This window comes from Planctomycetota bacterium (assembly GCA_018242585.1).
GTDB lineage: Bacteria > Planctomycetota > Planctomycetia > Pirellulales > PNKZ01 > JAFEBQ01.
Map to the genome: position 1 here is coordinate 1 of JAFEBQ010000004.1, position 187,345 is coordinate 187,345.

Consider the following 187,345-nt stretch of genomic DNA (forward strand, 5'->3'; position numbering starts at 1 on the left):
AGGGGATATCCCCTGGGCTTTTTTCGTTTCAATCAGCCGGAGTTTTGAATCGCCGAGGGAGCGGAGATGCGCAGAGGAAATCCAAGGGGAAATGAGCAGCCTTGGGTAGCACCGACAACTTGTTGTCGGTGTCGCGTAGCGACAAGAGGTTCAAGGGCAATGCCCGATCCCTCTTGCGGCTGCGCCGCCCGGACAAGCAAGTTGTCCGGGCTACCCACGTTGACACTCGCTCAAATCGCGTTGTGAACAACTACGCGAATCTCCGCGCTCTCTGCGATTCCAACCGCAAAGCGCGGCCTACTTGCTCTCTTCCAGGTCAAGTCGGCAACAGCCCAAGTCAATCGTATGGGGCGCGTGACGCGCCTTGTGCGCTGGCAACACGTCGGGATGGAGCGAATAGATGATGTGCTTCCCTTGCCGTTCGATCTGTACTAGGCCGGCATTGCGCAGCACGCCCAAGTGGTGCGAAACCTTGACGATATCGTCACCGACCTGCTCGCACAGATTCGAAACATTGGCCGGCCCGGCAAACAGACAATTCAGCAGCCGCAACCGGTTCGGGTCGGCCAGCGCCTTGAGCCGGCCCGCACACGCTTCGGCTTGATCATCTCGCATTGCTGGTCGCTCGCTCACGGCAGAAACCTCGCCTGAATGACAAGGCCCCTATTGTTCGCTACCCGGCGGAATCTGGCAAGGCGGAAATCGGCATGGTATTGGGTCAGTTTGATGAATCGGGGTGGCGGGGTCAGAACGAAGTGATGGCCCCGAACCGTAATCACAGGGCCATCGCTGCGCTCTGACCCTGCCACCCAACGTCATTAGATTCAAACTGACTCACTACCATCGTCGACGCATCGACCGCTGCCACTCCGAAAACGAGCATTCACGCACACCAGCGCGTTAATCACCCGACAGCATTTGAGCGATCGACGCCCGATTCACCGGGCTGATCACGCCCCGTTCACAGACGATCGCCCCGATCAACTCCGCTGGCGTCACGTCGAACGCCGGATTGTACGTCGCCATCCCCGCGGGCGCGGTCGCGCGGCCAAAGCCGTGGGTGATCTCGGCAGCGGCGCGCTGCTCGATGGTAATGGCCGAGCCGTCGGCCAACGCCAGATCGAACGTGCTGCTCGGCGCGGCGACGTAGAAAGGAATGTTGTGCGCCCGAGCTGCCAGGGCCACGCCGTAGGTGCCTATCTTGTTCGCCGTGTCGCCGTTGGCGGCAATCCGATCGGCCCCGACGACGACCGCTTGAACCCGCCCTTCGCGCATTACCCAGGCGGCCATCGAGTCGCAAATCAACGTGGCCGGTACGCCATGCTGACTGAGTTCCCACGCGGTAAGCCGCGCGCCTTGCAGCAGCGGTCGCGTCTCGTCAACCCAGACATGCAGCCGCTTGCCGGCATCGTGGGCGGCACAGATCACGCCTAGGGCGGTGCCATACTCCGAGGTCGCCAGCCCGCCGGCATTGCAATGGGTGAGCACACCCGCCCCGTCGGGCAGCAGCGCCGCCCCATGCCGACCGATCTCGTGGCACATCCGCCGATCTTCGTCGTGAATCGCCCGAGCTTCGGCGAGCAGCTTTTCCAGGAGCGCATCGCGCGGCAAGTCAGCCAGCGCGCGAGCGCGACGCTGCATCCGTTCAAGTGCCCAGAACAAGTTGACGGCGGTGGGACGGCTTTCGGCCAGACGTGCGGCGGTCCGATCGACCGCAGCCTGAGCCGCCGCAGCATCGGCCGCGGCGCATGATTGCAATCCCAGGCAAACGCCATAGGCGGCCGACACGCCGATGGCCGGCGCGCCGCGGACACGCAATGAACGAATCGCTTCGAACAACGTCTCGACATCGCGACAATCGACGGCGACGATCTCGCCCGGGAGGCGCGTCTGATCGAGCAGCCGCAAAAAGCCCCCCGCGTCGCCGATCCACTCAAGAGTTTGCATGCCGAATCGAACGAATCAAAAGAAAGCGGCTAACCCACAAGTGTGTGCAACGTCTTCCCAACTAGCAACCAGCAACTAGCCGCTAGCAACTTCTTCAATAACACGGCGTCGGCGCGCGATACCGGCTGATGTCGATGCCCCGGAACCATTCGATGGTCCGCATCAATCCTTCGCGCAGCGGCACCGACGGCTCCCAATCCAAGTGCTTCTTGGCCAGCGTGATGTCGGGCCGGCGCTGCGTCGGATCGTCGGTCGGCAAGGGTCGGTAGTCGAGCTTGCTCTTCGAGCCCGATAGCTCCAGCACCAGTTTGGCCAACTCCAAGATCGTGAACTCGCCGGGGTTGCCGATGTTGACCGGGCCGACGAAATCGTCCGGGCCGTTCATCATTCGGATCATTCCCTCGACCAGATCGTCGCGGTAGCAGAACGATCGGGTCTGCCCGCCGTGGCCATAGATCGTCAGATCGTGCCCCTGCAGAGCTTGAACGATGAAGTTCGAGACCACGCGGCCGTCGAACGGGTGCATGCCCGGCCCGTAGGTATTGAAGATGCGGACGATGCGAATGTTCGATTTGTGCATCCGCCGATAGTCCATGAACAGCGTCTCGGCCGCCCGCTTGCCTTCATCGTAACAGGCCCGCGGTCCCAGACAGTTGACGCTGCCACGATAGGATTCGACCTGCGGGTGAATCTCGGGGTCGCCGTAGACTTCGCTGGTCGAGGCTTGCAACACTTTGGCCCGGCAGCGCTTGGCCATGCCCAGCACGTTGATCGCGCCGATGACCGAAGTCTTCATCGTCTTGATCGGGTTGTATTGATAGTGTCCCGGAGCCGCGGGGCAGGCCAGGTTGTAAACCTCGTCCATATCCAACCAGATCGGTTGGGTGATGTCGTGGCGGATCAGCTCGAAGTTGCCGCGCCCCAACAGGTGGGCGACGTTCTGCTTCTGGCTGGTGAAGAAATTGTCCAGGCAGATCACGTCGTGGCCGGCGTCAACCAGCCGCTCGCACAAATGCGCGCCCAGAAAGCCCGCGCCACCAGTCACCAGGATTCGTCGAATTGCTTGCAAGGGAGTGGTCCTCATCGCGGGCCTATGCCAAGGGTGCGGCCGAAGTATACCATGCTAGAGGATAGTCCACGAACCTGGTTTACCGCGATGGTGCTGGCTGTGTCGAAGAAGCACACCAGCCGCCGTCGCCCCCGCCCCCGTGCCCGAGTATTTGCCGGTGACGCACAAGCTGCTTGAAAGTCTGACCGCCCCCCAGCGCGAAGCAGTGCTGCACTGTGACGGGCCGCTGTTGATCCTGGCCGGCCCCGGCAGCGGCAAGACCCGAGTCATTACGCACCGCATTGCTTGGATGCTGCACCAAGGGGTGGCGGCGCGGGAAATCCTGGCGCTGACGTTCACCAACAAAGCGGCCGACGAGATGAAGGCCCGCGTGGCGACGTTGGCGCCCGACCGCCCGGTATGGGTCAGCACGTTCCATCGGTTTTGTGCCCGGCTGCTGCGCGACCATGCCCCGTTGGTCGGCCTGGAACCCAACTTCACCATTTACGACACCAGCGATGTCCAGGCGGCGCTCAAGCGAGCGATTCAACGAATTGACTTCGACCCACAGCACTACACCTTACCGCGCATCGCGGGGGCCATCAGCTCGGCCAAGAACGGCATGGTGCGGGCGTCGCAGTACGAAAGCCTGGGGGACGGCGCGCTGGCCCGCGTGGTGGGGCGGATCTATCCGGCGTATCAAGACGAATTGATTCGCAGCAACGCCGTCGATTTTGACGATCTGCTGCTGCACGTGGCGAACATGCTGCGCGAGAATCCCGAGCTGCGCTCGACGCTCGACGCCCGTTACCGGTACGTGATGGTCGACGAGTACCAGGACACGAACCTGGCCCAGTACACGATCGTGCGTGCGCTGTCGATCGAGCACCCGAACCTGGCCGTAACGGGTGACCCCGACCAGTCGATCTATGGCTGGCGCGGGGCCAGCTTGAACAACATCCTGGAGTTCGAGCACGACTACCCCGACGTGACGGTCGTGCGGCTCGAACAGAACTACCGGAGCACGAAACGCATTTTGCACGTGGCGGCCGACCTGATCCGCCACAACCGGCACCGCAAAGAAAAGGATCTGTTCACCGAGAACGAAGAGGGACAGCCGGTCAACCTGACTTGCTACTCGACCCAGCGCGACGAGGCCGACGCCATCGCCGGGCGCATCTCTCAGTTGATCGCCGCCGGAACCTTCCGCCCGCGCGACATCGCGATCTTTTACCGGGTGAACGCCTTGTCGCGGACGCTGGAGTTCAGCCTGCGCGAGCAGGGCATTCCGTACCAGATCGTGCGCGGCGTCGAGTTCTTTCAGCGCAAGGAAATCAAGGACGTCCTGTCGTACCTGATTTTGGTCAACAATCCTCGCGACAACACGGCGCTGATGCGGGTGATCAACACGCCCAAGCGGCAAATCGGCCCCGGCGCCATCGAGAAGCTGGCCGCGCACGCCACGCGCTACGGGATGCCGCTGCTCGAAGCGGCGCGCGAGAGCGGGCTGATCGAGGCGCTGCCCAAGAAAACCGCCGTCAATATCGCCAAGTTCGTCGCCCTCTACGATCGCATCTGTTTACAAGCCGCCGGCCCCGTCGCCGAGTTGGTCGAAACGGTGCTAAACGAGTCGGGTTATCGCGAGATGCTCGCCGGCAGCGACGATGAAGAAGATCAGGAGCGGCTGGCCAACGTCGAGGAATTGGTGACCGCTGCCCGCGAGTTCGACAACGACCACCCCGAGGCGGGTCACCTGGAAACCTTCTTGGAGCAGGTCAGTCTGGTCAACGACACCGACGCTTGGGACGAGGAGCAGGATCGCGTCACGATGATGACCCTGCACGCCTCGAAGGGGCTTGAGTTCCCGGTGGTGTTCATCGTCGCCGTCGAGGAAGGGTTGATTCCGCACGAACGTTCGCGGAACGATCCGCTAGAACTTGAAGAGGAACGCCGGTTGCTGTTCGTGGGCATTACGCGGGCCGAGAAGCAGTTGTTTCTCAGCCGCGCGGTCTATCGCGACTTCCGCGGTCAGGGGCGGATGACGGTGCCGAGCGCGTTTCTGCTGGAACTTCCCCTCGCGGAAATGGACGTGGTCGATCGGGGTCTGGGGGCAATGGCCGAGTCGCACGCGGCCATCGATTGGAGCACCTTTGAAGGACACGAAGCCGACTTGTCCGAGCTGCCGTACACCGCGCCGGTGCGCAATGAGCCCGCCGTGCGCACCCTGCCCGGTGTGACGACCGCCGCTCAGTTGGCCGCGGCCGCGGGAGACACGTCGCTCGCGGCGGCGCCAGTTTCGGCTACGCCGTCGGCTCGCCCCGCGCCCGATTCGTTCGTCGCAGGCATGGCGGTCAAGCATCCCGAGTACGGCCTGGGGAAGATCGTCTCGGTTTCCGGCCAGGGAAGCCAGCGCGTCGCCACGGTCGCCTTTGCGGCCGACGCGCGGCAGCGGAAATTCGTTCTGGAACGAAGCACGCTGCTGCCGCTGCGCTAGTGCGATTCGGGTGCTTCGATCTGGGTGGCACGCCCCTCCTAGGGCGTGGGGAAGTACCGATCAGCACGGGAATTTGAGTGGCGATTCACCATGCCCTGCGCTGCGCTTGGGACGTGCCACCCAGTCGCCTGTTCGTCAGCAGTGTTCTAACCTGCGGCCCCCTTGCTATTGCGGCCGCGCTGGCCAACACTACGGCCAGCCCTTTGCACGTCGCCCGCCGCGGAACCGGCCATGTATCCACGCCTTGCCCAACTGAAGAACGTCGACGCCTTTCGCGCCCGCTGTGCCGAGTTGAACCTGACGGTGCCGTGCGACGACACGATCTTGACGGCGGCCCAGGGATCACCGCTGGCCGGGCCGTTAAAGATTGGCGGCGTGACGCTCGGCAATCGTTGGTGCATCCATCCGATGGAAGGCTGGGACGCCAATCGTGATGGCTCTCCGAGCGAGCACACGTTGCGGCGCTGGCGGCATTTCGGCCTCAGCGGCGCGAAGCTGATCTGGGGGGGCGAGGCGGCCGCCGTCCAACCCGACGGTCGCGCCAACCCGAACCAAACACTGGCCACGGCCGAGAACCGCGCCGGCCTGGCCGCGCTGCTCAACGAGTTGACCAAGGCGCACCGTGAGCGCTTCGGCTCGACGGATGACTTGCTGGTCGGCTTGCAACTGACCCACTCGGGTCGATTCTCGCGCCCCAACAGCAAACAGCTTGAACCTCGGATCGCGTACCATCATCCCTTGCTGGACGAAAAGTTCGGCATCGACCCGAAGAGCGCATCGGTCGTCTGGGCCGACGACGATCTCGAGCGGCTGATCGACCGCTATGTCATCGCGGCCGGTTTGGCGCGCCAGGCCGGCTATCGGTTCGTCGACGTGAAGAGCTGTCACGGCTATTTGCTGCATGAGTTCTTGAGCGCATATCGCCGGCCGGGCAAGTTTGGCGGCGACTTTGAAGGCCGGACTCGCTTGTTGCGCACGATTGTCGGTCGCGTGCGGAGCAAGTATCCCGACTTGCTCGTCCTGGTGCGGCTCAGCGTGTTCGATATTCCGCCCTACGTGACCAGTCGCGAAGTCGGCCAGCCGATGGCGTACGAAGGGATTCAGCCCTACGACCTGGGCTTCGGATTGAACCCGGCCGACCCGATGCAGATGGACCTGACCGAGCCGATCAAGCTGATTCGCACGCTGGCGGCCGAAGGGGTGGCCAGCGTCAACGTCTCGTGCGGCAGCCCTTACTACAACCCGCACATTCAACGGCCGGCAGCGTTTCCGCCCAGCGATGGTTATCAGCCGCCGGAGGATCCGCTGGTCGGCGTGGCGCGACAACTCGACGCCACGCGCCAATGTCAGATGGCCGCGCCCGAGTTGCCGATGGTCGGCAGCGGGTTCTCGTACCTGCAGGACTATTTGCCTCACGTGGCCCAAGCCGTCGTCCGCGCCGGTTGGATGCAAATGGTCGGGCTGGGGCGGATGGTGCTCAGCTATCCCGACCTGCCGGCCGACACGCTGGCTAGTGGTCGCTTGGAGCGCAAGAAGGTCTGTCGCACGTTCAGCGACTGTACCACCGCGCCGCGCCACGCGCTGGTGTCGGGCTGCTATCCGCTGGACGCCTATTACAAGGCGCTTCCCGAAGCCGAGCAGATGCGCGCCATCAAGCAAGAGCTGCGTCACGGCGAATGAGCGGTTCGTAACGCAATTCATTTGGCACGGCGATTGCTCTCTTAACCGTCGCTAGCACCACCCCCGACTTTGGGTTTACTAACCCGAATGGGGTTTGTCTTGCAGGAAAGCAATCCGCGGCGCAGAACCGCGCGCGACAGAACCACGTAAAATGAGTGCGGGCGATGTTCCGTGGTGCAGGTTCAATCATCGACCCAATTCACTCAAGGAGACACCGATCATGTTTCGCAAGATACTGATGGGATTGCTGCTGGCCGCGACGTTGGCCATTCCGGTTAGCTCGGTCTTCGCTCGTCCGTATTACGGCGGCGGCTATCGAGGCTATGGCTACGGCCGCGGTTACTATCGGCCCTATTACGGCTACCGTAGCTACTACCGGCCGTACTGGGGTGGCTATGGCGGCTACTACGGTGGCTGGGGCGGCTATCCTGGCTACTATGGTTACGGCCGCGGTATTGGCGTCGGCGTCGGCGTTTACTAAGCCGCGCACGACCGCCAACGAACGATCATTGTGCAAGCCAACCTCTGCCTGGGTTGGTTGATAGGCCACTCGACTCTGAACAACATGCGGAGTCGGGTGGCTTTGTTTTGCGCACGCTGGTCGTTCAGCGAACATCTTCGCCGCGGGCCACTGCGGCGAGGGGCGGCGCGCGATGCCCGGACATCTCGCCGGCACGGAAACGGCGGAAGTAATCGCGAATCGCGCTGATCGCCCGGGGAGCGATCAGCACCACGATTGGCACGTTGGTGAACAACATACAACCCGAGCCCAGGTCCGCCAGGTTCCCCAGGTGCGCATCGGTCGTGATAAATCCGGGAATCGTCGCGACGGCACACAGCACGCAAAACGCCGCGCGATAGGGCGTTACCGCCCAAGTTCCCAGCGCGAAGGCTGTCGCCTGTTCGCCGTAGTAACTCCACGAGATGAGCGTCGAAATGGCGAACATCCAGCACGAGATCGTGACCAGCCACTTGCCCAGCCCCGGCACCGAGCGGTCGAAAGCATGTCCAGTTAGCGTGGCGCCAGTCAGGTCCAGATAGATGCCGCTGTCAACGACCTGTGCCCCCTCGGGCAAGGGCGCCCAGTCGATCTCGGTCGTGTCGTCTCTCGCCGCGACGATCGTTCCCTCCAGTCGCGACAGCTTGCGAGCGTCCGAAGACTTTGCCCCGGCATGTTCGACCAGCGCGAAGAATTGAGTCCCTTCGTCCCAGGGTTGATCGGCCAACGGCGGCGGCAACATCGAGACGTTCGTATCGACGCCAACTCGACCGGCAAACTTGCCAACCGCTTCGCGATTCCAGGTACCAGTCGCCAGCAACACCAGTCCCGTCAGCGTGCAGACCAAACACGTGTCCACAAACGGTTCGAGCCCGGCCACGATTCCTTCGCGAACGGGTTCTTTGGTTTTGGCCGCCGCGTGGGCGATCGGCGAGGTTCCCTGCCCGGCCTCGTTCGAGAAGAACGCACGCTTCAGTCCCGTGGTTAGCGAGAACCAAACCGTCGCGCCGAGGAACGCTCCTTGCGCCTCGGTCGGGTTAAACGCGTGCTTGACCACGCTAAACAGCAGCGCAGGCACGTTGGCCGCCTCGATGACCAATACGACAATGCCGCCAATCAGATAGATGCCGCACATCGCCGGCACCAGCCGCCCGGTCACGTCCCCAATCCGGCGGATGCCGCCGATGATCACCAGCGCCGTCACCACCGCCATCGCCACGCCCGAGGCCAGCGCCGGCACGTTGAAGTAAGCCTCGGTGATGTTGGCGACGTTCCACGATTGAAACATGTTGCCACCGGTAATCGTCGCCAGGGCCAGCGCGCCGCAGAACAACGACGCCAAACAGCGGGCCACGAACTTGCGTGCCGGCCCGTCCTCTTCGCCCAGGCCGCGATCGATCACCCACATCGCCCCGCCGCGCGGATTGTCGGGATCGCTGACATCGCGATAGATCATGGCCAGCGTGACTTCGACGGTCTTGATGGCCATGCCCAAGACGCCGGCGATCCACATCCAGAACAGCGCGCCGGGCCCGCCGGCCGCAATGGCCAGCGCCACGCCACCAATGTTCCCCAGTCCGACGGTCCCCGACAGCGCGGTCGACAGGGCCTGAAAATGGTTCAGCGCCCCGGGATCGGCCCGATCGTCGTAACGCCCGCGGACCAACGCCACGCCGTGCGTCAGCGCCCGATACTGGACGAACTTGCTCCACAGCGAAAACAGCAGCCCAATCGCCAACAGCGCGACGTAAGTGTACTCGGCCCACAGCCAGCTCACCGCGTAGTCGATCAGGTGGTTGATATGTTGCATGGATGATTGTTTACAGGATGACAGCCGCGTTGTTCTCTCGTAGGGTACGCACCCCGTGCGTACCTTTCTCGTTTCACCAACACGAAAAATTGGTACGCACAGGTGCGTACCCTACATCGGGCAAGTCCCTTTGTTGACCCGGCTATGATAACATCGGGTGCAGATAGCAGGCGCCCAACATTCGACGATCGGCTCTCCCATGCTTCCCGCCAGCAATATGATCCTGAAGGAATGGGCCTCGGTCTGCCAGGCGCTCAGGACCGGTCGGCAATCGATCTTGCTGCGTAAAGGTGGAATTGCCGAAGGACCGCGAGGCTTTTCGATAGAGCACGACGAGTTCTGGCTCTGGCCAACCTATCTGCACCAGTCGGCCGAAGGCCTGGCCTCCGATGCGGCCGACTTGTTCGACGCGGCCCAGCGGCAACAGCCACCCGCGGGTCGCGCGCACATGTCTCTTTATGCCGTCGTCGAGCGGGTCTGGCTCATCGACGATGCCACCAGGCTCCCGCTGCTCAGACCGTTTCACGTGCTGAGCGGCGCGACCATCGAATCACGATTCCACTATCGTCGACCGGGGCTGTATGTGGCCGCGGTTCAAGTGTTCGAGTCGCCGACTCCCTTCGTCGCCGAAGAGGACGAACAACTGGCCGGGTGCAAAAGTTGGGGGCAGTTGCCGACTCCGCTATCGACCGACGGGCTGCGACCGATCGACGGTTCGCGGCACGCGACAGATCTGGCGAAACTGACCCTGGCGCTTGGCGAATGATCGGCAGGCGCTCTATGAGTAAAACTGCAACTCGTTGGCTCCTCATGTGTTGCGGCAATCGCCTGCTACCATCGCTGGCCGCGATCTGGCAACAACGACAAACTCGGCCTGCTGTGCGCAACCCGCAAAACCGATAGAATTAAGCACGCGATCACCACCCCGCCCCGCTTGCATTGCGGCAATCTGGCAAGCAGCCGGCGTTTGTGTAGCCGATGTTGATAAGGGGAACGACTTTCGGTTCAGCGTGAATGGCCCGTTGCGGCACTCGTGGCGCTACCGTCTCAAAGGGTAGCGACAGCCGGCAGCACGACCGACGCGCGCGACCGTCGACACGCTCCCTCTGCGTCAGCTTCGCTCGATTCCGATTGCCGCCAGCCGCGCCCGCCACCTGCGCACGCATCCTATCGAAAGCAGCATCCACCCAACTTCGCTCGATCGCCGGCAACGATCGACACCCTCACTTTTTAACAGTTCTTCGCACGCGTCATGCACGACACCGAGAAAGAGCAGTTCAACAGCCTGAGCCTGGGCTTCGTCGAAGGCTTGTACGCTGACTTCCTCAAGAGCCCCGAATCGGTCGCCCCCGAGTGGCGGGAATACTTCCAGCAGTTCCCGCTGGAAGATCACCTCGACCAATTCAGCCTGGGGCCGACATTTCGCCCGGCCAGCCTGTTCAACCCGAACCCGGTCGCGGTCGGAATCCACGCCAACGGCAACGGGAATGGCCAGGTGGTCGTCACGGCGACTGCACCAGCGGCGGCCCAACCGCACACGGTCGGCGGCAAGGAACTGAGCGTCGCGAACCTGCAAGATCGCGTCGACCAGTTGATTCGCGCCTATCGCGTCCGCGGCCACATGATCGCCCAACTCGACCCGTTGGGGTTGCCGCGCCCCGTGCCGCCGGAATTGTCACTCGAATACTACGGCCTGACCGAGGCCGACCTGGATCGGCCGTTCTCGACGCGAACGATTTACGGCCCGGACGTGCTGACGCTGCGCGGCATTTTGAAGCGGCTGCGCAACACCTATTGCCGCTGGATCGGCGTGCAGTACATGCACATCGACGATTTGCGCATTCGCAACTGGCTGCAACACCGGATGGAAGCGTCGGAGAACCGCGTCGAGCTGACACGCAAAGAGCAGTTGCGGATTTTCACGCGACTGACCGACGCGGTGATCTTCGAAGAGTTCATCCAGAAAAAATTCGTCGGCGCCAAGAGTTTCTCACTCGAAGGGGCCGAGAGCTTGATTCCGCTGCTGGACCTGGCCATCGAAAAGACCGGCGAGCAAGGTGTCAGCGAAATCTGCCTGGGCATGGCCCACCGCGGTCGATTGAACGTGTTGGCCAATATCATGGGCAAGAGCCCGCGGAACATCTTCCGCGAGTTCGAGGAAGTCGCTCCCGAGTTGCAAGCCGGCGGCGGCGACGTGAAGTACCACTTGGGATACAGCACCGATTGGCCGACCGCCTGTGGCCAGAAGGTCCACATCACGCTCTGCTTCAACCCCAGCCACCTTGAGTTCGTCAACCCGGTCGCCTTGGGTCGCATGCGGGCCAAGATGGACCGAATTGGCGACATGCAGCGCCGCAAGGGTTTGACCATCCTGATCCACGGCGACGCGGCGTTCGCCGGCGAAGGGCTGACGCAAGAGACGTTCAATCTGAGCGGCCTCAGCGGCTACACCACCGGCGGCAGCATTCACCTGATTGTCAACAATCAGATTGGCTTCACGACTCCGCCGAGCGAAGGTCGCACGACGGTCTATGCCACCGACGTGGCCAAGATGTTGCAAAGCCCGATCTTCCACGTGAACGGCGAAAACCCCGAAGCCGTCGCGCAGGTGGTCCGCATGGCGCTCGACTTCCGCCAGGAATTCCAGCGCGACGTCGTGATCGACATGTATTGCTATCGACTCCGCGGCCACAACGAAGGGGACGAGCCCTCCTTCACCCAGCCGCTGATGTACCAGATTATCGAGAAGCATAAGTCGACGCGCGAAGGCTACCTCGAACACTTGCTGCAGTTGGGCGGCATGACTCGCGACGAGGCGGACAAGATCGCGGCTCGGCGGCGCGAAAACTTGGAACAGGAACTGTCGGTGGCGCGCAGCGAGACTTTCGTGCCGCGCAACGATGTGTTTCCGAATCCCTGGGTCGGCTATTGCGGCGGCAGCGACTCGGCGGTCGAAGAGGCCGACACCTCGGTTGATCGGGCCCGGCTATCAAGCCTGCTCGAAGTGCAAACCAAGCTCCCGTCCGACTTCCACCCGCATCCCAAGATCGAGCGGCTGTTGAAGGTTCGAGCTGAGATGTCCCGGGGCGAGACACCGCTCAACTGGGGCGCGGCCGAGGCGCTGGCCTTTGCCACCCTGGTCAGTGATGGCTTTCCGATCCGCATCTCGGGCCAAGACGCCCAGCGCGGCACGTTCAGCCACCGGCACTCGGTGCTACACGATGTCCGCGACGGCCACACCTATATGCCGCTGCAACACCTGGGAACCAAGCAGGCCCGGGTTGAAATCTACAACAGCCCGTTGTCGGAAATCGGCGTATTGGGCTTTGACTATGGCTACAGCCTGGACTACCCCGACGCGCTGGTTTGCTGGGAAGCCCAGTTCGGCGACTTTGCCAATGTGGCGCAAGTGGTGATCGACCAGTTCATCGCTAGCGCCGAGGAGAAGTGGAACCGCTTCTGCGGGCTGGTGATGCTGTTGCCCCACGGTATGGAAGGGGCCGGCCCCGAGCATTCGAGCGCTCGGCTTGAGCGTTTTCTGGCCTCGGTGGCCAACGACAACATGCAGGTCGTCTACCCATCGACGCCGGCTCAACTGTTCCATCTGCTGCGGCGGCAGGTCTTGCGCAAAATACGCAAGCCGTTGGTCGTGATGACCCCCAAGAGCCTGCTGGGCCTGAAGGAATGCACCTCGTCGCTCGACGAGCTGGCCACCGGGCGGTTCCGCAAGGTGATTCCCGACTCGACGGCACGGCAACCGGTTTCGCGCATTTTGCTCTGCAGCGGCAAGGTCTATTACGACCTGGACAAGCAGCGGCGCGAGACAGGCCGCGAAGATGTAGCGATTATTCGCGTGGAGCAGTTGGCCCCCTTGCCGACCCAGGAACTGCGGGCGGCGCTGGCCGGCTATCAGGACGGCACCCCGGTCTTTTGGGTTCAGGAAGAGCCGGCTAATATGGGTGCCTGGTACTATCTGCGCGTCAATGTTGGCGAACGGCTGTTCGACCGGTTGCCGTTCCAGGGCGTGTATCGCAAGGCGGCGGCCAGCCCCGCGGCCGGGTCGAAAAGCGCCCACTATCGCGAGCAAAAGGAACTGTTGGCCAAGGCCTTCGGCGGCGTATAGCATGGCGGCATTGCCGACCGTCGGTTATCGCCGGTTTGCCGCGTGACTTGTCGCGCCGCCAGTACGCGCCGCTACCCGTGCATCTCATCTTCGATCGTAAAGGATCCGCTGGCTCATGCCTGTTGAACTCAAAGTCCCTTCCGTGGGCGAATCGATCACCGAAGTGTTGATTGCCGATTGGAAGAAGGGAGAAGGCGAACTCGCCGCCAAAGACGAGAGCGTGGTCGAAATCGAAACCGACAAGGCCACCGTCGAAGTCTCGGCGCCCATCGCTGGCCGGATCGTCAAGGTGCTGAAGAACAAGGGCGACTCGGCCACGGTCGGCGAAGTGATCGGGCTGATGGAAGTCGCCACGGCCGATGCCGCGCCGGCTGCACCGTCGTCGCCGGCGCCAGCCAACCGCGGGCCCGACCTGGGTAAGGCCGGCCCCGATGCCCACGCACACGCTCCGGCTCCGGCCGCGCCTGCCGCTCACGCCAGCGCGCCAGCTCCCGCGGCGAGCTTTGTGATGCCCGCCGCGCGGCGCGAGATGGCCTCGCAAGGGCTCACGCCCGATCAGGTCACACCAACCGGCCCTGGCGGACGAATGCTCAAGGAAGACGTGCTGCGCCGCGCCACGGAAACCGTACCCGCGCCGGCCGCCGTCGTCGCGCCGCCCAAGCCTGCTGCGGCTCCGCCGGCGGCGCCAGCGCCGCGTCCAGCGTCGGCCTCCGTGGTCAGTCGCGCGCAATCGGTGGGCGGTCGCGAAATCGAAATCGTGCCGATGTCGCCGCTGCGCAAGCGGATTGCCGAACGCCTGGTCGAAGCCCAGCACACGGCCGCGCTGCTGACCACGTTCAACGAAATCGACATGTCGGGCGTGATGGCCCTGCGCAGCGAGCACAAGGAGAAGTTCCAGGAAAAGTACCAGTGCAAGCTCGGCTTCACGTCGTTCTTTGTCAAGGCGGTGGTCGAGGCCTTGAAGACGATTCCCCAGGTGAATGCCGAGATTCGCGACCAGCAGATCGTCTATCACAACTACTTTGATATCGGCATCGCCGTGTCGAGCGCCAAGGGACTGGTCGTGCCGGTGCTACGGAACGCCGAGCGGATGGGCTTTGCCGAGATTGAAATGGCCGTCGAAGATTTCGGTCGCCGCGCCCGCGAGAACAAGATCAAGCTCGAAGAGCTCGAAGGGGGCACGTTCACAATCAGCAACGGCGGCGTGTTCGGCTCGCTCTTGAGCACGCCGATCATCAATCCGCCGCAAAGCGGCATCCTGGGCCTGCACGCCATCCAGGACCGCCCCGTCGCCCGCGATGGCCAGGTGGTGATTCGCCCGATGATGTACGTGGCCCTGTCGTACGATCACCGGATTGTCGACGGCCGCGAAGCCGTGACCTTCCTCCGCCGCGTGAAGGAAGCCATCGAGCAACCCGCCCGGCTGCTGCTGGAGATTTGACGCCAACCATCTGAGGACTAGCCACTGGGTCACTGAGACACGGAGGTTAGCACGGAGAATGCAGCAAAGTGGCTGAGGCGAGCAAAACCTCAATGATTGATTGACCAATGACCAAAGGGCATCGAGATACTTGATGCGTGACACGTCTTGAGTCTCCTTGGTCATCGTAGTTATTTGCTCCCTTCTCCGTGCTGTCCTCCGTGCCTCAGTGTCTCCGTGGCAAACAAAGTCAACGTGGCAGAATTGAACGAGCACCATGAGCACCGCACCGACTGAGTTTGATCTGATTGTCATTGGCGCTGGGCCCGGGGGTTACGTCGGCGCCATTCGCGCCGCGCAGCTTGGGCTGAAGGTCGCCTGTGTCGAGCGCGAGCCGCTGCTGGGGGGCACCTGCCTGCGGATCGGCTGCATTCCCAGCAAGGCCCTGCTCGAATCGAGCGAGCGGTTTTACGAAGCCCAGCACACCTTTGCCGCCCACGGCATCAAGCTGCCCGAAGTGCAGCTCGATCTGCCGACCATGCTGGGTCGTAAGGACAACGTGGTCGCCACGCTGTGCCGCGGCATCGAAGGATTGTTCAAGAAGAATAAGATCACGCGGCTGACCGGTCACGCTCGGTTTACTGGCCCCGGCAGCATCTCGGTCGAACATGCCGGCAGCGCTGCCGAATATCGGGCCAAGTTCATCCTGATCGCCACGGGCAGCCGCGTGGGCAGCCTGCCCGGCGTGGCCATCGACGGCCAGCGCGTGACCAGCAGCACCGAAGCGCTCGCCTACCCGACGGTTCCCAAGACGTTGATCGTCATCGGCGCAGGGTTCATCGGCTTGGAACTTGGCAGCGTCTGGCGTCGGCTGGGCTCGCAGGTGACCGTGCTCGAATACCTCGATCGCATTCTGCCGGGGGCCGATGCCGAGATCGCAGCCGAGGCCCTGAAGCTGTTCAAGAAACAAGGGCTCGAATTCCAGCTAGGGACGCGCGTTCTGTCGGCCAAGGCCGATGGGGACGGCGCCGTGGTCGAAATCGCCGACAAGCCGGCCCTGCGCGCCGAGCGAGTGCTGGTCAGCGTTGGCCGCGTGCCCAACACTGAAGGACTGGGGCTCGACGCCATCGGCGTGCAACTCGACCACAAGGGACGCATCCCGGTCGACAAACATTACGCCACCAAGGCGCCCGGCGTGTTCGCCATTGGCGACGTGATCGAAGGCCCGATGCTCGCTCACAAGGCTGAGGAAGAAGCCGTCGCCTGCGTCGAGCAACTGGTCACCGGCTATGGCCACGTCAATTACGACGTGATCCCCAGCGTGGCCTACACGCACCCCGAAGTCGCCTCGGTCGGCCGGACCGAAGAGCAGCTACAGACCGCCGGCGTGGCCTATCGCAAAGGCAAGTTCATGTTCCGGGCCAACGGCCGCGCGCTGGCGATGGGTGACGCCGACGGCATGGTGAAGATTCTCTCCGATGCCCAGACCGATCGAATCCTGGGCGTCCACATGCTCGGCCCGCGCGTCGGCGACTTGATTGCCGAAGCGGCCACAGCGATGGAATTTGGCGCCAGCAGCGAAGACCTGGCCCGCACCTGCCACGCCCACCCGACGCTCCCCGAGGCGACCAAGGAAGCGGCGCTGGCCGTCTTGGGCCGCGTGATCTCGTCCTAGCTCGTTTAAGACTTGCCACGGAGACACTGAGTCACGGAGGTTTGCACGGAGAAGACGTTGAATTGTCTTCTTGGCAACCGTATTTCACCACCTGTTGCGAGCGTTGTAGGGCCGCGACGAGCCGTAAGGCCGGCCGTAGTTGCCGCTGCTGGGCCGGCAGCGCCAATTGTCGTTCTGGGGAATCAGATCGGCGTCCCGGTGGTACTTTCCGTCGCGGCCATAGTAGCCGTCGAACACGCCGAGCGGCTTCTCACCGCCGGCGGCCCAGGCCGCACCCAACGTGCCGCCCCAGATCAAAGCCGTGGCCAACGCGATTGCTGTCACTGCCCTCATGATTTCACTCCGTTGAAAGTTGGCAAGTTGTCATCCCGACAGTGACAATCAAAGGGCAATCGCCGTGCCAGCGCGCATTACCTTTGCGGCAGGAAGCGCGGAAGTTGAGCGGCAGCCGCGAGATAGTTCGCGCTAGGATCGAATCGCGTGAGCCGGACGGGCAACAACAGCGCCGCGACCTCGCAACACGCGACGCGATTCCGACACAACCAAGTGCCGTTAAGATGTAACGGTCACGGAACGTCTGCCACTGGTAGCCAATCGCCAGTTACGGGGTATCTGACCCACCAGGGACGTGCCGCAAAACGAAAACAGCCCCGTGGATCGGGGCTGTTTTACCGGCCAGAGTGCCCGGGAGAGGGATCGAACCTCCACGATCTTGCGATCACAAGCTCCTGAGGCTTGCGCGTCTGCCAATTCCGCCACCCGGGCTCGGGTTACCAGAGGCAAGACCCTCAATATATAGGTGGGAAAGCTCGGTTTGGCAAGCACCCCAGCCCCCGCTCCAGGCCGCGACAATCCGCAGGTTCGCGCCGCTTGCATGCGGCGTCGCTACCGACGAAAAAGCCGGTGTCCACTTTCCGTTTCGATTGGCCCCGGCAAACACACGTCCGCTTCCTCGGGTGGGGTGCCCCGGAGGCGCCAAATCATCGCATGGCCAGCCAAACCAGTTGGCGCAGCGCGATGAGTTGTGAACGTGAAAGTTTGGTGCTCACAGAGCACCCTACCGAGTGGCGCGACGCCCCTGCTAACGATACTTTAATTCGCGATTCCCCACGCTCTGCGCTACATTTGGGACGTGTCACCCCGACGCGGCGCGTGACTTCAACTCTCACCACCAGGGATCCCACCGATGACTTCCTCTCCGGCCCCGCGCAAGCCACTGGAAAACGTCCTGGTCTACAGCAACCCGGCCTGGTATCGCCACACCACGCTGTCGGCCACGAACCATTGGTTCTTCCATTTCGCGCTCGACAACGGCATTAATATCGACGAGACCGCCGATCCCGAGAAGCTGGAACTCGACGACCTGATGCGCTATCAGGTGTTGGTCCTCAACAGCGCGACCAACTTTGGCGAAGGGTTGGGCGAGAAGCAACGCCGCGAATTGATCGAATGGTTTCGCCAGGGTCACGGTATCGTCGCGATCCACGCCGCGGCGGTACATCACAACGCTTGGGATTGGTACGCCAATCTGGTCGGCTGCGACTTCGCGGCCGACTCGGATCGGACGCGAGCGCGCTTGGTAATCGATCCGACCGCCTACCATCACCCTGCCGTGGCGCCGTTCGCACCCGAGTGGTGGATCACCGAGGAATGGCTCTGCTTCGATCGGGCCGTGACGGGGCAACCGAATGTGAAGGTGTTGATGCGGCTGGACGAGTCGACGTTCGATCCGATCCGCGTGAAGTTCAAGGAGATGAACGTCGCGCCGATGGGGGCAGATCACCCGGCCGCGTGGACGCGCGAAGTCGAAGGTGGCCGCTTCCTGTACACCGCCATCGGCCACGATGTGCGAGTGTTGAACAGCGAATTCGGCCGCCGGCACATGCTCGAAGCCCTCCGCTGGGCCGCCGGCGCGGTGTGACGAACAGATAACGATCTTTTCTGTAGCCCAGGCGTTCACGCCTGGGTTTACAGCACCAACACCAACAAAACTGATTGGCGAGCCCCGTTCACGGGGCTTAGTTGCGGCTAGAAACGCGCTCGATTCGCAATCGGCACGAAAGCCCGGTGAACCGGGCTACACGATTCTTTTGTCATGCCGCTGTTCCCAGGCGTGAACGCCTGGGCTACGCAAAAGACGCTCGCATTGTTCGCGTGCCGGCTGGCAACGTCCTTACCCTCCCTCCTGCCCCTCCCTGAAAGGGAGGGGTGTTTGCGTATGCCGCGGCGTGCTTTGTCATCAGCGCTGCGCGTGATTACTTCAAAACGCCTCGATGCGGCGCAGGAGATGTTCGAGCCGCGCTTGAACTTTAGCCCGATCGCTGAAATCGCGATGTTCGATTAAGAGCCAGCGGAGCCAGTTCAAGCCGCTGAGCAGGACGCTCGAACGATCGTAGATCGCGATCATGTTCCCTTCGTTCATTGTCAACGGCCGTTGCGATTGATAGGCCGCCACTCCTTGCTCCCACAGCGAGGCGTCGTTTTCGGCCATGCTTCCCAACAGCCGGGCGATGTCGCTGGCGACACAGTCGCTCCGCATAGCGCTGTAATCGATCAAGCCGGTTACCGCGTCCCCGTCGAACAGCACATTAGCGTGCCAGACATCCCCCAGGCACGGCTGTAGCGGCAACTCTCGTTCGGCCGCCGGCACGAGCAACTTCTCGACGCTGGGCAGGTGCCTGACCAGTAGCGGAAAGTACTGCCGGGCCCAGGCCTGGACCGCCGCGTCGCCGCCCTTGCCGATGGCCGCTTCGATTTGCTCTAGCTCCGTGCGGCGCAGCGAACGAATCATTTTGAGGCGGTTAGCCAGGCTGGCTGCCTTGCCACGTCGCAACTGTTTGGCGGCCTTGGCGGCGGCCAGATGAAACTGGCCCAGGGCCATGCACGCCGCCACCAGCTTGGCCAAGCTGGGCTCGCGCTCATAGCTGGCCTCGCCGGGCAGCCAACGCGCCAACTCCCAGAACTGTCCCTCGTGCCGGACCCAGGTGTTCCCCGACCGTGCCCGCTCGGGGGGCGCGAACAGGGTAAAGCCGGCCTGGCCGACTTGCCGGAGCACGGCGTGAATCCAGGCCAGCCGGACGGGCTCGGGATGGTCGAGGGGCCATTGCCGCAGCAGCCAAGTGCCGTGCGGGCCGGTGAAACGCCAGAGTTTGGCCCCGCTTAGCCCGCCGCCCCCGTCCAGGGACTCGCAGGTGGCGTTTTGCAGCCGATCGCCGTATTGCTCAAGGACCGGTGCAGGGGGCAATTGACCAAACATGCTGGATACCGGGCCTAACGATTGTGCCGGTGGTCCGGCCGAATCGCCGGGAAAAGCGCCCGCCAAATTTACCCGTTATGCCGATCTTACGTAACTCGCAATGTCGTTATTATGCGTTATATTTGAGGCGACTTAACACGTTGCATTCTCGCCACACGGAGCCGCGACAAACTGGCTTTCGCGCCCCAGAGGGTCGCCCAGACAAAGCCAGGGGGCAGGTCGTACCTACCGCAGCTCTCCAGTCTTCCGCATCGGGCCGCATACCGCACTTCCCGCCAAGGGTTTTAACCAATGACTTACTACGCTCGTCGTCTGCACTCGATGGTTGCTCCGGCCTTGCTGGCCCTGGGTTGTTTCGCGATTCCGGTCGCCGCCCGGGCCGAGGAAGCTCCGGCCGACAAGGTCAAAGCTGACGGTGCCACGACCACCCCGGCCACGACGACGACCACGGCGACCACCACCACTTCAACCGCCGTCAAGCCGAAGTATCCGCCTCACGCCGAAGTCTTGAAGGATTTCAAAGCGATCGACGGCCTGGTCAAGTTGTACCAGAAGGAAACGAAGCTCTACGCCGAGTTGGCGACGTCACAGTTGAACAAAGACTTCATCGTGTTGACCTCGATTGCCCGCGGCATCGGCGAGGCCCCGCTGCTGGGCGGCATGACTTGGGGCTTTGGCGATGATTGGCTGTGGCAGTTCCGCAAGGTCGACGACAACATTCAGGTCGTCCGCCGCAACGTCCGTTTCCGCGCGGCCAAGGGGACGCCCGAAGAAAAGGCCGTTTCGCTGGCCTATACCGACAGCGTGCTGTTTTCGCAGCCGATCATGACCGTGGGGCCGAATGGCGGCGTGGTGATCGATCTGACGTCGATCTTCATGTCGGACCTGCCGCAGTTTGGCATGATCATGCCTGGCTTTGCCTTTTCGTCCCCCAAGTCGACCTGGGCCTCGGTGCTGGGCATGAAGGACAATGTCGAACTCGAAGTGGCCGCGACCTACGCCTCGTCCGGCGGCCGCGAGTTCGACACCGTGGCCGACAGCCGCGGCGTCTCGATCAACGTCCACTACTCGATCAGCCTGTTGCCCGAGACTGGCTACCAGCCGCGGCACGCCGACGACCGGGTGGGCTACTTCCTGACGGCGATCAAGGACTATTCGCTGAAGAACGACCAGGACCGCTTCGTCCGGCTGATCAATCGTTGGGATCTGCAAAAGGCCGACACGACCGCCGAACTTTCGCCGCCGAAGAAGCCGATCGTCTTCTGGCTGGAAAAGACCGTTCCCTATCAGTACCGCGCGGCCATCCGCGAAGGGATCATGGAATGGAACAAGGCCTTTGAACGGGCCGGCTTCTCGAACGCCATCGAAGTTCGCCAACAGCCAGATAACGCCGACTGGCATCCCGAAGACATCAACTACAACACCTTCCGCTGGATCACGGCGAGCGCCGGTTTTGCGATGGGCCCGTCGCGCGTGAACCCACTGACCGGGCAGATTCTCGACGCCGACATCATCTTCGACGCCGACTTTGTCCAGCACTGGAAGCGCGAGTACGAAACATTCACGCCGGCGTCGATTGCCGCCCTGACCGGCGGCCCGCTGGACATTGCCAGCTATGAAGAACAACTGCGCAACGTCCCGCCGGGACAACGCCACGGCTTCCTGTGCCAGTGCCACCTGCACAATGGCATGTCCAGCCAACTGGCGCTCGGCGCATCGAGCATCGTGGCGCGGCTGGGCGTCGGCGCCAGCGCGGCCAAGGAGACCGAGAAGCTGATCGCCCAAGGGTTGAAGGAAGTGACCATGCACGAAGTCGGGCACACGCTCGGCCTGCGGCACAACTTCAAGGCCAGCACGCTCTACTCGTTGAAGGACATGAACGACAAGAGCAAGACCCAGGCGACGGGCATCGTCGCTTCGGTCATGGATTACTCGCCGGCCAACCTGGTCCCCAAGGAAATGACGCAAGGTGACTACTACTCGACCACCGTCGGCCCGTACGACATGTGGGCGATCGAGTACGGCTACAAGGCACTGCCCGGCGGCACCGAGGGGGAAGTGGCCGAATTGAAGAAGATTGCCGCTCGCAGTGGCGAGCCGGCCCTGGCCTATGCCACCGATGAAGACACCCGTGGGATCGACCCGGACCCGTATTCGAATCGCTTCGACCTGGGCAACGACCCGGTGGCGTTCGCCAAGATGCGCACGCAACTGGTGGGCGAGTTGTGGCCTGGCATCGTCGACAAGGTGACCAAGGACGGCGACGGCTATCAGCGCGCTCGCCAGGCCTTTGGCGTGTTACTGTCGAACTACGGCCAAGCGACGTTCTTTACCGCGCGACTGGTCGGCGGCCTGTCGATTTCGCGTTCGCACAAGGGCGACGCCAAAGCGCCGGCCCCCGTGGAGGTGATTTCGGTGGCCAAGCAGCGTGAAGCCCTGGGCCTGATCGAGCAAGCCGTGCTTAGCGACAAGCCATTCAACTTCCCGCCCGAACTTTACGGACACCTGGCGACGACGCACTGGAGCCACTGGGGCGTTCGCGAGCCGACGCGCAGCGATTACGCCGTACACGAGGTGATCGCCATGTGGCAGTCGCGCGTGCTCGACCAGTTGCTGTCTTCGCTGACGCTCGAACGGCTGCACGACGCCGAGTTGAAGGTTCCGGCCGACCAGGACGCGCTGACCACCGCCGAGTTGATCGAGCGGTTGACCAAGGCGGTGTTCGCCGAGCTGAACGCCCTGCCGGCGGGCCCCTATACCACTCGCAAGCCGGCCATCAGCAGCCTGCGTCGCAACTTGCAGCGGATTTATCTGAAGCGGCTGTCGACGATTGCCTTGGGGCAAAGCGGCGCGCCGGAAGATTGCCAGTCGGTGGCCTATGCCCAGTTGTCGGCGCTGGCCGGGCGGATGAACGACATCGTGACCAAGGAAGAGAAGCTCGACGCCTATACCAAGGCTCACTTGCAAGAAAGCGCCGAGCGCATCGACAAGGTTCTGGACGCCCGATTGACGATCAGCCGTCCGTAGCATAACGTGCATTCGGAGGGGGCTGGCCGGGTGCGAAGCGCTGGCCGGCCGCCCGACGAGGAGCCGGCTACGATGAAACTGGTGATGGCGGTCGTACAACCGACCAAGTTGGACGCGCTGCGCGACGCGCTGGAAAAGATTGGCGTCACCCGGATGACGGTCTGCGACGCGCAGGGCTACGCCCGGCAGCGGGGCCGCACCGAGATGTACCGGGGCAACGAGTACCGGACCAATCTGCTCCGCAAGGTCAGCGTGGAAATCGTCATCAACGACGACTTTCTCGACCGCACGCTCGAAACGATCCAAGCCGTCACCCGCACCGGGCACGAGGGGGCGATCGGGGACGGCAAAGTGTTCGTCGTCGCGGCCGAGCGCGTGATCCGCGTCAGCGACGGCCTGGAAGGATTTGAAGCGGTGTGAGGAAGTGATGAGTGATGAGTGGTTATCATCTACTCGTCTGGCGCTTCCCCTTTGTGCATTTTTCTTTTGGGGCCTATATCACGGCCGTTCTGTATTCATCATTCCGCACTCATCATTCATCACTTCCCCCATGCCTTCTCTCGTCTTCATCTCAGCTGACTTGCTGGGCTTTTCGGCCGTCGATGTGGCCGCGCGGCAAGCTGGGACCAAACTCGTCACGATTCGCGATTGGCAGGACTTGGCTGCGCAAATGCCTCCGGACACCGCGCGCGTGATCGTCGATCTCGACACGCCGGGGCTCGACATCGCCGGCGTGGTGCGGACGGTTCGCGACATTGCGCCGGCGGCCGAGATCATCGGCTATGGGCCGCACGTGAAGACGGCCTTGCTGGCCGCAGCCGAGCAAGCCGGTTGCCAAGTCATCAGCCGCGGGCAATTCCACGCCAATCTCGGTGCGCTGGCCGTTGTGCCAGCTTCGTAGGTTGCCTTTTTTCGGACGACCCGACTGGCGATGCTAGCTGGCCATTTGCGTGGTGCGTGTCGACATCCGGGTTCGACCTGGGCAATCCTGGCGAATTCTTACACAGTTGCCGAAGGAAACTGGGGCGTGCCCTGCTTTCACGTCGAAACTAGACGTGCGTTTTCTTGCGCGCGTGGTCTGTAATCTTTTGGCGTGATTGCCATGTTGCACTCCTGGTCCGTTCGCCTGGCCGTCCTGGTCGCGGTGCTTTGCGTGACGACGCCGGCTGGAGCCGATGACGCCGAGTTGGCAATGGTGACCGGCGATGCGTCGGTCAACCAGCGTCTGGCCGCGCTCGAAGCCGAGATCGAACAGTTGCGCGCCGCCTCGCGGGCGACGCTCACCGCGGCGGCCACCTTTGACCCGCCAGTTCCGGTCGAGGAAGGTTGCACGCCGTCGCCGGCCTGCGAACCCATCGTCGGCCGCGACTTTTTCAATTGCGGCTGCCGCACCGGAGGCATCGTCGCCGGCGCCGAAGCGGTCTTCTTCAAGCCGTTCTATTCCGCAAACGGGGCGCCGAACGTCGATTCGACAGCGGTCCCAGCCGCCGTTCCGTCCACCATGACAACCTATCCACAACTGCAGTACAACTACGTCGCCGCTCCGCGGCTTTGGGTGGGCTATGTCGGTGCGAACGGGCTGGGGGCGCGATTCCGTTTTTTCGATTACTACAACACGGCATCCAGCGACTTCGGCGTATTGGCCGGAGCGGCTCCTGGCAACTTTATTCAAAACGCAGTGATCGCGCTGCGAACCTATGACCTGGAACTGACCCAACAAGTTGATTTCCGCTCTTGGCGTCTGCAGGGCTTCGGCGGCGTGCGCTATGCCCAATCGAATCAGCAAAGCCAGGCGATCGGTGGCGCCTTCGTGAATACCCAAGCTTCGATCTCGTATTATGGCCTTGGGCCCACCGCCGGATTCCAAGCCGAGCGGGCCGTGACCTCAAACGGCCGCTGGTCCATCTATGGCGCGGGGCGTGGGTCGTTGTTGTACGGCAACCAGCGCGATAATACCGCGGACATTACCGGAAGCTATATCAATGGCAACCGGGAACTGAATAGCGTCTTCGCCTCAATTTGGGAATTGAGCCTGGGACCACAGTGGAAGATTCGTTTGCCGCGCGGCGGCGAGTTCTTCGTCCGTACCACCGTTGAAGCGCAATACTGGCAAGGAGTCGGCAACTTCGCGCCAACCCCCGTCGCCAATTTGTTCACCCCAGCGTTGAATCGCAACAACGACGCCGGCGGCTTTGGTCTGCTCGGTTTTTCGGGCGCGATCGGCATCACGCGCTAAATGGGTGCATGCCTTCCACGACTCGCGCGGCGCATAGCCTAGCGCTTCATCACGGCCGCGATCTTGTGCGCCAGTTGCGACGATTCGAGCGCTTCAATCCCGCCTGGGAACGGCATGCACCAGTTGGGCCATTCGTTGACCGTGCCGGGAATGTTGATCCGCATCGACGTGCCGATGGCGTCTTCGAGCGTGGCGTTCAGGATCAGCGACGGCGCCTGGGCCAGATTGGCGTAAACTCGCTCGATCACGTCGGCGACCGGTGCGTCGCCACTCAGCCCGCAAAGGTACTCCAACCGGCGGCGCAATTCGTGCATCCCTTCGACATGGACCTTGATGCCGGCCCGCTGCTGGGCGGCCAGATCCTCGCCGGTCCACACTCCGGCCAGCGTCGGCAAGTCGTGGGTCGACGCGGCCACCATTGCGCGGTACGGATACTCGCGCGTCGGTTGCGGCTCCCACCACAATAGCCGGTAGGAAAGAATGTTCTGGCTTTGCAGCAGTTCGCGAGTGCCTGGCTCGACCGTCCCCAGGTCTTCGCCCACGACGAACGCGCCGGCTCGATGACTTTCGAGCGCCAAGATGGCCAGCGTTTCGTCGGCGCGATAACGGACATAGCCCCCCTGGCTGCCGTGCATACCATAGGGAATCCAGAACAGCCGCATCAGCCCCATCACATGGTCGATGCGCAGCCCGCCGGCGTGACGCAGCGCGGCACGAAACGTCTGGATCAACGGTTCGTATCCCGCCGCGCGCAGTCGGTGGGGCACCAGCGGCGGCAGGCCCCAATTCTGACCGTCGGTGTTGTACATGTCGGGCGGCGAACCGACGCTGACGTTGCGTGCCAGCGTGTCCTGCCAGACCCAGGCGTCGCAACCGCCGGGGTCAAAGCCAATCGGCAAATCGTGAATGATCGCGATTCGTTGCGACGCGGCCCGCAGTTGCTCATCGACGAGCCATTGCAGCCACATGTGGTATTCGGCTCGGCGGCGCTCGGCCGCCGGCCAGCTTTCCAAACGCACGCTCTCGGCGCGGCGATACTGCTCGGGCCAGCGCCGCCAGTCGCCGCCGTGCCGCTCGGCCAGTGCGCAGAACGCGCCCCATTCTTCAAGCCCGCGCCCCAACTCGGCGCGATACTTGGCGAAGCCTTCGTCGTTGACGCCGCGCGCCCAGATTTTTTCGAGCGCCCCGTTCTTCACCCGCCAGACCGCGTCCCGGTCAAGCCGTTCGCCGACATTGAGCGCGCGCCCCGCCGCAATCAACGGTTCCAGCTCCGCGCCGAGCGCCGCGGCGCCAGGCACGTCCTCGACGCGCAAATAGAGTGGATTGCGAAACCGCCGGCTGGCCGGTGAATAGGGACTGGGCTGCTGCGAATCGATCGGCGCCACGCCCGAGATCGGATTGACCATCACGCAACCGGCGCCGAGCCCCTTGGCCCAATCGGCAATCCGCCGCAGGTCGGCCAGATCGCCGAAGCCCCAGCTTTGCCGCGAGCGCATCGAATAGAGCTGCGCCGCCCAACCCCACATCCGCTCGGGTAAGCGGCACTCGTGCGGCGCGACGATCACGCGAACCGTTGCGTCGCTTCCCTCGGGATAGAACGTGTGATAGCCCAGCGGCACGTCGCCCGGGATCCAATACTCGACGTGCCAGTCGTCGCCGTTTTCGAGCCGCAAGCGCCCTTTGCGCTGCATGTCAGTCGAGTTGCCGGACCGAATCACGCGCACCGGGTCATCGCTCGGCGGCGGCTGGCCATCGGCCAGACCCATCGTCCGGTGCAACGCCTGGCGCGATTCGTCGCTGATCTGATGCCATTGCCCCGTGGTGTCGATGTAGGAACTGACGACGCCCCAAGCATCCGTATCCATAGCGCGAAACCGCCGGGCGCGCTGCGCGCTCGGCCCTCATCGGGTTGTGAAGCTCTCGATCGGCGCGACTAGGGACCGCCGACCACGTCGTACTGGGCCGCCGAATCGGCGGGCTTGGTGATCTTCACCCGCACCGCGCCGAGCGGATCACCGGCCTTGGCGACCGCCGGCACGCGCACGGTGATCTTGTGCTTGCCGGTCGATTGGATGCGCTGCGAAAAGGCCTTTTTGTTTTCCATCAACGTATCGTCCAGGTAGACGGTGAAGCCGGCCGGCGCCTCGACATCGACGCGCACCACCCCCGCCTGGACCAAATTGAACTCGCCCAGCAGATAATACGCCGCCGGTTCGGTTCCGCTGGCCGCCTCGGCCAAGGGCAACTCGCCCGAGAACAAAGCATAGACCGTCTTCCACTTGTCGGCCGGGGCGTTCAACACCTGGCTGCCCAAGTTCTTGGCGCTGGGCGCTTCGTCCTTCAGCTTGCCCCGGGTGACTTCCATCACGCGCCAGCGCTGGACGATCGGCGTCGAGCGCAAAGCGTATGGTCCCGGCTTGCCCAGCTCCGAGATGAACTTGACCAGGTCGATCAATTCATCGTGCGTGAGGAACTTGGCCAGCCCCTTGGGCATCAGCGATTTGCCTTCCGCCTCTTCGTCGATATCGGCGGTCGGAATACTGACCACCTGGCCCGAGGCTTCTTTCAATAGTACTCGCAGGTTATCGCGGCTGGCCACGATGCCGGTATGTACCTCGCCCGAGTTGGTTTGAATGATCCGGGTCAGGTACTGCTCCTTGATCGCCAAGTCCGGCTGCAGGATGGAATTGATCACGTAATCAACCGGCGAAACCGCGCCAACCGTGGTCAACTCGGGACCAATATCGCCGCCGGCCTTGTTCAAGCTGTGACACTTGGTGCAGCTCAGGTCCGCGCGGCGGAAGACCTGTTCGCCACGTTTGGCATCGCCGCGGGCGCTCACCTCGGCCACCAGTCGCGACACTTCTTCCGGCGTTGGCGGCGGCGGGTCCGAAGCGATGCCGGCGGCTGAGCTGAGCACCGCCGACAAGTCGGCGTCGCTGCGACCGACTGAGTACATGTACCGCAGCGCCAGCTTGGCCACGTCAACATTCAGTTTCTGGTCACGCAGAGCCGCGCCCAGCGCGTCGGCGCCACCGCGCTGATTCAAAAACGCGGCCAGCATGCCGCTGGTATCGTCCTTGGTGGTCGCCTGGGCAAAGATATCGGCGGCGTGACGAGCCGCCAGCTTGACGTCGAGCTTCACCAACCCGCCGGCCGCCAAGATGCGAATCGGCATCGGCTGACTGGCCGCGGTCAACTGTTCGAGCGCGTCACGGTTCGACTTGCCACCAAGCAGAATCAACCCTTCGATCGCCGCCTTGCGCAGCGGCACTTCGGCCCCGGCGTCGAGCGCCGAGTGGGCCAACTCACCGGTGATCGACGACACTCGCCACAGCGAAGCCAGCTTGATCGAAACAGCCCGCAGCGCCGTCGGCACCTTGCGTCCCTCGCGGTTCGAGACAAACTGCCCCAGCGGCGACAGATCGCCGGCCGGCTTCACCTTGCGCGTCTGGGCGGTGTCGGCCAATTGATTGAAGATGCGCTCTCGCGAGGCGTCATCGGACTTCGACGAGACAGCCGCCTGGAACACCGTGGCCAGCTCATCGGCATTGCCGCGCTGGCAAATCACGTCGATCAACGCCGCGGTCTGATCCGCTTGAGCGCGACCCGAAGCCAGCAACTTGCTGACCGGCGCGGCCACGCTGTACTGTGGATTCTTCTCCTTGATCCGCCGCTCCAACGTGTTGGTCGTCTCCTTCAGCGTGTAGACCAGGTACTCATCCTGAGGATAAAGCAGCGATTCGCACGCGGCGGCCAACGCCTCGGGCGTGCGGAAGAAGCTCAACGCGCGGATCGCTTCGAGCCGCACGCGCGGGTGCTCGTCGTTGGCCAGCTTGCGCAACGTCTCGACCGGCGAGGCGACCCGATCGCGCCAATAGCACAGCACGCGCGTTGCCGCCGCCCGAGCGCGATAGTCGCTCGACTTCAGCATCCGCCGCAGGTGCTCTTCGTCGACCCGGTCGTGCCACTGACGAATCCACAAGGCTTCGAGCAGGTTGTGCTCGTAGTTCGCATCGCTCTTGTCGAGCCGATCGACCCAGACATCGAGCGCCGCGATCACGTCGGCGGTCGGGCGATTACCCAGTTCAATGCGGGCCCGGTAGCGAACCCGGTCTTCGTATTGCTTGAGCAAATCGAGCAACGCCGCGATCGGTTCGCCGGCAATTTTGGCCGGCTTCGACAGCGGGCGCGACTTGTGGGTGATTCGCCAGACACGGCCGTGGGTGTGATCGCGGTTCGGGTCGCGAACCGAGTGCTGCATGTGCCCGACCAGCGGGTTGTACCAATCGACGACGTACAACGCCCCGTCCGGCCCGAACTCAAGATCGACCGGCCGGAAGTTCGGGTCGCTGGAACGCAGCAGCGGATCGACCGGATCGGCGGCAAAGCCCGAGCCGTCGTCGCGCATCTTGTACTGCAGCACCCCCTGAAAGCCGATGCAGTTGTTCAGCAGATAGTTCCCCTGGTTCTCTTCAGGGAAGTGCTTGCTCGACACCAGTTCACAGCCCGACGTCGGCCGCCATTGCTTCTGCAAGAACTGCTTCAGTCCGCCGTGCTTGTTCGGATAGTCGACGTCGCCCGAAAACGCGGCCGCAAAGTAGTTCGCCCCGCCCGACGCATCGGCCACGAAATCTTGCCCCCAAGCGTCGAAGCAATGTCCCCACGGGTTGGCAAAGCCGTACGAGACAAAGACGTCGAACTTCCAGGTCCGCGGCTCCCAACGGAACACGCCGGCATTGGCACAGCGGCGCGGGCCGTAAGGCGTTTCGACCTGGGTGTGGTGGAACGTCCCTTCCTCGAAGTAGAGCGCCCCGCCCGGGTCATAGACAAACGCGCTGATCGAGTGGTGCGAGTCGGCCGAGTCAAAGCCGTGCAACACCAGCTCGCGCACGTCGGCACGGTCGTCGCCGTCGGTGTCTTGCAGGAACATCATGTTCGGTTGCTGGGCGACGTAGACGCCGTGCTTGCCGAACTCCATGCCGGTGGGCAGGTGCAGCTTGTCGGCGAACGTCGTGCATTTGTCGGCGCGACCGTCCCCGTTGGTGTCTTCCAGAATCAGAATCCGATCGTTCGGCGGCGTACCGGGCAGGTACATCGGATAGCTATTCATCGTGCAAACCCACAGCCGGCCCCGCGCGTCGAACGCCATTTGCACCGGCTTTTCCAGGTCGGGGAACTCGACTTCCGACGCGAACAGGTTCACTTGGAACCCTTCGGCCAGTTCCATCTTCTGGCGTGACTGCTCGGGCGTGGTCAGCGCGACCTCGTTCTTGTAATTCGTCTCGATCGGGGTGAACGCGCCGGTGTTGCTGTCATCGATCTTGTCGGGGACCGACTTGCCTTGGGCCACGGCCCAAACGCGCTGGTCGCGATTGGCGATCATCTTGCGCAGCTTGGCGAACTCGGCCGGAAAGTTGACCACGCCGAACGGGTTCTTCCGGCCGCCATAAATGTAAAAGCCGTTCACGGCCCGGTAGTCGAAGAAGAACTGTGTGTTCTTCTCGTTCACCTCGGCCTGCAAGCGGATGATCAATTCGGGGTCGGCCACCTTGCCGGTGCGCGGGCCGAACAAACCGGTGTCGATCATCTGGGCGACGTAAAAGTCCCCCTTCTCGTTCAGATGCACCCCATTGATCGTCCAATGGCTCTTCCGCTTCGGCTTGGCCATTTCGGTTTGCGTCGGGTGGAACAAATCGACGAACGGCACGCCATGCTTCTCGGCCACGCGTTGCATACTGGCCGTGTATAATTCCAGGTTCTTGTTATCGGCCGAGCCGTCGGGCAGCTCGGCAAGGTTCAAGTTCTCGTGCGCAATGGGAGAGATCAGCGCCAATCGCGCCGTCGCGCGGCCGTTGTACTTGGTCGTGATAGTTTCGGTGATGAACTTCTCGAGATCGGCCTCGAACTTGGCCAGTCCTTCCGGCCCGGCGAACGATTCATCGAAGCCGAACATCGCGATTACCACGTCGGCCTGATGGTCCCCCAGGCGATGCCCGTGGTCGTCGAAATCCTTCGACCGTGGCCGCAAGGTCAACTCGTCGGCGCTCCAGCCCAGATCGCGGACCACCAGTTGATGTTGCGGAAAGCGCAGATGGAGCATCGTCTCGAAGTTGCCGAAGTACTGCATCCGCTCGGCCAGCGTATTGCCAATGATGCAAACGTGGTCATTCGGCTGTAGTTCCAACCGCCGCGACGCAGGCTCATCGGCGGCCCAAACCAACGACGAGCAGAACATCAAAGCCACGAGCGCCATCGAGCGCAACAACAAACCGGGCGTGGTCATGCAATCCTCGCGGTAAACGAAACGAACAGACGGGGTTGTCGAGGTGGGAAACCGGCGCGAGCGCTGCAAATCGCAAGCAAGCGACCGATCGGACAATGCGTTCGTGGCCGAGGCCGGAATCTTCGATCCCAGCCCCCGCGTAACGAGCCAATATCATAGCCTACGGCCTCGGGCCGTGGCGAGCCTCGGATTAAAAACCGGTTGTGATTTCACCCCCGGCCGGGGAGAATAGGTTGATCCCGCCTGCGGCCCGTCTGGGGCCGTCCCCTGCCCCGTGATGTGCTCCTACTCTGGTTTGGAATGTTCGCGATGCCGCGTGACTCCTGGTTGATTCTCGCGCTGCTGGTCGCCTTGGCCTCTCGGGCCTGGGGCGCGCCGGTCGATGCATCAGCCGCGGCCGATTCACCGCGCGCCGCAGCGCCCGACGAAGCCGCCCAGCGCGAGTTCTTCGAGCGCCGCGTCCGGCCGGTGCTGGTCGAGAACTGCCAAGGCTGTCACGGCGCCGAGAAACAAAAAGGCGGCCTGCGCGTCGACTCGCGCGCTGCTTTGCTCGCTGGCGGCGACTCGGGGGCGGCCGTCGTGCCGGGCAAGCCCGACGAAGGCTATCTGGTCTCGGCCGTCAACTATGGCGAGCTGTACCAGATGCCGCCCAAGGGGAAGTTGAAACCCGGTGAGATCGAAGCCCTAACCCAGTGGGTGCGCGACGGAGCATACTGGCCCGCCGAAGCTGCCACCGCCGGCGCGGGCAAACCGACCGGCGAGATCAACTGGGCCGAACGGGCCGACTTCTGGTCGTTCAAGCCGATCGGACGGTTTGAACCGCCGGCCGTGCGCAACGCGGCGTGGTGTGCGACGCCGATCGATCGTTTCGTCTTGACCCGCCTGGAACAAGCCGGCCTGTCGACCGCCAGCGACGCCGAGCGCTCGGCCTGGCTGCGACGCGTGACGTTCGCGCTGACTGGCTTGCCGCCGACGGTGGCCGAGGTCGAAGCCTTCGCGGCCGATACATCGCCGCAGGCTTACGAACACGTCGTCGATCGCTTACTCGCCTCGCCGCGCTATGGCGAGCGCTTTGCCCGCCATTGGCTCGATCTGGCCCGGTACGCGGAAACCTACGGCCACGAGTTCGACTTTGACATCCCTCACGCCTGGCGGTATCGCGACTATGTCATTCGCGCGCTCAATGCCGATTTGCCCTACGATCAGTTTATTCGCGAGCAAGTCGCCGGCGATTTGCTGCCCGAGCCGCGGCGCTTGGCCGATGGCGCGAACGAGTCGATCCGCGGCACGGGTTTCTTTTGGTTCGGCGAGCAGACTCATTCGCCGGTCGATCTGTGGCAAGCCGAGGCCGAGCGCATCGATAACCAAATCGACGTGCTGAGCAAGACGTTCCTCGGGCTCACGGTCGCGTGCGCCCGCTGTCACGATCACAAGTTCGACGCGCTACGGGCGAGCGACTACTACGCTCTGTTTGGCATCCTGCGCAGCTCGCGATTCAGCCAGGTCGATACGTGCGCGCCGGCCAAGAACGAAAAACTGCTGGCCGAGTTGGCCGGCTTGAAACCGGCGCTGCGCGTCGCCGTGGCCGAGGCGGTACGGCCCCAATTCGAGCAACTCGATCGGGCATTACTCGACGCCGTGCGTGCCGAGCAATCGGCCGCCGCCAGCCCCGCCGGGGCTATTCCGCCGGCACCGGGCGAATGGCGCTGGCAGTTCAGCGAAGCCCGCAGCGCCGATCACCCGCTCTACCCTTGGGCCGCGCTGTTGAAGGAGAACAAGCCGATCGACGAAGCGGCCCTTGCCACGGTCTGGAAGGTGTTCACCAAGCCAACGCCGCCGGGTGATCTGAAAGACAACATCGAACTGCTCGATTGGCACCGACCACTCCCCACGGGTTGGAAAGTGTACGGCTCGGCGTTCGCCGCAGGTCCGAGCCGGCCCGGCGATTTCCAACTGGGAAACCTGGCGTCGCAGCCGATCACGGCCGTGTCGCCGCGACTGACGCTGAACACCGCCAGCGCGTCGAAACGCTTGCAAGGTTCGCTACAGACGCCCGACTTTACGATCGAGCGCGACAAGATCCACGTTTTGGTCGCGGGCTGGCAGACGCGCGTGCGGCTGGTGGTCGACGGCTTCGAGCTGATTCGCTCGCCGATCTACGGTGGCTTGACCCGACCGATCGCCACCGACAAGCCGCGATGGATGACGTTCGACGTCAAAATGTGGCGCGGGCATCGGGCCTATTTCGAGTTCCAGGACATCGCCCCGCAAGACCCCGCCGATCCATTGCCCTCGGCCACAACGATCGCCCTGTACGGCAAGGTGCTGGCCGCCGATGTGCCGCTGGAAAACATCTACGGGGGCGTCGGCTGGCTGTCGCTCGAACGGATCGTGCAATCGGACCATGCCGCGCCACCGCTGCGGACGACGGTTGCCGATTTGCTGGGGAGCGAACCGCCCCGTTCGCTCGAAGAATTGGCCACGCGGTATCGGACCGCGGCGCTGGCGGCGCTCGATGCCTGGCGGCGCGACGTGCTGGACGATTCGACGCAAATTGCCGCGCAAGGCGCGCTGCTCGATTGGCTGCTGAGTCAGACGCCGGCTGGCAAGCTGACCGAATCGCCGACCGCGGCAGCCGCGAACGTGCAGAAGCTCTGGCAATCCTATCGGGCTCGCGAAGCCGAGTTGAAGCGTCCGCAGTTCGCGCTGGCGATGACCGAGGGGACGCCCGCCGACGCGCCGATTTACATTCGCGGCAATCCCAAGAGCCGCGGCCCTCGCGCCGAGCGGCGATTTATTCAAGCGATCAGCCAAGACACGCCCGCGAACACCAGGCAATCAAGCGGACGTTTGTTCCTGGCCGAGCAATTGACCGACACATACAATCCGCTGGTCGCGCGGGTGATCGTCAATCGACTGTGGCGCTGGATGTACGGCGAAGGGCTGGCCCGCACGCCCGACGACTTTGGCCACATGGGTCAGTCGCCGTCGCACGCCGAACTGCTCGACTGGCTGGCCCATGATTTCATGGCCCACGGCTGGTCGATCAAGCGGGCCTTGCGACAGATCGCCCTGTCGCACACCTACCGTTTAAGCAGCACGCCCAACGCCAAATCATTGGCGGCCGATCCTGACAATCGGCTGTGGCATCACGTGCCGGTCAAGCGCCTGGAAGCTGAGTCGATTCGCGACGCGCTGCTCGTGATCTCGGGCCGCCTGGACAGCACGATGTATGGCCCGAGCGTGGCGGCGCACTTGAACGATTTCATGATCGGTCGCGGCCGCCCCTCGAGCAGCGGGCCGTTGGATGGCGCTGGCCGGCGCAGCATTTATCTTGCCGTGCGGCGCAACTTTCTGAATCCGATGTTCCTGGCGTTCGACGCGCCGCAGCCCTTCTCGACTGTCGGGCGGCGCAGCGTCTCGCACGTGCCGGCCCAGGCATTGGCCATGATGAACAACCCGCTGGTCATCGATCAGGCCGAGCGTTGGGCCCGCCGCGCGCTGACCGACGAGCCCAGCGACCCGGCCCGGCGTGTGAACCAGATGTACCTGGCGGCCTTTGCCCGGCCGGCCACGCCCGACGAATTGCAAGCCGCCCTCGAGTTCGTGGCCGCCAACTCGACACCCTCCGGTGGCCCACAAGACGCGGCCGTGTGGGGCGATCTGGCCCATGCCTTGTTGAACGCCAGCGAATTTGTCTTTGTCCCGTAACGGAACCAGTATGTCGACCCACTGCGGACGCTTTCACCGAGCCCCTGTTTCGCGGCGCGAGATGCTCGCGCGCTGCGCCAATGGCTTTGGCGCGGTCGCGCTCGCGGCGCTGCTCGATGAATGGGGACTGGCCGCCGACGGCGCGCCGACCAAGGGACCGAACCTGCCGCGCAAACCCCACTTTGCGGCCAAGGCCAAAAATGTCATTTTCCTGTTCATGGACGGCGGCCCGTCGCAGGTCGACACGTTCGACTACAAGCCGCGGCTCGAAAAGGAGCACGGCGAGCCGATCAAAATGAAGACGCCCCCCACCCAGTTCAACAACGTGGGCAAGGTGCTCAAGTCGCCGTGGGAGTTCAAGCCGCGCGGCCAGTGCGGCACGATGGTCAGCGATCTGTTCCCCCACGTGGCCGAGTGCGTCGACGAGATGGCCATCGTGCGGTCGATGGTCTCGAACTTTTCGGAGCACACCGCCGCGAATTACTTCATGCACTCGGGCTCCGGTCTGCAAGGGCGGCCCAGCATGGGAGCCTGGGTCACCTACGGCCTGGGGAGCGAGTGCCAGAACTTGCCCGGCTTTGTCGTACTCGATTGCGCGCAGATTCCCCCCGGCGGCGCCGATCTGTTCAACAGCGGCTTTCTGCCGGCCAGCTATCAGGGTTCGTTCTTCCACGCCAACGCGCACCCGGTTGCGGACCTGAAGCGCGACGAGACAAGCGACGACTTGCAGCGGCGCAAGCTGGCCCTGGCCGCGCGGATGAATCGTAATCTACTCTCCGCCACCGGGCACAATGATGAGGTCGAAGCGGCGCTGGCCAACTACGAGTTGGCTTTCAAAATGCAAACCACCGTGCCCGAGCTGGTCGACCTCGGCGGCGAAAGCGAGGCCACGCACAAGCTATACGGGCTGGACGAAAAAGAGACCGAGCAATTCGGGCGGCAATGCCTGATGGCGCGGCGGCTGGTCGAGCGCGGCGTCCGGTTCATCGAGCTGCTACCTCCGCGGATCAACGGCGACCGCTGGGACCAGCACGGCAAATTGCGCGACGGACACGAGCAAAACGCCCGCCAGACCGACAAGCCCGTCGCGGCCTTGCTCAAGGATCTGAAGTCTCGCGGCCTGCTGGACAGCACGCTGGTAATCTGGGGTGGCGAGTTCGGCCGCACGCCGATGGCCCAGGGGAGCGACGGGCGCGATCACAACCCGTTCGGCTTCACCATGTGGCTGGCCGGCGGCGGGATCAAGGGAGGAACGGTCTACGGCGCGACCGACGACTATGGCTATTACGCGGTCGAGAACAAGGTCGAGGTCCACGATCTGCACGCCACGATGCTCCACTTGCTGGGGCTCGACCACAAGCGAAGCACGTACCGCTTTGGCGGCCGCGACATGCGCCTGACCGACGTGCATGGGGAAGTAGTGAAAGGGATTTTGGCATAACCGGAATGTTTGTATTGATCTGCCCGAGTTTCCGCCCGCTACAATTCCCGCATGGACACGTTCATTCTCAAATGCCGGAAGTGCGGTCTGACCTTGATCGGCAGCACCAAAGAGCCACGCACCGGCCAGCTCAAGCCGCAGCCCTGGCTGTGCGCCGAGTGCGCGAAAAAAAAGCCAGGGACCGAGGCCGCGAAGATGCTGTCGAAACAGAAGCAGTAGTACCCGTAGGTCAGGCCTTGGCCTGACGAATGGTGGCCACAACCATGTCAGGCCAAGGCCTGACCTACGAAACTGACCTCAAATGAAAAGACCATAGCGGGTGCCATGCTCAAGTCAGCAGACTTGAGCATGCGAATCGCCACAACGACATGCTCAAGCCTTGGGGGCCTTGAGCATGGCACCCGTTCTGATGGATGGCGCACCGTTGTTCGGCCCCCGGCGGCTCGCCGGGGGCTAAAGTCTCGATGCGACGATTGGCGTAACGTCCTTGGCCAAACGCAATTCCCGAGCCCCTAATCCCTCGCCCCTAGCCCCTCCTCTCCCCCCCGCCTTAACCTCAATCGCGTTGCAATCTTGGGGCTCCTCGGATAGGCTGTTGAGTGGCGTCGGGCACCGGCCCGGCGCTCCCGCCCCACTCGGCTTCTATCCCGTCAAACCTGGCCCGCCGATGATGGATCGTCCCTGGCGATTCACCGCTGTCGTTCTTGGCCTGTTGCTCTCGGCGCTGGCGCTACGCGCCGATGATCCTGAGAAACGTGATCCGAAGCCTAGCGACCCCGCAAAGCATGACGCCGAAGGGCTCGCCTTCTTCGAGCAGAAGATTCGCCCGGCGCTGGTCACCCACTGTTACGAGTGCCATTCGGCCCAGAGCAAGACGCCCAAGGGGGGCCTGCTGCTCGATAGTCGCCAAGGGTTGCTGACCGGCGGCGACTCGGGCCCCGCGCTGGTGGTGGGCAAGCCGGCCGAAAGCCTGCTGCTTCAGGCGATCAAGTACGAAGGGATCGACATGCCGCCGAAGGCCAAGCTGCCGGCCGAGGTGGTGGCCAACTTCGAACGTTGGATCGCGATGGGGGCTCCCGACCCGCGCGAAGGCAAGGCGCTGACCCGCGGACAAATCGACATTGAAGCCGGCCGCAAGTTCTGGTCGTTCCAACCGCCCCAACGTCGCCCCGCGCCGACGGTGCAACAAGCCGACTGGCCGCGCGGCGAGGTCGATCGCTACATCCTCACCCGACTGGAACAAGCCAAGCTGAAGCCAGTGGCCGACGCCTCGCGCCGGGCGCTGATTCGCCGGCTGTCGTTCGATCTGATCGGGCTGCCGCCGACGCCGGCCGAGATCGAAGCCTTTGAACAAGACAAGTCCCCCGACGCGGTCGAACGGCTGGTCGATCGATTGCTGGCGTCGCCGCAATTTGGCGAACGCTGGGCCCGGCACTGGCTCGACGTGGTCCGCTACGGCGAGTCGCTGACGCTGCGTGGGTTCATTTTGCCCGGCGCTTGGCGGTACCGCGATTACGTCATTCGGGCCTTCAACGAAGATCGGCCCTACCATCAGTTTGTGCTGGAACAGATCGCCGGCGACCTGCTGCCCGCCAACGATGTCGATACGAAGCAGCGGCAACGGGTGGCGGTGTCGTTCCTAGCCTTGGGGAACACCAACCTCGAAGAGCAAAACAAGAAGCAGTTGCGGATGGACGTGGTCGACGAGCAGCTCGACACCATCGGCAAGGTCTTCCTGGGCCAGACGCTGGGCTGTGCCCGGTGTCACGATCACAAGTTCGACCCGATTCCGACCCGCGATTACTACGCGCTGGCCGGCATTTTGCGCAGCACGCGGACCCTGCACCACGCCAACGTGTCGAAGTGGCTCGAAACGGCCGTGCCGCTGCCGCCGGACCAATCGGCGCAGTACGACAAGGCCGACGCCGAGATCAACGCCTTTGAGTCGAAGCTGCAAGCGGCGCGCAACAATCTGACCTCCATGATCGCCGTTCACGATGAACAGGCTTCGCCCAATGACAAGCCCGAGGCGCTTCCGGTCGGGGACTTGCCGGGCGTGGTGGTCGACGATGCGCAAGCCAAGGCGGTGGGCCAGTGGGTTCAGTCGACCCACTATCGCCGCTTCGTCGGCAGTGGCTACTTGCACGATGGCAACAAGGACAAGGGCAAGAAAACACTCACGTTCGTCCCCGACATCACCAAGGCCGGAAAGTACGAAGTGCGCCTGGCGTACACGTCGGACCCGAACCGCGCCACGTCGGTCCCGGTGACCATTTTCTGCGCCGACGGCGAAACGACCGTCCGCGTCAACATGCGCCAGGCCCCTGACCTGGACGGCCGCTTCGTCTCGCTGGGCACCTACCAATTCGAATCGAACGGCCAAGGTTTCGTCATCATCTCGAACGAGGGGACCGACGGGTATGTCTGTCCCGACGCGGTGCAGTTCGTGCCGTTCCAGTCGACCGACAACTTGATGAAGCTGGTCAAGACCAAGTTCTCCGACAATTCGCCCGAGGACGTTCGCCAGGCGAGCGACCGGTTGCAGTCGATGGAAAAGGAAATGACCAAGCTCCGCAAGGACGCCCCCAAGCGTCCCACGGTGCTGACGGTCGAGGAAGAGTTCCAGCCCGAGAACGCCCGGATTCACGCCCGTGGCAACGTGGCCACGCTGGGCGATGAAGTGCCTCGCGGGTTTCTGCAAGTGGCCATGTCCGAGCCGGCAACGGAATTGCCCAGCGACGAAAGCGGCCGCCGGCAGTTGGGCGAGTGGCTGGCCAGCGCCAAAAATCCCCTGACGGCGCGCGTGATGGTCAACCGGGTTTGGCACTGGCTGTTCGGCGCTGGCCTGGTGCGGACGACTGACAATTTCGGCGCTGCGGGCGAGTTGCCGTCGCACCCTGAACTGCTCGACTACCTGGCGACGCGTTTTGTCGACGAGGGCTGGTCGATCAAGAAGCTGGTCCGTGAGTTGGTCCTGTCGCACACGTACCAGTTGGCGACGACGACGGACAAAGCCGCCTTGGCCGCCGATCCCGAGAACCGGCTGCTGTGGCGGTCGAATCGGCGGCGACTCGACGGCGAGTGCCTGCGCGACGCGATGTTGCTGGTTAGCGGCCAATTGGACGCGAGCCCCGGCGAATCGCAAATCCCGGCCAGCGCCTCGTCGGACTATGGACTCAAGCTCGAGAACAATCGCCGCAGCATCTATCAGCCCATTCTGCGTAACGCCCTGCCCGAGGTGCTCGAAGTGTTTGACCTGGCCGATTCGAGTTCGGTCACCGGCAAGCGAAACGTCAGCACGGTCGCGCCGCAGGCGCTCTTGATGATGAATCATCCGTTCGTGCTGGCCCAAGCCGAGCACGCGGCCAAGCTGCTGCTGAAAGAACCGGATCGCTCGCGCTCGGAACGGGTAACGATGATCTTCCAACGGGCGCTGGGCCGCGAGCCGACGCCGCGCGAGTTGGAGTTCAGCGAGAAGTTCGTCGGCCGCTTGCTCGACGAGCAAAAGGTCGCGCCCGAGGAAGCCTGGAGTCAGGTTTACCAGGCCGTGTTTTCGACGATCGATTTCCGCTATACCGATTGAGTGCATATTCTACCCAGGGATGGCTATCCCTGGGCTTTCATCGTGGAGCGCTTGCCCATGTTTAATTCGTCATTCTCCCGCCGGCAGATGTTGCTGAACGCCTCGTGCGGCTTTGGCTACATGGCGCTGGCCGGCCTGTCGGCCAATCGTTCGTTGGCGGCGACGACGAGCGCGGCGGCAGTCAACCCACTGGCCGCCAAGACGCCCCACTTTCCGGCCAAGGCCAAGCGCGTGATCTTCTTGTTCATGCAAGGGGGCGTCAGCCAGGTCGACAGCTACGACCACAAGCCCCAACTCGACAAGCTGGAAGGGGAGCTGATGTCGTTTGACGACGCCCGCGCCTTGGCCAACAAGGGAGTCCGCGGCGTCACGCAACGGGTGATGAAGTCGCGCTGGAACTTCGCGCAACATGGCGAGTGCGGCCGCTGGGCCTCGGACCTGTTCCCCGAGGTGAACCGGCATGTCGACGACTTGTGCTTCGTCCACTCGATGCACACCGAGGGGATCGCGCACGGGCCGGCCACGTTGTTCCTGCACTGCGGCGCCACCCAGTTCATTCGCCCGTCGATGGGCTCGTGGATCACCTATGGCCTGGGTTCCGAGAACGAGAACCTGCCCGGCTTCGTTTCCATTTCTCCCTCGAACGGCAACGGCGGCCCTCGCAACTATGGGACCGCGTTCCTGCCGGCGGTGTACCAGGGGACCGCGCTGGGCAAGGCCGGCGCGCCGGCCAAGGACGCCACGATCCGCAACCTGACCAACGCCGAGCTTGACCGATCGGCCCAGCGTCGCCAGCTCGACTTCATTCAACAACTCAATGCCGAGCAAGCGGCCGCCAAGCCGGGTGACAGCGAGCTTGACGCGGTGATCAACTCGTACGAGCTGGCCTGGCGGATGCAGCAGCACGCCCCCGAGCTGCTCGACCTGACCCAAGAATCTCCCGAGACGCTGGCCCTGTACGGCATTGGCGATAAGGAGACCGACAACTTCGGGCGGCAATGCTTGCTGGCCCGTCGCATGTGCGAAGCCGGCGTGCGCTACATTCAGGTCAGCTACGGTGACAACAGCGCGAACCCCGCCTGGGACCAGCACTCGAACATCGAAAAGCACGGCACCCACGCCAAGGCCGTCGATCGCCCGATCGCGGGCTTGCTGGCCGATCTGAAGCGGCGCGGGCTGCTGGAAGACACGATCGTCTGGTGGGGTGGCGAGTTCGGCCGCACGCCGTACGCCGAAAAGAACGGCACCGGCCGCGATCATGACTCGGCCGGGTTCACGGTCTGGCTGGCGGGCGGCGGGTTCAAGCCGGGCTTCTCGTACGGGGCGACCGACGAGTTTGGATTCAAAGCGGTCGAGAACAAGGTCCACATGCACGACCTGCACGCCACGATCCTGCACCAGTTGGGGCTCAACCACGAGCAACTGACCTATCGCTACGCCGGCCGCAACTTCCGCCTGACGGATGTGTATGGAGAAGTGGTGAAGGAAATCGTCGCGTAGCGACGATTGTCAGTAGTCAGTTGTCCGTGGTCCGTTGCACTCCATTGGCAACGCGTTTTGCAACTGACAACGGACTACTGACCACGGACATTTGAAGTCACCGCGTCACCACTTCTTGACCGGCAGGCACGCTCGTCAAACCTTCAGCAATTCCTTCGCCTGTGTATAACCTGGTGCCGCCTTGCCGTATTCGCTGGCGGTCACGCGGGCCAGGCCGGCCAGGTGACGCCAACGGAACGCCGGCCGCGCCAGGGCGAATTCCTCGTTGACGGTGCGGTAATACTTCTCGGCGTGCAGCGCCCCGTCCTCGCTGGTGGCGTACTTCAGCAGCAAGTCGAACGCCGGCTGCGCGTCGGTTTGCGTCTGGGCAAAGCGAGCCGCCACGGCGCACGCCCGGAATTGATCCTTGGACGTGATCGCGTCGTCGAGGGCCTTCAACTGCGACTGCGGATCGCTCTCGGTCACGGCCGCCAACTGCTCGTCGGTCGGATACGGCTCCTTGTTCATCGGACCCGACTGGCCCGCCGTGTGGTACGCGCCGACGATCATGCTGGCCGCGGTGTTGCGCGGGCTGCTGACCCGGGCGATGTTGCGCCAGGCATTGGCCGAGTCCGAAGCGTGGACGCCGTACGAATCGCCGTGGACGCTCCCCACCGGCTTGTCGGGACGGGCTTCCTTACGGCCCGGATCGTGCAGCAGCAATCGATTGGCCGCCAGCGAAAGCGCCTCGGCAATCGCCGTCGGAGCGATGCCGTCGGCCAGGGCCGCCGCCGCCGCGTCGGCCGCCTGGGCCGGGCTGTTGCTAAAGATCGCGAGGCTGAAGCTTTCGACCCAGGCGTCGTCGGGCACACGTGTGCCGAGCGGCTTGCTGGCGAGTTGATATTGGTCGAACAGCTTGGGCAACTGGTCGCGAATGGCCGAGGTCTTGTACTTCCGCTCGTACATCCGGTTCTCGACATCCAGGCAGTATCGCAACGACTGCCGCAACAGGGTGTGGGCGAACTCCATGCCCGTCAGGTCCAGCGTCGACCAGGCCCGCCAGCACAACACCACGCGATGCACGTCGACTTCGTCCTGCATGGCGAATTGCAGGTGGTTGAACGCCTCGCCCGGTTCCTTGCGCACGTCGGCGGCAAAGGCCCGTTCGGCGGCGGCCACGTCCCGGTTGCGCGACAATTGTTGCAACGTCTCGCCGGCCGAGCGATCGGTCGGCAGATCGTCATCGTGGGCGATGATCGTTTGCAGGATGTCCTTGCTCCGGCCGCCGTGGGCCTGAATACGTGTGGCGTTGCGGTGCAGAACCTTCAACACTGGCAAGGGCTTGAGCGCGGCCGGCAACTGGCGCGACATCTCGTACGCCGGCGCCAAGGCCATGAACGTGTGATAGCCGATGTAATCTTCGCCGCCGAACGTCCGGGCGTTGGCCAACGCGCCGGCCGCGACCAACGTCTTCAACTCGGTCCCCGAGTTCAGGCGCTCGACCAGTTGGGGCAGCAGTTTGTCAGCCGGCGACTCCTGCATGAGGGCCACCAGCGGCTCCAAGCCGCCAAAGTCGAGCGTCCCGGCCGATTCGGCAGCCAGTGCCGGGGACAGCCCCATATCGACGGCCAATGAAGCGCCGACGCTGGCCACCAACATGCTCCGCCCCACGTCGGTCAAAAACTCGCGGCGATTGCGCTGGGACATGGCGACGGTCTCCTAGAGGGAAAGAGTGGCTAGCGATGCGGCGTGAAACAGTGATGCGATGCGATTCCAATGACTGGGTAGCCCTGACAATTCATTGTCAGGGTCGCGAACGCGACAAGAGGGTTCTGTGGCCGGCCCGCAAGCCGATTGACGCGGAACTCGACCCCCTCTTGTTGCTACGCAACCCCGACAACTAGTTGTCGGGGCCACCCAATTCCTCACTTTACATCTAACGACTGGGTGTTACACGCCGGTTGGCCATTTCTGTCCCGGGGCTATGCTGGCGGCTTGGCCGCTCCGGCCCGGGCGCGCCCGCGCAGCCAAATCCCTAGCCCCGACGCGGTCAGCAGCGACCCCGACACGGTCGCCACCAGGATAAACGTCCCCCGCAGGCCGTCCCGCGTCCGGGCGATGTCTTCATCCAACGGGCGGATGATCTCCAACACTCCCCCCACTTCCCCTACCTTCCAATTGATTTTGGGGCTTTCCTTGTGGCCGTTGTGGCACTTAACGCAGGCTTCGCCCATTTTGCGCGCTTTGGCAAACCGGAGCGACGCGCGACCCTGATAGTCTTCGAAGCGGTCGATCGGTTGCTCGGGATTGGCCCGCAGGATCGCTAGCGCGTTCCGCTCGAACTCGTCGCGTGGTCCGCCATCTTTGCGCGAGCGGAAGGGGTAATCGCTGTACAGACGCACCTGCATGCCCGAGGCGCTGCGCTGGCTGATCCGCTGGCCCAGTTCAATGTTCAACGTCGCCGGCAGCGGAATGGCCTTGGGCTTGTTCCGATAGTCGTGCGTTACGTCGATGCCTTGCGAGCTGATCCGATCGACCACTTCGGTGCTGTACAAGTTGTCGACTTCTTCCAGAATCTCGGCCTGCTGCTTACAGCTTTCCAGTGCCGTCGACCGGACCAGGTAGCTCGACAATCGGGACAGATGCGCAAGCCCCAGCGCCGAGCCAAGCGTGATCGCCACCAGCAAACTGGCCGGCAAAGGATTGCGCTGGCACCACCGCCACAGCCGTTCCCCCCGGCCGATCGGTCGGGCGCGAATCGGTTCGCCGGCCAGCCAGCGGCGCAAGTCGTCGGCCAACTCGGCCGCCGTGGCGTAACGCCGGCCGGGAGATTTGGACAACAGCTTGAGCGAAATCGTTTCCAGGTCGCGGGGAATCTTGTCGTTCATCTGCCGCGGCGGTCGCGGCTCGTCTTCGAGCACCTGGAGCAGCAGCATGCGTCGGTTGCCCCGGAAGGGCCGCTCGCCGGTCAGCAACTCATACAGCACGACACCCAGGCTGTAGAGATCGCTCCGCGAATCGACGCTGCGCGATTCTCCTCGCGCTTGCTCCGGCGACATATAGGCGGGCGTGCCAAGCACCTGGCCATCGAGCGTCATGGAGGTTTCGTCCCCTTCCCGCTTGGCCAAGCCAAAGTCCATCAAGTGGGGCTGGCCGCCGGCGTCGAGCATAATGTTCGACGGCTTGATGTCGCGGTGAATCACCCCATGCCGGTGGGCATATTCGAGCGCGTCGGCCACCGCGGCCACGATCTCGGCCGAGCGGATAAAGTCGAACCGGCCGCTCAGTTTGTTGGCGAGCGTGGTTCCCTCGATGAACTCCTCGACCAGGTAGTACACGCCGTCGTCGGTCTTCTCGACGCTGAACAGCGACACGATGCCTGGGTGCTTCAACTGGGCGGCAGCCCGGGCTTCGCGCATCAGCCGATCGACGTCCTGGTCGCTGGCCAGGCTGCCCGAGCGGAGCACCTTGATTGCGACCATCCGCCCCAGTTCGACATCGCGGGCGCGGAACACGTGGCCAAATGAACCGCTGCCGAGTTCTTCGAGAAGCTCGAACTTGCCCAGTCGGCGCGGCGCGCCATCGGGACCGAGAGTAAAGGCGTTCGACGGTTGTCGCGCGCCGAGGGCTGCCTCCAAGAGCGTATGCGGCAACGTGTCGGCGGCGCCGGTTCCGTCCCCCCCTGCGGGACGCAGACCGCTGATCAGCGGATCGGCTTCGGCGTCGAGCTCGTTAAGGGTCTGCTGGCAGGCGGCGCATTGCTCGATGTGCAAGGCCAGGCCGCCCAGGTCGCGCAGCGACAGGTTGCCCAACGCAAAGCGGGATAACTCGGCTCGGCTTGGACAGTCAATGGCCATGACGCAATGTTTTGGCTTGCGAAGCGAGTCTTGGTGGATCAGCGGCGCAAACACACTCATTAGAACGGCCGCGCGTTACAGCCGTCGCGCGCCCGCCGCGTTATTCTTGCAAGTCTCCCAATTCAGCCCGCAGCCGGTGCAACACCCGGGACTTGGCCACGCGAACGGCGCCGGCGCTCATACCCAAGTCGGCGGCGACGTCTTTGGCGGCGCGCCCTTCGACCGTGGTCTGCCAAAAGGCCTGCCAGGTGCGGGGTTCGAACTCGCCGCGGATCAGCTCGAGCCCGCGCTGGAAGAGTTGCCGCTCGGCGGTCACATCGTCGGTCGATGGCGTGCTTGAGGACGATGCTTCCCCCGCCGACAAGTCAGCCTGGGCCTCGTCGACCAATTGTGCCATTCGTTCGAGCGCCTCGCTGCCCCCAGCGCCGCGAGGTTCGCGCGATTGTTTGCGGAAAAAGTCGTGAATCTTGTTCGAGGTGATCGTCCGCAGCCAGCCGCGGAAGGTGTCGGATTGCCGGTCGATGCGCAAGGTGGCGACGTGCGACGCCACGGCCTGGAACACGTCCTGCATCACGTCGGCGATGTCAGCCTCCGACAGCCGCCACCGCCGGCACCAGTGGGCCACCAGCGGCGCATAGAGCGCCACCAGCCGGTCCCAAGCGCCGGCCTCGTCGGTGCGCAACCGCTCGACCAGGCTGCGTGAAGCGCCGCTCGACGACCAGGAAGCGCGGCTATGACCGATCTCGACGACGTCGTTCATGAGGTGACGAATGCGTGGCAGGACGATGCGCGGCTGGCAGGGCCGACATTTCTCATGCTAGACGGTTTTGGCGATGCTTGCACTACACCGTTGGCAACCACCACGCGGCGCGGCGTTTTACTCGTGTTTTGGCGAACGGAAGTGACCTTGGAGGGAACTGCTCCAACACGATAAACTTTTAGCCGAAAATCAAGCCGAACATTGCTGGGGTCACCGCCGTTTTTCACGTCTGAACGGAATCGACTCTTTGACCTCTGAATTGTCGCCACGAACACGAATCGCACTCGGCGCGCTGGTGGGAACCCCCTTCGCACACGTGGTGCTGGCCGGGGCGTTGTGTCTGGCGCTCCCCTTGTTGGCGGCAGGAGTGCGGGCGAGCTGTCGCGTCTGGAAGCAATCGAGCGCCGACTTGACGCCGGCCTACGCGACGATTGCCACGCTGTTTTGCATTGTTCAGCCGTGCTCGTACCTGGCTTGGGAAAAGTATGTGCTGCCGGTGTTGCCGGTCGCGGCCATCTGCCTATGGCGATGTTCAAACAAGCCTGCGGTCGCGCTGTCGACACGCCCGGCAATAGCGGCCGACAAACGCCAACTCGCACGCGCCGCATAAGAGACGCGTCACCGCATGACGCGTTATTGCTTGGGCGCGGCCAACTCGATCGTCATTTCGGCGTCGAGCCCGGGGCGTAGTTCCCATTGGCCGTCGGTTTGCCGGTTGTCGACTTCGGCCCACACCTGATAGACGCCCCCCGCCTGAATGCGCGGGTCGACGAACGTGACCTGTCCGGCGAAGGTCACTTGTTGATTCGGACCAATGGCCACGCGGATTTGCACGGGACGCCCCTGCACGTCGCTGCGACTGTAGCGATCGGCTTTGATGAACGCTTCGACGCGCAGTCGATCGAGCCGCACGATGCGAACCACCGTGTCCCCCATCTGAACCCATTCGCCGGCGCGATACAGAACCTCGACGACTTCGCCGGCGAGCGGGGCCCGAATTTGGCGGCGTTGGATTTCGTCGTCGGCCAGCCGAACCTTGATCTGGTTCGCCGCCGCTTCGAGACCGGCCAGCTTTTGATCGTGCTCGGCTTGCTCGATTTGCAACGTAGCCTGATCGATCGAGAGTTGCAGCTTTTGCATCTCGACAAGCGACTTGGTGCCGGGCACCTTGGCGTTGGCGTCGGCGTTGAGCCGGTATTCGGTCTCGGCGACTTTGCGCACGGCGCGGGCATAGCGGGCGTTGACGTCGTTCGAGGCTTTTTCGACGGCGATGTCCCGTTCGGCTTCGGCGGCCTGCTTGCGCAGCGAGGCGGAGGTGTCGTTGATTCGCCCCAAGATGTCGCTCCGCTTGACTTGTTGACCGGGGCGAGCCGTCAACTCGCTGAGCAGCCCGGGCTCCTGGGCCGGAACTTCGACTTCATCAATCGCCGAAACCAGGCAGCGCTCAAACCGCGCGGTGCGCGGAGCGTCGGTGGTGTCGGTCTCGGTGGCCAAGAACGCAACAACCAACATGGGAGCAACCTGCCACATCGACATCCCTCGACATTTTTAAGCGATGGAGAGTTCGCCGTGCGCCGTTCATCGTAGCCAGCGCCACCAAGGCCAGCAACGAACATGGGGGTATCTTGCCGCAGGGCCTGAAAGGGCCCGTGGCGCGGCGTAACGCTTTTACTGGTGGGATGGCTGCGCTCTCCGCGCAGAAGAAACAGGCACGAATTAGGCCGCATCGGCGCAATCGTCAATGCCCGCACGGCAATGGGAGTTGGGCCCTAGAAAACCACCTAACTGCAGGTGCCCGTGGGATGAAATCACTTGCTAACCCCCAGTGGAACCTAGAGTTGTCAAGGAACAGCGGCGAGTTTTCGTCGCGATGAAAGTAACCCTCGCGCGAACCAAGCGCGACTCACACACAGTGCCCCGAGAAGGGAACTGCTTTACAAGTCCAGGTGGATGATGAAACCAGGATCACGGCGAGTATTGCTGGTCGATAACGACCCGATGTTTCGGCGATTGCTGACGACGCTGCTGTCGAAAGAAACTGGTTGCGAAGTGCGCCAAGCGCACGGCGGGGCCGAGGCGATCGACGCGGCCGAACTCTGGCGTCCCGATTTGGTGATTCTCGACATCTCAATGCCGCGGCTGGACGGCTTTGCCGCCTGCCATGCTTTGAAGCAAGGCAAGTTGAAGCCCGCGCCGCAGGTGATGATGGTCTCGGCCCACTCGACGCTGGAAGAGCAAGTCAAGGCGTTCAGCGCCGGAGCCGACGATTACCTGGTCAAGCCGATCGATCATCTGGAGTTTCGTTCGCGGGTCCACCTGCATTTCCGGCTGCGCGAGGCGCAGGCCGTCGTGAAGCGGTCGCAGCGCAAGCTGCGCAAGCGCCACGCCGAGTTGCAACGGCTGACCAGCGAGCGATCCAGGGAAATGCTGGCCACGCAGGACATCGCCATTTTCACCTTGGCCAAGGTGGCCGAGTCACGGGACAACGAGACGGGTATGCATCTGACGCGGATGCGCGAGTATTCGCAGCTACTGGCCTGCGACTTGCGCGACCGCAGCCCCTATGCGGACCAGATCGACAACACGTTCCTCGACGACTTGTACCGTTCGAGCCCCCTGCACGACATCGGCAAGGTCGGCATTCCCGACGCCGTGCTATTGAAGCCCGGGCGATTGACCGTCGAAGAGTTTGAAATCATGAAGCAGCACGCGTCGATCGGCGCGAATATTCTGCAACAAGCCGTCAAGCAGTCGGCCAGTGGCAGCTTTCTGGCCATGGCGGCGTTGATTGCCCAATCACACCACGAGCGGTGGGACGGCACCGGCTACCCACGTGGGCTGGCCGGGGCTGATATTCCGCTGCCGGGCCGAATCGTGGCCGTGGCCGATGTGTTCGACGCGCTAACGTCCAAGCGGCCCTACAAGGAACCCTGGCCCGCCGAGAAGGCGGCGCAATATATCGAAGAGCAATCGGGAAGCCACTTTGACCCGGTGATCGTCGACGCCTTCCGTCGCGTGTTGCCGCGGTTCCTCGACGTGCATCGTTCGTGCGGCGACGACGGCTCGTCGCTGATGAGCATGTTGCAAACCGCCACGGCGTTGAACTCGGCGGACGTGACGACCTATATCGAAAGGGCGATGGCATTCACGACCGATGTGCCCGCCTTTATGTCGCGGACTCCGGACATCGTGATGATCTAGAGCAGTTCTCGAAACACTCTCGCATGGGTGGCCCAGGTGCTTGCACCTGGGTGGCCGCAGGCCACAAGAAACCTCGGGTGCCGTTCCGCGCGGGTGGCGAGTTTCCCTTTGGGTTGCGCGTGTCCATCGAGTTTCTTGTTGCTGCGCAACACCGCATGCTTACGCGCGTTGGCGGCTTAAAGAACCATTCACTCCATCCAGGACGGCGGCGCCGGTGACAACTCGCGATAAGCTCAGGAGTGGGGCTCGTCAATGCTCCATTCCTTGAGCCGGCGTTGCAGCGTGCGAACCGAGATGCCCAGCGTCTCGGCCGTGCGCGAGCGGTTACCGCTGAACTTTTCCAGCGTCTGGAGAATGGCGGACTTCTCCATGTCGATCAGCGTGGCGTCGTCGGGCAGCGTCCCCAAGCCGGGAGTTGTCGAAAAGCTCGGCGGCAAGTGCTGTAGCGACAGTTCATCCCCCTCTTGCAGCACGAGCATGCATTCCAGGCAATTGCGCAGCTGCCGGACGTTGCCAGGCCACTCGTAGCTCTCGAGAAACGTCCGCAGTTCGGGGCTCAGGGCCGGGCGCGGCCGGCGAATGCGCTCGGTCAGGTCGGTGAGGATATGCTCGGCGATCGGCACGATGTCCTCGCGATGACTGCGCAGCGGCGGCAACATGATCGTGATCACCTGCAAGCGATAGTACAGGTCTTCGCGGAAGCGCCCCTCGTGCATGAGCGCCGTCAGGTCTCGACTCGTGGCGGCCACCACGCGCACCTCGACCGAGCGTGGCTCGTTGCCGCCCACGGGCGTGATCATTCGAGTTTCCAAGGCGCGCAGCAGCTTGGCCTGGGAACTGAGCGGAAAGTCACCGATTTCATCGATGAACAACGTGCCACCGTGGGCCTGGGCAAATCGCCCCTGCCGGTCGACCGTCGCCCCCGTGAACGAGCCGCGGACATGGCCGAACAACTCACTTTCGACGAGCGACTCGGGAATGGCCGCCATGTTGACGACGACAAACGGCTGATCGTGCCGCGCGCCTTGCGCGTGAATTCCCTCGGCCACCAACTCCTTGCCGGTTCCTGACTCGCCTTGAATCGTGACGGTGCTGTCTGACTTGGCGGCGCGGGCGATCTGCTCGCGAACGCGGTCCAGGGCCGGCGAAGTGCCCACCAATTGCCCCGACGGCTTGAACCGTCGGGACGCGGAACGCAGCCGCGGCGTCGGCGGCGGCTGCTTTTCCTCGTTGCAATAGCTCTCGGCCAGCTTCAGCAACTGGCGCGGGTCGACCGGCTTGGTCAGATAGTCGCGCGCCCCGAGCTTCATGGCGTTGACCGCCGACTGCACATCGCCGTAGGCAGTCACCATGATGAACGGCGTGCCTGGCTTGCGCGCCATCCACAGATTGAGCAAATCGACGCCACTTTTTGTGCCCAGGCAAAGATCGCTCACCACCAGGTCGACCGGACGGTTAATGGTCTCGAGAGCCTCGTCGGGATTGCGCGCGGTCAGGACTTCGTAGCCTTCGATCCGCAGCATCCGCGATAGGGCTTGCCGCTCGTTGGCGTTGTCTTCCACCACCAGTATGGAATGTTGATTGGCCACGATCAGGGTTTCCTGTTAGCAGATGGAAATCAGCATCGGCACGCTCAGCAATTGAGTGGCTGCGGCCAGCGTCGCCGGACTGACCTGCAGCGGATCGCTGACTTGCTTGGCGTTGGTCGGCAAGTTCACGCAAAACTCGGCGCCACCTTCGGCGCTATCTTGGCAATGGATCGTCCCCCACGCTTCCTCGACAAAGCGGCGGACCAGGGCCAATCCCAACCCGGTCCCCAGGTGCTTGGTCGAGAAGAACGGCTCGAAGATCGCCTCGCGCAACTCCTCCGGCACACCCGGTCCTGTGTCCGAAACCTGGAGTTTCAACGTCTCGCCGTCGGTGGCGACCGAGATCCGCACTTGCCCGTGCGGCCCAACGGCCTCGGCCGCGTTGGTCAACAGATTGAGCATCACTTGCCGCAAGCGGGTGCGATCGATGAAAGCCAGCGCAGGCTCGGTGGGCAACGTCGCCGCCAGCTTGATCTCGTCCCGATCCAGCAACGGCCCCATGAAGGTCAACAGCGAACGGACCTCGACGCCAACGTCAACCAGTTCGGCCCGGGCTTCCTCGGGCTTGGCATATTCCAGTAGCGTGCGGAGCATGCCCTCGACGCGCCCGATTTCTTCGATCGTCTCGGTGACAATCTCGGTGGGTTGTGATTCACGAGCGGCATGAGCCAACCATGCCCGTTCGATCACGTGCAGGTTAATGCGGACGGCATTCAGCGGATTGCGGATTTCGTGCGCGATGCCGCCGGCCACCTGCCCCAACTCGGCCAACTGTTTGACACGGCCAACGGCCAGCGCGGTCTGTAGATCGGAAACACGCTTGGCGATCGAAATCGCCGAGTAACAAGCCAGGCCCACCACCACGACAATGAGCAACGTGGTCACGATCCAGCGCTGTCGCGTGGTGGCCATCACCTGGGTCAACCGGCGCTCGAACCATTCGGTATTCAGCCCCGAGTGATACGTCGCAATCTGTTTGCTTCCCACCAGAACCGGAATTGACAGATCATAGGCGGTGATTCCACCGGTCAATTCTGGGGAACTGGTCTCGACCACATCCTCGCCGGCGTCGGGCATCTGACGCTGATACCAATTGTGGGCCAGCGCGCCCCCTTCGAGCGACTTGGTGCTGTGCTTGAGCACCTGCCCCGTCTGGTCAACCACCGCCGCGTAGAGATGCGAATCGTCGGTTGGCAACGTCCGATCCCAATGGCGTCGCAGCCATTCGGCGTCGGCCTTGTCGAGTCCCTCTTGCGGCGAGGTGATGTGCTGAAATTCGTCCTGAATGCGCATGGTCGTGCGAATGGCGTGCGAGCGCAGCCGATTCACCTCGACCTGCAACAGCCCGTTGCGAGTTTCCTTGAAGTCGAGCGTCATGCTCCAGAAAGCGATTCCCGCGATCCCCACCACGCACAGCCCAAAGGCCAGGAACAACAATGCCAAATTGCCGCGCAGCATCGCCCGAGAGACTTGCTTGACGCGACCAATGGCTCGAGGCGGGTTCATCAGGTATTCCACTCAACGAAAGATCGAGATAATGCGGCGACGCCAAGCGCGACCACACGCTCCGTCGTGTCACCCCCAAAAGCAATCGGTGCGCCAAAACGTCGCCACGTGGCGAAAGTATGGCCAGTTAGTCGCTTACGAGATTATTTGCACCATGCCACTAATGAGCAATGCGACAATTTGCCGCCCTCCCCAAATGGCGGAAGACAAATTGTCGCACGCCGCGCGCGGTCATTGAAATGGGTTTCTAACCCTGTCCGCGCTGGTTCGCGGGGCAACGCCGGTGGCGAATCGATCACGCTCCACGATTCAGGCGCGACGAAACGCATACCCGTGGCACGGCTTAGAAGCCCCGATTCAAAAACCGGGGTTGATGTGAAAAGCGCCGGCGTGTTGAGTGCTAGCCACGCGCTACTTCGCGCAGAGATTCTTCGGCCTCGTGCAACTTTTCGAGCATCTGGCACAGTTCGGTGACGTTGTCCTCGTCGGCTGCGGTCGGCGCGGCGTCGGCGGTCGACGGCTGTTGCCAGTGGGCGACCTGCTCGCGAATGGTTTCGACCTGTTCTTCTAGCTGCACGATGTCGCGTGATGGGCTCATCATTGATTCCCTTTGCAGTAGGCTACTGCAACATTATCGCTCTTGGCCAAACATGGCAACGATCAATCTCCTGACAAAACCGATGCCGTGATTGTTTGCCTTCAGTTGATCCATTACGGCTCATCACGCGCCACGATGGGGATGCAGAATACTCAAGCGACGCACGCGAGCGAGATTTGCACAAGCTGGGAAAACCACCGACGATTCACAGCGCCACAACTCACCCGGCAGTCTATCAGCAATGGCTCGTCTGCATGGTGTCGCGAAATGGATACAGTGCGAGACGATTTCAGTCTTAGTTTGCTTCGATAGCTCGCGTCGTCGAACTCAGAACGTGAGTTGGTCGCGATCAACCTGATTGCCATCCTGTCATATTTCCCTCGCTTTCTTGGCGATTCTTGCCAACTTCCCTGATGTGGATTGGTTTTCTCTCCATTCACCACGACTTGGCACACCGTTTGCGTTTATCTGGCCACAAGCTCGGTACGAGTCTGGCACAAACAACAATCCACCCCAGTTCAGGTTCCGACCGCGAAAGGATGCCACCATGGTCAGCCATAACCACGACAGCCGATTGAATCAGCCGTGCCACTTGTCGATTCGGGAAATCCATCACCGCGCCGACCTGATCCGCGATCAATGGGACTCGCACGAATTGCAGGTGCGCCACGAACGGGCCTTGGAAGCGCAGGCTCGCTTGATACGGATGGCCATCTCGCTCGACGAATCGGCTTGCGGGCGCTAAGTCGTCGCGGATTTGCCGTCGAGTGCCGGCGTCGGATTGGCGATTTGCGCCCCACCTGCTTCGGCGGGCGGCTGATCGCCAAGCTCGACGGCCGTGGTCATCGTTTCGGCCACCACCGAGCCCAAGGCGCTCAAGATGGGTGTCGTATCGCGGAAAAGCCGGCCCACCGCCAGCCGCACATGCCCAGTCGCCGGCAACACACCATTGGTCGGTTCAAACCCCTTCCAATCGGCGTTCGACAATGGGCAATTGCACCCAGGCGCGCGTGGCATTGGCGGGCGCGACGGTCAACTCGTCGGCGTTGACCAAAACGGTTAGCTGCGCCGGCCCAGCCATTGGGTAATCAGCAGCTTGGCGACTTCAACCATCGGTGGCAGCGCGAGCGTCAGCCACGAGGGAATCGGCGCCGGCGCGGCCTCTCCTTTGGTGGGCCGACTTCGTCGCGTGGTGAACACCATTCGGCCGACCGCAAAGCCGACCAGGCCAGCGCCGGCGGTCGAGAGCCACGGATGCTGGCCGACGATACGGCGCGGCTCCAGATCATCACCAACGCGCGCGACGATTTCGCCACGGCGACGGCGGATACCGGCCTCGGCCAGGGCCAGTTCGCCGGCCAGCGGATCACGCTGGTTCGCTGATGTCGCGGCCAAATTGCTCACGCTGTTGTTCCCGACGATGCTCGTATTTTTTGCGCAATTGCGCCCGCCACGCGGCCCTCATTCGCCAGACCACCCCCCCGCCCAGCGTCACCGTGGCCAACAACACCCCCGCGCCGACGCCCACACACCCCAGCCAAAGCCGGCCACCGAGCGCCTCGCCCAGCAGCACCGCCGCTCCGATCAACAGCAGCGCCGTGGCCACCATCAACGCGGCAACGACCATCGACAGGGCCAAGATCCCGGCGACCCCCAGGATGGCCGCACGGTGCGCGCGATCGCGCCACTGATCGAGGCGAACCGACAGATAGTACCAGACGTACTCGGCCAACTCTTGCCCAAGCTGCGCATACGTCGCGTCGGCGTCCGCCTCTGGCGCGGGCGGTTGTTCCGGATCGTCGTGAACCTGGGCGATCATGGCGAGTTACTTTCGGCAGCACCTGCGCACCGCGCCACCATCCCTTGGCACGGTAACGCGAAGATCAGCGACGCGTCCAAATGGCTCCCAATACAAAACCGATTCCCGCCGCCGTCAGCACCGCGCGGATCGGATGTTCGGTCAAGCACTGCTCGATCGATTGCTCGACCCCGCGGATCTTGGCACGCTGTTCTTCGCGGCACGTCTCGGCTTCCTGGCGCAAGTCACTGACTTTTTCCCGCGCCGCCGCCTTGGCCGCTTCGGCCAGAGCCTTGATATCTCGTTCCAAATCGGCCAACCGCTGGCGCAGCTCTGCGGCGGCGCGATGCGTTTGATCCGCTGAGCTGGTGTCACCCGTCGACATGATCCGACTCTCCTCCGTTCAGGTTCCGAAACGATCAAGGCTGCGGAGGTTGTCGCGCCTGGTGCTTTTCGATATATGACCGGGCGCGGTCATGATCGATGGCGCGGACCAGCAGCTTGATCTTCATCATTCCCAATCCGACCAGGCCAGCCTGCGATTCGCCGTCCACTTCGCACTTGATTCCCTCGCCGTGCAAAGCGCCGCGCAACAGCTCGGCTTCGGTCGCGTCGGACGTGGAAAACACCTCTACTAAATCGTCACTTTGAAGCATGATTCAAGCCTTCCGTTGTTGCAACCGCCTGGAACCGCTCGCGATTCTCCGGCAATCGTCCTTATATCGCAGCATTCCCGGGCGGAGGCAATCACCTGGGGGCAAATTTCGTCAGACAGGTTGACCTCGTGTTGACCAATGCTCATGCGACAAATCCGCACGATCCGCCACGCTTAAGAATGGCCAACCAGCAACGCCGACGTTTTTCCGATGGATACGAAGCCCGTCGGTTACCACCGCGATGGGCGAAGCCGTCGATTTGACGCACACGTTGCTGGCGCGCTAATTGCCCACGAAGCGAAGGTGGCGTCCGTCAGAATCGGACAAGGCGTTGTCGTGCGCGAATTGTCGATTGCCATGAGCATGGTTGTGGTTGAAATGGCCAACGAAGAGGCCGGACGACACGGTATCCAGGCGACGATGGCCCATTTGCAATTGAGATCCCTGTTGTGAGTCGTCAAGAAGACGGCGCTCGCGTCCTTGGCAATGAAGCATCGCGCTGGCGGCGCTGATCGGCGACCCGACGACCAACCACGCCGCGCGACGACCGGCAGGAGCCAATGTGTCAGTGACACAGATCATCACGGGGACGGTCTGTCACCGGGAAGCGGCAATGGCGCGCGACGAGTGGAAGCCGACGGAACTCGACTAGCTGTTCATCAACACAGCGGCTGAGTTGAATGCGGCGTCAGCCCACGACCTTCCAGCGCCGTTTAGCATGAAACCTGACGTCGCAACTCGCCAGGGATCGCCGCACTATCGCGAAACGGCCGTCGTGTCGCCGATCGAGCTGACCGCGTGGACAAGCGACAGAATCGCCGCGCGAACCGAGTCGGGAACCTTGGGCCAAGCCTCTTCGACGAACTGCAAGTCTGGCTCGTGTCGCGGGTGGTTGTCCGCGCGGTCGTCCGGGTGGTGAATGCCATACTGCGCCGCGGCCAGAATCAGCTCGCGCCGCGAGCGGGCTTTGGTCTTTTGGCGAATGCGGTGGACAAATACGTTCACCGTGCCAGCCGCTACTCCGATCGTGTCCGCGATTTCCTTGTGGCTATAGCCTTGAACCAGGTACGTCAGGACGGACATCTCGCGCTGGCTCAATTCGGGCCAAGCGTGCGGGGATGCTAACACTTTGGTTTCGTTCAGTTCGTGTTCCACGATCGACATAACTGCGGACTCCCATCCTGAAATACACCGTCGCCATCCTCGTCGGTCGCCATTCTCAGTTTGGCTGTCGACGGACAACTCCTCGCGGCCGCGCGTCGTAGCGCGGCATCGAAAAAGGTTAACTTTGTCTGTGTATTGAACGCTGCCTGCGCGTTGGACGCAGGATCGACACCAGCCGACGTAAAGCAAATGGCGTACCCTGGCACGACAAACGAGCCCCACCGATGAGGGGAAAACCAGAAAATCGCCGAGAAACACGACAAATAATCGCAAGAAAATAATTTACGTTCTCCGTTGCAAGGGGGGGTGCGCGGAGCGTCATTACGCCAGCGCGTCGCCGAATCCATGCACTACCCGCCATTCTGTCGTATTTGACAACCACAACACGCATGATTGCGCCGCGCGGCGCCGCGGACAGCTTGAACGGCGGCTCTCGATGCTCGCAACAGCCTCAAGAAAGTGCTTGGCGCAGCGGTCCGATTTGCTCGTGACGATGAGCGCCGCCGCACATCATTCATACTGGCGAGGCAGCAACTTCTTTTGCTTTAACGCAACCCGCGCAATCAATCATTAACGACAGACTGTCGCGAAAGCTTTACAAAACACGCGACTGCCTGTCGGGGGGCACGACACCCCACCAAGCGTCTTACGCCACTCTTCTTCAAAAAATGCGCGCGCAAAACATTAACGATTCCCGTCATTTTAGCATTTTTTCTTTACACGCGCGGCGTTCGCTCGCGCGTGGCATGCCTGCTGGCATATTTTTTGCCTTCTACCTAGTCGCGCGGGCTGTGCGTTGATAACGCGGCTGTTTTGAAAGCGCTGGCTCGGGAGATGCCAGTCGCATTCGGTACGGCTGTGTGCGACGGCAATTCGCAACGGCATGTCTCAGGGCTGACGCGTGCCACCTGCACGGGGCAGTGTATCCGTTTGATTGAGATGCCCGCGAAGGGGGTGCCTTCGTGGGAGTGCGTTGTGCGCTCGGCTTCGGATCGAATTTGGTTGCAAATTTCGACGGCCTTTCTGGCCAAATCCTGAGACGACCTGTGGTGCGGCGAAGGTTTCCTTCGAACCGGCGGTTGTGCTGCGCCCAGAGTCTCGTTGCTTGACAAGGTAGGCGGTTATGTACGTAAAGGCTTCGCGCCGCTGGGCGGCCGCGTGGTTGCTGCTCCTTTCGTTTTGCTCGGGGTTCGCGCCGCGCTTGCAGGCCGCCCCGCCAGCTAGCGATTCCGTTCCCAACCTCGGCCAGCCGCGAGGGGAAGCGCGTTCCCCGCTAGTCTGGGGCTGGGACCGGCAATCATTGCGACCGATGGCGCCACAGCCCGCGGCGCCCTTGGCCATTGCCGAGCGCGCCGATTACCGCTATGGCATCGAAGTCGGAGCGCTCGGCATCGCGCGCGAAGCAACTCCGCCGCCCGCGCGTCGAGCGGCCGATGAAGCCGGCGTATTGACCGAGTCGTTGCTGCCGCTGCGCAGTGGCACGCTCCGCTTCCAAAATGGGCTGTCGCCGATCTTCACACGCGCGCGGACGCTAACCATCCCGCTGCCCGCTCAATCGCGGCCAGTGCTGTACGTGCCCAATGCCGAAGAATTGCAACAACTGCAACAGCAGGTGGCGAAGCAACAGGTCAAAGTTGACGCGCTGCGACAAAAAGCCGCACAACGGCGCCAAGCCGAGTTGACGGCGCGCCGCGGCGGTGGCAACGGTTGGTTCAGCGTCGGCTTCTTCATGCTTGCCGCGCTGGGCGTCGTCGTCATGTGGTGCTGGCTGGCTCGGAGCGCTCGTGTCGGCGGCCCAGCACCGGTCGGCGCAATCGAAACCGACCAACTCGATGACGTCTGGGACGAGGAAGCGTTCTTTGAAGAATCGGCTGCGGCCGGTCAGTTCGCGGCTTTGGCCTTGGAGCTCAAGCGGGCCTTCCTCACCGGACAAGCGCGGATCGACGCCTGGCTCGAACGAGGTGGATTGTTGCGTTGGTGGGACGCGCTGATCGCCGCCTGCGGTTCCATGGCTCGCGACGCGGTGGATTTGGCGACCGGCACTCGATCAACGCGCCGTCAGATCGCGCGGCGCGTCGGCCACCACGCGCTGGTTTACTGGTGCGTCATCATGTCGGTGCTCATCGGCCTGCCCCAATCATCACGCGCCGGGACGTTTTACTGGGATCCAAATCAGAACGTGAACAACAGCAATCCCTACAGCCTGGCCACGCAGATCGGGCTGGGTGGGGCTGGCACGTGGGACAACTTGACCACGATGTGGTGGGATGGCTCGAGTGTTACCGACACCACTTGGAACAACGCCGGCAACGACGTGGCGGTGTTCGGCGGGCTGGTCGGCGGGGCCGTCAACTTGCAGGCCGCGGGAATCACCGTCGGCGGCGTGACGTTCAACACCACGGGCTATACGGTCGGCAGCGCCAACACCCTGACCCTGGGGGGAACGACGGCCACGTTGACGGCCAACGCCAGCGCCACCATTTCGTCGATCCTGGCCGGTTCGGCGAACATGGTGAAGAACGGCGGTGGCACCTTGACCATCACGGGCGCTTCGACCGGCTTTACCGGCGGCACGACGATCACGGCTGGAACACTGCTGCTCAAACAAGTGAGCCTGGGCCCCACGGGCACGCCGACGACCATCACCCTGAACAACGGCGGCGTTCTGAACACGTTCGACGCGGCGGCGTTTACGTACACCAACTTGATCAACGTCCAAGGGGCGGCCACGATCACCAATGGCGGAAACGTCCCCACCACGATCAGCGGCGGGCTGAACGTGGCCAATTCGCTCTTCACGATTGCTGGCTTTAGCACCTATACGTTCTCGGGCGCGACGACGCTGGCTGGGCCGATCACGACGTTGAATGTCGGCAACACGGTCTTCCTCTCGGGCAACGTCACCGGCGCGGTGCTCAACAAGACGGGCGGCGGCCCCTTGGTGCTAAACGGCGGCGCGGGGGTCAACGACAGTTGGTCGTTCACGCCGACGTTCCCCTCGGGCGGCTCGAACCCGATGGCCGTGACCAATATCCTGCAAGGCCGCTTGTTATTTCAGGGGGCCAATTCGCAATTACAAGCGGGGACCGTCCTGGTCAATGCCGGCGGTGAACTGGAAGTCAGTACTGGCGCGAATCTGAATGCGGGCACGAATATCGTGCTGGCTTCGAGTCTGAATGGCATGGGCGCCCTCGGCTTGAACTCGGCGGTGGACATGAGCGCGACGCCGATCGCCAATTTTCAGAACGCGATCGTGGGCGTGTACGGCGGCGCGTTTCAGATCAATAGCTCGACCTATACCTTCCCCATCGATCTGTCCAACTTCCTCTGGTCGACCGGGGCTTCGAGCAGCCCGATCTATCTCGGCTCGGCGGCGGGCGGCACGTTAACGGGCACCTTGTCCCCCGACCCGACCGGCGCCTATCGCTTGGGTGGGAATCTGTTGAACAACACGCTGACCGTGTCGGGCAACAACACATTTACCAACGCCACGGCCCCGTTGATCATCGGCTCGCCGATCGGCAACGTGTCAGGCTACAACACCTCGACCGGCGCCACGGTCATCAGCGGCAACAACGCCGGCTACAGCGGCACGGTGACCGTCAACGGCCGCAGCCAACTGAACCTGGCCGGCACGACCAATCAGAACCCCATCGGCACCGGCGTGATCGATTTGCTCGGCCTGAGCACGTTGAACATCAACGGCAAGTACGTGGGCACCAGCCCGATGCTGGGTAACACCACCGTCAATGCCTATGCCGGCAGCACGATCCAGTTGAACAACACGGCGTTCACCACCGCCAACACGAACGTCCGCTTCGATCCGTCAACCGTGCTGAACATGTACGGTTCGACGCTGAATTTCACCGTCTCGTACACGGGTGCCTTGACCACTTCGGCCCAGCAGTTCGCGACCTTGAACATGTCGGGCGCGGTCAGCCTTCAGGCCAGCACCACTACCACCAGCGGCACCGGCACGTTGACCTTCTCGGCCTTGAACCGTAACGACAACGCCACCTTGGCATTCCTGGCGTCGACGACGTCGTACGCCATCATCGGCCGCGCGACCAGCACTGGCAGCGTGCAAATCTTCGCCCCCAATCTCAACGGCACCAGCGCCGCGCCGCCGGTGACCAATGGCATGGTCGCGCCGTGGATGTTTGACCAGACGAACCTGACGTTCATGAATTACGGCGCGACCGGCTTCATCGACGCCCCCTGGACATCAACCCTGTCAACGGGCACGATCGGCGCGAATCCCACCGGGCTGGTCGTGGTCACCGCCAACATCAACACCGCCGCCGGCGCGTCGGCCTGGGCGTTCCGCACGGCCAACAACATCGGCGGTACGACCCTGACCATCGGCTCGGGTGGTTTGATTCAGACCGGCGGCACGATCTCGGCCCCGATCGTGTTCGGCTCGGTGGGGACGCCCGTCGAGGCGGTGCTTATCAACACAGGCAACGCGACCATCTCGGGGGCCATCACGGCCAACGGACTGACACGCACGGGCTCCACCGGTACCACGTTGACGATCAGCGGAGCCAACACCAACCTGACCGGCACCATCACCGTCAACGCCGGCACGTTGTCGGGCAGTCAGACCGGCTTGAACTACCGGCCCATCTTGCTGAACGGCGGCACGATCGACTTTAACAATGGCACGGTCTTTTATCAGAACAACATCACGGTCAACGGCGACGCGCAGATGAGCGACTCGAACGGCGGTCAGCCGCGGTTGGGCACGTTGCAAGTAAACGCCCGGCCAAACGATCCGACCGACCCGATCGTGTTGTCGATGGTGAACCAGAACTTCGACATCGGCACGACCACGCTCGGCGGCAACACGATCTTCAACGTCACCTCGGGCACCACCCGGATCGACGGGCCGTTGGTGGGCGAGGGCGTCTCGTTCACCAAGTACGGCGGCTCTTTCCTGTTCATCGACAGCACGACCAGCAGCTTCACCGGCTCGGTCACCGTTAACCAAGGGTTGTTGCTGCTGGCCACGGGGAACAATGCCGGAGACACACCGCTGGGTACGGCGGGTAGCACGGGGAACCCGATCGTCGTCAACCCGGGGGGCAACCTGGGGATCACCAATACGACCGTCTCCGGCGTGACGAACGTAACCTTGACCAGCGACACAGGCGGCCTGGCAGGCATCGGTCTGGCCTACTCGGGTAACGCGGGCTTGCCGTTGGCAAGCTCGCTGTCGTTGACGATCAACTCGGCCAATTACTCGGCGCCGTTTGGTGGCGTGGTGAGCATCAATGCCACCGGCTTCAGCGCGCCAATTGACTTTGGCAACATCTTTGGCCAGTCCAATTGGTTCCTCGGCTCGAACTTTGGCGGCAGCTTCACCGGCACGCTCACTCCGGACACCAACGGGGTCTATCGCCTGGGGGGCGGCGGCAGCACGCTCACCCTGGTGGGCGGCAACAACCAAATCAACAACAGCACCTTCACCGGTGGCGTCACGGTGCAGTTCGGCGCCATCAGCAACTATTACCAGGCCAGCAGCGTCGCGCTGTTTAATGGCAGCGGCAACGTGCAAATCGCGGTGGCGAACAACTACAGCGGTTCGTCGATCATCAACGCGGGCGAGACCGTCTTCGCGGCCAACAACAACGCGCTTGGCACGAGCACCATCTTCTTTAACGGCGGTGGGCTGGCGGCCGATTCGTCCTCGGGGCTCCCCACGCTCAGCGCGCTGCGGACCATCACGAACACCATCGGGTTCTACGGCGACGCGGTGTTCACCAACACGCCCAGCTTGGTGATTGCCGGACAGGTGAACCTGGGCGACGGCATCACGGGGGCGAACCGGACCTTGACCATCAACAATGCCGCCACTTCGAGCACGTCGGACGGCATGGTAATCATTACCGGCACGATCTCCGATGGCATCAACGGCGCGGCCAACAACAGCCTGACCAAAGGTGGCGCCGGCGTGCTGGCCCTGACCAATACGAACAACAGTTGGACGGGTGCCACCAACATCAACCTCGGCGAAATCCTGGTCACCAACGACTCGCAAATCTCGTCGCAGTCGTTGATCACGATGAACGGCGGCGGTCTGGCGGCCTGGACAACCTCGTTCACCACCGACCGGCCTTATGTCCTGTACGGCCTCGGCCTGTTCGACGTGGGGGCGGGTGTCACCCTGACCCAGGCGCTCGACGTGGCCGGCAACAGCAACCTGAGCGGCGCCGGTGCGCTGAACAAGCTGGGCCTCGGCACGTTGCTGCTCAATGGCGTCAACTCGTACACCGGCATTACCACGATCAGCAACGGCATTCTGGCCGTCAGCGCCGACGTGAACCTGGGTGACGTGCCGACCAAGCAGTCGGTCACCATTCAGGGTGGCGTGTTGCAGGTGCTCAACACCACCGCGAATTTAGGCTCGTTCACCACCTCGCGCAATATCGCCGTCACCACGTCGGGCGGAATCGATATCGCGGCCGGCGCGACCGCAACCGTTGCCGGCGTGGTAAGCGGCACGGGCTTGTTGACCAAGCTTGGCGGCGGCACGTTGTTCGTCGCGGGCAACAACACCAACACCGCGGTGGCGATCCAAAACGGCGTCCTGCAAGCCAGCGGCAGCCTGCCCTTCGCGGCCACGGCCACGCTCAGCTTCAACGGCGGCACCCTGTCGCTGAAGAACCTTGCCGCCAATCAAACCGTCACGACTTCGGGAGCTTCGACGTACGGCGGCGGCGGGCACTTGGAAATCATCGCGGGTGCCACCACGACGAGCACGTTTACCATGTCGGGCGCGCTGACTCGATCGGGCTTCGGCACGTTGATCCTCAACCCGGGGAGCACCAACACCCTGGGCGTGACGACGGCCGGCGGCGTGCGCTGGTTGCAGACGGGCAACATCAACGGCGTGGCCGCGGCGTCGGCCAATGTGAGCGGCGTCGGCATCTTGCCCGCCAGCATCATCGTCGAGACCAATGGCATTGGAAACTTCGCGGTCTCCAGCGGCGGCACGGTGGGCGTCAGGTCGTACTCGGGCGCCGTGGTGACCGATCTGGTGAGCACGCCGCTCCAGCCAACGGCCATCGCCTCGATCAGCGCGACCCAGAACCTGACCGGCACCAGCAGCATTTACGCTCTGGCCACGTCGGCCGATATCACCGGCGGCACGCTGCTGGTCGAAAGTTTGTCCAACACCAATCAAGGTGGCATCCTCGTCAATGGCAACGTGACCATCGGCGCGAACTTGATCGCTGACGCCACCTATGCCACCGGAACCACCACATCGGGCGAAGTCCTGCTGTACGTCGCGCCGGGCTTTACGGCCTCGGTCACCGGCAACGTGGTCGCCAACAGCTTCACCAAATTCGGCACGGGCACGCTCAACTTGAGCAGCGCTGATTTTTCCGTGCTGGGCGCCGTGACGGTCCAAGAGGGAACGCTGCGCATCGGAGCGGGCGCTGGCAATTTGTTCTCTCCCGGACAGACGCAGTTGTTCTTGAACAACCAGGGCACGTTGGATTTGAATGGCCAATCGCTGATGGTTGCCGGCCTGGGTAACACGGCGGCCGTCACCGGTGGCATCGCCGGCGGCATCGTCGGTAACAGCAGCAACACCAACGCCACGCTCCGCGTCAACAGCCCCAACGGCGCCGTCACCACCTTTGGCGGCGTGATTCAGGACAACCTGGGGTCGGGCACCGGCAAGGTCACGCTCAACAAGAACGGCCAGGGGACGTTGGTGCTGTCGAACTTCTCGACCAGCAACGACCAAGCCAGCCAGAACAGCTTTACCGGCGGCGTGAACCTGACGGCCGGCACGTTGACGATTCAAGACCCGCAGGCCCTCGGCGGCGCCAATGGCACGACGCCTGGCGCGGTCAACCTGTATGGCGGCACGCTGAACCTGAACAGCAACGGCGGCGGCTTCAACAGCGCGATCATCCTGGGCAATCCGACGACCACGGGGCTGACGCTGAATCTGCTCGGCTCGGCGGCGATCAACGTCGATCGCACCACGGCCTCGACCAGCTACACGGGAAACTACTTCCAAATCGGCACGCTGAACCTGGGTGAGAACACCCTGTCGGTGACCGGCGCCGACAGTTATGGCCTGCAAGTGCAGGACGCCGTGAACATTCTGGGCAACTACGCCGTGATCGCGCCAGGGACCGGATATCCCAGCGGCACCCTCAGCCTGGCAGGCGTCATCAGCGGCGGCGCGCTCGACATCAAAGCCCTCGGCAACTACACCTTCACGACGGTCATCGCCGGCAATAGCAACACCTACACCGGCGGCACCAACATCCTGACCGGCGCGCTGCAGATCGTCCCGACCAGCGGCACGCCGCTGGGCAGCGGGCGCGTCGAGGTGTTTCCGGGGGCGGTGTTGCGGTTGTCGAGCACCTTTGGCAACGACGGCACGATTGGCGGCGCGGCGCTGCAAGTGCTGAGCACCAAGAGCACGATGGGGGTGGTGGCCCTCGACACGAGCATTGATCCCTCGACGCTCCTGACATCCAGCAATTTCAATAGCGCTTATAGTGTTTTGCTGGGCATCTCGACGCCGTACTTTTCCCAACCGCTCGACATGTCGACCATCGGCAATGGCCGCGCGTTCCTGGGCGGAGCGCTGAACCAGGAAGTCGACTACACCGCCGCGACGCTCGGCGCGGGCGCCGCCGAGCCGATCATCACGACGCTGACCGGCGTCAGCACCCCGGTTTATCGACTGGGGGGCGGCGTCAACAGCCTGGCCCTGGTCGGGCCCGACAACCTGCTGACCGACAAGGGGGGCGTGCCGACCTTCGTTCAGTTTGGCAACCCGAACAGCAATGTCGCCTCGGTCACGCTGGGTGGTGGCACGATCTACATTCGTGAATCAAACAACTACACCGGCGGCACCCAGATCGCCAAGTCAACCACCGTCGAAATCGACGTCGGTTCCGGCCCGGCCGGACAGACGCCGCTGGGAACTGGCACCGTTGAGGTGTATGGCACGCTGCAAGCGGGCCTGCCGGGGGGCTATAACGGCGTGGCTTCGTTCTTCAATGCCGCCACGGGCACCAACTCGGTCAACATCCAGATGCGGCCGGGCGGTTCGTTGCTGATCTTCGACGCGCCGGGGAACGTGCCCGGGGGCCAGGGCCGCTGGGGCGACAATGTTCCGCTTGACTTGAACGGCGGCACCTTCCGTTTCTTGGGCGCTTCGTCGTACGACTCGTCCGAGACGATCGGCGTGATCACCGTTAACAAAGGCTCGACCTTGTTCGTCAACCGCGGCGCGGCCGGCAACGCGGCTTTGACGATCGGCGGCACCAATGCCACGACGGCCGGCCTGGTGCGCGGGACCGGTGGCACCTTGCAGATTCAGGTGTCGACCAGCTCGTTCCATGCCTTGGGCCAGGCCGACGGTGTCGGCACTTTGTCTGGTCAATCGGATCGCTTGATCGTCAACGGTGGCATCAGCGGGATTGGTGGATTGAGCGGCGTGACCAACACCGGCAGCGGCGTGATCGCCGGCGGCGTCGGTATGGCCGCGCCGTGGATCGTCGACCTGACCAACCTGACGTACGTCACCTATGACCCGTCGGGCCTGGGGACCGGCTTCCAGGATGTGTTGCCCAATAACGCCTCACCGGCGGCAGGCCAAGTCGGCTATAGCCAGATTGTCAATGGCGCGGTCTTTGGCGCCGGCGCGAGCCCGGGCCAGGACACGATCGATGTCGAAGTCGCCGCCACGACCTTGTCGTCGAACATCGACGCCTGGGCCATGCGCATCGGCGCCCAGACCACCATCAACCCCAACGGTGCGTTCAATCAAATCACGCTTGAGAGCGGTGGTTTGTTGGTGGCCGCGGCCTCCACGCTGGGGGCCGCGACGACATCGACCGGTATGTTGGGTTTGCCGGCGCCGATGACTCTCTACTTTGGCAACAGCAGCACGAGCACCCCGACCGAAGCCATCATCTACAACAGCACGACCGTGACGATCAACGCCCAGATCGTCGCCAACGGCCTGACCAAGTTTGGCGCAGGCCAACTCGATATCTTCTCGAGCAACCCGTCGTTGTCCGGGACGATCACGATCAATCAGGGCAACCTCATGGTGTTGAACTCGATTAGCGGTATCGGCACCACCGTGGCCGGCGCGCTCAACGGCCAGAATGTGGTGCTCAATGGCGGCGGCTTGGTGATCGATGCCTTTGTCGGCAACGCCTCGACCGCCACCCAGGCGTCGAATATCCGCGCGACAAGCTACCTGGGGAGCAATGTCACCGTCAACGGCGACGCCGCGATCACCAACAATGGCCAGTCGACGCTGCAGCGAATCAACGCCCTGACACTGGCCGATCTTGGCCCGCACAGCCCGATCAATCTGACGATTCAGGGCATCGCCGTCATGGGCCCGGTGACCTTGGGGGCCAATAACAACAACATCATCGCGTCGTTCGCCGGCATGGCGAATGAAATCTTCTATGGCCAGGTCAGCGGCGGCATGCTCAGCAAGTGGGGCAATGGCACCCTGACCTTGGTGAACCCCACCAACAACTACTCGGGGGGCACGATCGTCAACGGCGACGCGCAAGGCACGGCGACCAGCGTGCTGGCCAGCATGACCAAGACCGGGACGCCGTTCGGCACCGGGCCGATCTCCGTCAACCCGGGCGGCATGTTGCGGATCATGGACCCCAGCAACATCGCCAACCAGACCGTCACGTTGAACAGCGACGGCATCGGGCTGGCCGGCCTGGCGCTGGCCTATAACGGTCCCGCGCCGACGATCACCACGTCGGGCACGGCCCAGAACGGCCAGGTGCTGGTCCAGTCGAGCGGCGACTTTGGCGGCGTGCTGGCCTTGGACATCAACTTCTACACCCAAGCGATCAACCAGGCCACGTTGGGCAACGGCAAGATGTTCCTGGGAACGTCGACCAGCAACACATACTTCAACGCCACGCTCACTCCCGGCGCGCCGGACAGCGGAACCACGCCGGTCTATCGTCTGGCCAGCGGCGGCAATCAGGGTACCCTCAGCCTGGGTGGCGGCTTCTTCGAGAACGTCTTGACCGCGGCCAGCAGCCCGACCGGCACGGTCAGCGTGCAGATCGGCGCCGCCACCGGCGCCGATCCGACCAGCACCCTGGCCACCTACGTGAACGGCAACGGCTCGTTGGCCTTGAACAATCGGAACAACCTGACGGCCGGCAGCATCGTGCAAATCAACGGCGGCGCGGTGCCGGTCATCAGTCAGAACAACACCAACGGCGCGAACCTGAACCTGGGCAACAACCTGGCCCTGGGCCAGGCGACGCTGGTCTTCAACGGCGGCAACCTGACCGACTCGACGTCGATTGTCTTGCCGGCGGTCAACAACCTCGTCCTGCTGGCCGACACCATGACCGCCAGCAACGGCTCGGAGATCGACATCCTGGGGAACGTGAACATGTCGCCGTCGGGCGTCGGCGCCACGCGAACCTGGAACATGACCAGCTCGACCTTGGCCATCGACGGCGTCGTCAGCGGCGTCGCCGGCTCGGACCTGATCAAGACCGGCAACGGCTTGTTGCTGTTGGGTGGGCAGAACACGTACCTCGGCACCACGACGATCAACGCGGGCACGGTGCTGGTCAGTACGAACGTGCTTGCCAACCAGAACGGCGCGCTGGGGAACAGCGACACGCCGGTCATCCTGGGCAATGCCGGCACCAACACCGCCGGCAGCATGGGCTTGGCCGGGCAGGTCACGTTTGGCCGCGACATCCAGACCACGCCCAACGGCACCGCGTCCAACAATCTGTATGGCCAGGCGCTCGCCTATGCGAACATCACCGGCGGCATCAACTTGACGGGCACGATGAGCGTGCTGCAATTCAGCTCGACGACCAACACCGGCGGGATTCTTGATCTGCAAGGGGCGATCAGCGGCACGGGGGCCCTGAGCCTGGGCGCCCAGGTGAGCACCCAATCGGGCACGGTGCGCATCTCGGGTAGCACCAACGGGCTAAGCGGCAACAACTTTACCGGCGGCGTAACGCTGGCGGGCGGGCGGCTGCAGATCGGCGCCGACACTTATTACACCGGTTCCACCAATTCGGGCACGATCCTGAGCGGCCCGTTGGGAACCGGCACATTGACGCTCAGCGGGACCGGCGTCGTGCTCGAAGCGTACGGCGCGGCGCGGCTGATCATGAACCCGCTCGGCGCGCTGTCTTCGACCAGCGCCACCACGGTCGCTTTTGGCGGACACAACAGCTTGACCTTTGCCAACTCCACGGCCTTCAACATCAACAGCTCGGCGTCCAGTCTAGCGCGCACGTTCAACGTGCAGACCACGCAAGGCGTCGTCACCATCATGGCGCCGCTTACCCAGACCGGCACCACGTCGCTGACCAAGACGGGGGCCGGCACGTTGGTGCTGTCCGGCGCGAATGCCTTCTCGGGCGGAATCACCATCTCGCAAGGCACGTTGGAAGTCTTTGCCGACAACAACCTGGGCGCGGTCACCTCGACGTCGAACAACATGACGCTCGGTTCCGCCAATAACTATGCCCAATTGATGCTGGGCGGCGGCTCGTCGCTCGTCTGGAACTCGGGCCTTGGCAATAGCAACCGCGTCTTGACGTTGGCTGGGCCGTCGTCGTTGAACTTGCTGGCCGGCAGCAGCTTGAACATCAACACCAAGGTCACGGCCGCGGCGGCGAACCCGCTCAGCGTGATCGGCCCGGGCACGTTGTCCTTGAACAACACCACGAACGCCATCGTCAACCTGATCGTCGGTGGCGACCCGTCCGGGGGCGGCATTGTCCAGACGACGGCCACCTTGGGCACTCCGTTTACCACGGGCGCGGGCAACAACGTGACGCTCTACTCGGGCGAGTTGTTCGTCAACAATTCCGCCGGAGCGGCGGCTCAGTCGATTACCATCGGCGCGCTGAACTACGCCGGCGGCGGTTATGTGGCAATGGCCATGGGGTCTGTCGCCACCACCACTTCGACGTTGATCGCGACGGCGCTGACGCGCCAAGCGCAAGGCACGATCATCATCTCGCCGTCGGCGCTGGCGAATCTGGGACTCACGGAAAAGTTCGCCACCGGCACGGCACAGTCGGTTACCAACGGCATGCTGACCTTGCCATCGATCGTCGTGCAAGACGTGACCGCCAGCCCCGTGACGGCCGGCGGCATTGTCTACGGCGACCTGAACTTCGCCGCCTACAACGCCAGTTCAGGCAGCTTTGTCGTCAACACGACGAGCACGACGAGCTCGCTCGACGCGAGCAACGCGACCAGCCTGGCGGCCCTGATCGCCAGCACCACCGTCGGCACCGCGGCGGGCCAGACGATTGACATCTATGCCGTGCAGACCAGCGCGAACATCAGCCCGTTCGATCCGACCAACGTGCTGCGCATCAACAACGGCGGTTTGATTCTGAACGGCACGACGAGCGCGCCCTTGGTGAGCGCGAACCTGTTCTTTGGCACCTCGTCCAGCGCCACCGAGGCGCTGGTCTACGTGCGCGGCGGCCAGACCGGCTTCTCGACCATCTCGGGCAATATCACCGCGACCAACTTCACCAAGGCGGGGGCCGGCAGCCTGGTGCTGAGTGGCACGAGCAACTTGCTCACCTCGTCCACCACGACCAGCGTCGCCACCGTGGCCATCGACCAGGGCGTATTGCAGTTCGCCGGCCAGAGCGCCGTGTTCAGCAGCACGTTCTCCTCGGGCGCGAGCGCGTCGGGGCTGGTCAATATCGCGCCGGTTGACCAGGGGACGTTGGACCTGAACGGTCAGAACCTGACGTTTGCCGGCCTGGGCTTCGCCAACTCGTCGACCTCGACGGGCATCGTCACCAACTCGGCCGGCACGACCGCCTCGCTGACCCTGAACGGGTACAACCAGACGACCACGTTCAACGGCGCGCTGAGCGGCAACCTGAACCTGAACAAGACCGGCAGCGGCACGCTGGTCCTGGGCAATAACAGCAGTTACAGCGGCACCACGACGATCTATGCCGGACAGATTTTCAGCGCCAGCAGCAGCTACTCGGCGAACGGCGCCGTGCAGATTCAAGGCGTCACCAGTCTGGGCACGGGCCCCATCGTGCTCGCCGGCGGCGCCTTGACGATTAGCGCCGTCCTCGGCGCCACGGCCATCGCGGGCAACGAGGTGGAGGACAACATCAGCGTGCTTCAAATCGGGCCCAACAACGGTTACGACGTCACCGTGGCCGCGTTGAACAACTACGGCGCGCCAAACACCACCAGCAATATCTCCGCCACGGGCGCCGCCGCCTGGCAGGTCATCAACTCGCTGAACGTGTTGGCGCCGGTGGTGTCCTTTGGCGGCAGCGGCTCGAATATCTTGGTCCGCGGCGGCGCCACCTTCAGCGGCACCGTGGCCGGCATGAATGTGGTGATGACCGACGGGGCGGGCGGCACGGTGACAAGCAATAGCGCGGTCATCAACGTCGTCAACCAGGTGGTCTTGGGTGGCCCGGTGTCCGCCCCTGGCAGCGTGATTACCAAGATCGGTGGGAGCACGTTGTTCTTGACCAATACGGGTGACCAGGGCAACGCGGCCAATAACGTCGGTGCCTGGCAGGTGGAGGTCGGCACGATCGAAACACGCGTCACGGGGGGGGGCGTCAGCCCGCTCGGCCCCAACGCGACCTTGATTCTCAACGGCGCGTCGTGGAACCTGCGCGACGATGGCGACAACACCAACAATTCACAACTGTTGACCGAGTTCCAGAACAACACGATCCAGATCGGCTCGCTCGGCTCGATCACCAGCATGAACTATCAGTCGAGCGCCAATGCGACGATCGACTCGCGCACGCTTTCGCTCGGCAATAACAAGACGGTCCTCATCAACAACCTCGTCTTTGGCGGGCCTTTGGGAACCGCTTTCCTGTCCCCCACCGGCGCGAACAACTACTCGTACCAGATCAACAACCTTTCGCTGCAGGGGCGTGACGCGGCCTTGAGCATGGGCCTCAGCATGACCGTCAACAACCTGAGTGGAAACGGCACCCTGTTCCGCCAAGGCGGAGCCACGTTGTACATCAATGGGAACAACAGCACGACCGGCAACACGGGCGGCACGGTCATGGCGGGGGGCACCTTGGCGTTTGGCTCGCTGATGGGCACCAACCTGATCCAACTTAACAACAGCGCGACCCTCGGCCCCGGCAACATCACGATTCAGCCCGGCGCGATCGTCCGCTTCAACAGCCCCACGAACCTGGCCAACGCCGGGCAGTTGGTCGATGTCCGCAGCAACCTCTCGAACCTGGGCATCCTGGGCATCGGCGACAACTCGCCCATCGCCAGCTACAACCTCCGCACGCCCATGGCCGCCGGCGCCTATAACAGCAGCATGGTGCTGTCGCTGGGAACCGGCGGCGGCATTTTGGCGATCAACACCCAGAACTACTCCCAGGCCATCGACCTGTCGCGCATTGGCGACGGCAGTTGGTACTTGGGTTCGACCAGCAACGGCGTCGGTCTGAACGGCAGCTACGACGCCACTTCGTTGGGCGTCGGCGCCGCCTACAACTTTGGCACCAGCAGCAGCCCGATCAACCAGGCGGCTTATCGCCTGGGTGGCGGCGGCGCGTCGCTGTTGATCAACAACTCGGTGCTGGTCGGCAACGCCGGCGTGGTGGTCGGCTTGCCGCGCACCAATGCGGCCAACGCCGTCGGCAATGGCACCGGCACGGTGATTCTCGGCAGCGCGCAAAGCTACACGGGGCCAACCGAAGTTTACAGCGGCAGCACGCTCGAGTTCCGCGGCCAACTGAGCACCAGCCAGATCGAGACGTTCGGCCTGGTCACGGCCGGCGGCGCGGGGGGAACTTTCGTCAATTCGACCGGCACCGGCAACATCGCGGTCCTGGCCCGCCCGGGAAGTGAAATCCGCCTCGACAACCAATTCGACCTGTTGCCCAACTCGGCCACGAACGGCCGCTGGTTCGACACCGCGCCGGTCAACTTGGACAGCACCATCCTCCGCTTGATCGGCAATTTCACCACGGACATCCGGGAAACCGTCGGCCAGGTCACCGTCACCGGCGGCTCGTTGATCATCGCCAATCGCAGCTTCAACGGCCGCGCCACCGAACTGGACATCGCGGGCGTCACGCGGTCGACGAATGTCGCGGTCACCGGTTCGAGCGGCGTGTACACGATCGCCGGCAACAACGCCATGTTGTCGATCGAAGGGGCGGCGAACACACTGGGCGCCGACGAGCGCGTGATCATCACCACTCCGGCCAACGTGCCCACCGTGACCAATGGCATGGTCGCGCCGTGGATGGTCGACCGCAACAATAGCCAGTTCCTCACCTACAGCACCACGGACCTGGGCTTTATCGACGCCGGCTTCACGTTGTCGATGAGCGGCGGGCTGGCCGGCGGGATCACCGGCGGCACCGATCGGGCCTATTTCACGGCCTCCACGACGTTCTCGGGCGGGAGCACGATCGATGTCTACGCGGCGCGCGTCGACGCCTCGCTCAGCCTGTCGTCCTCGTTCAACGGCGAACAATTGATCCTGGAAAGCGGTGGCTTGCTGGTCGGCGGCGCCGCGGCTCCGACCATCTTGCCGCAATTGGTCTTTGGCACGCCGACCGCGTCGACCGAAGCGATGATTAGCATCGGCAACAGCGGCAGCGCCAACTTGACGCTCGGTGACATCACCAATCCAAACAGCGGCGCCGGCCAGCTCTTGGCCACCAGCATTTCCAAGTTCGGCGACGGCGTGCTGACCTTGGTGGCGAACCAGCCGAACTTCACCGGCAACATCGCCGTCGATCGCGGCACGGTGTCGCTCCAGTCGGTCGCCGGCGGCGCTTCCACCGCCGGTGGCAGCAACGTGGCCCCGTCCTTCACCGCCGGCGCCGTCGTGCTGAACGGCTTCAACACCACGCTCAGTTTGGGCCTGGGCGGAGCCAACGGCACGGCCAGCACGTTTAGCAATTCGATCGTCCTGGGACCAAACAACCCGCTGGCCACCTTGGCCGTGCTGAGCGCCGTCGGCCAGACCACCACCACCAGCACGGCGTTTCTGACGGGTGGTTTGCTGTTCGGTGGCGCGCCGGGCGAACAAGGACAGACGCTGCAGGTCACCAATCCATCGGGCACCACCAACTCGATCCAGATCAACGGGTTGGTCGATTTGGGCACCGGCGGCAACGTGACCGTCGCCACGACAACCACGGCCACCCTGACCTTGGCCGGACAAGTCGTCGGTAGTTCGACCCTCATCAAGAACGGCGCGGGCTTTGGCAGCACCGGTGTGCTGGCGTTGTTGAACACGGCCAACTTGAACACCTACACCGGCGGCACGGTGCTCGTGTCCGGCACGATGTTCGTGTATGGCTCGAATAGCGCCAACACGGCCACCTATTCGGCGCTGGCGACCGGCGGCCTGGGCTCGGGCGCGGTCACGCTGGACGGCGGCACGCTAAGCCTGAGGATCGCGGCTGACGCCACGACGACGTTCAAGACCATCACCTTCGCCAACGATCTGGTCGTGAATGGAAACTCCACGATTGTCGTCGATCGCGGAGGGACCGGTATCGACACCACCAGCACCACCAAGAACCTGGCTTTCAATAGCCTGTCGATCGGCTCGCAGAACCTGACATTGCTGGGCGCTAACGCCTTCTCGTTGGGCGTGATGGGCACGACCACGTTGTCAGGCTCGCCGATTCTCACTCTGGCCAGTTCCGACCTGGTTCTCAACGGCTCGGTGACCGACAACGGCTCGAACCAGGCCTTGATCAAGAACGGCCCGAACAACTTGTGGCTTAACAACGGGACGGCGACGTTCACCGGCACCTACAGCAGCGGCACCACGATGAACGTGTCGTCGACCTTGGGCTTGTACGTTGGCCAAACGATCAGCGGTGGCACCTTGCCCGCCGGCGAGGTGATCACGGCGATTGGCACCAACACGATTACGCTGGCCATCGCCCCCTCGGGAGCGTTCTCGGGCCAGTCGATGTCGGCCACCAACGGCGCGAGCTACACCGCCTCGGGGGGCATTGATGTCAACATGGGCTTCCTCCGCTTTGGCAACAGCTCGGCCAGCGGCGGCAATCCGAATCCCTTCGCCACCGCGGGAACGGGCACGCTGACCATCAACCCCGGCGCCGGGATCATCATCGAAGGGCTTGGCAACCTGAACAGCGGCCAGGTGGTCGACGTGCGCAGCATCGCTTCGAGCTTGGCGCAGTTCGTCATTCACGGCAACTTCGACCCCACCTCGTACATCAGCAACACATCGAGCGGCGTGCTGGCCCTCTATAGCACGACCTTTACGACGGCCACTGGCACCACGGCGTTGAATATGTCGGCCATTGGCGACGGCACGTTCTACCTGGGGGCCAGCCAGGGAGGCTCGGTCTACTCACTCAGCGGCTTGCTCCCAGGACGCAACACCGATGGGCAAAGCGACATCTATCGCCTGGGGGGTGGCGGCACGACCTTGACGCTGTCGGGCGGCATCGCGGGGCCGTTGCTGGCCGATCAGTCGGTTGGCATTCCGCCCGTCCAGGTTGTCATCGGCTCGTTGGCCACCAACGGCACCGGCACCGTCGTCTTGAACCAAACCAACGCTTATACCGGCGGAACGATCATTTCGCGCGGCTCGGGGGCGATCATCGTGTCGGGCGGCGCGAATGGCATGCCGTTCGGCGGCGCGGTCGCGCCGTCGTTCACGGCCACGTACGATGGCAATTTCTCCAGCTTGGTGGCGGTTTCGTCGGGCGTTGGCCTGACGCAGAACCAGGTTCTGAACGGCGCGGGCTTGGACCCGAATACATCGATTGTTACCTTCTCGGGCTTGAGTCTGGCGACGACCACCGCGACCGGCTCGATCAACGCCTTTAACATTACGGTCGGCTCGACCGCCGGCTTGTATCCTGGCATGTTGCTCACCTCGGGCGCGGGCGTCCCGGCCGACACCACGATCGTCGCCATCTCGGGAACGACCGTCACGTTAAGCAATCAGTTGACCGCGGCCTTATCCTCGGCGTCGATTAGCGTCTCGCCGACGATTGTCTTAAGCACCATGCCGTCGGGCGGCGCCTTTACCGGGGCACTGACGGCGGGTGGCTATACCGCCACGTCGGACGGTTCGATCACGTTGACGGTGTCGTCAACCTTGGGGCTGGCGGTGGGGCAAACCATCGTCGGACCAGGTATTCCGACCGGCGACACCATTACGGCCATCGGCGCTGGCACCGTCACTCTGGCCGTCGCCCCCTCGGCCCCCTTCACAAGCCAGTCGGTCTCGACCGGCGGCACGGGCAACGTCGATCTGTTTGGCACGCTGACCTTGCAGGGAACGGGCTTCACCGGCGGCAGCTTGGAAAACAGCACCGGCACCGCCAACTCGAACAATCTGATTCTCCACCCCGGCGCGCAGCTCAGCTTTAACAACGGCACCAGCGGCAACATCGTCTCGACGTCGAGCGTGAGCGACCGGTTCAACGCCAACGCGTCGCTGGCGCTGTATGGCACCACCGTCTCGATTAGCAGCCCGAGCAATGCGTCGTCGTCGATGTACATTGGCGGGGTCTCGTTCCTGGGCGGCTCGCGGATGGCGGCTATCTCGTCCGGCACCGGTTCGGCCACCTTGACCATCAGCGGCACGAACACCTTTACCCGGGTCGGCAACGGCACCATGGTGTTCCTCGACACCGCTGCCGGACGGTTGGGGAACACCACCGGCAACAACCGCGAGCAGATCATCGTCAACGGCGGTGTCACCAACATCAGCGGCACGGTCGTGAACGGCATGTTGCCGGCCTATTACATCGCCGGCAACGACAATACGTTCGTCACGTACGGCGCTGGCGGGTTCACCCGGGCCGCGTACAGCAATACCGTCCCGGCAGGCACGTTTACCCTTGGCGCCAATGAGTTCGCCGGCACCGCCGTGGCCAACGTCACGGGTAGCGTCACGCTGTCCGACAACCCGGTGCTGTACGCAATGGCCATGGGCGCTGTCACGATCAATAGCGGGGCCGGCCAGTTGAACACGATTCAATTGAACGGCACGACGGCTTCACCGCAGTCCGGCGGCGGCTTGCTCAGCTATGGCAGCGGCACGATCAACGCCAATCTGAACTTCAACAATCAAGAAGCTCTGATCTACAACGCGGCGGGCGCCACGTTGACGATGAATGGCGTCATTCAAGGCGCCAGCACCATCACCAAGTTCGGCACGGGCACGTTGCTGGTAAACGCCGATCAAAGCAGCGCGGCCCTGGGCCCCGGCAACGGCTACGCCAACGGCTGGGTGGTGAACGAAGGCACATTGCAAGCCAACCAGTACGGCGCGCTGGGTGACGCGGTCCCGACCAATACCGTGCAACTGATTGGCAGCGCCAGCGGCGCCGCGACCTTGAGCTTGCAGTTGAACGTCAACGGCTTCCAGAACGCCACCTATTCGTCGGGCACGATCATCGCGGTCGACAACGCCGCCATCAACTGGCAATCAAACGGCAACGACCGCGTCAGCACGGTCGCGGATATCACCATTCAATCGACCGGCGGCGCGTTGGAGCCGGCCCAGTTCCAGTTGCAAATGAACAACCGTCTGCGCTCGATCCTGCAGGCGGGCGTCCTGACCATTCAAGCCATCGACACCAACGGCGCGGTGATTCCCAACGGCACGGCCAGCGCCATCGTCACCGTCTCGTACAGCACCACCTTGCCGGGCTCGACGACGACCACGCTGACCGCCGGGGTCGGGGCCACGGGCATGTCGGTGGCCAGCCTGGCCGGCGGCGCCAACACCACGTTGATGAAGTGGGGATCTGGCGAACTGTTCATCCGTGGCGACAGCAGCAGCGCCTTTAGCGGCAGCGTGCTGATCCAAGAAGGCGCTATTCAGGTCAACAGCAACGGCGCCTTGGGCACCGGCGCGGTAACCGTCAGCCGCTACGGCACCCTCGACATCAACGTGGCCAACTGGACACCCACGAATTCGTCGATCACCTACTCGACCGGCTCGCTGGTCCGCTTGTCGGCCGACGGCGCGCTGGCCGGCGCGTCGAGTTGGAGCCTGGGCGGCGCGACGCTGCAGGTCAACAACGACCAAGGCGTCGCCAGCCCGAACCTGTACGCCTCGCCGGTCACGATTCGTTTGAACGGCGGCTCGATCGAAGGGTTCATCCCCTATGAATCGAACATCATCCAGAGCAATCTCAGCCAGGGGATGGTCTACCGGACGTTGGGCTCGAACCTGACCATCGCGCTCGATGGTAACTCGTTCATCGGCCAGAACAACTCGCAAGGGGTCAACGGCCTGGACAATGGCGCCCAGGCGAACGCGACGAGCCCGTTCACGCAAGCCGGCGCGGGCGCGATCCTGGTGGTCAATGGCGCGATCACCGATGGCAGCTTCGGTGGGGCCTCGTTGACCAAACAGGGCTTCGACACGGTGATCCTGGCGGGGCTCAACACCTACTCGGGCGGCACGTTCATCAACAACGGCATGTTGCGAATCGGCCAGACGAACGCGCTCTCGACGCTCGGCAACTTGTATACCACGTCCACCGGCGTGTTTGACTTGAATGGCTTCGACCAGACGGTCGCCATGCTCAGCAGCCAAACGACGCCCACCACCGGCGTCAATCCCAACGGCGCCAATGGCTTTGTCTTCAACTCGGCGACGACGATCAACACCTTGACCATCGGCTTGTCGCCGTCGACCTCGGCGACGTATGCCGGCCTCATTCAAGGCAACATCGCCCTGAATATCACCGCTGGCGAGACGGTGCTGGCCAACGCCAACACCTACGTCGGCGGCACCACGATCAGCGGCGGCATCTTGACGGTGACGAATACTTCGGGATCGGGCGCCGGCACCGGCCCGGTCACGATCACTTCGGGCGCCCTGCAAGGGACCGGCATCATCACGGGTCCGGTCACCTTGGGTGCCGCGGGCTCGATCAATCCTGGCACGTCCGCCTTCACCGGCGCGGGCCACCTGACCGTGAGCAGCCTGATTAGCAATGGCGGCACGCTGAACTTCCGCCTGAACGACACCTCGGCCAGTAGCGACCAGTTGATCATTGCCGGCGGCGTCGCGGCGCTGACGTTTAGCGCGCTGACCACGATTGGTCTCTCGAACCCCAACGGTCTGGCGGGCGGAAAAACCTACGCGCTGATCAACTACGGTGGTGGCGCGCTGGACCCGGCGCAATTCAACATGCTGCAACTGCAAAGCAGCACGCTGCTCATCAACACCACCAACTACAACGCCACCCTCGTCAACGACACGGCCAACCACTCGATTGACGTCTTGTTGTCCGCGCCGACCAATCTTACCTGGTACGGCGTCGGCACCTTGTCATCGAGCACCCAATTGGGAACGCCCGGCGTGTGGGATATCAACACGTCGAACAACTTCTACCAGGGGACGCTCTCGGGCGGTTCGGTCGTTTACCAGGATCCCAACGTCAATGACGTCACCTTCGATGACCACGCGGTATCGATCAGCGGCCTGACGACGGTCACCCTGATCGGAAACGTCACGCCGCTGACCGTGACCTTCAACAACAACGCCAACAACTACGTGCTGACCGGCACGGGCAGCATCATCGGCATTACCAGTGGTGGCCCTTTGACCAAACAAGGGTTGGGAAGTGCCACGATCGGCACCGCCAACACCTTTAACAGTGGCGCCTCGATCGAGAAGGGGACGCTGCTCGTCGCGGCCAGCACATCCCTCGACGGCGGCTCGACGGTGATTCAATCGGGCCCGCTGGGCACCGGGACCATCACGCTGGCGTCGGGAGCGGCCATCGGCGCCGACAACAGCAGCACCCAGACTCTGGCCAACAACATCGTTGCCAGGGGCGCCATTACGATCACCGGCAGCGGCAACCTGGTCTTCGACCAACAAGGGTTGACGGGGGTGAATCAGAATTACTTCTACCTGGGCGACAACACCACGCTGACCGTCAATAGCACCGCCACGATCAGCGACATCATTACCGATCAGGCATACGGCACGGCGGGTAGCGGCGGCGCGAACCAAGGCTTCGCGCTGACCATTGCCGGCAGCAGCACGCTGAACCTGGGGGCGACGCCCAGCTACACCGGCGGCACCGTGGTCAATGGCGGCACGCTCAACGTCCTGGCCAGCGGCAGCTTGCCCAGCGCGTCCAACCTGACGGTCGGCGCGTCCGGCACGGTGGTCCTCAACAACATCGGTCAGTCACTGGCGACCGTCGCCAGCGATGGCGCCTTGACGTTTGCCGCCACCTCGGGCGTCAATACGATGGCCTCGCTCAGCGGCGCCGGCACGACCAATCTGGCCGCGAACACGATCATCACTTCGCTGAACAGCTCGGGAATCATCGCCGTCAACTCGGGCACGACCACCACCGTGACGGTCAGCAATGGCATCTTCTCGGGGGCGTTGAACGGCAATACCAATCTGTACAAGGGGGGGGCCGCGAGCGACCTGCTCACCATCTCGGGCACTGGCAACTATTCCGGCATCACGACCATCGCCGCTGGCACGCTGAACGTGACCTCGCTGGCCGATGGTGGGCAAGTGAGTTCGGTGGGCGCGTCGGGCAACCAGTCGAACAACCTGGTCATCAATAACAACGCGGCGCTGCAATACACCGGCACGTCCAATTCGAGCACCGACCGGCTATTCACCATCGCGGGCGCGAACGCCACGCTCGACGCCTCGGGAGCCGGAGCGGTGGTCTTCTCGAACGCCGGCAGTCTGAACTTCAGCAACAACGGCGCGACCGTTTTGAACCTGACCGGGAATAGCGCGCAGTTGAACGTGCTGACCCCGATCATCACAAACCCCACGAGCGGCCTCACCTCGGTGATGAAATCGGGCCTTGGCACGTGGGAACTGGCCGGCCTGAACACCTATGGCGGCGTCACGACCATCAGCAGCGGCATCCTGGCCGTCACCACGATGTCGGCCGGAGGCTTGGCCAGCAGCGTCGGCGCGTCGTCCAACGCGGCCGCCAGCTTGGTCATTGGCGGCGCCACGTCGGCCGGCACGTTGCAATACTTGGGCAACGGCGACTCGACCGACCGCTTGTTCACCATCGGCGCCAGCAGCGGCACGATCGACGCCTCGGGCGCGGGCTTGCTTAACTTCACGAGCGGCGGGGCCATTGTATTTCAAGGAGCCGCGAACTCGACGCACACCATCACCTTGACCGGCACGGGCAGCGGCGCGCTGTCGCCGGTGATTGGCAACTTTGGCAGCGGCGCAACGGCCGTCACCAAGAACGGCGCCGGCCAATGGGCCCTCGCGGCGTTGAACACCTACACCGGTGTCACGTCGATCAACGGTGGCACGCTGAGCGTGAGCGTCCTGGCCAACGGCGGCGCGAACAGCAACATCGGCGCTTCGTCCAACGCGGCGGGCAACCTGGTCATCGGCAGCGGCGGCGCATTGCAGTTCATTGGCTCGTCCGGAGGCTCGACCGACCGGTTGTTGACCGTCAATCCTGGCAACGCCGTGCTCGACGCGTCGGGCTCGGTGGCCTTGCAATTCACCAACAGCGGAGCAGTCGCTCTGAGCGGCACCAATACCGCCCGGACGATCACCTTCACGGGCACGTCGGTCGGCAGCTTGATCAACACCTTTGCCCCGACCATTGGCAACAACGGCACCGGCGCCACGTCGGTCACCAAGGACGGCACGAACCTTTGGGCGCTGACCGGTTCAAACAGCTATACCGGCGTGACCCGGATTCTCAACGGCACGTTGAGCATGAGCGTCGTCGCCAACGGTGGCACGAGCAGCCCCCTGGGCGCCGCTTCCAACGCATCGACGAACCTGGTCATCGACGGCGGCGCGCTGCAATACACGGGCGGCGCGGCATTCACCGACCGCCTGTTTACCATCGGCACCGGCGGCGCGACGCTCGACGCCTCGGGCAGCGGCCTACTTAATTTGAACAACGGCAGCGCGTTGACCTTGCTGGGCGCCAACACGCAGCGGACGTTGACCTTGACCGGCGCCGGCTCGGGGTTGCTGGCGGCGATCATTCCCGACAATGGCACCGGCACCACGCCGCAACTGTCGATTTACAAGGACGGCATTGGTTCGTGGGCACTGACCTCGAACGGCAGCACCTACACGGGCACCGTCACGATCAATGCTGGCACGCTGAGCGTGTCGACGTTGGCCAACGGTGGCGTGGCGAGCAGCCTGGGCAAATCGAGCAACGCAGCCAGCAACCTGCTGATTGGCAACAATGCCGCGCTGCAATACACCGGCGGCAACATCACCACCGACCGGCTGTTCACGATTGCCGGCGCGACGGCCATCGTCGACGCCTCGGGCTCGGGAACCTTGACCTTCAGCAATGCCGGCGCGGTCGCCTTTGGCACGGTCGATCAAGCCGCCACGCTGCAAATCACCGGTACCGGCAATGCCGTGTTCAGCACTGGTTTGAATGACAACGGCGCGGGCTCGGTCTCGCTGCTCAAGGCCGGCACGGGCACTTGGACCCTGCTGGGCAACAATGGCTATTCGGGCACCACGACGATCAGCGGCGGCACGCTGCAGATCGGTAACGGCGGCGTGACGGGAACCCTCAGCGGCACCAGCGGCGTCACCGGCACGGGAGGCACGCTGACCTTCAACCGTTCCGGAAGCATCGAGTTCGACGCGCCCATCGGCGGCGCGGTCAATGTCGTGCAAGCCAACGCCGGAACCCTGATTCTGACCGGCGCCAACGGCTACACCGGCACGACGACGATTACCTCGGGCACCCTGCAAATCGGCAACGGCGGCGCCTCGGGCTCGATCGCCAACACAAGCGCCGTGACCGACAACGGCACCCTGGTGTTCAACACCTCGGGCGACACCTCGCTGGCGGCGGCTATCAGTGGCACGGGCGCGGTGATTCAAAATGGCTCGGGCACCGTCACGCTCAGCGGCGCAAATACTTACTCGGGCATCACGACGATCAATGGTGGCACGCTGAGCGTGGCGTCGTTGGCGGTCGGGGGCCTGGCCAGCGGCATCGGACGCTCGGGCAGCCAATCGGGCAATCTGGTCATCAACGGCGGCGCGCTGCAGTACACCGGCAACGGGGGCATCACCGACCGATTGTTCACCGTCGGTACCGCGGGCGCAACCCTTGACGCCTCGGGCCCGGGACTGTTGCAGATCGCCAACCCCGGCGCGATCGCTTACGCAGGCACGGGCACGAACGTGACGCTGACCTTGACCGGCAGCGGCACCGCCGCGCTGGCCGCGGCCATCAACGACATCGCCGGCGCTCAAACCGCGGTGAACGTGGCCGGCGGCTCGTGGACGTTGTCGTCGAACACCAGCGCCTATTCGGGCGGCACCACGATTGGCGGCAACGTGTACGTCACCAACACCAGCGGCTCGGCCCTGGGGTCGGGCGCGGTCACGATCAATGCCGGTGGCAATCTTTCGGGAACGGGCATCGTGAGCGGCGCCGTCACGCTGAATGCCGGCGGAACCATCGCGGCCGGCATCCTGGGCACGCCGGGCACCTTGACCCTCGGTTCGCTGGCCACGGGCTCGACGGGAGTGGTGAACATCAACTTCGCATTGCACGACTATCAGGGCGTGCAGGGCGCGAACAGCTTGCTGGCGATTACCTCGGCCACCTTGCCGGTGTTCAGCACCACCACGTCGGTCAACATTACCGGACTGTCTGGGTTTGGCCTGGGAACCTATCAGCTGTTCAGCTATGCCGCCAGCGGGCTGTTGAGCGCCGGCAGCATGGCGAACCTGCAGATCGGCAACGTCACCGGCGCTGGCAGTTTCTCGTATGCGTTCCAGAACGTGGCCAATCAGATCGATCTGGTCGTGTCGGCCGCGGTTCTCAATCTGACATGGACCGGCGCCGACACGCCGGCTCAATGGGATCTGACCACGACGAATAACTGGCTCAATGGGGCCAGCCCAGCCACCTACATCGATGGCGCGAACGTCACGTTTGCCGACAGCCCAACCACGACATCGGTGACGGTCGCGACCACGGTGACCCCGGGCTCGATCACGTTCACCAACACCACGACCGCTTACACGATCACGGGCACGGGCACGATCGCCGGTGCCACGACGGCCCTGCAAGCGAACGGTAGCGGGATGATCACGATCAACAACTTGAACACTTACGGCGGTGGCACGACGGTCAACGGCGGCACGATGGTCGTCGGTTCGAGCACGCAAGTCACCAGTGGCACGCTGGCGTCGGGCCCATTGGGCCTTGGCACGATCACCCTCTCCGATGGCGTAAGCTTGGGCGGTGACGGCCAGACCTTGGCCAACGCGCTGGCCATCGCCGGCGGCGTGACCTTCACCGGCAGCGGCAATCTCACCTTCGACCCACAATCACTCTCCGCGGCAAACACGGTCACGTTGCTGGGCAATGCCACGCTCACGGTCAGCAACTTGACCACCACGATCAACGACGTGATTACCGACCTGGGCAACTCCCGATCGCTGACCAAGGCAGGGAGCGGCACTTTGGAGATCGGCGCGATCGCCCAATACACCGGCGCGACGATCGTCAATGCCGGCACCCTGAGCGTCCTGAGCACCGGCGGCCTCGCCTCGGGCAACAACTTAACCGTGGCGGCCTCGGCCGCGGCTCAGTTCGCGAACGCGAATCAAACCCTCGGCACCGCCAATATCAGCGGAGCTCTGACCTTCTCGGCGGCCGGCGCAAGCACGATCGGCAGCCTGACTGGCAGTGGCACCGTGACGGTGACCAACGCCTCGGCCATCTCGCTGGCGGTGAACGGCGGCAGCTTCGGCGGCGCGATCAATGGCTCGGGCGCCTTGGTGTTCACTGGCGACACTACGCTGTCGGGTGCTAGCGGCTACACGGGCGGCACGACGGTCAGTGGCGGCGTGCTGAACGTGCTGAGCACGGGCAGCCTGGCCAGCACGGGTAACCTGACGCTGACGGGGACGGCGGCGGCGATCTTCGCCAACGTGGGCCAGCAACTGGCGATTGTGAACAACGGCAGCTCGACGGCGGGAGCCTTGAGCTTCTCGGCCACGAGCGGCACGATCACGCTGACCCAGTTGACCGGCTCGGGCAACACGCTGTTTGCCAGCAACGCCAACGTAACCACGTTCGACACGGGTTCGGCCACCGTGGCCGGCAACGGCACGTTCACCACCGTGAACAGCGGCACGTTGACGGTCTCGGGCGTGGCGACCATCGGCACCATCGCCGGCGGCACCGTCCGCCTGGGCGGCGCGACGGCGGCGATCACCACCCAGAGCGGCGGCCTGGTCACCATCCTCGGCAGCGGCACGTTGACCACCTTCTCGGGCGGCACGTTGACGTTCGCCGGGGCTTCGACCACCAACGCGATCAGCAACCTGACGGCCTCGGGGACCGTGGTCGCCTCGACTTCGAGCACGATCTTGAACGTGAGTGGCGGCAGCTTCGCCGGCACGATTACCGGCAGCGGTTCGGTCGCGGTGCTGGGCAGCTTCCGCCTGGGCGGCAGCACCCAGAGCTATACCGGCACGACCACTGTGTCGGGAACTGGCACCTTGAACCTGACCTTGTCGAGCGCCATGAGCGGCACGACGGTCAACGTGAACAACGGCGGCGTGCTGAACGTGCTGAACGGCACGTCGCTGGCGAGCGGCACGAACCTGACGGCCGACGGCACGGTCAGCTTCAGCGCCGATCAGACGCTGGCCTCGTTGACTGGTTCGACCGGCATCGTGAGCATCAGCGGCACGACGCTGACGATTGGCGGCGGCAGCTACGCCGGCCAGATCAACGGCGTCAGCGGCAACCTGGCGGTTACCGGCACAACGACCCTCAGCGGTGCGTTGGGATACGATGGCGCCACGACCGTTTCGGGCACCTTGGATCTGAACCTGGCCAGCGTGATGAGCAGCACCAGCGTCACCGTCTCGAATAGCGGCGTCCTGAACGTGCTAACCGCGAACTCGCTGGCTTCGACCACCGCCCTGACGAACAACGGCACGGTCAGCTTCAGCGCCTCGCAGGCCCTGGCCAGCTTGGACGGCGGCAGCAGCGCTACCTTGAGCCTGGGCGGCAACACGCTGACCATCTCGGGCGCGGGCGGCAGCTTTGGCGGCGCGATCAACGGCACGGGCGTGGTGGCGATGAACAGCGCCAGCGGCGTGCAGACCTTGTCGGGCACGAGCAACTACACGGGCGGCACCAACCTGGTGGCCGGCACGCTGGTCATCGTCGGCGCCAACGCCCTGGGGACCGGCACGTTGTCGTTCAACGGCGGCGTGCTCCGCTCGTACAATGACGTGGCGCTGACCAATCCGATTAACATCAGCACCTCGAACGGTGGCTTCGACGTGGTTAACTCGGGCGAGAATGTCACGCTGAGCGGGACGATCTATGGCTCGGCCCAGTTGACCAAGTTGGGGGATGGCACCTTGTGGCTGACTGGCGCCAGTAACTCGACCGCCACCACGTCGGTCCAAAGCGGCACCGTCAGCGGCAACGCCAGCAACGCCGGCACGTCCGTGGAGGTCACCAGCGGCGCGACCTTCTCGTTCAACCAGACCGCGCCGGGCGCTTACACCGGCACGATCACCGGCACCGGTAACATCCAGGTCACCGGCGGCAGCACCCTGACCCTGTCGGGAGTCGGCAGCAGCTACAGCGGCACCACCGCCGTCAGCGGCGCCACGTTGTACGTCGGCAACGCCGGCAACCTGGGCACGGGCGGTCTGGTGATCACCGACGGCACGCTGAGCGGCAACCTGACCGGCGCGATCATCTATCCGTCGCCGGTCACCTTGTCGGGGAGCAGCAACCTGGTGGTGCCGAACACCGGCGTCACCATCTCGCTGACCGGCACCGTGACCGGCAGCGGCAGCTTCAACTACACCGGCACCGGCAGCACGCTGGTCTTGGCCAACAATAACATCGGAGCGTTGACCGCTTCGCTGGCCGTCACGGCTGGCACGCTGCAAGTCACCAACGCCGGCGGCTTGGGCACCGGCACCGTAACGGTGAGCGCCAACGGCCAGTTGGCGTTCTCGAACCTGGGCACGATCAGCACGTCGAACAACATCACGGTCTTCAGCACGACTTTGAACAGCGCTCCGGCCCTGTCGTTCTCGGGCAACAACACCTTCAACGGCAACTTGACGGTGGGTGGTTCGGCCGGCAGCGTGGCGGTCGTCGGCCTGGATTCGGGCAGCTTCACGACTTTGAGTGGCACGCTGACCAAGACCGACACGATCTTCGAGTTCAAGAACACCGGTTCGAGCGTCGCCAATCTGTTCATCAGCGGCACGCTGGTCAGCGTCAACCCGGGCGGCGCCTACGACAGCGACGTGATCTTCAACGGCAATAACCAAGGCCTGAACGTCACGCTCTCCAGTGCCCAGAGCTACTCGGGGCCGACCTACGTCACCAATGGCAGCACCCTGGCCCTGGCCGCCAGTAACGTGTTGCCCACGCCGACCAATGGCGGCGCTTACACGGACATGACGTTGACCACTTCGGCCTCGGTCACGACGTTCGATCTGGCCGGCAACAGCGATACGGTTCGCAGCCTGTCGAGCTTGAACAGCGGCACCTCGACCTCGGGCAGCAACATCGTCACTGACTCGGTGGCGACGGCCAGCACGCTGACCATCGCCATGACCAACACCACCTTGGCCAACGGCGCCACGGGCCTGGCCACGTTCAACGGCGTGGTCAGTGGCAGCAATCTGAGCATGGTGATGGCCGGCGCCAGCGGCACCGCCCAGGTAATGACCGGCGTGAACACCTACGGCGGTTCGACCACGATCTCGGGTGGCGCTTACGTGGTGAACGGCTCGATCGGCACGGGCAACGTCACGGTGATGAGCGGCTCGAACGGCGCGATCCTGTCGGGCAACGGCACCGTGAACGGCGCCGTGGTCGTGCAGCACGGCGCCACCAGCGCTCAGGACGGTGTCATCAGCCCGGGCCTGAATGGTGTGAATGGCGCGACGGCCGCTCAGCAGACCGGCGTCTTGACGGTCGCCAACAACCTGACGATCAACGGCACCTACCTGTGGGATGTCAACCCGAACACGAGTTCGACGAACATCGGCACGGCCGGCACGAACTACGACCAGATCCAGCTCACCGGTGGCTCGAATGCCTTGACGGTGGGGGGCGCCTCGACCTTCGCCCTGAACTTCCTGAACAGCTCAGCTCCGCAGACCAGCGGCTTGCAAACCGCCGCCTTCTGGCAACAGTCGGAATCCTGGCACGTCGTGACCACGTCGAACTCCTCGGGGGTCTCGGGCTCGTTCTTCTCATCGATCACGGGCTACGGCACCAACGGCTCGATCGCTGGCGTAGGCGGCTTCGCCTTCTCGACGACTGGCAACGACCTGGTCCTCACCTGGACGCCGGTGCCCGAACCGGGCAGCTTGAGTTTGGCGGCCCTGGCTGGCTTGGGTCTGGGCGCTTACGGCTGGCGTCGTCGCCGCCGCGCGGCCGACGAAGCCGCCAAGCCGGCGGTTGACGATGCGGCCACGGCCGGCGAAGTGGTTGATCCGACGATGGACGCTTAGAGCAGTTCTCGAATCTCGGTAGCGAGCGTGTCTACCAAGCCGGTGGCTTTGCCACCGATCTCGGCGGCAAAGCCGCGTATAGCGAATCGGCACGCGATGCCCTGAGCTAGGCGACCAGAGTTCACATCTGCCAGGTCGCCATCAAGGCGTGAAAGATTTGACTCGGTCCGCGCACTAGCTGATATTGGGCCGGCTCTCGCCTCGTACGCCCATCTAGCCCCAACCTTGCCAAGGCCCCGCCATGCGCCGCACGTTGTCTCTCGCTGGCTCGCTTCGCTACGCCCAATGGTCCTTTGGCGCGATGTGCGCGATCCTATCATGTGGCTTGCTAGTGTCGCTGAGCCCGGTGTTGGCGGCTGCCGCGACACCCAAGCAAAACCGGCCGAGCATTGTTTACATCCTGTGCGACGACTTGGGTTACGGCGATCTCAAGTGCCTGAACCCAGATGGCAAGATCGCCACGCCGCGCTGCGACCAGATGGCCCGCGACGGCATGCGCTTCACCGACGCTCACTCAGGATCGGCGGTTTGCACCCCCACGCGCTACGGCGTGATGACGGGGCGCTATAGCTGGCGCACTCCGCTGCAAAGCGGCGTGCTCGGCGGCCTGAGCCCGCGACTGATCGAGCCCGGTCGGGTGACCGTCGCGTCGTACCTGAAGCAGCACGGCTACCACACTTGTTGCGTTGGCAAGTGGCACCTGGGCATGGACTGGACAGTCTTGCCGGGCAAGGAGATCACCAAGCTCAACATCGAGACTCCCGATCAGGTTCACAACGTCGACTATGCCAAGGGGACGACCAACGGCCCCACCTCAGTAGGCTTTGATCGGTACTTTGGCATCGCCAGCTCACTCGACATGGTTCCTTACGCATTCATCGAGAACAACCACCTGACCCAGCCGATCGCCACCGACAAAAGTTTTGCCATGATGCTCGGCCGTGAAGGGCGCGCCACGCGTCTTGGCCCCGCGGCGGCCGATTTCGACGCCGTCGACGTGCTGCCGACGCTGACGCGCGAGGCGGTGGCCTACATCGACCAGTGCGCCGCCGACGCCCGGGATGGCAAGCCGTTCTTCCTGTACTTGCCACTGGCCTCGCCCCATACTCCGATCCATCCAGCCAAGCAGTGGCGTGAAAAGAGCGGCCTGAACCCTTACGCCGATTTCGTCATGCAAACCGACGCCACGGTCGGAGCGGTCTTCGACACTCTTGACAAGCATGGTCTCACGCGCGACACGCTGGTCATCCTGACCAGCGACAATGGCTGCTCGCCCCAAGCGGACTTTCCCGAACTGCTGGCCAAGCAGCACAACCCCAGCTACCACTTCCGCGGCACCAAAGCCGACATCTACGAGGGGGGGCATCGCGTTCCGCTGCTGGTCCACTGGCCGGCGCGGGTGAAGGCCGGCAGCGCGAGCGACCGGATCACATGCCTGACCGATTTGCTGGCCACATGTGCCGAGATCGTCGGCACGCCGCTGCCGGCCAGCGCCGGCGAGGACAGCGAGAGCATGCTCGCCGCCATGACGGGCGAGTCGGCCGGCGCCCAGCGGCAAGCCGCCGTGGTCCATCACTCGATCAACGGCTCGTTCGCCATCCGCGACGGCAAATGGAAACTCTGCTTGTGCCCGGGCTCGGGTGGCTGGAGCGCGCCGCGCCCCAACATCGACGACGCCAGCAAGCTACCGCTGGTGCAACTGTTCGATCTGTCGACCGACATCGGCGAACGGAACAACTTGGAAGGCGAGCAGCCTGACCAGGTGAAGCGCCTAACTACGTTGCTTGAAGACTTCGTCGCTCAGGGGCGCAGCACGCCGGGCACGGCTCAGCTCAACACCTTTGAACCCGACATCTGGGCAGCCGGCAAGAAAGCACATCAGCCGTTGCCCCCCAAGCCCAAGCAACGGAAGCCACAAGCGTCATGATTTCTAACGCATCGTTCGTCCGCGCCGCGGTGATTGCTGGCGTGTTTTGCCTGGGCCTGGGCGCGCACGCGGCCACCATCATCGACGCGCGGCCGAATGTTTTGTTCTGCATTGCGGACGATTGGGGCTGGCCGCACGCCGGCGCTTATGGCGACCCGGTGGTCAAGACGCCGACGTTCGACCGGATGGCCCGCGAAGGGGTGCTGTTCGCCAACGCCTTCGTCTCGTCCCCGTCGTGTACGCCGTCGCGCTCGGCGCTGATGACGGGCCAGTACCACTGGCGGCTGGCCGAGGCGGCCAACTTGCACAGCACGCTCCAGACGCGCTTCCGCTCCTATAGCGAGATGCTCCGCGACAATGGCTACGCCATCGGTCACAGCCGCAAGGCCTGGGGCCCCGGCAAGCTGGAACCGGGCGGGCGCACGGAAGACCCGTCGGGGCCGCAGTTTAAGAACTTCGACGCCTTTCTGGCCCAGCGCCCCAAAGGAACCCCCTTCTGCTATTGGTTCGGCTCCCCCGATCCGCATCGCCCTTACGAGCCAGGGACCGGCGTCGGACGCGGCATGAAGCTGGCCGATGTTCGAGTGCCAAGCTGCTTCCCCGACAACGAGTTGGTCCGCAGCGATGTGGCGGACTATTACTTTGAAGTCGAGCGTTTCGACCGCGAAGTCGGCGAGGCGATTTCACAGCTTGAAGCGACGGGCGAATTGGACAACACGATCATCGTCATGACCGGCGACCACGGCATGCCCTTTCCGCGCGGCAAGAGCAACCTATACGACCTGGGTTGCCATGTCCCCTTGGTGCTGCGCTGGGGCGCCAAGGTCAAGCCGGGACGCGTGCTCGAGGACTTTGTCAGCCTCACCGATTTAGCGCCGACGTTTTTGGAAGCGGCCGGCGTCGCGCCACTGGCCGAGATGACCGGTCATAGCTTGCTGCCGACTCTCCTTTCGGATCGCGCCGGCTGGATCGAGCCGCGACGCCATCACGTGATCTACGGCAAGGAACGTCACGTCCCGTCGCAGGAAAAAGGAAACCTGGGGGGCTATCCGTCGCGGGCCATTCGCACCGCCGATCACCTTTACATTCGCAACTTCGCGCCGGAGCGTTGGCCCAATGGCATTGCCGACGGCGAGCAGTCGTTCATCGGCAACTCCTACGCCGATTGCGACGACGGCCCGACCAAAACATTCTTGATCCAGCACCAGTCCGATCCCGCGGTGCGCAAGTTCTTTGATCTGGCCTTTGCCAAGCGCCCTGCCGAGGAACTTTACGACTTGAAGAACGATCCGCAGCAATTGGTGAACGTCGCCGACCAGCCGGCATACCACAAACTCAAAACTGGCTTGTCTGGAGCGTTGATGGAAGAACTGCGCGCCTCGGGCGACCCGCGCATTGTCGGTGGCGGCGAGAAGTTCGACGCGTATCCGTACTACGGCGCTACGATGGCTACCAAGAAGCAAAAGAACAAAAAAGCAACTGACCCTAGCTCCTGATCGAAAGGCGTCTGCCGCGCATGAGCATCCCACGCACCGTTCTGGCTCTGATTCTGTCGCTTGCCCCGCTGACGGCCGGTCTGGCCGCCGAGGCCAAGCGACCGAACATCGTCTTTATCTTCTCGGACGATCACGCCTATCAGGCGATCAGCGCCTATGGCGACTCGCGGCGGTTGTTGCAGACGCCGAACATCGACCGCCTGGGCGTTGAAGGCATGCGCTTCGATCGCTGCCTGGTCACCAATTCGATCTGCGGGCCATGCCGCGCCGTGATCCTGACCGGCAAGTACAGCCATTTGAACGGCTTTTACAACAACTCGAACAGCACCTTCGATAGCTCACAGACCACGTTTCCCAAGCTACTGCAAAAGGTCGGCTACCAGACAGCCGTCATTGGCAAGTGGCACCTGATGAGCGATCCGACTGGCTTCGATCACTGGGAAATCCTGCCTGGCCAGGGGGTCTATTACAACCCGCCGATGATTCGCAAAGGGGAACGAGTCAAGCACACCGGCTACACGACCGACATCATCACTGATCTGAGTCTCGATTGGCTCAAGCAGCGCGATGCGTCGCGGCCGTTTTTGTTGATGATGCAGCACAAGGCCCCGCACCGCGAATGGTCGCCGCCGTTGCGGCACCTGGGCCACGACAACGATCGCCAGTACGAACCGCCGGCCACGCTGTTTGACGATTACTCGGGCCGCGGGCTGGCGGTGCGCGACCAGGACATGACGATTGCCAATACGTTCACGCCGCTCGATGCCAAGCTGGCCGCGCCCAATAGCCTGAACCCTGAACAACTCGCCGAGTGGAACAAGTATTACGAGCCGCGCAACGAGAAGTTCCGCGCCGCCAACCCGCAAGGCAAAGACTTGGTCCGCTGGCGGTATAACCGGTACATGCACGATTACCTAGGCTGCGTCAAAGCGGTCGATGAATCGGTCGGCCGGATGCTGAAGTTCTTGGACGACAACGGCCTGACCGAGAACACCATTGTCGTCTACTCGGCTGACCAGGGGTTCTACCTGGGCGAACACGGCTGGTTCGACAAGCGGTGGATCTTTGAAGAGTCGCTGCGCACGCCGCTGTTGGTCCGCTGGCCCGGGGCGACGAAGCCCGGCAGCGTGAACTCGCAACTGGTCAGCAACCTGGACTTTGCCCAGACATTCCTGGCCGCCGCCGGCGTCGATGCCCCGTCGGACATGCAAGGCAACAGCCTGGTTCCCTTGCTGCGTGGCGAGCAAGCGGCCAACTGGCGCAAGAGCTTTTACTATCACTACTATGAATACCCGGCGCCGCATCACGTGCGGCCCCACCGTGGCGTGGTGACGGATCGCTACAAGTTGGTCCACTTCTACAAGCCCGACGTCGATTACTGGGAGTTGTACGATCGCCAGCAAGACCCGTTGGAACTGCGCAACGTGCTTGACGAGCCGGCGTCGCAATCGGTCGTGACTGAGTTAAAGGCCGAGCTATCACGATTGGAGAAAGAGCTAAAGGTTCCCGCCGAAGCGCCGGCCTGGGCCTATGGGGGCAAACGCAATCAAGTCCCCAAAATCGATCGCACGAATTGAGCGCGCACTCCTGACCGAAACAGCGTCGCTCCGTTATCCTACAAGCCCAGGGGTTCCACCCCCTGGGTTTTTCTTTTGGCGTTCGATTTTGCAGTAAGAGCCTGCTCCTTTGTCCAATCCAGAGCACAGCGACGTGATCGTCATCGGCGCCGGGGCCGCAGGATTGCTGGCCGCGTGCCGCGGCGCCGAGCGCGGCCGGCCGACGCTGCTACTGGAAAAGAACCGCAAGCCGGGCGTGAAGATCCTGATCTCCGGCGGCACGCGGTGCAATCTGACCCACGATTGCGACGAGCGGGGGATCATCGCCGCCTTTGGCTCGGCCGGCAGCTTTCTGCATTCGCCCCTGGCGGCCCTGGGCCCGCGCGAACTGGTCGAGCTGTTCCACGCCGAAGGGGTGCCAACCTACGTCGAGCCAGGGACCGGCAAGGTCTTCCCCCGTAGCGACCGGGCGCTCGACGTGGTGCGGGCGCTGATGGCCCGCCTGGAACGGAGCGGAGCAAAGCTGCTGCTAGGGCAAGCGGTCGAGCGGATCGAACGCGACGGCGCGCGATTCGTGATCTCGACCAGCGAGCGGACGTTCACCTGTGACAAGCTGATCGTCGCCGTCGGCGGGCGCAGCTACCCGGGCTGTGGCACCACGGGTGACGGCTACCGTTGGCTGGCCGCGTGGGGGCATACCATTCGCCCGCCCCGCCCTGCCCTGGTGCCACTGACCAGTGACGAACCCTGGGTGCGCGAGCTGTCGGGCATTACGGCGGTCGATTGCCTGGTCCGCGTCGTCGAGTGCGCCAAGGAAAACGAGGCACCGCCGCAGGCCAAGAAGCGCGTCAAAGGCTTGCCCGCGGGTGTGTTGATCGAACGCCGCGGCGCGCTCCTATTCACTCATTTCGGCCTGTCGGGGCCGGTGGCTCTCGATGTCAGTCGCGCCGTGACCGGCGCCGCGCGGCCCAGCGATGTCGAACTGCGGGTCGATTTTCTGCCCGAGCTGTCGGCCGAGGCGCTCGATGATCACTTGCGCGCCGCCGCGGCCAGCGATGGCAAGAAGCTGATCGTGGGGCTCGTGCCCGAGGCGCTGTCACGCCGGCTGGTCGAAGCGTTGGCCCGACAGGCGGGCTTACCGCTCGACCGGCGCGCGGCCGAGCTGAGCAAAGCGGAAAGGGCCGGCTGGGTCGATGCGCTCAAGCGCGCGCCGATTCATGTCTCGGGAACGCGCGGCTTTGACAAGGCCGAGGTCACCGCCGGCGGCGTGGCGCTCGACGAGGTCGACTCGCGGACCATGCAAAGCAAGCTCGTGCCGAACTTGTACCTGGTGGGCGAGATTCTAGACCTCGACGGGTTCATAGGCGGCTACAACTTTCAGGCGGCGTTCAGCACTGGCTGGTTGGCCGCGTCGAGTGTTTAAGATTCGTATGCTTCTTAATGAATGAAGCGCCGGGCTTGGACGGCAAGTTACGCGCTTCCAGCTTGCCTCGGGATGGTTTAATCTGAATACGGCTCAGCGCTAAACCCTTCTCCTCCCGTGAGAAGGTGGCGGCGCAAGCCGCCGGATGGAGGTCGCGCGTCAATCTCGTGCGGCGCACTCACCCTCCCCCTGCCCCTCCCTGCCAGGGAGGGGTGTTTACGGTTTCCGCTCCTGACATTTTCACTTGCACCAAGCCGCCAGCGAGTTCCGTCTATGCGTATGACCGCCTTTGCCGCAGCACTATTCACAATCGTGGCGTCAAATCTCCAGTCCGCCGAGAACCTCTCCTACTTCCGCGCCGATCGGGGCCTGGCGGCCAACGATTCGCAGCCGCTGCCTGACACGCTTTCCGAAGGGGAACTCGAATGGCGCGTGCCGGTGGCGCCGGGGCACTCGACGCCGTGCGTGGCGGGCGATCTGATCGTGGTGACCACGTTCGAGAATGACAAGTTGGCTACCGTGGCGTTCGATCGGGCCAGCGGCGCCGAGCGCTGGCGTCAGTCGGCACCAGCCGCAAAGATCGAAGAGTTCCACAAGACCAGCAGCCCCGCCGCGGCCACGGCCGCCAGCGACGGCCAGCGGATCTATGTCTTCTTTGGCAGCTATGGCCTGCTCTGCTATGACTTGTCGGGCAAGCTGCTCTGGTCCAAGCCGATGGGCCCGTTCCAGGATGAATTCGGCTCGTCCAGTTCGCCGCTGTTGATCGACGGCAAGCTGGTCTTGAACGAAGATCACGACCTGAACAGCTTTCTGATCGCCATCAACTGCGCCGATGGCAAGACCATTTGGCAAACGCCGCGCGAAGGCTTCACGCGCAGCTACGCCACGCCCATCGTCTGGAACGTCGCTGGTCGCGAGCAACTGATCGTGGCCGGCGCGCTGCAAGTGACCAGCTACGCCGTCGACTCGGGACGGCCGCTCTGGTCGCTCGACGGTTTCGCGCGGATCGTCAATACCACGCCGGTGGCGGCTGATGACTTGCTGCTGGTGGCAACATGGAGTCCTGGCGGCGACAAGGAATCGCGGATCGCGATGGAGCCGTGGGACGCGACGGTCAAACAGTTCGATAAGAACGGCGACCAGAAGCTGGCGCGCGAAGAGGTCACCAACCCCGACGTGCTTGATCGGTTCTTTCGCATCGATTTGAACCAGGACCAGGGGCTTGACCAGCAGGAGTGGGAAAGGTACGCCAGCGTGTTTGAACGGGCCCGCAACGTGCTGCAGGCGATTCGCTTGAAGCAAACATCCGAGGGTACGTTGGTGCCCGAGGTGGCTTGGACCTATGAGAAGGGACTGCCGTACGTGGCCAGCCCGCTGGTTTATCGGGGCGTGGTCTACCTGGTGAAGGACGGGGGTATTCTGTCGACGCTCGATCTACAGACCGGCAAGCTGTTGAAGCAAGGCCGGTTGCGCGGCACTGGCTCGTACTACGCTTCGCCGGTGGCCGGCGACGGCAAGGTATACCTGGCCAGCGACCCGGGCGTGGTCACGATACTCGAGGCGGACGGACATTGGCAGCCCGGCGACATGCGCGAATTGTTCGAGCGAATCGTCGCCACGCCGGTGATCAGCGACGGTCGCATTTACGTCCGTTCCGAAAAGGCGATGTATTGCTTTGTGAAGAAGTAACTAGCTGAGTTCCGCAGCGAGGAAAATCATGAAGACCAAATCGGGGCTGTTGTTGGTGGTTGGTGCGGCGCTGTTTCTGGCGGCGTCGGCGTCGGTGGCTTTTCCGCCCGACAAGCCCGCGGCGGCGACCAGCGAGCTGAGTCTGCGCGTCGAAGAAGCCCAGGCCTACGTCCGGCTGTACGAGATACGCCTGCTTAACGCCAAGGTGATCGCCGAACAGGAAGGGCTGAAGTGGGACAACGTCAACGCCACGTTCGCACAACTGGAAAGGGCCTTCGAGAAAGGGGCCATTTCCGACAAGAGCTTCCGCGAGGGGAAGGAACAATTCGAGTGGTATCGCTTGCAAGACAAGATTCAGGACTGGCAGGAGATCGAAGAGGAACTGAACATCGCGAAAATCAGGCTGCGCATGGTCGAGCGCGGCATGGTGGTCTACGGCGGCGACAAGCCATGAGGGGCGATTGAGCTTTGCCGAAAGCGGCAATCAGAATCGGGTAGCACCAGTTGCTCGTCAACCGGTGTTGCGTAGCAACAAGAAACTCGATGGGCACGCGCAACCCATATGGAAACTCGCCACCCGTGAGGGACGGCGCTCGAGGTTTCTTGTGGCCTTCGGCCACCCAGGTGCAAGCACCTGGTCCACCCCCCGCTACGGTCTCTTAAGAGCTGTTCTAATGTGCCGTCCAGCCGCCGTCGACGGTTAGCAGGCTGCCGGTCACGTAGCTGGCCGCGTCGCTGGCCAGGAAAATGGCCGCCCCTTGAATCTCTTCCATGCGGCCCCAGCGTTTCAGCGCGGTTGCGCCGACGATGTTCTTGAGCGCGTCTTCGTTGTTGGCGATCGGCTCGTTCATCGGCGTCAGGAACGGCCCCGGGCAAATCGCGTTGCAGGTGATCTTGAACGGCGCGAGCTCCAGCCCCAGCCCGCGGGTCATAATTGAGACGGCTCCTTTGCTGGCGTTGTATGGCGTGCGATTGGCCAGCCCGACCACGCCAAGCGTGCTTGACAGATTGACGATCCGCCCGTAGTTGCGCTGCTTCATGTGGGGGACCACGGCCCGAGCCATCAGCCACAGGCCGGTCACGTTGACGTTTTGCACCTCCAGGAATTGCTCAAGCGTCAGTTCATCGATCGATCCGCGGATGTTGATGCCGGCGTTGTTGATCAGAATGTCGATCTGGCCGAACTCCTTGATCGCCCTGTCGGCCACTTCCTTGACCTCGTTGGGCTTGGTCACGTCAGCCGCCATGCCCAGCGCGCGACGGCCGTAGTCCTTGGCAATCTGCTCGGCCGTGGCAACGGCTTCCTGTTCATGCCGGCTGATCAACAGCAGGTTCGCCCCGGCCGAAGCCAAACCTTCGGCCATCGCTCGGCCGAGTCCCTTGGACCCGCCGGTGACGATCGCGACCCGGCCCGTCAGATCGAACTGCTTGATCCCTGGCAACATGTGGCAGATTCCTTATGCGATGCGTGAGTTGGGTAATTTGTGAGCCGCGCCCGTTTATGACTTGGCCGGCTCGTCGAGCGTTTTCATCAGCACGACGCTCTGATAGTTCGTCTCGGGCCAACAAACTTTGTCGACCGGCTGGAAACCAAGCCGCGCGTACCAGGCGATCAGATGCGTCGCCTGCTCAGCGGTGTCGAGGGCCAGATGCGTGGCCTGGCACTTTCGCGCCCGCTGCTCCATCAGCTTGATCATCCGCAGCCCGATCCCCCGCCGCTGCAACGAAGGCTGCACAGCGAATTGGCCGAACTTATAGATGCCCGGCCGGCGATAGGTTTCGCAGATCGAATCGGCGCACGGCGCATAGAGCGTGACCGTGCCGACGATCTTGCCGTGCAGTTCAGCGACGACCGATTCGCCTTCGTCCAGCCGATTGCGCGTGGTCGCTTCGTCCTGGTACGAAGCTTGGTAGCGCAACCCCTGGGCCGCGTGCGGCCGGTAGGCTTCGTGCAGCAGCTCGGTGATTTCGGCCACCGAATCGCTGGAGCGGAGATCGCGATAAACAATTCGTTCAGCGCTAGCCAAGCGGGCCTCGGAACCAATGCCATGCCGGCGACACGCCGGGCCTCGTAACGATCGACGCTTCTATTGTTGCGCGATCGGGCAAGCCATCGCAACCGGCGCGCGTTACTATCGTAACGCGATCAATCGGGTACGCAATTGGCGCGGGGCTAACCGGCGGGAAACATAACCGCGAAAAACTCGAACGGACGCCGGTCGCGAGGAGGCCGATCACTGCCCCGGCGCCGCGGTCGGCTGTACAGCGGGAGCGACCCCCAGGGCCTGGGCTCGCAGCAGATTGCCCAGGTGTTGTGGCCCGGTGGCGGCGCGAAACTGCTTGGCCGCCTCGACGTTGTTTCCTTGCGTCTCGTAGACCCGGCCCAAGTTGTAATGGGCCGCGCTCGTCCAAGGGCCTTTCGGCGTCGCGATCAACGTGCGGGTCAGCAGATAGTCGATCGCCGAGTCGAAATTGTCCCGCTCCCACGAGATCAGCCCCAGCCAGTAGCTGGCCTGTTCTTTCATCCGGCGATACATCGCGAGCTTGTCAGGGGGTAATTGCTGGGACTGGGTGGCGGCGGCCAGGTCTTCCTCGGCGATGCGACATTCGATGTAGTAATGGATCGCGCCGCGCTCGCCGGTGTATCGGCCCAACAAGTGGCGAATCCGTCCGTGCCAGAGGGGCTTGCCCGGCACCTCGCGAAACGGCGTCAGCTCGGCCGATGCGGCCGCTCGCTCGACCTGGGCCAAGGCCCGCCGCGCCGCGAGTGGCCGCGTCCAAAGCTGCACGCCAATCAAGCCTGCGCTTTGCGGCAACTGCTTAGCGATGACGCTAGGGGCCACGGTCAGTTCCAGCCGTTGAGCGCCGGCCAAACGCTGTTCGACAATCCGCGCCCTGCTGGACAAATAGAGAGGCGTCGCTTCAATCAGCGCGACGACGTGATCCAAGTCGGCCGGCGCCAGTGGATAGGCCTCACCCTCGATGCCAAGCGCCGACAATCGCTCGCGATCGGCGCGCAGTTGGGCCAGCGTCATCACGCCGCGGCCGTCGCGAGGGCGGATGGGCAGCCCCAGCCGCGGATCGAATAAATAGAGTTCCCCTTCGTGGGCGAGCGCTGCCGTCCACACACGCAGCTTTGTCAGCTCTTGCGGATCGCCGATCGACAGCACGACGACGTCGAGTTGCTGTTGCCGAGCCAACAGGGTGAACACCCAGGCCCGTTCTTCAGCCGTGCCGCGTCCGAGGAGCATTGTTCGCCAAGGGACCGAATCGAACTTGGTCGTTTCGCCGCTGCGATTCTCCAGCAGTGCAATGTTACGGATAGTCCAATCGAACAAGCGTTCGGCCCGGGCCACCGGTTCCGTCTCGCGATCGACGGCATGACGTGCCGCCTCGCGCAGCCAAACGGCCTCTTGCAGCACCAGGCCGTCTTCGTTGGCGAAGGTCTGATTGTTCAGCCCTTGCATCGGCCCCGACTCACGCCAAGCCTTGGGCAAGCTGTCGACCAGCGGATCGACTTGCCAATCCTTGGTCGCCGGCTGGGCGAGGAGCCATTGATTGAGCCGGTCGACGACTTGCTGCGTGGCGTCATCGGTCTCGAAGTCGTCGAGCACGTTCAGCAACTGGAATGCGTTGTTGAACAACTCTTCGGAAATTTCCTCGTTTAGCGTCCGGTGACGAGTCTCGTAGCCGTTCGAGTCGCAACCCAGAAACAACGCCGCCAGCAACAAGGCGATCACCGCGGCCAACTCGTACCAGGCGCTGCCGCGCCAGGCGAGCGACACGGCTTGGGCCGTGGGCGCGCGCCGGGCCGCGACCTTGGCCGGTTCGGCGAGCGATGCGCCTGCGTCGTCCTGAAGCGTGTCGTCGTTCATTTCGCTATTCGCCAATCACAAGGCTTCGACCGCGGCGCGCAATTTAAGTATCCGCTGCAACACCCCGGGAAAGTCCGCCAGCGGGACCATGTTGGGACCGTCGCTGGGCGAGCGATCGGGCTCGGGATGGGTCTCGAAGAACAAGCCATCGACGCCGACGGCCACGGCCGCCCGGGCCAGCGGCTCGACAAAGGCTCGATTACCGCCGGTGGCCGCCCCCAGGCCCCCCGGCTCTTGCACGCTATGCGTGGCGTCGAAGATCACCGGCACGCCGTGAGTTTGCATTTGGCTGATGCTGCGAAAGTCGTTGACCAGCCGGCCATAGCCAAAGAAAGTTCCTCGCTCGCACAGCATCACGCGCGAGCAACCAGCGCCGGCCAGCTTGTCGACCACGTGGCGCATGTCCCAGGGGGCCATGAACTGCCCCTTCTTCACGTGGACCACGCGGCCGGTCTTGGCAGCGGCGACCAGCAAGTCGGACTGCCGCGCCAGGAAGGCCGGAATTTGCAGCACGTCGCAGACTTCGGCCACCGGGGCTGCCTGGTGTGATTCGTGAATGTCGGTCGTAACGGGGAGGCCCGTTTTTTCTTTCACGCGTTGCAAGACTTCAAGGCCCCCGTCGAGCCCCGCGCCGCGGAAAGCGGCGCCGCTGGTACGATTCGCCTTGTCGAATGAAGCTTTGAAGACCAACTGTACGCCGAGTGTGTCGGCCAACTCGCGCAGTCGTCCAGCAATCGACAGTGTCAGCTCAAGCGATTCGATCACGCACGGTCCAGCGATGACCAAGAGCGGCTGCCCACGACCGCAACGGTAAGAACCAATCTGAACCGGATTGTCGGGCACCGCACACGCCTTTCGAGAAGTCCTGCCATCGACCCGCGGCGCAGCCTTGCGCCACTTTTTCCTGGGGGTCGAGTTTGCCAGTGGCCCGTACCGCCGCGCGGCCGATCGAGCCCAAGCTGTGAATATAACTGTCCGCGTGTGAGTTGATAATCGTCACAACCGGCAGAATCGGCTCGCAAACGAGACGTTTACTGTGCAGGCCGCGCGTCAAAACACCAGGGCGCCCGCAAATCGTTCGCTCGACCGGGGTGCGAAAACACCGTGTTTTCCCGAGCGTGCTAGCTTTGAATAGTAAGGCGCGGTGGTAGATCGGCGAGTGAACTACGACGGCCCAACGTGCCGCGCTCGCCATTTTCAAAGCTCAGCGTTCTAGGTGACCCGATGTCCAAAGAAGCCAAAACCGAAGCAGCGGCCAAGCCAGCCACGAATTGGAAAACCCGACTCGTCGGGGCCGGCGGTTGGCTGCGTCAGCATTGGATCGGCTCGCTGCTAAGCGTGTCGCTGGGCGCCCACGCCATCGGCTATTGGTATCTGCAAACGCACCTGGCGCCCCCCAAGGCGATGTCTCCCGAGGTGTCGCTGGGGCAGTTCGAGTACGTAGCCGCGCCGCACGTGCAAGGGCTGAAGCGGGCGCGGTTCCAATTGCACGTCGAGTTGAACGATCCGCGTAATGAGATGGCCCGCCGGCAGTTGTCGTTCCACCAGTTCCGCCTGCGTCAGCAACTGGAAGAGACGCTCCGCAATCTGCGCGGCGCCGACTTCGAGGACACTAAGCTCGGCGAAGTGAAGCGGCTGCTGATGGCGCAGATCGAAAACGTGGTGGGCACCGACCTGACGCACGCGCTGTTGATCACGGAATTGACGCTCGACTACGGCCCCCAAGCGCCGCCGCGCACCATGACCCAAGCGGCGGACGAATCCCCGCGACTCTAAAATGCGCTAGGCTAGCCACTTCACGGGTCGTGCCCTGTTCCAACGGGACTCTCCGCAGCCAGCTTAACGGCCCTGCGATCGCACCGATCAACAAGTGTTGATCTTTTCTTCCGTCTGTGCGACACTGGACCAGTCGATCCTACCTGCCGCCGGCCCCCCGCGTCGCGCATCGACGAGTCAATCGCGCCCCCGCCGAAACCCTTTTACCTCGGATTTGGTGATTCGATGAATCAACCGAGCCGCTGTCGCGGACCAATCACCCGTCGCGATGTTCTCAAGCTTGGCGCTTTAGGTCTGGGCGGACTGACGCTTTCGGATCTACTGCGCGGCGAGGCCCAGGCCGGGATCGGTCGCTCCGCGAAAGCGATCATCATGGTCTACATGGCCGGCGCGCCGTCTCACCAAGACACGTTTGATCTCAAGCCCAACGCGCCGAGCGAAATCCGTGGCGAGTTCGAGCCGATCGACACCAACGTGCCTGGCATTCGCATTTGCGAGCACTTGCCACGGCTGGCCGGCATGATGGACAAGCTGGTGCCCATTCGCTCGATGCACGGCTCGCCGAGCGGCGACCACGATTCGTTCATTTGCTACACTGGCCGCTCCAAGCTGCGCCAGCCCCCCGGCGGCTGGCCGGCAATCGGCTCGGTGGTGTCGCGATTGTTGGGGCCCACCGACCCGTCGGTGCCGCCATTTGCGGGCTTGGCGCCCAAGGCGGGGCATCCGCCCTATGGATCGCCGGGATTGCCGGGGTTCTTGGGGCCCGCCCATGCCGCCTTCCGGCCGTTTGGCGAAACAATGGACGATCTGGTGTTGCAAGGCATCACGGTTGATCGGCTGCGCGAGCGCAAAACGCTGCTTGCCAAGCTCGATCGATATCGCCGTGTAGCCGATCGGACGGGCACGATGAGCGCTTTTGACGAGTACGCGCAACAGGCGTTCGGCCTGCTCACTTCCAGTCGCGTGGTTGATGCGCTCGACCTGTCGAAAGAATCGCCCCAGATTCGCGAGCGCTATGGAAAAGGAGACTCCAAGAACTTTGGGGACGGCGCGCCGCGCAATCTGGAACACTTTTTGATGGCCCGCCGACTGGTCGAGGCCGGCGTGCGCGTCGTCACCTTGAACTTTGGCCGCTGGGATTTCCACAGCAATAACTTCAACGGCATGCGCGACACCCATCTCCCTCAATTCGATCAGGGGCTCTCGGCCTTGATCGAGGACTTGCACGCGCGCGGCATGGCCCGCGACGTGGCCGTGGTGGCCTGGGGCGAATTTGGCCGCACGCCGATCATCAACAAGGACGCCGGCCGCGACCATTGGCCGCAAGTGGGTTGCGCCCTCTTGGCTGGTGGCGGTTTCCGCACGGGCCAAGTGATCGGCGCGACAGATCGGTTGGGGGCCACGATTGCGCAGCGTCCGGTCCACTTTGGCGAAGTCTTCGCTTCCCTCTATCGCCACCTGGGAATCGAACTCAACCAGGCGCCCGTCCAGGATCTGGCCGGTCGGCCACAATACCTGACCGACGAGCATGCCCCATTGCCCGAATTGGGCTAACTATTTCGCGGCGCCCATCTGGTCGCGAAACAGCACCTTGAACGGATTCTCGGCGGGACCGACAGCGGTTTCGTTGACCAGTTGCGGTTGCACCGAGTCCCACCAGCGATCGTAGGCCGCTTCGAGCCTTGCCACTACTTCCGGGTGTGACGCCGCCACGTCAATCTGCTCGCCGTAGTCGCTGCGGGTGTCGAACAGTTCCCAGTCGCGCTCGCCGTTCTTGGTCGTACAGACCAGGTGCCAGGCGCTGTCGCGCACGCCGCAGCGCAGATACTTCGACTCGGCCGCCTTGCCGTGCGGCCAGCGGCCGACGTGCGTGAACAGGACACGATCGGCCCAATCGGCGTTGTGGTTTTTCAGCAGCGGCACCAGGCTGCGCCCCGCGACCTGCTCTTTCACCTCGGCCGTCAGCGAAGCGCCGGCCAGTTCGGCGATCGTGGGAAAAAAATCGATGTGCGCCGTCAAGGCGTCGCACTCCCCCGGCTGTAGCGCGCCCGGCCAGCGCCAAAAGCTCGACGCTCGCGTGCCGCCGAGCCAGGGAGTTCCTTTCGCGCCGCGCATGCCGGCGTTGTAGACCTGGGTCCCGACGGTCGCGCCATTGTCATTCATGAAGATCACCAGCGTCGATCGCTCCAAGTCCCACGCGGCCAGCCGATCGAGCAGCCGGCCGACGTTGTCGTCGATGTTGGCGACCATACCAAAGTACTTGGCGACGTTTTTGTTGGGCGACTTGCCGGCATAGCGGGCTTCGTCCTCGGGTCGCACGTCCAGCGGCCCGTGCGGTGCGTTGGTTGGGATGTAACAAAAGAACGGCTGCTTGCCGCGGACGCTGTCGATCCACTTCATCGCCTGGGCGAAGAAGACGTCGGTGCAATAGCCGTGCGTCTTTTCAAACCGGCCGTTGTGCAAAATGTAAGGATCAAAGTAGCTGTTGCCCGGCGCGTCGCCGCAACTCCCCGGATAGCTTTGCCCGATGCCGCCGGCGCCGTGGATGAACACTTCGTCAAAGCCGCGCCGGTTCGGCTGGTACTCGGCCTCGTCTCCCAAGTGCCACTTGCCAAAGATACCGGTGGTGTAACCGGCTGACTTCAACACCTCGGCCAAGGTCGTGGCCGACAGGGTCAACCGCTCGCGCTCTTCGATGGTGTGGGTGACGCCGTTGCGGAACTCGTGCCGACCGGTGAACAGGGCGCTGCGTGTCGGTGCGCAAGTCGGGCTGACGTGAAAGTCGGAAAAGTGGACTCCTTCGCGGTACAACCGATCGATGTTCGGCGTCTTCAGCGTGGGGTTGCCATGACAAGACAGATCGCCGTAGCCCTGATCATCGGTGAGGATGAATACAATGTTCGGCCGCGAGGGCAGTTCGGCCGTCCGTGCCAGGCGCGGCAGCGATCCCGACATCATCACGACTGACAGAATTAAAAACCAACGCTGCAACATGGCGCTACTCGGCGTGCGAAGAAACGAAGCCGTCCATCTGCCGTTATTGTCGTCGCGTTAGTCGAGCCGGTCAAATCCGGGCCAGAAGTGTTTGGCCAAGCACTGATCGATGTACGAAGCTCACCCGAGATACGGGCGACTAATCCAGTTCTTCGCGAGTGAACAGCGGCTGACCAGGGCGGCGGATAGCTAGGATTTGCACTTCCTTGCCGACGATTCGATAGAGCGCGCGATTGGCAAATCGGCTCTTCGTCCGAAACAGGAATTGGCGCAGCTCGAACGGAAACTCGGCGCTCTCCGGTGCCAAGGAACGCGACTCAGGATTTACTTCTAACCTCAACAGCGCCGTCAGAAAGTTTCCATACCAGCGATCAGCAGCCTCGGGCGCCGCTTGCCGCAAATAATCGCGCGCGCGTTCAAGATCGCGAATCGCCCGTGCCGTGAGAACAACGTCGAATCGCACGAGGCAGCCTTATTGTTAAGACTGGTTGCGGTGCTCTTCGATCAGAACACGTAACGGCCGGACGCGCCCGTTGTCGGCATCGACCGCGCCTTCTTGAACCGCGGCTACCGTGTTTCGGTATTCGTCGTCCATCTCTGCTGCCGAGTGATCGAACGCTCCTAGCGCACGCAAGGCGTCTCGAAGAACTTCGTCCTCCGAAGCATAACCTCCGGCGGCCATGCGGTCTTGCACAAGCTTCTCGAGGTCAGGCGGGAATTGGTAACTCATTGGCAAGTCTCCACTCCGTCAGTATAGCTTGTCCGTTCGCTTGTTTCACCGTCTTGGCCTTACAGACCAAACACGGCAAGGGCTTGGTTCACCGACCAATATTCCTTGAGGTATTATAGCGAAAAAGCCTTCACACTCCGTGGATGACCACCGTCTTCAGCTCGGTCATCTCGTGGATCGCGTACTTCGGCCCTTCCTTGCCGAAGCCGCTTTCCTTCAGGCCGCCGTAGGGCATCAGGTCGGCGCGCCACGCAGGGCCCCAGTTGATGTGAATGTTGCCTGACTCGACCTCTCGGGCAAAGCGCAGCGCCGCGTCGAGCGATTGGGTAAACACACCAGCGCTGAGCCCATAGCGTGAATCGTTGGCCAATCGAATAGCCGACTCGACATCCGCCGCTCGGGTCAGCCCCACGGCCGGCCCGAACAGCTCGTCGCAACTGATGCGCATCTCGGGCGCCACGTCGGCCACCAGCGTCGGCGCAACAAGTGACTCGCGCCGCGTACCGCCAGCCAGCACCTTGGCGCCACCACGTACCGCGTCGCCGATCCATTGCTCGACGCGCACGGCATCCCCCTCGCGGATCATCGGCCCCATCTGAGTTTTCTCATCCAACTGGTTACCAAACACCAGCGAGTTCACACGACTTGGCAACGTCTCGACCAGCGCGTCGTAAGCATTGCCAACGCCGATCACACGCTGCGCCGAGATGCAGACCTGGCCGGCGTTGCCATAGCCGGTGGCGATGACCGCATCGGCCACTCGTTTCATATCGGCGTCGGGCAAAATCACCAACGGGCTGTTCGAGCCGAGTTCCATGGTGATGCGCTTCAGGCCCGCGACCTGGCACAGGTGTTCGCCAACGTCGCGGCTGCCGGTGAAGCTGATCTTGCGCACCCGCGGATCGCGCGCAATCGCGTCACCCACCGTCTTACCCGAGCCCGCCAGGCAAGCGATCCCCTCGGCCGGCAAGCCCGCTTCGAGCAGCAACTCGACCAGCTTCAACGCGGTGAGCGGCGTATCGCTCGCGGGCTTCAGCATCACGGCATTTCCCGCCGCCAGCGCTGGCCCGACCTTGTGACAAACCAGGTTCAACGGAAAGTTGAACGGCGTGATCGCCGCGACCACGCCGCACGGCACGCGGAGCGTGAACCCCAGCTTGCCAGCGCCGCCAGGCGCTCCGTCCAACGGCAGCACCTCGCCACCCAGCCGCTTGGCCTCTTCGGCCGAAAGCTGCAACGTCTCGGCCGCGCGCGAGACCTCGAACCGTCCCTCGGCCAGCGTCTTGCCTTCCTCGCTGCTGATCGTGCGCCCAAAGGCATCGGCACGGCTGGCCAGCAACTCGGCCGCGCGATGCAGAATCTTGGACCGGTCATAGGCCGTCGTGCGGCGCATCACCTCGGCGCCATGCACCAAAGCAGCCAAGGCCCGATCGATGTCGGCCGTGTCGGCCTTGGGAACCGTGTCGATCAGCGTGCTGTCGAACGGATTGCGGACCTCGATCTGCTCGGCCTTGTCGACCCATCGACTGTCGTAATACATCCGCATGATTGGCGGTCTCCTCGAACGGTGGCACGGCGTGTTGACCTATTGTTCGGCCTGGCGATGGGTAATTCAACCCAACGACTGCGAAACCAGCGACTATCCAGTAGACGGCCATTCCAGTAGAGTCGGACCAGGCGGATCGTTCCATTTCCTGCGAGTTGACGATGAGCGCGGCAAGCGAACTCAAAACCGGAGCACGGTTGCAGCGGATTGCCTCGTTGCTGTCGAGCGCTACCGAAATGCTCTATGGCCTCGGCCTGGGGGACCAGATCGTGGCCGTCAGTCACGAGTGCAACTTCCCCCCCGAGTGCCTGAGCAAACCGCGCGTCACGCGGACCAGCATCGCCGCGGCGGCTTCGAGCGCCTCGATCGACGCCCAGGTGCAGACCATGCTCGCGGCCGGCGAACCGTTGTACTCGATCGACACCGAGTTGCTGGCCTCGCTGCGCCCCGATCTGATCGTGACCCAGGCCCAATGCGATGTCTGTGCCGTCAAGTATGACGACGTGTTGCAAGTCGTCGCCCCCCAGGGGCCGCTGCCGGGCGTGCCGGTCGTGGCGCTGAATCCTTACTCGCTCGAAGCCGTGCTGAGCGACATTCTGCGCGTCGGTCGCGCCGTCGATCGGGCCGAAGCCGCCAAGGACTACGTCGCCCGGCTGCGCGAGCGCATCGCCCAGGTGGTCGAACGCACGGCCGATGTGCCGGCGAGCGAGCGTCCCACGGTCGGCTGCATCGAATGGATCGAGCCATTGATGATCGCGGCCAACTGGATGCCCGAGATGATCGAGATGGCCGGCGGTCGCCAGCAATTGTCGGTCGGCGGCCAGCACAGCACGTACACGCCGTGGCAGTCGCTGGTCACGAACGATCCGGACGTGATTCTGATCATGCCCTGCGGGTTCAACTTGGAACGGACACTTGCCGAGGCGGAATCGCTGCGCACCAAGCCGGGATGGCAAGATTTGCGAGCCGTGCAAACGGGGCGAGTCTTTGCCTGCGACGGCGATGCGCTGTTCAACCGCTCGGGGCCGCGACTGGTCGACAGCCTGGAACTGATGGCCCGGCTGTTTCATCCGCAGCGCTGGAAGCTTGATGCCAAGGTCACCGGCGAGACGGGCATGTGGCAGCAGTTTTCCTAAACGCCCTACTTCCCATTCATCGATGGCACATACGATTCCCTAACAAGCAGCGCCCTTTGCTCCCCCTGCCCAATCGGCGTGTGGCCCGGTAAAATCGTGGCTCGGGTCAAAGATTTCTGACTTACTGGCTGCGGATCACGATGGGTCAACAATACATTTTTCAGATCAACGAGCTGACCAAGAAGATTGGTCAGCGCGAGATTCTCAAGGACATCTGGCTGGCCTTTTACCCCGGTGCCAAGATCGGCGTGCTGGGACGCAACGGCTCGGGCAAGAGCACCCTGCTGCGGATCATGGCCGGCGTCGACCAGCAGTTCGACGGCAAGGCTGAGTTGGCCAACGGGTTCACCGTGGGCTTCGTGCCGCAAGAACCGCAACTGAACCCCGAGAAGGACGTCCTGGGGAACGTCGAGGAAGCCGTCGCGCCGATCCGCAACCTGCTCAAGCAGTACGACGAGATCAATGCCCGCTTCGCCGAGCCGATGTCGGACGCGGAGATGGAAAAGCTCCTCAAGCGCCAGGCCGACGTCCAGGACAAGATCGACGCCTCGAACGCCTGGGAGCTGGACCGGACGCTCGAAATCGCCATGGACGCCATGCAGCTTCCGCCCGGCGACGCCGACGTCAGCAATCTGTCGGGTGGCGAGCGGCGGCGCGTCGCCCTATGCAAGACCCTACTCCAGAAGCCCGACTTGCTGTTGCTGGACGAGCCAACCAACCACCTCGACGCCGAAAGCGTCGCCTGGCTCGAGCGGCACCTGGCCGAATACACCGGCACCGTCGTGGCCGTGACGCACGATCGTTACTTCCTGGACAACGCGGCGCAATGGATTCTGGAACTCGACCGCGGCCGAGGCATTCCCTGGGAAGGGAATTACTCGTCGTGGCTCAAGCAGAAGCAAGACCGGCTGAAGCTCGAAGAGAAGCAAGCCTCGGCCCGGCAGAAGACGCTCGAGAAAGAACTCGAATGGATTCGCATGGCCCCCCGCGCGCGGCAAGCCAAAAGCAAGGCCCGCATCACGGCCTATGAAAAGCTGGCCGCCGAGGCCGAGTTGGACCACGAAGACGAAATCGAGATTCAAATTCCCTCGGGCAAGCACCTGGGCGATCTGGTCATCGAGTGCAAGGACGTCACCAAGGCGTATGGTGACAAGGTATTGATCGAGAACCTGAGCTTCCGCTTGCCAGCCGGCGGCATTGTGGGTGTCATCGGTCCCAACGGCGTCGGCAAGACGACGCTATTCCGAATGCTGGTCGGCACCGAACAGCCCGACGCGGGCGTGGTGCGCGTGGGCCCGACGGTCGAACTGGGCTATGTCGATCAAAACCGCGACGCGCTCGACCCCGACAAGACCGTCTTCGAGGAAATCAGCGAAGGTCACGACACGTTCGATGTCGGCGGCCGGCGGATGAACGCCCGGTCGTACGTGGCCCGGTTCAATTTCGCGGGCACCGACCAGCAAAAGCTCGTCGGCACTCTCTCGGGTGGCGAGCGCAACCGGGTCCAACTGGCCAAGCTGTTGCGGCGCGGCTCGAACGTGCTGCTGCTCGACGAACCGACCAACGACTTGGATGTCGACACGCTGCGAGCGCTCGAAGAAGCCATCACCAACTTTGCTGGTTGCGTGGTGGTGATCAGCCACGATCGCTGGTTCCTTGACCGGCTGGCGACGCACATCATGGCCTTTGAAGGCGAGGGTTATGTCCACTGGTGCGAAGGGAACTTCGCCACCTATCACGAACAGCGGCGCGAACGGCTGGGCATTGAAGCCGACCAGCCGCACCGTTTCAAGTACAAGAAGCTGCAGCACTAGTTCATCCCATTACCCCCAGCGCGAGTGCCGACCGATGAAAGCGCCCGAGTTGCTCCGTCGCCAGGAATTCGCCATTCGCATCGCGCTCGAGGCGGGCGCCCTGACGCTGCGGTACTATCGCAACGCCACGCTGGCCGTCGAGCTTAAAGGGGACCAATCGCCGGTGACCGTGGCCGACAAGAACGCCGAGCTGTTTTTGCGTGAAAAGATTGCCGCCGAGTTCCCCGATGACGCCATCCTGGGCGAAGAGTTCCCCGAGAAGTCGGGCACGTCGGGCTTTCGTTGGATTCTGGACCCGATTGACGGGACCAAGAGCTTCATCTCGGGCGTCCCCATCTACGCCAACCTGGTCGGCGTCGAGTACGAACGGCGCAGCGTCGTCGGCGTGATCAACATTCCAGCCCTCAACGAGTTGGCCTACGCCGCCGTGGGGCATGGGGCCTGGTACGTCCTGGGGGCCGGCGAGCCGGTCGCCGCCCGCGTCTCGGAAAAGAAAACGCTTGGCGAAGGGTTGTTCGTCACGTCAGAGGTGAAGACGTATTACGACATGGGGCGCGGCGAGGCCTGGATGCGCTTGCAGTCGGCGGCCCGGCTGACGCGCACCTGGGGCGACGCATACGGCTATCTGCTGGTCGCGACCGGGCGGGCCGAGCTGTGCGTCGATCCCAAGATGAACCTGTGGGATTGCGCCGCGCTGCAGCCGGTGCTCGAGGAAGCCGGCGGCACGTTCACCGACTGGCAAGGGCGACCGACGATCTATGCGCCCGAGGCGATTGCCACCAATGGATTGGTGCTGGACGAGACGTTGAAGCTCATCGCCGCCGCGAAGTAACGGTATCGTGGTGACTTGCCTTACCAGCAGCCCGCTCAACTGCGGTACAAGGAGTTGGCCTGGCTTTCGGATGCTCGCGCGGACGACGCGGTGCATACCGTGCTGAATAATCCCGACCTGCACGCTCCGCTGGGGATTACCGACACCGACTCGACTCGTGTCAGCAAACAGATTTGGGATATACTCAAGGAAGGCAAGCGGGGGCCGCTGGAACTGGACAATCCGGGCGTGGTCGATTACGCCCGTCACCATTACGAGTCGCCGGGACCAGAACATGAGCAAGCTGACTCCGGAGCAGGCCCGAAAGACGATGCTGAATCATCTTTCGAAGACACTCCGTTCGGACCCCCTGTCGAACGCGCCGGGGCTGACGAACGAGCAGCGACGCGAGCTACGGCGGGAAGCCGAGGCGCGGTGGTTCAAGGTGAACGCCCGGGCGTACCTGAACGGTCGGCCGGATATGCTGAAGGAACTCAGCTAGGGCCAGCGTGGCGGCCGTGGAAGTCGCGAACTTGGCATGCCTCGATGGGGTCGTTTATCGATGCGGCCAGCAAGTCGGCCGCCCACGCTCCACGACAGGCTGTCGACCTAGGGCAGGTTACTGCCGATCAAGTGCAGGCGATCTCGACCGCCGCCAATGGTGATGTCAGCGGCTTTCATCATGTACTTGATGGCTCCGCCTACCGCCACATCTTGGCGGAGCACGGCAGCGAACAGGAAAGGCTTCGGGGCCAGGAACCTATCGGCGACGCGGACTTTGAACGTCTTCCGGAAATTCTCGCTTCGCCCGATCGCGTTACTGCCGCGGGGGTGAGCAACCTCGGGCAACCGCTCATTCGTTACGAGAAACGGTTCAACGGCACGACATACTACGTCGAGGAAGTTCGGCAAGCAAAAAATGAACTTGCCGCCAAGTCGTTATGGAAAAGAAAGACGCCCCCTCCGCCCGTAGACCCAACGTCCGAAACGACACGGCATGGTGACCGTGCGACCCATGTTGCAGAGGAAGGCGCCAGTCCAAGTATCGGCCAGCGGCCCGGCGAAATCAAGTCGAACACTGTCGCAGGCGGATTCGACCTGCGCAAGTTCGCGGCCGATAGCGTGGCGGAAGGGCTAACTCGCAGCCAGGCCAAGGCCAAGCTCCAGCGACTGGGGCAAGGACACTTGCGCAGCGAGTTGTCGCCGATCATGCGTGAACTGATGGGCGTGCCGGTACCGAAGCAGAACTTCGCTCAACGCATGGCAGCGAAGCAACGGGCCAACTCAGAGACTCGTAGCGACGCGCAAGAAGAGGCCATTAACGAGGGTTTCGAGGAAACCGATCGGGCGTTACGCGCGGCCGGGGCGACCCTGGACAAGGAAAGCGACAGCGGCAGCCGCTACTACACCCTGGCCGGCCGTAAAATCCGCGTGGCCGATCACGAGGCCACCGCAGGCACGCGGCACTGGCTGGACAACCAGGATGACAGCGCGGAGATTCGCGTCGATCAACGCAACTGGCAAGCGGCCCTCGACCAGGCGATTCACGGCGAAAACTCGACTACCAATGAGGTGGGGCAGGAAGTCAAGCAGCCCATTAAGGTAAATCACCTCGACGTTGCTAGGGCAATTATCTACGTCAAACAGAAATACGGAATTGAATTGCACCCCAAGGAGGCGACCGGCGACATTCAGGAGGACTTGCAATATCTCGCCAAGAGCTTCGGGGCAATTCCAGTGTTTTTTGAGGACAGTAACGGGCGATTGAAAAGTCCATTCCGGCTTGGAAAAGCCATCTTTCTGCCACACAACGCCACTGACGCGGCGTTGACTGAGGCAACCATGCACGAAGTGTTTCATGCCACTGGAATCGATCAAGACCCAGCGTTTGACGATGAATACGTCAAACAGTGGTCTGATTATTATGAAAAACGCCTAGAAGCTGACGAAAAAAATGGAAGCCCAGTAGCGTCAGACATGTTGCAAGCAATTCGGAGCAACCCCGAACTCCGCCGCAGTGAGGGGATCGCAACGATGGGCGGCAAGTTTTTTCTTGACCCAAAGTTCCAGAAGAAACTGCGCAGCGACAAGCCGACGCTGGCCGAACGCCTAGAATATGCAATCAGAAAGATATTCGGCTTATACACGCCGATGTCGGAGGCGATGCGAGTCGCCCTGGATCGACTCAGAGGCATCAGGGCCGTTGTGCAACAGGAAGCAGGCAAAGGTCAGCCGGGAGAATGGGGAGAGGGATCCTCAGGAAGTGATTCTGGATCATCTGGATCAGACACTCCGCTCGGACCCGCTGTCAAACGCGCCGGGACTGACCAGCGAACAACGCTGGGAACTGCGCAAGGAAGCGTCGCGGCGGTGGGCCAAGGTCAACGCGCGGGCGTACCTGAACGACCGGCCGGACCTGCTGAAGGAACTCAGCTAGGACCGCCGGTTGTCATTAAGGGGGACGAACTGGGAGACCCGTCCGACCCAGAGAAGTTTCGCGAGACGGTTTATGAATATGCCATGTCCCACTTTCGTGGGCATCCATTCATCAATCTCGCAACCAAAACTCCGGTCTTTTTTTCTCGCAACGGCCTTCGGAAAATCAAAAGTTTCAGCGGCGACATTCGCCGTATGCAGCTATTGGCCAAAGCTCCCGAGCTAATTGAGCGTGCAGAGTACGTGGACAGCGCCCCTGCTGACGAGCCGGGATACGATCGTTTTCACTATTTTCGAGTGCCGGTGGAGATTGCTGGCCATCGCGATGTGGCCCACCTGACGTTTGCCCAAGACAAAAACGGGCATTGGTACTACTGGCAACTGCTCGAAAGCGACCAGGCGGAAGAAAAAGAGAAGGCCCGCCATCCAAACCAGGTGCTTGGCGACAAGTTGCCGAGCGGTCCTGAAACAAGCGGGCCTTCCCAAGAAAAAAGTATCGGCTCGGGCGATCAGGAAATCAAGCCAAAAGCCAGCAGTAGCGAGGCCGCCGACGGCGAAACCAATTTGGGGCCGCGGCTGAAAGAAGCGGGCCAGCAGGTCGGCTCGCTGGCACGGCATTTCCTCACGTCGCGCGGCGATTTGCCGCAAGAGGCGTTCATCCATAAGGAACAAATGGCCCAGTTCGAGACGGCCCAGGATATTAGCACCGGGTTCGCGCTGCGCGATTTCAAGCAAGCGATGAAGCGAGAGTACGGCGGCGAGCTCAAGGCCGGCGACCCGCGATTATTGGCGTTGAACACGGCCCTGCACGGTGGCCCGGTCGGGAACATTCCCGTGGCGATGCGCGGCGTGGTGCAGCAGATGATCCCGAGGCGATTTTCGTTTCCCCGCGCGCCGATTCGGACTATAACGGGAGCCGACCCGCGCGCCGCTACGCCACGCGCGGCTTCCCTTTCCCATCGCACCCACCCCCAGGCACGTACACCATGAGCGACGTTCGCAATTTCGGCGCGGCCGGCGACGGCCAGAACGACGACACCGAGGCCGTGGAACACACCATTGCCCAAGGGGAAGGCCCGGTCGAATTCCCACCGGGGACGTATCTGCTGCGACGGACGGTGCGGGTCGATCTGGCCAAGACTGGCCGGCTGGCCATCACCGGCGCGGCGGGGACGCCCAAGATCATCATGGCCGGCGAAGGCCCGGCGTTTCACATCGTCGGCACCCACGACAAGAACGCCGACCCAGCAGGTTTCTCGCACGATGTTTGGCGCAAGGAGCGGATGCCGACGGTCTCGAACTTGGAGATCGAAGGGACGACCGAGAAGGCCGGCGGCATTCTGATCGACGGCGTGATGCAACCGACGTTTACCGGAGTGCTGATCCGCAAGGTGAACCACGCCATCCACGTCCGCCGCCGCTGTCGCAACGTGCTGATCTCGCATTGCCACCTTTACAATAATCACGGCATCGGCGTGTACTTCGATGATCTGAATCTGCACCAGGCGATCATCATCGGCTCGCACATCAGTTACTGCCTGCAAGGGGGCATCGTCATCCGCGGCTCCGAGATTCGCAACTTGCACATCACCGGCAATGACATCGAATACAACTTCGACGTGAACGCTCCGACCAGCGCCGATCTGTTGATCGACTGCCGCAAGGCCGGCAGCAGCGTCCGCGAAGTGACGATCGTCAGCAATACAATCCAGGCCAAGTACAGCCCCGGCGGCGCGAACGTGCGGTTGCTGGGTCTGAACCGGGACAACAATCGCAAGGTCGGCATCATTGCCCTGGCCAACAACGTGCTGGGGAGCGAAGAGGTCAATCTGCACATCGCCGATTGCCGCGGCATTACCGTGACGGGCAACACGCTCTACAGCGGCCACCGCGGCAACATGTTGATCGAAGGTTCGCAGAACATCACCGTCACCGGCAACAGCTTCGACCACAACAGCGACTATGGCGACAAGGAACTGTGTACCGGCGTGAAGATCAAGGAAAGTCAGGATGTCTTGTTCGGCAATAACATCGTGCAAGACGCGCTGGCCGGCAAGAACACCGTTCTGGACGCGGTCGACGCCCAGCGCGAAGCGCTGGTCCAGTTGACCGATTGCGACCGGGCCACGGTCTCGGGCTGTCAGATTCTCGACGGGCAGCCCTACGCCTTGCTCGTGGAAAAGAGCAACCGAGTGAATGTCTCGGGGAGCACCATCGTCGAGACCCGCACCGACAAGATGATGCGTGCGGCCGTTTGCTTCCGCGGCGCTGGCCGGGCGAACTTTGTCTCGGGCAATACGCTGGGGCGCGGGCTGGACGAGGCCCTGGTCGCCGACGCCGAGTCGAACGTCAAGCGCGGCGACAATCTGATCGATGAGAGCAAGACGTAAATGTGACGTCTGTTATAATTGAGCGCTTTGCATGATTCTTCCGGGAGCAAGCGCTCGATGCGGTGTGAAGAAGGCTATCTGTGTGACGTTTGCGGCGGCGACGTCGAGGAGATGGTCGACAGCGACCTGTACCTGCGGTTCGTGATCGGCATGGCCGACCCCGAGACGTTGCACACCTCGCGCGAGCGTCACATCCGCTGCAACCCAGCACTGGCGCAATTCATTGTCGACGAGCGGTTCGAGCCGATCACCTGTGAAGGACCGTTCGACAAGCGGCAACTCGACCCCCAGTTCGTCCGCGAGCGCGAAAGCCTGGTCACCCGCGGCTGGCAACGGCTGGTCTCGCTAGCCGGCCAGGACGTGAGCATCGTCGAGTACCCGCTGCCGGAAGCGCGAGCGCTTTATCAGCGCTGAATGAAAGACAAGCCACGGAGGCACGGAGACGCGGAGGTTTGCACGGAGAATGAGGAACGAACAGGAATCCTAAGCCTCAATGGCCAAGGGTCTGATGGACACCTAGACACAAGGCTTCTAATCTCCACTCTCTCGCATCTCCTCTCGATCCCGATCACGATCGAGTCTTGGGGCAGCTCACACAGCTTGCGGCGCGGATGATACAGGCCGTCTTCGCGCGGCTCATAGACAAACACCGCCTCGCGTCATCCGACGAACAGGCGTCCTTCACTGTCGACCTTCACACCCATCAGCGCATCGTCTTCCGACTGGTCGATGAGCACGACTTTCAACTTCGGACTTGCCGGCTTCAACGCCACGCCTTTGGGCAACGGCGCCGCGGGCGACTTGGGCTTGGCCGGCGCACCCGCCGCCGCGCCCGACGTGAACGATCATCACACGCTCTGCATGACGTTCGAGGAAATGCACGCGGTGGTGCAAACTGCCCATAATCACGTCCTTAAGGTTACCGGTCACTGCCGGGCGACCGAGGGGATCAAGAACGCGCTCTTGGCCGGCTACGACGCACTCGAACATGGAATGTTCATCGATGACGAAACACTGGAACTGTTGTTGAATCGCGACGTGCCCGTGGTGCCGGCGCTCTACTTTGAACAAGCGAGCATTGAACACGGCCCCGAGTTCGGCATGTCGCAACGAGTGATCGATGGCCACCGCGAAACGCTCGAAGGGGGCGCCGAAAGCGCCCGGCGCATTCTCAAGGCCGGCGGCCGCCTGGGCATGGGGGGCGACTACGGCTTTGCCTGGAACCCGCACGGAGACTACGCCAAAGAACTCGAATTCTTCGTCCGCTACGTCGGCTTCAGCCCGTTGGAAGTGATCACTTGCGCGACGAAGACGGGGGCCGAAATCATGGGACGCGGCCACGAGTTGGGAACTCTCGAAGCGGGCAAGCTGGCCGACGTGCTGGTGGTCGATGGCAACGTGACGGCCGATATCACCCTGCTGCAGCGGCGCGAAAAGTTCGTCGCCGTCATGCAAGGGGGCGTCGTCAAAGCCGGGCAATTGGCCCACTCGTCGTAAATGTGGCCGCTCACGTGTAACCGGGCGGGTGTGGCCGGCGTTATCATGGGTGAGGCGCTGTGCCCGTTGGTTCCCTCCACTCTTGAGGCTCTCCGTGAACCGCTATTGTTTGGCTCGTGCATTGTTCCTGGTCTTTGCTGCCCTGTCACTGGCCGCGCCGGCTTGGGCTTCGGAACCCAGCGATCCGTTGACGGCGTTTTTCGAGCAAGCGGGCCCCAGCCCAGTGGCCACGGTCAGCTACACCTGGCACGACGAGAAGCGCGATCGGGACGTGCCGGTCAAAATCTATTTCCCCACCTCGGGTGAGAAACTGCCGGTGATCATTTTCTCGCACGGGCTTGGCGGGTCGCGCGAGGGGTACAGCCACCTGGGCAATCAATGGGCCGGCCACGGCTATGTCTCGATCCACGTCACGCACATCGGCAGCGACACCGACGTGTTTCGCGGCCAGGCCAACCCGATGGAAGCCCTCAGAAAGTCGGCCGCCGATTTGCGCAACGCGCTCGACCGGCCGCGCGATGTCAGCTTTGCCATCGACCAGTTGGCGCGGTTGAACTCCGATGACTCGCCGTTGAAAGGTCGCTTGGACGTGGCCAATGTCGGCGTGGCCGGGCACTCGTTCGGCGGCTATACGACAATGGCCATCGCCGGCCAGGTGTTCCTGACACCCGCGGGGCAACAATCGCTCGGCGACCCGCGAGTCAAAGCGGCCATTCCAATGAGCGCGCCAGCGCCAAAGCGCATGGAAAAGCTCGACCAGGTCTACGGCAAGATCACGATCCCGATCTATGCCATGACCGGGACGCTGGACGACAGCCCGATCGGCGACACCAAGCCGGCCGATCGGCGCGTGCCGTATGACAACATTTCCCAGGCCGACAAGTTGCTGCTGATTTTGAACGGCGGAGATCACATGGTCTTTGGCGGCCCGCGTGGCAAGGGCCTGCGCGCCATGCGCGGCAAGGTCTCGCCCGAGCAGGACGAGGTATTTCAAAAGCTGATCCGCGGCAGCACGACGGCCTTTTGGGACATGACGCTGAAGGGCGATTCCAACGCCCGCCAGTGGCTGCTCGGCTCGGGCTTTCGCGAGGCACTCGGCTCGAACGGGACGCTGGAAATGAAATTGCTCGAGAAGGCGGGCGCAGCGCAGTAAGGTTCAAGGAATCATTCCTCTCAGGCCGACGCACGTAAACAAAAAGCCCAGGGGATGAGACCCCTGGGCTTGTGTTGAGCAAACTCCAGCGCACGCTCGGCTTACTTCTTCAGCGGCAGCATGTCGATCTTGCGGAAAAAGATCTCAGCGTATTCGGTCTGCACGATGATCTTGCCGGCCGAGGGAAAGGCGTCGAAGCCTTCATTCACCAGCGTGCCATTGACATAGATCGTCACCCGGCCGCCGTCACAGACGACTTCCATTTGCGTCCACTGGCCGTCCGGGCTTTCGACGTCTTGCTTGCCGCGGAAGCCGAGCACGTCCTTCCAGTCGGGATCGCGTCCCCACCAGTTGACGCGCCCCTTGGTGAACGTCTTCTTTTCGCCCCCCTTGTGCCACACACTTTCGCCGTCGCGGTCCTTGGTCACTTCACAGGTCAAGCTCATGGGCACTGACGAGCCGTCCTCGTATTTGCCTGGCACGACGATGAAATCGCCGATGCCTCCTTCGATGATCTGAGCTTCGATCGAAGCGGGCCATGCGCCGTTATAGTTGCCATCCGGGCCTACCCCGTGAACCAACACACCGGAATCCTTGGTCTTTTCGACGCGAGGTTTCCAAGTGCGCGGGCCCCATTTGAATTCCGTGACCAGACGGTAGTTCTTGTACTCGCGCTCGGTGTAGATGCCGCCGAGCCCATCGCCCGAGATGTGCAACAGGCCGTCGTGGACCGTGAAGACGCGCTTGGGGTCTTCCCGCTTGGTATCGCTGAGCCAGGTGTACCAGTTGGTCAGATCCTTGCCATTGAACAAGTGAATGGTCTCGCTCGGCGTGGCAGGCTCGGGCTTGTCGGCAGCTTGGGCCACCAACGCCAACAGACCTGACAACAACAATGACGTGCTAACAAATCGAAGCTGCATCGTTTGATCTCCGCCTTCAAATAGTTTGTGACATGATCCTCATCCGGCGTTCCGGCCACCTTCTCCCGGTGGGAGGGATGGCGAATAGCCGAATGTGTTAATCCTTCTTGAACACCAACTTCCCGGCGGCGTACGTCCGCACCGGGCGAATCTTGACAATCTCGTCCAGAGGACAGGTCAGCAAGTCGCGGCTCAACACCGCGAAGTCGGCCTGTTTGCCCACCTCGAGCGAACCGATCTGATCGTCCAGAAACATCAACCTCGCGTTGTTGATCGTATACATCCGCAACGCCTGCTCGCGAGTCAACGCTTCCTCAGGGTGCAACGGCTCGGCCAGGTCGCGCCCGCGGCGCGTGATGGCAATCCACATCCCCAAGTACGGATCGTACGAATTCACGGCCCGCAGCGCGCCGATCTTCTGCATATGATCGGACCCACCGCCGACATTCACGCCGGCGGCGAACAAGCTCTTCAACGGCTGAAAGTACCGCAGCCGGTCATAGCCGAACTGAGCCAGCAACGTATGGCCGTCCAAATACAACCAGATTGGTTGAATATCGAACATCACTCCCAACCGGGCCGCCTTTTCAACCGCTTCGCGGCTTTGAAAGTTGGCGTGGGTAATGCTCGGCCGGGTCGGCGCAATCGGCGTCGAGCGATTCACCTCTTCATAGGCGTCGAGCAGCGTGTGGACCGCGCCGTCGCCAACGCTATGGGCGGTGAATTGCATGCCCGACTCAACCGTGGCGCGGACGACCGGCACGAGCACCTCGGGTTCGATGTACAGCAGCCCACGGTAGCGTGGATCGTCGATCGAGTAGATCTTGCTCAAACCCCACGGTTCGCGCATATAGGCGCTGCCGGTGAGCATTCCGCCGTCCAGGTACATCTTGATGCCAATGATTCGCAGCCAGGGGTCAGGCTTGCGCAGCGGGTGAGCCGCGATTTCGGCTATCTTCTTTCGCAAGTCTTCCACCGAAAGCTGATTGCTGACTCCGTGCGAGACCGCGATACGGATCGAAAGTTCACCTTGGTCGCGCAGCCGCGAATATTGAGCAATTGCACCCGGCGAACAGTCGCGGTCGACAATGCCCGTGATACCCACCGAATTGTAATCGGCGAATAGCGTGCGCAGGCGTTCGTCGGCTTCGGCCTGGGTAGGCTTGCGCGACACGGCTTTGGTCTTCAAATAATGTGAAGCGCTGCGCAAGATGCCCGTCGGATCGCCATTGGCGTCGCGCTCGATCTTGGCCCCCCCCGAGGTCTTGGTATCCCGGTCGATGTTGCTCAGCTTGAGGGCCAGCGAGTTGACGCTGGCGTCGGGACCGGTGGCGTAGACAACCGGATTGTTGGGTGCCGCGGCGTCCAACTCGGCGCGCGTTGGGTAGCGCTGTTCCTTGAGCCGGGTGATGAACACTTGGCGCAGCACGATCCAATCGCCCGCCTTGACCACGGCGGCGCGGCCACGAAGATAGTCGAGCACATCGGCAATCGTGTTCATCGGCGGGATCGGATGGTCGAACTCGGTCAGACAGGCCCCGGTCGGATGAACGTGCGAGTCAATCAGCCCCGGGATCACCAGCCGGCCTTGGAGGTCGATGAGTTCCGTGTTAGGCCCGCGCGTGGCAAGCGCTTCGTCGTTGGTCCCGACACGCAAAATTCGGCCATCACGGACGGCCAGAGCCTGGGCCACGGCATTGTCGACGTTGACGGTGGCCACGCGGCCGTGATGAAGGATCAGGTCGGCTTGCTCGGCCGCCCACAGCGGCAGCCCAGAACTCCAAGCCAGCGCCACGGCAAGGCAGGTGTTGCGCAGGTTCATGGACGAACGCCTTGAGGAGAGCGATTGAGGGGGGATGGCGGGAACCGACGACGCGATTATCGGTCGCCCGCCGCGCGGGGTCAACTTCTCGGCCCTCCCACTCCCGGTGATAACCTGGCCCCTGCCCGCACGCCGCCGCTGGCAGTGTTTCCCAGAGATTTAGGCGGTTGAACCTCAGGGCAAACATTGCCACAATGGCTCGCTCAATTTTGACGCGGACGAGGAGGTTGAGGATGCTCGATTTCGGCAAGCGAATCTTAATGGTGGGCTATGGGTCCGTGGCGCAATGTACGCTGCCGGTGCTGTTTAAACACCTGAACGTCCCTCCCAAGAATATCACGGTGATCGACTTTGAAGACCGCGGCCGGCAACTTCAATCGTGGCTCGACCAGGGGGTGAAGTTCCAACGGGAACGGCTCGCGCCGGAAAACCTGGGCGCGATCCTGGGCCGGTATCTTTCGGCCGGCGACGTGCTGATTGACCTGGCCTGGAATATCGACTGCTGCGACATCGTCCGCTGGTGCCACGATCACGGGGTGTTGTACGTCAACACGTCGGTTGAAGTCTGGGATCCGTACGATCTGAATCTGTACGCCCATCCCACGCGGCGCACGCTGTACGCCCGACATATGGACGTTCACGCCATGACCGCCAAGTGGAAGGACAAGGGCCCGACCGCGGTGCTCGAACACGGAGCCAACCCGGGCCTGATCTCGCACTTTGTCAAGCACGCGTTGCTCGAAATCGGCCATCGCGCCTTGGCCGACCGCAAATACCGCGGCGCCAATGCCGAGGAATTGAAGCAATTCATCGCCGACCGCGCGTTCAACCGACTGGCCCAGAAGTTAAACGTCAAGGTCATTCACTGCTCCGAGCGCGACACGCAGATCACCCACCGCCCCAAGGAAGTCGACGAGTTCGTCAACACCTGGAGCGTCGAGGGCTTTCGCGAGGAAGGGACCACGACGGCCGAGTTGGGCTGGGGAACGCACGAAAAGGAATTGCCGCCGCGGGCGTACTTGCACGAGGAAGGCCCCAAGAACCAGATTTGCTTGGCCCAGATGGGGATGAACACTTGGGTCCGCTCGTGGGTGCCGCATGATACGGTTCGCGGCATGGTCATTCGCCACGGCGAAGCCTACACCATTAGCGAGCGATTGACCGTCTGGGACGGCGAGCAAGCGGTGTATCGCCCCACGGTTCACTATGCCTACTGCCCGTGCGACGCGGCCATCGCCTCGTTGCAGGAGCTGCGCGGCAACGATTATGAGCTGCAGCGTAAGGTGCGGATCATGGGCGACGAAATCGTCACCGGCTCCGACACGCTCGGCGCGCTGCTGATGGGTCATGCCTACAACTCGTGGTGGACCGGCAGCAGCCTGAGCATTGAGGAGTCGCGCCGGCTGATTCCAAATCAGAACGCCACCACGATGCAGGTGGCGATATCGGTCGTGGCGGCGGTGATGTGGATGATCGAGCACCCGAACGAAGGCGTCGTCGTGCCCGACGATCTACCGCATGACCAGATCCTGGAAACCTGCAAGCCGTACCTGGGCAAGTTCATCACGACGTCCAGCGACTGGACGCCGTTGAAGTATTACGCCAATGCCTTCGAAGGCTATGCCGAAGCGAATATCGATCCGACCGACCCGTGGCAGTTCAAGAACTTTTTGGTAGGAGACCGGAACTAATGGTCAGCCGCGAGCAACTGCAGGAGCTGGCGCGCGAGCACGGCACGCCGCTGTTTGTGATCGACCACGAAGAACTGCGCCGCAACTATGCGACGTTCAAGAAGTACCTGCCCCGGGTGCAGGCCTACTTTGCCGTCAAAGCCAACTCGCACCCGGCCATTGTCGAGACGTTCTACAAGGCCGGCGCCAGCTTCGACGTGGCGTCGATCGCCGAGTTCCGGACGGTCTACGACAACATCAAGTCGCTGCCCGAGAAAGAGCGGCAGGACTATATCTGGGACAAGATCATCTACGCCAACCCGATCAAGGACATCAAAACCTTGGAGGAGTTGGACCAGTACAAGCCGTTGGTCACGTACGACAATCTGGACGAAGTCAAGAAAGTGCGCAAGCACGCGCCACAGGCCGGGCTGGTGTTGCGCATCCGGGTGCCGAACACCGGCGCGGTCGTCGAGCTGTCGTCCAAGTTCGGCGCCAGCTCGGGCGAAGCCGTTGACCTGATCGAAGCGGGCTTCAAGGCCGGCCTGATCGTCGAGGGCCTGAGCTTCCACGTCGGCAGCCAGAGCACGAACTTCACCAACTACCTCCAGGCCCTGAACCTGGCGTCCAGCATCTTCAAAGAGGCCCACAGCCGCGGGTATCCACAGGTGAAGATTCTGGACATCGGCGGCGGCTTTCCAGCGCCGTACGACGAACACGTCAAGCCGTTCGATCAGTTAGCCTCGGTGTTGAACGCCGAGTTCGACCGGCTGTTCCCCAAGGATATGGAGATCGTGGCCGAGCCGGGGCGGTTCCTGGTGGCGACGGCGGCGACGGCCGTCTCGGGAGTGGTGGGCAAGGCAGTTCGCGATGGACGCCGCTGCTACTACATCAACGACGGCGTCTATCACACCTTCTCGGGCGTGATCTTCGACCACACTCAGTATCACTTCAAGGCGTTCAAGGACGGCCCGCCGCACCACTCGGCCGTGTTCGGCCCGACGTGCGACGCGCTGGACACCGTGTCACTGCAAGAGCAGTTGCCCGAGCTGGAAATCGGCGATTTCATGTACGCCGAGAACGTGGGAGCCTACACGCACGCATCGTCGACCCACTTCAACGGCTTCCCGCCAGCGAAAGTGGTGCATGTGAACCGCTAGCGGGGAAATGACCAATGACCAAGTCACAATGATCAAAACTTAGTAAGATAGCCGAGCCAATCAGCCCCGCAGCCCCTTGTTGGTCATTGGTGCTTGGACATTGGTCATTCGTTAGACATTTGAACTTCGTCATTCGTCATTTCCCGCGCCGATGGACCTTTCGCACTACCCGTACAACAACTGGGTGATCGTCGGCATTCTTGGCTTCTTTGCCGTGCGCATGGCGATTGGTTATTGGGCCTCGCGCCATGTGAGCAACGCCGCCGACTACATCGTGGCCGGCCGCGGCATGCCAATTTACATGACGTCGGCGTCGATCATGGCCACCTGGTTCGCTGCCGAGACGCTGATGGGGGCCAGCTCCAAAGCCTATACCCACGGCTTTCAAGGCATCGTCTTCGACCCGTTCGGGGCGGTGCTGTGCTTGTTCGTGTCGGGGCTGTTCTTCATCCGGCTGATGCGCCGCGCGCGCTACCTGACGGTGGTCGACTTCTTTGAAAAGCGGTTCGGGCTCTCGGTCGGCTCAATTGGCGCGGTGATCCAGATTGTCGCCTACCTGGTCTGGACGGCGGCCCAATTCGTGGCCGGCAGCAAAGTCGTCCACTCGCTACTGGATTGCCCACCTTGGGTCGGCGTGATCGTCGTCGGCCTGATCGTGACCGGCTATACAACCATGGGGGGCATGCTGGCCGACACGCTGCTCGACTTCATTCAGATGTTCTTCACCGCTGGCGGAATCACGGTCGTCTTTCTGTACGTGTTGCAAGCGGTCGGCGGCGTGGACGGATTGGTCGATCACGGTGGCGCGCGTCACGTGCCGGCCCCTTACACCATCTTCCCGCTGGGCGAGCCGCACGGCTACCTGGGCTACACCGGACACATGGGGACGTTCTATTGGATTGCCGCGTGGTTGACGATCGGACTGGGAAGCGTGGCGACGCAAGACCTGATGCAACGCTCGATGTCGGCGCGCAACGAAGCCACGTCGGTCTGGGGAAGCTACTTCGCCGCCGTCCTCTATTTCACGTTCGGCGTGATGTCGCCGCTGATCGGCATCATGATGCACAAGCTCAACCCGAACATTCCCGAGGAGCAGGTCGAGAGTCTGCTGCTGATGGTTTCACAACAATACCTGCCGGTATGGCTCAACGTGCTATTCATCGCGGCCCTGACCTCGGCCATGATGAGCACGTCGGACAGCGCCATTCTGGCCGGGGCGTCGGTCTTTACCGAAAACCTGCTGCCGCGCTTTCACAAACACGTCGACGAAGTGCAAAAACTGTGGTGGACGCGACTGATGGTCGTCGTCATCGGTTGTGGCTGCATCGGCATCGCGCTGGCGATTGGCGAGACGTACCGGCTGGCGCTGATGGCCTGGTCGGTGCCGCTGGTGGGGCTGTTCGTGCCGTTTGCCTTTGGCATGTACTGGCGCAAGGCCAATCGCAACGGGGCGCTGGCTTCGATTCTGGGGGGCATCGCCACCTGGGTCGTGGCGTCGGCGTGTTACTACCCACACACGGCCGCCGAACATACCGCCAATGGCGAAGTGGCGATCGCCGACGCGATGTGGGACGCCGTGTACATCGCCTCGACGCCCGCGTTTGCCGTGTCGCTGGTGCTGATGGTGGTCGTGTCGCTGCTCACTCAGCGCGCGAATCCGCCACAGCCGCTGACCGATGTTGATGGTCAGCCCCTCGAAATGCGCCGCCGGCTGGGGCTGGTGTCGCTGCTCGACGTGTTTCGACGCGAGCCGGCCAACCAGGACAAGCCGGCTTAACGGCGAATTCAGCCGTGGGCCGGCAAGGCCTCAACGACCACGGCCGTGCCGTAGGCCAGCACTTCGGTGACGCCGGCGGTGACTTCGTTCGCGTCGTAACGAGCGCCGATGACCGCGTTGCCACCCACTTCGGCGGCGTGCTGCAACATCAAGTCGAATGCGTCGGCCCGCGCTTTCTCGCACAACTCGGTGTAGATCGAGATGTTGCCGCCGATCAGCGTCTGGAGCCCGGCGGCAAAGTTGCCGACCACGCTCCGCGAGCGGACCACGATGCCGCGCACCACGCCCAAGCTACGCACGATGTGGCAGCCTGGTAACTCGAACGCCGTCGTCACCCAGCGCGGATCAACAGCAGCCATCGATAACTCCTCGAACAACGAACAGGGGCCAGTGACCATTGAAACGCTCAGCGGCGTTTGGCGCCAAGCGAAGGCAGGTACTTCTCGGGACGGTCCATCAAGTCGTTCGGCAAATACTCGATAATGGCCCAATGATCGTCGCCGCGCAGCACGTTGAGCGAATACGACCAGCGATACCAATGCACGCCGGCGTCGCCAAAATAGCGGGTGTGCCGCCAGTCTTCCTCGCCGACATAGACAAAGATCTTGTCGAACTTGTGCGGCTGATCGTCGTGCATCGCCAAGTCGAACGTATCGAATAGCAACCGATCGGGAACCAGATTCTGAAAGTGGTCGGGGAACCGCCGCCTCGGCGTACACCAGGCGTGCAACATCGGCAGCGACCAGCGCGTTTCGAGATACTCGATCAATACGTCACGATCCAACGGCGTGGCCAGCATGTGCTCGGCCTGCTTCGGCGCGAACGTGTAGAACACGCCCCCGTCCGTCTCGTGCTTCACCTCCGGCGCATAGCCCTCGGGCTGTTCGATCGGCGGGACGGGCACCGGCGCTTCGCCGGGCGGAATGGGAACCTCGGCCGACGCGACCCGCACGCCGCCTCGTTCCTCGGCCGCTGAGTCTTCTTCGCGCCGATTGTCACGCACCGAGCCGCGCAACAGCCACCAGGCTCCAACCCCAATCAGGCAGGCCACCACCAGGACACGAACGAACTCGGGCCGGGTCGACGACATCGGGCGACGTTCGCCTTTGCTAGACTTGAAGACAAGAACCGCGCGTCATATTGAAAAATGCGTCAGCGTGGCGGAACCATGAGCTTATTAGACCGTCGCGCTCGCCGAAAGTAAAATGATCCACGTTGATGGATGAACCGTCGGTCAAGTCGCCCGTCGCAAACAGAATACCATGCGCGAAATCGCTCCCGACGTCTGGCAATTGGCCGGCTTTCCGCCGCACGCCATTAACATTTACCTGGTCGGCGACGTGCTGATCGACGCCGGCACGCGCTGGTCGCCGGGGCGGATCGGCCGGCAACTGGAGGACCAGCCGATCCGGTTGCTCGCGCTGACTCATGTGCATCCCGATCACCAAGGGGCGGCTCGCTGGGTCTGCGAGCGATATGGCGCGCCGCTGGCTTGTCACGCCGACGATCGGCCGACCATGGAAGGGACGCGACCGATGCTCCCCGCCAATCGATTCATCGCCCTCTCGACGGCATTCTTCGCGGGGCCGCCGCGCCCAGTAACGCGCGAGCTGAAACCCGACGACGAGGTGGCCGGATTTCGCGTGCTGCACCTGCCCGGGCACACGCCGGGGCACGTCGTTTTCTTTCGCGAGCGCGATCGCGTGGCGATTGTCGGCGACGTGCTGAACGGGATGAACTTGCTGACAACAATGCCGGGCTTGCACGAGCCGCCATCGTTCTTCTGTACCGATCCGGCCGAAAACCGCCGTTCGATCCGCCGGCTGGTCGAGTTGAAGCCAAGCCTGCTGTGCTTCGGCCACGGGCCGCCGCTTTCTGATATGGCCCAGTTAGGGCGTTTCGTCGAGCGACTTGCCGATTGAATGGATTTAGGTTTGCGAGCCGCAGCGAGGCGATCGTGTCGGAGGTTAGAGCAGTTCTCGGGATCCTGTAGCGGGGGTGGCACGTCCCAAGTGCAGCAGCGGGCGTGGGGAATCGCCACTCAAATATCGGGGTCGGCACATGCTTCCCCACGCCCGAAGGACGGGCGTGCCCCCCAGCCGCTAGAACGTGTGAGGCCCATTCTGGTTCATGCCGATCGTTCAATGCGCCATTCCAACTCGCCGCGCCGAACGGCGCAATGACGGCGGCATCGGTATCAACGTGCGCCAAATGCCAGCGGGCACGTTTTCGTCGGGAAAACAGGGCAAACGCGGGGGGGGTGGCCAAGCAAGGTGACGTTGACCCGGACGACGATCCGGCTAAAATGTCGGCTTCGGCATCCCTCGGGGCGTAGCTCAGCCTGGCTAGAGCGCTACGTTCGGGACGTAGAGGTCGCAAGTTCAAATCTTGTCGCCCCGACTTGATGAGACGAGAAGCCCTTCGACGAGAACGTCGAAGGGCTTTCTCATTTCCGGGCAAAGAGTTACGCCGTCGAGTTTGCAGTTCAAAAACACGATTTCGAGCAAACGACGCTTCGCGGCGTAATCGGCGGTAAGCCATTGATTGCGAAGAGTTTGCGAGAGTTCAAAAACTTTCGCGGCCAACTCGGCCGTTTCGTCATGTGATCGGTCCAGAACATCCAGTTGCAGCTTGATGGATGCCAGCCGGTCCCGCATTTCCGTGTGCTTCCGAGCGAAGACTTCCTGGTCGATGTCGTCAGCTAGCCGCATGTTGAGCAGCCGATCCTGCTGTTGGATGATGAGCGTCTCCTGCCGGGTCAGTTCGGCACGTTGAGCACGCGAGTCGGCCTGAGCGTCGCGGGTTTGCGAGGCCAGCACCATGCGGAACCAGTCACGGACGGATTCGTCCTCGACCTTCATCTTGTCGAAGATCGCCATGACCTGCGATTCGATGTCAGCTTCGCGCACGCGGGTGCGGGGATGGTCCTCGCGGTTGTAGTAGGTGCAGCGGTAGTAAACGTGGTGTCGAACGCCGTCCTTCGTCTTCTTCTTCACCACCTCGCCGGTAATCGGGTGACCGCAGTGGCCGCACTGGATGAGTTGCCCGGCGTAGGTGAGGGAGTGTGCATGATAGACATGCCCGCCGAGTAATGCCTGCACGCGGTCCCACGTCGCACGGTCAATCAGCGGCTCATGCTTGCCGGGATACCACTCGCCCTGGTACAGCAACTCGCCGATGTAGGCCCGGTCCTTGAGGATGTTGTGGACCGAACTGCGCGGGAACGTCTTCTGCGTCTTACGCCAGGATCGCCCTTCGGCGTTGATTCGTTCAACGACGCCATCGAGTGTCAGATTCTCGTAGGCGTAGAGATAAAAGATGCGTTTGACGTTAGCGGCGGCGTCGGGATCGACCTCGACGACGCCCCGGCCATCCTTGCGAATGTTGCGGTAGCCGTAAGGAGCCAGGCCGACGAACCAGCCTTCCTGCACGCGACGGGACAAACCCTCGCGGACATCGACCGATTGCTGTTCGGTGTAGAAGCTGGCCATGTTGGCGAGCGTCCGCCGCATCATCCGGCCAGCGGGTGTGCTTTCGGTCGGCTGCGAGACGGAAATGAACGGCAGGTCGTATTCCGACTCCAGCCGTTCGAGTTCGACGTAATCGAAAAGATTGCGGGACGCCCGGTCCACCTTGTAGAAGAGCAGACCGTCAAGGAAGGGAGCGTTCTTCTTGGCGTAGGCGATCAGTTCGCGGAACGTTTTGCGTTCCTCGCCCTTGCTGGCGGTCTCGGCGATCTTGAAGAACTTGACGATCTCGCCGCCAGCCTGCGTCGCGTATCGCCGGAGGCCCTCTTCTTGCACTTCGAGGCTGAAGCCTTCGCGTTCCTGTTCCCTGCTGCTGACCCGAGCCAGTGCGGCAAACCGTTTCATGGCGGCGACCCCGAAGAAAGAGCCTGATACAACCGACCCACGCTCTGGATGATTGTAACGGCTTCTTCGGGCGAGAGAAGATCGGCGTAGTACGGCTGCCAGACGCGAATGGTCGCCTCGATCAGCTCAGCGGTAATCCAGTCGGGCGTCCCGGCCGGAACGATGCTCGGGCGAGCATCCTTCGCGAGCTTGCAATCCTTCTTTCGATTGCGTTGGGACATGCCTGATTACCACCACCGTCGCGAATGCGCGCACGGTCCTTGCGGTCCCGCGAGACAGAAACACCGAATAACACAAGCGGGCTTGCCGATCAGCGACCGGGCAACAAGCCCTCTCGCTGATACCGTTGCAGTTCTTCATGCGAGATGACCCATGCAGCATGGGCTCCCCGGCCACTGCCTTGTTTCATGGCGTTGATTCGCCGATGCCGTGCCCACTCCCTCACGGTGAAGCACGCCCGGCCGACCCTCCGTGCGAACTCCTCGACGGAAAGCCATTTCGGTATCTGCTGGCGTTCCATGAGAGCCGCCAACATCAGCTCGATTTTTTCCAGCCGTTGTTCCACCGTCATGATGGCTACACATCCTCACGTTTTCCGCCGATTAACAGCACGACCAGGGCGACGATTACCCACTCCATGTTTGCGACTCCGATAATGCGAGAAGGTCCGACTCAGAGTTACTTCTTCAAGAACTTCGCGATAACCCTTGCAGCCGTGGCGCCAGTGGCTGCTGCATCAGCCATTCGCTTCTTATGGCGCTCCCGTTCTTCTTCCTCGTAGGCGACCATGCGACGGTATTTCTCTGGGTCGTTGATGGCCATATTTCGACGCCGGATTGCCACCGGAATCGTTATCAAAAGGGCAATCGCGGAGATAATCAGTGGACCTGCGAGGATTCGTAAGATCGCTTCGTCGGGCGAGATGAACGCAAGGAATTCCATGATTCGTCCTCCAGTGTTGAAGAGGGCGGGCAGGGACAATCAGTCCCCGCCCGGCCCACGGGTTACCTTTTCAGAACGGCTGCGAGCAGCTTGCCGATGAAGTGAATCGCTGCTGACGATGTGGCCTTGGTCGCGGCATTACGAACTTCGGGATTGTGCCGCACGAACTTCTTCAATTGGTAAATCCAGTAGCCCAGAACCACCATCACCACGAGCAATCCGAATTGCATGTCGAAGATCAGAGAATTCATCGCGTTAACCTCCTTTCCTGGCGTTGGGGAAACGGTGTGCGAGCCTCGCCAAAGGCCGACCGTTACATTTCGATACCGTGACTCTGTTCCTCAATCTGTTGCTGCGGCTCGGCCTGCTCCGGGCCGCCTTCACGGCCCGCGTCTTTCCATTGGCCAGGGCCGTAGGGAACGAACCCACTTCCGTTGAACAGTGCGTTCGCCAGTTCCATCTGTCCCTGCACTCCGAGCCGAGACATTTCCTCACCGACTTCCGTCAGAATCTTTTTGAACGCTGACATGAGAATTTCTCCTTTACCTTTGCACGGAACTGCCTGACGACCTGTACGGGCTGCCGTGCTGTTCCTTGACCTTGACCACACACACCGTCATCAGGATCGCCGCCAGCAAGACCGCCACACATCCCGCTACGATCCTGGCTTTTGCCCGAAGTCCATCCAGTCTGCCTGGCGTTCGGACTTGCTCCTCGTAGTACCGCACGAGCGTCGTCCACAGGGGTGGAATGCCTGGCGTAAACGTGATCGCGACCCTTGGCGACAGCGCCGCCACTTCTTCCGGCTTCAGCAGCTTGCGGGCCTGCTGCTGCCAGCCACTGTTCCAGTTTTCGGAATGGCTGGTGCTCCCTGGAGTGGCTCCCGGCACTTGGACTGATTTCCCACTGCCGCTTCCGCCGCTATCCACAACGATGGTTTCCTCACCCAACCGGGCACTCACATATTCCGCTGTCTGCGGATCGTTGACTCCGAAGAAAACCTGGCTGGTGTTGCTCAGCAATGTCTGATCCTGATCTTCAGGAAAACACTTCTTGAGCTGGCCGAGCGACTGGTAATAAAACTGAAGTCGCACGCCATAACCTCTGAACTTGTCCACGGCATCATCGAGGCAGTCGAGATGGCCGAGGCTTGCTGCTTCGTCCAACACGAAATGCACCTTGTTCGCTTCCTGCAAACCACCCCGCACCACCGACCGCAGCAATCCACTGATCCACATTCGCAACAGCGGCGATTGCGCCCGCATGTGTTCGGGCGGCAGCACCAGGTACACGGTCAACTTTCCCTTGCGTAGTTCCGCCGGTTCAAAGCTGCTGTCTTTCGTGTTCTCCACAATCGGCAGCGTGTCGAGGAAACGCAGGAAGCGGTTTGTCGTTGTGAGCGTCGAACCAAGCTCTCTGTCCTTGAAATAGGTGAGTTGATTCCCCATGCGGGCCAACATCCCGTTCCACACCTCGGGCGATCCGCGCATCAGCTCGATGACGGCTTCCATCTTGGCCGAGTTGGAAAGCAGAGTCCGCACGGTTTGCAGCGACCGGTCGCCCGGCTCGCCGAAGTGAACCACCACCGCGAGCATCGACGCGATCCAGGCTTCCGCCGAGTCCACGAAATGTGGGTCCTTCTCCTGCCCGGTCCTTATGACGAATGCTTCGGCCAGGGCCCGGCAATCATCAATCGCCAGCGGCGATGCCTTGTCGATGGAATCAAGGACGTTGAACCGGTCAGGTGTCTGCGTTACCACTTTGAACGGATCGAGAAGAACGATCTTGTGCCCGAACACATCGCGCCTGTGTTTCGCTGTCAGGTTGGCCAATTCGCCCTTGAAATCCACGACAACGCAGGAATCGGGGCACCGTTGCAGGAAGGGAATCACACAAGACACACCCTTGCCAACACCGGTCGGGGCAAAAATCGCCGTATGCACGGCGTTCGACAAGCTCACCATTACCTGCTCAGATCGACCGAACACGGCCAGGAAGTCCTTGCACGCGTTCGTGTCATCAATCCGCTTATCGAACAGCTTCCAAAGCGCCGGCAAGAGCTTCTTCGGCCCAGCGGAGAGCCGTCCGAGAATCAGTCCGCTCGTGCCGCCCAGCATCCCGGCCCGACTCAGGTCGCTCGCGTCGGCCCAACGGGCCGATCCCAGCGTGGTCAGGCGGGCATAGCCTTTTTTCGCATGGGCGATGCACAGAGCGACGACGGCCGCGACCATGAACCACGGCGACATCGACCCCAACATGATGATGCAGCAGACCAGCAGCAGCACGGCCAGTACCAGCATCGTTCGGCACGTTTTCATGATGCACTCTCCTCCGAGGTGTTCTGAGCGTTCACGGGAACTGCTTGCTTGGTTTCCTGCAAATGCCCCAGGAGACAACCAGTGAGCACGGGGATAATCATGGCCAGGAGGAAGCATCCATCGCGGATAGTGCGGTACGGTTCATCCGCCGCCCGTACCTTTTTCACTTGCGCCTCACTCGGAACGAGCTTTCCGTTCGCACGCTTCGCGAATGGGTTCCCCTCAAACGTCGAGACTGTCGGCTGCTCGCCTACTGGCGGCGGTGGCCCCGGAGGTCCGGCGTCCACGGGAGGAATGTTGGCCGCAATGCGTGCCGACTCCTCTTCGGTAAGCATCATGCTCCCGGCGATCTTGCTCGCGATCATCGCGAGCAGCATGACCGAGGCTGCCACGAGCACGATCTTGTTCTTGCGGTTGAACATGCTTATCCCTTTCTGCTCTTATCCTTCATGACCGCCTGAAACGTTTTGGCGTCCAGACCCTGCTCGCGGGCTTTCTTGGCTTCCTTGTGGGCTTCCGCGAACGACTCGATCAGGTCATCCAATGACAGCTTTTCCCCGCTGGTGACGATGCAAACTCCCGACGGCAACATGCACCTGACGCGGGACATCCTGACCGCCGGCACGTTCGCCTTGCGGCTCTTGCGTCCGGCTTGCTCGATGGCGTCCCGGCTGGCACCGGAGAGCTTCATGGTCAGAAGAGCGGCCTGTTCCTTTTCCGGCAGCTTCGAGGCCGCATAGCAGTCGGATATGCCGACTCTCCCCTCCTTCAGCGCTTCCTGCCACTCCAACGTGCATTTCGAGGGTGACAAGAGTCGCGTCACCATACTGGGATCGATGTGTAGAAGCTTGGCGATTTCCTGCATCCCCGATTCAGGATGCACTCGCTTGAATTCCTCCAAGGCTTGCCACTTCTCACTCGCCTTCAGGTCCGCCTTGTGGAAGACCGTCGCCATTCGAATGCCTGGAATCTCAGCTTCCGGCCTGTCGGTGATGATGACTGGGAGTTCTTTGATTCCCTTTCGCTGTGCTGCCAGCCATCGTCTCCAGCCGTCGATCAGCGTCCCGTCCGGTCGAGCCAGGAGCGGCACCAATATTCCCCGGCACACCAGGTCGTCGCCCAAATGGCCCAACTCTGGTTCGTCCGCCTCTTTTCGATAATTCCCCGGATCGGCCTTCAAGTGACCGGTTGGCATCATCTTGATCGTTGACATCTTGGCCTCCGACTTCTCGATTGCGTGTCCTCGTTCCGATAATCGAAGTCTTCTTCGGAGCGCTCAAATCAACAAAGGGCCAACGTCGTCATTCAGCGGGCGCGGTCAGACACCGGTATGGGCAAAGCGAAATGGCACGACCTTTGGCTGCACCAGGCAGACGCATTTGCGTCGCCGACCGTTAGCGCAACATGCCATTGTCAGAGGAGTTATCTGGTCCACCGCCCCTGAACCCTAAAGCCGATGCCTGTTTGGTCCAGTACGAAACACACAACACCGGTGCCGAATGAACTCATTGCGGAACTGGGTGTGGCACTCCGGCTCATTCGTGTCCTTGAGAGAAGACCCGTCTGGAAGCCGCTTCGCAGAGGGCTGGGTTCAGCAGACGTGACGGGGGCGATGCCTTCCAAACCCGCAGCCAGAGCCACTTTCAGCGCGACAATGCCGCTGAACTGTGATATTCTGAAACAATAGTTGCTATGGAACACTGGCCAGGGAGGGGCCACCGTATGCAGGACGTGCCAGAAACGGGGTTTCTTCGATTACCCCAAGTGCTCAGCATCATTCCTCTGGGGAAAACCAGTTGGTGGAAGGGTGTGAAATCAGGGCGGTTTCCGAAGCCTGTCAAACTTTCAGAGCGATGCACAGCCTGGCGCGCTGAGGACATCCGCGAACTGGTAAAGCAGTTGTCTGAGCATACACCGATCGTATAACGGTTGACGAAGGCGACAGATTCTGCTGTTACTGACAGGCTCTTTGAGAAGTTCGGCCTTCGCTTTCGTTGGTAGGGGTACAAAACTGGGGTATCTGATTGTAACGGCGGTAACATTAGCCACTTTTATCAAATGCTTGTCGTCCCAATATGATTCCTGCATTGCCCACCACAACTTGGCCCCGATTGACGTGCCGGCCACCGGGTAACGTAGTCTGGGAGCCATTCCTACACCGACTCGCTGTTGTTGGCGTTCATCGAAACTTGTTGACATCCACAAAAAATTCGGGGTACATATCTGCCCATATACCCCACCGGATGACAACTTGTACCCCATGCCCAAGTCTCTTTCTGATGCACAAATCCGCAACGCCAAGCCAAAACCGAGGCCCTACAAGCTTTCTGACGGCGAAGGGCTCTTTCTCGTCGTTATGCCGACCGGCAGCAAATACTGGCGGCTGCGGTACTTTGTCGCAGGCAAAGAAAAGCTGCTGGCCTTGGGCGTTTATCCTGAAGTCAATTTGGCAGATGCACGCGAGAAGCGAGCAGAAGCACGTAAGGCACTCGCAGGCGGGAGCGATCCTAGCGAGCTGAAGAAGGAGGTAAAACGACAGGTCATTCTAAAGAGCGCAAACGTGTTTGAGGTGATCGCCCGCGAATGGTTGACAATGCGCGAACACGAATGGGCACCCTCGCACGCTCTTCGCCAACGGGGCCAAGTCGAAAAGCATATCCTTTCCAAGCTCGGCAACAGGCCTGTTGCGGAAATTACAGCGCCGGAAGTCTTAGCAATGCTTCGCGTCATTGAAGCGAGGGGCACTCTTGATACCGCCCACCGCATGATGCAGGTGACGGGCCAAATCTTCATGTATGCCATTGCCACTGGCCGGGCAGAACGCAATCCGGTTCCTGATCTGCGAGGTGCCCTTAAAACCCCGGTTGTCAGTCATCACTCCTTCCTGACCGAGAGTGAATTGCCCGATTACCTGGGAAAGCTCGACGCATACAACGGGAGCCCACAAACCAAGTTGGCACTGCGTCTTCTGCTCCTCACGTTCGTCCGTACCAATGAGCTCCGCGGCGCACTATGGACGGAAATTGATTGGGATAAAGCGGAATGGCGAATTCCTGCCGAACGCATGAAGATGAACCGGCTACACATTGTTCCGTTATCGACGCAGGCAATCGGAGTTCTCCGGGAACTGCAAAAGATCTCTGGCAATCGGAGCTTTGTTTTTCCAAATGAGCACAACCCTGCTACCTACATGAGCGAAAACACAATGCTGTATGCCCTGTATCGCATGGGCTATCATTCTCGCGCTACCGGGCATGGCTTTCGCAGCACGGCAAGCACGATTCTGAACGAGCATGGGTTCCGTGCGGATATAATCGAGCGGCAGCTTGCCCACAGCGAACGGAATAACGTCCGTGCTGCCTACAACCATGCCCAATACCTCCCGGAACGCCGGGAAATGATGCAGTGGTGGGCAGACTTTCTTGACAAGGCTGGAACAAAGAATGAAAAGCCCCGCCGCAAATAAGCCCATATTATCGACTTCGTGTCGGGATCGTAGGTGGTTCTGATTCAATGGAACGAGCAAACAGGAACGCGGGAGCATTCTTTGTGAGCCATGCCTTGATTGCCTCATGCGACTCAAACTCCGCGACTTCAATGCTGTCGATGGTCGGCCCCGTGTCGCCTACCTTCCTGATTTCGTCTTCGCTCATTTCGCGGATAAACAAGACCCGGTGACGCTGCAAGCCGGCGTGCGTCAGATTGATCGCTCCTTCGTTCAAAGGTTTTGCGAGATTGGAGCCCCTTATAAGAACCACATACACCGCTGCGGAATTGAAGGTGAGCAGCAAACCTTCTGATGGATCGTATTTCCACGGTCCCATCTGTGAGTAGGGAAACCACATGCTGGTCCCGTTCCTGAATCGAAACTCCAGCGCCGCAGATTGGTCGCGAAGTCCGCGTAAGTAGCCAAACGCTCCGCACGTGGCTTCCCCCTCATCATCCGCTTCCTTCGACTGCAAGATGCCACTCAGGCCCGATGCGGCCCCACCGCGTTTAAGACGATCCTGATGTGTTGTGTCATCCGGCATGGTCCAATCCTCGATCCGGGGTGATGGCATCTTTGCCGTTACCGAAAACCGAAAGCCCGCGTGCAAACGCAAGCTGTTTCAAACGATCCTTCAATCCGGGCTGCTTTGCAGCCTCGGAAAGTTCCGTTGCCGACATCGGCTCGTCAGGCCGTCCTACTGCCTTCAGCAAGCTGATCCTGTCATCCGTGAAAACGACGGCCTGCTCTTTGCCGCGTGTCAGCGCCACGTAAGCTGTTCGCTGCGTCGTCGCCGGCAGCGACTCGCTGGCGATGGCCACGAATACCTTGTTGACCGTATCGCCCTGGCTGGCATGGCTGGTCGTGCAGTAGCCGTGTGTCAGATGGCCGAATTCCCGGTCAATGACCCAGCCATGATCCACGACAACATCGCCTCGCCTGGTGAATCCCTGGACGTTGAACAACGACCCGTTGCTCAGGCGATGCTTTCCATCCTTGGTTTTGCCGCCCGCTGTGACGCGAATTCGGTCGCCGACCGCCAATGTAAGTTGAGTTGGACGATACACCTCGAACCGGTCTGCAAGCCCGGTCGGCAATCGAATGCCGTCGCCCACAACAAGCCTATCGCCTTTCGTGAACCCCTTCGCATTCTGCTGAAATTGCACCAGGTATCCCGGCTCATATTCGGTGGAGTCGGTTTTCTGTGAATCTGTCAGGTGAGTCGGAACCCAGGCATCAACAACCTGCTCTTTACTGAGCCTGCCTCGTGCCTTCAGGCCATCACGGATTGACGCCGTAACGCGATCACCTTCGGCGTGCGTTGGCGACACAACGAGAGCGGTTTTGAAATCACCGGTTGCCTTTTTCTCAGACACCGCCGCGATGTAGGTTTCGGCGAGTTGCTTGTACCGGTCCTCATCCGACACCTGTTTGATCCACCCGAGCTGGTCGAGCAACCCGAACGCTTTATCGGTGTGACCTTCGCTCAACTGCTGCGCCACCTTTCGGTAATCGGCAGCTTCCTGCCTGAGAATCTGCGTTACCGCCGCCACCTTCAACCCTGCCGTTTCTTCCAACAGCTTGAGCGGTTCGCCAGCAGTGACGCTGCGATGCTGCCTTCGGTCGCCCACGAGTACAACGCGGGCATTGGCCATTTCGGCGACCTCAAACAACCTGAGCATTTCTCTTGTGCCAAGCTGGCTTGCTTCATCCACGAGCAGCACGCCGCCACGTACCGCTTCCTGCATTTTCTTGTCCTTCAGAAACATGGCTACCGTGTCAGCATCTTTGAAGCCTGCGTCGTTTCGCAGCACTTCACGGCTGGCTTTCACAGATTGAGCGATGGCAACCACGGGTTTGCCCGCCTCAACAATCGCTTCGCCGAGTTCCTGTTCCAGCGTTGTTTTTCCGGTTCCGGCCACGCCGCGAATAATCATCACCCGGTCGCGGGAGCCAATCACATGGGCGACGGCTGCCTTCTGTTCGTCGTTGAGCCACTCACGGGAAACCGGGCGCTTCGGATCGCCAAGAGGACGGCAGCGGCCGCGTCCATCACGAGCGAACGCAATGAGCTGCGATTCCATATCCCGCATCAACCGCGTGGTTGCCATCGTGCGGCCCTCGAATTCGCTGCGTATGAGCGGCCGGTTCGCTGTTTCGCGCGCCACATCCTCGACGGTCACACTGCCGAGGCCGCGTTTCAACGCTTCGGTCACGAGCTTGCGTTCTGGAACCACTGCCTCGCGCACATAACTGTGCTCGATGGCGTGATCGACCGCCGCCGCTTCCTGATGGAATTGCCGGGCATAGTTTGTCGCACGGCAGGACGTGCCTTCCAGGCCATGCCGCTCCTCGACTGTCATCCGGCTTGCCCAGGCATCACGAAGTTCTTCGATGGTCAATGCCTTGCTCTTCTTCTCGCGGGTTTCGGCCCCCAGTTCGGCTTTGCGATCCGGGTCGGTTATCCCTTTCTCGGCGGCAATCTTCTCAATCAGTGCTGTCCGGCGCGAGAAGCGTTGGAGCAAATCCTTGGGAATCCCGGCGATTTCAAAATCGTCACGCTTACGGGCCACACCGAAGCCTATATCCTGGAGTTTGTTGGCCAGTCGCACACGGAACGCGGCCTGGAAATACGGTGCATCCTGCTTCAATTCGCGGAACTGACCTGCCTTCCAACGCTCTTCTTCCTGGTCCCACGTAGTGTTGAAGGTGAATACGTGGGCGTGCAACTGGGGGTCGGGCACGCCATCGACGGGTCGTGACGTGGTATGGATGAATTCCGCCCACACCATGTTGCCGGTCGTGCGGTTCGCATCCTGGCCTTTGCGGCGCACGCGGGTTTTCATCTCAGTTTCGACCTCCCGCATCGTCTCATCGACGCTATTGCGGAAGGCATCCAGAATGCCCTGATCACCGCTCATCGCATAGAGCAGGGACACTGACTTAGGAACCGAGAATGTGAAATCGTAACCAACCGTCCGTTCGGTGCGCGACCGAACCGTCAGTTGCATTCCCGTCCGTGGGTCGAGATTGTCGCAGAGACGCTCGAAGGATTGCTTGTCAACGGTGCCTTCAAGGCCGAGCCGGGAAGCTCCTCTGCCGCCCCAGGAGCCGATGATCTCTTGGCCCTCGCTGTAATAATCAGCCGTCGCGTAGTAGCGCTTGGCTCCCTGGGCACTGTTCTGTTGCGTGATTCGCATCATGCCCTATTTTATCGTAGCACAACATCGTTAACGGAACGTTAACACTTTTGTGCTCCACCGCAGAAACTCTACGTTTGCGACGATTCAACATCACGCAAATGTGACTCACGCGCGACTGCGACGCCGATGGCTTGTGATGAACCGCGTTGGCCATGTGTCACGTTTTTATTGTGTTGGGTCCTGGACACCTGGGGCTTCTATAGTCTCCAGAAACCGGACGTTTTCTTTCCGCTCCAACCGTTCTGCATAGTTACGCGGCGTTTCATCGTCAGTATTCCTGACACTCAGATCAGCCCCTGCTTTTACCAGCATCTGAATTATTCTGGAATCCGCAAACCCTGCTGCGCAATGTAGTGGTGTCTTGCCTTGAAAGTCCTGTGCATGAATATCCGCGCCTTGACCTGCTTCATGTTTTTCGGACAGTCGAGAGGCTTATTCTGGAGGGGTCCAGGAGAGCCAGCCGATGTCGAAGCAGCCGTCTGGGAAGGTGAAGTTGCCGGAGCGTCGGAAGCGTCGTCGATTCACGGAGGAGTTCAAGGCCGAGGCGGTGCAGATGCTGCTGGATGGTCATTCGGCAGGTTCGATTTCCGCACGACTGGGGCTGTCGAGTCCCACCGTGTTGTATCGCTGGAAGCGGGCAGCGATTCAGCAGGGAGGCCGCACGGCGGTCGGTCTGGAAGGTCGCGTGCGGGAGCTCGAAGCGGAGCTCAGGCGGGTGGAGCGGGAGCGTGACATCCTAAAAAAAGCGCTCTCCATTTTCGGCCGCGACGGGTGAGAGACGTGTATGCGGGGATCGACCAGTTGGTGCTGACGGAATCGTTCGCGGCCTCGGCGGTGTGCGATGCGCTCGACGTGAGCCGGTCGGGGTTTTACGCCTGGCGGAGCGAGGAAGAGTCTCACAGAGAGGAAGCAGATCGGGAGTTGACGCCGGTGATTTGCGACGTGTTCTGGCATCATCGTCGGCGGTACGGAGCACGGAGGATCGCGGTGGCGTTGTCCGAGCGCGGGATCGTCTGTGGCGTGGCGCGGGTCGCCAGGCTGCTGAAAAACCAGGGTTTGCGTGCGATTCAGCCCCAGTCGTTCACGCCGCGCACGACCGACAGCCGGCACAGCCTGGGCTACAACGAAAACCTGTTGAAAGGCAGAAAGGCGCCTTTGAGGGTTGATGAAGTGTGGGTCGGTGACATCACGTACATTCCGCTGGCCACGCGCACGTCAGGCAGCCGGTTCGGTTATCTGGCACTGTTGATGGACCTGTTTTCGCGGCGGATCGTGGGCTGGGATTTCGGGCTGACGATGGATGAGGAACTGGTTCTCGGCGCACTGCGACGCGCGATTCGAGACCGGCAACCGGAGTCGGGCTTGATCCATCACACGGACCGGGGCGGCCAGTACGCCTCGGCGAGATATCGGGCCGTGCTGCGGCGTGCCGGGATCTCTCAGAGCATGAGCGCCGCGGCGAACTGTTACGACAATGCCTTCATGGAATCGTGCTTTGGGACGATCAAGCAGGAGTTGGAACTGGTCGAATATGAGAGCAGCGCCGACGCGCTGCGCGAGCTGTCGAGCTACATCCGCTACTACAACGCCGAGCGCATCCATTCGTCGCTGGGGTACGTCTCCCCGGCCCAGTTTGAAACCCAACACCCTCCCGGAAAATAAGACACTGGACTGTCCAGGAAACCTGAAGCACCCCACCTGACGACAGCAGCAGCTCAACCACTTCTGGAACAGGTTCATAGGATGCCATGTGCAAGGCTGTTTCTTGGTAAATTGTCCGCGTGTTTACGTGACTACCCGCCCCGAGCAGAATCTCTACAACGCGCGTTTTGCTTTCAAGTGCTGCTCTATGCAGAGGCAGGGCAATCGCATGTTGAACCTCATGCCCGTGAATGACTTGCGATTCCGGCGGAAAATGCCGGTAAAAAACGATCGAAATCTCGCTGGTTTAAGGGGGTGTTTTTTATCGGCACGAATTGCCGAAGCCGCAAGTGCTTTTCCAACAACGGATTGCACATGCGATTGCCCTGTATGCAGAGGCGTTTCTCCAAGGTCCGTCTGGGCGTTTACGTATACGCCAGTCTCCAGCAATTGCTGTACTGTAACTGCATCCCCATTCTGCGCAGCTATATGTAAAGGGGTCCAAAACGGTCCCCAGTGTCCGTCATCGCGCATATTTACCTCCACTATTTCATAACTTACGCACCGATCAGATGCGACCCGCTGAGTGTTGTCTGCTCAGGTAACTTCGTAATAGCACGGAACATTGCCGATGTCATGCGCATAGTGCTCGCTGGTCGTGATTCCTGCGTCTGATGCACAGTTTGGGCCGCCGTGTTGCCGACGCCGACCTATTTTCTGATCTCAGCAATGACCTTGCAGGACTTGGCTTTGTCGTCTGGTCAACATGCCGTCTTCCTTCTTCGGGGCTTTTAGTCCGACCGCACACACGGCCTTTTCACCGGGCACGCTTAAAGCCGCCGCCGGTCCGCGCAAGCTGCCAAGGCCGCTTTCCTGAAGGAAGCCTTCGGCCTTTCGCTTGCCCGCGTTGGGCTTGAAAGCCTACCGGCCTGTTGCGGCTTTTGGGTGCGTCCCGTAAGGCCGCGATAGTCGCAGCCGGAAACTTAAATCAGAAGGAGAACACCATGTCACAACCAGCACACAAAATCCGTATCGGAGTCCTGCAAGTCACGATCTGGAGAAACCACGGCGAAAAGGGCAACTGGTACAGCGTCATTCCGAGCCGCAGCTACAAGCAGGATGACGCCTGGAAGGAGACCGACAGCCTCGGCTTTGACGACCTGCTGACGATGGCCAAGCTGTTCGACCTGGCCCACACCTGGATCATGCACCAGCAGCAGGCTGACGCCAAGGGCCGCAAGGAAGCGGCGAAGGTTGCCGCCTGACGCGGATGCCGGCGGGCGGTCCAACCGCCCGCCGGTTTTCTTTCATCCTCAACACTTTCAGAAAGGAATCGCAATATGACTGCTCTTAACCATTCCCCGGCACCTTGGAGCTACGGATACAACCCGTACACCGTCCGCTCAGAGTCCAGCCCACTCGGCGTCGATGCCGAAATCCCGGCTTTTGAAATCTTCGATGCTGACCACATCAAACTGTTCGACACCAATGAGAATATGGCCCCCGACTTGCAGGAGTCCAATGCCCGCCTTGTATCAACGGCACCGAGATTGCTGGCCTCACTTGTCGTTTGTGCCGATCTCCTTGCCGATTACGACGAGTCGGAAGGTGAAGAAGGAGATGCCTATCGCGAGGCAATTGCTGTCATCGCCAAAGCGACAGGGAGGGCAGCATGACGAACGTGAATTGCCTGGAAGGCATCCGCTGCCCGCAGTGTGCGCAGGAAGACCGATTCAAGATCACCGCTCTGATTTCCTGCCTCGTGACCGACGATGGCAGCGAGCCGACGGGGGATCATGAATGGGATGACGACAGCAGCACCCATTGCCCAGACTGTGGCTTTGACGGAAAGCTGCGGAACTTCCGCACGCGAAGCCACCTGCCGCCCGACCCGGACGGCATGAACGACAGCCGCGCCCAATGGGCCGGTTCTGCCCTACTCGCATTCATGTTTGAAACCGGAACCGATCTGGAAGACGCACTCGGCGACCTACTGGCTGACCTGATGCACTGGGCTGATCGTCACAACTTTGATTTCGACTTGGCCCTTGACCGCGCCCGCTCACATTACGCGGAGGAAACTGCCGGGGAAGGGAGTCCAGCATGACCGATACTGACATCAAATCACCACTCGTATTACCCAGCGGTACGCCTCTGCAACCGGGCAAGCTGTACCTGCGGCTGTATCATGGCCGCAGAGACCCCAATCAGGAAATGGACGACTGGGGATTCAACGGGCCGACGTTCGGTCCTCTTTCCTGCTATGTCCACACGTACTGCTCGACGTTCCGAATCCACGGCGAGTCTGACAACAGCGAAATCTGGTTAGAAACGCATGAAGACATGATACGGTGGGGAGGTTCTTTCTACGGCGACATGGAGCTATTCATCGCCAGCCCGAATGACCGAGCCTGATTCAGCATTTGGGCACATCGCCATCCCGGCGACCGCGTGCTCACGGGCTGTGCTCCGCTCCGGTCCTCTTCGAGGGACGGCTACCGCCCCCTCACGCCCGCTTGTGCTGCGGCCTGCCGGCCTGGAAGCGGACACCTGCGGTGCTGACGTCTTGTAACGCAAGCCGGGGGAGCATCCCCCGCCCGTCAAGGACCGGGGCAAGCGACCGTTCGCGGCCTCCTCCCCAATCTTCCGCGCTCCCAAAACCTCGCTTGTGCAGACCGGGTGCCCCTCCGCTCCGGTCGTCCTTGACTGGCTCCCCCCTTTCACATTTGGGCTTTCGCCCCCCTTCCGCCAAAAAACGCTGTTCGCGTTTCGCGTAAGGGGCCATTCCAACCAGAGGCCCTGCAACATGCCGCCCCCTTCGGGCATGGCGGCTCCAATACATCTTTGATTCCGAACTGGCTGACCACGGACAGTCGGCTGCATCATCCCGCTATCCTCACGCGACCGCCGTAGCTGGCGGACGGCGGTTTGCTCGACCAAAAGCCACGGCATCGGGGAGAGATCGCGCTTCGCCACCCAATTGAGACATTGTGAATTCCTGACAACATTCTCAAGCACGTTTTTGAACAGGCGTCTTCCCTATGCACAGCATAGGCTCGCTGGAACCGTTCCAGCGGTTCAGACGCCTGGCAACCTCGACTCGCTGCGGTGCTAACCGGCTGCTTTCGGTGGAGCGCCGGTTAGCACGCGTGTTCGTGGTTGCAATGTCGCGTGCGATCGCGCTTCGTGCGAACGCCAGCGGACAAATGAGTGCCCATGTAAGCGCACTCAATGATGGCGACGAACTCGTCCGCCAACGTCCACAGAGAGAATGAAGACTGCGCAAAACTTGCAACAGCGATTCTCGGAGACACTAGGTTTTCTGCGGGTTTCAGCGTCTTCGCAAGTTGCGCGAGCATTTCAGCAGTGATACACTTTGCTTATGTCCATGCCTCCAACATATCACTTCAACGATCTGGGCAATCAGGCCCAGATGATGTCGAAGAATTGCGGCAACGAGCGCATGGCGATGATCCTCCAGTATGTGGCAGTCGGTTCCATGATCATTATGGCCGGCGTTGCCGCCAGCCAGGTCTTGAGAGATGCCTTCGGTCCGACCGACCATCATCGGGGCCGTGGCTGGTCGAGGTAGCCATGCCGCACCAGTCTCGTCCGGATCGAATCTTTCCACCGCGCCGATACTTTGGCCAGAACGGGCATCCAAAACGGGCGGAGGCATACCCTTGACGTATGCCGAAGAAGCCGCCTTCGTGGGATCAGCCCACTTTATTTCCTCTCGATGGAAACGGTTCACCCGAACCGGCAAACGAAGTAAAATCAACCTCACCAGTCAAAGGAGATGACCATGCACTACAAGACCATCGTCCTAACACTCCTCCAGCAACGGACGGAGATGCACGAACGCCTGCGGAAGGAACGCAGGTTGCTGACAACACTGGAGCGGTACGCCCACGAGTTGAAGCAGAGTCACGAAGCCTTCATCGACCTGCTGTCGGCGATACCGGGCCACGACCCGAGCCAGATCCGAAGCACGGCAATGGAGATGGCGGTCGAGCAATTGCAGGAACGTTTGCAGAGCGAGTCACCGCAGGACGACAGGGAACTGCCTACGCTCGATCAGGCAATGGCGTTTCTCGTTGGTCCCATGTCGAGAGACTGAAGCACTCCCGAGGACAGCGAAGCCTTTTTGATTCGCTATCGGACGACCAATCTCCCGACGTGCCGACCCCGCCTGGGGCATCAGATGACGGCACGCTAATCAGCCCGCCGGGCCGTGCAAGCGGAATTCCGGTTCCCCCTGAAGGTCTCCCCCAAAATTCCGCTGGCACGGTCGCGACGCGAGCGGAGCCCCGGACTGCGGCTGATTCCTCCGCGAGCCGTCAGGCCCCAGTTGCGGGGCCGGTAACACAAGGAGGAGACCGCGACGTGCAAGGAACACAACTCAGCTTTCAGTTAGACCTACCGCCACCGATTCGATTCACCGACCCGCCGCCACGACCGGCAGCAAGGGATCTGTTCTCAATTCCGTCGTCGCCGACACCAGCGAACATTTCAAGCGGAGAGAAATCGAAGGCGCGCGACATCATCGCCGCCATCCGCACGCTAGAGGCCATCGAGCAGGAACAGCGACGCGCTACCGATGCCGAACGGCAGGTACTCGCCCGTTTCGGCGGCTTCGGTGCCGTGGCTCTCTCAATCTTTCCCGATCCCGTGACTGGCAAACACAAGGACACTGGCTGGCAAGCTCTCGGCGAGGAACTGCAATCACTGCTCACGCCCCAGGAATATGACAGTGCCAAACGCACCACGTTCAACGCCTTCTACACATCACCCACCGTCATCGACGGCATCCATGATGCTATCGGTCGCCTGGGCGTGCCGGAGGGCGCGACGATTCTTGAGCCAGGCTGCGGCACCGGCAATTTCATGAGCCAGGGGAAACCGGGCAATCGCTTTATCGGTGTCGAACTCGATTCTATCTCCGGTCGCATCGCCCGCGCCCTCCATCCCGAACACGACATCCGCATCGAAAGTTTCCGCGACACAACGCTGCCGGAAAACCGCATCGACGCCGTAATCGGCAACGTGCCGTTTGCCGATCTGAAGCTCGATTACCACGGGCAGAAGTATTCGCTGCATGATTATTTCTTCGCCAAATCCATCGACACACTGAAACCCGGTGGCGTGCTGGCGCTGGTCACTTCCCACTTCACGCTCGACAAGCAGAACGCCGCGATCCGCGAGTACCTGGCGTCGAAAGCCGACTTCGTGGGAGCGATCCGGTTGCCGTCGGATGCGTTCAAGCGGGAAGGAACCGCCGTGGTGACCGACATCGTATTTCTTCGGAAGCGTGACCGGGGCGAACCTGCCCACCACGTCGATCCCGACTGGCTGGGCATCGCACCGCTGACGATCGATGGCGCAGAGGTTCCGGTAAACCGCTACTTCCTGAACCATCCCGAAATGGTGCTGGGCAACTGGTCCCGCAAGGACACGCTCTATGGAGGCGAAGGGTTCAGCGTCATTGGTAATGGCGACCTGCAAGGAAAACTCAGGCAAGCGATTGACCGGCTTCCAAAATTCGAGCCGCTGCAATCAACGCAAGCCGAAACTGAAGCCGCTCCGGCATTCGTACCGCCGCCACCGGAACGCCACATCAGCGAAGGCAGCTTCTTCCTGGGTGACGACAAGGTCATTTATCAATCGCAAGGCGGACAAGGCGTTCCCGTTGTCTATGGCGGCACGACGCTCAAAGCTGATGGCACGATGACCGGCAAACGCATGGCCGCTCTGGTCGAACTGCGTGACCGCGCTCGCCGCGTGCTGCAATCGCAGAACGAAGGATGGCCGCAATCGCACCGTGACGATGCCCGCCGCGAACTCAATCGCACTTATGACCGTTTCGTTGCTGCCTACGGCCCGATCAACAAGACCACCTTCGGCGAAACAGCCGATGGCAGCGTCATCCGCCGGATGCCCAACCTTGTAAAATTCAAGGAAGACCCGGACGCGATGCTGGTCATGTCGCTCGAAGATTACGACGAAGTGACCGGCAAGGCGACCAAAGCCGCCATCATGTCGAAGGACGTGGTAGGCAAGAACCCGCCCGTTACGCAAGTACGCTCCGCCGAGGAAGGCTTGCTGGTATCGCTCAATCAGCGCGGCACGGTGGATCTCGCCTATATCGCATCCCTGTACGGTAAGCCGGAGCAGCAGATTATCACCGAACTGGGCGACCTGATCTTTCAGGAACCGCAATCGCAGGAATGGCAGACCGCCGACGCCTACCTGTCCGGTAACGTGCGGGCAAAACTCGCCGCCGCCGAAGCGGCAGGCTCGCAATACCAACGCAACGTCAACGCCTTGCGGCAGGTGCAGCCCGAGGACGTGCTACCGGGCGACATCGACGCCGGGCTTGGGGCACCGTGGATTCCGGCAAGCGATATTCAGGCATTTGCCGCCGACCTGTTCCATGTTGAGCCGTCTTCCGTGCCGGTGGCCCACCTGAAGAAAGATGCCGTCTGGAGCCTGGACGCCGGATACGCCGCCAAGGCATCCGTCGCCGCAACATCGGAATTCGGAACGTCGCGAGCCAACGGCACCTGGCTGCTCGAACTGGCCCTCAACATGAAGTCGCCGACCATTTACGACACCATCCAGAATGGCGACTGTGAGGAGAGGGTGGTCAACCAGGAAGAGACGATGGCAGCCCGCGAGAAGCAGAAGCTCATTAAGGAGCGTTTCCGTTCGTGGGTGTTCACCGACCCGGAACGCACCGAACGCCTCGTGCGGATTTACAACGACACCTATAACAATCTGCGTCCCCGGCTGTTCGACGGCTCGCATCTCGATTTCCAGGGGATGAATCAGGCATTGACGCTCCGCCCGCATCAGAAGGATGCCGTCTGGCGGGGCATGAGCAGCGGCAACACCTTGCTGGCCCACGTCGTCGGTGCCGGCAAGACATTCACGATGGCCGCAACCGGCATGAAGATGAAACAGGCCGGGCTTGTCAAAAAGCCGATGTACGTCGTCCCCAATCACCTGCTGGAGCAATTCGCCCGCGAATTCATGCAGTTGTATCCGAATGCGAAGCTGCTGGTTGCCGCCAAGGAAGACCTGACCCGCGACCGCCGCAAGTTCCTCACCGCCAAGATTGCCAGCGGCGAATGGGATGGCATCGTCGTCACGCATTCATCCTTCGAGCGCATCGGCATGTCACGGGATTATCAGGAGAAGTTCCTGCTGGAGCAGATCGCGGAATACGACGCATTGCTCCGCGAACACGCTGCCGACAAGGGCGCCAACCGCAACCTCATCAAGCAGATCGAAAAGCAGAAGGCGGCCCGCGCTGAGCGGCTCAAGAACCTTTTGGCCGAGGACAAGAAGGATGACGGGCTGGTATTCGATGAACTGGGGGTCGATCACGTCTTCATCGACGAGGCCCATTATTTCAAGAACCTGGAAACCCCGACCAAGATGGAACGTGTCGCCGGTATCCAGACTGGAGGCAGCGAACGCGCCTTCGACGTGTACATGAAGGCCCGCTTCCTCGACGAGCAGCACGCTGGCCACGGCGTCACATTTGCCACAGGAACGCCGATCAGCAACACGATGGTGGAGATGTACACCATGCAGCGATTCCTCGACCCAGAGGGCCTCAGAAGCCGGGGAATCGAGCATTTCGACGCCTGGGCAGCCACCTTCGGCGAAGTCGTGGACACGATGGAGATTTCCCCGGATGGTGCCGGGCTTCGCCCCCGCAGCCGGTTTGCCCGGTTCACAAACCTGCCGGAGCTTCAGCAGATGTTCCGGGCATTCTCCGATGTGCAGACCGCCGAGATGCTCAACCTGCCGCGTCCGCGACTGCGAGGCGACAAGCCCATCGTGGTTGCCTGCCCCATGTCCGATGAACAGTGCGAACTGCAAAGGGAGTTGGTGGAACGCTACGAACGGCTGCGGTCGGAGAAGATCGACCCGCGTATTGATAACGCACTGGCAATTACAACCGACGGCCGCAAGCTCGCCACCGATGCCCGGATGCTTTCGGCCACGGCCCCTGATTTTCCGGGATCGAAGGTCAACCGTCTTGTGGAAAACGTTGTGGAAATCTGGAGGAAGAGCACGCCAACACGCGGAACGCAAATGATTTTTGCCGACATGGGCGTGAATCCGACAGCGTGGGGTTACTCGCCGTATGACGAGATCATCGAGAAGCTGATCGCCCAGGGCATTCCCCGCGAGCAGATTGCCACCATCGGCGAAGCCGAATCCGACGCCAAGAAGCAGGCATTGTTCGAGAAGGTTCGCCAAGGTTCAGTGCGGGTGCTGATCGGCAGTACGCAAAAGATGGGCACGGGCACCAACGTCCAGAAACGGTTGGTCGCCCTGCATCACCTCGATGCACCGTGGAAACCGGCGGAAGTCGAACAGCGTGACGGCCGCATTCTCCGCCAGGGCAATGAAAACAAGGAAGTGGCGATTTACCGTTACGTTACCGAGGGTTCGTTCGATGCCTATATGTGGCAGGCCCTCGAAACCAAGGCCCGGTTCATTGGCCAGGTCATCACCGGTGACAATGCCGCCCGACGCGCCGAGGACATCGGCGGACAGGAACTCTCCTATGCCGAGGTCAAAGCAATCGCATCCGGAAACCCGGCAGTGCTCACACTGGCCGAAGCTGATGCCGAGTTGCAGCGGCTCAACCTCCTGAAAAAGAACCATCTCGACGAGCAATACGTCGCCCGTCGAAACGTGAAGAGTTTGCCGGCTACCATCACGAGCCTCACCGAACGGCTGTCAAATCTGACCACCGACGAGGCGACCGTCACGGGCCATGCCCAGGACCGCATCGTCATTGGCAAGCAACCCTGGAACCGCGAAGACGCACCTGCTGCTCTTGCGGGCAAGCTGGAACTGCTGCCGACCAACGTCCGCGAGAATACCCGCGTTCCGCTTGGCACCTTCCGGGGCCTGCAATTCGGTTTGGTCCTGCATCCGCAGTTTCCACCCGACGTATATCTCGAAGGTGCGATCATTCGGCATGACTCGCTTTCGCGGGAGCATCAGGGACCACGCGCCGTGCTCAATGCCCTGGAACGGATTGCCACCGGCTACGCGGCTGAGACCGTCCGCGTCCGGCAGGATCTGTCGATTGCCGAATCGCAGTTACGCGACTATCAAGCCCGGCTGGGAAAAGCATTTCCGCACGATGCGTACCTGTTGCAACTGACTGACTTACGGGACCAGCTCAAGGCCGGGCTATCGGCTACCGCACACAATTCCCGTGATCAGTCCGGTCCGAGCGTTTCTGAACTGGCCGACCAGATCAAATCGCTGAAATCTGCGAACACCATTGAGGCAACTCCGCAGCGCGTGCAACGCAAGCACGTATCTGCTGAGGAGCCAATCACCGCCCGCATCCGCCGTCGGCAGGAAGAGGTCGCGTCGGCGGACGAATCCAGCCCAAATGAAGACGGATCGCCGGAGCCGAAGACAATGACATTCCAGGAACGCATCCTGAGGGAACGCCAGCAGCGCACCGATGGTGAATCGCAAAGCCCATCCTGATAATCCACTCGTGCAAAGGAAGAACCCCCGCTCAGAATCCACCTCAGGCTCTGGTGAATGGTTCAGAAGGACCAGCAGCTTCACCTCTGCCTCTGTCGCATTTCGTCGCGGGGCTTGTGAACCCCCGCGACGAAACACTCCGACGGCGACGGTGAATAAAACGTCCGAATCAGGTTGCGACAGGCTGGTGGCCGCTCTTTCACCCTAAGGCACAGCTGAATACACGCCTGCGAGAGGCTGATTGTCGGCCAAGGCTGCCACGCACTCACGGTGGCACTCTAACAAAACGATTGCATCTATGCGATCGTTGTGATAGCCATGTCCCATGAGCCGAATCGTACTTCTTTTTACCATCATCATGAGCCTTGTGGTTGTACCCACCTATCACGGATATCAGTGCGTCCTGCACCATTCGTCTATGCAACTCGCCAGTGTCTCTGACAATCATATTACCCAGAAATCTGAGAAGCCTGGAGAATCCGACCATTTCTGCTGCCAACATCATCAGTCACTCCGGCAAACACTCGAATTGTTCTCTTATCATCGCAGTGCGATAAGCCAGCCTTTCTTGTTTTTCACAGACAGCAACCTCAGATCATTCTCGCCCCGTCCACTCTTAGAGCCTCCATCGCACGCTTAACGCTTAATTATCCATCAGCTGACGCGCCTCATTCGCGCGCTCAATGACAAATCCTGTTACGGAATTATGTGTTTGCGTTATGAGACGATGTGTTTTGATCACTTCTTTAATTGGCATTTCTGTGCCAACAACGGCTTCAGCTACGCGCGTTCAGCTGCTTGCGGAAACAAGTAATGTGACGCAGACCGAAGCCCATGACCCTGGCACCGCGAGTGATACGATTGCACGCCCCACGACGCCGATGGTGGTCACACTGGAAACTGCGATCACGAATGCTCTTGCTGCTTCACCGCGACTTAGGTCAGTAAAAGCGTCACTTGCAGCGAGTAAAGGTGAACGCGACCAAGCCAGTGCATGGGCAAATCCTGAGGCCTCCGTGGAAGCGGAGAATATCGGCGGCGAAGGCCAGTATCGCGGATTGCGATCGGCAGAGGTAACGTATGGGGTGTCACAGCTGATAGAGATTGGCGGCAAACGTTCTGCCCGCATCGACGTTGCTGAGCAAGGCGCAACACTTGCGGGATTCGATTACGAAACGGCGCGGCTGGATCTGGTGCGCGAAGTGCAGCTCGCTTATATCGACGCCATCGCCGCGCAGGAACAGGCACAAATCACCTCCGAGCAACAGGAATTGGCAAAAGACGTATTGAGCGTGGTGAGCCAGCGCGTCGGCGCGGCGCGTGAGCCGTTGATTCAGAAAAGCAAGGCGGAAGTAGCGCTTTCCACCAGCACCATCGCACATGACAAAGCGGAACTCGCTCTTGTGACCGCCAAGCGCGCGCTGGCCTCGCTATGGGGCGGCACAAATGAGGCGTATGAGCTCGACAACGCCGCTTTCTTTACGATTACACAACCGGCGCCGCTGGCCGTAGCAATGGATGAGTGGAAGAAAAACCCGGATTTCGCCCGCTTCGATGCGGAAGTTGCGCGCAGCAAAGCAGCGCTGGATTTGGAAAAAGCCAATGCGGTGCCGGACCCGCGCATCAGCGCCGGTGTGCGGGATTTCCGCGAGAGCAATGACCGCGCCTTCGTAGTCGGCCTGTCGCTGCCGATTCCGGTATTCAATCTGAATCGCGGCAATATTGAGACAGCCCGCCAGGAAGTCACCCGCACCGAAAGCATCAGGGAAAATGCGGCGCTGACGCTCAATACCGAACTGACGCGCGCGCAGGCTGAACTGGAAATAGCATACAACCAGGCCGTCACTCTTAAAGATACCATTCTGCCCGCTGCGCAGAAGGCTTTTACCTTGTCGCGCCGGGGCTATGGCGAAGGCAAGTTTTCCTATCTGGAAGTGCTTGACGCCCAGCGAACGCTTTATGAAACCCGCTCCAGCTACCAGGATGCCTTGCGCGATTACCACCGCAACCGCGCCGAAGTGGAGCGCCTGACCGCCACCCATACCACGCCAGCCAGTTATAACGAGGAGCCTCATGAGTAATAAATCGCTAGTTATTATTTTGTTGTTGGCGGCGTTGATTGGCGGTGGCTACTGGCTTATGGGCGGCAAGGCTGAAAATGCGCTCGCGCAGGCCGAACCGGAAAGGAAAGAAGAAGGCAATGCCGAGGAAGGCCATAAGGAAGGTGAGCCCGCCGGCGACAGCACGGAGATCGCCAAGGACGCCGCCGATGCTGCGGGCATTAAGACGGAAACCGCTGGCGGTGCCACTGTTGCGGAAACCGTAACGCTGACCGGGCGCATCACGCTGAACCAAAACACCATTGCACAGGTAAAAGCGCGCTTTCCGGGCATCGTGCGCGATGTGAAAAAAGGCCAAGGCGAAACCGTCGATGTGGGCGATGTGCTGGCGACGGTGGAAAGCAATGATAGCCTTCAGGTCTATCCGGTGAAAGCGCCGATTCATGGCGTCATCCTCGCGCGCAATACCAATATTGGCGATGTCGCAGGCGATTCGCCGCTCTTTACCATCGTCAACGTGTCGAACGTATGGGCGGAATTTCACGTTTTCCCGCGCGATATCGACAAGATTAAGAACGGGCAAACTGTCCGCGTCATTAGCTTTGAAGGACAGCATGAAGGTGAAGCGCCGATCTCGGTGGTATCGCCGATCGCTGAATCTTCCAGCCAAACCATAGTTGCGCGCGTGACGCTGCCGAATGACGAAGGCCTATGGCATTCGGGCATGACGGTGCGCGGCGACGTGGCGGTGCGTGAGAAGCAAGTGCCGCTTGCCGTCAAAACATCCGCGATTCAGCGAATGGAAGGCAAAACGGTGGTGTTCGTGCGAGACGGCGATAAGTACCTCATGCGCCCTATCAAGGCGGGGATTGCCGACAACGAATGGACGGAAGTGCGCGATGGGCTGAAACCCGGCGAATCATATGTCAGCGGCAACAGCTTTTTAATTAAGGCCGACATCGGCAAAGCCGGTGCCGAGCATGAGGACTAAATCATGATCGAGCGCATTTTAGGCTTTTCCCTCCATCACCGTTACCTGGTCGCATTGCTCAGCGCAGCGGTTGCCGTGTTTGGTCTGTATTCGCTCAAAGCTCTGCCGATCGACGCCGTGCCGGATATCACCAACGTACAGGTGCAGATCAATACGGTCGCACCCGCGCTTTCTCCGATGGAAATCGAAAAGCAGGTTACTTTCGCAGTGGAAACGGCGCTGGCTGGCATTCCAGGCTTGGAGAGCACCCGCTCGATCTCGCGCAACGGGTTCAGCCAGGTGACGGCGGTTTTTCATGATGACGTCGATATTTATTTTGCTCGCGCGCAGGTAAATGAACGCTTGGCCGAAGCGAAGGAATCGCTACCGACCGGCACCGACCCGCGCATGGGAGCAATCTCGACAGGCTTGGGTGAAATTTATATGTGGACGGTGCGCTATGCGCATCCAAAAGGCGAAGGCGCGGCGGTAAAGGACGGCGAAGCGGGTTGGCAAAGCGACGGCAGTTATTTAACACCAGAAGGACAGAAGCTCAAAGGGGATATGGAATTAGCATCCTACCTGCGCACGGTGCAGGACTGGATTATCCGCCCGCAGCTTAAAAGCGTAGCGGGCGTGGCCGGCGTCGATGCCATCGGCGGCTATAAGCGCGAGTACCATGTGCAGCCATACCCGGAAAAGCTGGTGGCGCTAGGACTTAGTTTTAAGGACATCGTAGAGGCCCTTGAAAAGAACAATCAAAGCGTCGGCGCTGGCTATATCGAAAAAGCCGGTGACTCTTATGTGGTGCGCGCCGATGGACGTATCAGCACGGCGGAGGAAATTGGCGATATCGTCGTCACCACGCGCCGAGGCGTGCCGGTCTATTTGCGCGACATTGCCCAGGTCGGAATTGGCAAGGAACTCCGCACGGGCTCCGCATCGGAGAACGGTCAGGAGGTCGTGGTTGGCACATCGCTGATGCTGATCGGCGCGAACAGTCGCACCGTATCGGAAGCGGTGGACACGAAGCTGAAAGAAATCGTCAAATCCCTGCCGCCGGATATCGAAGCCAAGACAGTATTGAACCGCACCAACCTGGTGAACCGGACCATCGGCACGGTGGAGAAAAATCTGACCGAAGGCGCGCTACTGGTCATCGCTGTGCTGTTCCTTGTGCTTGGCAACATCCGCGCCGCCATGATTACGGCGCTGGTCATCCCGATTTCAATGCTGATGACTTTTATCGGAATGATTAAGCTAGGTATTTCCGGCAATCTGATGAGCTTGGGCGCGCTCGACTTCGGCCTGATCGTGGACGGCGCGATCATCATCACAGAAAACTGCCTGCACCGACTGGCACATGCGCAGAAACATTGCAGCCGCGTACTGAATCTGAAAGAACGCCTGCACGAGGTAATGCTGGCGGGCAAGGAAATCATTAAGCCCATCGTGTTCGGCCAAGCCATCATCATCATGGTGTATGTGCCGATGCTCACCTTCACTGGCATCGAAGGCAAGATGTTCGAGCCGATGGCGATCACCGTCATTCTGGCGCTGGTTGCCTCCTTCGTGCTTTCTATCACGTTCGTACCGGCAATGATTGCCATCTTCGTCACTGGCAAGGTGAAGGAAGGCGAAGGCCGTATGGTGGAAAAAGCCAAGGAGTATTATCTGCCTTGGCTGGAACGTACAATCGCGCGCCCCGGCAAAACCGCTGGCATCGCTACCGCGCTGGTGCTGCTGGCGATCGTCACTTTCAACTTCCTCGGCCGCGAGTTCATTCCGACGCTCGACGAGAAGGATATGGCGATGCAGGCGCTGCGTATCCCTTCCACCTCACTCACGCAATCGCAGACAATGCAGTTTGAAGTGGAAAAAGCGGTCAGCGGTTTCAAGGAAGTGGCGTTCGTTTTCAGCAAAACCGGCTCGGCGGAAATGGCATCCGACCCGATGCCGCCAAACGCCACGGATACCTTCATTATCCTGAAAGACCAGAAAGAATGGCCTGACCCGAAACTGCCGAAATCCGAACTGATTAAGCGGGTGGAGGAAGCCGTGCGCAAGGTGCCGGGCAACAATTATGAATTTACCCAGCCGATTCAGATGCGCTTCAACGAGCTGATCGCCGGCGTGCGCGGCGACGTGGCGGTGAAGATCTATGGCGACGATTTCGGCGCGATGGGGAAAACCGGCGGGCAGATCATGCAGCAGCTCCAGGCCATTCCCGGCGCGGCGGACGTCAAGGAGGAGCAAGCCAGCGGCCTGCCGTTCTTGGAAATCAATCTGGATAGGCCAGCGATTGCGCGCTACGGCCTCAATGTCAGCGATGTGCTCGATGTGGTGGCGATCGCCGTGGGCGGGCGAGAATCCGGACTCGTGTTCCAGGGTGACAGGCGCTTCGATATTCTGGTGCGGCTGCCAGATAACCTCCGCGGTGATATAGCGGTGATTGAAAACCTGCCGATTCTGCTGCCGGAGGAAACTGAAAACTCCGACGAAAACGCCAATCTGCCGCACAGCCGCCCGCGCTATCTCCCCTTACGCGAAGTGGCGAAGCTGGAAATGGTGGAAGGTCCGAACCAGATCAGCCGCGAGAACGGCAAGCGCCGTATGGTAGTGCAGGCCAACGTGCGCGGGCGCGACATCGGCTCATTCGTCGCTGATGCTCAGGCGGCGGTGGATGCCAAGGTGAAGCTCCCAGCCGGATACTGGCTGGAATGGGGCGGGCAGTTTAAGAATTTGAAGGAAGCCAGCGACCGCCTGATGATCGTGGTGCCTACCTGCTTCTTCTTCATTTTCCTGCTGCTCTTTGCCGCGCTCAATTCCGTGAAGCAGGCGCTGCTGGTGTTCTCCGGCATTCCGCTGGCGGTGGTGGGCGGCGTGTTCACGCTGCTGTTGATCAACATGCCGTTTTCGATTTCGGCGGGCGTGGGCTTTATCGCGCTGTCCGGTATCTCGGTGCTTAACGGCTTGGTGATGATCAACAGCATCAACCAGCTCGTGCAGGAAGGCCTGCCGAAAGAGGAAGCCGTGCGCCAAGGCACATTAAACCGCTTGCGCGCCATGATTATGGCAACGGTGGTGCCGTCGCTCGGTTATGTGCCGATGGCACTTTCCAACGGCGCGGGCGCAGAAGTGCAGAAGCCGCTGGCCGTCGTGGTGATCGGCGGGCTCATCGCAGCAACCATCTTGACGCTCCTGGTGCTTCCCGCTCTCTACAACCGCTTTAATCTAGCCCAAGAATTGACCGAGAAGGAGGAACTATGAACCGGCGAACGACAGTTGCATTGACCTTTGTGATACTGCTCTTTGGATGCAGCCAACCAGCGCAACAATCTTTAGATGAGAAGCTGGCAGACAAGACGCCCGAGGAAAAACAGGAAATACTGCGCCTGGCCTGTCTCAACGAGGCGGAATATACCACCAGGATCAAGAGGGCCAAATTTGAGCGCCAATACGGTGGTAGGCGACTATCTTCGGTGCACAACACAAGCGAAACCAACCGGTTGAAACAATTATGCCGTGAGATGATGCGGCTTAATTAAAGGAGAGAGACAGTGTATGAATAGAATGAAAAACTTGGTGCGTTTTCTTGTATTGTGCGGGGGATTGCTTTTGGTTGCTTGCGATTCGAGTTATCAGGAAAAACTCAATGAGATGTTGCGAGGGAAAACCGTTGCGGAAAAACGCCTCATTCTTGCAGATGAATGCGCCGCACAGATCAACAATGGTTCGACGCCGAAAGCCCGTGGAAATGCAAGTCATTACGAGCGTATGAAGCACATCTGCGAGGAGATGACCGGAGAAACGGTCGATGCGAATCCACCCGTCCAACTTCACAAATAGAATGACTGATGGATAGCCCTGCCTCAACAAATCATTCGAGGATCGTTTCAATTCGCTTTGCGAAGCCCTGGGACGAAGAGATCGATGTGCGAATCCGGCCGCACCCATACCACCGCAACTCTTTGCAGGGCTATTCGCTTATTCAAGTTGAGGGAGATTGAGAAGTTCCAGGGCTTCATTCGGGTGGCTGTTAAGGCGGCGGATGGCGGCCGCACTCGATGACGATACGATTCCAGACTGGCAGAATGCCCAGCATTTTCAGGGCGGCCTTATGCTCGTTGGTCTTTGCATCGACACGAGCTTGAACCAGGACCGCCTCGACGAGCGGCGAGTAAGCCGCGACCAAATGCCGCCCGGACACGACGTCCCGACTGCTCGCAAAGTTTTGCCGTCAATGGAGAGCAGCTCTTTCTGCTCTCTTGCCGCTTCTCCTTCGGGAGTTGGCCGCAGGCGGGACTGTATCCATAGCGGTAGAGCGGCTTTCAAGGCAATCGCGTCCAGACGGCTGAACAGGTCGGAAAAGCACGAGGCGGCCAGCGTCTTGCCACGGGTAAAGCCGAGAGCATGGGTGAGAGCCGGGCCGAACTGGGCAACGGCCACCGGCTACTTGCGTCCCCGCAACATAGCGAGGACAGTCAAAGCGAGGATGGCGGACAAGGGGTGGACGCGACCGCGACGGTTGCGGGGGGGGGGGCGGGTACTTCGGCCAGGACTTCGAGCAGGGAAAGGCCAGGCATAACGGGGCTCCGCTCCGGAGGGCACTTGCGCCCTTCTTACTCAGTCTCTCTCGATCTGCCAACCTGAATCGGCGAATAGCCCTGTTTAGCCCCTGGGGACGATGCGGTTTTTGTTATGGACGAGAACCGCATTTGCCGATAAAATCAAATACTTGGCAAAATCTGTCTGCGGTGTTTTTATGGCCCGGCTGTTGCTCATTCTGATGCTGATGACGACGCAACTCCTCACGGGGAGTGGCGCTTCCGTCTATCTATGCGTCGGCAGCAACGGCTCGTACTGCTTTGACTCTGGCCCTGACTCCTGCAGCTGCTGCCATGAGGAGCACGAAACTACGGGCGATGGTTGCAAGCACGAACACGACGATGCCGCTTGCAATCACCATGACGAGTCGCAGCCAGTTCAACCTGGAACGGATAGGCTCACGGCGCTCGATCCGTGTGGATGCACGCACATCCCCGTTATGTTGCCGTCCGACCAGCCAACAAATGCCTCCCGTGCTGCCGTCAAGGTGGACGTTGAGCGGCTCACCGCGCTCATTACCCTGCCGCTGTTGAGTAGCTTCGATGGCTGGCTGGCATCTCAGCCCGCGATCCATTGGTCCGATCCACCGCCAGACGGCAATTTCGCGCTGACCATTGTCTCCACGGTTGTCATTCGCTGCTAAACCAGCCTCTCTCCTCGGCGTTGTCGCGCTGAGTCGATGATCCGCGCGATCATCATCCTCGCTCGACGTTCTCAGCCGTGTCTTCGATCACGCTGCACGACCGTTTTCGTGCTGCTGTCGGTCGGGAAATCACCCTTCACTTTCGGAGAGAGTATGTCTGCAACCGTTATGGCCCCGCCGCGCCCTGTGGGCGGTCTGCCACAGGCCGAAGCCCAAACCGTGCCAAGGCCACGCCGTCGCTGGTGGATGGCGGCTTTGAATACCGTGCCTAACCTCGTGGTGTTTTCTATCCTGGGCGGTGTGATGTACCTCGGGCATCACACCGGCTGGAAGCTGCCGAAAATGTCTTCCCTCATGGGAACCGCGCCGGTCGCAGCCGACGACTGGTGTGCCGAACATCTCGTCCCGGAAACTGCGTGCATCGAGTGCCGTACCGATCTGCTTCCGAAAGACAAGCCGCAAGGCTTTTGCCGGGAGCACGGTGTCGCTGAGTGCGTAATCCATCACCCGGATCTCGCGCAGGTGAAGGGTGATCCGCAGCTTCCCAAGTACGACACAGTGAGAGCGATCTCACTCGTTGCCCGACCTGAAAATAACAGCCGCAACACGATGCACTCCCGCCGAGTACAGTTTTCGTCCGCCGAGAGCGTCACCAAGGCGGGGATCGACGTGGACGTGGTGCAAGAACGTCCGATTCTCGATGCAATCACCGCCAACGGCGAACTGATGTTTGATCCAACCCGCGTAGGACATCTTTCAGCGAGAGTTCCCGGCAGTGTCGCGGCAGTCTTCAAAATGATCGGCGACGAAGTGGCTGCGGACGACGTGCTGGCGCTGATTGACGCCAACCAGGTCGGACAAGCGAAGTCACAGTTTCTGCAAGCCGTGGTGCAGCATAAGCTGCGAAAGACCACCGTAGAACGCCTCAAACCGATTGCGACGAATGGTGCGCTCCCTCAAAAGTCGTTGATCGAAGCTGAAGCCGCCCTCCAGGAATCCGAAGTCGCTCTTATCGCCGCTCGCCAGGCTCTTGCGAACCTTGGCTTCGACCTGCCCGAAGATATAGAAGATCGCGACGCGCGTTTACTCGCCGATGATTTGCGATTTCTCGGCGTACCCAAGAATGCACTCACGTCGATTCCAGAGGGAACAAAAACCGCCAACCTGATCCCCGTTCGCGCCCGCTACAAAGGAGTGCTGATCGCATCGCAGGTCGTCGCAGGAGAAGTCGTCGATACCTCGAAGTCCCTGTTCACCGTCAGCGATCCTCACCGGATGTGGCTCATCCTGAATGTTCGCCAGGAGGACGCCAAGTACGTTCGGCGCGGCCAATCAGTCCGGTTTCGCGCCGACAACGGCGACCAGTTGGTAGTGGGCACAGTGTCGTGGATCAGCCCAGCCGTTGACGAACAAACCCGCACCATGCAGGTCAGAGTCGCCGTCGCAAACGAAGATGGCGCACTCCAGGACAAGACGTTTGGCACCGGCCGGATCATCCTCCGCGAAGAACCTAACGCCATCGTCGTGCCTCGTGATGCCGTGCAATCGACGCCCGACGCATCATTCGTCTTCGTGCGCGACAAGAACTACTTCGACGAAAAGTCGCCGAAGTTCTTTCATGTGCGGCAGGTTCGCATCGGTGCACGCGATGATCAGTATGTCGAACTCCTCGCTGGCGTCTTGCCGGGGGAAGTCATTGCATCCAAGGGAAGTAACGTCCTGCTTGCTCAGCTACTTCGCAGCAATCTCGGTGCGGGTTGCGGCTGCCACGAACATTAAGCGAAGGAACGGAGGCTTGTCATGGACTTCCTCAATCGGATTATCGACTTTTCCCTGCACAACCGGATGGTGGTCATCCTGGGCGTGTTGGCTGCCGCTGTCGCCGGCGTGTTCGCCTTGCAGCATCTTGACATTGATGCTTTCCCGGACACGACGCCGGTGCAAGTGCAGATTAATACGATTGCGCCGTCGCTGGGGCCGGAAGAAGTCGAACGGCAAATCACGTTTCCCATCGAGCAAGCCATCGGCGGCCTGCCGGCATTGGAACAACTGCGCTCCATCTCCAAGTTCGGGCTGTCGCAGGTCGTCGTCGTGTTCAAGGACGGAGTGGATATTTACTTCGCCCGGCAACTCATCAATGAACGCCTGGCGTCGGTCGAGATGCCGCAAGGCATTGAGCGACCCAAGATGGGCCCGGTGGCCACGGGCCTGGGAGAGGTTTTCCACTACGTCGTGACCGGCCAGGGAACGGATGTAACGGAACTGCGAACGATCCACGACTGGGTAGTCAAGCCGCCGATGAAAACGGTTCCCGGCACGGCGGAAATCAACAGTTGGGGCGGGTACGTCAAGCAGTACCAGATTCGTCTCAACCCCGACCGCCTGATTAAGCACGGCCTGACGTTCGACCAAGTCATTGCAGCAGTCCAGAAGAATAATTTCAACGTCGGCGGCGGCAACATCAGCCAACCGAGCGGCATGCTGCTCGTTCAAGGGCTTGGACGGACCACAAACATCGAGCAGATTCGGCAGATTGTCATTCATGCCAAGGACGGCGTACCGATCCGTGTGTCCGATGTGGGCGATGTCGTCATTGGGCACGAAATCCGCCGTGGTGCCGTAACCGCCAACGGCCAGGGGGAAGTTGTACTCGGCCTGGGCTTCATGCTGATGGGCGAGAATAGTCACGAAGTCACGTGGGCGATGAAGGAGAAGCTGAAGACGCTGGAGTCCAATCTGCCCCCCAACGTGCAGGTTAAGCCGGTTTACGACCGCACCCAGCTTGTTGACTTCGTGATCGACACGGTGCGAAAGAACCTCTTCGAGGGTGGCCTGTTCGTCGTCGCCGTGTTGTTCGCTTTTCTGGGCAACTTGCGGGCGGCTGCCATCGTGGCCTTGGCCATTCCGCTATCGATGCTGTTTGCTTTCACCGGCATGTATCGCTTCGGGATTGCGGCCAGCCTGCTCAGTCTCGGTGCCATCGACTTCGGACTCGTAGTCGATAGCTCCGTGGTGATGATCGAAAACTGTGTGCGGCATCTGGCACACGACTCTAATAGCGGTAAGAGCCGATTGGACATCATTCGAGATGCTGCCGTCGAAGTTCGCAAACCGACCATGTTCGGCGAACTCATCATCATGATCGTCTACCTGCCGATCCTGACGCTGGAAGGGATCGAGGGAAAGATGTTTCGGCCAATGGCACTCACGGTCATTTTCGCCCTGATGGGGTCGATGGTTCTCTCGCTCACGCTGATGCCGGTGCTGGCGAGCTTGCTCCTGCCAAAGAAGGTTGAGGAGCATGAACCATTCCTGATGCGAATTGCCCATGCAATTCACTACCCGATCCTCCAGTTCGCGATGCACCACAAGTTGGCGGTGATGGGCTTTGCCGCCAGTGTCCTGATTCTGGCGTTCGGGATGATTGCCCCGAACTTGGGCTCCGAGTTCGTGCCCCGGCTCTCAGAAGGGGCGATTGCCATTGGCGTGGTACGATTGGCGGGAACTGATCTCAGCGAATCGGTGCGCTATAACACGGAAATGGAGAAAGTGCTGCTCGCCACCTTTCCTGACGAAATCGAAAACGTCTGGAGTCGTATCGGTACGGCCGAAGTCGCAACGGACCCGATGGGCGTCGAACTCACCGACACGTTCATCACTCTCAAGCCACGTACACAGTGGAAAAAGGCAAGGACGCAGGCTGATCTCACCGAACTCATCGACAAAGCGCTGCGGGACATGCCGGGACAGCGGCTCGCCTACTCGCAGCCCATCGAGATGCGGATCAATGAAATGGTATCCGGGGTGCGCGCAGACCTTGGCGTCAAGCTCTTCGGCGACGACTTCACCATCCTCGTCAGTAAGGCCCAGGAGATTGAGCGGGCGCTTAATTCCATCGAAGGTGCCGCAGATGTTGCCGTCGAGCAAGTCACCGGTCAGCCGATGCTACAAATCAAGGTGAATCAAGATCAGATTGCCCGCTACGGCGTGTCAGCACAGGAAGTGCTTGACCTGGTCCAGTCCATTGGCAGTAAGCCGGTGGGAGAGATCGTCGAAGGGCAGCTTCGCTTCCCATTGATCGTACGGCTTCCCGAGCAATACCGGGAAAGCCCGCTATCCATCGGCAACATGCTAATCTCAACTCCCAAAGGAGAACGCATTCCGCTGTCGAGGCTAGCGGCAGTCGAGATTGTCGAAGGCCCGTCCACGATCACACGCGAATGGGGCCAGCGGCGAATCACGATCACCGCCAATGTGAGAGGGCGGGATTTGGGAAGTTTCGTCGCCGAGGCACGGTCAAAAATCGGGGAGAAGGTTTCGTTGCCGTCAGCCCGCTACCGAGTGGAATACGGTGGCCAGTTCGAGAACATGCAGCGTGCCCAAACCCGGTTGATGATTGTCGTCCCGCTGGCGCTCGTGTTGATCTTCGTGCTGCTCTACATGACGTACCACAACGTCGTCGATGCCCTGCGGGTGTTCACGGGCATTCCCTTCGCCTGGGTTGGCGGCATCTTCGCCCTGTGGCTGCGAGACATGCCGTTCTCAATCTCAGCCGGCATTGGCTTCATTGCCATGTCCGGCGTCGCCGTGCTCGATGACATGATCCTTGTCTCGTACATCCGTCAGCTTCGGCAAAAGGGGCTGTCTCTCGATGACGCTGTAACGCAGGCGGCAATCACTCGCCTTCGCCCGGTGTTGATGACGACGCTGGTTGCCAGTTTGGGCTTTCTGCCAATGGCATTCAGCGAAGGGATGGGAGCGGAAGTTCAGCGCCCCTTGGCCACGGTCGTGATTGGTGGGGTCATCGGAGCGATGATCATGTCGCTGCTCGTACTTCGCGTTCTGTATCTGCTGTTCAACGCTCCCGTCGCTCGCCACGAGCGGCAGGAGCATCACGAAGGAATGCCCGCCGAACCGGTTTTGGTGGGCTCGACTGGAGACCTTTAATCGTCAGGAGGATCGAGAAATGAGAAATGGAATTCTGTGGGTGTCCATGTTGGCAATTTGCAGCGCTATCACGGCCCCACCCATGTACGCGCAGCAGTCGAAACAAGCGACAGCAGGGGGAGCCAAGGCAACCCTTGACCAAGCGGCCAAGGACGGCAAGTACACGTTTCTGATGTTCTACAAACAAAAGGATGCCGCCACAGATGCAATGGCGACGACGCTGAAGGAAGCCTTGGCCGACAAGGCTGAACAGTCCGTCGTTGCCTATGTCCAGGTCAGCAATCCTGCCGAACAGGCATTGATCGCGGCGTATGGCGTGAGCCGAGCCCCGATGCCGATGGCGATTGCAATCGCCCCAAACGGTGCGATTACCGGCATGTTCGCCCAGAAGGTGACCGGCGAGACCTTGGCCGACGCATTCGTCACGCCGGCGATGATGTTCACAATGAAGAACCTGCAAAAAAACAAGCTTGTTCTTGTCACGGTGCAAGGCTCCGCGAAGTCCCCGGCACCAGTCGCCGTCAAGGATTTCCAGAGCGACCCGCATTTTAAGGACCGTATCGTCACGGCCAGCATCAATGCAGCCGCTCCCGAGGAAGCGAAGTTCATCGGTCAGATGCAGATCGATCCCAAGGCCAAGATCACTCACACAGTCCTACTGGCTCCGCCCGGAATGATGGTGGGAAAGTTTGACGCTGCCGCGTCAAAAGATGAGATCGCTGCCGCTTTGGCAAAGGCGGGCAAGTGCTGCGACGACCCGAACTGCAAGCATCATCAGCAGCCGCAGCGCGCGGCAAGTCAACCAACTTCCGGCACGAGGCGATAAAAAGCGATGCCTCGCTTACTGATCCCTTATACAACTTGTGAACCCTGCCTTTCAAGGAAGAAACCATGAATCTCAAAACCCTCGTCTGGCGTGAGCTGGCTGAGCGGCCTTCGGCCATGCTCACCAGCACGCTGACGATACTTCTGGGCGTAACTGCCCTCACCGCCATTCGTCACGTCACCGTCTTCTCCGAGCGGGAGGTCGGGCAACAGTTGCAGTCACTCGGCGCGAACGTGCTTGTGCTGCCCAAGGACTCGACCTTGCAGGACTACTATTCAGCGGACCTTACCGAACGCACGCTGCCGGAGTCGCATGTTTCCAGCATCCTTCTGGAGAACCTGCCGGGCGTGGAGCGGCTGTCGCCGAAACTTTGCATCACCGCGAAAGTCGCGGATCGCGACGTGACGCTGACGGGCATCCTGCCTCAGAGCGAGTTCCAAGCGAAGGCCGCGTGGCAATCCGTTTCGTTGTTCAGCAATAAACACGAAGGATGCAAAAAAGCCTCGTGCGGCCCGAAGACCTACGACGCCGCGCCGGAGTCGCTCGCCAGTGAACGGACCATCGATCAGTTGAAGGACAACGAGGCCGTGATCGGAGCCGACATCGCCGAGTTTTCCGGCCTCAAACCCGGAAAGCAGATCGAATTGCTCGGCGAAAAGTTGCAAGTGCTTGCCGTGCTACCGCGCACTGGCACCGTCGATGACTCGCGTGTTTTCGCGCACTTGCACACCGTCCAGCGGCTGAGCAATGCCGGCGAGGTCGTCAACGCGATCGAAGTCATGGGTTGCTGCGAGGACGCAGCGGGCGGACTTGTTCCACGGCTAGCCGAACTGCTGCCCGACGCCAAGGTGGTGACCATTTCGCAAGTCGTCTCGACGCAAGTGGGCGTCAATCGGCTGATGAGCCAAATGTCGCTGATTGTGCTTGGCATTCTGGCGATTGTCGGCGGCGCAAGTGTTGCCAGCACGATCTCGTCCAACGTCCGTGAACGCCGACGTGAAATTGGCACATTGATGGCACTGGGAGCAACACCGAATCTCATCGCCCGTATGTTTCTGCTGAAGGCGTGGGTATTGGGCATCCTGGGAGCGGCAAGCGGCTGCGTCCTTGGGTTGTTCGTTGCCATGTGGCTCGGTTCACAGTGGATCGGCGTAACGGTAAGGCCATTGCCAGACCTGATCGCACTCGCCGTCGTGGCCGCCGTTACCATCACCACCCTTGCCGCACTGTGGCCGGCCCGCTCTGCGGCAAAGCTCGATCCCTGTTGCTGTTTCCAGGAGGTCTAACATCATGTTTCATCTGCAAGACATCACCAAGGTCTATCGTCGGCGGCAGCATCAAGTCGTCGCCTTTCAGGCATGTTCGCTGGACATCGCTCACGGCGAGTATGTCGCAGTCGTCGGTCCCAGCGGAAGCGGCAAAACCACGTTGCTGTCGATGCTAGGCGGTATGTTGTCGCCAGACGCCGGCAAAGTGTTGTTCGACGGCGAGTCGCTCTACGACTTGCCGCTTACCGAACGAACCCGCCTGCGGCGCGAGCGCATCGGCTTCGTGTTTCAGACGTTCAACCTTGTGCCGTATCTCACGGCTCTGGAAAACGTCCAGATCCCGCTGTTTCTGCACGGTATCAGCAAGTCCGATCAGGAGGCCCGCGCGACCGAGCTCTTGGAACAAGTCGGACTCGGAAGCCGCATTGAGCACAAGCCAAGCGAGCTAAGCACTGGCCAGCAGCAGCGGGTCGCACTGGCTCGCACCCTGGCGAACAATCCGCGACTGATCCTGGCCGACGAACCAACGGGCAACCTCGATCCCGACAGCCGCGAAGCAGTGCTTTCGATGTTCGACAATTTCGTGCGCGAGGGCCGCACAATCGTGATGGTGACACACGACCCGGCCGCGGCGGCGCGGGCGAGCCGACGGCTCTGTTTGGCCGACGGAAGAATCGCCGATGCCGTCGAACCCACTCTGAAAAAGGTCGCCTAAGCCTGTTGACCCCTAAAGTCCATTCTCCAACGAAAGGAACCTGTCCATGAATCTGATGAGTAAGAACCTGTTGCTGGTATGCCTGATCGCCACGAGCTACGGCCTCGCGGGGTGCAGCCAAAACGCCGCGCCGACAAAGGCTGCGAAATCGGGGCACGCCGACCATCCGGGCCACAAGGATGGCGATGAGCATGACGAAGGCGACGGCCATGACCACCAAGCGAAGAAGGATGGCCATAGCCACGATGGCTGGTGGTGCAACGAACATGGCGTCCCAGAGGAAGTCTGCGGTCAGTGCAACACAAAACTCGCGGCAGACTTTCAAAAGAAGGGCGATTGGTGCAAAGAGCACGACCGCCCTGATTCACAGTGCTTCAAGTGCCATCCCGAACTGCAAGCCAAGTTTGCGGCCCAGTACGAGGCCAAGTTCGGAAAGAAGCCGCCTACGCCGGAAGGTTGAGCGGGATTGTGCCCTTATGAACGGATTGCGAGCCACGCCCAAAGGGGGAGCGGCCAAGGACTTTTACGGACTGGATCGCCGGAATGGAATCCCAAGCGATCCATGCCAATTCCAGGGAGGGTGACATCGTGCGCGATCGAAATCTCTTGGGAGCGCTATCACTCAGCGTGATTGCGTTTACGGCGGGATGCGCCCAAACGTCATCTCACCGTGTTGCAAAAGTGCCGGCACCGGCTGCGAGCCAGCATACCGAGTTGGCCAGTCCTCGTTCCGATGCAGTTGACGGCAGCGAACACGTGGCGTCAACGGGGAGCGAAATTCGGCTCGTCGGAGCGGAAGACCTTCCAGTCCCTCCTGCCGCCGCGACGGATGCATTCGACGAACTCGCTTCCGAAACTATTCCGTCGGGTGTGATGACCCTCGCTGATCTTGAAAACCTGGCAATGGGCAACAATCCGACGCTGTCCCAAGCAGCAGCCGCAGTTGACCAGCAGCGAGGAGAATACCGCCAGTCCGGGCTCTATCCCAATCCGCAAGTTGGATACTTGAACACGACCGCAAATCAGACGGCTCCCAAGCAATCGAACGGCATGTTCTTTAGCCAGGAATTCGTGACCGCCAAAAAGATTCCGCTGGCTCAGGCGGCAAACTCGCAGGAAATCAAGAGATTACAGTGGGACCAACAATCGCAGCGAATCCGTGTATTGAACGACGTGAAGATTCGCTACTACGAAGTGCTGGGTGCGCAGCGCCAGGTGACCGTCAACCAAGAGTTGGTGCGGCTCGCGCGCCAGCATCTTGAAGCGGCGCAGAGTCTCTTCGACGCGAAAACCGCTTCGAGAACAGACGTTCTCCAGGCCAGCGTCCTCGTCGAGACATCGCGAATCCGGGTGGCAGAAGCGACTCACCGGCTGGAGGCCGCTTGGGAGCAACTGGCGGCGATGGTTGGCGTGCCAACCTTACCCTTATCGGAAGTATCGGATACCGGAGCCGACAACATTCCAGTCCTGGACCTTGAAACCGAATGGCAGAGGATGCTGAACGAGAGCCCGCAGCTTCGATCGGCGCAGTCAGAGTTGGATCACGGAATGGCCGTCCTGCGTCAAGCACGCGCACAGGCCAAACCGAACTTCACCGTGCAAGTGGTGGCCGATTACGACCGCGTGACTCAATCAACGACAGCAAGCACACTGGTGGCACTGCCGTTGCCAGTTTTCAACCGCAATCAGGGAAACATCGACAAGGCGTCGGCAGATATTCGGGCCGATCAAGCGGACATCGTGCGTTCTCAACTGGTCCTGCGAGATCAATTGGCGGACTCGTTCCGGCGATACAAAACCAGCCGCCTTCAGGCCGACAAGCTCAAGGAGTCGATTCTCCCGGCCGTGGAAGAGAATCTGAAGCTGACCATGACGGCCTACAAAGGAGGCGAAATCAGCTTTCGTGACGTTCTGACCGCTCAAGAGGCCTATGCCCAGAGTCAAATCGCACGCATTGAAGCAATTACCGAAGCACACAAAGTCGCAGTGGAGATCACGGGAATGCAACTAACCGGCGGACTGAATCCGGCGGCGATTGGTTCAGCCATTCAGAGCCAACCGGGCGGTAGTCAGCGACAGCGCGCGCTCCTGCAAGATGTCCAGGATCAGGCAACCAAACAACTCCTGCCCGCAGCGCAGATTGGACGGTGATTGAATGCACCTGCTGGACACAAGGACAAAGCCGTGATAGCGATTCCGCCGAGAGCAACTCGGGAGTATGCACGATGGTAAAGGGGTCACCCACTTTCGCCTTCAAGATTCACGGCATGGATTGCGCGGAGGAAGTGGCGGTATTAAAGCGTGAGATAGGGCCAGTCGTCGGCGGCGAGGATCACCTCAGCTTTGACATACTCAATGGCAGAATGACCGTTGCGCCGGCATTCGCAGACTTTTCATCCGAAGCCGTTCGGCAGGCGGTAGCGCGGACGGGTATGCGTGCCGAGGACTGGCAGGAGAACGCGGCGGAACTGATGGATGAAGGCTTCTGGCAACGTCGCGGCCGCACCGTTCTCACGGCGGCAAGCGGTGCTTTCACGGCGCTGGGTTTCCTCGTGCATGTGTGGACTGCTGGCGGATTTCAGTCTGCGCTCGGTTCGGAGGGAAATGGTGTGGCACATGCCGTTCCTCTCGCTGTGCGCGTGTTTTATGGAATGGGCATCCTTGCCGGAGCTTGGTACATCCTGCCGAAGGCGTGGTTCGCAGCCGGGCGGCTACGCCCCGACATGAACCTTCTGATGACGGTGGCCGTAGTGGGTGCGGTCGTCATCGGCGAATGGTTCGAGGCGTCCACCGTCGCGTTTCTTTTTGCCCTGTCGTTGACCTTGGAGTCTTGGAGCGTGGGCCGCGCTCGACGGGCCGTCGCAGCCCTCATGGACTTGACGCCGCCGACTGCGCGACTTGTAAGAGCGGACGGTGGTGAAGAAGAGGTATCGCCGGAAAGCGTGACCGTGGGGGCGAACTTCCTGGTGCGGCCGGGTGAACGTATTCCGCTGGACGGTCGCGTCCTCAGCGGAGCGAGCGAAGTCAATCAGGCACCTATCACCGGTGAAAGCGTTCAGGTTCCAAAGACCGCAGGTCAAGAAGTCTTTGCCGGGACGATCAACGGCGACGGTGCACTGACAGTCGAATGCACCAAACCCTCCGGAGATACGACGCTGGCCCATATCATCCGGCTGGTAGGGGAAGCGCAGTCCCGGCGCGCACCATCAGAGCAATGGGTGGAAAAATTCGCCCGCGTGTACACGCCCGCCGTCATGGCCTTAGCCTTAACCGTGCTGATCATTCCACCGCTCCTCTTCGGCGGGGCCTGGCAGGACTGGTTCTACCGTTCACTCGTTCTACTCGTTATCGCCTGCCCTTGCGCCCTGGTCATCTCAACACCGGTGAGCATTGTGGCGGCGCTGACCGCCTCTGCTCGCAACGGCGTACTCATCAAGGGCGGGCTGTATGTTGAAGCTCCTTCTCGATTGGAAGCCATCGCCCTGGATAAGACTGGCACGTTGACGCAGGGCAAGCCCCAGGTTGTGGAGGTCGTGCCTCTCAGTGGCCACGACGAGGAAGAACTCCTTGTACGAGCCGCCGCGTTGGAAGCGCAGAGTACGCATCCTTTAGCTCGCGCGATCATAGCCTATGCCCGGCAGCGCGGCATTGCGGTCCAGCCCGCGCAGGGGTACCAGATCGTCCAGGGCAAAGGCGCGACCGGCCGCTTCAACGGGCAGGACTACTGGCTGGGGTCGCACCGTTATCTGGAAGAGCGCGGCCAGGAAACGAAGGAAGTTCACCAGCGGCTGGAGGCGCTGTCGGCAGAGGGCCGCACCGTTGTGGTGATTGGAAATGCGGATCACGTCTGCGGCTTCATCGCTCTCGCCGACACAGTGCGGCCCGGAGCCAAAGAGACGCTCTTGGCGTTGCGCGATGCCGGTATAAAGCACATCGTCATGCTCAGCGGGGATAACCGGGGAACTGCCGATGCCATCGCCCGTGAGACCGGAGTGAACGAAGTTCACGCCGAACTCCTGCCTGCGGACAAGGTGACAGCGGTGGAATCGCTTGTCGCCAAGTACGGTAGGGTTGCGATGGTCGGCGACGGTGTGAATGACGCCCCGGCGTTGGGCCGCGCAACGCTCGGCATCGCAATGGGTGCTGCCGGAAGCGACGCGGCGATTGAAACGGCCGATATCGCGCTCATGTCCGACGACCTTTCCAAGCTCCCCTGGCTGATTCGGCACTCGCGCCACACACTGGCAATCATTCGGCAGAACATCGGGTTTTCGTTGGCTGTCAAAGCTATCTTTGTCGTTCTGACATTTGCTGGCTATTCGTCGCTGTGGACGGCAATCGCGGCCGATACAGGCGCTTCACTGCTGGTGATCATGAATGGGCTGCGCCTGTTGCGTTCACCCCAGTCTGTGTGATTGCATGGAGAACAAGAATTGCACAGAGAAACCGACGCCAGTGAATTGCGAAGTTGTCCGATTCTTCATTTAGCCCTAGTCGGCCAGCGGCTGGCGATCTACGATTTCATCACCGACGTGCGGCATGCAAAAGATGAACGCAACCATCACGCCAGTTTAGACTTACCATCCTCCATTTGCCGTCGCAGATGACCTTCCCAACCCCGGACACCAGCGATAAAAAGTTCAATAGCCGTCTTGTCGCCCCGACTTGATGAGACAGAAAGCCCATCGTTCTTTCCGGCGGTGGGCTTTTTCTCGTTTGGCGGCAATGCTTTGCGCCCGGTTTGTGTTCACTTGGGCTTTGTCCAAGAGTCCAATCGGAATTGGCGGGGCGGTGGGCGACTTCATCGCAACCGTTTAATAACAAAGGAGTTGCGGAGTTCAAGCCTAGCCGCCAGTTTCGCGACAATCGGCAGATGCCGACTACCATCGCCGCCATGTCGGTGTTGGAACATTCGTCGGCCCTGCCGATCACTTTGTGATGACCGAGTCATCATGCGCACCAGCGAGACGACACCCCGCGAAGACTGCCCTCACTCACCAGAACGAGTATCTGTCGTAAAATCTTCCTAATGTGCGTCCGCGGAGGTGGAGCGAAAGGATTCTTGCGATGGCGGAAGTGACACCCACACAAGGGCGATATCTCGCGTACATTCACGCGTATACGGATAGCTTCGGTTTGCCGCCGGCGGAGTCGGAAATTGCCGACGCGATAGGCGTCTCGCCACCGTCGGTGAACCAAATGATGAAGACGCTCGAAAGGAAAGGGCTCATTCGACGACAGTCAGGCGTTCCACGTTCCATTGAGATTTTGGTCGTAGACGATGCCATCCCAAAATGGAGAGGCAAACGCATCACTCGTACGGTCAGGGAGTGGACTCTTGCCTGGCCGGACGCGCGCCACCTTGAACAGGCCAGCGACGGCAAGGCGGCGGTCTATCGTTTCAAGATCGTCTTGCGAGACGCTGATCCGGCGATCTGGCGGCGGATTGAGACGAAGGACGTAACGCTTGAAAAACTGCACGAGTTGATTCAAACCGCGATGGGTTGGACGAATTCGCATCTACACCAGTTTGAGATCGCGGGTGCCCGGTACACCGATCCACGATTCATGAAGGATCACTTTGGTGCGATCGACTACAGTAACATTCAAATAAGCGACCTAGTTTCCAAGCACGGCTCCAAACTGCGGATGGGCTACGAGTATGACTTTGGAGACGGCTGGCAACACGATGTCGTCCTTGAAAAGGTGACGGAATCCGAACCGGGAGCCAAATACCCGCGCTGTATCGATGGAGAGCGAGCTTGTCCGCCGGAAGATGTTGGCGGTGTTTACGGTTTTGCCGACTATGTCGAGGCGATCACGAATCCGAATCACAGCGAGTACCGCGAACTCCTAGAGTGGAACGGTTCGTTTGACCCCGCGCAATTTGACGCGGCAAAAGCCACTCGGCGTATGAAGAAAGGACTGCCGACGTGGTGAAGAAAGGAACGAAGAAACCTCGCAAGCCCGCGAAAAGCGGCCGCTTTCCGCTGATCGAAAAGGAGCTTCACAATCGGACGAAGGTGGAGTTGGTCGCGATGATCTTGGCGATCGCCAGGGAGCACGCCGTTGTCGCGCGAGAATTGGACGATCGGTTGACGATCGAAAAGCCAGTGGATCTACTCGTCGCCGACGTGTCGTCCGCCGTCGATCGTGCGACCGATTTCGATGAGCGCATGATGAACCACAACTTCGATGTGGATTGGCAAGCTTATGCCGAAGTTCAGAAGGGGCTCTCGCTGCTCGTCGAGCTGGGCCAGCTTGCGGACGCGAAGTCGCTTGCGCTCAAGCTGATGAAAGACGGCAGCTATCAAGTCGAATGCAGCGACGAAGGATTGATGACCGACGAGATCAGCCAGTGTCTCAAGCCGGTAATTCGTGCCGTCAAGGCCGCTGGTGGTGACGAGGCTGTCAAGTGGGCTGACAACATGCAAATTGCCGACCGTGTTGGGTTTATTTGTGACAAGGAACTGGCAGAGCTACGGGGCGAGTCGTGAGCGAATATCAATACGTGGTCTTCCAGGCGGTTGGCGGCCCGCTCAATGATAAACAGTTGGCGTTCGCGCAGCGACAGTCCACGCGTGCCGAAGTGTCACGATGGTCGCTGTCCGTTGAGTACCATTACAGTTCCTTCCGCGGCGATGTCGATGGCTTGCTCCGAAAGTCCTGGGCTATCGCATTATCCAAAGGAGCCTGCCGCTTCAGCCACATCGATTTGGCACAAACCCTTGCCGGCGGAGTTCGCTAGTCAGCATGCGAAGCGTTGGATTTTGAGACTTCAGCTTTTGCGCATATTTTTCCGCGAGATCCGATTGCTCGCTGCCAGACAACACTTCGCGGAGTTCGGACAGTAGTTCGGCGACGCGCCGATAAGCAACCGTTGTTCGTGTAGAGACCAACTTTTCGATTTCGCGAAGCGTTGCGGCGGGATTGGTCGCCATCTTAGCGAGCCGTTGAGTCCGCCGGAGCGTGGCATCGGCCGCGGCGCGTTGCTTGGCCTCATCGGCAATCTTGGCCGCGGCGGCCTGAAGCTGGGCAACCGTACGGTTCGGGCGGGCCGTCGGCCAAGTTGACAAGTCGGAATCGGCTCTGTACTTCGCCAATATTTCAACTCGCGCGGACGAGGCGGTGTCCGCCATCCATGCGGCCAGCCAGCCGTCCTTCATCGTCGCCGGCTGGTCGCAAAGCCACTCGGAATAGCCAGCCAATGGTTCCGCACTTGCTGGCATAGCCGGCGCCTCCTGAGCAGCGGCGGCGATCAAATCGTCGCTGAGGCCGTAAAGTTCGGCGAGACTTCGCTGCGCTTCCGAGAGGTCTTCTAATCCTGCCGGAACCGGCGCCTCGACCGTCTCTTCTGGATCGTGTTCCATATCGCAAGCGATCGCCATGTAAGCCAAGTAGAGCGGACGCAAGTTGCCATTGAGTATCTCGGCACGAAGTGGGACCAGCCGACCAAAAACTGCGCTGACTTCCCATATTTCGTCGAGATCGCCAGGCTCATGGAATGGTTCGATCGCGAGGATTACTCCCGTTCCCACCTTGTCCTTCAGAAGACGCGGAGCGTCCTTGCCAAGGTAGGGCTGGGCCGCTTTGCTGTCCGGTAAACCGTGTGGCAGGCGGATCAGCAGTTTGCGAATTCCAAAGTTCGCATAGTGCAAGTGAATGTCGTAGCCGAGACGCAGCATCTCCATGGGGTTGCCGTGAAAGTCGCCGTAGTGATATTCGTTCTCGAATGACCATGGAGTAATCGTGGCACGCGTCGACTGCCGCCGCATGTACTGAAGATTTTGTTCGCTGACCGGACGATCGATAGCACGAAATGCGATATGCTGATACTCGCTCATTCGTCGGCTCCTTCCAAAATGCTTGGCAGGTCTGGCATAACCGGTCTTGGTAGAATGCTACGGGACTTGGTCCTTCCCGGCAGCCGATTCGCCGTGCGTTAGGATGCGGAGAATAGCGTCGAGCACGGCATTCAAATGTTCCCCCAAGTCCTCTGCAAGAAAGCGAAGCACCATGTAGCCGTTTTCCTGCAACGCGACATCCTTACGCCGGTCACGGCGATACGAGTCTGCGTCGCTCAGATGTTGCGCTCCATCGAGTTCAATTGCAACGCGCGCATCGGCACAAAGAAGATCGACTTCCATTTCGCCACAGCCATCGAATGGGATTGGCAGCTTCGTATTTAACCGAAATCGCCCGGCGGTTTCCGGCAGAGTTTGCAGGCGGCGGTAAAGAAATGCTTCGCTCGCGCTGCGAGCCCTCGCAACGCCTTCGCCATCGGCGGGTATCGTTCGCGCGACATGAGTAAACAGAGTCGCTAGAGGCTTATCGACTCCGTCACGGATAAGCCGCTGAACGCTGCTGGCGTATTGGCTCTTCCACTGGGGATCGACGGGCAGCGAAACTTCGGATGGCCAGCCGGGCACGGCGCTTGCCGGCAGTAGAATCCTGTAGCCCACCGCCTCGTAGCTTCGGCAACGTCGATCAAACATGCGGGCCAGCATGCGCACGTTAAGGTCCGCATAGTCGTAGACGATTACTTCGCGTTTGCGATCATGCAAACGGTGCAGCCTTCCGACGTATTGAGCGATCGTCCCACGCCACGAGACAGGCAGCGTGAGGAATAGCGTATCAAGTCGCGCGTCATCGAAGCCTTCACCAATGAACCGTCCAGTTGCCAGTAACAGCCTGGGCTCGTTGTCGGAAGTCGCCGTCAACCGGGCCATCACGGCCCGGATTTGCCTCTTTCCCATTCCACCGCGCAGCACGATTGGATGTTCGACGAGGGGCGATAATCGCTCCGCGAGCAGGTCGAGGTGCTCGTTGCGTTCGGTCAGTACCAGAGGTGATCGCCCTTCGCGAACGACTTGCAGCACCTCGTCACAGATCAGCCGATTTCGCGCCTCATCGGCGACCAGTTCCGAATACAGTTCCTGGAAGTGTATCCTGGCATCTTCCGCAACACTTGAAGCGTGAAAATCCGTTGGCCGCACGTAGACCGTGTGCTCAAACGGACGTAAAGCCGCTTCCGACTTGGCGTCAACGCGATGGCGAATGGGCCCACACTGCATGAAAATGATCGGATGGTGTCCATCCTTTCGAGTGACGGTTGCCGAAAGGCCCGTGATGAACTTCGCCTTCGCCTGGCGGGCAACTTGCTCGAAGCTATACGCGGACAAATGGTGACATTCGTCCACGACAAGATGTCCATAGTCTCCGACCAGATCGTTCACAACGCCTTTTCGCGAGAGCGATTGAATCAGAGCGACGTCAAGCAAACCGGTTGGCTTTTTGCGTCCACCGCCAATTTGGCCAATCGCCTTGGGCGGAAGATTCAGAAATGTTGCCAGGCGGTCAACCCATTGCTCCAGTAATTGCCGACGATGCACGAGAACCAACGTGTTAACACCTCGCTGGGCGATCAGCCACGTAGCGACGACTGTCTTCCCAAACGCGGTTGTGGCGGACAAGACGCCAGTGTCATGGGCCAGCAGGCGCTTTGCCGCAATGACCTGTTCCGTGCGAAGCTCGCCATGAAATTTGACATCGAGCGGTTTCCCAAGCGAGCGTTCGTCGCGATCGACTATGTTGATTCCTAAACCCACCAGGAGAGATCGCAGCTCGTCCAGGCAACCGCGTGGAAGACTGATGTGCTGATCGTGATCCTCGGCACAGGCTATGATGCGAGGCTTTCCGTAGGTCGGGAGTCGCATGGCCTGGGCCTTGTAAAACTCGGGGTTCTGAAATGCAGTCAGCCGTATCAGGCGATTTCGCAGGCCGGAGGATAATAGGTTCTTTGCAATGTAGAGTTGATTGCCCAAGATTAGCTCAAGCCTTTCTGGCAGTCGCTCGTCGAGTCGAGGCTCTTTGTGGCTTCCAGATGGTGGCGAGGCCCAAGGCGCGCTGTCGTCTTCCTCGGTCAGCGACAAGCGAACACCGACCACGCATCCTCTCCGCTCGGCAACGGATACGATTGACTCGATCGTCGACCTTTCAATCTTGCAAATCGCCGACAAAAACGCCCATTGGTCCGCGTGAGGAACGAAGCTCTCGTCGAGAAAAACACTATTACCTCGCTCTCGTGGCTCCTTTTGCAACGGAAGCGCGATGAGGTTACCGAAGCCGCCTTGAGGAAGCGTATCCTGATTGGGAAAAAAGCGGTCATAGGAATCGAGACCAATGCCTGGCCGTCGCTCCATGGTTTCGGTCAAAAGGTGCGCGCCGAGCTTGCGAGCGAGCGTGGCCGGAATTGCCTCTTGGAAGAACAGCCAAATATGTCCACCATTGCCGCTTCGCGAACGCTCTAGTGCGGCCGGCAATGCGAACTGACGACAGGTATCAAGAACGGCCTGCGCATCTTCTTGCCAGTCACGTTTGTCAAGGTCGATGGCCAGGAAAAAGCACGTTTCGTCGCGCAACATGGCGTAAACACCCATGACGAAACTTTTGCCCATATCATCCTGCCCTGAAAGATGCCAACGAACGACTTCGTCGGTAATGGGCAAGAATCGCTGGTGCGGACAGACGGCGCACTTGATCTTTGGCTTTTCGCAAACACCTCGAACCCACTCGTTGGCGCATGCCGGCGAATAACCCGAGCGACCGGTTCTCTGGTTTTCGAAGCGGCGTGGGTAAATGTCTTCTCGGCCGCGAAAGAGACCGCGAAAGAGAGCAATTTTAGCTTCGGGCGGTGAAAGACCGTTGACGCGTAGGTGTTGTTGCCCGTGCATTGCGGTCGCCATTCGTTCCACGTCATTAATACAAGCTCAGGTTTTCGCCGGCCGCCGGGAACCCTTGAATGCTAGCCGTGATTCGTCACTTGCGGCTATAGAAGCGCTCGGATTTCTTCAAATCGTGTTTGCACCGAATCCCAGCTTGGAAATGGCCCGAAACACAACACCTGGCATTGCGCCTCAAACTCGCTGCCTAGAGCGGCTCGAAGTTCAGCTGACGGAAATAAGGCACTACTCTTGGCGAACGTCATGTCGGGTGGTGGCACGTAGTTCTTGGAAAAATGCTTCGTGCTGATTCGGTCGTAATCGGCCTTGATGATCAAATATTCATCGGATCGAAGCATGGCCAGGACTTCCGGGCGCTCAGCTAGGCAGAACAGGTCGTAGTAGTGCCGGGCATATCCGCCGATCGGTTTGCCTGTTTGCTTGAACGCCTCGACCTTGGCGTGAATGGCGAACATTTTCTCAACGAATGTTCGCCGGAAATGCAAAAGCCGCATTTTGAACGGCCCTTCATCCTCGGCCCCGAGGCTTACGCCGGTTTCCTGAAGAAACTGCCCGACATAGGACTGAAGTTGGATGCGGTTGGTTGGCTCCCTGCCGCTTGCGGTCCCAGCCTCGACGAACACGCGATTACGAATATCGCCGGTGCCGATAAAACGCTGGATGTACTCGAACCGGTCGTTGCGACCGAACCCGCCGATGGTCTGGCTTTCGTGTTCAACAAACGTCAGCGCCGGATGGCATTCGATGGCGTCTCGCAGTTTTTTCAGTTCGCGGTCAATTGCTTTCTTGCCCAGGGCCGGCGCAAAGGCGGTCGGGTCAAAGAAGATGTCAATATCTTCTGAGAACCGTTGGATCAGGTTCCAGCCCTTGGACAAACTTGTGCCGCCCTTGAAGATGACCTTACCGCCAGCAACCTGCTCGATGATCCGCAGGGTTTCGGTGACGAAGTAATCCTTCTCGATGATGGACTCGCGCAGGCCCTGCGAGCGGAAATGTTCCGCCGCGCGGATGATGGCCTGCTCGAAGTCGGGATGCTCGAACAACTTCATGGCCTGCGCTCCTTCGCTTGCCATTTCAGAGCGTACGCCAGAACGGCCAGAATCCCAAAATCGAACCGAGAGAGCGGATTCAGGCTCTTTCGCAGCAGCGCGAGCTGGTGCTGGGCTTGGCCGAGTTGCTGGCCGATAGCTCCCAGCATGGCGCGGACACGCGGCGGCTCTGATTCGGCTACTTTCAGGAGACGCTCGAAGCGGCCCGGTTCGCGGAAGTGTTTGAGCAGCTTGCCCACGGTTTCTTCTGGCGACAACTCGCTCGCTTCTCCTCGCCTACGGAGGAAGTCGAGCAGGGCCGTATCGGCCTCAGGGAGTCCCCGCCAGGCTTCCGGCCTCCGCGTGTGGATGACGGTTTCTTTACCGACGATCAGCCGTGGCAGGCTGAAGCCATCGGTCGCCACTTCCACCTGGGCCGGGTTTTGCGTGGTGAAGCCGAGCAAGTTGGCCGCAGCAATGCCGGCAGGGAAGACTCCTCGCCTGTGAACCGGCAAAGACCGGATTTGGGCGCGATTGGGCTTGCTGTCTCCAAACGCCGTTGGCCGGGGCCGGTAATACAGCCCTTTTCCCAGACGCTGGATCACGCCCTGCCGTGACAAACGTGACAGTGCCTGAGCCACCGCCGTAAACGGCATTCCCTCAAAGTCCGCCAACCGCCAGACCCGCTCCCCACCCACCTCGACTCGGCGTCGTACGGTGTCAGCGGTGTTGGCGGCATCCGCTGCGGTTTTCTGCTGGTTCCTCATGAAATAATTGTCGCCCAGGCGCAGCCAAAGTCAAGTTTTTATGAAGTAAAACTTGACACGCGCCTTACAGGACGAGGATAAAGCCGCTGGGAAATCAAAACAATAACCATCAGTCTGGTTTTGGCTTATCGCTCCCGAACTGGCGACGCAACCCGGTTTTCCAGCCTCCCACCCCGGCGATAAAAAGTTCAATAGCCGTCTTGTCGCCCCGACTTGACGGGACAGAAAGCCCTTCGGCGAGCACGTCGAAGGGCTTTCTTATTTGTGGGGCGAGACTTGTGTCGTTGAGTCGGCAGTTCAAAAACACGATTTCCAGAATTCGCCGCTTGGCGGCGTAGTCGGCTGTAAGCCACCGTTGGCGAAGAGTTTGCGAGAGTTCAAAAACTTTCGCGGCCAATTCCGCCAATTCATCGTGCGAGCGGTCCAGCACGTCGAGTTGCAGCTTGATCCGCGCCAGCCGGTTCCCTACTGCCATTCGTCCGGCTTAGTGAGCTTGGTTTTGAGTTCCCCGGTGAGCGGATGCCCACAGTGCCCTCGCTGGATCAGCTCGCCGGCATCGGTCATGGCGTGCGACTGATAAACGTGCCCCCTAAGAATCGCTTGCACGCGGTCCCAGGTGCTTCGATCGACCAGCAGTTCATGCTTGCCAGGATACCATTGACATCGGAATTCAATTTCGCCGAGGTAGGCCCGATCCTTCAGGATGTTATGGACCGAGCTACGGGTGAAGCGCGGCGTCTTCGAGCGAAACTGCCGCCCTTCCGCAGCCCACGTCGCGCAGCCGGTCCAACGGCGGCACCAGCACTTCCATGTATCTCAGTCCCCGCAGGTCGCGCTCACGCAACTTGGCCTTCGACTCGGGCACCAGATGATCACCCGCCCCACCGCGAACCGCCGATTTGACAGCCCCGTCAGGCCTCAATCATCATGCGCCAATCCCGTGCGAACAGGCGCGGTATGCCCCCTTTTCTTTTGAGAAGAAAGCCGCATGGACGACAAGCCGGCTGAACCAACTGTCCGCTCCCCACTCGCAACACCTCGCAGCCTTATGGGTCGCATTCTGACCTATCTGCATTGGGCAATTGCGGCGGTTGGGTTTTGCGCCATGCTGGCCTATTCGGTTGACCATGACGAAACGAGCGTTAAAGGATTCGCCGCCGCCTACAGTGTCGCCATGTTCGTCATGTATTTGGCGCGCATGATTGAAACATGGATTAGCTATCGACGCATGATGCGCGGCAAGGGATAGCTCGGTGCCCCTTGGCCCAAGCCGTTGGAGTGGCCTCGCCAGAATACCTTGTTAGCCGCGGTCGCGGGGCGCTAATCAAGCGGCGCGGCGCCTCGCAACCGAGTTGTCAATTACTCGGCGGTGCCGGCCTTGGCTTCCTGGTCCGATTTGAGCGACGCCAGCAGTTGGTTCAGTTCGTCAAGCTTGATCGGTTTGACCAGATGGTGGTCAAAACCGGCGGCGTAGCTTTGCCGTCGGTCTTCCTCGCGTCCGTAGCCGGTCAGGGCGATCAGCACGATACCCTGCAAGCCAGGCAGCGATCGCAATCGTCGCGCTACCTGGTAGCCATCCATGCCGGGCATGCTAATGTCGATCAGCGCTACCTCGGGACGCAACTCCTCGGCCGCTTCCAAGGCCGCCGCGCCTTCGTGGTAAGACTCGACTTCGTGCCCGAAACAGCGGAGCAACATGGCCAGGCTGAGGGCGGCGTCGGCATTGTCGTCGACCAGCAAGATGCGATGCGCGCCATTGGCCGAGTCTTCGCCGTTCGACGCGTCATCGGGCACCAAGGGTGGCGCCATGTGGCCGACCAAGATCGGCAGCCGCACGACAAACTCGCTGCCTTGGCCCGGCCCTTCGCTACGCGCGTCAACTCGGCCGCCATGCAACTCGACCAGGTGACGCACCAGTGTCAGGCCGATGCCCATCCCGCCGTACGAGCGGTCGAGCGAGTTGTTGACCTGGGTGAACAACTCAAACACTGAAGGCAGCATTTCGGTCGGAATGCCGATGCCGTTGTCTCTGATATGGATCGCCGCTTCTTGGCCCTCGTGTTCGAGCGTCAGGCAAATCTGGCCGCCAGGCTCGGTGAACTTGGCGGCGTTATTCAGTAAATTGCCCAAGACTTGCGTCAGCCGAATCAAATCGCCGTCCACGTAAACAGGGGCCGCTGGGAGATTGACTTCCAGACGGTGACCCCGCGCGTCGATCGAGGGTCGACTCATTTCGATGGCACGGGCCACGACTTCCGACAAGTCGACCGGCTCGCGCTTGAGCACAATCGAACCACGAGTAGCGCGCGACATGTCGAGCAAGTCGTCGACTAGCCGGACCATTTGTTGCACTTGTCGATCGAGGACGTCATGCACCCATTCCAACTCCGGACTCACGGCCACATGATGGTGCAGGATGTCCACGGCGCTGCGAATGGGGGCCAAGGGGTTGCGAAGTTCGTGAGCCAACATCGCCAGGAATTCGTTCTTGCGACGATCGCTTTCCTGAATGTTGTGATACAAGCGCGCGTTCTCCAGCGCGGTTGCCGCGCGGTCGGCCAACGTCTTGCAAAACAAGACGTCGTCCTGATGGAACTCTCGTTCGCCGTGCCCCACCGCTACCGTCATGACTCCAGCGAGTCCCCCTCGGGCGCGAAGCGGGACGATGATCGCCGAGGTGGGAGTGAAATCGATTGGCGTGTCTCGCGGCGGCGCGGCCTGTGATGCGCCTTGCGACAATACCTCTCGACTGCCCAACCATTCCGGAATCTCGCTATTGATCACCTGCCGCAACGGCTCGCGCAGAATGTGAGGCAGGATCGGCGCCCCGTTGGTCGAAAACGATTGCATCAAGCCCGAGGCGTTGATCCAGGAAACTTGCCGCTCGCGGGGCCGGCCTTGATCGTCGATCAAACTGATAAAGCACGCATCAGCCAGGGACGGCACAATGTGGCGCGTCAGCGCCAACAACGAACGGTCGGAATACAACGTCTTGGAAAGTACCACGCTCGCTTCGGCCAAAAACGCCGAGCGGCGCATCAACTCTTCGGCCGCGGCCCGAGCTTCCTGCTCGCGCGCCAAGGCGATCTGAGCCTCGGCTTGCCGTTTTACTTGCTCGGTGGCCCTAAATAGATTGACGAACACCGCCACCTTGGTGCGTAACACGTTGGGGACCACCGGTGACAGAATATAGTCGACGGCCCCGAGCGAGTAGCTTTGGCTGGCCAGCAAGTCGTCGCTAAACGCGGTCACGAAGATAATCGGCGTGTTTGCGCAGCGCGGATGCTGGCGAATCAACTCGGCCGTTTCAAAACCGTCCATGTCCGGCATGTTGATGTCGAGCAGGATGACAGCGAATTCCCGGTCCAACAACAGCCTCAGCGCGTCGCGTCCGCTGGACGCCGTGACCACATTCTCATCCAACTCCTCCAGAACAGTACACAAGGCCAGCAGCTTGTCGCACTGGTCGTCGACAATCAGGATGTTGACTCGTTCGTTGTTCATTATCGCCAACCTTTCCGCGGGCCGCCTTTCGCCGCGCAACCAAACCAGGTCTCGACCTGACGTGCCCGAACGTCGTCTTCTCCCTTTAGCGGTGCAGCCAGGCTCGCAACGCCGACAACATTTGCTCGGTGTCGACAGGCTTGGACAGATAGTCCCACGCTCCAGCCTCGATGCACCGCTCGCGGTCTCCCTTCATCGCCTTGGCGGTGACGGCAATGATCGGCAAGTCCTTGAACCGGGCCATGGCACGAATGGCACGAATGGTCTCGTAGCCGTCCATCTCGGGCATCATGATATCCATCAGCACGACGTCGACTTCGGGGTCGTTTTGCAAGATGGCAATCGCGCCGCGTCCGGTTTCCGCCGACACGATGACCATGTTGTGCTGTTCGAGAGCGCTCGACAGGGCAAAGATGTTGCGAATATCGTCGTCGACGATCAGCACCTTCTTGCCGGCCAGGACTTTGTCCGAACGACGCAACTGGTCGAGCAATTGCTGCTTGTCTTCCGGCAGATGCCTGAGCGGAAAGTGGAGCAGCAGCATCGCCTGATCGAACAGCCGATTCAGGCTCAGCGAGCGTTGGACGATCGAGCGTTCGAGCAACGCTTTGATATTCAGGCTTTCCTCGTCCGCCAGCGGGCCGTCGCTATACAGCAGGAACGACAACCGATGCGGAGAATGCTCCGCCGTCTCGATCTCGACCAGCGATTCGTAATCGCCCTGAGTTTCGTCGACATCGATCAACACGCAGTCGATGGGTTGCTCGCCCAGGACTTGAGCCGCCTGCTCTAGATTGCCAACGTCCACGATCTCGATCTGATCTTGTTGCAGCAACTTGGCGAATTGCTCGCGCTTGCCGCCATCGGGCTCGACAATCAGCAAGCGGCGATGCCGCCGTTGGCCGAACTCGGCGACTTCGTCGATCAGCCGCTCGAGGGTTTCGCGGTTTTGCACCGGCTTGGTGATAAAGCCCAGCGCGCCAGCCGAGAAAGAGCGCTCGGCGAATTCTTCCGTCGAGACAATCCAAATCGGAATGTGTCGCGTTTGCAGATCGTTCTTCAATCGCTCCAGCACGCGCCAGCCGTCGATATCGGGCAGACAGATATCAAGCAGAATCGCTTCCGGCTCGTAATCCTGCGCCATGGGAAGCGAAGCTGTCCCCAGCGAAGTGACCAGGCCTTTGCATCCCCGTTCGCGAATCACCTCCAACAACAGTTTCGCGAAAGGCAGATCGTTTTCCACGATCAACATCCGGCGATCCGTGGCCCGCAACGAATCGCGATCATCGCCGGCCTCGTTGATTAACGGCAAAGGTTGCGGCAAATCATAAGCGGCAATGGCCACTGGTTCGCTCTCGACGGCACGCTTCGTCGCGCCAAGGAGCAAAGTCGCGTTGTTACCACTGGTCAACTCGGCGTGCGTGGCGCCCGAGGGCAGTGGCACATCGGCGCCGACCGGACGACGCGTAGCGCGTGGCGACGTGTAGTTCTCGGGCAAGTAGAGCGTGAACGTGCTTCCCTTGCCCGCCGTGCTGAACAGCCGAATCTCGCCCCCCAGCAGTCGCGACAGTTCGCGACTGATCGCCAGGCCCAGGCCCGTGCCACCGTACTTGCGACTGGTGCTGCCGTCGGCCTGCTGGAAGGCCTCGAAGATGATCTGCTGCTTGTCGGCTGAAATACCGATGCCCGTGTCGGTCACCGAGAACGCGAGCACGCCCGACGCGTAGTTCAGATTGTCGTTCTCCGGGTTCCAACCATCCTCCACGCGACTGACGGCCAGCGACACCGAGCCAAAGTGGGTGAACTTGAACGAGTTCGACAGCAGGTTCTTGATCACCTGCTGTAACCGCTTCGAATCGGTCGACATGGTCTCGGGCAAGTTCGGCGCCATCTGGATGATGAAGTCGACGTTCTTGGCTTCGGCCACGTGCCGGAACGTCCGCTCGACATAATTCCGCATGTCCGACAAGCGCAACTCGCCGACGTCGACCACCACGGTCCCTGATTCGATCTTCGACAGGTCAAGAATGTCGTTGATCAGCATCAGCAGATCGTTGCCCGATGAATGGATCGTCTTGGCGAACTCGGTTTGCCGCCCCGTCAAGTTTCCTTCCGAATTCTTCGAGAGCTGATCCGAGAGGATCAACAAGCTGTTGAGTGGCGTGCGCAGCTCGTGCGACATGTTCGCCAGGAACTCCGATTTGTACTTCGACGTCAGCGCCAACTGCTTGGCCTTTTCTTCCAGCGCCTGGCGAGCTTGCTCCACCTCTTGATTCTTGCGTTCGACTTCCTGGTTCTGGTGTGCCAGCAGCTTGGCTTTTTCCTCCAGTTCCTCGTTGGTTTTCTGCAGTTCTTCCTGGCGAGTCTGCAGTTCCTGGGCCAGCGACTGGGACTGGGTCAACAGGTCTTCCGTGCGCATGTTCGCTTCGATCGTGTTGAGCACGATGCCGATGCTTTCGGTCAACTGATCGAGCAGCGCCTGGTGCGTCGAGCTGAACCGCTCGAGCGACGCCAGTTCCAGCACCCCTTTGACCTGACCTTCGAAAATCACCGGCAACACGATGATGCTTTGCGGCGCGGTGTCCCCCAGCACTGACGCGATGCGGACATAATGCGGCGGCGCGCTGGTGATCAGGATTTTCTCCTTTTCAATCGCGCACTGCCCAACCAGTCCTTCGCCCAGCCCCAGTTTGCTGCCAATGGCCGCTTGGCCGCGATCGGCATAGCTGGCCAGCAACCTCAATTGCGGCGACTCCTTGGTCGAGTCAAGAATGTAGAACACCGCCTGTTGCGAGCTGACCACCGGGACCAATTCGGAAAGAATCATGCGCCCCACGGTCGAGAGATCGCGTTGCCCTTGCAACATCCGGCTGAACTTGGCCAGGTTCGTCTTGAGCCAATCCTGCTCGCTGTTTTTGAGCGTGGTTTCCTTCAGGTTGCGAATCATTTCGTTGATGTTGTCTTTCAGCGCCGCCACTTCCCCTTGGGCTTCGACGGTGATGTGCCGCGTCAGGTCACCCTTGGTCACCGCCGTGGCCACCTCGGCGATGGCGCGCACCTGGGTGGTGAGGTTCGCCGCCAACTGATTGACGTTCTCGGTCAGCCCTTTCCACGTGCCAGCCGCGCCGGGAACTTTGGCCTGGCCACCCAACTGCCCTTCGACGCCCACCTCGCGGGCCACGGTCGTTACCTGGTCGGCAAACGTCGCCAGCGTGTCGATCATGCCGTTGATCGTATCCGACAAGGCCGCGATTTCCCCCTTGGCTTCCACGGTGAGCTTCTGCTTCAAGTCGCCATTGGCCACGGCGGTCACGACCTTGGCAATGCCGCGCACCTGGCTGGTCAGATTGCCGGCCATGAAGTTCACGCTGTCGGTCAAATCCTTCCACGTGCCCGAGACACCTTTCACTTGGGCCTGTCCGCCCAGAATTCCTTCGGTGCCGACTTCGCGCGCCACGCGCGTGACTTCCGAGGCAAACGAGCTCAACTGATCGACCATCGTATTGACGGTGTTCTTGAGTTCGAGGATTTCCCCCTTCACGTCCACCGTGATCTTCTTCGACAAGTCGCCGCTGGCCACGGCCGTGGTCACGTCGGCAATGTTGCGCACCTGGCTGGTCAGATTGCCGGCCATGAAGTTCACGCTGTCGGTCAAATCCTTCCACGTGCCCGCCACGTCGCGGACGTTGGCCTGGCCGCCCAGCTTGCCTTCGGTGCCGACTTCGCGCGCCACGCGCGTCACTTCGGCCGCGAACGAGCGAAGCTGATCGACCATCGTGTTGATCGTGTTCTTCAGCTCGAGGATTTCACCACGGACATCAACCGTGATCTTCTTGGACAAGTCGCCATTGGCGACGGCCGTGGTCACTTCGGCAATGTTGCGCACCTGGCTGGTCAAATTGCCGGCCATGCTGTTCACGCTGTCGGTCAAGTCCTTCCACGTGCCCGCCACGTCGCGGACGTTGGCCTGGCCGCCCAACTTGCCTTCGGTGCCGACTTCGCGAGCCACACGCGTGACTTCGGCCGCGAACGAGCGAAGCTGATCGACCATCGTGTTGATCGTGTTCTTCAGTTCGAGAATTTCCCCCTTCACGTCCACCGTGATCTTTTTGGACAAGTCACCGTTGGCCACGGCCTTGGTCACGTCGGCAATATTGCGGACCTGGCCGGTCAGGTTGGCGGCCATGCTGTTCACGCTATCGGTCAAGTCCTTCCACGTGCCGGCCACCCCTTTCACGTCGGCCTGGCCACCCAGCTTGCCTTCGGTGCCGACTTCGCG

Annotated in this window: 121 protein-coding genes, 2 tRNA genes and 3 pseudogenes (1 of these 126 cut by a window edge); 71 read left to right on the forward strand and 55 right to left on the reverse strand. The window is 61.5% G+C overall.

Annotation, left to right across the window (positions count from 1 at the left end):
- Positions 1-297: 297 nt before the first annotated feature.
- The 3 genes from JSS27_01790 to JSS27_01800 form a co-directional block, all read right to left on the reverse strand.
- Positions 298-615, reverse strand: a complete 318-nt coding sequence (locus tag JSS27_01790; protein MBS0207663.1) for a winged helix-turn-helix transcriptional regulator — start codon at positions 613-615, stop codon at positions 298-300.
- 285 nt (positions 616-900) lie between these two features.
- Positions 901-1,947, reverse strand: coding sequence for an S-methyl-5-thioribose-1-phosphate isomerase (gene mtnA / locus JSS27_01795; protein ID MBS0207664.1), 1,047 nt, complete (start codon positions 1,945-1,947; stop codon positions 901-903).
- A gap of 94 nt (positions 1,948-2,041) precedes the next feature.
- Entirely contained in the window at positions 2,042-3,031 is a 990-nt protein-coding gene (locus JSS27_01800; GenBank protein ID MBS0207665.1) for an SDR family oxidoreductase, read from the reverse strand.
- 142 nt (positions 3,032-3,173) lie between these two features.
- Here JSS27_01800 and JSS27_01805 point away from each other — a divergent pair, with 142 nt between their 5' ends.
- From JSS27_01805 to JSS27_01815, 3 genes are all read left to right on the forward strand, one after another.
- Complete coding sequence (locus tag JSS27_01805) at positions 3,174-5,489, forward strand: UvrD-helicase domain-containing protein (GenBank protein MBS0207666.1); 2,316 nt, start codon at positions 3,174-3,176, stop codon at positions 5,487-5,489.
- Positions 5,490-5,720: 231 nt separating this feature from the next.
- Complete coding sequence (locus tag JSS27_01810; GenBank protein ID MBS0207667.1) at positions 5,721-7,169, forward strand: NADH:flavin oxidoreductase; 1,449 nt, start codon at positions 5,721-5,723, stop codon at positions 7,167-7,169.
- Positions 7,170-7,389: 220 nt separating this feature from the next.
- The gene (locus tag JSS27_01815) at positions 7,390-7,650 is read left to right on the forward strand and encodes a hypothetical protein (protein ID MBS0207668.1); all 261 of its coding nucleotides are present in this window, start codon (positions 7,390-7,392) and stop codon (positions 7,648-7,650) included.
- A 124-nt stretch (positions 7,651-7,774) separates the two neighbouring features.
- On the opposite strand, the gene JSS27_01820 is transcribed toward JSS27_01815, so the two are convergent.
- Entirely contained in the window at positions 7,775-9,478 is a 1,704-nt protein-coding gene (locus JSS27_01820) for a sodium:alanine symporter family protein (GenBank protein MBS0207669.1), read from the reverse strand.
- 199 nt (positions 9,479-9,677) lie between these two features.
- Between JSS27_01820 and JSS27_01825 the strand changes: the two genes are divergently transcribed.
- The 4 genes from JSS27_01825 (at position 9,678) to lpdA (ending at position 16,696) form a co-directional block, all read left to right on the forward strand.
- On the forward strand, positions 9,678-10,244 hold the full coding sequence (locus JSS27_01825; GenBank protein MBS0207670.1) for a DUF1802 family protein: 567 nt from the start codon (positions 9,678-9,680) through the stop codon (positions 10,242-10,244).
- Between the two features lie 486 nt (positions 10,245-10,730).
- Entirely contained in the window at positions 10,731-13,601 is a 2,871-nt protein-coding gene (locus tag JSS27_01830; protein MBS0207671.1) for a 2-oxoglutarate dehydrogenase E1 component, read from the forward strand.
- Between the two features lie 115 nt (positions 13,602-13,716).
- A complete protein-coding gene (gene odhB / locus JSS27_01835) occupies positions 13,717-15,042 on the forward strand; it encodes a 2-oxoglutarate dehydrogenase complex dihydrolipoyllysine-residue succinyltransferase (protein ID MBS0207672.1) in 1,326 nt (441 codons plus the stop codon).
- Between the two features lie 256 nt (positions 15,043-15,298).
- The gene (lpdA, locus tag JSS27_01840; protein ID MBS0207673.1) at positions 15,299-16,696 is read left to right on the forward strand and encodes a dihydrolipoyl dehydrogenase; all 1,398 of its coding nucleotides are present in this window, start codon (positions 15,299-15,301) and stop codon (positions 16,694-16,696) included.
- Positions 16,697-16,780: 84 nt separating this feature from the next.
- On the opposite strand, the gene JSS27_01845 is transcribed toward lpdA, so the two are convergent.
- Together JSS27_01845 and JSS27_01850 are read right to left on the reverse strand one after the other, a co-directional pair.
- The gene (locus JSS27_01845; protein ID MBS0207674.1) at positions 16,781-17,029 is read right to left on the reverse strand and encodes a hypothetical protein; all 249 of its coding nucleotides are present in this window, start codon (positions 17,027-17,029) and stop codon (positions 16,781-16,783) included.
- Between the two features lie 348 nt (positions 17,030-17,377).
- Positions 17,378-17,461, reverse strand: a tRNA-Leu gene (locus JSS27_01850).
- Positions 17,462-17,882: 421 nt separating this feature from the next.
- Between JSS27_01850 and JSS27_01855 the strand changes: the two genes are divergently transcribed.
- Entirely contained in the window at positions 17,883-18,617 is a 735-nt protein-coding gene (locus JSS27_01855) for a ThuA domain-containing protein (protein MBS0207675.1), read from the forward strand.
- 339 nt (positions 18,618-18,956) lie between these two features.
- On the opposite strand, the gene JSS27_01860 is transcribed toward JSS27_01855, so the two are convergent.
- A complete protein-coding gene (locus JSS27_01860; GenBank protein ID MBS0207676.1) occupies positions 18,957-19,952 on the reverse strand; it encodes a phosphotransferase in 996 nt (331 codons plus the stop codon).
- 321 nt (positions 19,953-20,273) lie between these two features.
- Between JSS27_01860 and JSS27_01865 the strand changes: the two genes are divergently transcribed.
- The 4 genes from JSS27_01865 (at position 20,274) to JSS27_01880 (ending at position 25,215) form a co-directional block, all read left to right on the forward strand.
- Positions 20,274-22,979 (forward strand): zinc-dependent metalloprotease, encoded by a 2,706-nt coding sequence (locus tag JSS27_01865; GenBank protein MBS0207677.1) that lies wholly within the window; start codon positions 20,274-20,276, stop codon positions 22,977-22,979.
- A 72-nt stretch (positions 22,980-23,051) separates the two neighbouring features.
- Positions 23,052-23,399, forward strand: a complete 348-nt coding sequence (locus JSS27_01870) for a P-II family nitrogen regulator (GenBank protein MBS0207678.1) — start codon at positions 23,052-23,054, stop codon at positions 23,397-23,399.
- A gap of 130 nt (positions 23,400-23,529) precedes the next feature.
- Complete coding sequence (locus tag JSS27_01875; GenBank protein ID MBS0207679.1) at positions 23,530-23,880, forward strand: hypothetical protein; 351 nt, start codon at positions 23,530-23,532, stop codon at positions 23,878-23,880.
- A gap of 201 nt (positions 23,881-24,081) precedes the next feature.
- Complete coding sequence (locus tag JSS27_01880) at positions 24,082-25,215, forward strand: hypothetical protein (protein ID MBS0207680.1); 1,134 nt, start codon at positions 24,082-24,084, stop codon at positions 25,213-25,215.
- Between the two features lie 38 nt (positions 25,216-25,253).
- On the opposite strand, the gene malQ is transcribed toward JSS27_01880, so the two are convergent.
- Positions 25,254-27,080, reverse strand: a complete 1,827-nt coding sequence (gene malQ, locus JSS27_01885; GenBank protein MBS0207681.1) for a 4-alpha-glucanotransferase — start codon at positions 27,078-27,080, stop codon at positions 25,254-25,256.
- A 68-nt stretch (positions 27,081-27,148) separates the two neighbouring features.
- Complete coding sequence (locus tag JSS27_01890; protein MBS0207682.1) at positions 27,149-31,501, reverse strand: HEAT repeat domain-containing protein; 4,353 nt, start codon at positions 31,499-31,501, stop codon at positions 27,149-27,151.
- A 309-nt stretch (positions 31,502-31,810) separates the two neighbouring features.
- Here JSS27_01890 and JSS27_01895 point away from each other — a divergent pair, with 309 nt between their 5' ends.
- From JSS27_01895 to JSS27_01915, 5 genes are all read left to right on the forward strand, one after another.
- Positions 31,811-35,212 (forward strand): PSD1 domain-containing protein, encoded by a 3,402-nt coding sequence (locus JSS27_01895; GenBank protein MBS0207683.1) that lies wholly within the window; start codon positions 31,811-31,813, stop codon positions 35,210-35,212.
- A gap of 61 nt (positions 35,213-35,273) precedes the next feature.
- Positions 35,274-36,653 carry a DUF1501 domain-containing protein gene (locus tag JSS27_01900; protein MBS0207684.1) on the forward strand — a complete coding sequence of 460 codons (1,380 nt, stop codon included), beginning with the start codon at positions 35,274-35,276 and terminating at the stop codon, positions 36,651-36,653.
- Positions 36,654-36,704: 51 nt separating this feature from the next.
- Complete coding sequence (locus tag JSS27_01905; GenBank protein MBS0207685.1) at positions 36,705-36,872, forward strand: hypothetical protein; 168 nt, start codon at positions 36,705-36,707, stop codon at positions 36,870-36,872.
- A 451-nt stretch (positions 36,873-37,323) separates the two neighbouring features.
- On the forward strand, positions 37,324-40,236 hold the full coding sequence (locus JSS27_01910) for a DUF1553 domain-containing protein (GenBank protein ID MBS0207686.1): 2,913 nt from the start codon (positions 37,324-37,326) through the stop codon (positions 40,234-40,236).
- A gap of 57 nt (positions 40,237-40,293) precedes the next feature.
- Positions 40,294-41,736 carry a DUF1501 domain-containing protein gene (locus JSS27_01915; protein MBS0207687.1) on the forward strand — a complete coding sequence of 481 codons (1,443 nt, stop codon included), beginning with the start codon at positions 40,294-40,296 and terminating at the stop codon, positions 41,734-41,736.
- A gap of 135 nt (positions 41,737-41,871) precedes the next feature.
- On the opposite strand, the gene JSS27_01920 is transcribed toward JSS27_01915, so the two are convergent.
- From JSS27_01920 to JSS27_01930, 3 genes are all read right to left on the reverse strand, one after another.
- Positions 41,872-43,422, reverse strand: coding sequence for a hypothetical protein (locus JSS27_01920; GenBank protein ID MBS0207688.1), 1,551 nt, complete (start codon positions 43,420-43,422; stop codon positions 41,872-41,874).
- Between the two features lie 275 nt (positions 43,423-43,697).
- Positions 43,698-45,572, reverse strand: a complete 1,875-nt coding sequence (locus JSS27_01925) for a protein kinase (protein MBS0207689.1) — start codon at positions 45,570-45,572, stop codon at positions 43,698-43,700.
- A 100-nt stretch (positions 45,573-45,672) separates the two neighbouring features.
- A complete protein-coding gene (locus JSS27_01930; GenBank protein ID MBS0207690.1) occupies positions 45,673-46,332 on the reverse strand; it encodes a sigma-70 family RNA polymerase sigma factor in 660 nt (219 codons plus the stop codon).
- 247 nt (positions 46,333-46,579) lie between these two features.
- Between JSS27_01930 and JSS27_01935 the strand changes: the two genes are divergently transcribed.
- Positions 46,580-46,942, forward strand: coding sequence for a hypothetical protein (locus tag JSS27_01935; GenBank protein ID MBS0207691.1), 363 nt, complete (start codon positions 46,580-46,582; stop codon positions 46,940-46,942).
- A 23-nt stretch (positions 46,943-46,965) separates the two neighbouring features.
- On the opposite strand, the gene JSS27_01940 is transcribed toward JSS27_01935, so the two are convergent.
- Entirely contained in the window at positions 46,966-47,844 is an 879-nt protein-coding gene (locus JSS27_01940) for an HlyD family efflux transporter periplasmic adaptor subunit (protein MBS0207692.1), read from the reverse strand.
- A 486-nt stretch (positions 47,845-48,330) separates the two neighbouring features.
- Here JSS27_01940 and JSS27_01945 point away from each other — a divergent pair, with 486 nt between their 5' ends.
- Positions 48,331-49,533: a response regulator gene (locus JSS27_01945; protein MBS0207693.1), complete on the forward strand. Its 1,203-nt coding sequence runs from the start codon at positions 48,331-48,333 to the stop codon at positions 49,531-49,533.
- A 233-nt stretch (positions 49,534-49,766) separates the two neighbouring features.
- On the opposite strand, the gene JSS27_01950 is transcribed toward JSS27_01945, so the two are convergent.
- The 3 genes from JSS27_01950 to JSS27_01960 form a co-directional block, all read right to left on the reverse strand.
- Positions 49,767-51,122: a sigma-54-dependent Fis family transcriptional regulator gene (locus JSS27_01950; protein MBS0207694.1), complete on the reverse strand. Its 1,356-nt coding sequence runs from the start codon at positions 51,120-51,122 to the stop codon at positions 49,767-49,769.
- A gap of 15 nt (positions 51,123-51,137) precedes the next feature.
- Positions 51,138-52,628 carry a hypothetical protein gene (locus tag JSS27_01955; GenBank protein ID MBS0207695.1) on the reverse strand — a complete coding sequence of 497 codons (1,491 nt, stop codon included), beginning with the start codon at positions 52,626-52,628 and terminating at the stop codon, positions 51,138-51,140.
- A 400-nt stretch (positions 52,629-53,028) separates the two neighbouring features.
- On the reverse strand, positions 53,029-53,226 hold the full coding sequence (locus JSS27_01960; GenBank protein MBS0207696.1) for a hypothetical protein: 198 nt from the start codon (positions 53,224-53,226) through the stop codon (positions 53,029-53,031).
- 547 nt (positions 53,227-53,773) lie between these two features.
- Here JSS27_01960 and JSS27_01965 point away from each other — a divergent pair.
- The gene (locus JSS27_01965; GenBank protein MBS0207697.1) at positions 53,774-53,971 is read left to right on the forward strand and encodes a hypothetical protein; all 198 of its coding nucleotides are present in this window, start codon (positions 53,774-53,776) and stop codon (positions 53,969-53,971) included.
- Here the strand turns inward: JSS27_01965 and JSS27_01970 are convergent.
- From JSS27_01970 to JSS27_01990, 5 genes are all read right to left on the reverse strand, one after another.
- Entirely contained in the window at positions 53,968-54,243 is a 276-nt protein-coding gene (locus JSS27_01970; protein ID MBS0207698.1) for a hypothetical protein, read from the reverse strand. The genes JSS27_01965 and JSS27_01970 overlap by 4 nt on opposite strands.
- Positions 54,244-54,285: 42 nt before the next feature.
- Entirely contained in the window at positions 54,286-54,630 is a 345-nt protein-coding gene (locus JSS27_01975; protein MBS0207699.1) for a hypothetical protein, read from the reverse strand.
- Positions 54,593-55,045, reverse strand: coding sequence for a hypothetical protein (locus JSS27_01980; protein ID MBS0207700.1), 453 nt, complete (start codon positions 55,043-55,045; stop codon positions 54,593-54,595). Before JSS27_01980 ends, JSS27_01975 begins: the two co-directional genes overlap by 38 nt.
- A 64-nt stretch (positions 55,046-55,109) precedes the next feature.
- Positions 55,110-55,409, reverse strand: a complete 300-nt coding sequence (locus JSS27_01985; GenBank protein MBS0207701.1) for a DUF883 family protein — start codon at positions 55,407-55,409, stop codon at positions 55,110-55,112.
- A gap of 34 nt (positions 55,410-55,443) precedes the next feature.
- On the reverse strand, positions 55,444-55,680 hold the full coding sequence (locus JSS27_01990; protein ID MBS0207702.1) for a DUF2007 domain-containing protein: 237 nt from the start codon (positions 55,678-55,680) through the stop codon (positions 55,444-55,446).
- A gap of 210 nt (positions 55,681-55,890) precedes the next feature.
- On the opposite strand from JSS27_01990, the gene JSS27_01995 reads away from it, so the two are divergent.
- Positions 55,891-56,133, forward strand: a complete 243-nt coding sequence (locus tag JSS27_01995) for a hypothetical protein (GenBank protein ID MBS0207703.1) — start codon at positions 55,891-55,893, stop codon at positions 56,131-56,133.
- A gap of 303 nt (positions 56,134-56,436) precedes the next feature.
- Here JSS27_01995 and JSS27_02000 read toward each other — a convergent pair whose 3' ends face one another.
- Positions 56,437-56,844, reverse strand: a complete 408-nt coding sequence (locus JSS27_02000; GenBank protein ID MBS0207704.1) for a helix-turn-helix transcriptional regulator — start codon at positions 56,842-56,844, stop codon at positions 56,437-56,439.
- A gap of 1,309 nt (positions 56,845-58,153) precedes the next feature.
- Between JSS27_02000 and JSS27_02005 the strand changes: the two genes are divergently transcribed.
- The 7 genes from JSS27_02005 to JSS27_02035 all read left to right on the forward strand — a co-directional run bounded on the left by JSS27_02005 (position 58,154) and on the right by JSS27_02035 (position 96,941).
- On the forward strand, positions 58,154-88,396 hold the full coding sequence (locus JSS27_02005; GenBank protein ID MBS0207705.1) for an autotransporter-associated beta strand repeat-containing protein: 30,243 nt from the start codon (positions 58,154-58,156) through the stop codon (positions 88,394-88,396).
- Positions 88,397-88,697: 301 nt separating this feature from the next.
- Positions 88,698-90,323 (forward strand): arylsulfatase, encoded by a 1,626-nt coding sequence (locus JSS27_02010; protein MBS0207706.1) that lies wholly within the window; start codon positions 88,698-88,700, stop codon positions 90,321-90,323.
- Positions 90,320-91,819: a sulfatase gene (locus tag JSS27_02015; GenBank protein MBS0207707.1), complete on the forward strand. Its 1,500-nt coding sequence runs from the start codon at positions 90,320-90,322 to the stop codon at positions 91,817-91,819. The genes JSS27_02010 and JSS27_02015 overlap by 4 nt, the downstream gene beginning before the upstream one ends.
- A 20-nt stretch (positions 91,820-91,839) precedes the next feature.
- On the forward strand, positions 91,840-93,396 hold the full coding sequence (locus JSS27_02020; protein MBS0207708.1) for a sulfatase: 1,557 nt from the start codon (positions 91,840-91,842) through the stop codon (positions 93,394-93,396).
- A 109-nt stretch (positions 93,397-93,505) separates the two neighbouring features.
- Positions 93,506-94,798, forward strand: coding sequence for an NAD(P)/FAD-dependent oxidoreductase (locus JSS27_02025; GenBank protein ID MBS0207709.1), 1,293 nt, complete (start codon positions 93,506-93,508; stop codon positions 94,796-94,798).
- Between the two features lie 273 nt (positions 94,799-95,071).
- A complete protein-coding gene (locus JSS27_02030; protein ID MBS0207710.1) occupies positions 95,072-96,487 on the forward strand; it encodes a PQQ-binding-like beta-propeller repeat protein in 1,416 nt (471 codons plus the stop codon).
- A 28-nt stretch (positions 96,488-96,515) separates the two neighbouring features.
- Positions 96,516-96,941, forward strand: a complete 426-nt coding sequence (locus JSS27_02035) for a hypothetical protein (GenBank protein MBS0207711.1) — start codon at positions 96,516-96,518, stop codon at positions 96,939-96,941.
- 217 nt (positions 96,942-97,158) lie between these two features.
- On the opposite strand, the gene JSS27_02040 is transcribed toward JSS27_02035, so the two are convergent.
- The 4 genes from JSS27_02040 to kdsA all read right to left on the reverse strand — a co-directional run bounded on the left by JSS27_02040 (position 97,159) and on the right by kdsA (position 101,205).
- Entirely contained in the window at positions 97,159-97,932 is a 774-nt protein-coding gene (locus tag JSS27_02040) for an SDR family oxidoreductase (protein MBS0207712.1), read from the reverse strand.
- Between the two features lie 54 nt (positions 97,933-97,986).
- A complete protein-coding gene (locus tag JSS27_02045; protein MBS0207713.1) occupies positions 97,987-98,514 on the reverse strand; it encodes a GNAT family N-acetyltransferase in 528 nt (175 codons plus the stop codon).
- A 207-nt stretch (positions 98,515-98,721) separates the two neighbouring features.
- On the reverse strand, positions 98,722-100,362 hold the full coding sequence (locus JSS27_02050; protein ID MBS0207714.1) for a hypothetical protein: 1,641 nt from the start codon (positions 100,360-100,362) through the stop codon (positions 98,722-98,724).
- A 15-nt stretch (positions 100,363-100,377) separates the two neighbouring features.
- Entirely contained in the window at positions 100,378-101,205 is an 828-nt protein-coding gene (kdsA, locus tag JSS27_02055; GenBank protein ID MBS0207715.1) for a 3-deoxy-8-phosphooctulonate synthase, read from the reverse strand.
- A gap of 381 nt (positions 101,206-101,586) precedes the next feature.
- Between kdsA and JSS27_02060 the strand changes: the two genes are divergently transcribed.
- Positions 101,587-102,138 carry a hypothetical protein gene (locus JSS27_02060; protein ID MBS0207716.1) on the forward strand — a complete coding sequence of 184 codons (552 nt, stop codon included), beginning with the start codon at positions 101,587-101,589 and terminating at the stop codon, positions 102,136-102,138.
- Positions 102,139-102,363: 225 nt separating this feature from the next.
- Positions 102,364-103,692, forward strand: coding sequence for a DUF1501 domain-containing protein (locus tag JSS27_02065; GenBank protein ID MBS0207717.1), 1,329 nt, complete (start codon positions 102,364-102,366; stop codon positions 103,690-103,692).
- Here JSS27_02065 and JSS27_02070 read toward each other — a convergent pair whose 3' ends face one another.
- The 4 genes from JSS27_02070 to JSS27_02085 form a co-directional block, all read right to left on the reverse strand.
- The gene (locus JSS27_02070; GenBank protein MBS0207718.1) at positions 103,693-105,132 is read right to left on the reverse strand and encodes an arylsulfatase; all 1,440 of its coding nucleotides are present in this window, start codon (positions 105,130-105,132) and stop codon (positions 103,693-103,695) included.
- Positions 105,133-105,271: 139 nt separating this feature from the next.
- Entirely contained in the window at positions 105,272-105,595 is a 324-nt protein-coding gene (locus tag JSS27_02075) for a type II toxin-antitoxin system RelE/ParE family toxin (GenBank protein MBS0207719.1), read from the reverse strand.
- A 15-nt stretch (positions 105,596-105,610) separates the two neighbouring features.
- A complete protein-coding gene (locus JSS27_02080) occupies positions 105,611-105,862 on the reverse strand; it encodes a hypothetical protein (protein MBS0207720.1) in 252 nt (83 codons plus the stop codon).
- Positions 105,863-105,992: 130 nt separating this feature from the next.
- Positions 105,993-107,408 (reverse strand): aldehyde dehydrogenase family protein, encoded by a 1,416-nt coding sequence (locus tag JSS27_02085; GenBank protein MBS0207721.1) that lies wholly within the window; start codon positions 107,406-107,408, stop codon positions 105,993-105,995.
- Positions 107,409-107,569: 161 nt separating this feature from the next.
- Between JSS27_02085 and JSS27_02090 the strand changes: the two genes are divergently transcribed.
- From JSS27_02090 to JSS27_02125, 8 genes and pseudogenes are all read left to right on the forward strand, one after another.
- Positions 107,570-108,544, forward strand: coding sequence for a cobalamin-binding protein (locus JSS27_02090; GenBank protein MBS0207722.1), 975 nt, complete (start codon positions 107,570-107,572; stop codon positions 108,542-108,544).
- Positions 108,545-108,684: 140 nt separating this feature from the next.
- Complete coding sequence (gene ettA, locus JSS27_02095) at positions 108,685-110,358, forward strand: energy-dependent translational throttle protein EttA (protein ID MBS0207723.1); 1,674 nt, start codon at positions 108,685-108,687, stop codon at positions 110,356-110,358.
- 34 nt (positions 110,359-110,392) lie between these two features.
- Complete coding sequence (locus JSS27_02100) at positions 110,393-111,190, forward strand: inositol monophosphatase family protein (GenBank protein ID MBS0207724.1); 798 nt, start codon at positions 110,393-110,395, stop codon at positions 111,188-111,190.
- Between the two features lie 15 nt (positions 111,191-111,205).
- Positions 111,206-114,595 (forward strand): hypothetical protein, encoded by a 3,390-nt coding sequence (locus JSS27_02105; protein ID MBS0207725.1) that lies wholly within the window; start codon positions 111,206-111,208, stop codon positions 114,593-114,595.
- Positions 114,592-115,995, forward strand: coding sequence for a right-handed parallel beta-helix repeat-containing protein (locus tag JSS27_02110; protein MBS0207726.1), 1,404 nt, complete (start codon positions 114,592-114,594; stop codon positions 115,993-115,995). The genes JSS27_02105 and JSS27_02110 overlap by 4 nt, the downstream gene beginning before the upstream one ends.
- Before the next feature lie 57 nt (positions 115,996-116,052).
- Positions 116,053-116,409, forward strand: coding sequence for a hypothetical protein (locus JSS27_02115; GenBank protein ID MBS0207727.1), 357 nt, complete (start codon positions 116,053-116,055; stop codon positions 116,407-116,409).
- 408 nt (positions 116,410-116,817) lie between these two features.
- A pseudogene (locus JSS27_02120) lies at positions 116,818-117,492 on the forward strand (amidohydrolase family protein).
- A gap of 94 nt (positions 117,493-117,586) precedes the next feature.
- The gene (locus JSS27_02125) at positions 117,587-118,645 is read left to right on the forward strand and encodes an alpha/beta fold hydrolase (GenBank protein MBS0207728.1); all 1,059 of its coding nucleotides are present in this window, start codon (positions 117,587-117,589) and stop codon (positions 118,643-118,645) included.
- Between the two features lie 101 nt (positions 118,646-118,746).
- Here the strand turns inward: JSS27_02125 and JSS27_02130 are convergent, their stop codons facing one another.
- Entirely contained in the window at positions 118,747-119,565 is an 819-nt protein-coding gene (locus tag JSS27_02130; GenBank protein ID MBS0207729.1) for a DUF1080 domain-containing protein, read from the reverse strand.
- A gap of 97 nt (positions 119,566-119,662) precedes the next feature.
- Positions 119,663-121,387: an amidohydrolase gene (locus JSS27_02135; protein ID MBS0207730.1), complete on the reverse strand. Its 1,725-nt coding sequence runs from the start codon at positions 121,385-121,387 to the stop codon at positions 119,663-119,665.
- Between the two features lie 233 nt (positions 121,388-121,620).
- Here JSS27_02135 and JSS27_02140 point away from each other — a divergent pair, with 233 nt between their 5' ends.
- The 3 genes from JSS27_02140 (at position 121,621) to JSS27_02150 (ending at position 125,994) form a co-directional block, all read left to right on the forward strand.
- Positions 121,621-123,078, forward strand: a complete 1,458-nt coding sequence (locus tag JSS27_02140) for a homospermidine synthase (GenBank protein ID MBS0207731.1) — start codon at positions 121,621-121,623, stop codon at positions 123,076-123,078.
- Complete coding sequence (locus tag JSS27_02145; protein MBS0207732.1) at positions 123,078-124,217, forward strand: type III PLP-dependent enzyme; 1,140 nt, start codon at positions 123,078-123,080, stop codon at positions 124,215-124,217. The genes JSS27_02140 and JSS27_02145 overlap by 1 nt, the downstream gene beginning before the upstream one ends.
- A 151-nt stretch (positions 124,218-124,368) precedes the next feature.
- Positions 124,369-125,994, forward strand: coding sequence for a sodium:solute symporter family protein (locus JSS27_02150; protein ID MBS0207733.1), 1,626 nt, complete (start codon positions 124,369-124,371; stop codon positions 125,992-125,994).
- 8 nt (positions 125,995-126,002) lie between these two features.
- Here JSS27_02150 and JSS27_02155 read toward each other — a convergent pair whose 3' ends face one another.
- Positions 126,003-126,353: a YbjQ family protein gene (locus JSS27_02155; GenBank protein MBS0207734.1), complete on the reverse strand. Its 351-nt coding sequence runs from the start codon at positions 126,351-126,353 to the stop codon at positions 126,003-126,005.
- A 47-nt stretch (positions 126,354-126,400) separates the two neighbouring features.
- Positions 126,401-127,084 carry a hypothetical protein gene (locus JSS27_02160; GenBank protein MBS0207735.1) on the reverse strand — a complete coding sequence of 228 codons (684 nt, stop codon included), beginning with the start codon at positions 127,082-127,084 and terminating at the stop codon, positions 126,401-126,403.
- Between the two features lie 172 nt (positions 127,085-127,256).
- Between JSS27_02160 and JSS27_02165 the strand changes: the two genes are divergently transcribed.
- The gene (locus JSS27_02165) at positions 127,257-127,916 is read left to right on the forward strand and encodes an MBL fold metallo-hydrolase (protein ID MBS0207736.1); all 660 of its coding nucleotides are present in this window, start codon (positions 127,257-127,259) and stop codon (positions 127,914-127,916) included.
- A gap of 403 nt (positions 127,917-128,319) precedes the next feature.
- Positions 128,320-128,394, forward strand: a tRNA-Pro gene (locus JSS27_02170).
- On the opposite strand, the gene JSS27_02175 is transcribed toward JSS27_02170, so the two are convergent.
- From JSS27_02175 to JSS27_02215, 9 genes are all read right to left on the reverse strand, one after another.
- A complete protein-coding gene (locus JSS27_02175) occupies positions 128,376-129,866 on the reverse strand; it encodes a recombinase family protein (GenBank protein ID MBS0207737.1) in 1,491 nt (496 codons plus the stop codon). The two genes, JSS27_02170 and JSS27_02175, sit on opposite strands and share 19 nt — an antisense overlap.
- On the reverse strand, positions 129,863-130,087 hold the full coding sequence (locus JSS27_02180; protein MBS0207738.1) for a hypothetical protein: 225 nt from the start codon (positions 130,085-130,087) through the stop codon (positions 129,863-129,865). Before JSS27_02180 ends, JSS27_02175 begins: the two co-directional genes overlap by 4 nt.
- 89 nt (positions 130,088-130,176) lie before the next feature.
- Positions 130,177-130,401, reverse strand: a complete 225-nt coding sequence (locus JSS27_02185) for a helix-turn-helix domain-containing protein (protein MBS0207739.1) — start codon at positions 130,399-130,401, stop codon at positions 130,177-130,179.
- Between the two features lie 143 nt (positions 130,402-130,544).
- Complete coding sequence (locus tag JSS27_02190) at positions 130,545-130,808, reverse strand: hypothetical protein (protein ID MBS0207740.1); 264 nt, start codon at positions 130,806-130,808, stop codon at positions 130,545-130,547.
- 62 nt (positions 130,809-130,870) lie between these two features.
- A complete protein-coding gene (locus JSS27_02195; GenBank protein ID MBS0207741.1) occupies positions 130,871-131,059 on the reverse strand; it encodes a hypothetical protein in 189 nt (62 codons plus the stop codon).
- Between the two features lie 62 nt (positions 131,060-131,121).
- Positions 131,122-131,337 (reverse strand): hypothetical protein, encoded by a 216-nt coding sequence (locus tag JSS27_02200; GenBank protein MBS0207742.1) that lies wholly within the window; start codon positions 131,335-131,337, stop codon positions 131,122-131,124.
- Positions 131,338-131,350: 13 nt separating this feature from the next.
- Complete coding sequence (locus JSS27_02205; GenBank protein ID MBS0207743.1) at positions 131,351-133,126, reverse strand: type IV secretory system conjugative DNA transfer family protein; 1,776 nt, start codon at positions 133,124-133,126, stop codon at positions 131,351-131,353.
- On the reverse strand, positions 133,123-133,548 hold the full coding sequence (locus JSS27_02210) for a hypothetical protein (GenBank protein MBS0207744.1): 426 nt from the start codon (positions 133,546-133,548) through the stop codon (positions 133,123-133,125). Before JSS27_02210 ends, JSS27_02205 begins: the two co-directional genes overlap by 4 nt.
- A gap of 2 nt (positions 133,549-133,550) precedes the next feature.
- Positions 133,551-134,339 (reverse strand): ParB N-terminal domain-containing protein, encoded by a 789-nt coding sequence (locus JSS27_02215; protein MBS0207745.1) that lies wholly within the window; start codon positions 134,337-134,339, stop codon positions 133,551-133,553.
- A gap of 509 nt (positions 134,340-134,848) precedes the next feature.
- Between JSS27_02215 and JSS27_02220 the strand changes: the two genes are divergently transcribed.
- Both JSS27_02220 and JSS27_02225 read left to right on the forward strand, forming a co-directional pair.
- Complete coding sequence (locus JSS27_02220) at positions 134,849-135,052, forward strand: AlpA family phage regulatory protein (GenBank protein MBS0207746.1); 204 nt, start codon at positions 134,849-134,851, stop codon at positions 135,050-135,052.
- A 334-nt stretch (positions 135,053-135,386) separates the two neighbouring features.
- Positions 135,387-136,592: a tyrosine-type recombinase/integrase gene (locus JSS27_02225; protein ID MBS0207747.1), complete on the forward strand. Its 1,206-nt coding sequence runs from the start codon at positions 135,387-135,389 to the stop codon at positions 136,590-136,592.
- A gap of 7 nt (positions 136,593-136,599) precedes the next feature.
- Here JSS27_02225 and JSS27_02230 read toward each other — a convergent pair whose 3' ends face one another.
- From JSS27_02230 to JSS27_02240, 3 genes are all read right to left on the reverse strand, one after another.
- Positions 136,600-137,157 (reverse strand): hypothetical protein, encoded by a 558-nt coding sequence (locus JSS27_02230; protein MBS0207748.1) that lies wholly within the window; start codon positions 137,155-137,157, stop codon positions 136,600-136,602.
- On the reverse strand, positions 137,147-139,816 hold the full coding sequence (locus tag JSS27_02235; protein ID MBS0207749.1) for a relaxase domain-containing protein: 2,670 nt from the start codon (positions 139,814-139,816) through the stop codon (positions 137,147-137,149). The genes JSS27_02230 and JSS27_02235 overlap by 11 nt, the downstream gene beginning before the upstream one ends.
- Before the next feature lie 165 nt (positions 139,817-139,981).
- The gene (locus tag JSS27_02240) at positions 139,982-140,239 is read right to left on the reverse strand and encodes an ankyrin repeat domain-containing protein (GenBank protein ID MBS0207750.1); all 258 of its coding nucleotides are present in this window, start codon (positions 140,237-140,239) and stop codon (positions 139,982-139,984) included.
- A gap of 70 nt (positions 140,240-140,309) precedes the next feature.
- Between JSS27_02240 and JSS27_02245 the strand changes: the two genes are divergently transcribed.
- Positions 140,310-140,591, forward strand: a complete 282-nt coding sequence (locus tag JSS27_02245) for a transposase (GenBank protein MBS0207751.1) — start codon at positions 140,310-140,312, stop codon at positions 140,589-140,591.
- Positions 140,592-140,617: 26 nt separating this feature from the next.
- Positions 140,618-141,478, forward strand: a complete 861-nt coding sequence (locus tag JSS27_02250) for an IS3 family transposase (GenBank protein ID MBS0207752.1) — start codon at positions 140,618-140,620, stop codon at positions 141,476-141,478.
- Between the two features lie 153 nt (positions 141,479-141,631).
- On the opposite strand, the gene JSS27_02255 is transcribed toward JSS27_02250, so the two are convergent.
- A complete protein-coding gene (locus tag JSS27_02255) occupies positions 141,632-141,991 on the reverse strand; it encodes a hypothetical protein (GenBank protein ID MBS0207753.1) in 360 nt (119 codons plus the stop codon).
- A 470-nt stretch (positions 141,992-142,461) separates the two neighbouring features.
- Between JSS27_02255 and JSS27_02260 the strand changes: the two genes are divergently transcribed.
- The 23 genes from JSS27_02260 to JSS27_02370 all read left to right on the forward strand — a co-directional run bounded on the left by JSS27_02260 (position 142,462) and on the right by JSS27_02370 (position 173,522).
- A complete protein-coding gene (locus JSS27_02260; GenBank protein ID MBS0207754.1) occupies positions 142,462-142,722 on the forward strand; it encodes a hypothetical protein in 261 nt (86 codons plus the stop codon).
- Between the two features lie 75 nt (positions 142,723-142,797).
- Positions 142,798-143,133, forward strand: a complete 336-nt coding sequence (locus tag JSS27_02265; protein ID MBS0207755.1) for a hypothetical protein — start codon at positions 142,798-142,800, stop codon at positions 143,131-143,133.
- Positions 143,130-143,564 (forward strand): hypothetical protein, encoded by a 435-nt coding sequence (locus JSS27_02270; GenBank protein ID MBS0207756.1) that lies wholly within the window; start codon positions 143,130-143,132, stop codon positions 143,562-143,564. The genes JSS27_02265 and JSS27_02270 overlap by 4 nt, the downstream gene beginning before the upstream one ends.
- Positions 143,561-143,872, forward strand: coding sequence for a hypothetical protein (locus JSS27_02275; GenBank protein ID MBS0207757.1), 312 nt, complete (start codon positions 143,561-143,563; stop codon positions 143,870-143,872). Before JSS27_02270 ends, JSS27_02275 begins: the two co-directional genes overlap by 4 nt.
- Positions 143,873-144,839: 967 nt before the next feature.
- The gene (locus JSS27_02280; GenBank protein ID MBS0207758.1) at positions 144,840-145,049 is read left to right on the forward strand and encodes a hypothetical protein; all 210 of its coding nucleotides are present in this window, start codon (positions 144,840-144,842) and stop codon (positions 145,047-145,049) included.
- Positions 145,050-145,262: 213 nt separating this feature from the next.
- On the forward strand, positions 145,263-145,577 hold the full coding sequence (locus JSS27_02285; GenBank protein ID MBS0207759.1) for a hypothetical protein: 315 nt from the start codon (positions 145,263-145,265) through the stop codon (positions 145,575-145,577).
- Positions 145,578-147,391: 1,814 nt separating this feature from the next.
- On the forward strand, positions 147,392-150,988 hold the full coding sequence (locus tag JSS27_02290; protein ID MBS0207760.1) for a DEAD/DEAH box helicase family protein: 3,597 nt from the start codon (positions 147,392-147,394) through the stop codon (positions 150,986-150,988).
- Between the two features lie 815 nt (positions 150,989-151,803).
- Positions 151,804-153,069 (forward strand): TolC family protein, encoded by a 1,266-nt coding sequence (locus JSS27_02295; GenBank protein ID MBS0207761.1) that lies wholly within the window; start codon positions 151,804-151,806, stop codon positions 153,067-153,069.
- Positions 153,062-154,039, forward strand: a complete 978-nt coding sequence (locus JSS27_02300; protein MBS0207762.1) for an efflux RND transporter periplasmic adaptor subunit — start codon at positions 153,062-153,064, stop codon at positions 154,037-154,039. Before JSS27_02295 ends, JSS27_02300 begins: the two co-directional genes overlap by 8 nt.
- A 3-nt stretch (positions 154,040-154,042) precedes the next feature.
- Entirely contained in the window at positions 154,043-157,288 is a 3,246-nt protein-coding gene (locus tag JSS27_02305; GenBank protein ID MBS0207763.1) for a CusA/CzcA family heavy metal efflux RND transporter, read from the forward strand.
- On the forward strand, positions 157,285-157,566 hold the full coding sequence (locus JSS27_02310; protein ID MBS0207764.1) for a hypothetical protein: 282 nt from the start codon (positions 157,285-157,287) through the stop codon (positions 157,564-157,566). The genes JSS27_02305 and JSS27_02310 overlap by 4 nt, the downstream gene beginning before the upstream one ends.
- Before the next feature lie 16 nt (positions 157,567-157,582).
- Positions 157,583-157,867: a hypothetical protein gene (locus JSS27_02315; GenBank protein ID MBS0207765.1), complete on the forward strand. Its 285-nt coding sequence runs from the start codon at positions 157,583-157,585 to the stop codon at positions 157,865-157,867.
- 838 nt (positions 157,868-158,705) lie between these two features.
- Positions 158,706-159,269, forward strand: coding sequence for a hypothetical protein (locus JSS27_02320; protein MBS0207766.1), 564 nt, complete (start codon positions 158,706-158,708; stop codon positions 159,267-159,269).
- Positions 159,270-159,305: 36 nt separating this feature from the next.
- Complete coding sequence (locus JSS27_02325) at positions 159,306-161,048, forward strand: efflux RND transporter periplasmic adaptor subunit (GenBank protein MBS0207767.1); 1,743 nt, start codon at positions 159,306-159,308, stop codon at positions 161,046-161,048.
- A gap of 21 nt (positions 161,049-161,069) precedes the next feature.
- Positions 161,070-164,216: an efflux RND transporter permease subunit gene (locus tag JSS27_02330; GenBank protein MBS0207768.1), complete on the forward strand. Its 3,147-nt coding sequence runs from the start codon at positions 161,070-161,072 to the stop codon at positions 164,214-164,216.
- A gap of 82 nt (positions 164,217-164,298) precedes the next feature.
- Positions 164,299-165,042, forward strand: a complete 744-nt coding sequence (locus tag JSS27_02335; protein MBS0207769.1) for a hypothetical protein — start codon at positions 164,299-164,301, stop codon at positions 165,040-165,042.
- 65 nt (positions 165,043-165,107) lie between these two features.
- Entirely contained in the window at positions 165,108-166,328 is a 1,221-nt protein-coding gene (locus JSS27_02340; protein ID MBS0207770.1) for an ABC transporter permease, read from the forward strand.
- A 4-nt stretch (positions 166,329-166,332) separates the two neighbouring features.
- A complete protein-coding gene (locus JSS27_02345; GenBank protein MBS0207771.1) occupies positions 166,333-167,025 on the forward strand; it encodes an ABC transporter ATP-binding protein in 693 nt (230 codons plus the stop codon).
- A 46-nt stretch (positions 167,026-167,071) separates the two neighbouring features.
- Positions 167,072-167,485, forward strand: a complete 414-nt coding sequence (locus JSS27_02350) for an RND transporter (protein ID MBS0207772.1) — start codon at positions 167,072-167,074, stop codon at positions 167,483-167,485.
- 128 nt (positions 167,486-167,613) lie between these two features.
- Positions 167,614-169,176: a TolC family protein gene (locus JSS27_02355; protein MBS0207773.1), complete on the forward strand. Its 1,563-nt coding sequence runs from the start codon at positions 167,614-167,616 to the stop codon at positions 169,174-169,176.
- Positions 169,177-169,250: 74 nt separating this feature from the next.
- Positions 169,251-171,440: a cadmium-translocating P-type ATPase gene (gene cadA / locus JSS27_02360; protein MBS0207774.1), complete on the forward strand. Its 2,190-nt coding sequence runs from the start codon at positions 169,251-169,253 to the stop codon at positions 171,438-171,440.
- Positions 171,441-172,092: 652 nt separating this feature from the next.
- On the forward strand, positions 172,093-172,965 hold the full coding sequence (locus JSS27_02365; GenBank protein ID MBS0207775.1) for a helix-turn-helix domain-containing protein: 873 nt from the start codon (positions 172,093-172,095) through the stop codon (positions 172,963-172,965).
- The gene (locus tag JSS27_02370) at positions 172,959-173,522 is read left to right on the forward strand and encodes a hypothetical protein (protein MBS0207776.1); all 564 of its coding nucleotides are present in this window, start codon (positions 172,959-172,961) and stop codon (positions 173,520-173,522) included. Before JSS27_02365 ends, JSS27_02370 begins: the two co-directional genes overlap by 7 nt.
- Before the next feature lie 204 nt (positions 173,523-173,726).
- Here the strand turns inward: JSS27_02370 and JSS27_02375 are convergent, their stop codons facing one another.
- From JSS27_02375 to JSS27_02400, 6 genes and pseudogenes are all read right to left on the reverse strand, one after another.
- Positions 173,727-174,869: a hypothetical protein gene (locus JSS27_02375; protein ID MBS0207777.1), complete on the reverse strand. Its 1,143-nt coding sequence runs from the start codon at positions 174,867-174,869 to the stop codon at positions 173,727-173,729.
- A gap of 57 nt (positions 174,870-174,926) precedes the next feature.
- Positions 174,927-177,758, reverse strand: coding sequence for a DEAD/DEAH box helicase family protein (locus tag JSS27_02380; protein ID MBS0207778.1), 2,832 nt, complete (start codon positions 177,756-177,758; stop codon positions 174,927-174,929).
- A 95-nt stretch (positions 177,759-177,853) separates the two neighbouring features.
- A complete protein-coding gene (locus tag JSS27_02385; protein MBS0207779.1) occupies positions 177,854-178,816 on the reverse strand; it encodes a nucleotidyl transferase AbiEii/AbiGii toxin family protein in 963 nt (320 codons plus the stop codon).
- Positions 178,813-179,562 (reverse strand): hypothetical protein, encoded by a 750-nt coding sequence (locus JSS27_02390; GenBank protein MBS0207780.1) that lies wholly within the window; start codon positions 179,560-179,562, stop codon positions 178,813-178,815. Before JSS27_02390 ends, JSS27_02385 begins: the two co-directional genes overlap by 4 nt.
- 109 nt (positions 179,563-179,671) lie before the next feature.
- Positions 179,672-180,327: pseudogene (locus JSS27_02395) on the reverse strand (recombinase family protein).
- On the reverse strand, positions 180,281-180,427 hold the full coding sequence (locus JSS27_02400) for a hypothetical protein (protein MBS0207781.1): 147 nt from the start codon (positions 180,425-180,427) through the stop codon (positions 180,281-180,283). The pseudogene JSS27_02395 and the gene JSS27_02400 overlap by 47 nt, the downstream one beginning before the upstream one ends.
- Positions 180,428-180,550: 123 nt before the next feature.
- Between JSS27_02400 and JSS27_02405 the strand changes: the two genes are divergently transcribed.
- The gene (locus JSS27_02405; GenBank protein ID MBS0207782.1) at positions 180,551-180,811 is read left to right on the forward strand and encodes a hypothetical protein; all 261 of its coding nucleotides are present in this window, start codon (positions 180,551-180,553) and stop codon (positions 180,809-180,811) included.
- A gap of 110 nt (positions 180,812-180,921) precedes the next feature.
- Here JSS27_02405 and JSS27_02410 read toward each other — a convergent pair whose 3' ends face one another.
- Together JSS27_02410 and JSS27_02415 are read right to left on the reverse strand one after the other, a co-directional pair.
- A complete protein-coding gene (locus tag JSS27_02410) occupies positions 180,922-183,066 on the reverse strand; it encodes a response regulator (GenBank protein MBS0207783.1) in 2,145 nt (714 codons plus the stop codon).
- An 85-nt stretch (positions 183,067-183,151) separates the two neighbouring features.
- Positions 183,152-187,345, reverse strand: a pseudogene (locus tag JSS27_02415) (HAMP domain-containing protein) (it continues 688 nt past the right edge of the window).

Excerpts from the sequence above, each read along its gene's own strand:
- JSS27_01790 (MBS0207663.1), bottom strand. The coding sequence starts at position 615 with ATGCGAGATGATCAAGCCGAAGCGTGTGCGGGCCGGCTCAAGGCGCTG.
- mtnA (MBS0207664.1), bottom strand. The coding sequence starts at position 1,947 with ATGCAAACTCTTGAGTGGATCGGCGACGCGGGGGGCTTTTTGCGGCTG.
- JSS27_01800 (MBS0207665.1), bottom strand. The coding sequence starts at position 3,031 with ATGAGGACCACTCCCTTGCAAGCAATTCGACGAATCCTGGTGACTGGT.
- JSS27_01810 (MBS0207667.1), top strand. The coding sequence starts at position 5,721 with ATGTATCCACGCCTTGCCCAACTGAAGAACGTCGACGCCTTTCGCGCC.
- JSS27_01815 (MBS0207668.1), top strand. The coding sequence starts at position 7,390 with ATGTTTCGCAAGATACTGATGGGATTGCTGCTGGCCGCGACGTTGGCC.
- JSS27_01820 (MBS0207669.1), bottom strand. The coding sequence starts at position 9,478 with ATGCAACATATCAACCACCTGATCGACTACGCGGTGAGCTGGCTGTGG.
- JSS27_01825 (MBS0207670.1), top strand. The coding sequence starts at position 9,678 with ATGCTTCCCGCCAGCAATATGATCCTGAAGGAATGGGCCTCGGTCTGC.
- JSS27_01830 (MBS0207671.1), top strand. The coding sequence starts at position 10,731 with ATGCACGACACCGAGAAAGAGCAGTTCAACAGCCTGAGCCTGGGCTTC.
- odhB (MBS0207672.1), top strand. The coding sequence starts at position 13,717 with ATGCCTGTTGAACTCAAAGTCCCTTCCGTGGGCGAATCGATCACCGAA.
- lpdA (MBS0207673.1), top strand. The coding sequence starts at position 15,299 with ATGAGCACCGCACCGACTGAGTTTGATCTGATTGTCATTGGCGCTGGG.
- JSS27_01845 (MBS0207674.1), bottom strand. The coding sequence starts at position 17,029 with ATGAGGGCAGTGACAGCAATCGCGTTGGCCACGGCTTTGATCTGGGGC.
- JSS27_01855 (MBS0207675.1), top strand. The coding sequence starts at position 17,883 with ATGACTTCCTCTCCGGCCCCGCGCAAGCCACTGGAAAACGTCCTGGTC.
- JSS27_01860 (MBS0207676.1), bottom strand. The coding sequence starts at position 19,952 with ATGTTTGGTCAATTGCCCCCTGCACCGGTCCTTGAGCAATACGGCGAT.
- JSS27_01865 (MBS0207677.1), top strand. The coding sequence starts at position 20,274 with ATGGTTGCTCCGGCCTTGCTGGCCCTGGGTTGTTTCGCGATTCCGGTC.
- JSS27_01870 (MBS0207678.1), top strand. The coding sequence starts at position 23,052 with ATGAAACTGGTGATGGCGGTCGTACAACCGACCAAGTTGGACGCGCTG.
- JSS27_01875 (MBS0207679.1), top strand. The coding sequence starts at position 23,530 with ATGCCTTCTCTCGTCTTCATCTCAGCTGACTTGCTGGGCTTTTCGGCC.
- JSS27_01880 (MBS0207680.1), top strand. The coding sequence starts at position 24,082 with ATGTTGCACTCCTGGTCCGTTCGCCTGGCCGTCCTGGTCGCGGTGCTT.
- malQ (MBS0207681.1), bottom strand. The coding sequence starts at position 27,080 with ATGGATACGGATGCTTGGGGCGTCGTCAGTTCCTACATCGACACCACG.
- JSS27_01890 (MBS0207682.1), bottom strand. The coding sequence starts at position 31,501 with ATGACCACGCCCGGTTTGTTGTTGCGCTCGATGGCGCTCGTGGCTTTG.
- JSS27_01895 (MBS0207683.1), top strand. The coding sequence starts at position 31,811 with ATGCCGCGTGACTCCTGGTTGATTCTCGCGCTGCTGGTCGCCTTGGCC.
- JSS27_01900 (MBS0207684.1), top strand. The coding sequence starts at position 35,274 with ATGCTCGCGCGCTGCGCCAATGGCTTTGGCGCGGTCGCGCTCGCGGCG.
- JSS27_01905 (MBS0207685.1), top strand. The coding sequence starts at position 36,705 with ATGGACACGTTCATTCTCAAATGCCGGAAGTGCGGTCTGACCTTGATC.
- JSS27_01910 (MBS0207686.1), top strand. The coding sequence starts at position 37,324 with ATGGATCGTCCCTGGCGATTCACCGCTGTCGTTCTTGGCCTGTTGCTC.
- JSS27_01915 (MBS0207687.1), top strand. The coding sequence starts at position 40,294 with ATGTTTAATTCGTCATTCTCCCGCCGGCAGATGTTGCTGAACGCCTCG.
- JSS27_01920 (MBS0207688.1), bottom strand. The coding sequence starts at position 43,422 with ATGTCCCAGCGCAATCGCCGCGAGTTTTTGACCGACGTGGGGCGGAGC.
- JSS27_01925 (MBS0207689.1), bottom strand. The coding sequence starts at position 45,572 with ATGGCCATTGACTGTCCAAGCCGAGCCGAGTTATCCCGCTTTGCGTTG.
- JSS27_01930 (MBS0207690.1), bottom strand. The coding sequence starts at position 46,332 with ATGAACGACGTCGTCGAGATCGGTCATAGCCGCGCTTCCTGGTCGTCG.
- JSS27_01940 (MBS0207692.1), bottom strand. The coding sequence starts at position 47,844 with ATGTTGGTTGTTGCGTTCTTGGCCACCGAGACCGACACCACCGACGCT.
- JSS27_01945 (MBS0207693.1), top strand. The coding sequence starts at position 48,331 with ATGTTTCGGCGATTGCTGACGACGCTGCTGTCGAAAGAAACTGGTTGC.
- JSS27_01955 (MBS0207695.1), bottom strand. The coding sequence starts at position 52,628 with ATGAACCCGCCTCGAGCCATTGGTCGCGTCAAGCAAGTCTCTCGGGCG.
- JSS27_01960 (MBS0207696.1), bottom strand. The coding sequence starts at position 53,226 with ATGAGCCCATCACGCGACATCGTGCAGCTAGAAGAACAGGTCGAAACC.
- JSS27_01965 (MBS0207697.1), top strand. The coding sequence starts at position 53,774 with ATGGTCAGCCATAACCACGACAGCCGATTGAATCAGCCGTGCCACTTG.
- JSS27_01970 (MBS0207698.1), bottom strand. The coding sequence starts at position 54,243 with ATGCCACGCGCGCCTGGGTGCAATTGCCCATTGTCGAACGCCGATTGG.
- JSS27_01980 (MBS0207700.1), bottom strand. The coding sequence starts at position 55,045 with ATGATCGCCCAGGTTCACGACGATCCGGAACAACCGCCCGCGCCAGAG.
- JSS27_01985 (MBS0207701.1), bottom strand. The coding sequence starts at position 55,409 with ATGTCGACGGGTGACACCAGCTCAGCGGATCAAACGCATCGCGCCGCC.
- JSS27_01990 (MBS0207702.1), bottom strand. The coding sequence starts at position 55,680 with ATGCTTCAAAGTGACGATTTAGTAGAGGTGTTTTCCACGTCCGACGCG.
- JSS27_01995 (MBS0207703.1), top strand. The coding sequence starts at position 55,891 with ATGGATACGAAGCCCGTCGGTTACCACCGCGATGGGCGAAGCCGTCGA.
- JSS27_02000 (MBS0207704.1), bottom strand. The coding sequence starts at position 56,844 with ATGTCGATCGTGGAACACGAACTGAACGAAACCAAAGTGTTAGCATCC.
- JSS27_02005 (MBS0207705.1), top strand. The coding sequence starts at position 58,154 with ATGGCGCCACAGCCCGCGGCGCCCTTGGCCATTGCCGAGCGCGCCGAT.
- JSS27_02010 (MBS0207706.1), top strand. The coding sequence starts at position 88,698 with ATGTGCGCGATCCTATCATGTGGCTTGCTAGTGTCGCTGAGCCCGGTG.
- JSS27_02015 (MBS0207707.1), top strand. The coding sequence starts at position 90,320 with ATGATTTCTAACGCATCGTTCGTCCGCGCCGCGGTGATTGCTGGCGTG.
- JSS27_02020 (MBS0207708.1), top strand. The coding sequence starts at position 91,840 with ATGAGCATCCCACGCACCGTTCTGGCTCTGATTCTGTCGCTTGCCCCG.
- JSS27_02030 (MBS0207710.1), top strand. The coding sequence starts at position 95,072 with ATGCGTATGACCGCCTTTGCCGCAGCACTATTCACAATCGTGGCGTCA.
- JSS27_02035 (MBS0207711.1), top strand. The coding sequence starts at position 96,516 with ATGAAGACCAAATCGGGGCTGTTGTTGGTGGTTGGTGCGGCGCTGTTT.
- JSS27_02040 (MBS0207712.1), bottom strand. The coding sequence starts at position 97,932 with ATGTTGCCAGGGATCAAGCAGTTCGATCTGACGGGCCGGGTCGCGATC.
- JSS27_02050 (MBS0207714.1), bottom strand. The coding sequence starts at position 100,362 with ATGAACGACGACACGCTTCAGGACGACGCAGGCGCATCGCTCGCCGAA.
- JSS27_02060 (MBS0207716.1), top strand. The coding sequence starts at position 101,587 with ATGTCCAAAGAAGCCAAAACCGAAGCAGCGGCCAAGCCAGCCACGAAT.
- JSS27_02065 (MBS0207717.1), top strand. The coding sequence starts at position 102,364 with ATGAATCAACCGAGCCGCTGTCGCGGACCAATCACCCGTCGCGATGTT.
- JSS27_02070 (MBS0207718.1), bottom strand. The coding sequence starts at position 105,132 with ATGTTGCAGCGTTGGTTTTTAATTCTGTCAGTCGTGATGATGTCGGGA.
- JSS27_02080 (MBS0207720.1), bottom strand. The coding sequence starts at position 105,862 with ATGAGTTACCAATTCCCGCCTGACCTCGAGAAGCTTGTGCAAGACCGC.
- JSS27_02085 (MBS0207721.1), bottom strand. The coding sequence starts at position 107,408 with ATGCGGATGTATTACGACAGTCGATGGGTCGACAAGGCCGAGCAGATC.
- JSS27_02090 (MBS0207722.1), top strand. The coding sequence starts at position 107,570 with ATGAGCGCGGCAAGCGAACTCAAAACCGGAGCACGGTTGCAGCGGATT.
- ettA (MBS0207723.1), top strand. The coding sequence starts at position 108,685 with ATGGGTCAACAATACATTTTTCAGATCAACGAGCTGACCAAGAAGATT.
- JSS27_02100 (MBS0207724.1), top strand. The coding sequence starts at position 110,393 with ATGAAAGCGCCCGAGTTGCTCCGTCGCCAGGAATTCGCCATTCGCATC.
- JSS27_02110 (MBS0207726.1), top strand. The coding sequence starts at position 114,592 with ATGAGCGACGTTCGCAATTTCGGCGCGGCCGGCGACGGCCAGAACGAC.
- JSS27_02115 (MBS0207727.1), top strand. The coding sequence starts at position 116,053 with ATGCGGTGTGAAGAAGGCTATCTGTGTGACGTTTGCGGCGGCGACGTC.
- JSS27_02130 (MBS0207729.1), bottom strand. The coding sequence starts at position 119,565 with ATGCAGCTTCGATTTGTTAGCACGTCATTGTTGTTGTCAGGTCTGTTG.
- JSS27_02135 (MBS0207730.1), bottom strand. The coding sequence starts at position 121,387 with ATGAACCTGCGCAACACCTGCCTTGCCGTGGCGCTGGCTTGGAGTTCT.
- JSS27_02140 (MBS0207731.1), top strand. The coding sequence starts at position 121,621 with ATGCTCGATTTCGGCAAGCGAATCTTAATGGTGGGCTATGGGTCCGTG.
- JSS27_02145 (MBS0207732.1), top strand. The coding sequence starts at position 123,078 with ATGGTCAGCCGCGAGCAACTGCAGGAGCTGGCGCGCGAGCACGGCACG.
- JSS27_02150 (MBS0207733.1), top strand. The coding sequence starts at position 124,369 with ATGGACCTTTCGCACTACCCGTACAACAACTGGGTGATCGTCGGCATT.
- JSS27_02155 (MBS0207734.1), bottom strand. The coding sequence starts at position 126,353 with ATGGCTGCTGTTGATCCGCGCTGGGTGACGACGGCGTTCGAGTTACCA.
- JSS27_02160 (MBS0207735.1), bottom strand. The coding sequence starts at position 127,084 with ATGTCGTCGACCCGGCCCGAGTTCGTTCGTGTCCTGGTGGTGGCCTGC.
- JSS27_02165 (MBS0207736.1), top strand. The coding sequence starts at position 127,257 with ATGCGCGAAATCGCTCCCGACGTCTGGCAATTGGCCGGCTTTCCGCCG.
- JSS27_02175 (MBS0207737.1), bottom strand. The coding sequence starts at position 129,866 with ATGAAACGGTTTGCCGCACTGGCTCGGGTCAGCAGCAGGGAACAGGAA.
- JSS27_02180 (MBS0207738.1), bottom strand. The coding sequence starts at position 130,087 with ATGTCCCAACGCAATCGAAAGAAGGATTGCAAGCTCGCGAAGGATGCT.
- JSS27_02185 (MBS0207739.1), bottom strand. The coding sequence starts at position 130,401 with ATGTTGGCGGCTCTCATGGAACGCCAGCAGATACCGAAATGGCTTTCC.
- JSS27_02190 (MBS0207740.1), bottom strand. The coding sequence starts at position 130,808 with ATGGAATTCCTTGCGTTCATCTCGCCCGACGAAGCGATCTTACGAATC.
- JSS27_02195 (MBS0207741.1), bottom strand. The coding sequence starts at position 131,059 with ATGAATTCTCTGATCTTCGACATGCAATTCGGATTGCTCGTGGTGATG.
- JSS27_02200 (MBS0207742.1), bottom strand. The coding sequence starts at position 131,337 with ATGTCAGCGTTCAAAAAGATTCTGACGGAAGTCGGTGAGGAAATGTCT.
- JSS27_02205 (MBS0207743.1), bottom strand. The coding sequence starts at position 133,126 with ATGAAAACGTGCCGAACGATGCTGGTACTGGCCGTGCTGCTGCTGGTC.
- JSS27_02210 (MBS0207744.1), bottom strand. The coding sequence starts at position 133,548 with ATGTTCAACCGCAAGAACAAGATCGTGCTCGTGGCAGCCTCGGTCATG.
- JSS27_02215 (MBS0207745.1), bottom strand. The coding sequence starts at position 134,339 with ATGTCAACGATCAAGATGATGCCAACCGGTCACTTGAAGGCCGATCCG.
- JSS27_02220 (MBS0207746.1), top strand. The coding sequence starts at position 134,849 with ATGCAGGACGTGCCAGAAACGGGGTTTCTTCGATTACCCCAAGTGCTC.
- JSS27_02225 (MBS0207747.1), top strand. The coding sequence starts at position 135,387 with ATGCCCAAGTCTCTTTCTGATGCACAAATCCGCAACGCCAAGCCAAAA.
- JSS27_02230 (MBS0207748.1), bottom strand. The coding sequence starts at position 137,157 with ATGCCGGATGACACAACACATCAGGATCGTCTTAAACGCGGTGGGGCC.
- JSS27_02235 (MBS0207749.1), bottom strand. The coding sequence starts at position 139,816 with ATGATGCGAATCACGCAACAGAACAGTGCCCAGGGAGCCAAGCGCTAC.
- JSS27_02255 (MBS0207753.1), bottom strand. The coding sequence starts at position 141,991 with ATGCGCGATGACGGACACTGGGGACCGTTTTGGACCCCTTTACATATA.
- JSS27_02260 (MBS0207754.1), top strand. The coding sequence starts at position 142,462 with ATGTCACAACCAGCACACAAAATCCGTATCGGAGTCCTGCAAGTCACG.
- JSS27_02265 (MBS0207755.1), top strand. The coding sequence starts at position 142,798 with ATGACTGCTCTTAACCATTCCCCGGCACCTTGGAGCTACGGATACAAC.
- JSS27_02270 (MBS0207756.1), top strand. The coding sequence starts at position 143,130 with ATGACGAACGTGAATTGCCTGGAAGGCATCCGCTGCCCGCAGTGTGCG.
- JSS27_02275 (MBS0207757.1), top strand. The coding sequence starts at position 143,561 with ATGACCGATACTGACATCAAATCACCACTCGTATTACCCAGCGGTACG.
- JSS27_02280 (MBS0207758.1), top strand. The coding sequence starts at position 144,840 with ATGTCCATGCCTCCAACATATCACTTCAACGATCTGGGCAATCAGGCC.
- JSS27_02285 (MBS0207759.1), top strand. The coding sequence starts at position 145,263 with ATGCACTACAAGACCATCGTCCTAACACTCCTCCAGCAACGGACGGAG.
- JSS27_02290 (MBS0207760.1), top strand. The coding sequence starts at position 147,392 with ATGCCCAACCTTGTAAAATTCAAGGAAGACCCGGACGCGATGCTGGTC.
- JSS27_02300 (MBS0207762.1), top strand. The coding sequence starts at position 153,062 with ATGAGTAATAAATCGCTAGTTATTATTTTGTTGTTGGCGGCGTTGATT.
- JSS27_02305 (MBS0207763.1), top strand. The coding sequence starts at position 154,043 with ATGATCGAGCGCATTTTAGGCTTTTCCCTCCATCACCGTTACCTGGTC.
- JSS27_02310 (MBS0207764.1), top strand. The coding sequence starts at position 157,285 with ATGAACCGGCGAACGACAGTTGCATTGACCTTTGTGATACTGCTCTTT.
- JSS27_02315 (MBS0207765.1), top strand. The coding sequence starts at position 157,583 with ATGAATAGAATGAAAAACTTGGTGCGTTTTCTTGTATTGTGCGGGGGA.
- JSS27_02320 (MBS0207766.1), top strand. The coding sequence starts at position 158,706 with ATGCGGTTTTTGTTATGGACGAGAACCGCATTTGCCGATAAAATCAAA.
- JSS27_02325 (MBS0207767.1), top strand. The coding sequence starts at position 159,306 with ATGATCCGCGCGATCATCATCCTCGCTCGACGTTCTCAGCCGTGTCTT.
- JSS27_02330 (MBS0207768.1), top strand. The coding sequence starts at position 161,070 with ATGGACTTCCTCAATCGGATTATCGACTTTTCCCTGCACAACCGGATG.
- JSS27_02335 (MBS0207769.1), top strand. The coding sequence starts at position 164,299 with ATGTACGCGCAGCAGTCGAAACAAGCGACAGCAGGGGGAGCCAAGGCA.
- JSS27_02340 (MBS0207770.1), top strand. The coding sequence starts at position 165,108 with ATGAATCTCAAAACCCTCGTCTGGCGTGAGCTGGCTGAGCGGCCTTCG.
- JSS27_02345 (MBS0207771.1), top strand. The coding sequence starts at position 166,333 with ATGTTTCATCTGCAAGACATCACCAAGGTCTATCGTCGGCGGCAGCAT.
- JSS27_02350 (MBS0207772.1), top strand. The coding sequence starts at position 167,072 with ATGAATCTGATGAGTAAGAACCTGTTGCTGGTATGCCTGATCGCCACG.
- cadA (MBS0207774.1), top strand. The coding sequence starts at position 169,251 with ATGGTAAAGGGGTCACCCACTTTCGCCTTCAAGATTCACGGCATGGAT.
- JSS27_02365 (MBS0207775.1), top strand. The coding sequence starts at position 172,093 with ATGGCGGAAGTGACACCCACACAAGGGCGATATCTCGCGTACATTCAC.
- JSS27_02375 (MBS0207777.1), bottom strand. The coding sequence starts at position 174,869 with ATGAGCGAGTATCAGCATATCGCATTTCGTGCTATCGATCGTCCGGTC.
- JSS27_02380 (MBS0207778.1), bottom strand. The coding sequence starts at position 177,758 with ATGCACGGGCAACAACACCTACGCGTCAACGGTCTTTCACCGCCCGAA.
- JSS27_02385 (MBS0207779.1), bottom strand. The coding sequence starts at position 178,816 with ATGAAGTTGTTCGAGCATCCCGACTTCGAGCAGGCCATCATCCGCGCG.
- JSS27_02390 (MBS0207780.1), bottom strand. The coding sequence starts at position 179,562 with ATGAGGAACCAGCAGAAAACCGCAGCGGATGCCGCCAACACCGCTGAC.
- JSS27_02405 (MBS0207782.1), top strand. The coding sequence starts at position 180,551 with ATGGACGACAAGCCGGCTGAACCAACTGTCCGCTCCCCACTCGCAACA.
- JSS27_02410 (MBS0207783.1), bottom strand. The coding sequence starts at position 183,066 with ATGAACAACGAACGAGTCAACATCCTGATTGTCGACGACCAGTGCGAC.